The organism is Janthinobacterium algoris, from assembly GCF_051380935.1.
Lineage (GTDB): Bacteria > Pseudomonadota > Gammaproteobacteria > Burkholderiales > Burkholderiaceae_D > Janthinobacterium.
Genome location: NZ_JBNYXZ010000006.1, coordinates 1 through 230,686, shown reverse-complemented (window position 1 = coordinate 230,686; position 230,686 = coordinate 1). Strand labels below are relative to the sequence as shown.

Genomic DNA, 230,686 nt, shown 5'->3' with positions numbered 1-230,686 from the left:
CTGAATTGCGGGTCGTTCATGTCGCCCGACACGGGCAAACCGAGGTCGATGCGCCCGTCGCTATCCTTGAGGATGGCCAGCGCCAATTCCAAAGGCAGTTTCAGGGCGTCCGGACTGTCGATGCGCTCGCCCAGGGTCAGCTTGTCGAGCACGATCTGGTTGGTGCCGTCGAGCTGGCGGTTGCGCACCTTGTATTGCAAGTCCAGCGAAATCTTGCCTTCGGCCACTTTGTAGCCGGCGAACTTCATCGTGTACGGCGAGGCGGAGACCATGTCGACGTTCTTGAAGACCACGTTCAAGTCCGTGTTGTCCGTGGGCGCGAACGGGTTTAGCTGGCCGCGCACGCGTGCCAGGCCGAATTCGTCGATGCGGCCATCGAGTTCGATCTGGCTGCGCGCATCGCGTTTCGTCGACAAGCCCGTGACGACACCGTTCAACTCATAAATCTTGGCGGCGAACTGGGGCCGCAAGCTGAGGTCGGCAAAGTCCAGCTTGGCGTTTTGCAGGCGCACGCGGCGCACGCGCACGGGGAAGGCGGCGTCGGCGGCCGGCGCGCTGGCTGTTGCCGGAGCCGCTGTAGCAGTTTGTGCGGGAGCTGGCTCCGGCGCCTTCACCAGCAAGCGCTGCGCGTTTAGGCTGCGGTCGTTTTCGATGATCAGCTGGGCGTTTGCTTCCACCACGCGCAGTTCCGGGATGTCGACAAAATCGGGGCCCACGCTGGCGGTCAGCTTGTCGGCGCGCACGCTTTTCCACGAGGCGAAGCGCTTGCCATCCGTTTCATTGAGCACCAGGCCGGCGATATCCACGCCGCCCTCATAGCGTACTTTTGGCGCTTTCGGCGCGCCGCCGCCCGTCGTCAGGCGGCCGCTGCCGGAGAGCGACCCGCTAGCCAGCTTCAGTTTCACATGCTGCGCCAGCAGCGCTTGCACGGGCGCCAGGGTCAGTTGTTTCAGATTCAGCTGCGCATCGACGGCGCCCGTGCCCGGCACGAACTTGCCGTTGGCCGTAAGCAAGCCACCTTCGCGCAAGCCTACGCCCAGCTCGAACGGCAACGCCTGTTGCATATCGTTGCTGACGTTTTGCAGGGACAGGCGGGCGTCCTGCAAGTTACCCTTGATGCCCGTGCCCGCGTCATCGAAACGGGCGCCGAACTTGCTCAGTTCTACCTTGTCTATCTTGGTGGACCATGGCGCAGAAGGTGCGGACGGGGTTTCCTTGCCTGTGTCGGCTTTGCCGGAGGCAAACACGGGCAGCTTTTGCGCAATCGTAAATTCCCCTTGGCGGTTGCGCGCCAGGTCGATTTGCGCGCCGCTGGCCGTTACGGCGCCCAGGTGCACGGTATGCGCCGCCAGGTCGATCTTGCCTTTCGTAAAGCCCAATTGGTCCAGCTTGAACGGCATTTGCGCGCCGCGCTGCATGGCCAGATCCGCCAGGCTGACATTGGCGCCGTCGACAAGGATGCTGTTTCCCGCCGGCCCTTGCTGCAGGGCCAGTTGCAAGCTCAGCTGGAGTTGCTTGGCGCTCAGCTGCAGCGCAGGGGAGACGGTTTCATCGACGGCGGACACATCCACGTTGGCCAAGGCCACTTGCTTCAAGTGCACTTTCCACTTGCCCGGTTTGGACGGTGGGGCAGGCGCAGCGGAGGCTGCCGGTGCGGGATTGCCAGGCAGCATCAGGTTCGCCACGTCGATCTCGCCCTTGCTGTCGCGCCGCACGGCCACCTTGCCGCCGTACAGATTGACCTTGTCGACGGTGATGCTCTGGCGTGCCAGGTCGGCGTTCACTCCGGCGATGCCCAAGGTAGCCAGCGAGGCGAATGGCTCTCCTTTGCCCTTTACATCGCCTTGCACCAGCGCCAGGTCGCGCAAGGCCAGGCCCGCGCCTTTGACCGTGGCTTGCAGCGTGCCGTCGGCATAGGAAAAAGCGTAGGGCAGGCGCGCCGACAACTTGCCGCTGCTCACTTGTGCGCGCGTGTAGGCTTTCAAATACGCGGCCAGGCCGGGCAGGGAAGTGTCGTTCAGTATCAGCTCGCCTTCGCCCCGGATCGGGCTGAGCGAGGCCGTGCCGCGCCAATGCAGCTTGCCGCCGCGTGCCGCGTCGGCACTCAGGCTGTAGCTGCCGTTGGCATCGGGCAGGGTCGAGATATTGTCGAGCGTAAAGTTGATCGGCGTGAAGTTGTCCGCATAGCCCGCCTTCTGGTCTTGCCAGTCCACTTTGCCTTGTTCCAGCGCAAAGTGGGCGATGACGAGGCGCGGCATGCCGCCGTCGCTCTTTTCCGGGTGATTGCGTTGCCAGGTGGCCAGCACTTCGGCCAGGTTGAACTTGCCGTCCGGCGTGATGGTCAAATGCGTCTGTGGGGCCGTGATGCGGATTTCCGCCAGGCTCCAGGCGCGGCGCACGATGGATTTCCATTCCAGCTGCACGGCCAGGGTGCCGATGGACAGCAGCGGGTCACCGCTCGTGCCGCTCTTGCCATCTGCGCTGGGCGCTTCCTTGAAAGCGATCTGGTCCGCTTCCAGGCGCAAGGTAAACGGGTTGAAGCGTACGTCGGCGATGCTGGCCTGGCGCGCGAGTTCTTTCTCGGCAAATTTGGGTAGCTGGTTTTTGATGACGTAGGGCACCAGCCAGAAACCGGCCGCGCTGTAGGCGGCCAGGGCGCAGCCTGTGCCAACGGCCCAGCGCTGCCAGCGTTTCCAGCGAAATGTTTTCGTCTGCACGCTTTTGTTGTCGATTGTGTTCACGAACTGACCTTTTGATCTTGTTGGGCGGCATATCCTGCGCGCCGTGACTGTCAGTATGCCTCTTTGCGGCCTCGTCTGCAAAATCCAAACGTGTTCATGTGATAACAGGCGCCGGGGTGGTCTTGTTTCTTCTAAAAAACTCACACAAACTCACTCTTTCTTGATAATGATTCTCATTATCGGTATCATGGCGGCAACCGTAAGTTCCCATTTGTACCTATTTTTTATTGAAAGCCCGATGTCATGCCTGTCGTCTCTCCCCGCACCCGCTTACTTCCAGTCGCCGCCGCCCTGTCGCTGGCCTTCGCTTCCCACGCCGCGCTGGCGTTTGATGCGGCCAGCGGCCAGGACGACTTGACGGCTGGCGATGCGAAAGTCATGCAAGCCGTGCAAGTGACGGGGGCGCGCGCGCAAGGGCTGGTGCCCGTCACCACGGAGGCGGGCAGCTTTCGCGGCGCCAGCATCATGGACGTGCCCTCGACCGTCAACGTGATCACGCGCGAATTGCTGGAGCAGCAAGCCGTGTCCGGCCTGTACGATGCCGTGCGCAATACGGCGGGTGTGACGCGCCAGCAAAATGGCGGCGAAACGTGGGATCAATTGGTGATACGCGGCATTGCCGTGGAAAACCGCACGAATTACCGCCTCAACGGTTCCATGCCGATCATGAACTTCTCGCAAGTGCCCATGGAAAACAAGGAGCGGGTGGAAGTGCTGAAGGGCGCCTCGGCCCTGTACTACGGTTTTACTTCGCCCGCTGGCGTGGTCAACTTCGTCACCAAGCGGGCCGGCAGCAAGCCAGTCACCAGCATGGGCTTGAGCCTTGACGAGCGTGGCAGTGCCGTAGCGAATGTCGACGTGGGCCGCCGCTTTGGCGCGCAGCAGGAATTTGGCGTGCGCATCAACGCGGCTGGCGGCACCCTGGGTTCCTACCTGGATAAGGTGGGCAACGGCAATCGCCGTTTCGTGGCCACCGCACTGGACTGGCGCGTGACGAACCAGCTGCTGTTGAAAGCGGACCTCGAATACGAGCGCCGCAAGGTGACGGAGCAGGCGGGCGTGGCCTTGCCGGCCGCCGTGAAAGGCGTGATCAGCTTGCCGCGCGCCGTCGATCCGCGCCAGCTGATCGGCCCAGACTGGTCGAATTTCGAAGCGCAAACGAAAAACGCGCAATTGCGCGCCGACTATGCCATCACGGATGGCTGGGCCTTGACGGTGGAAGCGGGCCACTCGGAAACGGCGCGCGACCGCCGCCTGGCCATTTTCCGCTTGAACAACGCGGCGGCGCTGGCCACGGGCGCAGGCCGCATCACCGGCAATATCCAGCACAGCGTGACGGCATCGGACTTGCTGCGCTTTGAACTGGCCGGCAATTTCAGCACGGGTTTTATCGCCCATGAACTGACCCTGGGCGCCTCGCGCACGGACAAATCGCAAGATCCGATTTACCAGAGCAATTACACGATTGCATCGCAAAACCTGTACCAGCCCGTGCCCGTGACGAATGTCGTGTTCGGTCCCAAACCGACTTCGCCGACGACGGCCGCGCTGGAGACGCGCGACACGGGCTTGTATGCGCTTGACCGCATGGTCTTCAGCCCGCAATGGCAAAGCGTCATCGGCGTGCGCCGCAGCAGCTACCAGAGCGACCAGGGCGCCAGCCATTACGACGTCAGCAAGACCACGCCGATGGTCTCATTGATCTACAAGCTGACGCCAGCCATCTCGTTCTATGCGTCGTCGGCACGCGGGCTAGAAGAGGGCGAGACTGGCCCGACGGGCACGCTCAACCAGGGCGTCAAGATGGCGCCTGGCGTGAGCAAACAGAAAGAGCTGGGCACGCGCTGGCTGATGCCGAACGGCACCTTGCTGTCGGCTGCGCTATTCGACATCAAGCGCCCCGGCTATTACACGAATGCCAGCAATGTGTTCACCTCGGATGGCGAGCAGCGCTACCGCGGCCTGGAACTGTCGACCCAGGGCAAGCTGACGCGCCAGTTGTCGTGGCAGACGTCGGCCCAGTTCCTCGACCCGAAGTTTGCCCACATCAACGCCGACTACAACGGCAAGGCGCCGGAAAACGCTTCCAAGCGCACGGGCAGCGCCTTCCTCGCCTATGCGTTCGACGTCGTGCCGGGCCTGTTCGTCAACGGCGGCGCGTATTACTACAGCGCCCGTCCCGTCAACGACCTGAACCAGGCCTTCCTGGGTGGCGTGAGCCTGTTCAGTGCGGGCGCCCGCTATGCCGGCCGCATGATGGACAAGGCCGTCGTGTGGCAGCTGAACGTGGAAAATGCGGCCGATAAGCGCTACTGGGCCGGCGCCGGCACGCGTCTGGCGTCCGGTGCGCCGCGCGCCATCAAGCTATCGATGAAAGTGGATTTGTAGGAAGCTTTGACTTGCACGCTGTGCGCCGGGTGCTTGCACTGATACAATGTTGCCATGTTCATCAGCAAAGGCAAGGCCCGCATCGTCCTGTGGATCGCGTGTATCGCCATCTTCCTGGCCACGCTCGCCCCCACGGTGTCGCGCGCGCTGACAGTCGCCAGCGGCATGGCCGTGCCCAGCCTGGAAATCTGCTCGGTGGCGGGTGGCATGACCATGCTGCCCGCAACATTCTCCACGGATGCGCCCGATACCTCCAAGGGCAGCATGCGCATGGGCGATTGCCCGTGCTGCAGCATGCACGCGGCCACCCTGGATGTGCCGCCCACGACCCTCGTGCTCGCTTCCGGAGAAATCCTCACAGGCTTGCTGCCCCTGCTGTTCTACCAATCCGTCACGCCCCTGTTCGCCTGGACGCCCGTCCAGCCTCGTGGCCCGCCTGCCGCTTTCTGATCTGTCCCTTTCCCTGAACTGCCTTGCGCCGCGCGTGTCGTGCGCTTGCGTCTGTTCATCTTGCCCATACAGATTTTGAAAGCCGCAGCATGAAACATTTCCCCTTATTAATTACCCTCGCCATCGCCATGCCCGCCGTGGCGCAAACGCGCGCTGAAGATGTTTTGCCCGAGATGAAAGTCATCGTCGCGGGCGTCAAGGAAGGCTACCGGCCCGCCGCCGACACGGCGCTGATGCTCAGTAGCACGCCCGGCTACAGTGTGGCGGCCGGTGGCGGCGTGTCCGGCTTGCCAGTTGTCAATGGTTTCGCGGATGATCGTATCAAGATTCGCATTGATGGCATGGAACTGACATCGGCTTGCGCCAATCACATGAATGCGCCGCTGTCCTATATCGACCCGCAGCAGGTGGAGCGCATCCGCCTGATCGCGGGCGTGACGCCCGTCAGCGCGGGCGGCGACAGTATCGGCGGCACCATCGAGGTGCAGTCAAGCGCGCCCGTGTTCGCCCAGCCTGGCGCAGCGCTGTTGACGCAAGGCAGTTTTGCCGTCTCGGGCCGCAGCGTCAACAATAGCGTGGCGACCAGCGTGCGTGCCTCGGCCGCCAGCGACACGCTGAGCATCGGCTACAGCGGTGCTTACACGCGCGGCCACAGCTATGACGATGGTCACGGCAACAAGGTGCTGGGAAGCATGTTCGAGAGCATCAACCAGGCCATCGTGCTGGCGGCGAAAGGCCAGGGCCAGCAGCTGACTCTGCGCGCCGGCGTGCAGCACATCCCATACCAGGGCTTTCCCAACCAGTACATGGACATGACGGACAACCATGGCCAGTTCGCCAATCTCGCTTACCAGGGCACATTTGCCTGGGGCGTGTTGGACGCGCGCGCCTACTGGCAGCAGACGGACCACGAGATGGGCTTTTTCTCGCCTGAGCGCACGGGCACGATGCCGATGCTGACGCACGGGCGCAATACAGGCTATGCGCTGATGGCCAGTTTGCCGACCGCTGCGGGCGAGTTGCGCCTGGGCCAGGAATGGCACGGTTTCCGCCTCGACGATTACTGGCCGGCCGTGCCCGGTTCCATGATGATGGGGCCGCGCACCTATCTGAACATCAATGACGGCAAGCGCGACCGCACCGTGCTGTTTAGCGAACTGGAAACGCGTCATGATGCGCGCTGGAGCAGCGTGCTGGGCGTGCGCGGCGAATCCGTGCGCATGGAGTCGGGCGATGTGCAATCGTATGGCACCAATATGATGAACATGCCCGACGTGATGGCCGCCAGGGCCTTCAATGCGCGCAGCCGCAGCCAGCGCGACACGAATATCGATGCCTCGGCGCAAGCGACCTTCACGCCGGACGCGGCCAGCAGCTATGCATTCGCGCTGGCGCGCAAGGTGCGCTCGCCCAACCTGTACGAGCGTTATTCTTGGGGGCGCGGCTCGATGGCCATGATCATGACCAACTGGTTTGGCGACGGTAACGGTTACGTGGGCAATATCGACCTGAAGCCCGAGACGGCTTACACGGCGGCGTTGACGGCCGACTGGCATGGCGGCGGCGAGGACGGCTGGTTCCTGCGCGTCAATTCCTATTACAGCAAGATCGACAACTACATCGATGTCGACGTGCTGGCGGCCTTCAATCCCTATATGCAGATGGGCGCGAATGGTAACTTTCTGCGCTTTGCCAACCACGACGCCAAGCTGTATGGCGCCAATGTGACGTGGCAGTTGCCGCTGGCCAGCAGCGCGCGCTGGGGCCGCTTCATGGCCACGGGCAACGCCGTTTACACGCGGGGCAAGCGCAGCGATGGCGGCGATCTGTACCGCATGATGCCGTTCAACGCCTTGCTGGCCGTCGAGCACAAGCTGGGCGCCTGGAGCAGCCGCATCGAAACGAAGATCGTTGCCCGCAAGGACAAGGTCGATGCGCGCCGCTTCGAACCGGAAACGGGCGGCTTTGCCCTCGTCAATCTGCGCAGCAGTGTGGCATTGAGCAAGATGGCCAGCCTGAGCGCGGGCGTGAGCAACCTGTTCAACCGCGCCTACGCGGATCCGCTCGGTGGCGTGTATTTGTCCGGCTTGAATGCGCAGGGCGGGGCGCTGCAAGCCTTGCCGGCCGAGGGCCGGTCGGTTGATGTGGGGCTGCAGCTGAAGTTCTAAGGCTTGCAATCAGCAAGGGCGCCTTCCTGCTGCCGGTGGTGGTGGAAGGCGCCTGCAAGAGTCACCGCATCGACGGTAATCAGATGTTCGTGACAATGTGTGCATGTTTCTTTTCGGTAATTTGGTATTTTCCATGTGACGATAACCCATACTGAGCGAGGTTGCGCATGTGGTATGAAGTGGCTTCTCTTCCCTTGAAACCCTGAGCTGTTCGACTAGGCCATATCACGGTCAAGTGTGGCAACGCCCCAGCGTTGACTTCAGTAATGTTTCCGGAGAGCGGATGCGCCCGGCATCGGGCATCGGGTATACGGCGCCATCCCAGGTAATCCGGCACAAAGCCATCAAATTCCGCCTCCGCTCTTTTTTCGCCGTGACCCCGTCAGGACGCGCAGCGCGGTGGCGATCGGCACCTTGTTCCTGGCAAGATAGGCGGCGGCAGTGGCGGTATCGAGCATTTCCTGGAAGATAATGCCAACCTCGACCTTTTGGGCCGTCAAATCGTCCTGTCTTGCGCAGTCCAGGGTGTCCATATCGGTAGCAGCGACTTTGTCATTCTTGGAGCGCATTTTTGCCTCAGTAGAAAAGAGAAAAATGTCTCCTTTTATTTGCCTTAAAGATAACTTATTTTTGTACCTTTGTGGAATTTTTTCTTTAATCGATAGTGCATTGAAGAATTAAATTTAGCTATCGCGGAGTTCAGGGTAAACAAATGCGCGTTGTCGGCATTCGATACCGTCCACGTCCTACAGTGATCGAAGTTCGCTAATTCAGGTATGTCATGCGGAGGACGAAGGCAGGACACATGACCCCCCGTCACCCATTGCCTGATCAACCATCCTTTGCCAGCGGCGTCCGGATGCGGTCTAATCATGGCTTCTTCCTTCAAGAGGTTGCCATGCTGCCCACTCCCGCCATCGCCGCGCTGCGCGAAAAATTTCCACTGATTACAGAATTGATGGCCTTGCAGCCCTTGAGCTGGTTCAATCCCGCCATCGCGCCGGCGGCCGAGGCCTTGAATGATGTGGGCTTGACGGCGGCCGACGTGGCGGACGCCAGTGCGCGCCTGGCGCGCTTTGCGCCATACCTGGCCAAGGCGTTTCCTGAAACGCAGGCCAGCGGCGGCGTCATCGAGTCGCCCGTCGTGCCGCTGCCAGGCATGCAGGCGGCGCTTGGCATGACGATCGGTCAGCTATGGCTCAAGCAAGATAGCCATTTGCCCATTTCCGGCTCGATCAAGGCGCGTGGCGGCATCTATGAAGTGCTGAAACACGCGGAAATGCTGGCGCTCGATGCCGGGCTGCTGAATGAGGGCGACGATTACAGCCTGCTGGCCAGCGACGCCGTGCGGGCATTCTTCGGCCAGTATGCGATCGCCGTCGGTTCCACAGGCAATCTGGGCTTGTCGATTGGCATCATGAGCGCGCGCCTGGGCTTTCGCGCCACCGTGCACATGTCGGCTGATGCGCGGCAATGGAAGAAGGATAAATTGCGCAGCCATGGCGTCACCGTGGTCGAGTACGCGACCGATTACAGCGTGGCCGTGGAAGCGGGGCGCAGGCAGGCGGAGAACGACCCTACCTGCCACTTCGTCGACGATGAAAACTCGCACGACCTGTTCCTCGGCTACGCGGTGGCGGGCCAGCGCCTGAAAGCCCAGTTCGATGCAAACGGCGTCGCGGTGGATGCGGATCACCCCTTGTTCGTGTACTTGCCGTGCGGCGTGGGCGGCGGCCCTGGCGGCGTGGCCTTTGGCTTGAAGCTGGCGTTTGGCGATTTCGTGCATTGCGTGTTTGTCGAGCCGACCCACTCGCCGTGCATGCTGCTGGGCGTGCACACGGGCTTGCATGATCGGATCAGCGTGCAGGAGATCGGCATCGACAACCTCACGGCCGCCGATGGCCTGGCTGTGGGACGCCCGTCCGGCTTCGTCGGGCGCGCCATGCAGCGGCTGATCGACGGCTACGCCACCGTCACGGATGAAGAACTGTACCGCTTGCTGGCGACGCTTGAGCAAACGCAAGGCTTGCGCCTGGAACCGTCCGCCGTGGCCGGTTTCGCGGGCATCCAGCCTGTGCTGGCCGCGCCGCAATATCAGCAGCACCTGGAAACGGCCACGCACCTGGTATGGGGCACGGGCGGCAGCATGGTGCCGCAAGAGGAAATGGCCGCCTACGTGGCGCGCGGCCGCGCGCTGCTGGCGGCCGGAGCCGCTTGATGCCGGCCGGTGCGCCGCGCAGTGCCACGCTCAGGGCCACGCTCACGGCCAGCCAGTTCGCCAACCTGCACACGTTTCTCGTGGCGGCGCGGCAGGGAAGCTTTGCGCTGGCCGCGCAGGAACTGGCGCTCACGCCCAGCGCCGTCAGCCACCGCATCGCGCGGCTGGAAGCGAGCCTGGACCTGCGCCTGTTCGAACGATTGACGCGGCAAGTAAAACTGACGCAAGACGGCGAACGCATCTTTGCCGCCCTGCAAATTGGCTGGGATGGCTTGCATGCGGCCATTGCCGGCGGCGATGCGCTGGCGGGCAGCGTCACCGTGCATGCGCGCCCCTCCATCGCCCAGTGCTGGCTGCTGCCGCGCTTGGCAGGGTTCGCTGCGCAGTATCCGGACTTGTCGCTTGACTTGCGCGTGGGCAATGATGCAGTCGACTTTCGCGCCGGCCAGGTCGACCTGGCCTTGCAGTATGGCGATGGCAGCTTTCCCGGCCTGGCGTCGCGCAAGCTGATGGATGAATGGCTGGCGCCTGTCTGCAGCCCCGCCTACGCGCGCGAACACGGCCTGTTTGAAATGCCACAAAACTTGTCAGGGGCGACCCTGTTGCACGACACCCTGGCCTGGCCCGCCTGCGCGCCCGACGCCGAATGGCGCTTGTGGCTGGATGCGCAGGCGCCAGCGGTGAACTTGCCCGCGCGCAGCCTGCGTTTCGACCGCGCCGACCTGTGCGCGCAGGCGGCCATCCACCATGCGGGCGTGGCCATGGGCCGGCGCCAGCTGGTACAGCCGTGGCTGGCCAGCGGCCAGCTGGTCTTGCCATTTGGCGGCTTTACCCTGGCCAGCCCGCAGGCGTATTACCTCGTGCACAGCGGGCGCGCCGCGCTGCCGGCGCGCGTGCAGGCGCTGCTGGACTGGCTGCTGGGGCAAGCACTTGATACACTGCACCCCTCATTGTAAACGCTAAACACGCACGAAAGAATTCCCATGCAGCCATCCCCATCGACCTCCACCGCGCCAGCGGAATTGCGCGCCACCGCGCTCGCCTGCCTGCTGGAACCGGACCCGGCCACCAAGGTGGCGCTGGTGGCAGCCATGGCCGAAGCGCCAATGGCGCTCGATGCGCTGGCGCCGCTGGCGCCATCCGGCCCCGTGCCGGGCCGTCCCGAGCGCCCGGAACTGGTGCCGCCGCGCCTGGTGGGGCGGCGTTCGATGATCACGCCGGAAGGGCGCGCCATGCTCGTGCATGCGCTCGCGCACATCGAATTCAATGCCATGAACCTGGCGCTGGACGCCCTGTGGCGCTTCCCGGACTTGCCGGCCGAGTACTACACGGACTGGCTGCGCGTGGCCAAAGAAGAAGCGACGCACTTTGCCATGCTGCAAGCACATCTGCAGGTGCTGGGTCACACGTACGGCGACTTCCCCGGCCACGACAGCCTGTGGGAAATGGTCGACAAGACGCGCGGCGACGTGCTGGCGCGCATGGCGCTGGTGCCACGCACCCTGGAAGCGCGGGGCCTGGACGCGATTCCGCCCCTGCGCGCCAAGCTGGCGCAGGCGGGCGACATGGCGGCGGCCGCCATCCTCGACATCATCCTGCGCGATGAAGTGGGGCATGTGGAAATCGGCAACCGCTGGTATGGCTACCTGTGCCAGCAGCGGGGCCTGGAATTGCGTGCCACCTATGCCGAACTGGCGCTGCGCTACGAAGCGCCCACCCTGCGCGGGCCGTTCAACCTGGAAGCGCGGCGTCGGGCGGGTTTTTCGGAGCTGGAACTGTCCGACTTGCCCGCCTGACGCTATCTATGGATGGGCCGTGATGCTGATGTGCCAGTGGCTCAGATGTCCTGCTTCGATATGCACCTTGATCGGCTTGAGCCAGGCGCCTGCGCCCGGAATCTTGTCGGTCGGCGCGGCGGAAAAACGCCCGTCGACGAGGGCCAGCTTGACGAAGCTGGGGCCGATGTAGATGATACGCGTGCTGGCCGGTGCCGCTTCCTGGGCCAGCATGGCCCGGTTCGCCGCGATCCACGCCAGCAGGGCTGCCAGTTTCGGCTTTTGCGCGGGGTTGGCCAGCACTTCCGCTTTCGCGTCGATGATCAATTGGTGGATGGCCGCGCCATTGTTTTGGCCGCCCAGCGCATCCGAGTAGCCGCCCGCGCCGTCCGCGTAGCGCAAGTCGATCTGCTGGCCGTCGCTGTGGCCGCGGTGGCCGAGGATGGAATCGCCCGCCGCCGTCTGCGTCACATGCTGGCCGCTGATGTCGTCGAAACGGTACGCCTTGCCCGCCAGCCAGGCGATGGCCAGGCGCGTGGCCCATGAATCGCCGCCCGCGTCGCGCGTGCCGTAGCGCCGCGCCGCCAGCGCCGCCTCGTTGTTGGCCAGGTACAGGGGAATGTAGGCCGTGCTTCCCTTGAACTCCACTTGCCCCCCTTCGGCCGGGTCGGAGCTGGCATCGGTGTTGTCGATGCGGCCCTTCAGGCGCAGCGTGACGACGGCCTTCTTGTCGAGTTTTGCGCCGGCAAAGGCGGGCAGCACCAGGCTGGGGATTGTTACCTTGCCGGCGCTCTTGGTATTGGTCTGGGACAATAAATTCTCCGTGCTGAAGGCGGGATTGCCGCCGCCGGAAGAAACGCCGATGTTCACTTCCGTTATCGTCGCGGCCGCCGGCGTGTAGTGCAATTCCAGCGGCACGGTGTGGGTGGCCGTGGCCGCGCCTTGCGACACGGACACATACGGCCCCGCCAGATTGCCCGTCAGCTTGATTGGCTGCAGTACGGGCTGGGCAGCCTTGTTGGGCGAGAGGAATGTTGCCTGCGTCACCTTCAAACCCTTGCACACGAGACTTAGCTCCACCTTCGTGACGGTGGCCAGGGCGCTGTCGCCGATATTCGTGGCACTGACATTGCCGCTCAGGGTCAAAGCCCCCTCCTTGGTTTGCTTGCTGACGTCGACGCATTCTGTCCTGACGATGGTGCCCTGCGTGAAGTGCGTCTGGTTGACGGCGCCCGTGGCGGCCAGGTTGACCCCGGGCAAACCGGTCACGGCGTACGACCAGGTATCGTTGTACTGGCTTTGCGCCGTCGTGTAGACGGGGTACTCGGCCGTGCTGACGGTGATTTTCACGCCCACGTTTTTCGTGCCCTTGGGCACCGTGAAGGCGACGGGCGAGGTGATGGTCTGGTTTTGCGCGGCCGCCGTGGCCGTAAATGTCTTGCTGCCCTCGTCAGCCTGCGGCGTGACGTCGCCCGTGCCACGGGAGCTGGCGGGCACCGCGCGCGCGGGCGGACCGGCGCCATCCTGCGTGACACTGCCCGCCACATAGCGCTGCGTCGGGGTGGTGCGCTGGACCAGGCCGGATTCGTACGGATACACGATGCCGACGCTGACGGTGCTGCTGTTGGCGAAGACGACGGCGCTGACGCTGACCACGTTCGGATGGACCAGGTCGTTCAAGGTCAGCTGGTAGGTGTCGGGCAGCACGCCATCGAAGTGGAAGGCGCCCGTGGCGTCGACCACGGCCACCTGGCGCTGGTGGCTGTTGTAGCCAGCCAATAACATCTTCTTGCCGGCCAGCCCCGTGGCATTGCCGCCTGCCGGCGTGCGCAGCTGGCCTTGCAGGGAGGTGGAGGATTTGACGACGATCAAGGCATAGCTGGCCGTGAATTCACCATCCTGCGAGACGAAATTGAGGGTCAGGTCGTAGCTGCCGTTGGGCAAGGATGCCAGCAATTGCTGCATGGCCGTGGCGCTGATGCCGAAGGTGCCGCTGGCGGCATCGAAAACCCAATACTGCTTGAGGCTGACGGCCGCGCCGTCCGGCCTGGACAGCAAGCCGTCGCTGTCGTCCTGCAAGGCCATGGGGGCGGCGCCCACCAGGCGAAATGCCAGGGCGCCCGGCTGCAGGCGGTTGTTCGGCCCCAGCCCCGTGATGGCCAGCACGGGTGCCGTGGCGGGCAAGTTGCCATCGTCGTCCGGCTCCACATAGGTTTCCACGCTCGTGGGCAGGGCCGTCTGGATCAGCAGGTTCAGGGTGGTGACGCTGCTGCCCTTGCTGAGGGAAAACTGTGCGTGCTGGTAGACGCCCGTGTCGCCGGGCGTGGAAAAACGCAGGCTGCCGTCCTGCAGCAGCACGTCCGTGACGGCGCCGCTGACTTTGACGCTGTCGGCGCCGTCCGCAAAACCCAGCTCGGCCAGCGACAGCGTCACCACTTGCGCGGGCAGCACGGGATCGAGTTCGATGCTGGCGTTGGCGCTGAAGGTCCACGCCAGGGCCGTGCTCTGGAAGGCGATGTTGCGTTCGATGCGCACGATGATGGTGTCGTCGGGCGTGACGGTGGCGCCCGCGTCGATGCTGCCGGCCAGCACATTGCCATCGATAATGGTGCTGCCTTCCGGCGCGCTGGTCAGCACGGCTTGTACATTGCTGGCCGCCGCGCGGCCGTTGTTGCGGATGTGCACGAGGTAGGTGTAGTCCCAGGCAGTGCGGCTGACGCGCTGTTCGGCCACTTTTTCCAGCTGCGTCACTTCGAAGTCTCCAGCGGCCTGGACGGTGGCGCTGGTAGTCGCCGCGGCGGCCAGCATGACTTTCGGTGCGGGCGGCTGCGTGGGATCGCCGGGCCCACCGCAGGCGCACAGGCCCAGCGCCAGGGCCGTGGCCAGCGCGGTGGCGGCCAGCTGGCGCCGGCGCCGGCACGCGACGGCCAGCACGCCTGCCAGCAGCAGCCAGGGCGTGGAAGGCAAGGCGACGGCGGCCGGCTGCGTGCTGCCCGCCTCGAGCTCGATGAAGGAGACGGGGTCGAGGATGGAAAACGGCTGCGCGCCGGGGCTGCCCGCGCCCAGGTAATCGAAGGTGATGGAAAAGCCCGTGGCCGTGGCGCCGGGGACGATGCCGCCCGCCAGCGCCAGCGCGTCGAGGTAACCGCTGGCGGGAATGGCGGGATCAGGCTGCACCAGCAGCACGTCCCAGCCCGGCGCCGTGGAGACGTCGTGAAGGTTGGCGTACTGGCCCACGCTGAAGAACAGCGTGAATTCCTCGATGGGCACGGCCAGGGTGGTATTGCTGACGGTATAGTCGTAGCGCCACTGCGTGCCACCCAGCGATGTTGCCGTGTAGCCGATGCTGCTGCTGTGCGCGACAGACATCGCGCATAGCAGCAGCGCCAGCAGCGCCTGTTTAATAAAGCTCATGATCGTTCCCCCGTTGACTGGCGCCAAGCGTGCCCAGGCAAGAGGTGAAGCAGGAAGCGTTCCCGCATAAATTGTGCCGCAAAAACAAGGGCTTGTCTGATACGGACCGGCGCCGGTGTCAAATCTGCCGACACGGGTCTTTAGCGATGAGCGCTGTCAGCGTTGTCCTACCCATCTTGTCGAAACTGTCTGATTGTATGCCTTGCGGAAACACGCGATGATCGTGTTCATGCTGTAACAGCCAACCAGTCCGACGGAGTATGCGATGCCCAAGCCAGACCAGTCCATTCACGTGAACAAGCCGTTTCTGCTGATCTGCCTGTTTACCTTCTCGACCCTGGCTGCCACGGTGATGACTGCGGGCGAGGCGCAGACGGGCGATGCCGCGCCGTCGCCTGTGGCGCGCGAAGCTGGCCACGGCGCCTTGCCGGTCTGCGGCAGCGATGCCCTCACACTGTCGGCACGTTGCCAGCCTGGGCGCCAAGCTTGACTTGAACGGCCCCTTGCAGCCGCTTCTTCCGGCGCTAGCGCCGGCAGCTTGCACGATGTTGTCTTCTCTTGCGCCTCGGAATCGACTTGCTCGAACGCCTGCAGGGCCAGCGCGGCTAGCAAGGTGCCCGATCAGGTGCGCAACTCCTTCGCCGTGTATCTTCGCCCGTCACTTCGCGCATGCGCTGCAGCGCGCGGGCAGATCCACGTCCGTCCCGGCGTGGGGAATGGCCAGCGCCTTGATGTGCATCAAGGTGGCGGCATCGGGCAGGAGCTGGCCATCCGCGTCGCGGTAGCGGAACTTGCCGGGCTGGCCCAGGCGGGCGATGCCGTTCTGGTGGTCGCCCGTGTAGCGCAGGCCGGCGGCGCGCGCCGTGGTGGTGGCTATTTCCATGGTGATTGCCTACCTTGCCCGCCGCACACCCGGCGCGCCGTTATGCTAAGGTGCGCATTCGTAACGCCGTGCGCGGCAGACAGGAGCAGCAGATGTTTGGCAGAAAAAAGAATCTGGAAGAAGACCACGCCGCCCAGGCCGACAAGCAGTATGAAAAGAAATACACGGAAGACAGCTTCTGGGACAAGGTCGTCAAGTTCGCCAAGACCGCGGGACGCGAAGTCATCGAGAAAGCCTTGTGGCTGTATTACGCGGCGCAGCAGCCACATACCCCGCTGTGGGCCAAGACGGCCATTTACGGCGCGCTCGGCTATTTCATTTCGCCCATCGATGCGATTCCCGACATCACGCCCGTGGTCGGCTATGCGGATGACCTGGCCGTGCTGGCGGCAGCCGTCGCCACGGTTGCCACCTACATCACGGCCGAGGTCAAGGAACGCGCCGCCGACAAGCTGCGCGGCTGGTTCGGCGCCTAGGTGCCGGGAACGGGCTGGCCCTTCACCGCATTGCGGTAGCGGGCGCTGGCCTCGGCCTTCTTGACCGCCTCGCTGGCGATGTTCTGTGCCTTGATGCGGGCTTTTTCACTCTTGCTGCGCTGCTGCGCCACGTCCTTGTTGCCGATGCGGTTCGTCATGCTGGTCTCCTCGTTGAGTGTCAAGTTTGACCAGCACAGCATACGTTCTTGCCCGGGTGCCACCGTGCGCCCGCTCACACAAGCGGCATGCCTACCGGGCTTGCGCGCCGCTGCCCCCATGAGCCAGCAGGCGCAGCACGACTTCTTTCTGGAATGAACGAAACTCCTTGTCGGCGCTGACGTTGGCGAAGGCCAGCACGGCGGTCCTGCTGGCGCGGTCGACGCAGACGACGGAGGCGGCGCCCGGGTCGCCGCCGCTGTGCGTGGCCAGCGGCTTGCCGTCGACGTCGCGCAGCAGCCAGACCAGGGCCTGGCGCACGGACGCATCGGCAGGCGCGACGGCGGCGGCTTGCGGGGAAAAAAACAATTGCAGGGTGGCATCTTGCAGGTAGCGGTGGCCATCGACCCGGCCGCTATTGCTGAAGATAGCCAGGAAACGGGCAAAGTCATGCGCCGAGCTGCGCAGCAGGCCGGCGGGCCAGTCGGGATAGCCGACGGGCGGCAGCACTTGCAGGCCCGGTTCCTTGTGCGCATACGGTTGGGCGACGACTGCGCGCCGGGGCAAGCCGGCCAGGTTCCAGGCCGTGCTGTCCATGCCCAGCGGTTCGAACAGGTGCTCGTGCGCGTAGGCGTCCAGGCCATCGGGGTTCAAACGGCCCACCAGATAACCGAGCAGGGCGATGCCCACATTACTGTAGCGCCATTCCGTGCCTGGCCGGGCGGCAAACGACAGGTCCGCGTCATACCAGGCGCCGCCGCGCGACAGATAACCCTTGACGAAGTCGCGCAGGGGCAGACGCGGATCGCCCTGCACCGCAAACGCCGCGGTCTTGTCGTACACGGCATCGGAAATGCCCGAGGTGTGGCTGAGCAAATGGCGAAAGGTGATGGGCACATCGGGAAACTTCGGATGCATGAGCGGGAAGTCCAGATAGGCCGCCACCTTGTCGTCTAGCTGGAAGGCACCCTGTTCCAGCAGCATCATGACGGCCGTGGCCGTGACGAGCTTGCTGACGGAGGCGACATGAAACACCGTGTTGGCATCGGCCTTCTTGCCGGCCTGGATGTCGGCCCAGCCATAACCGCGCGCGAAGATGGTTTGCTCGCCGCGCACCACGGCCACGCTCATGCCCGGCGTTTCCGTGCGGGCCAGGCCATCGCGCATGAAGCCGTCAAATGCCGTTTCCCACGCCAGCTTGGCCGGATCGGTGGCGCAGCCCGTTTGCAGCAGGGCCAGTGAGACGCCCAGTCCCAGCACGCTTCTTCGTTTCATTGATTCTCTCTTTGCTGTTTTTAACGATCTTAACAATATTTCCGCCCGTCATAGGGGCGATTGACAAAACATTGCTTTACAGCAGTGACAAAGGGGCAGAGCGGTGTTTATTTACGCCAGTAGCGTTACAGCAGGGTGTGACCGTTTTTTAAGCCTTGTTTGTAAGCCTAGCCCTCAACCTTGTACAGCGACACACTGTCGTTCTGCGCCTGCATCTCGCGCACTTCGATGGGGTCGTGCGTGGAGCGCAAGCGGGGCAGGCTGTGCGGGTAGTGGGTGGTGATGAAGGCCAGCATCTGCTCGCGCACGATGCAGCGCAGCTCGAAGGCCGTACCCGAATCTATCGCACTGATCAGAAAGCGCACGCGCACGGCCCGCTCGTTCGAATCCGTCGCTTGCACGGTGCAGACCCGGCCATCCCATTGTGTGGCGGACGCGCAGATGCGCGTCAATTCCGCGCGCAGCGGCTCGATCGGGATACTGAAATCGAGCCACAGAAAGACCGTGCCCAGGATGTCCGAGGAGGTATGCGTCCAGTTCTCGAACGGATTTTCGATGAACCATTGCAGCGGCACGATCAAACGGCGTTCATCCCACACGCGCACGACCACATACGTGCCCTTGATTTCCTCGACCGTGCCCCATTCGCCATTGACGATCAGCACGTCGTCGATGCGGATGGGTTGAGAGAACGCAATTTGCAGCCCCGCAATGAAATTGCCGAGCACGGGGCGGGCGGCGATACCGGCCACCAGGCCCGCCACGCCGGCCGAAGCCAGCAGGCTGGCGCCGATCTGCCGCGCGCCGGGCAAGGTCAGCAGCACGAAGGACAGGCCCAGGATGACGACGATGGCGTGCGCGCTGCGCGTCAGCACGCGGGCCTGGGTAATCCTGCGCCGCGCGCGCAAGTTGTCGGCCGCATCGACGGGATTGATCTGGGAAATCGTGATGCTGAGCGACTCGATGCATTGCATGGCCAGCCAGGTCAGCGCGATGATCAGCGCCACGCTGGTGAGATGCGACATGGCGACCAGGCCCGGCGTGTCGTCGGGCGCGCCGGCCAGCACCACGCGCAAGCCGAAGACGATCATGCACAGCTGGCTGGCGCGGAAGGCCACGCGCGCGACATTACTGGTGAACGGGTGGCCATTGGCCAGTTTTTTCAGCAAGCCGATGCCGGCCCGGTGCACGACGATGGCGACCAGGGTGACGAGCAGCGCGGAAACGAGCACGGTCAGCGCCGAGCGCAGCGGGCCTCCCATCAGCGAGTGGAACGTGCTGAGATCCATAGGCGAAAACTCCTTGAAATGGGTGAGATGGAGATCGGAAGCGGCTATTTTACGGGCAGATGACGTCGCGGGGGCGTGCGTTGCCGAACGGATAAGACCTGCCTCCAGGTGGATACTGGCAGAAATTGCTGCGCTGCGCCATGCCACGTTGACGTTTCACTACGGAAAGCAAACGCGCGTCGCCGCATGGAAAACATAGTCATACTTGCCATGCTTTTTGTTTTTGCAAAGGAAAACGATGATAGTACGATCACTCCGAATGTCCTTGCGCTTTATCCTGCCGCTGGCCCTGGTGCTGGGACTGTTTGCATATATTGTGGTACCCCTGCTCGACAATATCACCCTGCGCTGGTATGTGCGCGACCTCGACAGCCGCGCAGAATTGCTCGCCGGAACCCTCCGACCATCGCTCATCGAATACCTGCCCGCGCAAGATGCCAGCCGCATCGGCGAACTGTTCCAGGGCGCCACGCGCGACGAACGCCTGATCGCCATCGGCTTTTGCGACAATGCGGGCCACCTCGTCTACCAGTCCGCGCAATACCCGGCCTCTATCGGCTGTTGGAGCACGCCGCCCACGGGCGGCCTGTACAAATCCCTGGCGCAATTGCCGCAAGGGCAAGTCCACATCAGCGAAACGCCTGTCATGCAGGATGCGTCCCAGCTGGGACGCCTGGTACTGGTGCAGGACATGAGCTTTGTCGAGCGCCGCAATACCGATACCAAGCGTTTCATCTTTGCCTTCCTGGCCGTGCTGGCCGTGCTGATTTCCATGATGACCGTCTTCGTGGCCCACCTGAGCTGGCGCGGCTGGCTGTCGGCTGTGAAGGATATCTTGCGGGGCGAGTTGCTGCCGAAAAGTAATGGCGCAGTGGCCGCCGCCACGGCGCCCGCCGCCGCGCCCGCGCCGCCGCCGGAAATGCAGCCGCTGATCGGCGACTTGCGCGAATTGCTGCAGGAATACCATCTGGAACGCCAGGGCGATAACGGCTGGTCGTCCGACTGGACGCCGGACAAGCTGCGCGCCTTGCTGGAAGCGGACTTGCAAGGCGACCAGGTACTGGTGGTATCGAACCGCGAACCGTATATCCACACCAAAACCGAAGATGGGATAGCGGTGCAGCGCCCGGCCAGCGGCCTGGTAACGGCCGTGGAAGCGGTGATGCGCGCCTGTTCCGGCACCTGGATCGCGCATGGCGCCGGTTCCGCCGACCGCGAGACGGTGGATAAATTCGACCACGTGCCCGTGCCGCCCGACAATCCCAGCTATACCTTGCGCCGCGTGTGGCTGACGGAAGAGGAAGAGCAGGGCTATTACTATGGTTTTGCTAACGAAGGCATGTGGCCGCTGTGCCATATCGCCCACGTGCGCCCCGTGTTTCGCTCGTCCGACTGGGAGCAGTACGTCAAGGTCAACCGCCGCTTCGCCGAAGCCGTGATTGCCGAGGCGAAGACGGACAATCCCGTCGTGCTGGTACAGGATTATCACTTCGCCTTGCTGCCGCGCATGGTGCGCGAAGCCTTGCCGAAGGCGACCATCATCACTTTCTGGCATATTCCCTGGCCAAACTCTGAATCGTTCGGCATTTGCCCCTGGCGCGAGGAAATCCTCGACGGCTTGCTGGGCAGCACGATTCTTGGCTTCCACACGCCATTCCACCGCAAGAATTTCCTGGAAACGGTGGATCGCTACCTGGAAACCCGCATTGAGCCGGAAGCGTCGACCATTTCCTATGGCGGCGAGATGACGCAGGTGGAGGATTATCCGATTTCCATCGCCTGGCCGGACGACAATCCCGACCAGCCGGACGTGGCCACTTGCCGTGCGCAAATCCGTGCCGAACTGGGCGTGGCACCCGGCCACTTGCTGGGCATCGGCGTGGACCGCCTCGATTACACGAAAGGCATCGTCGAACGCTTCCAGGCCGTCGAGCGCATGCTGGAACAGCAGCCCGGCATGGTAGGCAATTTTACGTTTGTGCAAATCGCCGCCCCCAGCCGCGCTTCACTCGATGAATATCAAAGTTTCGATGCGCGCGTGCGCAAGATGGTCGAGCGCATCAACCGCCGCTTCGGCGGCGGCGATTACGTGCCCATCCTGCTGAAGGCCGAGCACCATGGACAGGACGACTTGCAGCGCTATTTCCGCGCTTCCGAGGTGTGCATGGTGACGAGCTTGCATGACGGCATGAACTTGGTGGCCAAGGAATTCATTGCCGCGCGCGACGACGAGATGGGTGTACTTGTTCTAAGTCAATTCACGGGCGCCGCGCGGGAACTACATGAAGCGCTGATCATCAATCCTTACCACATCGAGCAGGGTGCCGATGCGCTGTACCGTGGCTTGGTGATGCCGCCCGTGGAACAGCGCGAGCGCATGAAGAGCATGCGGGCACGTGTGAAACATTTCAATGTCTACCGCTGGGCCGGGCGCATGCTGCTGGACGCGGCCCGCTTGCGCCAGCGCGACAAGGTCATGACCAAGATCGACGCCCACAGCCGCATCAAGCGGCGCAAGGGAATTTGATGATGGAGATGTCTGACGATAGCGCAGCCCTGTTGCAGCTGCTGAGCATGCCCGGCAGCGCCGTCTTCCTCGACTTCGACGGCACCCTGGTCGACCTGGCACCCACGCCCGATGGCGTGCGCCTGGAGCCGGGCATGGTCGAAGCGCTGGCGCTGCTGTCCGAGCGCCATGGCGGCGCGCTGGCCCTCATTTCCGGGCGTCCCGTGGCGCAGATCGATGCCATGCTGGCGCCCTTGGTCTTGCCGGTGGCGGGCGTGCATGGCGTGGAGCGGCGCGGCGCCGATGGCGCGCTGCATGTGGCGGCTACGCCTGACGTGTCGCCCGCGCTGGCCCGCGCCCGGGCACTGGCGGCGATGTACCCCGGTTTGCTGGTGGAACAGAAGCGGGGCGCCGTAGCCCTGCATTACCGGCTGGCGCCTGAACTCGAGCAGCTGTGCGTGCAGGAAATGAGCGATGCTGTGCAAGCGTGCCCCGGGGTGTTGCTGTTGCATGGCAAAATGGTTCTGGAAGCCAAACCGGCCGCCACGGACAAGGGAGGCGCCATCGCCGCCTTCCTGCGCGAAACCCCGTTTTCCGGGCGCCGGCCCGTGTTCGCGGGCGACGACACCACAGATGAGGCAGGCTTTGCCTTTGTACAACAAGTTGGCGGGCAGGGCGTGAAAGTGGGCAGCGGCCCCAGCGCCGCCACCCTGCGCCTGGCCAGCCCGGGCGCCTTGCGCGCCACGCTGCTGGCCGCGTCCGTATTCGCTTTCAAGGAGTAGCCTATGACGACCCTTTACGATACCCCCAGCGGCGCCCATGCGCCGCAAGCCAGCCCGCCTTCCGCGCAAGCGTCCCTGAACTGCGGCGTGGTGGGCAATTGCGCCTTCAGCGCGCTGATCGACCAGGCGGGCCAGGTCGTCTGGTCGTGCCTGCCCCGCTTCGACGGCGATCCCGTCTTCAACCGCCTGCTCGACGAGACGGAAAACGGCAGCGTGTGGGCCATCGACATTGAAAACTTTGCGCGCAGCGAGCAATGTTACGAGCCGAACACGGCCGTGCTGCGCACGCGCCTGTATGACACCGAGGGGCGCGGCGTGGAAATCACGGATTTCGCGCCCCGATTCCTCAGCCGCGACCGCATGTTTCGCCCGCTGATGCTGATCCGCCGCGTGCGTCCGCTCGACCACGCCGTGCGCATCCGGGTGCGCCTGCGTCCCCGCTATGACTGGGGCAAGCTGGCGCCGCAGATCACGCAGGGCAGCCACCACATCCGCTATGTAGGACCGGAGCAGACCTTGCGCCTGAACACGGATGTATCGCTCAACTATGTATTGAGTGAAACGTATTTCGTGCTGGGCGGCACGGCCAACTTCCTGCTGGGCCCCGATGAAACCTTGGCCGGCGGCATTGAGGAGACGGCGCGCATCTTTGAAAAGGAAACCATCAATTACTGGCGCACCTACACGCGCCGCCTGGCCGTGCCGCTGGAATGGCAGGACGTGGTCATCCGCGCTGCCATCACCTTAAAACTGTCTTTATATGAAGACACGGGCGCCATCATCGCCGCCATGACCACCAGCATCCCGGAAGCGCCGGGCAGCAGCCGCAACTGGGATTACCGCTATTGCTGGCTGCGCGACGCGTTCTTTGTCGTGCGCGCGCTGAACAGCCTGTCCGAAGTGGGCACGATGGAAGAGTATTTGCGCTGGCTGACGAATATCGTGGCCCGCTCGAAGGGCGGCCACATCCAGCCCCTGTACGGCATCGGCCTGGAAGAACAGTTGCCCGAATCCACGCTAGCCCACTTGCCCGGCTACCGGGGCAACGGCCCCGTGCGTGTTGGGAACCAGGCGCAGGAACATTTCCAGCACGATGTGTACGGCAACATCGTCCTGGGTGCGGCGCAAGCTTTTCTTGATCACCGCTTGTTCCACCGGGCCGGCAAGGCCGAGTTTGCCGCGCTGGAAGCCGTGGGTGACCAGGCATTCCGGCTGCATGCGGAGCCGGACGCGGGCATGTGGGAGTTGCGCACGCGGGCGCGCGTCCACACCTCGTCCATGCTGATGAGCTGGGCCGCTTGCGACCGCCTGGCGAAAGTTGCGCATAAGCTGGGCTTGCCGGACCGGGCCGAGCACTGGAACAGCCGCGCCGTGCTGATCCGCGAACGGCTGCTGCGCGAAGCGTGGAGCGAGGAACGCCAGGCATTCGCGGAAAGCCTGGGCGGGCGCGACCTGGACGCCTCCGTCTTGCTGATGGCGGAAGTCAATTTCATCGACCCCATGGACCCCCGTTTCATCGCCACCGTCGATGCGCTGGAAGCGTCGCTGTGTGACGGCCCCTACATGCGCCGCTACGAGGCGCCCGACGACTTCGGCAAGCCGGAAACAGCCTTCAATATCTGCACCTTCTGGCGCATCGACGCCCTGGCCCGTATCGGCAGGAAGGATGAAGCGCGCAAGATCTTCGAAACGATGCTGCTGGCGCGCAACCACCTGGGTTTGCTGTCGGAAGACACGCATCCCGTGACGGGCGAAATGTGGGGCAACTTTCCGCAGACCTACTCGATGGTGGGCTTGATCAATTGCGCGGTCAGGTTGTCGGCGCCTTGGGATAGTGCTATTTAAGTGTGGGCCTGGATCGCGGGTCTGAGAAAATACCCATGGCTGCGTTGCTTGGGCTTGCCGTACATTCGTACTGTCTGCGCCCGCGCGCCAGGGTCTGCCCATTCGCTGGGCATTTTTCAGGCCCGCTGGGCCCGTGGAGCCCGGGTTGAGGGTTCGGGCCCTGGTTTGCTTTTCCATCGTTTAGATATCAAGTCAAAGTCTTGGGTAAAGCCGGCTCGCCCCGCCCATACAACCTGCACTCCGCCGCCAGCGCCAGCAAATTCGGGTCGCGCTCGCGGCTGCTCAGCATCAGCAGGGTGATTTGCTGGTGCGAGCCGTAGCGCGCGTCCAGCGGCAGCAGTTCGATGCGCGAGCTGAAGGCGCGCACCCTGCCGGGCAGCAGGCTGTAGCCGAGGCCGCCGCTGACCAGGTTGATCAGTGAGAAGATATCGCCCACGCGCATGGCTGTGTCGGGCACGAATCCCGCCAGTTCAAATGCATGGTTGAAGCTTTGCGAGGTGACAAAGCCTTCGTTGAGCGTGACGAATTTGTCATCGCGCAGTTGCCGCAAGTCCACCGATGCGGCCCCCGCATAGGGCGAGGCTAGCGGCGCGGCCAGGTAGACGTCGTCCTGGAACAGCGGCACCGCCACCAGTCCGGCATGTCGTTCTTCCTCCTGCACGCCGACGATGATGGCGTCCAGGCGGCCGTCAGCCAGGCTTTGCAGCAGTTCGCGGTTCGAGCCCAGGGTCAGGTCGATGTCGAGACCGGGCCGGCGCAGCTTCAGGGCGATTACCAGTTGCGGGATGCAGTGCAAGGTCAAGGAATATAGCGAACCGATCTTCAGCCGCACGGGGTTGATGCCCGACATTTCGCGCACCTTGCGCACGCCTTCCTCGCATTCGGCCAGCGCGCGCCGCGCCGATTCGGCAAAGGTGTAGGCCGCATGCAGCGGGATCAGGCTGCGTCCCTCGCGCTTGAACAGGGGGCAGCGCAAGCCGTCTTCCAGCGAGTGCAGGGCGCGGTGCACGCTGACGGTGCTTTGGCCCAACGCATCGGCGACCCTCGCCAGCTTGTTCAATTCCATAAAGCTGAGAAAAACTTCCAGCTTTTTCAGGGTAATTTCTTCATTGATAGCCATGATCACCGTGATTATCGTGAGTTCATTCACTTCAGAGTAATGAATATGGTAGCAGCTTGATTGTCGCGGCGCCGTTTTCGTTCTATCGTTAGGCTTCGATAGCTCATCCGGAGGCATGATGTCAACCGCCACAGCAGCGCCAGCGCAGCGGCAGAAACAATGGGACACGCGGCGCACCGAGAAACGCCGCCGCCTCGACGCCGTGCGCCATTACGCGAACGGTCCCGTGCTGCAACAGGGCGACATGGTCGCCGTGCTCGAAACCTTGCTCGCGCCGGGCGACCGCGTTGTTCTCGAAGGCAATAATCAGAAGCAGGCCGATTTCCTTGCCCGCATGTTGACCCAGGTCAATCCTGACAAGATCAACCATCTGCACTTGATCATGCCCAGCGTCAGCCTGCCTGAACACCTGGACCTGTTCGAACGGGGCATCGCCCGCAAGCTCGATTTTTCGTTTGCCGGCACGCAAAGCCTGCGCATCGCCCAGTTCCTGCAGGATGGCTTGCTTGAAGTGGGGGCCATCCATACGTATATCGAGCTGTATGCGCGCCTGTTCGTCGACCTGACGCCGAACGTCGTCATGGTGGCCGGCTACATGGCAGACCGCCAGGGCAATCTGTACACTGGCCCCAGCACCGAAGACACGCCCACGCTGGTGGAATCGGCGGCTTTCCGCGACGGCATCGTCATCGCCCAGGTGAACCAGATCGTCGATGATGTCAGCGACTTGCCCAGGGTCGACGTGCCCGGCTCGTGGATCGATTTCGTGGTGCAGTCCGACAAGCCCTTTTTCATTGAGCCATTATTTACCCGCGACCCGCGCGTGATCAAGCCCGTGCACGTGCTGATGGCCATGATGGCGATCCGCGGCGTGTATGAAAAACACCAGGTGCAGTCGCTCAATCACGGCATCGGCTTCAATACGGCCGCCATCGAGCTGATTTTGCCCACGTATGGCGAGCAACTGGGTTTGAAGGGCAAGATTTGCCGCAACTGGGTGCTCAATCCCCATCCGACCCTGATACCGGCCATCGAGACTGGCTGGGTCGAGAGCGTGCATTGCTTCGGCGCGGAGCTGGGCATGGAAGGCTATGCGGCCGCGCGGCCCGACGTGTTTTTCACGGGTAGGGATGGCTCGATGCGCTCGAACCGCGCCCTGTGCCAACTGGCCGGCCAGTACGCGGTCGACCTGTTCATCGGCGCCACCCTGCAGATGGATGGCCTGGGCAATTCCTCGACCGTGACGAACGGCCGCCTGGCCGGCTTTGGCGGCGCGCCCAACATGGGCCACGATCCGCACGGCCGGCGCCACCCGACACCCGCCTGGCTGGACCTGATCGAGACGGACGATCCTCTCGCGCGCGGCAAGAAGCTGGTGGTGCAAATGGTCGAAACGTTCCAGGATGGCGGCCAGCCGACGATTGTCGAATCGCTCGATGCCGTGGCCGTGGGCCAGGCCAGCGGCATGCCGCTGGCGCCCGTGATGATTTATGGCGACGACGTCACCCACGTGCTGACGGAGGAGGGCATCGCCTATCTGTACAAGGCCCGTTCGCTCGACGAGCGCAAGGCCATGCTGGCGGCGGTCGCCGGCGTGACGCCCATCGGCCTGCGCCACGACCCGAAAACCACGGCCAAATTGCGCGCCGACGGTTTGATCGCGCTGCCCGAGGATATCGGCGTGCAGCGCGGTGCCGCCAGCCGCTCGCTGCTAGCCGCGAAAAGCATCGCCGACCTGGTCGAATGGTCCGACGGCCTGTATCAACCCCCCGCCAAGTTCAGGAGCTGGTAGTGACGACGATGACGATGACGACGATGATGATGACTAGCGCCATGCCGGTGCGGCAGCGCTGCTCCGCGCTGGCGCGGCAAGTGCTGCAGGCGCTGCTCGATGAAGTGACTCTGACGCCGAAACCGGGCCTGGTCGATTTGCGCAGCCGTGGCGCCCACGCGGACTTGAACTGGGCCTTGATGTGCCATTCCGCGTGCGCGCTGCAGCCGGTGTTTGCCGCCATGGCGCAAGCGGGTTGGGACGGTAACGATGACGACGATGACGACGGCCTGCGCCAGCGCATTGGCGCCATCGGCCGCGATGGCGAGGTGCTGATGCTGGCGGCCACGGGCGGCGTGAACACGCACCGGGGCGCCATCTGGGCGCTGGGCCTGCTGGTGACGGCGGCGGCGCAACAGGGCGCGCGCGGCGCGTCGCTGGCGCCAAAAGCCGTGGCGGCGCGGGCCGGTGCGCTGGCGCGTTTGCACGATCGCAGCGCGCCTGGCGAGACGGGCAACAAGGGCGAGCTGGCCTGCCGCCGGTATCGGGTCGAAGGCGCGCGCGGCCAGGCCCGCGCCGGATTTCCCCTGGTGACCGGTGTGGGACTGGTTCAACTGCACGCCTCGCGGGCACGCGGCGACAATGAAACGACGGCGCGCCTGAATGCCTTGCTGGCGATTATCAGCCAGCTGGACGATACCTGCGTGCTGTCGCGCGGCGGCGAGGCGGCCCTGCAGGCGCTGCAAACGGGGGCTGCCCAGGTGCTGGCCGCCGGCGGCGCGGCCACTGCCGCCGGGTCGCAGGCGCTGCTGGCGCTGGAAGCGGTGGCGCTGGCGCGCGGCGTGTCGCCGGGCGGCGCGGCGGACCTGCTGGCGGCCACCCTGTTCCTGGATCGATTGACAGAAGGAGAAACGCATGGAAACGCGTGACTATACATTCCCGGCCGGGCAGCCGGCGGCAGGGCGCGCCCTGGCCGGCGTGGTCGGTTCGGGCGACCTGGAAGTGCTGCTGCAGCCCGGCGACGATGGCGTGACCCGCATCATGGTCAACACCTCCGTCGACGGCAAGGGCGCTGTCTGGGATGCGCTCCTGCAGCGCGTATTCGGCGGCGAGCCGCTGCCGGCGGCCAGCATCGTCATCAACGATTGCGGCGCCACGCCGGGCGTGGTGCGCATGCGCATCGAGCAAGCCTACGAAGAATTACAAGCGGGGAGGGCGGCGTGAGCACATTACAAGAACTGCTGGAGCGCGACAGTTTCATCGAACGGGGGGCGCGCAGCCGGGCGCGGGCCTTGCTGGATGCGGGCAGCATGCGCGAACTGCTCGATCCGTTTTGCGGCATCGCTTCGCCCTGGCTGCCACAACAGGGCGTGACGGCGCAGTTTGATGACGGCGTGGTGGTGGCCAAGGGATTGTTCGACGGCCAGCCGGCCGTGGTGCTGGCCATCGAAGGCGCCTACCAGGGGGGCAGCATGGGCGAAGTGGGCGGCGCAAAAATCGCCGGCGCGCTGGAACTGGCGGCGCGCGACAACCGCCAGGGCGTGCCGACGCGCGCCGTGATCGTGTTCGAAACGGGCGGCGTGCGCCTGCAGGAAGCCAACCTGGGCCTCGCGGCGATTGCCGATATCCATGCGGCCATCGTCGACCTGCGCCGCTACCAGCCTGTCATCGGCATCACGGCCGGCACCGTCGGCTGCTACGGCGGCATGTCGATCGCGGCTGGCCTGTGCAGCTACCTGGTGGTCACGCGCGAGGCGCGCCTGGGCCTGAATGGTCCGGCCGTGATCGAGCAGGAGGCTGGCGTGGACGAATTCGACTCGCGCAACAAACCGTTCATCTGGAGCCTGACGGGCGGCGAGCAGCGCTTTCACAGTGGCCTGGCCGACGCCTATGTGGCAGACGATACGGCGCAGATGCGCGCCACCGTGGCCGAATTGTTCCGGCGCGGCCTGCCGGCGCAGCACCGCAGCAGCCAGGCAGACGTCTTCCTGGCCCGCCTGGCGGAAGTGGACGCCGGCCCGCAAGCCACGGCAGGCGCCGTGCGTGCCAGCTACAGCAAAGGAGTCGCAGCATGAACGCCATCACCGATACCAGCCGAGGCGCCATCTGGCTGGCGGCCCTGACCGACAGCACTGCACCGCTGGACGGCTATCCCGCTTCCGTGCGCGTGGTGGACGCGCCGCTGGCGGGCGAGCCGGCGCGTTACCTGGCCGTGCTGCCCGACCCGGACAACCGTTTTGTGCGGGCGCGCACGGGTGAAATCGGCCTGGTCGAAGCGTGGCGGCTGGCGCGCGCCGTGCAGCAGGTAGTTTTGGAGGACCACGAGTTGGCCGTCAAACGGCCCATCGTCGCCGTCATCGACGTGGCCAGCCAGGCCTACGGCCGGCGCGAAGAAGCGTACGGCATCCACCAGGCGCTGGCCGGCGCGGCGGGAGCCTATGCCGAGGCGCGTCTGGCCGGCCATCCCGTGATCGGCCTGATCGTCGGCAAGGCCATGTCGGGCGCCTTTCTTGCGCACGGCTACCAGGCCAACCGCCTGATCGCGCTCGATGATCCGCAAGTGATGGTGCACGCGATGGGTAAGGCGTCGGCGGCGCGCATCACCTTGCGCACGGTGGAGGCACTGGAAGCGCTGGCAGAGACCATCGCGCCCATGGCCTACGACATCCGCAACTACGCCACCCTGGGGTTGTTGTGGCAAACCTTGCAGGTGGCGCAGCCGGACGCGCCGTCAGAGCTTGATCTGGCGCAGGTGCAGGATAGCCTGCAGGCGGCGCTGGCCGACATCCGCGCCGACCCAGGGCACGATCTTTCCAGCCGCCTGGGTGCGCCGCACCGCCGGGCCTCGGGCAGGGTCAGGGAGATACTAGGGCAGCAGTGGTAGGGAGCAGATGCACCAATAGAGTAGACATCAAGTCATTCCATTCCTATGCAGGAGACACATCATGATCATTGAGGGAACCGCACTGCTGGCGTTATGCCATTCGCTCAAGGTGGGTACGTCTCATACGGGCCTGGGCTGTACGCCGGGAAGCTCTTTGCCGTTCTTTGCCGTCAAGGCGGTGGCGGCCTGATGCCGGATTTCCGCGCGCATGATTTGCTGTGGGCGTCCGGTCTGCCGGAAGATAGTCCCATGCCCGCCTGGCTTGACGCGGCCTGGCTGCAGGCGGCGCCGCTGGTGGTGCGGCGCGCCAGCTGCGTGTCCGGACGCATCCCCGTGGGCTTGCGCGGCATGCTGCGCAGCGAGCGGTATGCGTGCGAAGTGGAGGCAGCCGCCGTCTTGCGCCGGGTGACGCCGGAAATGTTGGCGCGGTTGGCGCGGCTGGCGCGCGCGCCGGAGCCTGGTGTTTCCTGTACTGCGCTCGATGCGCTGCGGCAGGTGGCGCCCTTGCTCGACGCCACAGGCTGGGCCTGGGGACCGACGGGCGGCGTGGGCTTCGCGCTGGCCAGCGGCTTGCCCGTGCTGCGCGCCGACAGCGACCTCGATCTCGTGCTGCGCATCGCCGCGCCACCGGACGCCGCCCAGGCCGACGCGCTGCGCGCCATTGCGGCAAGTGTCACGGCGTGCCGTCTGGACTTGCAGATCGACACGGGCATTGGCGGCTTTGCGTATGCCGAGTGGGCGGCGGGGCGTGCGAAGATTCTGCTCAAGACGGATCATGGCCCAGTGTTGACGGCCGCGCCATGGGAGCTTGTATGAGCGTGGTATTTACCTTTCCGGGCCAGGGCGCCCAGTATCCGGGCATGCTGCATGCGCTGCCGGACGATGCGGCCGTGGCGGCGGCCCTGGCTGAAGCGGCGGGCGTGCTGGGCCAAGATCCGCTGGCACTGGACACGGCTTGTGCGCTGGCCTCGACTGGGGCCGTGCAACTGTGTCTGCTGATCGCCGGCGTGGCGATGGCGCGCTCGCTCGCCGCGCGCGGCGCGACACCCGACATGGTGGCCGGCTTTTCCATCGGCGAGTATGCGGCGGCCGTCGTGGCCGGGGCGCTCGATTATGCGGATGCCCTGCGTCTGGTGGCGCGGCGCGGGCAACTGATGGAACAGGCGTACCCGGTCGGCTACGGCATGGCGGCCATCATCGGGCTTGATCAGGCGCAACTGGAGCCATTGCTGGCCCAGGTGCATGGCGCCGCAACGCCTGTGTATATCGCCAACCTGAATGCGCGGCGCCAGATTGCCATTGCCGGCAGCGAGCCCGCTCTGCAAGCGGTGATGGCGCTGGCCCTGGCGCACGGCGCCAGCAAGGCGCGGCGCCTGGCCATCAGCGTGCCGTCGCACTGCCCGCTGCTGGACGCCGCCGCGCTGGACTTGCGCGCCGCCTTCGACGGCGTGGCCGTGCGCCGCCCGTCGCTCGTCTACCTGAGCAGCAGCGCGGCGCGCGCGCTGTTCGACCCGGCCCGCATCCGCGACAGCCTGGCCGCCAACATGGCGCAGCGCGTGCAGTGGACCGCTACCTCGCGCCTGGCGTGGGAGCGGGGTGCCCGGCTGGCGCTAGAAATGCCGCCCGGCAGCGTCCTGACGCGCTTGACGGCGCCTGACTTCACGGATGGCGTGGCCGTCTGCTGCGATGGCAACCGGGGCGACAGCTTGCTGGCGCTGGTGCAGCGCGAGCGGGGTGACACCGTGCCTTAAAGCCTGGCACTCAATCCAAGCTGGAAGCCCCGGCCTGGCAATGGCGCAATGTACTTCAGTGGGGAATTGTGCGGCCTGGCATCGTCATCAAGAAGGTTGGTGCCGCTGATGAACACTTCGATACCTGCAAACGGCGAATTTGGCACCTGGAGTTCGCGGCTCACCTGGAAGTTCACCATGTTGTATCCATCGAGCGGCACTTCCTCGCTGACGCTTTTCCCCAGGTACTTCTGCTTGTCGTAATAGGTGCTGGAAACCCTGGCCTTCCACCCCTTGTTCTCCCACAGCAGATTCGCGCCGTAGCGATTGGTTGGCATGTTGGGCAGATACTCGCCGTCGTTGTGCGCGCGCAGCTTGTCCGGATTGTCCGCCTTGTTCTTGACCAAGTCGGCAAATGCTGAGATGTTCAGCTTGCCGTAGCCGCCCAGCTGAATGACCTGGGATACGTCGATCTCGAATCCCTTGACCGTCGTATCGGTCTGCTTCCAATACTTCAATGGCAGGCGATTTGCCGTCTGCATCCCCGAGTGGCCAAGGTAGAGATAGTTCTCGTACTTCATGACGTAGCCGGTTGCCGACATGGTAAAGCCGCGATTGCCGAACAGGGCGGTGAGTTCGGTATTCCTCGCGCGCTCGGCCTTCAAATTCTGGTTTCCTTCTTCCTGGGCCAGGATCGAATAGTGCCGATTGCTCGCATACAACTCATTGACATCGGGTGCTCTTTCCGAGGATGCATAGCGCATTTTTGCACCGAAAAGCTGGCCAAATTTGGCCGAGGCGCCCAGGCTATAGCTGTTCAGGCTGAACGCCCTGTCCTCGAGTTTGGAATTGCTCGCATTTCTCGACGTCTTGAATCCGCTCTTGCGGATCTCGTGGTCCACTTTTTCATGGCGAAAGCCGGCATCGAAGGTGGCCCAGTCGAAGTCGAGGCTCTCCTTCACGAACAGCGCGCGGCTAGCTGTGCTCGCATCGGGAAGGTAAAGTTGCGACCCGGTACCGGCGATATCCCTGGCTTTATGGCTCAAACCAAGCAAGCCGCTCAATGCCCCCGCGCGCCGATGCGCGAGCAGGATCTCGGCTTGATTGGTGTCAAACCGGTAGTCATTCGCTCTGGTGGAGCCAAGACGTTCTCCCGACGCATTGTTCAAGCGCGAAACGCGCAATTGCACGCTTTCAACGTAGGCCGCAGGGGCGAGCAGATTGGCTTCCAGCGCATATTTATCCTGCTTGATCACCACACCGATGGGCAGCCCCTCGTCATGATTCGCGCCGAACGACTTGTTTTCCATGGAAAATCCAGGGATGCCATACTCGCTTTCCTTGGAATCGAGACTAACGGCCACGTAGCCACGATCAAAAAAGTAGGTCGTGCCGACGGCAAGGTGGGAGTTGCTGGCATAGCTGTTGCCCAGGGTGCCGTGGTAATCGGGGGTCACGTCCTTGTTGATCTTGTTTTTGGTCATCGATGGCGTGCCCGGCACGTAAGCGGGGTTGGCCGGATTGACGTAGGTTTTGCGCTGCCAGACGGACGTCGGGCTATTGGTATAGAAGGAAAAATCACCGTCCGCCCAGTCCGGATTTTCTGTCATGAACTGGTCGATAAAGGGCTGCGAAGCCTTGTTGTAGACCTGTTGGATCCTCGCTTCTTTCTGGCAACTGTCGGCCAAAAAGGTATTCACGCCGCCCTGCAAGGGGAACAGCTGGCTGTTGCAAGCGCCGGCCTTGCTGTTTCCCGGAATATCGTAATGCCCGATTTTCTGGAATGACATCTGCAGATTGGTCGAGAAGTGCTGTTGATCGTTGAAGTTCATGCGCAAGCCCTGGGCGTTGGCATCGTTGAAGCCCTTGCGCAGTATAAATTCCAGGTCCTTTTCCCTGGCCTCCATTTTCCTGGAAATGATGCCGGAATCGACGTCGACGCTGCCGCCAATCGCATTGCCGCCGAAACGCACGCTATCCGACGATTTGTTCACGGTCACGCTGTGCACGAAGAGCGAATCGAAAGGGATGTTGATGTCACCGCTGAGCGCATTCATGCCGAGGATGGACTGGCCGTCTTCCAGGATTTGTACCCGGCTTCCGCTCAGGCTGCGTATCACCGGTGCGCCGGAATTCGGCCCGAAGGCGCTGCTTTGCACGCCCGAGACATGCTCGAGCATGCCGCCGAGCGTTCTGTTTTGGGCCTGCACATTCTCGACCAAAACGACGCTGTCGATGGTCGATGGCCGGTCTGCGCGGACTTTGATGGTTTGCAGGGTGATGTCGTCCGTTGCGTAAGCGAGTGGAGCAGTGGCCAGCATGGCAGCTGCGAATACGTGATAGTGCATAGGACTCTCTAAAAAAGGCGGAATGTGGTGCTGGTGCTGGCGCTGGACGCAGGCGCAGCGCGAACATGTAAATGCAATTGAGTTGCAATAGTAGCTTGCGCGCAATGCTATTGCAAGTAAACTGCATTTGATGGCGTTGGCCGGGCCGCGTACGGAAAGCGCGCAGCGCAGACAGCCGGCATGTGCCGGCTATTGGGTAGCAAAGTGTGGAGGTGCGATGACCGCTATTCGTTGCGCGTTGCGCGTGCTCAGGCCGGTGGCAAGGTGTGCCGCGCAGACTGAGTGAATCCGCCTGCGCCGTTATGGAAACGCTGCCTCAGGTGACTTCAATGGCTCTTCGCCTGCAGACGGCGCGCACGCCGTTTGCGCTCCCAGATGACGATGCCCGTCAGCGACAGCATGGCGACCATGATACCCATGAAGGACATCAATATGCGTCCCGGCAGGCCTAGGATGCGGCCCGAGTGCAAGGGGAATTGCAGTTGCACGAAGACGTCGGCCGCCGTGCCTTCCCACGGCTTGTGCTGACCGATGATGCTGCCGTCCATGCCATCGACGTACAGGTTCGACAGGCCCATGCCGGCCGCGCCGAATTCATCGGCCGGGTCGAAGAAAGAGACGTTGTAGAAGGAATAATTGCCGCCATAATAAATGCCGCCGATGGGCGCCGTGATGCCGCGCTGCACGGCTTGTTTTTTGGCGATCTCTACGGCCTGCTCGAAGCCGATCACAGGCTTGATATACGTGCCGTACGGTGCCGGCGTCTGCGTTTCGTATGGGCCCGGCGTGGTGGTCGATACCAGCGACATCACGGGATAGAACACTTCGCGGTACAGGTTCAGCGAGAACGAGGTGAACGCCACGACGAGGATGATGGCCCACACCCACAGGCCGCCCGCGCGGTGCAAATCGAAATTGAGCTTGTAGCCGCCGGCCGCCCAGCGCACCACCCACGACGGTTTCCAGCGCTGCCACCAGTTGGCGGCGTCGCGGTGGCGCGGCGCGTCAGCCCGTTCACGTAAACGGCGCGGCGTCGTCAGATAGAACGCCACCATGCTGTCGAGTAGCCAGATCAGGGCTACGCTCCCCATCAGCCAGTAGCCCCAGCGATCCGTGCCCCAGAAGGCGGGCACGTGCAGGCTGTAGTGCAGATGGCGCAAAAACGGCATCAGGCTGCGGCGCGACAGGGAAATGGCGGTCGAATCGCGCGTGCCCGTGATGTGCGCCGTGACGGGGTCGATGTAGACGGTGTTGTAGTCGAGCACGAACGGTTTGTTTGTGCTCGGGTCGGTGAGCGGACGCACCATGAAGGCGGCGGCATGGCCTTCTTCCAGGCCCAGGGTCATGTAATTGACTTCCACGCGCGGGTCGGCCGCAGCTACCTTGTGCGCCAGCGCAAACGGCGCTTGCAGGGGGCCGCGGCCCGGCGCGTCCATGATATCGGCGTTGAGCCATTCGTCCAGTTCGTGATCCCACGAGGTGACGGCGCCCGTCAGGCCGGCGACGATGAGGAAGAGGGCGATGGTCAGGCCAGCCCAGCGGTGTATGACAGTCCAGAAAGCGCGCATGCGGTACAAACCTTCAACATGAAACCGGCTTGTTGCCGCCAGCGTGCGCCACCAGGGCGCACAGGGAAATTCAGGCATAAGCCCGGTAGTTTGATAATGGGAATCGTTCTCATTATCCGCCGTGGCATGGTATTTGTCCAGCGCCAATGGTGTTGCCCAGGGCCAAATCGCGCATGCTAAGATGCTAGCAACAAGTTAATTTACATTCCACATGGAAATATTCAAGGCATGCGCATAGAAGATCGGAACAATGTCCGCGTGAGCGAATACAGCGCTGCGCCACAGGCGGGCGCGGCAACCACCATGGTGTTCATGCACGGCTTTGGCTGCGATCAAATCATGTGGCGTTACTTGGAGCCATTGTTTCGCCCCCACTACCGTACCGTGCTGTTCGACCTGGTCGGCAGCGGCGCTTCGGACCTGGGTGCCTATGATTTCGATAGCTACGCGCGGCTTGACGCGCATGGCGCCGATCTGCGGCAAGTTATCCATGCCGTCGGCGGCGGCCCCGTGATTTGCGTGAGCCATTCCGTCAGCGCCATGAGCGCCTTGCTGGCGACCATTGCCGAGCCGGAACTGTTCGCCGCGCAAGTCATGCTGGCGCCGTCGCCCTGTTATATCGATGACGAGGCGGCCGACTACCGGGGTGGCTTCAGCCGTGCCGATATCGACGACTTGCTGGCCGCCATGGACAGCAATTACCTGGGCTGGTCCGCCAGCATGGCGCCGGCCATCATGGGTGCGCCCGGGCAGCCGGTGCTGGGACAAGACCTGGTGAACAGCTTTTGCCGCACGGATCCCGTCATTGCCCGGCATTTCGCACAAGCCACGTTCTTATCCGACCACCGCGCCATCTTGCCGCGCAACAGCACGCCGGCCCTGATCGTGCAATGTAGCGACGACTTCATCGCGCCGCCACCCGTGGGGCAGTACTTGCGCGAAATGTTGCCGCACAGCAGCTTGCAGATGGTCGAGAATGTGGGCCATTGCCCGCATATGAGCGTGCCTGATGCCAGTTACCGCGCCATCCGCCACTTTCTTGACGGCCTGTATCTGTAATGCGCGATACGATGCCTTCCTTGCCTGACACTCATACCTTGTTCCAGCATGCGGCTTGCGGTTTGCTGCTGTGTACGGCCGACGGCACCATCGTGCAGGCAAACGCCACCTTTTGCGGCTGGCTCGGCTATGGCGCAGGGGAATTGATCGGCAATAAGAAACTGCAAGACTTGCTGACCATCGGCGGGCGCGTGTTTCACCAGACGCACTGGCTGCCCCTGATGCAGGTGCAGGGCAGCGTGTCGGAAATCTTGCTCGACATGCGCCAGCGCCAGGGGCGATCCATCCCCATGCTGTTCAATGCCGTGCGGCGTGTGCATGACGGCGTGCGCTATGACGAAATCGCCGCCTTTGTCGCCAGCGACCGACGCAAATACGAGCAGCAGCTGCAGCTGGCGCGCAAGGAAGCCGGTGTGCTCAACGAGCAGTTGGCGGCCGCCGACCGGCGCAAGGACGAATTCCTGGCGACCCTGGCGCACGAGCTGCGCAATCCGCTGGCGCCGATCCGCAATGTGCTGGAAGTGCTGCGCCTGGCCCAGCTGGACGACCCCCAGCTGCGCTGGGCCCGTGACGTGCTGGGTCGCCAGGTGGGCCATATGACGCACCTGATCGACGACTTGACGGAAGTGTCGCGCATCACGCGGGGGCGCCTGGAATTGCGCCGCGCCAGCGTGGAGCTGGCGCCCGTGGTGGAAGCGGCCCTGCATAGCGTGGCCGAGCTGGCGGCGCAGTCCGGCCACAAGGTGCTCGTGGAGCACTGGCAGCAGCCCATCTGGCTCGACGCCGATGCCACGCGCCTGGGGCAGATGATCGCCAACCTGCTGACCAACGCCGTCAAGTACACGCCGGCCAACGGCGTCATCGGGCTGGAAGTGTCGTGCACGCAAGAGGAGGTGTTGATCAGCGTGCGCGATTCGGGCATCGGCATCGCGCACGAGCACTTGGACAAAGTGTTTGACCTGTTTTCGCAGCTGGAGCCGGCCCTGTCGCGGGCCCAGGGCGGCCTGGGGATCGGCCTGTCGCTGGTGCGCGGCCTGGCCCAATTGCATGGCGGCAGCATTAGCGCACACAGCGACGGCGTGGGCCAGGGCAGCACCTTCGAATTGCGTTTGCCGCTGCCGGTCGTGCCGCTGCAAGCGCCCGCGCCCGTGGAGCGCCGCCTGCTGGCCGGCACGCGCGAGGGCACCGTGCTGGTGATCGACGACAGCGCCGACGCGGCCGAAAGCCTGGCGCTGGCGCTCGACATCCTCGGTTATGAAGTGCGCACGGCCTACGACGGCGCGTCCGGCGTGGCGGCAGCGCACAGCTTCATGCCGCAAGTGATCCTGCTCGACATCGGCTTGCCGCATATGAACGGCTACGACGTGGCAAGATTGTTACGCAGCCAGCCCTGCGGGCGGCACGCCATCCTCGTGGCCGTCACGGGCTGGGGCCAGGACAAGGACCGCCAGATGGCGTCCGATGCGGGCTTTGACCTGCACCTGACCAAGCCCGTGGATTTTTATGAGCTCGATACGGTGCTGCAAAAGATGCTGCAAGCGACCTGAGTTGCCGTAGAGCCATGCGGCACCCATTGCCGGCGCCTGTTTTCTTTCTCCCCATCATCTGTTTCCTTTGGTATGCCTCTATTGTTTGCGGTAAATCAAACACGGAATTCCAATATTAAATATAAAAGAAATTTCATTTAAAAATTAAATGTTATTAATGGATAGATTCTAAATATTATTAAAAATAATTTGACTTGAAAAAATAAATAAAATATCCTCTCATTGTGGTTGCGGTAATGGGGATCAAAAAATATCATTGATCGCCTGGCGCATAAATATTGTCGATAGATTTGGTGATTTATTGATATATTCTGCGTATTTTTAATTGATACATTTCGCGTATTTTTATGCGCCGGTTATGCTGTCCGATTGCGCCGATAGCGCTGCCGGGAATCTGACTGGATCTTCATTATTCCATCGCACAAAGGATAGCTGTAATGTTTAATTCCATTCCAAAGAGGGGTAAAACCATGGCAGTAATTAATGTACTGGTAGCGGTCAATGTCGGTCAGGCAGTGGCACAAAAAAATCTGAGCAAGTATGTCTTCATGGTAGATACGACTGGCTACTCGGGCAACGGCAACGAAGGCGGTAACGAACTGGTGACGACGTGCCAGAACGGCGACACCATCGTCTGGAACGTGACATCGCTGGATCCGGCCGAGCAGGTTTCCATTCACAGCTTCGGCGGTACTGCCATCAGTAACGGCATGATCAATCCGGCGCCCTACCCGCAATACGACAACACCGTATGGGGTGGCCGCGTCAATGCCAAAGGCAGCAATGTGCAATATACGATGACCTTGTTGCTGGCGAAAAACACGTTGCTGACTTTCGATCCGTTCATCGTGGCGTCGAATCCGCAATAGTCGGTGTGATGGCCATGTTCGGCATGCCGCGCGCATGGCCTGTTTTGATGTTCTTTAAAAGAATATTTTCCTGATGCGCCTGGAGTTTTATATTTCCAATTGATTCATTGTTTCCCCTTGCTCTGCTTAAATGCCCCGCTGGCGGAAGTATAATCAATCATTCGCTCCTTGCTATATCGAAGCAGGCTCCCGGTCTGCTCCAGCGTTAGCTCTTGCGCGGGCTTTTCGCTGCCTGTCGTATAATAGGGTCGCAACAATCATCCTTCCAGGTGCCGAGCACCGTTCACCATTCACCGTTTATAGCAGCGAGGCGGGCGCGTATATGTCCATGACGCGCTTGGGAAGAATAACAATGGAAAAATTGACAGAACTTGAGCTGGAATGCTTCCAGCTGCGCCATGGCGATGGCCGGGCGGACCGCTGCGTGGACTGGGCCGTGGAGTGCTTGCGCCTCGATCAGGAAGGCGACGACCTCGATATCGTGCTGCTGGCCAGCGCCCGGGGCATTGACGAGGTGTTGCCGCTGGCCGAAGCCATCATCGGACGCTATCGTGGCGACGCGCGTCTGGAGGAGCAATTCCTTGCCGGCAAATACATCGTCGAACTGCGCGCCGCCTACCTGGCAGGTCGGGAAAGCGTGCAATCGCTCGACGCCAAGCTGACGCGCCTGTATCCGGCCCTCGGCTACCCCGACTGGCTGGTCATGCTGAGCCGCAATTGCGAGTACGCGACGGATGTGCCGGATTTCGAGCCGCCGTTTGAGGATGAATTTCACTATATCGCCAGCTTGTGGGCGCAGGCGCAGAGTCTGGCCGCGTTCGAACGCGAATACAGCCGCGAGACGTCGAACCGGCAATGATGTCATGCCGGGCTAGGGAATGGCCATACCGGCCTTACCAATAATCTTTAAGAGAAGAACCCATAAAACTGATGAAAATTGTCCACGTATCCGATGCAGCTGGAGCAAAGAGTAATGAAGATCTGGTAACGGTTTATCTACACAATGCGGGAATCGTGGATATCCTGATTTTTGATGGTGCAAGCTCAGTGTCCGAAAAGAATTATTTCAATACGCTAGCGGGGGATGCCGCCTGGTTCGTGTCGACTTTTGCCGCCTTGTTGAAAGAGGTGGTCGCGCCCGGATTGAGCCAGCACGACAGCATCAAGTTGGCATTGGCGCGTTTCCAGCACGATGTGCAGGCGCGTCTTGATTTGGCGCATATTCCTGCGTATGCCTACCCCATTGCCGCCGTGACGTGGGCACGTATTATCGAAGGTGACGCTGGTGCCGCTGTACAGATATATGCTCTCGGCGATTGCAAGGTGTTTGTCTCCAGCGCAGCCGGCGACGTGCGCGATATCGATCCCTACGAGAATGCGCAGGAAGACATTCTGAAGGCAGCCATTGCGCAGTTAAAAGCGCAAGGTATCGAAGACAAGGTGCAGGTATTCGCAGCCTTGCTGCCGATGTTGCGGGAGCGGCGCGCATTTCAGAACTTGCACGAGGCGCCGGGCATACTGTGCATGTATCCACAAGGGGAATTCAAGGCCAGGCAATATGCGTTTGACATGGACAGGCAATCGCAACTACTGGCAATGACGGATGGCTTTTACCGGCTGGTTGATGCCTATGGCCTGTATTCCATGGAAGGGCTGGTGCGCCGCTGCGGTGAAACGGAGCTGGACACGCTGTTGCAGGAATTGCGCCAGTTTGAACAGGATAACCTGGCGTCCGGAGCACAGTCTGTCAAGAAGTCCGACGATGCCTCTGCCGTGCGTTATGCTTGGCGCGCGCTCCAAGGCGAGAGTATTGATGTTGCATGAGTCTGTCCCACATCCTCCTGACTGACCTCAACGTATAAATTGTGCAATTCTTTTCGCTAGGACAGACGTGCAACACAAGATAATAGGTTTGATCGGTGGTATCGGCTGGGCTTCCACCCTAGAATACTACCGCTTGCTCAATGAAATGCTGGTCGCGCGCATCGGGCCGTCGCATAGCGCGCGCATTATGTTGGTCAGCATCGACCAGGCCGATTTCGTCGCACGCGCGGCGCAGCCTGGCTCGCAGGCGATCGAGCAATTCCTCGTGGCGGAAGGGCAACGCCTGCGAGGCATGGGCGCCGATTTTTTTTTGCTGTGCGCGAATGGCGCGCACCGTTTCGCGCCGGCCGTCGTGCCGCGGATCGGCTTGCCTTTTATCAGCATCGTCGAGGAAACGGCGAAACGCGTGCAGCAGTCGGCCGTGCGCAAGGTCGGTTTGCTGGGCGTCAAGCAAACGATGGCGGGCAGCTTTTATCACCAGGCACTGGAACAGTGCGGCATCGCGACGGTGACGCCCGAGGCGGCCGACCAGGAAATTCTCCACGAGATTATCTACACGGAACTGGTGCAGAATATCTTTACCGACGCCAGCCGGAAGATATTCCTTGGCATCATCGAGAAACTGCGGCTGCAAGGCGTGCAGGGCGTGATTTTGGGTTGCACGGAGATACCGCTGCTGATTCAGCAGGGCGATGTCGACTTGCCGCTATTTAATACGATGGCGATTCATTGCGAGGCAGCGGTGGCCTTTGCCATCGAAGACTAGCTGCTCGCACATGAGCGGCCGCCTGAGCAGGCCGCCGCTCGCTTACACCATCAAGCCGGCTGCGCGCCGCTCACATTCCGGCTGCGGTTTTCCACCAGCACGGAAATGCCCAGCACGACGATACCGCCGCAGGCCAGCATGGCGCCGACCCAACCTGTCGAGCGCAAGCCCATACCCATGGCGATGGCGATGCCGCCGGCCCAGGCGCCCAGCGCGTTGGCGATGTTGAAGGCGGAGTGGTTGAGGGCGGCTGCCACGGTTTGCGCGTCGCCGGCCACGTCCATCAGGCGCGTTTGCACGGCGGGGGCGACGGCGATGCCGGCGCCGATGGCGAACAGGTTGATCGCCGTCAGCCAGACATTGCTGCTGGTATAAGTAAACGCGGCCAGCGCGGCCACATTCCATAGCAGCACGCCAAAGATGGTCCACAGGCGCGAGCGGTCGGCCAGCCAGCCGCCGATCAGGTTACCCAAGGTCATGCCGACACCGATGATGGCCAGCAAGATGGCGATGACCAGCGGCGACACTTTTGTGATTTCCAGCAAGGTGGGCGTGATGAACGTATAGACGGCGAACATGCCGCCGAAGCCGATCGCCACCATCAGCAGGGTCAGCCACACTTGCAGGCGGCGGAACACGCCCAGTTCGCGGCGCGGGCTCGCATCGCCGGCAGCGACCATGGGCACGAAGATGCGCACCATCAGCATGGTCAGCAAGCCCAGCGCGGCGACCAGCAAGAAGGCCGCGCGCCAGCCCAGGGTCTGGCCGATATACGTGGCCAGCGGCACGCCGAAGATGTTGGCTACGGTTAAGCCCATCAGGACACGGGCGACAGCTTGTCCCCGTTTGTCCGGTGCGGCCAGGGCGGCGGCCACCAGGGCTGCCACGCCAAAGTAGGCGCCATGGGGGATGCCGGCCACGAAGCGGGCCACCACCAGTAAGCCGTAGTTGGGGGCGATGGCGCTGAGCAAGTTGCCGCCAGCAAACATCAGCATCAGACAGATCAGCATCAAACGGCGTGGCATGCGCGCCAGAAAGATGGTGATTAATGGCGCGCCGATGACCACGCCCAGCGCGTAGGCGCTGATCATGTGGCTCATTTGCGGCAAGGTCGTGCCCAGGTCGTCGGCCACGACGGGCAAAATGCTCATGGAGGCGAATTCGCCCGTGCCGATGGCGAGGCCGCCGATGGCCAGGGCCAGGTCGGCATAGCCAGCGCCAAATGGCGCAGTGACGCGCGGAATCAGGGGATCTACGGAGGCGTGCATGTTCTTGTGAGTTGGGTAAGCATTGACAGAGTGAAGAAGCGTGCTGTGGCTCAGCCGCAGTGGCAGCAATGCGCTACCGGATGCGAAGTGAAGAAAGGCAAGGCGGAGTAGCAGCCCCGGCATTTCGGGTCAGAAGAGCTGCCCACAGTCAATATTGTAAGAGATTCGGGCAAGTTTTGCCGGGAGGCGGTAAAAATATGCTGCACTGCACATGACAGCGCTTGCGCTTGTTGTTAACGATAACACGGAATCCTCCGAATTCCGCCACAGGCGGGCGAAGATTGCAGGGCTGTGGCGAAATTGGTGTGGCGGAGTGAAGACAGAATGGCTGGGCAAGTCAAGCTCGTCGTGGACATAGTTAGCTTAACTTGATTCCCATAAGGTCTGACATGCTCGATATTGTCCAGCAGCAATACTTCAGCGCCGTCGCCGAGGAAGAACACGTGGGGCGCGCCGCAGAGCGCCTGTATCACAAGGTAAATTTGCGTCAGATGGTGGGAATTTTCCGCGTAACCCTGCTGGAGCAGGCCAGCGGTGTGGTCATGCCGGAGCAAATAGACGTATAAATATGGCAATCACCTGTCGGGAGGATTGCCATGTTCGATCTGGATTTGCCTGCGTGGGAATTGGTGGCACGCGCTGTCATGGTCTACCTGGCCTTGCTGCTGATGGTGCGCATGACGGGCAAGCGCACGGTGGGGCAATTCACGCCGTTTGACTTGCTGGTCGTCATGCTGCTGAGTGAAGCGGTATCGAACTCGCTGTCGGGCGGCGACGATTCGATTTCCGGCGGCTTGATCCTGGCCTTGACTTTGATCTGTCTCAACATGCTGATTGCCTGGATCACTTCGCGCAGCCGCAAGCTTGCCGAGCTGGTCGATGGCACGCCCGTGCTGCTGGGCCGCGATGGCGTGATTTTCAACGACGTGGTAAAGAAATGCCGCGTGGCCAGCGGCGATGTCGAGCAGGCGCTACGCGAGGCTGATTGTCCGTTGCCGGACATGAAATGCGCGTTCCTGGAAGCGGATGGCAAGATCACTATCTTGCAAAAGTAAATGATCAGATTTTCCTGTCGCGCTTCAAGTGCAAGGGCAGCCACCACCACATGCAAATGATGAGTGAACCCATCAGCACGCAGGCGACGATGCCGGCGATGTGGCCGAACACTTCCGACATCACCAGATTGGTGCCGAGGATGAATGCCAAGGCCAGCGAAAAGGCGCCGCAGATCATGATGCGGTCGGCCACGCGCTTGAAGCGCTCGCGGTCTTGCAGGGGACGCATGATGCGGTGCTGGATGGCTGGCGCGCTGAGCAGTACCAGGCTGATCATGGAAAGGAAAAACGTCAGCAAGAAGACGATTTTTTCCGCTTGCACGATCTTCGCAAAGCCGCCGTTGAAGGGCAGGATGATGAGAAAGGCGGTGAGCATCTGCGCGCCCGGCAAGAGGATGCGCAATTCGCTGAGCAGGTCGGACAAGTCGCCTTCGTCGCCTGGCTGGCCATCTTCATCCTGGTGTTGCGCTTGTGGCATGGGACCGTCCTCGTGGTGGTGATGGCGCCAGTCTACGCGCAAGCGACCAGGCCGACTGTGGCGCGGCGCACCGTCAGTAGCATTGTGTGATGCGTAGACGCAAGCGCCACAGGGGCGTCGAGACGATGGGCGTGGCGCTGTGCGAGGCGTCATGGCCGCACTGGCCGCAACTGTGGCGCCGGTGCGGCGCCAGCGCGAAGCTGTCCAAGTCCAGGTGCGGATGGCCGCAGCGGGCGCAGTCGCTGCAGTCCAGCGGCGTGCTGGCCTGCAAGGCAGCGGCGTAGGCTCGCGCGGCGGGCGGTGTGATGTTCAGCTGCACGACGTCGGGAGGAAACAGGCCGGGCAGGGCGCGGCAGTCGATGGCCAGCGCGGCCGCGTCGCGCGCCAGCAGGGCGCCGCCGTCATCGGCCCGGGCGCGCAGTTGCAGCAGGCCGTCTGGCCCCAGGCGCAAGGTAGTGGCGTGAAAGCAGCCGGGGTCGAAGCGCGCCGGGTACAGCACATAGCCCATGGGACTGGCGTGCCGGCGGCAACGCATCTGCTGCCTTGCCTGCCGATCGGCCAGGTCGGCCTGCGTGCCCCAGTAGCATTGGTGCGTGCGGCACCAGTGGCGAGCCGCGCCATTGCGAAACTTTCCGGCGGCTAGCAGGTCGCACAGGACGATGGCGTCTTCGCCCGCGCCGGCGCGAAAGTGGCCCGTGATGTGGGAGGTGGTGACGGCAAGATGGCCCGTGCTCGCTTGCAAGGGCCAGCAGATGCCGGGCAGGGTCAGCGGCGTGGCCAATGGCGCCTCCGCGTGGCTAGCGGCTTGCCAGCCGCTAGCTGGCCAGAATGAAAAAACCCGCCGACTGGGGCGGGCCGTGCTGACGCGGTTGTCAAAGGCATGGCCCGGTTTATTCTTCCGTATCGGCCAGGGTGACGATGGCGCGCGCCCACTTCGAGTATTTCAGGTTCGCCAGATCGCGCACGGTCTTGATATTGAACGCCTGCTTGAGCAGCTCCGCATCCTTCTCGCTCACGCCTTGCAGCGCATCGACGGGCGCATCGGCGATTTCCTTGAACGTCTTTTTTTCGTAGGCTTTGTCTACCGCTTGATTGATGTTCATGTGTTGATACTCCTCAGTAAGTAGGAAAATAAATTCTACACGGTTTTGCGAACCGTCAATTTACGCTTGCATGTTGTGCCGAACTAAATATGATGGAGGTGGGCGGCTCGACAGTGAGTCCGTCCACGCGCTCGCCGCGAGATTGTGATTATAGCATTGTTATTATTCATAGTATAATGTTTTCCATGGGGTGGAATGGTCTGCGCCATGCCGGATGCCGCGGTCACGCGGCACGAATCGATAGCGTTCAGGAGAATACGATGAGTTTGCTAGATCAACTTGCAGGACAGGCGATGAGCGCTTTGGGCAACAAGGGCGCGGATGGGGAAGCGCCATCGGGATTGATGGCCAGTGTGATGGACCTGGTCAACCAGCATGGCGGCTTGCCTGGCCTGCTGCAGAAATTCCAGGAAAGCGGCCTGGGCGACCAGGTGGCCAGCTGGATCGGCACCGGCGCCAATGCGCCCGTGTCCGGCGACCAGATCAAGGACGCGCTGGGCGCCGACACGATCACCCAGATCGCTGAAAAAGCGGGCGTCGCCCCAGACGCGGCCTCGGGCGGCCTGGCAGCCTTGCTGCCCCAGCTGATCGACAAGCTGACGCCGAATGGTCAAGTGCCAGAAGGCAATGACCTCGTCAGTCAGGGCTTGAATATGCTCAAGGGCAAGATCTTCGGTTGATACAGCCGATGCAACAACAAAAAACCTCGCAGCGATGCGAGTTTTTTTATGTGCAAGGTTTCTGGGTGATCGGTGTTAACGTCTGAAAAACGCCTGTGGCTAGGCGCCGCCCCGAAGACAGTACGCGAGTACGGCGAGGGGCAGGCAACAACGCCATGGGTGTTTTTCAGGCGGCGGCCATTATGCCGAGGTGTTGTGCTACATATGCCGGTTCGCTGGTCAGCCTCGCCGTACTTCCCTCCACCAGAGACGAGCAATAGCGGCGCCGTTCGGCGCTGCCGCCGCGCCGCTCCATCAGTTCGCCCAGCATGGCGACGGCATCGGTGGCCATCTTTTGCACGGGCTGGCGCAGGGTAGTGATGTCGTAGCTGAGCCAGCCGGACGCTTCCAGCGCGTCGAAGCCGGCCACTGACATCTGCAGCGGCACCTGGATGCCCATCTGGTGGCGCGCCGTGTCCAGGCAGCCGATGGCCATGATGTCGTTGCCGCAAATGACGGCGTCCGGTACGCGGCCCAGGCGGTCGATGACCTTGCGCAAGCCGCGTCCGCCGCTGGCGTAATCGTAGTTGCCGCTGACGACGATGGGCGCGGGCAAGCCCAGGGTCAGCAAACGGTCCAGCACGCCGGCCTTGCGTTCCTGCGCCACGGCCGAGTCGCCGGGGCCGTCGATGATGGCGAACTGGCGATGGCCTGCCTCCGCCAGGCGCGATACGAGCAGGCGCGCCGCTTCGGCCTGGTCGCACAGCACGGCATGCACGGCGTGCTCGCGGGGGCTGCGGTTGAACAGCACCAGCGGCACGTCGCGCCGGCCGAATTCGGCCATCTGCTCGTCCGACAGGCCGGCGGCCACGATGGCGCCGTCGACCTGGTATTGCCACACATCGCTCAAGACTTTGCCGATGTCCGCATCGCGCTCCAGGGTGAATAGCAATAAACGCTTGCCCTGGCGGGCGATTTGCTGGCTCAGGTCGGACAACACCTGCGGATAATACAAATTGGCCAGGTTGGAAATGATGACGGCCACCAGGTTCGAGCGGCGCGTGATCAGGCTGCGCGCGGCCGCGTTAGGGATGTAGTCGAGGCTGATGGCCGCCTGCATGACCTTGGCGTGGGTGGCGGGCGAGATGCTGGCGCCGGGCTTGAAGCAGCGCGACACGGCCGATTGCGAGACGCCGGCCAGCAGGGCCACGTCATACGAGGTCACGCGCCGTCTGGCACCGGGTACGGGGCGGGTGGTGCTGGGTGTCCGGTCTACAGTATTCTTTTTTCGCATATTGTTCTGGCAAGCTGGCTGTCGCAAAGTATTCCTGCAGGCCCGGCCGCTTATTGCGGCCTGGGCGGGCAGAACGAGCATAGCGTAAAAAATTGCTGCATGGCAAGACTGCATGCTTATCACGCTTATTGTTCATGTTGCAAAAATATGGCTGAATGGCAAGTGGTCTGCCAGCTCCTCAATCGGGACTGTCGCAGGGGCCGCTGCCATAGGGGCTGATGCGTCCCGGCGGGTCGATGCGGCGTGCGCTGAAATCGCTGGCCAGGGTGGGCAACGGTAATTCTGCCGTGGCGCTCGCTTCCGTGCCGCTGACGGTGCCGCGCACTGTCAGGGCCACGTGTACCCAGGAACCAACATTGCGCGGATAACTGACGGTGACGGTAGCCATGCCCAGCGCGTCGCTCAGGCCGCTGGCGCTGACGGTCAGGGGGATGCCCGGGTCGAGCACGCCATTGCCGTTGCGGTCATAGGCGGCGTCAAAAATGCCGTTGCGCAAGACGTCTTCGTTGGCGCAGCTGTAGTGGGGCAGGGCCCGGCGCCAGACGCCCGTGTCGGGGAACTCGGGTTTGTCCGCTTGCCACACGTAATATCCCTTGGCATAGTGGCTGGGCCAGGCGGCGGCCGTGATGGCGACGCCGGGCACGGCGTTGCCGGCGCTGTCGGAAACGAACACGGCAAAGTCCTTCTGCAGCACGCTGGCCGAGTATTCGCGCAGCAGGTTGCCCGTGCCCAGCTTGATCGACAGCGCTTGCCGCGCTACCGTCAGGCGCACGAGGGCCGTGGCCACCGCTTGCGGTGCGCCCTCGATGCGGGCCTGGATCAGCACGCCGTCGCGCCCGCTATCGGCCGGCCCCGCCACATACACGGCGCGGGCCAGACCGTCGCTACCCGTCAGTACCCGGCCTGCTTGCCGCAGGTAACCACCGCTGGGGTCGCTCAAAATGCTGAACAGCACGGGCGCGTTCTTGACCAGGTTGTTTGCCGCGCCATCGCGGACTACGGCGCTGATTGTGCTGATACTTGTGCTGATACTGCTGCTGGCGTTGTCGGCCGATGCGGCCAAAGTGGTCGTATTGGCGCGCAGCACGGCCGGCTCCGCTTGCGCTGCCAGCTTGCTGGCAGCGCTCAAGGGCGCGACGAATTCCAGCCGCGTCTGCGCCGTGGGCCCGCCCGCCACGGCGACCGTGATGGTGGCCACGCCCGCGTTGGCCGACTGCACATAGCTGCGCGGTAAGTTGCCATTGCTAAAAATCAAGCTGGCGGGCAAGGCCTGGCTGCAGGCGCTGTCTGCAAACAGGCTGCCGCGCGAGGTGGACAGGCTGGCGCTGCCCGTTTGCGCCGCGCCAGCCTTGTCGTAGCGCGCATCGATGGCTTGGCACGCCAGGGTCGTCACTTCCGGCAGCACGTCAGCGCCACTGGCGTCCTGGCCCACGGCAGGGCTCAGGCGCAGGTCGCTGCCGGCCACGGCATATGCTTGCGTGGCGGCAGCGCCCAGTGCGCTGACGGAGACGGCATCCTTGCCCAGGCTGCCTGCCGTCAGGCGCAGCAGCAGCTGGCCTTGCGCATTGCTGAGCGCCGCGCCGCCATCCTTGACGCGCACGTCATTGCCGGCGCCCGTGCTGTAGGCAATCGCGGCGCCGGCCACGGGCCGCTTTGCCGAGTCGCGCACGGTGACGGTGAGGTCGGCACCCTGGCCCAGCATCAGTGCGGCCGGCCCCAGCAGTTCCACGCTACTGCCCGTGACCGCCACCGTGCCCTTGCCGCTGCGCGTGCCGACATTGGCCGTCACGGTGATGCTGCGGTTGCTGTTCGCGCCACCCGTGCCCAGCAGGGCGCGTGCCTGGCCGTTCTTGTCTGTCACGGCATCGACGCTGCCGAGGATGCCGGAATCGGTGGCAAAGGAAATCTTTGCGTTTGGCAAGGCCAGGTTGGCGCCATCCTTGACGAGGGCCGTGACGGCCACTTCGCTTCCGGCCAGGCCTGCCGAGGCCAGTTCCGTGCTGGAAAAGACCAGGTTGACGGCGCTGGCCAGGTTGGCAGGCTCGGGTGGAATCACGGGTGGCGTCACCGGCGGGGTGACTGGCGGCGTCACGGGCGGCACAATGGGCGGTGGCGGGCTGCCGCCGCAGCCTGTCGTGCTGTGCAGCGAGCAGCCGCCGGACACCTGCGTATCGGTACCGCCTCCGCCGCCGCAGCCGGCGAGGGAAACGAGGAAGACAGCCAGAAAAGTGGCGGGCAGCACAGCAGTGGGCAGGTGGCGCGGGCGGCGCAGGGGGGCGAGGGGCACGATGGGTCTCCGGGAGCTCGCCGAGTTGCTCGGCATCAATCTCAAGAGTAGCTTTTGCACGCCGTCACTACTTGATACAAAGCAAGCTTGTTGTCTTGGCCTTGCCGTAAGTATTTTTCTGGTGCAATGGCATGCGTTCTGATAAAATAACGCCCCTTTATTCAGGGAAGGGTCGACATGGCCAATGCTTGCGGCGTCGATTTCGGCACGTCAAATTCCACGGTAGGTTGGGCACGTCCCGGGCAGAGCACCATGCTCGGCCTGGAAGATGGCAAGACGACCTTACCGTCCGTTGTCTTCTTCAATGCGGAAGACGAGGAAGTCAGTTTTGGCCGCGCGGCGCTGGCCGGCTATCTGGCCGGCTACGAGGGCCGTTTGATGCGCTCGCTGAAAAGCTTGCTGGGCACCAGTCTCATCGATGGCCAGACGGAAGTAGGCGGCCGCGCGCTGCCATTTCGCATGTTGCTGGCGCAATTTATTGGCGAAGTGAAACGCCGCGCCGAGCAGTCCGCCGGCCGCGAATTCTCGTCCGCCGTGTTCGGCCGTCCCGTCTTCTTTATCGACGACAATGCGCAGGCCGACCAGCTGGCGCAAGACACCCTGGCCGAGGTGGCCCGTTCCGTCGGCTTCAAGGATGTCGCCTTCCAGTTCGAGCCGATTGCTGCCGCGTTCGACTACGAGTCGCAAATCGACAAGGAAGAACTGGTGCTGATCGCCGACATCGGCGGCGGTACCTCCGACTTTTCGCTGGTGCGTTTGTCGCCCGCGCGGGCGAAAAAGGCCGAGCGGCGCGACGATATCCTCGCCACCGGCGGCGTGCACATCGGTGGCACGGACTTCGATAAATATCTGAGCCTGTCATCCGTCATGCCCCTGCTCGGCTATGGCAGCCGGCTGCATAACAATAGCGAAGTGCCGTCCAGCTATTATTTCAACCTGGCTACCTGGCACACGATCAATTTGGCCTACACCAAGAAGATCTGGGTGCAGCTGGCCGACGTGTGCCGCGATGCGCGTGAGCAAGACAAAGTGAAACGTCTGCAAAAGCTGATCGACGAGCGCGCCGGCCACTGGCTGGCGATGAAAGTGGAAGAGGGCAAGATTGCCCTGTCCGACGCGGCCGAAGTGCAGCTGGAACTGGACCGTTTGTCGCCTGCGCAAAGCCTGTTGCTGAAACGTACGCAATTCGACGAAGCCATCGGCCATTTGTGCGGTTCCGTGGAAGAAACCGTGCTGCGTTTGTTGCGTGACGCGGGCGTGGCGCCGGACGCCGTCGACACCGTGTTCTTTACGGGCGGCTCGAGCGGCGTGCGCTTGCTGCGCGAAAAGATCGCCGCCCTGGTGCCGGCCGCACGCAAGGTCGAAGGCGACCTGTTCGGCAGTATCGGTGCGGGATTGGCGCTGGACGCCGTGCGCAAGTTCGGTTGATAATCGCGGCTTCGCCATGCCACTGCCGCACCCACGAAAGAGCGCCCCATGAATGTGTTTGACAAACCGATCGTCATGATCGACTTCGAGACGACCGGTTTATCTCCCGACATGGGCGACCGCATCACGGAAGTGGCGGCCTTGCGCATTGAAGGCGGGCAAATCACGGACCGCTATGTGACCCTGATCAACTGCAATGCGCGCATTCCCTCGTTCATCACGGGCTTGACGGGCATCACGCAGGCGATGGTGGATAAGGCACCGCCCGTGGCCGAGGTGGTGCCGCAGTTGCTGGACTTCATCGGCAGCGATGCCTTGTCGGCACACAATGCCAGCTTCGATGAAAAATTCCTGCGCGCGGAAAGCGCCAGGCTGAACCTGACGCCCGCACACCAGTCGCTCGTGTGTTCCTTGAAACTGTCGCGCCGCGTGTTTCCCGGCATGGCCAGCTACAAGCTGGGCTTGCTGTCGAGCCAGCTCGGCATCGTCTTCAAGAGCGCCGCCCACAGGGCTGAGTCGGATGCGGAAGTGGCCGCGCAAGTGCTGATCCATATCGGCCGCCACCTGCGCAGCAACTATGGCCTTGCCGATGTCGACGCCGACTTGCTGGTGTCGCTGAACAAGCTGGCCGCCGCGAAAGTGCCGCAATTCCTGCAAAAGCATCCATCACGCCGCTGATCCCCGTTTCTTTTCGAAGCGGGCTCATTAAAACGATATAATTTTGTTATTTCGTTTGAGCCTGCTCAAGTCCTTCCCCCGCATCGAATTTAAAATTTAAGCAACACACGATTTCGTCGCCCTGGTCCGCCGTTTTGCGCGTGCTGCCGGCAAGCGCAATGTGGATGGGGGCGCACATGGACAAGCACCATACTGCCAGAGATAGCCACCAGGTGTATATCTGGTTCCGCACGGCTGCCGAGCAGGGCAATGCCTACGCCCAGTTCAACCTGGGATTGATGTACAAGAAGGGCGAAGGCGTGGCGCAGGACGATGCGCGCGCTTTTGTCTGGCTACGCCTGGCCGCGCTGCAAGGGCTGGCTTACGCGCAGAACCACCTGGGCGCCCTGTATTACCACGGCCGGGGCGTGGCGCAGAGCAACGAGGACGCGGTGTTGTGGTTTCGCCGCGCGGCCGCCCAGGGCGATGCCTCGGCCCAGCAAAACCTGGGACAGATGTACCGCAAGGGGCGGGGCGTGTTGCAGAGCGACGAGCTGGCCCTGGCCTGGTTTTACCGCGCCTCCGAGCAGGGCGTGGCCAGCGCGCAATCCTTGCTGGGCGAAGCGTATGCCCAAGGGCTGGGCGCGAAAAAGAACGATGCGCTGGCCCTGGCCTGGTTCCGCAAGGCAGCCTTGCAGGGTGATGCGCAGGCGCAGCTGAACCTGGGGCTCGTCTACAAACGCGGCCAGGGTGTGGTGCAAAGCGATGCGCAGGCGCTGGCCTGGTTCCGCCAAGCCGCTGCCCAGGGCTTGGCCGTAGCGCAGCGGCAACTTGGCGTGGCCTATGCGGAAGGCCTGGGCGTGGTGCCCGACCAGCTGCGCGCCTATGCCTGGTTGCAGCGGGCGGCCGAGCAGGATGATGCCGACGCCCAGTTCAACCTGGGCCTGATGCTGGCGCGCGGCCAGGGCGTGGACCAGGACGAGGCGCGCGCCCTCGTTTGGTACCGGCGCGCCGCCCTGCAGGGCCATTGCATGGCGCAATACAATCTGGGCGGCATGTTTGCGGGCGGGCGCGGCATCGCCCGCGACTTGCAGCAGGCGCTGGACTGGTATGCCAGGGCGGCAGCCCAGGGCGCGTCAAATGCGCAGTTCAACCTGGGCGTGATGTATGCCAATGGCCAGGGTGCGGAGCGCGACGATGTGTGCGCCGTGCGTTGGTACCGCACGGCGGCAGAGCAGGGCGATGCCAGCGCGCAGAACAATCTGGGCGTCATGTATGCGAACGGCCATGGCGTAGCGCAAGACGATGGTCTGGCCGTGCAATGGTATACGCATGCGGCCGGCCAGGGTCATGCGCTGGCGCAGTACAACCTGGGCGGCATGTATAACAGCGGGCGCGGCGTGGAGAAAGATTTGCTCAGCGGCTACATGTGGCTGGCGCTGGCGGCCGAGGGTGGCGATAGCGGAGCGACCCGGGCCAGGGAAGCGGTCGCCGCCAGGCTGAAGCCGGCACAGCTGCAAGAGGCGCAGCAGCGCATGCGGCAATGGCACCAGGGGCGTTCCCCGCCGCTGCCACTGCCAGACTGAAGCACCGGCACCGTGCGCGCATGGACGCGCGCTGCATGTGATAACTGCTGACAGGCATGTCGCGCCGCCATGAGGCAATGCTTGCACAATGCGTGCATCCAGTGCGGTTTTTTGGCACAGTGAAAGGTGGAACATGGTAAGGCAGGCAGGCGAGGATGCATCCGAGCAAAAAGTCGTCGACGACATCGCCACGCATGGCTGGCATGGCGTCCATATCAGTGCTGATGAAGAAGGTCCCGGCTATGCCTTCACGATAGGCGCTTGTCACAGCTTCGGCCAGCCTGAATTTCTCATCATGGGCTTGCCTCGATCCATGGCCCACCAGATACTCGACGTGGCACTGGATGCCGCGCGCAGCGGCGCCATCACGGATTTCACGTCCACCACGGACGTCTTGCTGAAGGACCATCCGTGCGCTTTCGTGCGCGTGCCCGTCGAGAAATACCGCAACTACGTCGCTTATGCGCGCTGGTGCTACCAGGGAGATGATTTTACGCTATACCAGATCGTCTGGCCGTCGCGCGATGGCCATTTCCCGTGGCAGGCGCAAGCCAGCGCACAGTAAGTGGAGATCCAGCCCCTGCTGGGAACGGCGCCGCCGGCGCCATGACAGCAGGGACGACGGCCAGGGTTTGTGCCGATCCGGCCCGCTGTGCGTGTTCGCCCCGGTGCTCTTGCGTCACAGCTTGGGCCGTTGCTGGCGTTCCCCGTTGCTTGCGTTCCGCCGCATATTGCCTGCCTAGGCTAGGCATCCATGCGCGCCACGCCCGTGCCTTGCCGCCGGTCCAGGAACAGGCTGTTGCCGTGGATTTTCTTCGCCTGCTTCTTCGCTTCGGCCGCCTGCGTGGCAATCTGATGGTGGGTGTAGTACTGGTGCGCCTCGACCTTGATGACTCCCAAGGATAGACTGATCAATGAATAAAACACTTTCTTGCCCTGCCGGTCTTCGCTGATGTAGCCGCCCCGTTCGCAGTCGCCCGTGCTGTAGTAGGCGAGGATGGCGGCGGCAAAGCGTTCCAGCATGGCCTGGCAGCGCGTTTCCCAGTCTTCGCTCTGGAACAAAATCATGAAATCGTCGCCGCCGATATGGCCGATGAAGTCGCGGTTTGGGTCGCAATGGCTGCTGAGGATTTCTCCCGTCAGCTGGATCACGTCGTCGCCCTTGCGGTAGCCGTACACATCGTTGAAGGGCTTGAAGTTGTCGAGGTCGCAATAGCAGACCCAGAAGCGGCTACCGCTGTGCAGCAGGCGGTCGATATGTTCGTTGATGGGTACGTTGCCGGGCAGTTGCGTCAGCGGGTTGGCGTAACGTGCCGCATTGATCTGCATCTGCGTGATTTCGCGCATCAAGTCGTGGCCCGTGCCCATGCCCAGGTAGCGGCCGTGTTCGGTAATGATGAAGCCGTTGAACAGATGGTGGGCATCCGACTGCACCATGGTGTAGCTGAGTTCCTGCAAGCTCGTCTCGTGGTCGGCAATGAGGGGCGTGGCATCCATGAACAGGCTGCATGATTTCTTGCCATACAGTTCGCGCTGGTAGGGGCGGGCAAAGTGGTCGATCATTTCGAAGCGGCTGATCAGGCCCAGCGGCACGCCGTCGTCGACGACGGGGATGATCATCAGCTTCGGGTCTTTCAGGAAGATGTCGTACACCTCGTTATTGTTGCGTTGCGGCGAGACGGCCGCTACCTGGTGCAGCAGCTTGCGGATGCTGGCGCCATTCTTTTCCAGACTGCTGCGCTGCGGATACACGGCCACGCCGTTGCGCCCCAGCGCCTGCACCACTTCCGCCGGCAGGGCACGCGCCGGCACCGCGTTGGGCCGGCCCAGGTGATAGCCTTGTCCGAAGGCCACGCCCAGGTCGCGCAAGACCAGCAATTCCGTCTGCGCCTCGATGCCTTCGGCGATCACCAGCGTGCCCGATTTCTCCGCGATTTCCTGGATCGAGCGCACGAATTGCAGTTTCACGGGGTCGTTATTGATGCCCTGGATGAAATGCATGTCGATTTTCACGTATTCAGGGCGCAATTCCGACCACAGGCGCAGGCTGGAAAAGCCTTCACCCAGGTCGTCGATGGCGATCTGGAAACCCATGTTGCGGTAATGCAGCACCGCTTCGCGCATCAGTTCGTAGTCGTAGGTGGGCTGGTTTTCCGTCAGCTCGATGATGACGCGGTCCGGATTGATGCCGATGTGCTCGATGTATTCCAGGGTTTCGCCATGGCGGGCATTGCGCAGCAGCAAGCATTCGGGGCTGACATTGAGAAACAGCTTGCCCGGCAGTTGCAGTTCGGCAAAGCGCTCGAGCACCACTTGCCGGCACAGGTGCTCCACTTCCAGGGTCAGGTCATGCGCGCGCGCCACCTTGAACAGATTCATCGGCGCGTGCAGGGGGCTGTCGGACGGGCCCCGTATCAAGCCTTCGTAGCCGATGATGTCGCCGCTGTGCATGTGGATGATGGGCTGGAACAGCGCGCTAAGCTTGCGGCCCGCCAGGATCTCGTGCAAGGCATCCGTTCCTTCGATGGACATGGTGGCAGATGGCGGCTTCAGGTAAGCCACATTCGATGGCGTCGGGCCAGGCGGCGCGGCGGTGGCGGTGGGGAGGGCGAGAGTGTGCATAGGCAGCTGTGGCGGCACGGCCTCTGGACGGGCCATGAACATGTTGCCGATAGTAAAGAAGATTTATGACGGCTTGATGAAACGACTTTGCTTTTGATAATGTTCCTTATATGAACGTCAGTTTGCCGATTCCGATGGAGGCGAGATTTATCATGGCGATTCATGTAAATTGTCCAAACAAAAGACGGCAAATCCAGCAGATAACTGTGCTTTAAAAGTGGCAATCCGCGCTATGATTTCTCTTGGCGAAAGTCAACATGGGCAGCCGTGACGCGTGCTTGAACGGCCTGCTTTCCTCGACATCCAACAATGAGACAAACAACCCATGCAATTACGTAGTGCAACCCTCATATTCAGCTTGCTGGCCGCTTTCGGTGGCAATGCCATGGCGCAATCCTGCCCGGTCGGCGATGGCGCCTCTGTGACGTATCCGGTCAGCAAAAAAGTCGACCAGCAAGACAGCTATTTCGGCACCACCATCGCCGACCCTTACCGCTGGCTGGAAGACGCCAATAGCGCCGAGACGGGCGAATGGGTGGCGGCGCAAAACAAGCTGACGCAGTCGTACCTGGGCACCATCCCCGAGCGCGCCGCGATCAAGCAGCGCCTGACCAAGCTGTGGAACTATGAGCGTTTCTCTACGCCAACGAAGCAGGGTGGCCGTTACTTCTACAGCCGCAATGACGGCTTGCAGAACCAGGCCGTGCTGTACACGGTGAAAAAACTGACGGACGAACCCCGTTTGCTGCTCGATCCGAACACCCTGTCCACGGATGGCACGGTGGCGCTGGCCGGCACCTCGATCAGCCCGAACGGCAAGTACCTGGCCTACGCCACGTCCGCCTCCGGTTCCGATTGGAACGAGTGGAAGGTGCGCGACATCGAATCGGGCAAGGATTTGACCGACCACATCAAGTGGGCCAAGTTCTCGGGCGCCTCGTGGACCAAGGACAACACCGGTTTCTTCTACAGCCGCTATGACGCGCCGAATGAAGCGACCAAGCTGGCCGATATCAATTACTTCCAGAAACTGTATTTCCATAAAATCGGCACGCCGCAAAGCGACGACGTGCTGGTCTTCGACCGTCCCGACCAGAAGGAATGGGCGTTTGGCGGCAGCGTCGTCAGCGACGACGGCAATTATTTGATCATCACGGCGTCGCAGGGCACGGAGCGCAAGAACCGCGTCTTTTACAAGGACTTGCGCCAGAAGAATGCCAAAGTGGTGGGCTTGCTGGAAGCGTTCGACGCTTCGTATTCCTTCATCGACAATGACGGTCCCGTGTTCTTCTTCAAGACGGATAACAAGGCGCCAAAATCGCGCGTGATCGCCATCGATACGCGCAAACCGGCACCCGCCGACTGGAAGGAAATCGTGCCGCAAAGCGCGGAAACCCTGGTTGCTGTCAACCTGATCAACAACCAGCTGGTGCTCGACTACCTGAAAGATGCGCAAACGCAAATCAAGATCGTCGACCTGAAGGGCAAGCTGGTGCGTGAAGTGGCGCTGCCGGGCATCGGTTCGGCGGGCGGCTTTGCGGGCAAGCGTGGCGATACGGAAACGTTCTACTCGTTTACCAGTTTTACGACGCCAGCGACCATCTACCGCTACGACATGAAGTCGGGCAAGAGCAGCGTATACCGCCAGCCGAAGGTTGATTTCGACCCGAGCGCCTTTGAAACGCGCCAGCAATTCTTCACCAGCCGCGACGGCACCAAGGTGCCGATGTTCATCGTCTCGAAAAAAGGCATGAAGCTCGATGGCACGAATCCTACCTATCTGTACGGTTATGGCGGCTTCAATGTTTCCCTCACGCCGAGCTTCTCCGTAGCCAATCTTGCCTGGGTGGAAATGGGCGGCGTCTACGTGATGGCCAACCTGCGCGGCGGCGGCGAATACGGCGAAGCCTGGCACCAGGCTGGCACCAAACTGAACAAGCAAAACGTGTTCGACGATTTCATCGGCGCGGCGCAGTGGTTGGTGGATAACAAGGTCACTTCGCCATCGAAACTGGCGATCGGCGGCGGCAGCAATGGCGGCTTGCTGGTGGGCGCGGCCATGACGCAGCGTCCCGACCTGTTCGCAGCGGCCATCCCGCAAGTGGGCGTGCTCGACATGTTGCGCTTCCACAAGTTCACCGTGGGCTGGGGGTGGGTGCCTGACTATGGTTCGTCGGACAACGCCGAGCAGTTCAAGGCGCTGGTGAAATACTCGCCACTGCACAACCTGAAGGCGGGCGGCTGTTATCCAGCCACCATGATTACCACGGCCGACCATGACGACCGCGTGGTGCCTGCCCACAGCTTCAAGTTCGCCGCCGCCGCCCAGGCTGCGCAAGGTGGCGCGGCCCCCGTGCTGATCCGCATCGACAGCAAGGCCGGCCATGGCGCCGGTAAGCCGACGACCAAGCAGATCGAAGAAGTGGCGGACCGCTGGGGCTTCCTCAGCCGTTCGCTGAAGATGACGCCGGCAGCATCGGCGGAGCCGGCGAAAGTGGCGGCGCAGTAACTCGGCGCAGTCATTCTGTAGTTGCAGCAAGGTAAAAGCGCGGGCGCAGTTGGCCCGCGCTTTTTTACATCCCTTGCAAAGGCGCGATGCGCGCCAGCACGCCGTTTTCAAACGTGGTCAGAAACGGCAAATCCTTGCGTTGCGCATAACCGATATAGCAGTCGCACTTGAAGCGTGGGCAGGATTTTTCCTGCAGCAGGTCGGCCAGGTCGTCCGTGTACAAATTCCCCAGCCGCTCGGGCACGAAATGGCAGCGCGCCAGTTCGCCGTCGCCATCGACAGACAGCGACAGTTCGCCCGCCAGGCAAGGTTTGCCGCGCGAGGGAGACGGGCGGCGGTTTTGCGCGAACCACGGGTCAACGCCATCAAGCCATGCCAGGTCTTCCAGCGTGTAGTAGCCGGGACCACGGCGGTCGTAGGCGTTCAGCCACAGGTACACATGCGCCGGCAGGGCCGCGCGCAGGGCGCCGATGGCGTCCATGTGCTCGTTCATCGCCACGACGCCCACGGAATAGCGCACGCCCATGACGTCCAGGCGCGCGCAGCGTGCGAGAAAACGGGCCAGGGTGGTCTGGTCCGGGTGGTAGGTACACCACAGGCCGATCTTTTCCAGCCCGTCCAGGCTATCCAGCCAGCCTAAGGGGCCGGACAGATTCGTTTGCAGCGCCACCTGGCGCACGTGGGGCAGGCTGGCCAGGGTTTGCATGGCCGTGCGGTAGTGGCGCCGCACCAGCGCTTCGCCCCAGGGCGTAAACAGGATGCTGATAGGGCGCGTTTGGCGCACTATCCAATCTGTAAAGCGCGCCACTTCGCGCGCATCGCGGGCCAGCGCGGCGCGGCTGTCGCGCTTCTTGGCAAACGGACAGTAGCTGCAGGCGTAGTTGCAGCTCGATAGCGTACCCCGGTACAGCAGGGACAGCGTGTCTGTCACCGCTGTCAGCACGCCTGGCCGCCTTCGGCCATCAGCGCGCGCACCGTATCGGACGCCAGCCACGGACCGATGGTGTCGGCGTAGCTGTAGCCCCGGTCATTCAGGCGCAGCAGCGGGCCATCCTCTTGCACCAACTCCAGCGCATGCAGCTCGGCCAGCTGCGGCAAGTCTTCTTCGCAGCGCGTGCCGAAGCGTGCCGCGTAGGCGTCGCGGTCCAGACCCGGTTCGGTCAGCAGCGACTGGATCACGTAGCGGCGGCGCTGTTCTGCATCATCGAGCACATAGCCGTGTTCAGCCTGCGCAAAGCGCGCTTCATCCAGCGCGAGATATTGTTCGATGATGTTGATGGTGTCCGTGCGCGCCACCGCGTATTCGCTCGAATAATGCAGGCGCGAAGTGTAGGAGCGGGCGCCCGCACCCAGACCCACCATGCCGTCATTCTGGCAGCAGTACGAAGGCCCATTCTGTTCCGGCGCATGCGGCGCGCGGAACATGCGCATCGACACCTGCTCGTAGCCTTGCGCGCGCAAGTGGTCGCGCGCGGCCGCGTACAGGGCCAAACGGCTGTCGCCGTCGCGCGCCAGCATGATGGGATTGAGAGACGCCGCGCCCTGGCGGCGCGCCACCTTGCCGAGACCCGTTTGTTCGCGCACGTACAGCGGATACAGGTAGATTTCTTCGGGCGCGAAGGCCAGCGCGCTGTCGATGGAGGCCAGCAGGCTGGCGATGGTTTGCCCCGCGATGCCGTAGATCAGGTCCAGGTTCAGCGTGGGAAAGCCGGCTGCGCGTATCAGGCCGATGGCGTGATGCACGGTGGCGTTTTGCTGGGGGCGCGCCAGCGCGCGCATTTCTCCGGCGGCAAAGCTCTGGATGCCCAGGCTGACCCGGTCGATGCCGTGCGCGCGGCACACGGCCAGCCGTTCGGCCGTGATGGTTTCGGGCGACGCTTCAATACCGGCCGGCGTGTGCTGCAGGGCTATGCCGAGAATGTCGCGCGCGCCGCACAGCAGGGTGTCGAGCTGCGTGGGCGATAGATAGGTGGGCGTCCCGCCGCCCAGCGCGAAGCGGGCAAAGCGCCGCTCGCCCAGCGCGCCGTCCATGGCGCGCATCTGCACCAGCACTTGCTGCACATAGCGCTCGACCATGTCCGCGCTGGGGCGGGCCATGGCGAACAGGTTGCAAAAGCCGCAACGCATTTCGCAAAACGGGATGTGGATGTAGGCGAAGAGGGCGGAGCGGTCTTGCTGTGCCCACAGGGGCGCGAGGGGCGTCGCTTGCGGCAAGGCGCGGTAGGCCGCCTTGTGTGGGTACGAGTACGAATATGCCTGGTAGGGCGTGTGGCGCATGCGCTGCGCCAGGGTGGCAGCTTGTTCGGCTGGATTCACGGTGGGGACTCCTTGGGGGGTGTATCGGGGGCGAGGAAGAAGTGCGCATACGGCACGTTCCACACGCTGTCGTGGGCCACTCTGTGGCCCCGGTAGCCGTCTTCGCCATACGCGCTGCCGTGATCCGAGCAGACGATGGCAAACGTGGGCGCGCGCGCGGCGCAGGCGGCAAACAGGGGCGCCAGCGCGCTGTCCACGTAGCGCAGGGCCGCCGCATGGCTGTCCAGGTTGTCGGCGCGGCAGCCGGGCAGGTAGGCGCGGTTCGGCGTGTGCAGGGCGGCCACGTTGATGAATAAAAAGGTGCGCTGCGCGCCGTCTGCCAGGCGGGCTATGGCCAGCGCCACCTGCTGTTGCGTCGAGTGGCGGCTGGCCACGCCCATGCCGGCGCTCCAGTGGCTTTCCTGGAACAGCGACGGCAGCACCGTGCCCAGCGCCGTCTGTTTATTAAAGAAACCCACGCCGCCGATGCAGAGGGTGCGGTAGCCGCGCGCGGCCAGCGCGGCGGGTAGATCCGCTTCCTCAAACGCAAACGTGTGCGGCGAGGTCGTCTCGCTGCCCGCGAAAGCGCTGGCGAACAGGCGCGGATGGCGTCCCGGCGCGGCCGGCGTGGGCAAAAAGCCCGCGAAGAAGGCCTGGTGCGCAGCATAGGTAAATGTGGCGGGCGAGTGGCGCCGTTCCCAGCCTCCCGGTGGCAGCAAGCGGCCCAGCACGGGCAATTCGCCTGCTTCATACAGCGCTTGCGCCACGTCATAGCGCAGGGTGTCGAGCGTGATGAAGACGATGTCGTGGCTGCCCACGATGGCGTGCATGTCGGGGATGGTCGGTATTTCTTTAAGCATGATGCGTGAAATGGGCCAGTTGCGCCGTGTAGGTGTCCGCGCCTTGCCAGAGCAAACCTGGCAGCAGGTCGCCGAAGGCATTCGCTTCGAGCACGCGGGCCTGGCCCCGGCGCACCACGAGGTCGTAGCCCGTCACGTGGCTGGCCGGGAAAGCGCGCGCGGCCAGGGCGGCGGTTTCCTCCAGTGCCTGCATATCGGCAGCGAGCAGCAGGCCGGACGCGTCGCCACGCCGATTGTCGAGGTGCAGATTGGTCATCATCTGGTCGCCGATGCGCGCCACCCGGTGCGCGGGCTGGCCCGCCAGGGTCACCACGCGCAGGTCGTAGTGGCTGTCGCCGCAGCGCGGCTTGTTCAGCCATGCTTCCGCGTACAGCTGTTGCGCGGCCAGCGCATCGATGAGAGCCGCGATGTCGGCCGCTGCCTCGTAGCGTGTCATGCGCTTGACATTGAACAAACGTGTCTGGCAGTCCGCCCGCGATAAGGCGGCCGAGGTGGTGGCTTGCTGGCGGCCCGTCCGGTTGCACCGGTAAGCGACGACGCCGGAGGCGGACGAGCCGTAGCGCGGTTTCAGGTACACGCGGTCGAGCTCATGCTCATGCAGCAGCGACTGCAAATGGTCGTAGCTCTCCACGGCCCCTAGCAAGGCAGGTATGGGCACGCCGTGCGCGGCCAGGTGGCGCTGGCACGCCAGTTTGTCCGTCATGAGGCTGATTTCGGCCGGCGCATTGACCACGCGCGCCTGCGGCAGGGGCGCCAGTTGGGAGGCCATTGACTGCATGGCAGAGGTAAAACCGGCAAACCAGGCATCCATGGCCAGCAGTTCGCCATGCGCGGGCGCATCGACCAGCGGACGGTCCAGCAGCCGGCAGCCTGCCTGCAGCAACAGCAGGTGGGCGGCGGGATCGTCGCCGGGCGGTTCGATCTTGAACAAACAGGGTTGGCGCAATGCCTCCTCCAGTAGCGCCGGCTGCGCCAGCCAGTCGCGCCATTCCAGTACTTGCGCGGGCGGCAGGCGCAGTTGCGCGCGCGCCGCCTGCATCAGGCGCACGCGCTTGCTGCCGAAGGTGGACAGCACGGTGAGAGGCGTTGGCAAAGGATAAAGCTCCGCTTACTGGCCCACGATTACTCGCCCACGGCCACGTAGCGGTAGCTTTCGCCGTCGTCTTCATCGGCTTCTTGCGGATCGTCCAACACCACCTCGAAGGCCAGCGCCTTCAGCCTGGCCTGGTTTTCTTCGGAGATGTAGTGGTGCGACAGGTCCAGGCGCTTCAACTTGCCCAGCTGCGTGTGATTGAGCACGGCCACGGCGCCCAGGTCGCCGATGGTGCCCAGCGACAGGTCGAGGGTGTCGAGCTGCGCCACCAGCGGTTCTTGCGCCAGCCAGACGGCCAGGTCGTCGGCGATTTCCGCGTCGCGCAAGCCCAGGTAGCGCAGGGTCGGCACGGTCAGTTGCGCCAGCACCTTGCGGTACAGGTCCACGTCGCCGGAAAAGCCATAGTCGTCCGTGCCCAGCCACAGTTCCAGGTGTTCCAGTTGCGGCATGCTCGATTGCGCCAGCGCCTCGGCGATCTTTTGATCGAGGCCGCCCGCTTCGATGGTGAACCGACGCAGGTGCTGGTGCGCGAACGGTTCGATGACGAGTTCATTGCCGCCGCGGATGCGCAGCTCTTCCAGCTGCGGGAATGCGTCCAGCAAGGGCTTGTAGCTGCCTTGCACGATCCACGAGATTTCGCATTCCTCGTACGTCATGTCGCCGATGAACAGGGCGCGCAAATTGGGCAGCTGCGGCGCCTGGGCGATCAGCGCGGCGATCACCTCGTCCGCGCCCGATTCATACGGATCGCCCCACATGCCGATGATCAGCGCTGCGAGCGCGTTCCTGTCGGCCTTGTCCAGGAAGCCGTTGATCAGCTCGTCCATCTTGCGCTTGTCGTCGTATTCAAGCGACAGGCGGTAGACGATCTCCTGCGACGGGTCGAACGGCAGGTCAGGGTCGTACTGAACGACTTTTTTATTGTGGAAGGTGGTGGTGCTATCGGAAATGGTCATGAATAGGCTTTCAATGAGGAGAAATGCGTTTGCCGCACGTGTCGTCGCTCGCCACAAGGCAAATGTGGGGAATGTGAAATGCTAACATAGTGTATTTGACAAAACCCATGGCTTTCAATCGTGCGCACGAAGCAGGGTAAGGCAAGTCCTAATTGCGCCCGGATGCGCCGGCGAATGGTGCGGCGAGGAACGCCATCATGAGCAGGGAGTAGATGTATCGATAGTGGATGGGAATGGCACTGATGAGCGCGCATACCTTTTCTACATTAAATTCGCCATAAATCAGTATCAGCAAGGGGAGGCTGGCGGCGGTCATCAGCCATAGCAAGTAGCCAGCCAGCTTGAATGCGAACCGTTCGCGTGTGAATAGTTCGTTTGCGAGGAAGAATAATAAGATCAAGGCCAGGGTGACGGCAACGGTTGGCAAGGTTTCGCCATTAAATGACTTGTCGGCGACGGCCAAAGCTGCCTGCGAGCCCAGCAGGGTAAGCGTGACAAACCATGGCGCGCGTTTCTTCATGCTTTTGAGCAGATCAGCGTGGCGCTGGTTGATCGCCTGTATTTCGCGCATGATAAATGTCCAGAGCCTGTCAATAAGATAGATGCAGATACTGGCACTGATGACGATGGCGAGTACCGCGAGACAGACCTGAAGCAGCAGTAAGAGCCAGGTGGATGCCAGCAGTGCTCCCAGATTGATGACAGCAAGAAGTAGCGAAGCGGAGATAGACAAAAAACCAAGCGCGACGATGAACGTCATGAGACGTTTGAATTGATCTTCTCGCATGTGGCATTCGCTTTATGGGGCAAGTTATAGAATATAGAACCACGCAAAAATGTGCTGGTCTTTAAATTATGAAGGTGTCAAGCCTTGGTGCTTTGCTTCATATCAAACGCATGCGCGAAAGTCGCGGCGACGCCGGAATGCATGACCGGATCCGTTAGCGGTGTATTACCACCAGCAGCGCCTTGCCCTCGGTTTTTCCCAAATTGCGGATGGTATGCGGCTGGTCCGCCGGGTAGCGGGCCGTGCCGCCATTCTTGACCTTTTTCTTCGCCGTACCCACTTCCAGCTCCAGGTTCCCGTGGATCACTGTCAAATGCTCGGTGGTGCCCGGATCGTGCGGCTGCGACGCCAGTTCGCCGCCCGGCGCCAGGGTCACTTCATACCATTCGTATTTGCCCGCCAGTTCCATCGGCCCCAGGATGCGCAGCACGTAGCCCGCGTGGTCGCCGGGCAGGGTGGGGGTTTCGTGGGCGTCCGTGATGCGGATGGTTTCCACGGCTTTTTCCGCGCTGGAGAGCAATTCGCCGATCTGCACGCCCAGGGCGTTGGCCAGGCGCCAGGTGATGGCGATGGTGGGATTGGCTTTTTCGCGCTCGATTTGCGACAGCATGGACTTCGAGACGCCCGCGATGCGCGACAAATCCTCCAGTGTCAGGCCACGCGCAAGGCGCAGCCGTTGCAGGGTGGCACCCACTTCAGGGGGGGAATTGGTCGAAACGCTGGTTTTCATCGGCAGGTAGCTTGCAAAGTTCAATAGGCTTGGGTAATATCCACTATATTGAATTTTAGTTCGAAATAGTGGATTTTGAGGATAAACACGGAAACGTGTAGACTTCAAACAGCGTTTCACGGTACAGCATACTGCGCGCACCGGTCAAGCGGCCGCTTTCCCTATGGCGGCTGAGGTCACCCGGATACCACACATACAACAGGGACACACAAGGATCATCATGAGCGAGCAAGCGAAGAACACCTTTTTCAGCGGTCTGCAACAGAATCTCGATCAACTGCGCCAGCAGGGCTTGTACAAGTCCGAGCGCGTGATCGCCTCGCGCCAGGGCGCCGAAGTGGTGTGCGACGATGGCCGTACCCTGATCAATATGTGTGCGAATAACTATCTGGGCCTGTCCGGTGACTTGCAGACGCAGGAAGCGTCCATTGCCGCCACGCAAAAATACGGCTACGGCCTGTCTTCCGTGCGCTTCATCTGCGGCACGCAAACCGTGCACAAGGAGCTGGAACAGGCGATTTCCGCTTTTCTGGGCACCGCAGACACGATCCTGTACGCGGCCGCATTCGACGCCAACGGCGGCGTGTTCGAGCCCCTGTTCGATGAAAACGACGCCATCATCTCGGACGCGCTGAACCACGCTTCCATCATCGACGGCATCCGCCTGTGCAAGGCTGGCCGCTACCGCTATGCGCACAACGACATGGCCGACCTGGAAGTGCAGCTGCAAGCGGCGACTGCCGCCGGCAAGCGCCATAAAGTCATCGTCACCGATGGCGTGTTCTCGATGGATGGCACCATAGCGCAGTTGGACAAGATCTGCGACCTGGCCGACCAGTACGGCGCGCTGGTGATGATCGACGAATGCCACGCTTCCGGCTTCATGGGCGCAACGGGCCGCGGCACGCACGAACACCACAATGTGATGGGCCGCATCGACATCATCACGGGCACCCTGGGCAAGGCCCTGGGCGGCGCCATGGGCGGCTTTACCTCGGCGCGCAAGGAAGTCATCGACACCCTGCGCCAGAAATCGCGCCCTTATCTGTTCTCCAACACCCTGGCGCCATCGATTGCCGGCGCTTCGCTGTCGGTACTGGAACGCTTGGCCAAGTCGACGGAACTGCGCGACCGCCTGCATGACAATACGGCTTTCTTCCGCAGCGAGATCGAGCGCATCGGCTTCACCATCAAGCCGGGTACCCATCCTGTCGTGCCGGTGATGCTGTTCGACGCTCCCGTGGCGCAGAAATTCGCCGCCCGCCTGTATGAACTGGGCGTGCTGGTGACGGGTTTCTTTTACCCGGTCGTGCCGATGGGCCAGGCGCGTGTCCGCGTGCAGCTGTCGGCCGCGCATACGCGCGAACAGCTGGTGCAAGTGCTGGCTGCGTTCGAGCAGGCGGGCAAGGAACTCGGTTTGCTGACCACTACCACCACTAACTAATAAGAATTCAGGAAAATAGCATGGAACGCATCTTAGTCATCGGCGCAAACGGCCAAATCGGTAGTGAGTTGGTAGGCGCACTGGCGCAGCAGCACGGCGCGGACAACGTCATCGCCAGCGATATCGGCACGAATAACCTGTACCAGGCCAAGCGCTATGCGCAATTGAACGTGCTGGACAAGGACGGCCTGGCGACCATCATCGCCGACGAAGACATCACCCAGGTGTACCAGCTGGCAGCCATGCTGTCGGCCACGGGCGAGGCGGCACCGTTGAAGGCGTGGAGCCTGAACATGGATGGCTTGCTGAATATTCTGGAATTGGCGCGTGTACGGGGCGAAGCGGGTAAATCTTTGCGCATCTTCTGGCCATCGTCGATCGCCGCCTTCGGCCCGAACACGCCGCAGGTCAACACCCCGCAAATGACGGTGATGGACCCGACCTCGATGTACGGCATCAGCAAGCTGGCCGGCGAGCGCCTGTGCGAGTATTACTTCAACAAATATGGCGTGGACGTGCGCAGCATCCGCTACCCGGGCATCATCAGCTACAAATCGCCTCCGGGCGGCGGCACCACCGATTACGCCATCGCCATCTTCCATGCGGCCTTGCGCGGCGAACGCTATGACTGCTTCCTCGATGCGAACACCACCTTGCCGATGATTTACATGCCCGACGCGATCCGCGCCACCATCGAACTGATGGACGCGCCGGCGGCATCGATCAAGATCCGTTCTTCGTACAATGTGGCGGGCGTGTCGTTCAACCCCGAGCAGCTGGCGAAAGCCATCGTGCACATGGTGCCCGACTTCAAGATCAGCTACAAGCCGGACAGCCGCCAGGCCATCGCCGACAGCTGGCCGCAAAGCCTGGACGACAGCAAGGCCAGTGCGGACTGGGGCTGGAAGGCGCAGATCGGCGTCGAGCAGATGGTCACCGACATGCTGGCCAATGTCGATGCGGGGCAGGCTGCGCAGGCTGCCTGAAGTACGAACCCGCTTTCATAAAAACATACTAATATAAAGAGACACTACATGGATATGAGCGTATTTGACCTGTTCAAGATCGGCATCGGGCCGTCGAGTTCCCACACGGTGGGGCCGATGGCGGCGGCGCGGCGTTTTCTGGTCGAATACGGTCCGCTGGACCAGGTAGTGGGCGTCGAGGCGGCCCTGTATGGCTCGTTGGCGCTGACGGGCGTGGGCCATGCCACTGACAAGGCCGTCATTCTGGGCTTGATGGGTGAAACGCCGCAGGACGTGGCGCCCGATGCCGTCGACAGCAAGCTGGCCGCCATCGAGACGGCCGGTGAAATCGCGTTGCTGGGCATGCACGTGGTGCCGTTTACGGCCGCCACCGGCTTGATCTGGCACAAGAGCGAGTCGCTGCCCGAGCACCCGAACGGCATGCGCTTTACCCTGAAAATGGCGGACGGCAGCCGGGTCGACAAGGTGTATTACTCGATCGGCGGCGGTTTTATCCGCGAAGCCGGAGAAGCTCAAACCTCGGCGCAGGCCGAAGCGTCGTTGGAATCGGCCGCCAGCGCAAGAGTCGTCTTCCCGTTCGACACCATGGAGCAGTTGCTGGCGCATGGCGTGGAAAGCGGCCTGTCGATCCCGGAAATGCTGCGCGCCAACGAGTGTGTCAAGCGCAGCGACGCGGAACTCAATGAAGGACTGGACCGTATCTGGCATGTCATGCGCGACTGCATCGCGCACGGCCTGGAAACGACGGGCAACCTGCCGGGCGGCTTGAACGTGAAGCGCCGCGCCGCGAAATTATGGCGCTTGGCGCAGGAGGCGAAGGCGTCGGACAACCGCGCCAACGACTTGCCGCACGACGCCGTGCACCTGGTCAGCCTGTACGCGATGGCCGTCAACGAAGAAAACGCGGCCGGCGGGCGCGTGGTGACGGCGCCGACCAACGGCGCCGCCGGCATTATCCCGGCCGTGCTGCGCTACTACGCGCAGGATTGCCGCCCCAGCGACCCGGCCGGCGGCGTGCGCCGCTTCATGCTGACGGCAGCCGCCATCGGCATGCTGTGCAAGCGCAATGCCTCGATCTCGGGCGCCGAAGTGGGCTGCCAGGGCGAAGTGGGCGTGGCGTGCGCCATGGCGGCGGCCGGCCTGGTGGCGGCCCTGGGCGGCACGAATGAACAGATCGAGAACGCGGCCGAAATCGGCATCGAGCACCACCTGGGCATGACGTGCGACCCCATCGGCGGCCTGGTGCAGATCCCGTGCATCGAGCGTAACGGCATGGGCGCCGTGAAAGCGATTACGGCCGCCTCGCTGGCGCTGAAGGGTGACGGCACGCACTTCGTCAGCCTCGACGAAGTCATCGAAACCATGCGCCAGACGGGCGCGGACATGCAGGACAAGTACAAGGAAACGTCCTTGGGCGGGCTGGCCGTGCACGTGATCACTGTCAACCACGCCGCTTGTTGAGGGCGTCCCGGGCGTTGATGTCAAGACGGAATCGCCTTAGTCCTCCTCAAACAACTGCTCCAGCCTCCTGGGGTAGTTATTCAAGAAGTCGCGTGTCACGGCATAGTGTTCCGTGTCCTCGTACGCCACTTCGTGGATGCCGCCGCCCGTAAACATCAGGATTTTCGCGTTCGGGTAGGCTAGCAGTATCGGCGAGTGGGTGGCGATGATCAGCTGCGAGTCGTCCTGCACCAGCTGGTGGATCACCGACAGGGCCGCCATCTGGCGGCTGGGCGACAGCGCCGCCTCGGGCTCGTCCAACAGATACAAGCCCTTGCCGCGCAGCTTGTTGATCAAGGTCGCCATGAACGCTTCGCCGTGCGATTGCGCGTGCAGCGACTTGCCACCGTAGCTGGCCAGGTATTCAGGCATGTCGTCCATGTAGGTGGCGACGTTGAAAAAGCTTTCGGCGCGCAGGAAATAGCTGTCCTCGGGCTTCTTGTAGCTCTTGCTCAGGCGCAGATGCGCGTGCAAGCCCGATTCCTCGTCCGACGGCAGGGCGATGCGCACGTTGCGCGTGCCGCCATCCTTGCCGAATCCCAGCGCCACGGCCAGCGCTTCGAGCATGGTCGACTTGCCGCTGCCATTCTCGCCCACGAAAAAAGTCACGTCGCGGTGGAAGTCCATCTGCATGAAGTCGCGGATGGCGGGGATGGTGAACGGATAGTGGTCCAGGTCGACGACAGCGTCGGGGCGCAGCGCGGCGCTTTGCAAATACGGTTTTTTACTGATCGGCATGGCCGGTTTTCGACTCCATGGTTTTCGACTCCGTTAATGGTTACATCAAGGGACACTCAGCACAGTGTGGCGCAAATCGGCGGCGCACGCCAGTGCATACGCCTGCGATGTTCGCCTGGCTTGATCTCATGCCATTATGGCTTGTTTGATAACACTCAAGCTCTCCAATTGTCACATCTTGATCTGGCTGGCGCCACGCGATTCGCCTTGGACGGCGGCTGGCACTATAATATCCGTTGCCATTCATGATCAACCGCACTCAGCTCAACTGGACTCTTCAAATTTATGCACTACGTGTCTACCCGCGCTGATAAAGCGCCATCGCAGTCGCAACAGTCTTCTTTGCAGCAATTCTCCGACATCCTCCTGGGCGGCCTGGCCCCCGATGGCGGACTGTATCTACCAGAACACTACCCGCAAGTCACTGGTGCCGAGCTCAACGCCTGGCGCACATTGTCGTATGCCGACCTGGCATTCGAAATCCTGAAGAAGTTCGCCACCGATATCCCGGCCGCGGACTTGAAGGCACTGACGGCGAAAACCTATACCAAAGCTGTCTACAAGAATGCCCGCGCCGGCGAAAACGCGGCCGACATCACGCCGCTGCGCGTGCTCGAAGAAAACCTCGTCAAGGGCGGCCAGACCACCCTGATGCTGCAGGCGCTGTCGAACGGCCCGACCCTGGCCTTCAAGGACATGGCCATGCAGTTGCTGGGCAACCTGTTCGAATACACCCTGGCCAAGACTGGCGCCGAACTCAATATTTTTGGCGCCACGTCGGGCGACACGGGCAGTGCGGCCGAATACGCGATGCGCGGCAAGAAGGGCATCCGCGTCTTCATGCTGTCGCCGCACAAGAAAATGAGCGCGTTCCAGACGGCGCAGATGTTCAGCCTGCAAGACCCGAACATTGTCAACATCGCCGTCGAAGGCGTGTTCGACGATTGCCAGGACATGGTCAAGGCCGTCTCGAACGATTTGCCGTTCAAGGCAAAGCAGAAAATCGGCACCGTCAATTCCATCAACTGGGCGCGCGTCGTGGCGCAAGTCGTGTACTACTTCCGCGGCTACCTGGCGGCTACCACCAGCAACGAGCAAAAAGTGTCGTTCACAGTGCCTTCGGGTAATTTCGGCAATATCTGCGCCGGCCATATCGCCCGCATGATGGGCTTGCCCATCTCGAAACTGGTGGCGGCGACGAATGAAAACGACGTGCTCGACGAATTTTTCCGCACGGGCGTGTACCGCGTGCGCAAGTCGGCCGAGACCTACCACACCAGCAGCCCGTCGATGGATATCTCGAAAGCGTCGAACTTCGAGCGCTTCGTCTACGACCTGGTGGGCCGCGACAGCGAGCGCGTGCGCGCCCTGTTTACCAAAGTGGAAACGCACGGCGGTTTTGACCTGTCCGGCAAACCTGGCAGCGACGGCGACGAATTCAAGCAAGTCGCCAAATATGGCTTCAAGTCGGGCAAGTCCACGCACCAGGACCGCCTCGACACCATCCGCGATGTGGCCGACGACTATGGCATTACCATCGACACGCACACGGCCGACGGCATCAAGGTGGCGCGCGAGCACCTGGAGCCCAACGTGCCGATGATCGTGCTGGAAACGGCGCTGGCGGCCAAGTTCAACGAAACCATCCTCGAAGCGCTGGGCGTGGATGCTGAACGGCCAAACGGTTTCGAGAACATCGAAGACTTGCCGCAAAAGTTCGTCGTGATGGATGCCGACGTGGAGAAAATGAAGGCGTTTATCGCCTCGAACACGGGATTGTGATGACAGACGCCAGCACTGTACGCAAACCGATGCTGTCGGTGGCCGAGGCGCAAGCCTTCATGCTGGGCGCGGCGCGCCCGGTGACCGAAGTGGAGCACATTGACACCATGCGCGCCAACGGCCGCGTGCTGGCCACGGCGCAAACGTCGACCCTGAACGTGCCTGAGCGCGACAACACGCAGATGGATGGCTATTGCGTGCGCGCGCAAGATTGCGCCAGCGGCGCGGCCAGCTTGCCCGTGTCGCAGCGCATCGCGGCCGGCCACGTGGGCCAGCCCTTGCAGCCGGGGACGGCGGCGCGCATCTTTACGGGCGCCCTGATCCCGGACGGCGCCGATAGCGTGGTGATGCAAGAGCAGTGCACGGCGGCGGACGGCATGGTGACGGTCAATCACGTGCCGAAAGCCGGGGAATGGGTGCGCCGCCAGGGCGAGGATATCCGCGCCGGCGGCGAGATACTCGGTGCGGGCCGGCGCCTGCGCAGCCAGGAAATGGGCCTGGCCGCCTCGGTGGGCCTGGCGCAAGTACCGGTGCTGCGCAAGCTGCGCGTGGCCGTGTTTTTCACGGGCGACGAACTGGCCATGCCGGGCCAGCCTTTGGCGCCGGGCGCCGTCTACAACTCGAACCGTTTTACTCTGCGCGGCTTGCTGGAAAACCTCGGCTGCGAGATCACGGACCTGGGCATCGTGCCCGACAGCCTGGAAGCGACAAAAGCCGTGCTGCGCCAGGCGGCGCAGGGCAATGACCTCATCATCACCTCGGGTGGCGTGTCTGTGGGCGAGGAAGACCATATCAAGCCGGCCGTGGAAGCGGAAGGGCGGCTGAACATGTGGCAGATCGCCGTCAAGCCGGGCAAACCGCTGGCGTTTGGCGAAGTTCAGAATGCGTTCTTTGTCGGCTTGCCCGGCAATCCCGTCTCCAGCTTTGTCACGTTCTTGCTGTTCGTGCGCCCGTTCATTCTGCGCTTGCAGGGCGTGGCGGGAAATCTGGCGCCGCGCAGCTACAAGCTGCCGGCCGCGTTTGAACGCCTGAAGGCGGACAAGCGCAACGAGTTTTTGCGCGCCAAGATCAATGACGACGGCGAGCTGGAACTGTTCGCCAACCAGAGCTCGGGCGTGCTGACCTCCACCGTGTGGGGTGACGGCTTGATCGACTGCCCGCCGGGGCTGTCGATTGCACGCGGCGACATGCTGCGCTTTATCCCGTTTAACGAATTGCTGTACTAAGGAAGTGTCGATGAAGATCAATCTGCGTTTTTTCGCCAGCGTGCGCGAGTTGCTGGGCACGGCCCAGGAAGTGCTGGTGCTGGAGGAGGGGGCCGTGCGGCTGCATACCGTGGGCGAGGTGAGAAATCTCCTGATCGCCCGCGGTGGCAAGTGGGAATATGCGCTGGCGCAGGGCCGCGCGCTGCGCATGGCGCATAATCAGGTGATGTGCGATGCCGACACCGTGATAGGCGAAGGCGACGAGGTGGCGTTTTTCCCGCCCGTGACGGGCGGCTGAGAATGCTCACTTGAGAAAATGGCCGCTGAAGCGGCCATTTTCTTATGACGACTTGGTTCCTGGCTTGTCCCCGCTGCACGTGGCGCAGGCGATGGCTTTCTTGTAGCGCCAGTATTTCGAGCCGATGAAGATGGCCGATGCCACCAGCGACCAGGCCAGGGCGCTGAGGATGTCGGCCTGGCTGGTGGTGCCCTTGCTGTATTCGACCACCGTCAGGATGATGAATAAAATCGAGCTGGCCAGCAAATAGCGGGAAATCCAGAATCCTGCGCCCATGTGTTTCTCCTCTCGTGTTTTGTCGTCAAGTGATATTAAACTGCCGATGATTGCAGCATGCCTGGTGCAGTATGCCCCATTTTTGGGCGCAATCGCCATCGGCGGGCCATATCCGGGCCATATCCGGGCCAATCTCGACTAAAATGCGGGGTTTTCACCGTCTTCCCGGCATGCCATGACCAACTCCAGTTCGCCTCCGTTTCACATCGCCGTCATCGGTGGCGGCCCCGCCGGCCTGATGGCCGCCCAGGCGGCGGCCGATCAGGGGGCACAGGTGGAATTGTTCGACGCGATGCCTTCTGTTGGCCGCAAATTCCTGCTGGCGGGGCGCGGCGGCATGAATATCACGCACGCGGAAGGCTACCAAGCCTTTGTCTCGCGCTACGCCAGGCAAGCCAACCGCCTGAAACCGGCGCTGGACCAGTTCGGCCCGCAGAAGGTGCGCGACTGGGTGCACGGCCTGGGCGTGGACACCTTCGTCGGTTCCTCGAACCGCGTCTTTCCGGCCGATATGAAGGCCGCGCCTTTGCTGCGCGCCTGGCTGCACCGCTTGCGTGAAGCGGGCGTGCAATTTCACATGCGCCACCGCTGGACGGGCTGGCAAGACGGCCAGCTGGCCTTTGCCACGCCGGACGGCGAACGCCTGCACTCCTTCGACGCCGTGATCCTGGCGCTCGGTGGCGGCAGTTGGGCGCGTCTCGGGTCGGATGGCGCCTGGGTGCCGCTGCTGCAAGGGCAGGGCGTCGCCGTGGCAGCGCTGGCACCGGCCAATTGCGGCTTCGACGTGGACTGGAGCGCGCATTTCAGCAGCCGTTACGCGGGCGAACACCTGGCCACGGTGGCCATCACGGCGCATGACATCGATGGCTTGACGGTCAAGCGCCAGGGCCAGTGCGTCATCACGGCGGGCGGCGTCGAAGGCGGCCTGATTTATGCGCTGTCGGCCGCATTGCGCGAGCAGATCGCCGTTGCGGGCCACACCACCATCTGGCTCGACCTGGCGCCTGACCACAGCCATGAACGCGTGTTCGAGGAAGTCACGCGCCCGCGTGGCGCGCGCTCCATGTCCAGCCACCTGAATAGCCGGCTGGGCATCAAGGGCGTGAAATCGGGCTTGCTGCGCGAATGCCTGAGCGCGGCCGACTTCGCCGACGAAGCCAAGCTGGCGCGCGCCATCAAGCTGTTGCCCGTCACCTTGCAGCGTCCGCGCCCCATCGATGAAGCCATCAGTAGCGCCGGCGGCGTGGACTTCGATGGTGTCAAAGGCAGCATGCTGCGCGCCATGCCAGGCGTCTTCGTGGCGGGCGAAATGCTGGACTGGGAAGCGCCCACGGGCGGCTACCTGCTGACGGCTTGTCTGGCACAAGGCAAGGCGGCCGGCGAGCAGGCGGTGGCGTGGCTGGAAGAGAAAGTTACTGCCGAAAGCTAATGCGGAAAGTTAATGCCGAAAGTTAATGCCAGGTAATTTCGCCTGAGCCGCTTTTCTGAATCTCGCGCTGGCGCGGGTTGCCGTGGACGTGGATGTCGCCGCTGCCGCGCAAGGTGAGGTTGGCGGCGTCGCGCACGAAGACGGTGCTCTGGCCCGAGCCTTGCAGGCTGACGCTGGCCTTGTCGGCCGCCAGGTGCTCGGCATCGATGTCGCCCGAACCGCTCAGGTCGGCGCGCAGGAATTTTGTGTTGCCACTGGCGGCTATGCGTCCGGAACCCACCATTTCCAGCACCACGCTGTCGCTGTTGCCGCCGTTGATGTCGAGGTCGCCACTGCCGTTGACGGTGGCCGACACCTGCTTGTAGCGGCCGGTGAAGCTGACGTCGCCCGAACCCGTCAATTCCAGGATGAAACTGTCGCCGGAAAATCCCGTGATCTTGCTGTCGCCATTGCCGTGCACTTCCACGCGCACGAGCGATGGCAGCACCAGTTCCACCTGTATCGGCTGGCGATGGTGGAAGAGCATGCCTTTCGGGCCGATATGCAGGGTCGTGCCATCGGCGGTGGTCGCGACGTTCGACAGCAAACGCTGCTCGCCGCTCACCTTCATCGATGGCGTGGCGCCGCGGCGCAGCACCAGGTCGATGGGGCCGGCCAGGTCGATGCTGGTGATATCGGCGGAAATCGGGCGCGTTTCACTGCGCACGGCGCGGCCGGCAGCACTGCTGGGATTGCTGATTCCCTTGGCGCGCAGCGCGGCATACGACATGGCGATCAAGACCAGTGCCAGCAGGAGCATGGACAGGCCAACTTTGAGCAAGCGTTTCATGGCAGCCTTTCTAGTGACCTTTGAGCAGGGAGACATTCATGGCGATGTAGCGCTTGATGCCGATCAAGGTATAGCGCGTGACCACCAGACTGAGCAGGAAGATGGCGATGCCGCCGAGCAGCATGCCCACGCCGAAGACGGTTTGCGTGGTGCGCGCATCGCGGTCCATGTCGGTGGAGATGCGGATGCCGCCACCGGCCAGCGCTTCGGCCCGCTCCATCATGCGCGACGAAGCGCCCGGCGCCTGGGGTTCGGCTGATTCACGCTGCGAGGGGCCGGGCAGGTGATCGACTTCGATGCCCGTCTCGCCGATGGTGATGCGCGTCTCGCGCCGCTCGCCGCCTTCGCCGCCGTCATCGTCATGGATGAAGACATGGCGCAGCGGACCATCGAGCACCAATTCGTTGGCGCCGGACAAGCCGCTGGCCGTGATGGCGATGCCGGCCAGGTAAAAGCTCAGGCCGACGGCATACAGGGTGGCCAGCAGGGCCGCGTAGACTGCGGCAGGCACGACCATGAACAAGTTGAAGATGGCCAGGCCCAGCAGCGAGACGAGCAGGCGTAGCAGGTTGACGGGGGTTTTCTTGTGTTCGAAAGCCTGGCGGTGGGTGCTGCTGCGCAAGGTAAGGGCGATTTTTTTCGGCTCGCCCAGTTCGTCGGCGATCTCGTGTTCGCTGCGGCCAGCCGCGGCGCCTTCGATGAAAGTTTGTTCGTAATAGTCCATGGTCTTGGCCACCAGGTCCGGTGGCAAGCCTGCCAGCGCGCGCCGCAGCGCGTCGAGATAGTCTTGCTTGTTCATCATATTCTTCCTATCCGTTCGCTTCGCCGCGTCAGCCCACTGCCGGCAGCAGCATGCTTGCCTGGCTCAGCAGAAATGGCGATTGTGGCGCTTGCTGTACGTGCATGACGATCAGGGTGGCCAGCGCCACACAAGCCAGCAGCGCCACGGCTTTCAAGCTGTTTTTCAAGTGCAAGGTGGTGTGCATGGTATTCCCCGTGGCATGGCCGTTGTCGATGATCAGACTGTACCCAAGCGCACGCAGCTGCACCAGCGCGGTGCGACAGAATGCAATTTCGCGGGGGCGAGCGACACCAGGGCAGGACGCACCGTCAAGTCTACTTTGCCACTTTGCCCGTGATGATACCCCTGGCTGCCGCCACGCCGCTGCGCACGGCCGACTCGATGGTGGCCGGATAGTCCTGCGTCCGGTCCTCATTGGCCGTATAGTCGCCTGCCAGCAGCAGGCCCGGCATGCCGCTGGCGTTGCCGGGGCGCGCCTGGTCCGGCGTGCAGGCAAAGGTGGCGCGCTTTTCCGTGATCAGCTGGGTCCACAGGGGCTGGGCCAGGGCAGGGCGTTGCAACACCTGCGCCAGTTGCGCCGCGATGGCTTGCGCCAGCGGTGCGTGACCTTGCTCGGCGGCAGGGCCGGACGCGCTGATGACGACGGCCAGCAAGCCCGCCTGGCTGGCGTCGAGCTGGCCCCGGTCGAAAACGAACTGGCCCCAGTGCTGCTGCTGTGGTGCATCGACGAGAGCGTAAAACGGCAAGTCCAGGCGTAACGAGGCGTCGTATTGCAGGTAGCAGGTGCTGATGGCTTCCGGCGTGAAGGCTTGCATTTTGGTAATAACATCATCGAGGCACGGATCCTGCAAGCCTTGCAACAGGCTGGCGGCCTGTACGGATGAGGTGGCCACGATCACGCCGTCAAAGCTTTCCCCGTCATCGAGCTGCCAACGGCTATCGGACAAGGCTTGCAAGACTGCAACCTTGGCGCCCGTCCTGACTTCGCCGCCATGCTGCGCGATATAGCGGCTTGCCGCGTCGGGCAACAGGCTAGTCAGGTTCGCTTTCGGGATCAGCATGTCGGAGGCGCGCCGGCGGCTCGCCCCCAGGCTGTCGCGCAGCACGTTGATGAAGACGCGGGCCGAGGCCCGCTCGGGCGGGGTATTCAGCGCAGCCAGGCACAGCGGGTGCCACATCAGCTGGTTCAAGCGCTCCGTCTGGTCGAAGCGCTGCAGCAATTCGCTGACCGTGCAATCGTTGTACAGTTGCCAGCCCATCCATCGCATGGCGGTGGAAAAACGCATCAAGGCCAGCTTGTCGGCGCGCAATAATCCTTTGGCGCGCAGCAGGGCCCATGCCAGGTGCAACGGCGCGGGCAGGCGCGGCGCGATGAAATCCATGCCGCCAGAACCGGCCGGATAGCGCATCTGCAGGGGCAGGGTGAGGATCAGCTCGGCAGGGTCTTGCCCTGCGAGTTTGATCAGGCGCAAGGTTTCCGTGTAGGCGCCCAGCAAGATGTGCTGGCCGTTGTCGAGTATGGTACTTTCGCGTTCGACGCGGCGCGCGCGTCCACCCAGGGTGCGCGCCGCCTCGAACACGGTCACCGAGTGACCGGCGCGCGCCAGTTCCATGGCCGCCGCGCAACCGGCCCAGCCGGCGCCGATGACGGCGTAGCGTTGCTTCACGCTACTCTCAACCACGAACCCAGGTCTTCCAGGCCAGCCACAGTTTGCGGATCGGCGTCAGCGAGATGCGCTGTTTCAGCACGTGATAGCCGTCGCGCTCGACTTCATTGAGCACCGTGCGGTAGATGGCGGCCATGATCAAGCCAGGGCGCTGGGCGCGGCGGTCTTCGGCAGGCAGCAGCGCGAACGCTTCGTCATATGCCGTCTGCGCGCGCGCCACCTGGAAACGCATGAGGTTTTCAAAGTTTTCGCTGTGGCGCGCGTTCAGCAAGTCTGCCGCCGTCACATTGAATTGCTGCAATTCGCTGATCGGCAGGTAGATGCGCCCCTTGCGCGCATCTTCGCCCACGTCGCGGATGATGTTGGTCAGCTGGAAGGCGTGGCCCAGTTTTTCCGCGTACAGCAGGGTTTCCGGGCGCGTCGCGCCAAAGATGCTGGCCGACAAGATGCCCACCACGCTGGCCACGTGCCAGCAATAGCGGCTCATGGCCTGGTAGTCGAGGTAACGGGTCTGGTTCAAATCCATTTCCATGCCGTCGATGATGGCCTGTAAATGCTTTTCTTCCAGCTTGTAGATCGCCAGGTGCGGCTGCAGCGCGCGCATCACGGGATGCGTGGGGTTGCCCTCATACATGGCCTTGACTTCCTTGCGCCACCAGACCAGCTTGGTGCGTGCCACGGCTTCGTCCGTGCATTCATCGACCGTGTCATCGACTTCGCGGCAGAAGGCGTACAGGGCCGTGATGGCCTTGCGGCGTTCGGCAGGCAGGAACAGGAAGCTGTAGTAGAAGCTGGAGCCGCTCTGGGCGGCCTTTTGTTGGCAGTATTCGTCGGGAGACATAGTCAAAAGAGCAAGGGTTGCAGATCGAAGCCGCTATTCTATCGTTTTACAGAGTGGGCGACGGGGGAAAAGCCGTTTTTACTTGTGTCTCTTGATGCAGGCTTTTGCGCGACATGCGCAGGGCGCGCCAGAAAATGATCAGCCAGTCGCGTTTTTCCAGCTTGGGGCGGCGCCGGAAGACGTCGTAATTGACGGCTTCGATGGCGTCGAGGATGCGCAAGCCGCCTTGCACCACGAGGCGCAGTTCCCAGCCGATGCGCCCGCGCAGGCGCAGGGCCAGCGGCGCGCCGGACAGCATCAGGGCGCGCGTGCGGGCCACTTCAAAGCGCATCAGGGCGCTCCACTTGCCGTGCGCCTCGGGTCGCTCGAAGGCGGCTGCGGAGACGGCAAAGCGGCTCAAGTCTTCCATCGGCAGGTAGATGCGCTCTTTTTGCTGGTCGATGGCGACGTCTTGCAGGAAATTAATTAGTTGCAAAGCTGAACATATCGCATCGGAATCGCGTACATTCTGTTCATCTGCCGCGCCGTACAGGTGCAGCATCAGCAGCCCCACGGGGTTGGCGGAGCGGGCACAGTAATCGAGCAGGTCGGCGTAGCTGGCGTAGCGCGTCGTATGCACATCCTGCTTGAAGGCTGACAACAAGTCGTAAAACGGCTTCAGCGGCAGCTGGAATTTGGCGATGACGGCGGCCAGGCGTTCGAACATGGCGGCGTTCTCGCCAGCATGGCCTTCCTCGCGGGAAATGCGGCCCAGCGCTTCTTCGTAGGCGTGCAGGGCCGCCAGGCGTTCGGCCGGCGTGGCGTCGCCTTCATCGGCCAGGTCGTCGGCGCTGCGGGCGAAGGCATAGATGGCTTCGACGGCGGGCACCAGGCGGCGCGGCAGCAGGAATGATGCAACAGGAAAATTTTCGTAATGGTCTACAGGCATTGAACACGCTTCTTTAGTCTTGCAGTTTTTTCCGGCACCCTGCCAGCGCAGGAGGATTGCCGAACGTTGTATGTCTCAAGATTAATGACGCAGAAGTCACTAAAAGCTTTTACACACGATTATAATTAATAACCAGAAAGTCATTAGGGGAAAGTCACTCCTTGTCATGGCCAAGCTGATATTGTCACAAATTTAAGGATATCGTGTGCGAAAAAGTTTGGCTAGCATCACTTAGCAAGCGAAAAGTTTCCTCACGTGAAAATCTAACAGCCCGCATAGTAAAGGAAAATACCTTGTTTGCCCTGAAAACCCTGCGCCGCGAGACCGGCGCACCCGCACTGCCCGCCCTGCGCCTGATCGCCGGCGCCGCCCTGGCGCTGACGTTGGCGGCCTGTTCCAAGCCTGCCGCAAAAGTCGAAGACGTGCGCCCCGTGCGCGCGAAGGTGTTGTCTAGTAGCAATGTTGACGTGAGTGCCGAGCTGGCGGGCGAGGTCGTGCCGCGCGTGGTGTCGCAACTGGGTTTCCGCGTGGGTGGCAAGATCGTCGCGCGCAAGGTTGATGTGGGCGCCAGCGTGAAGAAAGGGCAAGTGCTGATGCAGCTCGATCCAGCCGACTTGCAGCTGTCGCAGGCGCAGGCCAAGGCATCGCTGGTCAGCGCGGAAACAAACCGCGACCTGGCGCGCGCCGAACTGAAGCGCTACCAGGATTTGCGCGAGAAAAATTTCGTCAGCCAGGCCGTGCTCGATGGCAAGGACGCCACTTACAAGGCGGCGCAGGCGAATGTGGAAGCGGCCCAGGCCCTGTACCGGGGCCAGGCGAACCAGTCCGCTTATGCCAGCTTGCTGGCCGACGTCGATGGCGTCGTCACGCGCATCGAGGCCGAAGTAGGGCAAGTGGTGGCGCCCGGCACGCCCGTGGTGCAAGTGGCCAGGAGCGGCGAGAAGGAAGTCGTGATTGGCATTCCCGAAGACAAAGTGGAAACCTTGCGCGGCGTCAAGGATGTGGTGGTGCGCCTGTGGGCCGACCCGAAACAGGGCTTGCCGGGCAAAATACGCGAAGTGTCGCCCGTCGCCGATGCCGCCACGCGCACCTACCTGGCCAAGGTCAGCATCCCGGACGCGCCGCAAGTGCGTCTGGGCATGACGGCCGTGGTGCAGTTCGCCTCGCAGACGGCCACGCCGCAGATCAAGGTGCCGCTGACTGCCCTGTTCAATGAAAAGTCGCAAAGCTCCGTGTGGGTGGTGGAAAACGGCGCCGTGAAGCTGGTGCCGGTGACGGTGGGCGGCGTGGCGGGCAATGAGTTGCTGCTGACCTCGGGCGTGAAAGCGGGCCAGACGGTGGTGACTGCCGGCGTCAACTTGCTCAAGCCTGGCCAGAAAGTGTCCATCCTCGGCGCCGAACTGGCCAGCACGCCTGATGTTGCCGCTGCCGCCGTCAGCGTGGGTGCGGCCAAATGAAGGGCGGTTTCAATCTGTCGCGCTGGGCCCTCGAACACATTCCGCTGACGCGTTACCTGATGGCCGTGCTGCTGATCGGCGGCATGCTCAGCTATGCCAGCCTGGGCCAGGATGAAGATCCCCCGTTCACCTTCCGCGCCATGGTCTTGCAAGCGTACTGGCCGGGCGCCACGGCGCTGCAGATGGCCGAGCAGGTGACGGACAAGCTGGAAAAGAAGCTGCAGGAAACGCCGTACATCGACGAGATCACCAGCTATTCGAAGCCGGGCGAAACCTTGATCTTGCTCGAATTGCGCGAATCGGCGCCGCCCAAGGAGACGGCGGCTGCCTGGTACCAGGTGCGCAAGAAGATCGGCGACATCCAGGGCACCTTGCCGGCCGGCGTGGTGGGCCCGTTCTTCAATGACGAGTTCGGCGACACGTATGGCTCCATCTTCGCCCTGTCCGGCGACGGTTTTACCTACGCGGAAATGAAGGATTACGCGGACAAGGTGCGCCAGGAGCTGCTGGCCGTGGGACAGGTATCGAAGGTGGAACTGTTCGGCGTGCAAGACGAAAAGATCAATATCATCTTTTCGCACAAGAAATTTGCCCAGTTGGGCATTCCATTCGATGCCATCGTGCAGCAACTGTCTGCACAGAACAGCATCAACGCCACGGGCGTGCTGGTGACGCCCACGGATAACCTGCAAGTGCGCGTGACGGGCGCCATGGTCACCGTCAAGGACCTGGAGAATCTGGAGCTGCGCGCCAACGGCACCACCTTCCGCCTCGGTGACTTTGCCACCGTGAAACGTGAATTCGTCGATCCACCCAAGGATAAGATGCGTTTCAATGGCAAGGAAGTGATCGGCCTGGGTGTGTCGATGGAAAAGGGCGGCAACATCATCGACATGGGCAAGGCCTTGCAAGCGACGGTGACGCGCATGAAGAGCGAATTGCCGGTGGGTATAGAGTTGCAGCGCGTGTCGAACCAGCCGGAAGCCGTGTCCGCTTCCGTGGGCGAGTTCGTGCATACCCTGATCGAAGCCATCTTGATCGTGCTGGCCGTCAGCTTTGTGGCGCTGGGCTTGCACACGAAACCGCTGCGCATCGACGTGCGGCCCGGCCTGGTGGTGGCGCTGACCATCCCGCTGGTGCTGGCCGTCACCTTCCTGTTCATGCGCCTGCTCGACATCGACTTGCACAAAATTTCCCTGGGCGCCCTGATCATCGCGCTGGGCCTGTTGGTCGATGACGCCATCATTGCCGTCGAGATGATGGTGCGCAAGATGGAAGAGGGCATGTCGCGCTTCGATGCGGCGACGTTCGCCTACACGTCGACGGCCATGCCCATGCTGACGGGCACCTTGATCACAGTGGCGGGTTTCTTGCCCATCGGCCTGGCCAAGTCGGCCGCCGGCGAATACACGTTCTCTTTGTTCTCCGTCAATGCGCTGGCCCTGATCATCTCGTGGGTGGTGGCTGTCGTCTTTACGCCCTATATCGGCTATGTCTTGTTGAAGGTCAAGCCGCACGCGCATAACGACCATGAATTGTTCGATACGCCTAACTTCCGCCGCTTCCGCCGTGCCGTCACCTGGTGCGTGGAATGGCGCAAGACGACGATCGCCGCCACCCTGGCCATCTTTGCGCTGGGTATTTATGGCTTTAACTTTATCGAGAAGCAATTCTTCCCCGATTCCAGCCGTCCTGAACTGATGGTGGAGCTGTGGTCGCCCGAAGGCACGACCTTTGCCGCGAATGAAAAGCAGGTGAAGAAATTCGAGGCCTTCGTCAGCAAGCTCGACGGCGTGGATAGCGTGACCAGTTATGTGGGTACGGGCAGTCCCCGTTTCTACCTGCCGCTGGACCAGATATTCCCGCAGACCAATGTGTCGCAAGTGGTGGTTTTGCCGAAGAGTCTGGCCGAACGCGAACGCTTGCGCCAGCAAATCGTCGACGTGTTCAAGAAGGATTTCCCGGAAGTGCGGGGCAGGGTAAAACTGTTGCCGAACGGGCCGCCGGTGCCGTATCCCGTGCAATTTCGTGTCACGGGACCGGAAGTGGCGGGCGTGCGCGTCATCGCCGACCAGGTCAAGGACATTCTGCGCGCCAATCCGAACACCCTGGGTGTGAACGACAACTGGAATGAATCGGTGAAAGTGCTGCGCCTGGACCTGGACCAGGACAAGATGCGCGCGCTGGGCGTCACCTCGAAAACGGTGATGCAGGCGGCCAATACGATACTATCGGGTACCGTCATCGGCCAGTTCCGCGAAGACAACAAGCTGATCGATATCCAGGTGCGCCAGCCTTTGGCCGAACGGGCGACGATTTCTGTGCTGAATGACACGAATATTCCGACGGCAACGGGCAAGTCCGTGCCCATCTCGCAGCTGGCCCGCGCGCATTTCGTGTGGGAGCCGGGCGTGGTCTGGCGCGACAAGCGTGAATGGGCCATCACCGTGCAATCGGACGTGGTCGACGGCATCCAGGGCGCCACCGTGTCGACGCAGCTGGCGCCGCAACTCGATGCCTTGCGCGCCAAGCTGCCGGACGGCTACCGCATCACCGTCAAAGGCGTGGCGGCCGACAGCGGCGAGGCGGAAGCATCGATCGCGACCAACCTGCCGCTGGCCATCTTCATCATCTTTACCTTGCTGATGTTGCAGTTGCACAGTTTCTCGCGCTCCCTGCTGGTTTTCCTGACGGGCCCGCTGGGCGTGGCGGGCGCCGCATTTGCCTTGCTGCTGCTGCACCGTCCGCTGGGCTTCGTGGCCAACCTGGGCGTCATCGCGCTGTTCGGCATGATCATCCGCAATTCCGTGATCCTCGTCGACCAGATCGAGCAAGACATCAAGGATGGCTCGGCGCCATGGGATGCCATCATCGACTCGGCCGTGCGCCGTTGCCGCCCCATCGTGCTGACGGCCGCCGCCGCCGCGCTGGCCATGATCCCGCTGTCGCGTTCCGTGTTCTGGGGGCCGATGGCCGTGGCCATCATGGGCGGCCTGATCCTGGCGACAGCCTTGACCCTGCTGTTCCTGCCAGCCCTGTATGCGGCCTGGTTCCGGGTCAAGAAGCCGGTGGCGCTGGACAAGGATGGGGACTAGGGAAGTAAACCCTCCATTCTGGCGATGATCCCGCTGTCGCGCTCCGTGTTCTGGGGCGGATCACGCAGGGCGGTGGCCATCATGGGCGGCCTGATCCTGGCGACGGCTTTGATGCTGCTGTTCCTGCCAGCCCTGTATGCGGCCTGGTTCCGGGTCAAGAAGCCGGTGGCGCTGGACAAGGATGGGGACTAAGGAAGTAAACCCTCCATTCTGGCGATGATCCCGCTGTCGCGCTCCGTGTTCTGGGGCGGATCACGCAGGGCGGTGGCCATCATGGGCGGCCTGATCCTGGCGACGGCCTTGACCCTGCTATTCCTGCCAGCCCTGTATGCGGCCTGGTTCCGGGTCAAGAAGCCGGTGGCGCTGGACAAGGATGGCGGCTAGGGAAGTCCTCCATTCTGGCGATGATCCCGCTGTCGCGTTCCGTGTTCTGGGGGCGGATCACGCAGGGCGGTGGCCATCATGGGCGGCCTGATCTTGGCGACGGCCTTGATGCTGCTGTTCCTGCCAGCCCTGTATGCGGCCTGGTTCCGGGTCAAGAAGCCGGAGCCGGTGACCGCAAAAGAAGGCTAGGAGCCAGCGCCAAGGTGTCGGCATAAAAAAGGCGGCATTCCTCTGGGAAATCCAGTAGAATGCCGCCTTTGCTTTACCGACGGCTTGCTCGATCAGTCGGCGGTAGCCAGATTGCTCCCGAGTTGTTAAAATCAGGGGCAGCAGTGACGCGGTCGGTACAAGCTGCGTACAAAAATGCGGATGTGGTGGAATTGGTAGACACGCTGGTCTTAGAAGCCAGTGCTTCGGCTTGGGAGTTCGAGTCTCCCCATCCGCACCAATCCGGGTTGTTCCAACCCGGAGGTGCAGCACCATCAAGTTGTCCTTCAGCCTCGTTGCAGGCGTCTATTGTTTTTCTGTTGTCTTTCCTGTATTTCCATCATTCGGAATGCCTTTGTTTGCGCAATTTTTCGCCAAAGATCGGGCGGTAGGGCAGGACCCGGGCCTGGGTTTGCCTGAAAAATGGCCAAATTGAGGTAAATCAAAGGTTTTTTGGCTGAAATCTTCGCCAAGAGCGCATTTCTTTGTTTCGGACGGAGCGCCAGTTCGCATATACTAATGAACGAAGCAGGCTGGAAGGCCTGTCTCTGGCGAAATAAAGTATGTCGGGGTGAGAGTAAAGACAGGGCAACCCAGGCTGTGGCGATTCGTTCGCCGCCGCTGGCATCCTCTGTGGCCGAGCTGCAAAGCCAGCCACTTTCCCGAAGTCCTTTGTTATAATGCCACGCTTTACCGAATGATGGCCGGCCTTGCATTTACTTGGAAGCAAGGCTGGACGCTCGGAGCCCTGTCGCAGTACTGAAAGCGGCGGATTGTTTGGTGCCTGGTGCGGGTTTTCCCTCAGCCGGGTAGACCAGGTCCATCGTCCTGTTTTTCAGTACTTTTACAGATGAATATGCGAGCGAGTGAAGCTGGACCCATGTCTTGCCGCCAGTGATGGCGCAAGGGGTCGGGTCTTCTTTTCTCGCACCAACAGTGTTTATTTTTTGGACGATTTTTTACATGGCAACTGCAGTCGAAACCTTGGGCAAACTCGAACGTCGTATCACGATCTCCTTCCCGCTGACGGACGTCCGCACGGAAGTTGAGAAGCGCCTGAAAGTGCAAGCCCGTACGGCTAAGGCACCGGGCTTCCGTCCGGGCAAAGTGCCGTTGAAAATGGTCGCAGCACAATACGGCTACCAAATTGAATCGGAAGTGCTGAATGACAAAGTCGGCCGCGCGTTCAACGACGCCGCCAACGAAAACAATCTGCGCGTGGCCGGTTTCCCGAACATCGTGCCGAAAGAAGAAGCAGCCGAAGGCCAGCTGGCTTTCGACGCGACCTTCGAAGTGTATCCTGAAGTGGCCATCGGCGACCTGACGGCCGTTGAAATCGAAACCGTGCAAGCCGACGTGTCGGAAGCCGAAATCGACAAGACCATCGACATCCTGCGCAAGCAGCGCGTGCACTTCCACACCAAGGGCGAAGCTGGCGAACACGGCGACGGCGGTGAGCCGATCGCTGCCAACGGCGACCGCGTGACGGTCGACTTCGTCGGTGCTATCGACGGCGTTGAATTCCCAGGCGGCAAAGCTGAAGGCTATGCTTTCGTGCTGGGTGAAGGCCGCATGCTGCCAGAATTCGAAGCAGCAACCCTGGGCCTGAAAGTGGGCGAGTCCAAGACTTTCCCATTGTCGTTCCCTGAGGATTACCATGGCAAGGACGTAGCCGGCAAAACCGCTTCGTTCACCATCACCCTGCAAAAGCTGGAATGGGCGCACCTGCCGGAAGTCGATGCTGAATTCGCAAAGTCCTTGGGCGTTGCCGATGGCGATCTGGCCAAAATGCGCGAAGACATCAAAGTCAACCTGCAACGCGAAGTCGCTGGCCGCGTGAAAGCACGCAACAAGGAAGCCGTCATGGACGCGCTGATCAAAGTTGCTGAGCTGGAAGTGCCAAAAACGCTGATCGCTCAGGATTCCGAGCGCCTGGCCGAAATGACCCGCCAGGACATGGCGCAGCGCGGCATGAATGTCAAGGATGTGCCTTTCCCAGCAGAACTGTTCGCAGACAAAGCCGAGCGTCGCGTACGCTTGGGCCTGATCCTGTCGCAATTGGTGGGCGACAACAATCTGCAGGCAACGCCTGAGCAAGTCAAGGCGCAAATCGAAGATTTCGCTCAAAGCTACGAAGATCCACGCGAAGTGCTGAAGTACTACTACAGCGACCGTCGTCGTCTGGGTGAGATCGAAGCCCTTGTATTGGAAGAAAACGTCGTCACTTACGTGTTGGGCCTGTCGAAAGTCACGACGAAAGCAGTTGCTTTCGACGAACTGATGGGAAGCAACGCACAAGCGTAAACCAGTTGGTATCCGCATGCCGCGGCGGGCCGGCAAGGCCGGCGGCGGCATCGCCTAACTGCTTCACAAGGAAATGAAATGACAGGTATGAACCGTAATCCAGCGCTGGACACAGAGATGCTCGGCCTGGTGCCGATGGTGGTGGAACAAAGCGGTCGCGGCGAGCGCTCGTATGATATTTACTCGCGCCTGCTGAAGGAACGCTTGATTTTCATGGTCGGCCCGGTCAATGACCAGATGGCCAACCTGGTTGTCGCCCAGCTGCTGTTCCTGGAAAGCGAAAATCCGGAAAAGGAAATCTCGCTCTACATCAACTCGCCAGGTGGTTCGGTTTCGGCCGGCATGGCCATCTACGACACCATGCAGTTCATCAAGCCGGACGTATCGACCCTGTGCACGGGCATGGCTGCCTCGATGGGCGCTTTCCTGCTGGCCGCTGGTGCCAAGGGCAAGCGTTTCTCGCTGCCGAACTCACGCATCATGATTCACCAGCCGTCCGGTGGTTCGCAAGGCATGGCGTCCGACATCGAGATCCAGGCAAGGGAAATCCTTTACCTGCGTACCCGCTTGAACGGCATCATGGCCGAGCGCACGGGCCAGTCGATCGAACAGATCGCTAAGGACACCGACCGCGACCGTTTCATGTCCGCCGACGAGGCCGTTGAGTATGGTTTGATCGACAAAGTGTTGACCAGCCGCGCTTGATGAGCCCCTACCGGTATTGCTAAGTACGTAAGTTCACGCCCGGGCGCTCAAACGTTCGGGCGTTTCGCTTTTATTTCGGGTAGCATGGAGCTTGTGCAGGTTGTTGACTTGCGCCATCGGTGGTTGTCTTTCAGGTAACTACCGCACTCCGGCTTGCGATTTTGCAATATTGTTAATGCAGTTCCAACCAAAATGCCTTATGTCAGACAAAAAATCCTCTAGCGGCGAAAAATTACTGTATTGCTCGTTCTGCGGCAAAAGCCAGCACGAGGTGAAGAAACTCATCGCCGGCCCGTCCGTGTTCATTTGCGACGAGTGCATCGACCTGTGCAACGACATCATCCGTGATGAAACGTCGAGCATCGAGACGGTGACCGGTACCAAATCCGATCTGCCGACGCCGCAAGAAATTGCCGCCTTGCTCGATCAGTATGTGATCGGCCAGCAGACTGCCAAGCGCATCCTGTCGGTGGCGGTGTACAACCATTACAAGCGTCTCAAGCACCTAGGCAAGAAAGACGACATCGAACTGGCCAAGAGCAACATCTTGCTGGTCGGTCCTACCGGCTCGGGCAAGACCCTGCTGGCGCAGACCTTGGCGCGCATGCTCAACGTGCCGTTCGTGATCGCCGACGCCACCACCCTGACCGAAGCCGGTTACGTGGGTGAAGATGTGGAAAATATCATCCAGAAGCTGCTGCAAAGCTGCAACTATGACGTCGAGAAAGCCCAGCGCGGCATCGTCTACATCGATGAAATCGACAAGATTTCGCGCAAGTCCGACAATCCGTCCATCACGCGCGACGTGTCGGGCGAGGGCGTGCAGCAAGCCTTGCTGAAACTCATCGAGGGCACGATGGCTTCCGTGCCGCCGCAAGGCGGCCGCAAGCATCCGAACCAGGATTTCGTGCAGATCGACACGACCAACATCATGTTCATCTGCGGCGGCGCCTTTGACGGCCTGTCGAAAGTGATCGCCAACCGTTCCGAAAAGAGCGGCATCGGCTTCTCGGCCACAGTGCGCAGCAAGTCGCAAAGCTCGGCCAGCGAACTGATGCTGCAAGCGGAACCGGAAGATCTGGTCAAGTTCGGCCTGATCCCGGAACTGGTGGGCCGTCTGCCTGTCATCGCCACCCTGGCGGAATTGACGGAAGAGGCGTTGATCCAGATTCTGGTCGAGCCGAAGAATGCGCTGATCAAGCAGTATTCGAAGCTGCTCGAGATGGAAGGCGCGGAACTGGAGATTCGTCCGGCCGCCCTGCATGCGATCGCAAAAAAGGCCCTGGCGCGCAAGACCGGTGCCCGTGGCCTGCGTTCCATCCTGGAACATGCTTTGCTGGACGTCATGTACGAACTGCCGAGTGAACAAAATGTGGTGAAAGTCGTCATCGACGAAAATACCATCACCAGTGGCGCCAAACCTTTGTTGATTTATCAAGAGACTGCCAAGGCCTCCGGAGAAAATTGAAAACTGCCGAGACAAATGCATAAAAAGGGTTTTGATTCCTTAATGCATGGCAGTACAATTTAAATCAATGAGTGCAGGCTTCAATCGTAAAGCCACTCGCGGCGCTTAGCTGCGCGTGGCTTTTTTACTGTTAAAACTGCATTTGTTACCGTCATGCGGGTGTGTTTTGCGAAATAGACTCTATGTTTGTTTCACAGAATTATTTATTCTCGCCGGTCTTGTGTTTTGGCAGCGAGCGCCAACATCGTAAACACGCTTTCTATAAGGTACGCCATGACAACTTCCAAATTAACTGAGCAAACTCAACTGCCGTTATTGCCGTTGCGGGATGTCGTCGTTTTCCCGCATATGGTGATACCGCTGTTCGTTGGCCGTCCAAAGTCGATCAAGGCGCTGGAAGCTGCGATGGAGCAGGGCAAGAGCATCATGCTTGCCGCTCAAAAAGCAGCCGCGAAGGACGAGCCGTCTCCTTCGGATATCTATGAAATTGGTTGTGTCGCCAATATTCTGCAAATGCTGAAGCTGCCCGATGGCACCGTCAAGGTGCTGGTCGAAGGCGCGCAGCGTGCTCGTATCAATCACATCAGCGATGCGCCGACGCACTTTATCGCCGACCTGACGCCGCTCGAGTCCGAGCCGGGCGACGAGTCGGAAGTCGAAGCCATGCGCCGCGCGATCGTGCAGCAGTTTGACCAGTACGTCAAACTGAACAAAAAGATTCCACCGGAAATCCTCGCATCCCTGTCGGGCATCGACGATGCCGGCCGCCTGGCCGACACGGTGGCCGCGCATCTGCCGCTGAAACTTGAGCAAAAACAAGTCATCCTGGAAATTTTCAGCGTGGCCAAACGCCTCGAGCACCTGCTGGGCCAGCTCGAAGGCGAGCTCGACATCCTGCAGGTGGAAAAACGCATCCGTGGCCGCGTCAAGCGCCAGATGGAAAAGTCCCAGCGCGAGTATTATCTGAACGAGCAAGTCAAGGCGATCCAGAAAGAATTGGGCGAGGGCGAAGATGGTGCCGACCTCGACGAGCTGGAGAAAAAAGTCGCTTCGGCCAAGATGCCGAAGGAAGCGCTCGACAAGGCCACCAACGAGTTGAAAAAGCTCAAGCTGATGTCGCCGATGTCGGCCGAAGCCACCGTCGTGCGAAATTACATCGATACCCTGGTCAACTTGCCTTGGAAAAAGAAATCCAAGGTCAATAACGATCTGGCGAATGCGGAAAAAGTGCTCGAGGGCGACCATTACGGCCTCGACAAGGTCAAGGAACGCATCCTGGAATACCTCGCGGTGCAACAGCGCGTCGACAAGCTGAAAGCGCCTATCCTGTGCTTCGTCGGTCCTCCGGGCGTGGGCAAGACTTCGTTGGGCCAGTCCATCGCCCGCGCGACCAACCGCAAGTTCGTGCGCATGGCCCTGGGCGGCGTGCGCGACGAAGCCGAGATCCGCGGCCACCGCCGCACTTACATCGGCTCGATGCCGGGCAAGATCTTGCAATCGCTGGCGAAAGTCGGCGTGCGCAATCCCTTGTTCCTGCTCGATGAAGTCGACAAGATGGGTGCCGATTTCCGTGGCGATCCTTCGTCGGCCCTGCTGGAAGTGCTGGATCCGGAACAGAACCACACGTTCTCCGACCATTACATCGAAGTCGATTTCGACTTGTCCGATGTGATGTTCGTGGCCACGTCGAACTCGTACAATATTCCGCCAGCCTTGCTTGACCGCATGGAAGTGATCCGTCTGTCCGGTTACACGGAAGATGAAAAGACCAGCATCGCGCAACGCTACCTGTTGCCGAAGCAGATCAAGAACAATGGCTTGAAGGAAGACGAAATCTCGGTGGCCGAGTCAGCCTTGCGCGACATCATCCGCTACTACACGCGGGAAGCCGGTGTGCGTTCGCTCGAGCGTGAAGTGTCGAAGATCTGCCGCAAGGTGGTCAAGATGCTGTTGCTGAAGAAATCCGACAAGAAAGTCATCGTCAACTCGAAAAACCTGGATAAATTCCTCGGCGTGCGCCGCTATGATTTCGGTGTCGCAGAGAAAGAAAACCAGGTGGGCCAGGTGGTCGGTCTGGCATGGACGGAAGTGGGCGGCGATCTGCTGACCATCGAAGCCGTGTCGATGCCGGGCAAGGGCGGCATCATCCGCACGGGTACCCTGGGCGACGTCATGAAAGAGTCGATCGAGGCAGCCCGCACGGTGGTGCGCAGCCGGGCACAGCGCCTGGGCATCAAGGCGGACGTGTTCGAGAAGAGCGACATCCACATCCACGTGCCGGAAGGCGCGACACCGAAGGACGGTCCTTCGGCTGGCGCGGCCATGACGGTGGCGATGGTATCGGTCTTTACGGGCATCCCCGTGCGTGCCGACGTGGCGATGACGGGCGAGATCACCTTGCGCGGCGAAGTGTTGCCGATTGGCGGCCTGAAAGAAAAGCTGCTGGCGGCCCATCGCGGCGGCATCAAGACGGTCTTGATTCCAGAGCAAAATGTGAAGGACTTGGCCGAAATTCCGGACAACGTCAAGAACAAGCTGGAGATCGTGCCCGTGCGCTGGATCGATAAAGTGCTGGAAATCGCCCTCGAGCGCATGCCAGAACCGTTGGTGGAAGTCGCTGCCGTGGAGGCTGTCACGGCCGCCGCAGCCAAGCCTGACGTGGCTGGCGAGGTAGTAAAACACTAACGTTTTACCCCTGTTTTCCCCAAACAAGCGCTTTTAGAGCGCTTGTTTTATATTGAAACGTGAATTGCGCCCCCAAAGCGCTTGACACATATACAGTGTGGCTTGTTTAATACGCCTGCACATTTTTTTCGCCGGACAGCTGTGGTGCCAAAAGTGCCGCAACGATACGGTAAACGTTTTATACCTTTGTAATTGGGGATGCTAGTGAACAAGACTGAATTGATCGACCACATTGCTGAAAAAGCTGACATTTCCAAAGCCGCCGCTGCGCGCGCACTCGACGCTGTTATTGGCGGCGTGACGGAAACTTTGAAAAACAACGACAGCGTGACGCTGGTTGGTTTTGGCACTTTCTCGGTCAGCGAACGCGCTGAGCGTACCGGCCGCAATCCGCGTACCAAAGAAGCGATCACGATCGAAGCTGCAAAAGTTCCAAAATTTAAAGCTGGCAAAGCTTTGAAGGATGCTGTAAACTAACGGACTTCGGTGAGGTGACAATCACCGGAAACATTTGGCGGCGCCTCCGGGGGCCGCAATTTCAGGGTTGAGGTTCTTCGAATGGCAACCCTGGATGCAAATGCAAGTAGTACTGTGTATTTTTCGGAGTGGTAGTTCAGTTGGTTAGAATGCCGGCCTGTCACGTCGGAGGTCGCGGGTTCGAGTCCCGTCCGCTCCGCCAAAAAAATACGCTCTTAAGGAGTGGTAGTTCAGTTGGTTAGAATACCGGCCTGTCACGTCGGGGGTCGCGGGTTCGAGTCCCGTCCGCTCCGCCAGAATATAGAAACCCGCGCTGCTGAATAAGTAGCGCGGGTTTTTCTTTTGCGCTTCATGATTATCTTTCGCGCCGCGCGGTTTAATTCTCCGGCCGCCGCCCTGAATATCCAGCCGCCAGCGTTTTAAATCTGCCTTAAGCCTGGGCGTGTTTAATGATCGCGCTTGCCATGTTCCTCTGCATGCGCCCGTGGCGTCGATTTTAGCGGCCTGTGCCGCAGCTTGAGGGCAGGGCGCGTGCCCTGATTTACTCTTGCTATAGCGCTATGGGCATTGTAGAATCAGGAGATAATGGCTTGGGCGTCAGAATCCTGCTTTAGTTCCAGCGCCAAGTTGTTGAATCTAAAGGGGAAGTGGACATCTGTCCCGTCCATTCCGCCGAAGAAATCAAGGCGAACATATGTTCGCCTTTTTTTATAGTGATCCACTCATCCCGAATTGGCTGACCATGTTTGAATTTATTCGTACCCATCGACGCTTGATGCAGTTTCTCTTGATGCTGGTCATCGTCCCGTCTTTTGCACTGGTCGGTATCAGCGGCTACCAAAGCTTCGGCGACGGCGCAAACACCATCGCCAAGGTCGGCGACCAGGTGGTTACGCAGCAGCAATATGAAGAAGCGCAACGCCAGCAGATCGACCGCTACCGCCAGATGATGGGCGAGCAGTTCGACCAGAAAATGTTTGATACGCCGGAAGCGCGCCAGAGCATCCTCGACAACCTGATCGCCGAGCGCGCCGTGGCCGCGGAAGTGGGCCGTAGCCACCTGGTCATCAGTGATGCCGTGCTGCAAAAGGAAGTGCTGGAAATCCCAGGCTTGACCTTGCCGGACGGTAAATTCGACCTGGAACGCTACAAGTCCATGCTGGCCGCCCAAGGCATGACGCCGCAGATGTACGATGCGCGCCGCCGCAGCGACATGGCCCTGCAGCAACTGGCCGGCGCCGTGCAAGGCACCGCCTTCGCGCCGAGCAGCGTCTCCAAGCGCCTGTCCGACATCACTTCGGAAGAGCGTGAAGTGCAGGAACTGCTGTTGCCGATCGCCCAGTACGTGCCGGAAGTCAAAGTGACGGACGCCATGATCAAGGCTTTCTATGACAAGAACAGCAAGTTCTTCGAGATCCCGGAACAAGCGAAGATCGAATACGTCGTGCTGGACGACAGCGCTGCCGGCGAGCAAGTCGACGTCAGCGACGCTGACGTGACCGGCTACTACGCGAAGAACCAGAAAGCCTACACGACGGAGGAAGCGCGTCAGGCCAGTCACATCCTGGTAGCCGTCAAGAAAGACGCCTCGGCCGCCGACAAGGCAGCCGCCAAGGCCAAGGCTGAAGCCATCCTGGCCGATGTGCGCAAAGCGCCTGCCAGCTTTGCCGCCATGGCCAAGGCCAAGTCGGATGACCCGGCCTCCGCCGAACAGGGCGGCGACCTGGGCGTGATCGGCAAGGATGGCTTGCCTACGCCATTGCTGAATGCCGTGGCGAAACTCAAGCAAGGCGAAATCAGCGATGTCGTCGCTTCCGATTTCGGCTTCCACATCCTGACGGTCACCTCGCTCAAGCCACAGCACGTCAAGGCACTCGATGAAGTGCGCGGCGAAATCACGGCCGATCTGCGCAAGCAATTTGCTGCCAAGAAATACTCGGAAATGGCTGAAATGTTCACCAACACGGTCTACGAGCAATCGGACAGCCTGAAGCCGGTAGCTGACAAGCTGAAGCTGAAAGTGGAAAGCGTCGCCAACCTGTCGCGCACGCCGTCGCCAGCATTGGGCAAGGCGCCGTTCAACAACGCCAAGTTCCTGACCGCCATCTTCTCGAACGATTCATTGAAGGACAAGCGCAACACGGAAGCCGTGACCGTTGCGCCGAACGTGCTGATCGCCGGCCGCGTGGTGGAATTCAAGCCAGCCTCGAAGCGTCCGCTGGCCGAAGTCGAAGCGATGATCCGTCAGCGCGTGACCCTGGAAGAAGCGGAAAAGCTGGCCAAGAAAGCAGGCGAGGCCAAGCTGGCCACCTTGAAAGCCTCGGGTGACGCCACTGGTTTCGGCACAGCACAGTGGGTGTCGCGTAGCAAGCTCGACGGCATCAACCGTGCCGCCATCGCGCAAGTCATGAAAGCGGACACGAGCAAGCTGCCAGCCTATGTGGGTGTGGACCTGCCAGCGCTGGGCTACGGCATCTACCGCATCGCCAAGGTGCAACAGCCGGCGCAAGTCGATGCTGCGCGCCGCCAGCAAGAGAAAGACCAGATCAGCGGCATCCTGGCACAGCAGGAAATGTTCGATTATGTCGAGTACCTGAAAAACAAGGCCAAGGTGAAGATCGTCAAACCGGTCACCGCCCCAGCAGCCGCAGCACCAGCACCGTAAGATTTAGTTTCCACGCATAAAAATAGCCGCTCTCAAGCGGCTATTTTTTTGTCTGCCGCATGTGCGGGCTTGACGCAGGTTTACTTGGCTTTCAGCAATGGCGCCAGTTGCGGCCAGATATTTTTCAAAATTGTCGGATGCGCCTGCGCATTCGGGTGCATGCGGTCGGCCTGGAACAGCTGTGGCTGGTCGGCGATGCCTTCAAACATGAAGGGCACCAGCGGCGCCTTCCATTCCTTGGCCAGCTTGCCGTACACGCCATAAAACTGCTCGCCATAGGAGCGGCCATAATTGGGCGGCATGCGCATGCCTACCAGCACCACCTGCGCGCCCGTTTTCCTGGCCGCCTCGCCCATGGCGCGCAGATTCGCTTCGGCGGCCGCCACGGGCAAGCCGCGCAAGCCGTCGTTGGCGCCCAGTTCGATCAGCACGACATCGGGCTGGTGCTTCGTCAGCAGGGCAGGCAGGCGCGCGCGGCCGCCGCTGGTGGTTTCGCCGCTGATGCTGGCATTGACGATGCGCGTGTCGTTCTTTTGCGCTGCCAGCCGCTGTTCCAGCAGCGCCACCCAGCCCGTGCCCCGTGCCAGCCCATACTCGGCCGAGAGGCTGTCGCCGAGCACCAGCAGCGTTTTTGGTGCAGAATAGGCGTTTGCCATGCAGGGTACCAGCAGCAGGGCTGCAGCAGGAAGCAGGGACAGCGCGCGCCGCCGCATGCGGTTGCTGCCCTTGACACTTATTTGTTCACGAAATTTTTTAAGATAGATCAGCATGCCCGAATTCCCTAAAGCGACTTCCACCAGTTTTCTCCCGTCCGATGCAGCCGCTCAGCGGCCTGCTGCAAGCAAGAGTCATAACGGCCAACCTGCCATCGAAGTGGTCCAGCTGGCCAAACGCGTACCCGATGCCGATGGTGAGCTGACCATCCTGCATCAAGTCAATTTTACCGTGCAAACGGCCGAGACGCTGGCCATCGTCGGCGCATCCGGTTCCGGCAAGTCGACTTTGCTGGGCTTGCTGGCCGGATTGGATAGGCCCAGCGAGGGCAAGGTCATCCTCGACGGCACCGATATCTTCGCCCTTGACGAAGATGGCCGCGCCGGTTTTCGCAAGGAAAAGCTGGGTTTCGTGTTTCAGTCGTTCCAGCTGCTGGCGCACCTGACGGCACTGGAAAACGTCATGCTGCCGCTGGAATTGCGCGGCGACCCGGATGCGAAAGAGAAGGCGCAAGCCATGCTGGGCAGGGTCAACTTGGGTAGCCGTCTGAAACACTATCCGAAATACCTGTCCGGCGGCGAGCAGCAGCGCGTCGCCCTGGCGCGCGCGTTTGTCACGGAACCGCCGCTGCTGTTCGCCGACGAGCCGACGGGCAGCCTGGACGCGGCCACCGGGGAGGCCGTGATCCAGCTGATGTTCGAGCTGAACCGCGAACGCGGCTCGACCCTGGTGCTGGTAACGCATGACAGTTCGATTGCGGCCCGTTGCGGCCGCACCATCACGATCTCAGCAGGCCGCTTGATCTAGATACACCTGACATTACCTACTGCGCGTCGCGCTTTGCGGCCGGCGATGCTCACTGTGCTAGAGCACAGTTGCGCTTCTCGGCCACAAATCACTGACGCTCGCTAGGGTACTGTCAGGCGTCGTGACATTCCTTGTAATATGGCGTTATTACGCCGACAAGGCATTGATCAGCTTGCGGATGGCCGGAATCAATTCTCCTGCCGTCAAGCCGATGGGACCCGCGCCCGAGGCCACCAGCGCATCGGCCGCCGCGCCGTGCAGCCAGACAGCACCAATCGCCGCTTCCCATTCCGGCCAGCCCTGCGCCAGCAGGCTGCCGCACAGGCCGGACAGCACGTCGCCCGTACCGGCAGTCGCCAGCGCGGGGCCGCCCGTGTTGTTGATGACGATCTGGCCATCGGGTGCGGCGATTACCGTGCCCGATCCCTTCAACACCACGATGACGCCCAGCTGGGTTGCCAACTGGCGCGCCGCGCCCAGGCGGTCGGCCTGCACCTCGGCCACCGTCAGGTCCAGCAGGCGTGCCGCTTCCAGCGGATGGGGCGTCAAGATTGTCGCGCCAGCGCCCGTGCGCACGGCCAGCGCCGATTGCAGCTCCGGCTCGGCCGCCATCAGATTCAGCGCATCGGCGTCCAGCAGCAGCGGGCTGTCGCTCTCAAACGTCCGCTGCAGCAGCTCCACCGTATCGACGTCGTCGCCGAGGCCGGGACCGGCCACCAGCGCGGCAAAGTGCAGGCCCGAAAAATCCATGTCCTGCGCGCGGCGGCACATCAGTTCCGGCTGGCCGCTGTCAAACGCGGGCGGCGCATCGGGAAACGCGATATACACTCTGCCCGCGCCCGCATGCAGGGCCGTGCGCGCCGCCAGGATGGGCGCGCCCGCCATGCCTTGCGCACCGCCGATGATGGCGACGCTGCCGTAGCTGCCCTTGTGCGTGTTTTGCCGGCGCGGCTGCAACTGATGGGCGAACAGGTGCAGGCCGCCCAGCTGGGCCCTGGCGGGCGGCAGCAGGGAAGGATCGATGGCCAGCGCCGCCACTTCCACCTCGCCCGCGTAGTCGCGGCCGTTTGCCGTGTGCAGGCCCGTCTTGTCGCCGATGAAGGTGAGCGTATGCGTGGCGCGGATGGCGACGCCGTCGATGGCGCCCGTCTCCGCATGCAGGCCGCTGGGCACGTCGAGCGCCAGCACGGGGCATGCCAGATTGTTGACCAGCTGCGCCACTTCGCGGCATTCACCGTCCAGCGGGCGCGATGCGCCGATGCCGAACAGGCCATCGATAACCAGGTGCCATGGCGCCGCGCTCACTGCGGCCGAGGCCATGGAGGTCGTCGCGTCCATGAAGCGGGCGGCGCTGTTGCGCGCGCGGCTCAGGGCCTGTTCGCGTTCGGGCGACGTGGCTTGCGCCTCCGGCGCCAGCCATACCAGCACCTCGGTGCCGCTGTCGGCCAGGTGCGCGGCCGCTTCCAGCGCATCGCCGCCGTTGTCGCCGGGGCCTGCCAGCACCAATACGAGCCGGTGGCCCGCGTCGCCGGCATCCTCCTGGGCGTGCAGCAGCTTCAGGGCGGCACTGGCGGCGGCCTGGCCCGCGCGCTGCATCAGCAGCCCTTGCGGCAGGTCGCGCATGGCGGCTTGTTCGATGGCGCGCAGTTCGGCGATGGCGTACAGCGGTGTTGCAGAGTCGATCAGGGGCATGGAGCGTGTTCCGTTAGTCAGCATGCCTTCAACATAAGGCCGAACCGGGTGAAAGGCAAGGCGCGCACGCCTGAAACGCGCCCCTGTTTGGCGGCTACAATAGCCATCTCACATAAGTACGGGGGCAGGACGATGGACTGGCAATTCTGGATCGACCGGGGCGGCACCTTTACGGACATCGTGGCGCGCCGTCCTGACGGCAGCCTGGCCACCTGCAAGCTGCTGTCGGAAAGTCCGGGCCAGTACCGCGACGCGGCGCTGGCGGGCATGCGCCGGCTGATGGGGCTTGTGCCCGAAGCGCCGCTGCCCGTCGAATTGGTGGGCGCCATCAAGATGGGCACGACGGTGGCGACCAACGCGCTGCTTGAGCGCAAGGGCGAACCGACCGTGCTGGCCATCACGCGCGGTTTTCGCGACGCCTTGCGTATCGCCTACCAGAACCGCCCGCAACTGTTCGCGCGCCAGATCGTCTTGCCAGAGCTGCTGTATGGCGACGTGATCGAGATCAATGAACGCCTGGGCGCCCACGGCGAGGTGGTCACGCCGCTGGACGAGGCGGCTGCGCGCGCCGCGCTGGCACACGCGCATGCGCGCGGCGCACGCGCCATCGCGGTCGTGCTCATACACGGCTACCGCTACCATGCACACGAGGCGCGGCTGGCGCAACTGGCGCGCGAGGCGGGATTTACCCAAGTGTCCGTATCGCACGAAGTGAGCCCCATGATGAAACTGGTGGCGCGCGGCGACACCACGGTGGTCGACGCCTATCTGTCGCCCATCTTGCGCCGCTATGTCGACCAACTGGCGGCCGAACTGCCTGGCGTGCACCTGCAATTCATGCAGTCGAATGGCGGCTTGACGGACGCGCGTGCCTTCCAGGGCAAGGACAGCATTTTGTCCGGCCCCGCGGGCGGCATCGTCGGCATGGTGCGCGCCAGCGCGCTGGCCGGTTTCGATAAAGTCATCGGCTTCGACATGGGCGGCACCTCGACGGACGTGTCGCATTACGCGGGCGAATTTGAGCGCGTATTCGAGACGCAGATCGCCGGCGTGCGCATGCGCGCGCCCATGATGAGCATCCACACGGTGGCCGCCGGCGGCGGCTCCATTCTGCATTTCGACGGTGCCCGTTACAAGGTGGGGCCGGACAGCGCGGGCGCCAACCCCGGCCCCGCCAGCTACCGGCGCGGCGGGCCGCTGGCCGTCACCGACTGCAACGTCATGCTGGGCAAGCTGCAGCCCGCCTTCTTTCCCCGCGTTTTTGGTCCCGACGCCGATGAAGCGCTGGACGTGGCCACGGTGCGCGCCCAGTTCGCGGCGCTGGCGCGCACGGTGAACTCGACGCCGGAACAGGTTGCCGAAGGCTATATCGCCATCGCCGTGGGCAATATGACGAATGCCATCAAGCAGATTTCCGTGCAGCGCGGTCACGACGTCACCGAATATACCCTGACCAGCTTTGGCGGCGCGGGCGGCCAGCACGCCTGCCTGGTGGCCGATGCGCTGGGCATGCGCACGGTCTTCATCCATAGCCTGGCGGGCGTGATGTCGGCCTACGGCATGGGCTTGGCCGACCAGAGCGCCATGCGCGAACAGGCCGTCGAGGCGACACTGGGCGCGGATCTGGCCGCCGATCTTGTGCAACTGGGCGAGCTGGCGCGGGGCGACTTGCTGCGCCAGGGTGTGAAACGAGAGCGCATCGCGCTGGTGTCGCGCGTACACCTGCGCTATGAGGGCACGGATTCGGCCCTCGTCGTGCTGTTCGATACGCTGGCCGGCATGCAGGCGCAGTTCGAAACGGCGTATAAAAAGCGTTTTTCCTTTTTGATGCCGGCGCGCGCCTTGATCGTCGAAGCCATTTCCGTGGAAGCCATCGGCGCGTCCGATGCGCCGCAAGTGGCTGCGCCGGCCTATGCGGCGCGTGCCGGCGCGCTGGCGCCCGTGGCGACGGTGGCCATGTACTGCGCCGGCGCGTGGCGCGACAGCGGCCTGTATGGGGCGCACAGCCTGCGTCCCGGCGATAGCATCGCTGGTCCTGCCATCGTCAGCGACGCCAACGCCACCACCGTCATCGAACCGGGCTGGCGCGCCGAGGTCACGGCGCACGGCCATTTGATCTTGCGCAGGGTCGTCGCCTTGCCGGAGCGGCGCGCCAAGGGTTTGCCAACAGCGACTCAAGCCGACCCCGTGATGCTGGAAATTTTCAATAATCTGTTCATGTCGATTGCCGAGCAGATGGGACTGCGCCTGCAAAACACGGCCCACTCCGTCAACATCAAGGAGCGGCTCGATTTCAGCTGCGCCATCTTCGACGCGCAAGGCCAGTTGATCGCCAATGCGCCGCACATGCCCGTGCACCTGGGTTCCATGGGCGAGAGCATCCGCACCGTCATGACGCGCAATGCGGGCGCCATGCAGCCCGGCGACGTCTTCATGCTGAACGACCCCTACCACGGCGGCACGCATTTGCCCGACGTGACGGTGATATCGCCCGTGTTTGACGAAGCGGGTGACGCCATCCTCTTCTATGTCGGCTCGCGCGGCCACCATGCGGACATCGGCGGCACCACGCCCGGTTCCATGCCGCCCGATTCCACGCGCATCGAAGAAGAGGGCGTGTTGATCGACAATTTCAAGCTGGTCGACGGCGCCACGGGCGTGATGCGCGAAGACGAGACCCTGGCCCTGCTGGCGGGCGCCAGTTGGCCGGCCCGCAATCCCCGGCAAAACCTGGCCGACCTGCGCGCCCAGGTGGCGGCCAACCAGAAGGGGGCCGAAGAACTGCACGAGATGGTCGCGCATTTCGGCTTGCCCGTCGTGCAAGCGTACATGGGCCACGTGCAGGATAACGCCGAGGAAGCCGTGCGCAGGGTCATCACCACCCTGAAGGATGGCAGCTATGCGCTGGACCTGGACAACGGCGCGCGCATCCAGGTGACGATCAAGGTCAACGTGGCCGAGCGCAGCGCCACCATCGACTTTACTGGCACGTCTGAGCAGCTGCCGAACAATTTCAATGCGCCGTCCGCCGTCTGCATGGCGGCAGTGCTGTACGTGTTCCGCACCCTGGTCGATGACGACATTCCGCTGAACGCGGGCTGTCTGAAGCCTTTGACCGTGATCATCCCGCCCGGCTCCATGCTCAACCCGCAGTACCCGGCCTCCGTCGTGTCGGGCAATGTGGAAACCTCGACCTGCATCACGAATGCCCTGTATGGCGCGCTGGGGGCCATGGCCGCCTCGCAGGGCACGATGAACAACTTCACGTTTGGCAGCGCAAAGTACCAGTATTACGAGACGATTTCGGGTGGCTCGGGCGCCGGTCCCGGCTTCGACGGCACGGACGTGGTGCAGACGAACATGACCAATTCGCGCTTGACGGACCCTGAAATCCTCGAATGGCGCTTCCCCGTGCGCCTGGACAGCTACAGCATCCGTGCAGGTTCGGGCGGCGCGGGGCGCTGGCATGGCGGCAATGGCGGCGTGCGCCGGATGCGCTTTTTGGAGCCGATGACGGCGGCGATTCTGTCGAACAACCGGATTGTTCCGCCGTTCGGCATGGATGGCGGCGAGGCGGGTGCGCTGGGACGCAATTATGTGGAGCGGGTGGACGGCACGGTGGAGCATCTGGCGCATATCGGCAAAACCGGCATGCAGGCAGGCGACGTGTTCGTGATCGAGACGCCGGGGGGCGGCGGTTACGGCAAGACGGAATAGGCCGTGCCGGCACTGGCACCGCTCATCTGCGCCCGCACCTGGCCCACGTCGCGCATGGGGGCGCGGCCGAACTGGCGGCTGTATTCGCGGCTGAACTGCGATTCGCTGGCGTAGCCGACGCGGTAGCCGGCCGTGCCCGCGTCGATCTGCTCGACCAGCATCAGCCGCCGCGCTTCCTGCAAGCGCAGCAGCTTCTGGTACTGCATCGGCGTCATGGCGGTGATGGCTTTGAAGTGGTGGTGCAGCGAGGACATGCTCATGTTCGCCATGCCGGCCAGCTGCTCGATGCGCAGCGGTTGCGCGTAATGGTGCTTGATCCAGTCGATGGCTTGCCCCACCTGGTGCGACTGGCTGCTGGCCAGCGCCATGTGGCGCAGGCGCGCGCCGACAGGGCCATTGAGCAGGCGGTAAGTCAGCTCGCGGCGGATCAAGGGCGCCAGCGTGGCGATTTCCCCCGGTTTGTCCAGCAGGCGCACGAGGCGCAGCATGGCGTCGAGCAGCTCAGGCGACACGTCGCTGACGGAAATGCCGCGCGTGGCGGGGAGAATCTTTTGCGCCGCGCTTTCGCCTCCACTGTCGCTGTCGAGCAGCGCGGCCACGTCGGCGATGTCGATGCCCAGCACCACGCACAGGTGCGGCTTGTCCACGCTCGCTTCGGCCACGCGCACCTGCACCGGCAGGTCGACGGAGGTCAGCAGATACTGCATGCGGCTGTAATGGAAGGTTTCGCTGCCCAGGGTGACGTCCTTCGCTCCCTGCGCGATGATGGCCACGCTGGGGCGCGCCGCATGGAACAGCGATTCGGTGACCGAGGACTGACGGTGGAATGTGAGGTTGCCGATGGCAGTCGTGTAGTCGCCATTGCGCGGCGCGTGGCGGCTGATCAGGGCGGCGATTTCATCTTGCGGGAGGATCTGTGTGGACATGGGGCGAGTATGCGTGAGGCGAGGAAGGGCAGGGCTTGATCTTACGCAGATTTGGAGGATCGTGCAAAGGTCTTGCAGGATCGCGGTAACGGCGGGAGGGCTTCTCAGGCACACTTGTGCAATCGCATGCACGGCACGCGTCCCCCCTCGTCACACACCTATAGATACAGGAGTTTTCATGACCACCATCGCCAAAGGCTACGCCGCACTGGGCCCCACCTCCGCACTGCAACCGTTCACGTTCGAGCGCCGCGCCCCGCGCGAAGACGACGTGGCCATCTCGATCAAATACTGTGGCGTGTGCCATTCGGACATCCACCAGGCGCGCGACGAATGGGGCGGCGCCACCTTCCCGATGGTGCCCGGCCATGAAATCGCCGGCGTCGTCACGGCCGTTGGCGCCAACGTCAGCAAGTTCAAGGTGGGCGACCATGTGGGCGTGGGCTGCTTCGTCGATTCCTGCACCACCTGCAAGACGCGCAACGTGGACCTGGAACAGTACATGCCAGGCCTGATCCAGACCTACAACGGCGTCGAAGCGGACGGCAAGACGGCCACGCAGGGCGGCTACTCGGACAGCATCGTTGTCAAGGAAGGTTATGTGCTGTCGATTCCCGACAACCTGCCGCTGGACGCGGCCGCGCCGCTGCTGTGCGCCGGCATCACCCTGTATTCGCCGCTGAACCACTGGAAGGCCGGCCCTGGCAAGCAAGTCGCCATCCTGGGCATGGGTGGCCTGGGCCACATGGGTGTCAAGATCGCCCACGCGATGGGCGCCGAAGTGACGGTGCTGAGCCAGACTTTGTCGAAGCGCGAAGACGGCCTGCGTCTGGGCGCCAAGCATTACTACGCCACCAACGATGCGGAAACGTTCAGCAAGCTGGCCGGCACGTTTGACCTGATCATCTGCACCGTGGGCGCGTCTATCGACTGGAACCAGTACATCAACCTGCTGAAAGTCGATGGCAGCATGGTCATCGTCGGCATCCCTGAGGGTGCCGTGCCGCCGATCAGCGCCTTCGGCCTGGTGGGCGCGCGCCGCAGCCTGTCCGGCTCCATGATCGGCTCGATCAAGGAAACCCAGGAAATGCTGGATTTCTGCGGCAAGCACAATATCGTGTCCGACATCGAAATTATCCGCATCCAGGATATCAATGAGGCGTTTGAGCGCGTCGTCAAAAGCGATGTACGCTACCGCTTCGTCATCGACATGGCATCGCTCTCAGTGTAAATAACGAACACCCGATAAAACGCCCAGGGCGTTGTTGCACTGCCTCGCCGTACTATTCGTACTGTCTTCGGCAGTGCGCCTAACTCTGGGCGTTTTTCGGGCGTTCCCGGAACGCTACCCGAAAAGCCAAGACCAGATTCTGCAGCTACGCGATACCTACAGCCTGGGCAAATCTGGCGCGCTGTGGCGCACCTGCATGCTGCTGCCATGTGCCGGCCAATATCGCCGATCACCCGGTCAACCGGGTCGACGACTTCCTGCCTTGGAACTGTGCCGCGCGGCTCTGCTCGGCTTAAAAAATACGCCGCTTCCCAGAGGTGTGATGCCATCATCTGGCAAATCGACACCAAGCCAGCAACAAGACATTGTCGGTCCTGGCTTGTATCGGGAAGTGTGGCCAGTGAAACCACAGGAAACGGCGTCATTAGTGAGTGCGTGTGGAAAACGGGAACATAATATTCCTCGCCATACACGGGTTTTAGATAAATGCCAGTCAGCAGAGGGCCGTTACGCTTCAATAAGTGAAGTGGCTTATATATTTCATATGCGCCAATCGCTTCTTTCCAGTCTTGAGTAATCGTCTTCTTTTCTGTCGCCGTCATCTTTTTCATGAAGTGTCTCAGGGTATATCGCTGTCTGTGAGGGGGCTATTATCGAGAGATTATCATTGTTGGTCTGTTGTCGACTGCTGATCGGAGCGCTAGACATGAACGTGATGAGTTAGATAAAAATGAACGACGCCTTGCGTGACGCTGTCCGCTTTTGGCCTCAAATGGACCCCGTCTCCGTCAGGCCGGGGAGCTTATGCGTTTGTCCAGCGGCCTCTCGTTGAGCGCATCGGCGGCTCGATCCACGAATTGCCTGACGTCCCCCACCTCGGCAAACAAGCCGGCATAGGCCGCCCGAATCAGCACCGTGCACTGCTCGAATTTCGCAAGCTGCGACAAGCCATCATCAGTGGGCATAAATATTCGTCGCCGTGCATCATTGTCATCGTTCCGATACTGTATGAGGCCCAGACGGAGCAGCTTTGGTATCTTTTGCATGACCAGCTGGTGCGAATGTCCGAGTTCGCGCGCCAGATCCGAGGCGGAGGCCGTGCCGAGCGTTGCAAGAACAGTCATCAGTGAGCACGAACGAACCGGGATGACGATCCCCATCGTATCGAAGACAGTCTTGGATTGCTCAGCGATCAGGACGCTCAGCCGTTCGACGGCGCGGCCGAGAAACACGGCGTCATCGATCGCAGCCAGGTGATGTGTTTCCTTAGTCAAGGCGCTTGTACCTCTGGATGCTACCGTCCTTGTTCACGCGTTCCAGCGCCGTCACTTTTCCGCGCGAAACACTCAAGCGGTATCGAAAATCTGACACGCCTTCCACCGCGAACAGCTCGGGACTGATCGGCTCAAGTGCGACCCGAAACCGATCGCGCCAGAGATAGTAGAGCGTGCCATTGTCCAGGATGATCTGGCGGCCCTCATATTTTCCGGCGGCTTGCTTCAACATCGCGGCATCGACGCGCGGGCGCTCGATAGCTGCCGTCAAGCTGGGGAGCAGCCAGGCAAGTTCGGTTCGCCTGGCGTCATCGGTCTTCGCCAGATTTTCAAGCGCCAGTTTGTGTGCCAGAGGAAGCGCGCGAATAGACGGGCTTGGGATATCGGGTTGCACGCCGGTTCCTTCGAAATCGCCATGATCTACGGGATCCTGGATCTGGCCAATCGGCACTTGCACGAAAAAATCGTCGTTGAGCGGCTTACGCGCAACCGGATGCGCACCACCGGCGGTCCGCTCCCCGATCAGTGTCGCTCGCCCTAGCTTCTTCATCGCATAGGAAAACCATTCTGCGGAGGAAAACGACGTGGAACCGGTCAGGATATACACCGGCTTGTCCACCATGCGTTTGCCCGGCAGGCCCGGCAGCACCCATTGCCCGCGCTGTATACGCTTGCCATCCTCATTATAGTAATAGTCGAAGAGCAGCTGGTCTTTCTCGCTGGAGAAGAAATAGCTCGCTAGAAATTGCGCCATTTCCAGATGTCCTCCATTGTTATAGCGCAAATCAATGATGAGGGCGTCCGTATTGCCCACGAAGCGCATAACGGACGCCGCCGTATCATAGGCAAGTTCCGGATCAGCAAAATAGCTGAATCGTATATAACCGATATTTCCCTTCAGGCGAGCGACCTTATCGAAACCGAAATTGGTTTCCTCGAGCCTGCTCGACTCTTCTTTTTGTATCTTGGCCTTGAGCACCGGGTTGGCCTTCGCCTTGAATTCCGCGATCCATTTTGGGTCGGCACCGACCAGGAAATGCAAGTCGCCGCTGACTTTGATGAGATCGTCGGTCAGCTTGCTCGCAAACTCTGCCTTCGTCGCCGCCGAGTCATAATCTCCCTTTTTCAGATGCTCCTGAAGCACCGGCGCAATTTTTCTTGCGATGTCGGGAAACGCGTAGTTTGCATTCAAGGTGCTGTTGAGCGAGGCGATGATCTCGCTCTTTTCGTCTCGTGAGATGCCCGGTGCCTCGGCAAAAGCGCCCGATGCGCAAATGATGGACAACGCCGACAGCGTTTGAAGTAGACATAAGTGATAGCGCATTTTCATGTTTCCCCTCGTTGAGACTCGATAATACAATATGTTGTGCAATATATTGTAGAAAAAATAGGAAACATCGAGCAACGCATCCGCAATCTGCAAAAAACGCGGCCCTTTGTTCCCGTCCTATGGCGGCAAGCAGATAGCCCAATTTTTATCTTGCATTTTTTTCAACTGGGACATTTTGTCTCAATGTATGGAAATTGTTTTCAAGTACTATGCTTCAGAACGTGCAGCAACGCCGTCCTTGCATGGCAGTCACTGACGTTTTCTCCTCTCTCATCCGCATTCGGCACATCACTGCGCTGGATGCCATCGTTATTTCATCGCTAGATATAATGAAAGCTTCAAACGCGATGCCTGGGGGGCTGGTTGGAACAGAAGCTGCTGAAGCAGCGTTTTGAGGTAGTGTTCCTCACGATAGATAGTGTCAAGTAATAGACTGGAAATACTCAAAATGATGGATTGGACCCCTATAGTCTTCGTTACGTTCAAGGCTCTCGTGCTCGGCACGGGCATGTTCTTCGCCATCAAGTGGCATTACGATCAAGGGAAGAAGGATAAGGATAAGGCGAAGCAGAATCGCGCGGTGCTACGCGCGAGCGGCAAGGTGGTCGCATTCTTCGTGCTATCGCTCCTGGCCTTGGGGATCGTCACCTTCTTCGTTGTCAGGATGGTCGGTTTGGACATGACCGTCCCATGATGGCAAAAGAATAGTCGGCGGATATCCGATATCCAGTGATGCGGCTATTGGACGGCATCGGCACGCGGGTCAGAACTCGCTTCGGCCTATCGGCATCGCTGCTGGACTATTCACCAGAACTTGTCACTTCATCCAAGATGGCAATCTTCCTCGCGTCGCTGACAGCAGGTGTTGCAGGCTAACGGAGGCGCAGCGTCTCACTTTACACGCTCCCGTAGTGAGAACCATGTCGAGCCGATACCTGTTTGTGCACGCAGCACAAATAATTTTTAGCAACGCCATCTTTCAGATACAGTTGTCGTCCTGATCAATATGACAAGGATGCCGATATGCACATCGATACACAGCCGGATGCCGCTGCTACTGCAGCAATGCTGGGCGCGCCGAGTTTGCAACTGAACTCCTTGTCTTGGTCAGCGGCGGGCAATTTGACCAAGTGGATCGGCAAGAATGCCGCCAGCGGGATTGTCGGGGCGGCCGCTGGCATGCTGTTCCAGGAATTCCTGGGAGCGGTCGGCATGGGCGGCCCGGACCTGGCTGGCAAGCTGGACATAATCAGTGACAAGCTTACTGAAGTCCAGCGCTCGCTGGACCGGGTCGAGTCCATGACCTCGGAAATTTTGTTGAAACTGGACGAGTTGCACAATTTCATGGAAAAGAGCTTGAAGGTGGAAACCTTGCTGACTGCCATGGGACGCATCGATGTCGCCTATGGTTACGCCGACGCCGACGCCAGCCTGCTGAAGGCGGATGCCACTGGTGGCGCCATCTCTTTGCGGCTACTGACCGAAAATATGCCGCACTTTCCAGGCATGACGCCGGATTATCTGATGAAAGCGGCCCATGAGTTCGCGTCGTACGTAGCGGATGTGCCCGATTGCATCGATACCATCCGTCGGGTATTGGCGAAAGCGGCATTTGGGCAGGATTCATTGCTGGATCATTGGGCCAAGGAGCTGGCGCAGCAGGTGCGCAATAAGAAGATCAGCCGAGAATCGGCGTATCTGGTGATCGAGGGATATTTCCTCCAAGCTATCTCTGTCCAGTTGAAGGGGCTGTGCGTGCATTGCCTGGCACTCAGTACCGATCAATTCGCGGCCAACCGCATCGAGCAATATCTGCAGCAAAACTTTGGATTGTTGATGCGCGAGCAGACTGAGGCTTATACCGCAGCAGTTGAGGATTTTATTTTCCTGTCGCTCGATCCCATCATGCGCGCCGGCATGACAGACATGAGCGCACGTGAGTTTCCTGTGCATGTGGACGAGATACTGCTGCGTACCGATTTGCTGTGCGCCGCATTGAATCTGGTGGGCCGAAAGTCGACAGGGCCGTTGGCGGCGTCTCCGCAAGCGGCGATCCAGGGCATGTATGCCCGGTCCTTGTTCCGTCCTTCTGATTTGCGCGATGGTAAAGTTCCGCCCATGGACGTGAGTGGCTACGCACAAGCCCAGGCCGGGCAGCAGCGTCAGGCGCCGTTCGCTTGCCTGGATCTGATCGCCTCCGATGACAGGGCCGTGCTGAGGGATGTAGCGACGACGCGGGTGACGGTCGCGCGCTACAAATGGCACTTTCCGACTACTGCGCCGGCAGTTGGCGTATCGATCGATAGCAGGTTCCGTGGCGCCACACCAGCGCTATACCCGGTGTTTGGTCCTGACGAGCCTGTGTTGGCTGTTGGCATCTTTAACGGCAGCCCACTGTTTCGTGGTGTTCCTGCCAGCGTCCAGCAAAGTCGAAAGTACACGCCATTCCCTAAAGGGAATCCGCATGTCACGTATTTTAGCGAAACGCACACGCCCGGCAGACACCCGCTGACCAATGGCAAGGGCGAGGTTACTGAGACGTTTTTTCAGGTCCAGAATGCCTATAAGGCAGACTCGCGGGAGCACAGTCTGGTAATGCAGCATCTGTTCAGCTACACAGGCCAGGAAATCGACGTCAGGATGCATGTGCAAGTCCTCACCAGATTGCAAGTCGGCCCCCGAGTGGACATGCATCTTGGGGCGGGCATGCATAACTACTCGGTGTATCACCGCTTGCTGGTGCGGTTCCCCGACGGCACAGAAAGGGCAATTTACAATTCGGAAATTGATTTTGATCACGCTGTTGATGTGCAGCGGGTCCTGGATACCTTCAATCGCTCCGTCGATGTTGCGCGCTCGGGCTTCTTCTCCATGGACTTCAAGCTGATTCCAGGCGAGTATCACCTGATACTCGACAACGAAACTTACTTCCCAAGCACCTCCCACAAATATAGCGGCTGGAATTCAGCCAACCTGGTTTTCAAACTTGGCGGCGTGGCGCTGGAAATGCGCTACCCAACGAGTTAGTCGCCAAGGGACAGCGAACTGCAATTTGCGGCCATGGCAAAGGCTGGTGTGGACGGACCTTAAAGGAGCGGGCAGGAGTCAGGTAGCGATACCGTATTTGTGCTGTGTGGCAGCGTATTGCTGCTTGAGCGACTCCAGCTTCGGATGCTTGGGATCGATCTTGCGGATCACCTGCATCTGGTGCTGCGCCTGTTCTGCCAGCGGGGCTTCCCAGCCCAGCATATTGAGCTGGCGCAGGATGGCGTCGACAGAGGCGAACAGCACGGGCAGGTTGCCTGGCGTCTTGCGCAGGGCCTGGCGCAGCACGAACACGGCTCCCTTGAGCTCGCCGCTTTCCGACTTGCTGGCTGCGTCCTGCATCAGTTCCTGCACCTGGTTGCTGATCTGCTGGCCCATGCCTTGCGCCAGGTCATGGCGGCCCGCTTTTTCAAACACAGCCACGGCCGCTTCCATCGTCACCTCGCTGTCGGCTTCGTTGACGAGTTTCATCATGACGTCGGATGCCGCCTGCTCAAGGTTATTTTTCAGGCAGCTTTGCACCAGGCCCACCTTCAGCTGCGTCGACAGGCCACGCGCCGTGTCCAGGGCGGCGGCGGCCAGCTGCAGTTCGCTGGCGGCGGCGATGTCATTGCCCGACAGTTCATGCAGCATGGCGGCCGAGATGGCGCGGCAGGCTTCCACGTTGGCGCCGCCCCGCAGCGAGCGCTCCATGTCGCGCAGCACGCCGCTGGCTTGCGGTGCATCGCCCTTTTTGACCAGCGTTTTCACCAGGTTGACGTGGTCTTCCGGGTCGCGGAATTCAGAGTACTTCGCTTTGGTCACTACCTGCTTGTAGGCCCGTTCGGCCGCGCTGATATCGCCCGTGTCAAACGCAATGCCACCCAGGTGGCGCAAGCGGCTCACCATGTGCGGCGAGATGGCCACCGCGTCTTCGAGGATTTTCTTCGCCTGCATCTGCTGGCCCATGGCTTCATGGTTTTGCGCCAGCAGGTCGTAGGCGGCCATGAAGCGGGGATAGGTCTCCACCAGTTCCAGCAGCGCCTCCTGCGCATCTTCATGGCGCTGCTGTTCGAACAGGGTGCGCGCCAAGCCCAGATGGGCCCAGGCCATGGGCCGCAAGGCCAGCATGTCGGCGTACAGCTGTTCCGCTTCCTTCCACTCATCGAGGGCGATGTGCAGCTCGGCGCGCAGGCGGGTGAAATCGGCCGCCAGGCGCGGGTGCTGCAGTTCGGCCGCGCGGCAGCTTTTCACGGCTTCGCGCAAGTCGCCCTTGTCGATCAGCTGATACGTGGGCAGGAAAATGGCGCGCCGCTCGATGGCGCGCGCGATGCGTCCGCTCAACACGTCGACCGTGAACGGTTTCAATATGTAGTCGGACGGGATCAGTTCGGCCGCGCTGATCACCTTGCTGTGGATGGCTTCGGAGGTCAGCATGATGAAGATCGTCCACAGGCCGATCAGCTTGTGATGGCGCAAGTCTTCCAGCAATTGCTGGCCATCCTGGCCGTCCGTGCCGCTACCAAGATCGTACTCGCACAGGATGATGTCGAACGGTTTCTTCGTCAGCAAGCGGATGGCCGTGCCGGAATTGACGGCATATTCCACCTTGGTGATGGCCGCCTGGTTCAGCATATTGTGCAGATTGCCCCGCATGCTGGGGTTCGGGTCGACGATCAGGACAGATAAGTCGCTAGTTTCTGGCATGGTTCAGCTCTCGTTCATCTGTTCGGTCATTTGCGGGAACTCTTCTTATAGGTATCTGCCTGGCAGTATTATTTTTTATCAGCATACTGCAAAGCTGGTCGACACTGCCAGCAAAATGCATGCAATCGGGCGCGCTGCGCGAGGGCAGGGACGCCTGGCGCCGTCCAGCGTTGTATTTCATGACACGCCGGCCCCTTGCGGCGGTGCCGTCGCCGGTTTTCTCGTTCATTTCTTGACTAGCATGATAGTATTATAAAAATGCAACACTTGTTGCATGCCGCGCCATATTGCGGCAAGGCATGCGCAAGGCTTTACCGGGCGCTTTATCCCTCTCTGGTGTCGATACCCGCTATGCGCCTACCTGATCTGTCTACCTTGCGGCGCGTTGCCGTTCCCCTTGCATTTGGCGGTAACAGCGAGCAGCAGCATACTTATTTTGCGGAGCTGCACCGGGTCGGCATGGTCACGCAGCTGCTGGGCATCATTGCCTATAGCCTGACCTGGCTGCTGATGCCAGACCCCTATCATCCGAAGCAGGCGCACGCCGTGCTGGCGCTGCTGGGCATGCTGGCCAGCCTGGTGGTGCGCTACCGCTGTACCACCTTGCCCGTGCTGACCATCACCGGTGCCTGCGCCGTGCTGACCCTGACCTTTGGCTTGCGCACCATGGCCGATGCCGTCGAGCACGCCAGTTTCTGGGTCTTGCCCGTGGGTGTCTTCATGACCCTGGCGATTGCCTCCATCTTCAACGGCGGCCTCAGCTATCTGGCGGTGGTGGCGGGCGTGTGGTGGAACGTGGGCCACGGCCTGTATCCCGTGAATGCGGGCTTGCCCGACCAGTCGTGGGCGCCGCTGATGATCGCCGTCAGCGTCTTGTTCGGGCTGGCGCTGAATGTCAGCTTCAGCTTATTGCGTTTGCGTAACTATCACTCCAAACTGGAATTGACGCGGCTGGCCTTCCAGGACGGCCTGACGGGCCTGAACAACCGCCGCATGTTCACGCAGCGCGCGCAGCAGATGCATGGCGCCCCCCATGGCGGCATGCTGCATTTCCTGATGATCGATATCGACGATTTCAAGATCATCAACGACCAGCAGGGGCACGATGCGGGCGACGAGGTGCTGATGCGCACGGCCGCCATCATCGCGGACAAGGCGCAAGGCCATCTGTGCGGGCGCCTGGGCGGCGAAGAGTTCGGCGTCGTCTACGCGGGCGACCACGAGGCTGTGCGCACTTTTGCCGGCGCCCTGGTCGAGGCCGTCAGCCAGGCTTTCCATGCCGCACAGTTTGTGTCGATCAGCGTGGGGGTGGCCGAGCTGGACCGGGGCAAGGAGCTGGGCCACAGCTACAGGCTGGCCGACGAAGCGCTGTACCTGGCCAAGCGCCAGGGCAAGAACCGTTACGTGATCGCCTGATGGCCGTCTGAGGGTGTTGTTGCCGTGTCAAAAACTGCCGCTGTGCGGGGCAAAAGGGTGGCAAAGCCCCAAGTTCCGGTCATAAGGCAGGGGTAAAAAGGGTATAATGCGCGCAAAGGAAATTTGCCGTACGAAAGATATTGTCATACCTACCTTTAACCCGCAGCCACGCTGCATCAACCACCTTCCAATCATGTTGATACTGCCGGGTTCCAATGCCCTGTCCCATTTCCGTAGCCACCGTCTGTTAAGCCAACTGCAAGCCGTCTCGCCTGCGATTGTTGCGGTACAAGCACGCTATGTCCATTTCATCGATGCCAGCGCGCCTCTCACCGACGATGACAGCACGCGCCTTGGCGCCTTGCTGACGTACGGCGAGCCGGCCCACGCTGACAATACGGAAGGCGCTGCGGAAGAATTCTTCGTCATCCCCCGTTTCGGCACGATTTCGCCGTGGGCTTCGAAAGCCACCGACATCGCGCATAATTGCGGCATGGCGCACATCAAGCGCGTCGAACGCGGCATCGCTTTCCGCATCAACCTGAAATCGGGCATCCTGGGCAGCGCCATCGGCGCCGGCAAATTGACTGAGTCGCAGTTGAACTCTGTGGCCGACCTGCTGCATGACCGTATGACGGAATCCGTGCTGCGCAGCGCAGACGACGCCAAGGACTTGTTCCGCACCCTGGAAGCGCGTCCACTGGAATCGATCGACTTGCTGGGGCAGGGCAAGCGTGCGCTGGAAACCGCGAACACGGAACTGGGCCTGGCGATGTCGGAAGACGAAATCGACTACCTGGACGCCGCCTTCACCAAGGCCGGCCGCAACCCGACGGACGTGGAACTGATGATGTTCGCGCAGGCGAACAGCGAGCATTGCCGCCACAAGATCTTCAACGCCGACTGGACCATCGACGGCGTGGCGCAGCCAAAGTCCTTGTTCGGCATGATCAAGAACACGCACGAACTGCAGCCGAAGGGCACTGTCGTCGCCTACAGCGACAATTCCTCGATCATGGAAGGCGCGACCGTCTCGCGCTTCTACCCGCGCGGTGCAAACCACGAATACGCGGCATCGACGGAACTGACGCACACCCTGATGAAGGTGGAAACGCATAATCACCCGACGGCAATCTCTCCATTCCCCGGCGCCTCCACAGGCGCGGGCGGCGAGATCCGCGACGAAGGCGCGACGGGCCGCGGCGCCAAGCCAAAAGCTGGCTTGACGGGTTTTACGGTATCAAATCTGTCGCTGCCGGATGCCGTGCGCAGCTGGGAAACGGCCGCTTCCGTGACGGCGCCGCTGGCCGCGCGCATTGATGCAGATCATGCAGATCAATACGGCAAACCGGAACGCATCGCTTCGCCATTGCAAATCATGATCGAAGGCCCATTGGGCGGCGCCGCATTCTCGAACGAATTCGGTCGTCCGGTATTGGGCGGCTACTTCCGCACGTATGAACAGAACGTCGGCGCGAAAGAAGCGGGCGCCCCTGACGCCGTGTTTGGCTACCACAAGCCGATCATGATCGCGGGCGGCATCGGCAATATCTCGGCGCAGCATACACACAAGAACGACATCCCCGTCGGCAGTCTGCTGGTGCAGCTGGGTGGCCCGGGCATGCGCATCGGCATGGGCGGCAGCGCCGCCTCGTCGATGACCACCGGCAGCAACACGGCCGACCTGGACTTCGACTCCGTCCAGCGCGGCAATCCTGAAATGGAACGCCGCGCCCAGGAAGTCATCAACGCCTGCTGGCAAATGGGCGCGGACAATCCGATCATCTCCATCCACGACGTGGGTGCGGGCGGCTTGTCGAACGCTTTCCCGGAAATCACCAACGACGCCAAGCGCGGCGCGATTTTCGACCTGCGCAAGATCCCGCTGGAAGAATCGGGCATGGCGCCGAAGGAAATCTGGAGCAATGAGTCGCAGGAACGCTATGTCCTGGCCATCGCGCCGGAAAGCCTGCCACTGTTCAAAGCCATGTGCGAACGCGAACGCTGCCTGTTCGCCGCCGTGGGCGTGGCCACCGAAGAGCGTCAACTGAAATTGATCGACCCGGAACTGGGCAACGAGCCGGTCGACATGCCGATGGACGTCTTGCTGGGCAAGCCGCCAAAGATGCAGCGCGACGTGGTCCACGTGGCCAACGATTTCCCGGCGATTGACCTGACGGGCATGGACCTGGTGGACGTGGCGCAAAAAGTGCTGCTGCTGCCTACCGTGGCCGACAAATCCTTCCTGATCACCATCGGCGACCGCAGCGTGGGCGGCATGACCGTACGCGACCAGATGGTGGGACCATGGCAAGTGCCGGTGGCCGATTGCGCCGTCACCACCATGAGCTTTGAAGGTTATCTGGGCGAAGCGATGGCCATGGGCGAACGCACGCCGCTGGCCGTCATCGACGCTGCCGCCTCGGGCCGCATGGCCGTGGGCGAAGCCGTCACCAACATCGCCGCCGCAGCGATTGCCGACATTTCCGACATCAAGCTGTCCGCCAACTGGATGGCCGCCTGCGGCCAGCCTGGCCAGGACGCAGCCCTGTACGACACGGTGAAAGCCATCGGCATGGACCTGTGCCCCGCGCTGGGTATCAGCATCCCCGTCGGCAAGGATTCGCTGTCGATGCGCACGACGTGGAAAGACGAGAGCACGGGCGCGGCGAAATCCGTCACGTCGCCGGTCTCGCTGATCGTTTCCTCGTTCGCGCCAGTGACCGACGTGCGCAAGTCGCTCACGCCGCAGCTGAAAACGGACAAGGGCGACACCTCATTGATCTTGATCGACCTGGGTCGCGGCAAGAACCGCCTGGGCGCCTCCGCCCTGGCGCAAGTCATGGGTCAGCTGGGCAATGAGACGCCGGACGTGGACAACGCGGAAGACTTGAAAGGCTTCTTCGCCGCCATCCAGAAATTGAACAGCGACGACAAGCTGCTGGCCTACCATGACCGTTCGGACGGCGGCCTGTACGCCACCCTGACGGAAATGGCCTTCGCCGGTCACACGGGCATGTCCGTCAACCTGGACATGCTGACCATGGAAGGCGAGCATTCGAGCGACTGGGGCGACGCGAAGAACTGGACCGGCCAGGTAGCGGAACGCCGCAACGAACTGACCCTGCGCGCCTTGTTCAGCGAAGAGTTGGGCGCCGTCATCCAGGTGCGGGCGGAAGAAAAGTCGCTCGTCATGGACGTGCTGCGCACCTTCAACCTGGGCGCCTGCAGCCATATCATCGGCAAATTGAACGACCGCGACGTGATCGAATTCACGCGCGACGCCAAGCTGATTTACACCCAGCCACGTGCCGCTCTGCACCGTCTGTGGAGCGAAACGAGCTGGCGCATCGCCCGCCTGCGCGACAATCCAGCTTGCGCCGACGCCGAATACGACCGCCTGCTGGACGTGCAAGACCCGGGCATGTCGCCTATCGTCACCTTCGACCAGAACGAGAACATCGCCGCGCCATTCATCGCCACCGGCGTGCGTCCGCGCGTCGCCATCCTGCGCGAGCAGGGCGTCAACTCGCACATCGAGACGGCTTACGTGATGCACCAGGCAGGCTTTACGGCTGTCGACGTGCACATGAGCGACCTGATTGCGGGCCGCGTCAAGCTGGACGACTTCCAGGGCGTCATCGCCGTGGGTGGTTTCTCCTACGGCGACGTGCTGGGCGCGGGCGAAGGCTGGGCGAAAACGATTCTGTTCAACGCCAGCCTGGCGGAACAGTTCGCGCGCTTCTTCAACCGCACGGACAGCTTCGGCCTGGGTATCTGCAACGGCTGCCAGATGATGAGCAACCTGAAATCCATCATCCCCGGCGCTCACGCCTGGCCTAAATTCACGCGCAACAAGTCGGAGAAATTCGAAGGCCGCTTTGCCATGGTCGAAGTGATGGATTCCCCGTCGATCTTCTTCAACGGCATGGCCGGCACGCAAGCCGGCATCGCCATCGCCCACGGCGAAGGCTACGCCGACTTCTCGCAAACGGGCGACATCACCCAGGTCACCAAAGCCATGCGCTTCGTCGACAACAAGGGCGCCGCCACCGAAGCGTATCCATACAACCCGAACGGCTCGCCGGAAGGCATCACCTCCGTCACCACGCCAGACGGCCGCTTCACCGTACTGATGCCGCACGCCGAGCGCGTGTTCCGCTCGGTGCAGCAGTCCTATCACCCTGAAGCATGGGGCGAGGATTCGCCATGGATGCGCATGTTCAGGAATGCGCGGAAGTTTGTGGGGTAATTCAGAGCTATTTGCGGCGTGGCGTCTTGGTTTTAGGTTTTAGGCGCTGTTGCTGGAGAGAAATGAGAAAGCCGCTGTCGGAAGACAGTGGCTTTTTTTATTGTAATTTCGATTTATATATTCTTACTGTGTCGATGCCACTTCAACCATTTCGCTGTAGTGTACTTTGTCTACCTCTTCGATCCATTTAAATATGTCGCCAATAACACTATGGCTTTCTCCCGCAAGATTTTCTGCCGCTTCTTCATTTACCTCTATGACATCACTATGCGAATATTTATTGATGAATCGATAAATTTTTTCTTTAGTTTCAGGTGTTGTTGTAATGCAATTTTTCAGACCACTTTCCATTAATGTGCTTATATCTGATCGGCCTTTTGGAAACTTAAAAGTAAAAAATGATTCAACTAATTTCCTGGCTAAATTTGCAGTTAGAAATGCTTCGTCGCGGTCAAGGGTAGCTTTTTCTTTATAGAAATATAATCTCTCGAATATATAGTGATACTCGGAATTATACTCGGTTAGTGATTTGTCTGCATTCGTTAGTGCTGATGTTCGTGGAAGAATGGGAGATGTATCTATTTTGTAAAAGAAAGAAATTGGATCTTTTTTAGGCGTTGAGCGAAGTCTGTTTTTGTTTGTTCCATAAAACCAATCTCTGACTAATTTGTAGTATGTGAAGTTGTGTGTCAAAACAAATAACTGCTTTGCATTCAAACATTTGTTTTTTAAGAATGAATAAGAATGAAAGAGATGATTTGAGTCAAAACTTGATACTGGATCATCTACGACAACTATAGTTTCACTAATTTTATTATTGTTTTCTTCAAGTTTTGTAATGAAATAGATGAAAGCTATCGCCGTTTTCTCTCCCTCACTCAAGTTTCCATCATGTGCCCCATCATTGTTTCTGATTATTTCATATCCCTTTCTTTGCGTATTAAATTTTAGGCATAGCTCACTTCGTCCAATAAATTTGTGGAGTGATTCATTGAATTTTTCGGCGCCAATGGATTCATTGGATAACGATTGCTCTAGTAATTTTATGCTACTTGATAACTCATTTATTTTTCCCAATATTTTCTTTGAGGAATCTCTTTCATCTACTATTGTCTTTTCTTTTTTCTTGTATTCAAAGGATACTATTTCATTAGCTGCGTAATGTAACTCTAGGGCTTCTTTACTTCTCTTTGTTTCAATTGAGAAATTATCTGTTTTTTTGTCATGCTTATTTAATATCTCTTCAATATTTTTAAGCGTTGAGTTTAGTGAGGATATAGAATCACTCTCTATTTCATTTATTGTTATGTCTGACCTGAAACTGTTGTCAAGTTTTAGATTGAGCGAATTTTGCCATTGTTTTATTTGTTTATTTATTTTTTCTGTTGCTATTTCATTTTCGGCTAGGGCAATTTTATAAATTTCGATAAATTCTTTATATAGATTGGCAGGTTCCGGAAAACCTACCTGGGGAATAAGTTGATTTGATAGCCATTCACTGGCGCTTTCCAATCTCGTTTTGAATATTTTAAATTCTTCACTAAAATGATTTTCAATATCATTTAGTCTAACTTCAGATACTGTGCTTCCACAAAATTCGCAATTATCCGATTCATGCGACTTGTGAATATTTAATCCGGATTGAACCCATGCCTGAATATCTCCATTCTCAGTTAATCTTTTTATTGTTTTGCTGACGGCAGTTGTTTTGAGCAAGTCTTGCAATCTTGTGGCTGCTTTCTTATAGTATTCCTCATCAATATCAGTTTTTGAAAACCTTATAGCTGCCAATTTATCTGACTTTGCGGCGTTCGTATGTTCTATTATTTTATGTTTGTCCAATATGGAAGACTTTTCTTCTATTTTTTCTTTGTTTTTTTGAATGAAGGAATCGAGCTTTCTTTTGTCATAATTTAAATAATACGTATCACTAGTATCAATTGATTGTAGGCCTGTTTTGATGTGGCGTGCACTGTCCGTCATAAATTTTGACTGGTCAGACTCTAATTTTTCTAGAACCTTTTTGTCGGAATTTGCTTTGTCTTCTTTTTGTTTTAATTCGACTTTTAAAGCATCAAGTTTTTTTATGTCTTCAATTTTTTCTTTTGCAACAAGAAGTATGCTTTTTACTGAATTATCCCAATCTATGTTGTCCTGTATAAATTTTTGATTGAAAACTTGTATATTTAAACTGTGATTGGATATAGTTTTTTCATCAATAAAATTGCCATCATTTGTTTCTATTAAAAATTCAGATTCAGAAAATTTTAGATGGGGTGATTTTTTTTCTAGTGACGAGAATAAGTTAGATAGAGTCGATTTCCCTGTTCCATTCCAACCATATATTAAATTGTATTTTCCGAAGTCTTGTGTGAGGTTGTTTTTATAGTCTTTAAATATTCCAAAATTTTTTAATTTTTTTATGGCTTTAATCATTGTTTTCCCCAATTCTCAAAAAAATTATAATTTTATACATTTTTTAGTAATTCGATATTTTTACAATCCCTCCGCCACCCCCACAATCACCACCGCCGACGGCACCAGAAAAAACTGCGCAATCAGCGTCCCCGCCAATCTGCTCCCCACCAGCCATACCACCGCACGCCGGAACTGCGATTCTTCGATCTTGCCTTCGATGACGTCATCCGTCATGCCCGACACCACGTGCCGATGAAGACGGCCATCATGATGGTGGTGTCGCCGTTGATGATCGATGAAAGCGTGCTGGAGGTGACGCGCACGCTGGGGTCCAGCACGCCTGCGTACAGGGCCGCGAAGACGCCTACCGTCCACAAGGCCGTGGCGATGACGTTCATGGCTGTCATGGAGACGGAGACGCCGGATTTTTCGCGCAGGCCCGTGACGTTGGCGGGCTTGGGCAGGCTGGCGGAAGTCTTGAGGTAGGACAAGCCGCCCTTGAAGACGGCGTGCAGCAACAGTTTCGGTACCGATCTGTGTACCTGGAAGTGCTCGACGGCGCGGCAGAAAGCGCGCTGGAAGGTGGGGATCAGTATGGCGCCGAGTATCGTTGCCAGGCTGGCGGAGAATAGCAGCCAGCGGAAGTCGAGCAGCAGGGTGCTGGCGGCGACGTGCTGGTCGATGCCCGTTTCCACGCGCTTGGCGAAGGTAAGGCTGAAAAACGGCCCCAGGAAAGAGTTCGAGGTGCGCGACAGCAGCATCAGAATGCTGAACAACGCCAGCGACATGGCGATGCGCCGCGTGCGGATGCCGGCGATGCGCACGGAGTAGGCGAGGGTGCCGATGATGTGGATGATGAACGTCAGTGCGCAAATCAACAGCAATTGCTTGTCCATCAGAACCTTGCAATAAAGAAAAAGTCATTCCATGCTGCCATGAAGTTACTTATTTTTCAACTGCAAATTATATAACTTTGAGTGTTGCTCAATTGGCGTGGCGATGCAGTCGTTTTTGAGGGCAAAGCGTGGCGATTGGCGACGGCGGTGCGCCCACTTGCTTGTTCTTGCTTGATCTTACTATCTGTTGCTTATCTATTGCTTATCTGTTGCTTGTATTTCAAGCTTGCACCCTCAACTATCGCTGGTAGCGGTAAGATTTGCCGTTCGACATGAACTAACCAACCCGGAGGTACACCATGAGTTTCGATTCCTTTTTGTCCAAACTGAAGACCAAAGCCAGCGAACTGAAAACCGAGGCCTTGAAGTACAAGAACAAGGATTTCCTGAACGCAGCGATGGCGGGGTCGGCCCTGATCGCCATGGCCGACGGCAGTGTCAGTGCGGAAGAGAAGCAGAAGATGGTGAAGTTTATTGAAAGCAATGATGCGCTGTCGGTGTTTACCACCACGGACGTGATCAAGGCTTTCCAGGACTATGTGGGTCAGCTGGAGTTCGACAAGGATATCGGCGAAGCCAAGGCGTATCAGGCGCTGGGCAAGATGAAGTCGAATGTGGAGGCGTCGCGCCTGCTGGTGCGCATGATCATCGCCGTCGCTTCGTCGGACGGCAATTTCGACGCCAACGAGCAGCGCGTGGCCAGCAAGATTGCGCGCGAGCTGGGCTTGACGCCTGCGGAGTTCGAGTTGCAGTAACTGCTTAGCCAGCCGGCCCCGGCTGGCTAATTTAAGCCTTGTCCCACCACGGCGGCGCGCCCTCCGACGTCGGGCACGCCATTTTCACTTCGCTGATCCTGTAGCGGATCTCGATCACTTGGCCGGGGCTGAAGGGGCCGCGTATCCAGTCGCCGGAATTGAAAACGTAGGACTTTCCATTGATGCAGCGACTGGTCGGGGTGTCGCCGATGGGACCGGTCGAGCGCACGGTGACGCGTACTTCGCCGTTGGCGTCCAGCGTGGCGTCGCCGCCCATGTAGAGTATTTCTACGCCGATGTCGCAGACACTGGTGCTGCCTATCTTGCTGCAGCGCTTGATATACGTTTGCTGGCGCGCATTGGCCATGTACTCGTCATGGCGCATCGGCTTGCCGTCGTCATAGGTAAAGCGCAGGATGACTTGCGTGGGTTCGCTGGCAGGATGGCGCGTGGTGCTGGTGCAGGCGGCGCTGACCAGGGCCAGCAATGGCCAGGCCAGCAGGCGCAGGCTGCGGCGCAGCAGGCGGGCTGGAATCTTTTCAGTCTGGGACATGGTGCTCCATGGAGAATGGCTGCGGCGGTGTCGCGCCGAAGGCGGCGATCATAGCACGCAACTATTTTCCCCATGAGCACGCCTGCGGCACCGCTAGCGCGCCGCGATCGGCAGCGCCGCCACCCGTTCCAGCCGTATGCTGCCGTCGGCCACGCGCTGCGGCGGTACCATCATCACCAGTTCCCCTGTCACCGTGCCGTCGCTGCGGCGGTCGATGCGCACCTTGAGCTTGCGGTCGAGGGCGACAAATACGTTGGGCGCGGCGGCGACGATGCGGTGTTCCTCGCCGTCGCCCACCTTGGCGTACAGCAAGCCGCCGTACTGGCGCAGGCGCAGGCTCTGGCCATTGGCCAAGGTGTACTCGCCAGCATATGGCTGGAAGTCTTTGCGGCTGAGGTAGCGGGGCTGGGCGGGCGGCGTGATGCGCAGCGACAGGGCCGGCACTTCGACCGTGCGTTCCGGCGGCAGCACCTGGGCCGTGGCCAGGGCGCTGGCGGCGATGACGATGGCGGAAATCACTGTGTTTTTCATGGTGAATACTCCTTTCTGGTGAATGGGCTGGCGCTCTGGTGAATCTTGGCGATCAGTTCGCCCTGGCGCGCCGTGCCCGTCTTGTCGTAGATGTGGTGCAGATGCGTCCTGACGGTGTTGATGGAGACGCCCGTATCGGCGGCGATGCGGTCGATGGCGGCGCCTTGGGCCAGCGCCTGGGCCACTTGCGCTTCGGCCTGTGTCAGTTCAAACAGCTGTTGCAGCGCAGGCACGGCGATGGCCGGCGCCTGTGGGTCGCGCGCTAGCACCAGGGCGCATGGGCGCTGCCGCAACGGGCCTTGCGGCGGCTGGAAGGGCGCCACCGTCAAACACAGGTCGGGCACACCCGGGCGCGGCAGGCGCAGGGCGCTGGCCACGGGCGCGGCGAGCCGCTTGCCTTGGCCGGTGCCGATAGCTTGCCGCACGGCTTGCGCCAGTTGCGGCAGCGCGCACCAGCGGGGGCTGCCGCTAGCCGGGCAATGCAGGCTGCGTTCCAGGCCGGGACCGAACAGGGCCAGTGCGCTGGCATTCGCGTAAAGCACGTCGAGCCGGCTATCGACCAGCAGCACGGCCGTGTCGAGCGCGTCGAGCGCCGCGCGCGTGGTGCGTTCCTGCATGCCGCTCTGCGCCAGGCGGGCGCGGATGCGCAGGGCGCGCTGCAGGTGCGGTAGCAGCGCTTGCAGTTGCGCCTGTACTAGTGGGCTGTCCGCAAACGGCCCCTGCGTGCGCTGGCGGTGCACACCCAGCTGGGCAGATTCCCCGGGCGCCATGGGCAAGATCGCGCAGATGACGTGGTAAAGGTCATGCGGGCGGCAAAAGTCGGCATAGAATTCCGTGCGCTCGAAATCGCGCGGACGAATGTGCTCCGCGCTGTCGTGTACCTGGCCCACGCCCAGGCGGTATGCCAGTTTCGCCCAGATATCGTGCTGCCAGTAATACGCTTCATACGCGCTGGTAGCCTCCTTGCCGAAGTGGCCCGCAGGATTGAGCAGCTGCGCGCCGCTGTCGCTTTGCAGGATCAGGATGGTTTCACTGGCGCCGCCGCACGCATCGGCCAGGTCGCGGCACAGCTGCGGCCATAGCGCGTCATCGAGCGCCGCGTCATACAGGCGGGCGATCAATGCCTGCTGCTGCGCTGTCATCGGCATGCCCATGGCGCCCGCCAGCTCGTGCCACGCCGTCAGCGGCCTGGAAAGCCCAGCGTGGCCAGATGCTCGCCCTGCGCGCTGCCATCGGCCAACTGGCGTGCCGGCACCACCATCACCAGCTCGCCACCCACGCTGCCATCGTCGTGATGGTCGATGCGTACTTTCAGCTGGCGGTCCAGGGCCACGAAGGAATTACGGCCGGTGGCGACGATGCGGTGCTCGGGCTGGTTGCCGATGCGCGCATACATGATGGTGCCGGCGCGGCGCAGCTGCAGGGTGTCGCCATTCGACAAGTCGTAGGCGCCCGCAAATTGCTGGAACTCTTCGCGCAGCATGTGACGCGGCTGCGCCGGTACGTCGATGCGCAACGAGTGGCCCGGCACGTCCACGGTCATATTTTGCGGCAGGGTTTGCGCGGTCGCCGCCAGGCAGGTGGCGGACAGGCCCAGTAATGTGCTGAGGATGATGGTTTTCATGATGTTGTCCCTCGATGGTTGAGTGCCTTTGGCGCGTGGCCCGGTCGGGCGGGCGTGAGGCTGGAGCCAGTCTAGGCAAGGGTGCTGCGTTGCGCATCATTCATCCGAATGAGATGGGGATGGATATTTTGCGGGATGCGGCTATCTGAAACGGCCCCAAGGCCATCCGTGCATTCATCAAGTTAGGCCAGATTCTGGCGTCAGGCAAAGTCGACCAAGGCGCCGCGTCATCAACAATCTTTCATCAAAGCAATCTCGCGCGGGAAGTCGTGGCGTGTGATGTAAGATTCGCACTATGTTTGATTTCACATTTACCGATTGCCCATGAGTTCAATAATGATTCCCGACGTCGCCCTGGTCGACAACACCGAACAACGCACGCCGCTGGTGCTCGTGCTGGACTGTTCCGGCAGCATGGATGGCGAGCCCGTCTCGCTGCTGAACGAAGGTCTGGCCTTGCTGGAACAGGAGCTCAAGTCCGATGTGATCGCCGCCAAGCGCGTGCGCATCCTGGTGATTGAATATGGCGCCCACGATGAAGCCGTGGTCGCCAGCAACTGGTGCGATGCCATGGATTTTACGGCGCCCCACTTGGAAGCGAACGGCACCACGCCGACCGGCGCGGCCGTCGAGCTGGCCTTGGCCGAGATCGAGCAGGAAAAGCAGCGTTTTCGCGCTGCCGGCGTGGCGTACACGCGGCCGTGGCTGTTCTTGATGTCGGACGGCGAACCGACAGACCGCTGGCAGCAGGGTGCCGAACAGGCGCGCGCGGCCGAGCAGGCCAATAAAGTGGCGATCTTCCCCATCGCCGTGGGCGATCACGCAAATATCGATACCCTGGGGCAGTTTTCCAGCCGTGGCGAGCGCGGCGTGAAGCAGCTGAAAGGCTTGCAGTTCCGCGAACTGTTCCTTTGGCTGAGCGCCAGCATGCAAGTGGTGTCGCAATCGCGTCCCGGTGCGCAGGCCCAGCTGGCCTCGACGGACGGCTGGTCCGTCGTGAATACGTGAAAGCCCGCTGATCCATGGCGATAGTAAGCAAGCATAGCAAGCATTGGCGCGTGTTTGGCGCGTCCGTCACCGGCAAGGCGCACCTGGATAAAAATATCCCTTGCCAGGATGCGCACGCGCACGCCTTAGTCAACGGCGTGCTGGTGGCCATCGTCTGCGATGGCGCCGGTTCGGCCAGGCTGAGCCAGCAGGGAGCGCAGTTTGTTGCTGCGCACACCGTGCAAGCGCTGGCCGGACGGCTGGAACAGGGCGCCACCGTGCAGGATTTACATGACGGCGCGCTGGCCGGCACCCTGGCGCAAATCCGCGCCGCGCTGGACGACATTGCCCGCGCCGCCAACGCCACGCTGGACGATTACGCCAGCACCGTGGTGGGCGTGGTCATGGGCGCCGACAACGGTTTCTTTTTCCACCTGGGCGACGGCCTGGGCGTGGCGCAGCTGGGCGATGGAGGCGAACTCATCTCGCTGCCCGCGAATGGCGAATACGCCAACGAAACCTATTTCATCAGCGGCGAGCGCTGGCGCGAACAGCTGCGCCTGCTTGCGATTCCGCACGCCGTGCGCGGCGTGGTGCTGATGTCCGACGGCTGCATGCCCTTTGCCATGAGCAAGCACAATGCGGCGCTGTACGCACCGTTCATGGATGCCGTGCAAGGTTATCTGCGCACGGTCGAGAGCGTGGAGCTGGGCAATGCGGCGCTGGCGTCCACCCTGGCCGACCCGCGCACGCACCAGATCACGGGCGACGACAAGACCCTGTTGCTGGCCTTGCGCGCATGAGCAAGAAGCAAGGTGTCACGCCCGGCCTGAGTCCGGGTGGAAAAATTTGGCTGGATAAAGTTCGTAGTTTGATCTTGGGCAAACTCGTCAAGAGCGGCGGCGCGGGCAGCGTGTATCTGTTGCCCGGCGCGCCTGCGCAGGTCGTCAAGCTGTACCACCCGCACCTGGACCGGGCCGCCAACCGGCGCAAGCTCGAAGCGATGCTGGAACTGTCGCCCGAGTTGCCCGATCAAGTGGAAAACGGCAAGCGCTACGTGCAGATTGCCTGGCCGCAAGCGGCCGTGTTCGACGGCCAGGGCGGCTTTGCCGGTTTCGTCATGCCCCTGCTGGACATGGCGCAGACGGCCGAGCTGGAACAGATCATGCAGGAGCGCCAGGCGCGCGCGGCAGGCTTGCCCACGGGGCTCGGCCCCAAGCTGACGCTGGCTGCCAACCTGGCCGCCGTCATCGACGCGCTGCACCAGCAGCAGCATTATGTGGTCGATCTAAAACCGGTGAATCTGCGCTTTTACCGCGACTCGCTGTACATCGCCATGCTCGATTGCGATGGCTTCAGCATCCAGGGCCATGCCGAGCGTTTTCCTGCCGAGCAATACACGGCTGACTACCTGGCGCCGGAATTCCAGCGCAAGGGCATGCCGGCGGGCACGGAAATGGCGCAGGACCGCTTCGCCCTGGCCGTCGTCATCTTCCAATTGCTGAACTTTGGCATCCACCCGTACAGCGGGCGGCCCGGCAATGCGCAAGTGGCAACCGATATTCCCGGGCGCATCCGCGACGGCTGCTATGCGTATGGCGTGAAGCGCCACAAGCAGCTGGCGCCGAACGCCACCAGTGGTCATGCCTTGATGCCGCCCGAGCTGCGCGCCATGTTCGACCGCGCCTTTGCTCCATCGCCGCAGCCCCAGCGGCCGTCGGCGGCCGACTGGGCGCAGTTGTTGCGCGGTTATGCCCAGCGCAGCGGCGGCAAGTTGCTCATTTGCGCCGTGAATCCCGAACACCAGCATTTTGCGGGCCAGGGTTGCGCGGCCTGCGCGCGCGACAAGGTCATCAGCGCGGCCGCGCAGGCATCCGTCCAGGCGCAGCAGATGCAACCGCAGCAGCAACAGCAATCGCTGCCGCAGCAGCGCAGTGTGCGCCGCACGGCGCCGGCGCCGGTCACCATCCCAATGGCGGGCAACACGGGCGGTGGTATCACAGGCAAGGGCTGGGCCGTGGTGGTAGTGCTGATCGTGCTGTTCCTGATCGGTTTTACGGCCTGGATATCGTCGCCAGACGAAGTCAAGAACAAGGCCAGTCTGCAGGCGCAAGCCGACCAGGCGGCTGGCTTGGAAGTATTTAGCTGGCGCCAGCGCAAGACGGGCGGTTTCCAGCAGTCGGACGCGCGCGAGGCCGTGCACAACCTGTCGCAAGCGCTCAGCAAGGGCGACGATGACGCCGTCACGCGCGGCTTGCAATTGCTGTACCGGGCGGGAGAGGACAAGTCGTCGCGCTACGAGGGTGACAAGGTGCGCGCCCGCTTGCGTATTACCTTGATGGAAGGCCTGGGCGCGATGCCCGGCTACGCCCCCGAATTGGCGAAAACCTATCTTGACCAGTTGCAATCCAACCCGCGCGACCACCTGGCAGCGGCGGCCATGGGCCGCATGCACCTGAGTTTGAATGAACCGCAGGCGGCGCGCCAGTATTTCGAGCAAGCCGTGTGGGCACGCCCGACCGATGGCGTGGCCTGGCTGGGCATCGCTGCCACGGCGCTGCTGCGCGGCGGCGACGAGCAAGATGCCGTCAATATGGTGGCGCTGGCACAACTGACGTCTTATCGTTACGCGGTGGAGAACGCCATGCCGACGGAACCGGGCGAGCCGGCCGATAATGGCGTCGCCGCCACGGCGCGGCGCATGGACCGGGCCGCCAACGTGCTGCGCCTGGCCCAAGGGGGGGGCTACCAGAAGCGCTGGGACAAGGCGCTGGCCGATGGCGCGCTGTTGGCGGCCAGGCTCAAGGCCATGCCGCCCTTGCGGGACCAGGTCGGTGGCGTGCAGCGCGAGACGATGACGACGGTTGCTTATGGCGTGCTTGACGAAAAGCATGCAAGGGGTGAAAACCGCTTGACCCTGACCATCGCGGCAGATGGCAGCCTGAGCTATGCGGCGGCCGAGTTACCGATGGAACCGATGCTCAACAAGGTGCTGCTTGACAGCGTGAAGCGCTGGACCTACTTGCCGGCCGTGCAGCACGGTCAATTGCAGGATGCCAAGGTGGTGGTGCTGGTGCGCTACCGCGATGGCCGGGTCAGCTTTGTGCCGGGCGGTGTGGCCGTCACGGCGGAAAATTAAAGGAATAGCATGAAAATCAAGATCTTATGCGCGCTATTGGGCGCTTGCTTGCTGTGCCCCAGCCTGGCGCAGGCGGAAATCGTGCAGCGCCAGGTGCTGGCAAGCATGGCCAGCGAGAAGGATAGCGAGGGCGGCGATGTGTTTACTATTGCGGGCACGACGGCCTGCGGCGGCAAGCAGATACGCATGGATGCCCACTCGGTCAGGCTGGACGAGGCACCGTACGAGGCGCTGAAAGCCGATCTGGCCCGGCACATCCGCGCCAGGACGCCCATGCTCGTCGGCCTGAAAAAATGCCCGGAGGATGCGAGCGTGCCCATCGTGCGGCAGATCGCCGTCTGTACACCCACCAGCTGCACCGATGGCCGGGCGCGGCTGTACCTGCACGAACGTTTCTTTCCCATCGAGCAGGAAAAGGCACCGAATGTACTGCTGTTGCCCTTGCCAAAAGGCAAGCTGCCGGGCACGTGGAAGGTTGACGTTTACAGCGTGGCGGGCCACAAGCTGCGCCTGTCCGGCCATGTCAACAAGGCCGATTATGCATTCCGTGAACTGGTGGGCGGTTATGTCTCGTATTACCCGAATGGCAAGATCAAAGAACGGGTAGCGCAGGATGGGCAGGGCCGGGAGCACGGCATCAGCAGCGAGTATTTTCCCGATGGCACCCTGGAGCTGCGCGGCGACTGGCGCCATGGCTTGCCCGAGGGCGAACACCAGCGTTATCACGCAACGGGCAAGCTGAGCGAGGCGACGGTCTACCGCGACGGCAAGCAAGTCGACGGGCCCGTGCAGACCTTCGACGAGAATGGCAAGCTGGACACCAGCTACACTATACGCGACGAGCGCATCGAAGGCGAAATGTTTACGTATTTCTCTGATGGGAAAATCTCCAGCCGCTCGGAAGTAAAGCAGGGCAAATCCAATGGCTTGACGACGAGTTACTATCCCGATGGCGCCGTGCGCAGCACCATGTCGAAAGTCAATAAGATACCCACGGGCGAGGCGCTGGGGTTCTATCCTGACGGCAAGGTGCAAAGCCGCCAGCAGTATGGCGACAAGGGCGTGCTGCTGAGCGTCCAGCGCTACAGCCCCCGGGGCGTGCTGGTGTTGGAACGAAAATGGGACCAGCAACTGCGCGAGCAGGGCACGTCGCGCTCCTGGTACGAAAGCGGCAAGCCCGAGCATTCCATCGACTACGTGAACGACGAGCGCGATGGTTGGCGCCGCAGTTGGCGCGAGGATGGCAGCTTGCAAATCGAATGCCAGTATGTAGCCGGCAAGGCCCAGGGCGACTGCGGCGAAGCGCCGCCAGCGCGGGAGCTGTTGCGCAGGGAGCAGGCATGGCGCGCACTTTGAAACATTTGTTTGGCGCCATGCTGCTGTTGCCGGCGCTGGCCCACGCCGAGATCGTGCAGCGCCAGGTAATCACGGCGATCACGGCCGCGCCTGGCAGCGGCGATGTGTTGACCGTGGACGACGACACTGGCTGCGGCGGCCGGCAGTTGCGCATGGATGCCGCATCGGTCGGGCTGAGCGAGGAACAGTATGGCGTCATGAAGGCCGAGCTGGCCAACATGATACGCGACAGGAACCCGCTGCTGGTACGCCTGCGTGCCTGCCCGGCGCCCGACCGCGCCGGCGCCGATGCCAAGGTCGAGGCCATTCCCGTCATCCACATGTTACGCGGCTGCGATGCGCACTGTGCCGATGGCAAGGCCCGTTTATACCTGAACCACAACCTGTCGCGCGGCGAGGTGATGGAACAGGCGCGCTATGCGCTGCTCCTGCCGCTGCCGCCCGGCAAGACGCCTGGTACCTGGCAAGTCGAGGTGGTGCACGCGCGGGAAGGCGAGCCGAAGCGGCTGACGGGCCAGGTCAACGATCCCGATTACCTGCGCGGCAAGCTGGTGGGCACCTACAGCATGTATTACCCGCATGGCCAGCTGGAAATGCAGGTGGAGCAGGATGGGCGCGGCGTGCAGGAAGGCACCCAGACCCGCTATTACCCGGACGGCAAGCTGGCCATGCGGGCTACCTGGCGCAATGGCGTACAGGACGGGGAAGACAGGACTTACCACCAGAGTGGCAAGCTCCTCGAGTCGCGCACTTACCGCAACGGGGTGCGTGCCGATGGTCTGGTGGAAACTTTCGACAAGAATGGCAAGCTGCGCACGCGCATGACGCTGGTCAAGGGCCAGAAGAATGGCGAAATGCTGCTGTTCTATCCGGATGGCAAGGTGGAAAGCCGCAGCCTGTATGTCAACGGCAAGCTGACAGGCCCCAGCACGGCGTATTTTCCAGATGGCAAGTTGCACCGCACGGTCACTTATGTCGACGGCCAGCTTAGCAGCGAAAGCCTCGAGTACTATCCGGATGGAAAGGTGGCCAGCAAGCGCACGCACAGCGGCCGCGATGTCTTGCGCAGCGAACAGCGCTTTAGCCGGGCCGGCGTATTGATCGTGCACAAGTTGTGGAACGCCGGCGGGCGCGAGGAGGGCGCATTGCGTTCATGGTATGCGAATGGCAAGGCCCGGCAACTGATCGAATATGTCGATGGCGAGCGCGACGGCTGGACTCGGCACTGGCGTGCGGACGGTAGCGTGGAAAGCGAATGCCGCTATGTGGCGGACGAGCCACAGGGCGCATGCACGGGCGAGTCGGCCAGATTTTCGTATACGGAAGATGGCATACACATAGACTAGGCGGCGGGCCGGTCAGGTCCGGTATCAGCCTGTGATCAAACGGGCATAGCGGTAATCCTGGATCAGCAACGGTTCAATATCGGCTCTCCAGACCCAGGCTGCGATATCACGCGGAGTTTCTTCCTGCGTAAAATCAGCAAAGAATTCCCGCAGGCTGGTGATGGCGATCAGAAAGTCTTCGGCACCTAGCAATTGAAAGGAATACACCTCCTGGGTGATGAATTCTCCGCTTGTTATGCTGGACAATGTTTCATGATTGGAACTCAATACCTCATCGAAGATGGCGCCAAACACACGCCATAGTGCATCATCGATACTGGCCCAGGACAGGTTTTCGGCCGAGGGCGGATGTTTGGGGTCAAGAAGACCGATAACAATAACGCCCATGGATCAGTTCACTGCCACAAGAGCGCTACTGGCAGGCACAGCGTGGAGCCAGGCCGCAATGTTGCGCGAAATGAATAGCGACACCACCATCCAACTAGCGACATTGTCGTCCCATGCGACGAACGACTGCTGTTGGCCGCTTGTAGCCACCTCAAATTCCATAATTGTTTTGAACAGCGGCCTTCAGCTCAGCCTGCGACAAGCCTCCTTGCTGCCAAAAATAAAAAAAATACTCCAATGTTTCGGCAGGAGCGCCAATATCCATAGGATGCAAGACGCATATGGCAGTTCTTATTTTCAAAACGTCTGGCGCGTCCGATTGGTCTCGCCCTTCAATTGCTCGCCAGAGGCGTACACGCTCCCTGATGACTTCCTCAGCCGTCGCCGCACCGGCGATGTATCGATACGCCACAGCTGCTGCTGACTTGGCAACCTCAGGCAATTGGGAAGTCACTCTTTCAATAGCCTCAATCATGAATCGCTGAGCTAAAAGTTGTTCTGCAGGGTCATCCAAGTCCACCGCAGATGCAATGGCATCAAAAAGTCTACTATTCAACATTTGCATTAAGTTTCGGTGATTGCTCGATGCCTATATCGGGGCCGCTTCTGGCTGATAGCGGAACACCGTAATGACTCATCGCACAATGTGCCTGCTTTCAGAATCTGGAGGCGGTTGGTTTGTCGTCTACCTATGCGGCGGCGTCAGCACGCTGGCGATGGCCTTTGGCAAGGTTTCCGGATAATCACGGCTGAAGTGCAGGCCACGGCTTTCGCGGCGGGACAGGGCGCTGTTGACGATCATCGATGCCACGTCAACCAGATTGCGCAGTTCCAGCAAATCGTGCGTGATGCGGAAGTTGCGGTAGTACTCGTCGATTTCTTCCTTCAAGAGGGCGATGCGGTGCTGGGCCCGCTCCAGGCGCTTGGTCGTGCGCACGATGCCCACGTAATTCCACATGAAACGGCGCAGCTCGTCCCAATTGTGGGAAATCACCACTTCTTCATCCGCATCGGTGACGCGGCTTTCATCCCAGTCGGGCAGATACGGCGTACCCAGCTTTTCCTTGCTTTCGATATCTTGCGCGCAGGCGCGGCCGATGACGATACATTCCAGCAAGGAATTCGACGCCAGGCGGTTCGCGCCATGCAAGCCCGTGCAGGCTGTTTCGCCGACCGCATACAGGCCCGGCAAGTCGGCGCGACCGGATAAGTCCGTCACTACGCCGCCGCAGGTGTAGTGGGCGGCCGGCACGATGGGGATCGGCTGCTTGGTGATGTCGATGCCCAGTTCCAAACAGCGCGCGTAGATGGTGGGGAAGTGTTCGATGAGGAATGCGGCCGGCTTGTGGCTGATGTCCAGGTGCACGTAGTCGAGGCCCCGCTTCTTGATCTCGAAGTCGATGGCGCGCGCCACCACGTCGCGCGGTGCCAGTTCGGCCCGCTCATCGTGGGCCAGCATGAAGCGCGTGCCCGCTGCCGCGCCCGCTTCAGGCGGCAGTTTCAGCAAGCCGCCTTCGCCACGGATGGCTTCGGTGATCAGGAACGATTTCGCGTAAGGGTGGTACAGGCAAGTCGGGTGGAACTGGATGAATTCCATGTTCGACACACGGCAGCCGGCGCGCCAGGCCATGGCGATGCCGTCGCCGCTGGCCGTGTCCGGGTTGGTGGTATATAAATACACCTTGCCCGCGCCGCCCGTGGCCAGCACGGTGTGCTCGGCGGCAAAGGTGTGCACCTTGCCCGTTTGTTCATCCTGCACGTACAGGCCGTGGCAATGCGGCTGGGCGTTGCGCTGGGTCGGCTTCATGCCCAGCTTGTCGGAGGTGATCAGGTCAATGGCGCAATGGTGTTCGAACAGGCTGATGTTCGGATGGGCGCGCACCTTTTCTTCCAGCGTCACTTGCACGGCGTGCCCGGTGGCATCGGCCGCGTGGATGATGCGGCGCTGGCTGTGTCCGCCTTCGCGGGTCAAATGAAAACCCAGTTCGGCTGTGGCGTCGCGCGTAAACGGCACGCCTTGCTCGATCAGCCATTCGATGGCTTCGCGGCCGTGCTCGACGATATAGCGCGTGGCGCTCTCGTCGCACAGGCCGCCGCCGGCGATCAGGGTATCTTCGATATGTTGCTGGTGGCTGTCGCCCGAGTCCAGCACGGCCGCGATCCCGCCCTGCGCCCAGTTGCTGGCACCATCGAGCAACGCGCGTTTGGAAATGATCGCGACAGTGCGCGTCTCAGCTAAATGCAGTGCAACCGATAAACCCGCCAGGCCACTGCCGACAATCGCTACATCAAATTTCATGACATTTATCTCTTTTAGGGGAAGCATACTATATGCCATTTCCCCTCATTCGGTAATGTGTTGAGATAAATTCTGCCGGCGAAAGATAGCTGGGGACGTAGCTTGTGGCGCATCAATGTCCTGCTGGAACAGTTCGCCATCATGGCAAGACAGCAGCAAGCCACCCTGTGCGCGGCCTGATGCTTTTTGCCGCAGGAGGAACCATGATCCGCATCTTCAGCCATTATGTCTCGAAAACAGCATTTATCCTGCTGTTGCTGGAAATTCTGATCCTGCTGCTGTCGGCCACCCTGACATCGATGCTGTGGCTGGCGGACGGCAGCCGCGTGCTGCGGGTGGGCGAGGTCTATCTGTCGTCGGCGATCTTTGCACTGGTCATTGTGTTCAGCATGAGTGCGCTGGGCATGTACCAGCACCGCTCGCGCGAAGACATCCGCAACACCTTGCTGCGCATCCTGCCGTCGTTCGCGCTGGGTTTTGCTGTGCTCAGCGTCTTGATCCGTTTCGTCCCGTCCTTGCATTTCGGACGCGGCAGCGTGCTGATCTTCGGCCTGGGCGCGATCGGCGTGCTGCTGGCGCGCCTGGTGGTGTTCAAATCTTCGCAATCGGCGCTGATGGAAGGCCGGCTGATCCTGGTGGGCGGCGGGGCGCTGGCGCGCGAATGCATGGACTTGGCAGCCAGCAAGATCGGTTTCCACCAATTTACGGTGGTCGGCTGCATCGATGTGGCTGGCGAGCAATGCTGCGTACCGGCCTCGGCCTTGCTGCCGGCCGAACCGTCGCTGCTGGCCATGGCCCAGCGCCATGCTGCGCATGAGATCGTCGTGTCCGTCAGCGACCGGCGCAATGGCGCGTTTCCTGCCAAGCAACTATTGGAATGCGCGCTGGGCGGCGTCAAGGTGATCGATGCAGCCACGTTTTTCGAGCGCGAAGCGTGCCAGATCCGCATCGACTCATTGCAACCCAGTTATCTGATCTATGGCGGCGGCTTCGACCAGAGTTTTTTCCGCGCCGCCTCGAAGCGTTTGTTCGACCTGGCGGCCAGCGGCATCATCTGCCTGGCGGCGCTGCCCGTGATGCTGGTGACGGCGCTGTGCATCCGGCTGGAAGACGGCGGCCCCGTGTTTTACCAGCAGGAGCGGGTAGGGCGCGATGGCTTGCCTTTTAACGTGCTGAAATTTCGCAGCATGCGCAGCGATGCGGAGCGCGACGGCAAGCCCATCTGGGCGCTGAGCAACGATGCGCGCATCACGCGGGTGGGTAATCTGATCCGCAAGCTGCGCATCGACGAGTTACCGCAGATGCTCAATGTATTTCGCGGCGAGATGAGTTTTGTCGGGCCACGCCCCGAGCGCGCGTATTTTGTCGAGCAACTGAAGCAGCAGGTGCCTTACTACAACATTCGTCACAGCATCAAACCGGGCATCACGGGCCTGGCGCAGGTGCGCTATCAGTATGGCGCCTCCGTCGACGATGCCGTGAAGAAGCTGCAATACGATTTGTATTATGTGAAAAACAATAGCCTCTTCCTCGACTTGCTGATCCTGCTCGACACGGTGCAGGTGGTGCTGTTTGGCAAGGGCAGCCGATGATGGGGGCGCAGTCGGATTGGCTGGCGGCGGCCGACGCGGCGGCCCTCAGCCATGGCCTGGCGTCGCTGGCCTTTTTCGTGCTGGCACTACTGCTCATCAGCAACTGGCGCGCGCGGCAAAACGTGCGCGCCTTGCTGGTCGCTTGCCTGGCGACGGGGAGCTGGGCCACGGGCACGGTGGTGCTGGTGCTGCTGGGGCAGCGCATCGCGCTGGTCGGCGATGCGCTGGAACTACTGCGCACGCTGGCCTGGCTGGTCTTTTTGCTGCTGCTGATCGAACCGTCGCGGCCCCGCTTGCGCCTGGTGCTGGTGGGCATCGCCCTCACGGCGCTGGCGCCCTGGCTGTTCTCGATGGCTTCCTTGTGGCTGGCGCTGCCTTTGCCTGCGCGTATCATCGCCAGTGTCTGCCGTTTGCTGCTGGCCGTGCTGGGCATGCTGCTGGTGGAACAGTGGTATCGCAATACGCCGCCCTTGAAACGCTGGGGCATCAAGTTTGCCTGCCTGGGCGTGGGCGGCCTGTTTGCCTATGATTTCTATCTGTACAGCGACGCCTTGCTGTTTCGCGCGATCAACGACGATATCTGGGCCGCGCGCGGCATCGTCGACGCCTTGTGCGCACCGCTGCTGGCCGTCTCGGCGGCGCGCAATCCAGGCTGGGCGCTGGGCCTGTCCGTCTCGCGCCAGATGCTGTATCGCTCGGCCGCCTTGCTGGGTTCGGCCATCTATTTACTGGCCATGGCGGCCAGCGCCTATTACTTGCGCTATTTCGGCGGCACCTGGGGTTCCTTGATGCAGATGGCTTACCTGGGCGGCGCAGCCCTGCTGCTGGCGGGCGTGCTGTTTTCCGGCAGCCTGCGCGCCAAGCTCAAGGTGACGATCAATAAACATTTTTACAATGCCATCTTTGATTACCGCGAGGAATGGCTCAGGTTTACGCGGGCGCTGTCCGAAGATGGCCCGGCCTTGGGCGAACGCACGATACAGGCCATGGCGCAGCTGGTGGAAAGCCGCGCCGGCGCGCTGTGGATCTTGCGCGAACAGGGGCAGTTTGTCCCTGCCGCCAGCTGGAACTGGCCGCCCAGCACGTGGAGCGAGCCTGCGGCAGGCAGCCTGTGCCAGTTCCTGGAGGAAAGGCTATGGGTGATCGACGTGCCTGACTGCCAGCAAAACCCGCGCCAGTACGGCGGCTTGCTGCTGCCGCCTGCGCTGCTGGCGCTGCCGCAAGTGTGGCTGCTGGTGCCCTTGATGCTGCATGGCCAGCTGTTCGCCTTTGTCGCGCTGGCGCGGCCCCGCACGCGTATCGGCTTGAACTGGGAAATCCGCGACGTGTTGAAAATTGCCGGCAGCCAGGCCGCCAGCTACCTGGCGCACCGCGAATCGCTCGATACCCTGACGGTGTCGCGCCAGTTCGACTCGTTCAACCGCATGTCCACGTTCATCGTGCACGACCTCAAAAACCTGGTGTTCCAGCTGTCCTTGCTATTAAGCAATGCCGAAAAGCACCGTGCCAATCCCGCCTTCCAGGAAGACATGCTGGGCACCCTCGACCATTCCGTGCAGAAAATGAAGACCTTGCTGCAGAAGCTGGCACGCGGCGAGGCGCCGGAAGCGCCAGCGCCGCTGCTGCTCGATGGCTTGCTGCGCCAGGCCGTGGCCGCCAAGGCCAGCCTGGCGCCGGCGCCCCGGCTGGAAATCGTCGATGGCGAGCTGACGGTGCTGGCCAACCGCGCGCGCCTGGAGCGCGTGCTGGGCCATTTGATCCAGAACGCCATTGAGGCCACGGGCAGCGATGGCAAGGTGGCCGTGCGGCTGCGGCGCGAGCAGCACACGGCCGTGGTCGAACTCGACGATACGGGGCAGGGCATGAGCGAGCAATTCATCCGCGAACGCCTGTTCAAACCGTTCGACACAACCAAGACGGCAGGCATGGGCATCGGTGTGTTCGAAAGCCGCGAATACCTGCGCGAAGTGGGCGGCAGCCTGGAAGTGCGCAGCGAACCCGACGTCGGCACCACGTTTCGCGTGATCCTGCCGCTGCACGCGGCCTAGCACCTAGCAAAAGGAGTGCCATGGGCAAGCAAAAACTGCTGGTCATCGAAGACGATCCCGGCCTGCAAAAGCAGCTGCACTGGAGTTTCGACGGCTATGAGGTCTTGCTGGCGGGCGAGCGCGAGGCCGCGCTGGCGCTGGTGCGGCGCCATCAGCCGGCCGTGGTGACGATGGACCTGGGCTTGCCGCCCGACCCGGACGGCGCCACGGAAGGCCTGGCTACCTTGCAGCACATCCTTGCGCTGGCGCCGGACACCAAGGTCATCATCCTCTCGGGCAACCAGGAGCGGGCACATGCGTTAAAGGCCATTGCGCTGGGCGCCTACGATTTTCACCAGAAACCGTTCGAGGCCGACATGCTGGGCCTGGTCATCGCGCGCGCGTTCTACCTGCACGCCATGCAGCAGGAAAACCGCCGCATGTTGCAGACGCAGGCGGACTCGCCGCTGGCCGGCATCATCAGCCGCGACCCGGGCATGCTGAAACTGTGCCGCAGCGTGGAAAAAGTCGCACCCTCGTCGGCCAGCGTGATGCTGCTGGGCGACTCGGGCAGCGGCAAGGAGCTGATTGCGCGGGGCTTGCATACGCTTTCCAGCCGCCACGCGCAGCGCTTCGTTGCCATCAACTGCGCGGCGATTCCCGAAAACTTGCTGGAAAGCGAGCTCTTCGGCTATGAGCGGGGGGCATTTACGGGCGCGGCGCGGCAAACCCTGGGCAAGATCGAACTGGCACACGGCGGTACTTTCTTTCTTGACGAGGTCGGCGACATGCCGCTGGCGCTGCAGGCGAAATTGCTGCGCTTCCTGCAGGAGCGGGTCATCGAGCGTGTCGGCGGGCGCACCGAGATCGCCGTCGACGTGCGCATCGTCTGCGCCACGCACCAGGACTTAAAGGTGCTGGCGGAAAAGGGACGTTTCCGCGAAGACCTGTTTTATCGGCTCAGCGAAATCGTCTTACGCATTCCGCCCCTGCGCGAACGGGCCGGCGATTGCGCCTTGTTGGCCCACCATTTCAAGAACAAGTTCTGCGCCAGCGAAGGGCGCGGCAGCTTGCATTTCAGCGCAGGCGCGCTGCAGCTGATCGAAAGCTACGGCTGGCCCGGCAATGTGCGCGAGGTGGAAAACTGCATCAGGCGGGCCGTCATCATGTGCGACGGACCGCAGATCGCGGCCGACGACCTGGGCTTGCCCGCCAGCGCCCAGGCGGTGCCACAGGATGAGCCGCTGAACCTGCGCCAGGCCCGCGAAGCGGCCGAGTACAAGGTCATGGTGCGCGCGCTGGCGCGGGCCGACGGCAATATCGCCCGCGCGGCCGAGTTGCTGGGCGTGAGCCGGCCCACCCTGTACGACCTGATGGGCCACCACGGCATCAAGTAGGCGCAGGATACTGATATAGATTAAATATCAATTTTATGTAAGGCGTCGCACATACACTGGCGCCGCCGTGGCGCATCCTTGCCTCATCCACAACAAGGAGGCTCCATGAACGCGATCAGTTTATTAATGCAGGATCATAAGGCCGTGAAGGCCCTGTTTGCCCAGTATGAAGGCTTGAGCGACCGCTCATTTGCCACCAAGAAAAAGCTGGCCGACCAGATTTGCCAGGAATTGACCGTGCACACGCAGCTGGAAGAAGAGATTTTCTACCCGGCCGTGCGTCGCCCCATCCACGACAGCGATTTGATGGATGAAGCCGTCGTCGAGCACGCGAGCGCGAAGGAACTCATTGCGCAAATCGAAGCGATGGACCCCGCCGACGACCTGTACGACGCCAAGGTCAAGGTGCTGTCCGAGCAGATCGAACACCACGTCAAGGAAGAAGAGAGCGACATGTTTCCCAAGGTGCGCCATACGGCCGTCGACCTCGATGCGCTGGGCCGGGAAATGGCCGTGCGCAAGGAACAGCTGAAGGGCGTGGCCGCCTGACCGGTTTAAAAAATCAACAACCAAGGGAGTCTTCCATGCAAGCTACACAATTGTCCGTGTCGGACCTGAACAATCCGGGCGTTTCCTGGGGCGCCGTGCTGGCGGGCGCTGCCGCAGCGGCCGCCTTGTCCTTCATCTTGCTGATCCTCGGTGTGGGCCTGGGCCTGTCGTCCGTCTCGCCGTGGTCGTTTAATGCCACAGCCATCGGCGTGTCGACCATCGCCTGGCTGGCCTTCATGCAACTGGCCGCGTCCGGCATCGGCGGCTACATGGCGGGCCGGCTGCGCGTAAAATGGGGTAGCATCCACACGGATGAAGTGCATTTCCGCGATACGGCGCACGGCTTGCTGGCCTGGGCCGTGGCGACTCTGATCACCGTGGCCGTGCTGGCCGGCGGCACGCGCGCCGTGCTCAGCGGCGCCATCGATGCTGGCAGCGGCGTGGCGGCGGCCGTTGCACCCGCAGCAGCAGCGGGCGCCGCAGTTGCCGGGAACTCGGCTGGCGCCAAGGCGGGCGAGGGTGGCAGTAGCGCCAATGCGCTCGATTATTTCTCGGACATGCTGCTGCGCGCCGCTCCCGCATCCGCCCCTGCTGCTACCGCCGGCACGCCAGCGCCAACATCTGCTGGCGTCACGTTCGCCGACCAGCGCCTGGAAATCGGCAAGATCTTCGCCACGGGCCTATCCACCGGCAGCCTGGCCGCCGATGACCGCGCTTACCTGGGCCAGATCGTGGCCAGCCGCACGGGCTTGACGCAAGCTGAAGCCGAAGCGCGCGTCGACGCCGTCTACGCACGCGCCGCCAAGGCCGCCGCCGATACCAAGTCGGCCGCCCAGCAAGCGGCCGACACGGCCCGCAAGGCCGGTGCCCACACCGCCTTGTGGATGTTCGTCGCCTTGCTACTGGGCGCTTTCGTTGCCAGCCTGGCGGCAACGTTCGGCGGTCGCCAGCGCGACCATGAGCGCGTGCTGCGCCATGTGACCATTTAATCCATCATTTAATCTACCATTCAATCTAGGAGAGTGCCATGCGTTCCATCCTCTTGCTGCTGCTGGGCATTCCATTGCCCATCATCATACTGATTGCCCTGTTCGTGCATTAAGACGTCGACGTAAAAAACGGTGCCCGCCGTAAGCGGGCGCCGTTTGTGTTGACGCGGGTGCATGTGTAAGATGGCGCCATCTTTCCACCGAGACTATCCATGAATGTCACCGCCATCCGTCCCTTGCTGAAAACCGCCGCCATCGCCGCTTTTGCTTGTGCTGCGCTGGCTTCGTGCTCCACCCTGATCGGCCCGCGCGATGTGAATGTGTCGCTGAGCAAGATGCAGCAAGGCCTGGAGCGGCGCTTTCCCATCGATAAACGGGTGTTGTCCGTGCTGGACGTCAAACTGACCCACCCGCAACTGTCCTTGCAGCCCGAGCGCGAAAGAGTCGCCCTCAGCGTGGACGCCAGCGTCTTGCCGCCGTTTATCCGCCAGAGTTGGCGCGGCAGTCTGGCCATGTCGGGCCGCCTGGTGCTCGACGCCCAGCGCAACGCCGTCTACCTGAGCGAAGCGAGCGTGGACAAGGTGAGCATCGACGGCATGGATGAAGCGCAGCAGCGCCAGTTCGCCAAGGTGGCCAGCCTGGTGGCCGACCAGCTCATGCATGAAACGCCGATCTACACCTTCAAGCCCGAAGAGCTGCGCTATGCGGGCGTGCAATTCGTGCCCACGCAGATCAGGACCACAGGGAATGGGCTGACCGTGACGTTCGAGCCGGTGAAATAGGCTAGGCCACGAACGCGGACGAGCTGATTTGCGTTGCTGTGTTATTGCGCGGTGTCGCCTCTTCATGGAACAGGTCAGCCAGGTATTCGCACAGCGCATCGGCGCCAATATCGTCCGGAATAATGAAATCGGCAGGCCGGCGCTTGCCTTCTGCGCCGAGATAGAATGCGCGCCAGGCGCCCTGGTTCCCCCGGATCGCAATGAGCGTGCCGAAAACATTGAATCGGAATTCCTGCATCAAGCTGCTCCAGTTAAAGAGATAGGCAAAGAGATAGGACACCCGGCTGGAATAGCTGTCGCATGAGCTCGAACGTCATCGCTGGAGAGAAAAACCCCGTGAATTCCCTCTGCATATCTTGGATATTTATTGTGTTATAGTAACATTTACTTAGCTTGGGGCGTGCGATGATGAATATAATTACGACAGGAATCCAGCCTGGGGCACTGTCTGCCGCAGAAGGCAAGAAGACCTTATCGTCGGACAAGGCGCAGGCCCTTGCAGCGCCAGCCGGTCCTGGGGCCGTGGCGGACGATGTCGTGATCTCGACCCTGGCCGGGCGTCTGTCGGTGGCCTCGACGGCCACCAGCGCCACCATCCGGGGCTACGACCACGCCACGCTGGGTGCCTGGGTGAATGACAATACCACCGACATCCTGTATCCGCTGGACGCCGAACACAAGGCGGCCGCAGCAAAGCAGGTGCCGCAACCGAATGACGCGGCATCGGCAAAGTCGGCCGCCGCTGCGACCGCGTTTGTCGACAATAAGGGCCCCAATCCGTTTGCGGGCTTGTCGCGCGAGCAATTGTCCGCCATCACGAACGATGACAGCGGGACCTTTACCATCAACGAGCGGCGCGCCGCCTTTACGCAGGCGTATCAGGAAGAAGAGGCCTGGCGCAGCCAGGTTGTGGCGCAAGCCACGCATGAATACGAAACTACCGGCAAGATGACCAATTTCTTCAAGTCGGTGCTGGCGCATTTCAATACATTGCCGCAGCTGGAACAGTCGCAATATCCCGCCAATTATGCGAGCGACCTGGAAGATAAGATCAAGCTCGATTTTAATTACTTCAATCACGCCGCCGGCAATGGCGGGCCAACGCCGGGTTCGCTTGCGGATCTGCTGAAAAATCAGGATAAAAAAGGCTTGGACCTGTTTGATCTGCTGATCCGCTGATTTCTGAAATTGTTTAATCATCATTGTTGCACCGCAGGCAGGCCGACTATAATCCTGCCTCGCATGCCTGGACACAGCATGTTCTCCAACATGAAGTTAAAACAATTAAAGGAATCTTCGTGAAACGCTCACTCATCAGCGCCGCCTGCTGCGCCTTGCTCGCCTTATCCACGCCGTCACTGTACGCCCAGCACGGCGCTGCCGCACCGGTTTCCGGCATCGACCTGAAAACCCTGGACCCCGCGGTCAGCCCCAAGGATGATTTCTACGGCTACGTCAACGGCGTCTGGACCCGCAATACGGACATTCCGGCCGACAAATCCGTCTGGGGCACGTATATCGAATTGCGTGAAATCGCGCAAGGCCAGCTGCGCGGCCTGATCGACGCCACCGTCAAGAATCCCGGCAAGCCCGGCAGCGAGGCGCACAAGATCGCCGATCTGTACACGAGTTTCATGAACGACAAGGCGCGCAACGCGGCCGGCTTCAAGCCCCTGCGCGCCGAGCTGGCCCGCGTTGCTAGCGTGAAAGACAAGAAAGACTTGCCGGCGCTGTTCGCTTACCTGCAAGGCAATGGTATCGCCACGCCGTTTTCCGCTTATGTGGCGCCCGATGCGCAAGACCCCGAGCGCTACACGGTCAATATCAGCCAGTCCGGCCTGGGCTTGCCTGACCGCGATTACTACCTGAAGGATGACGACGCCAAGCTGCAAGCCGTGCGCGCCAAATACCTCAAGCACATCGAGACCATGCTGACCATGAGTGGCGACCAGGCCGCCGCCGAACATTCGGCGCAAATCCTCGATATCGAGACGCGCCTGGCGGCAGCGCAGTGGACGCGCGTGCAGATGCGCGACCCCGTCAAGTCGTACAACCGCGTCGGTTTCGACCAATTCACGGCACTGGCGCCGGCCTTCGACTGGAACGCTTACTTTGCCGCCGCCGGCCTGGCGAAAAAGGAAACCTCGGCGGTGGTGCGCCAGCCCAGCTTCATCAAAGGTTTTTCCGAGACCGTGGCGGCGATTCCGCTGGCATCGTGGAAGAGCTATCTGAACTGGCGCATCATCGAAAGCTATGCCTCCTACCTGGACAGCGCTAGCGTCAAGGAGCGTTTCGCCTTCGACGGCACGGTGCTGCGCGGCGTGCCGCAAAGCGAACCGCAGTGGCAACTGGCGCTGCGCTTCACGGACAACGCCATCAGCGATGCCGTCGGCAAGCGTTACGTGGAAATGTATTTGCCGCCGGAAACCCGGCCCCGCGTGATGGCCATGTTCGACAATTTCGTCGCTTCGTTCAAGGATGGCATCGAACAGCTCGACTGGATGGGTCCGGAAACCAAGAAGGAAGCCCAGCTCAAGCTGGCAGCCTTGAAACCGAAGATCGCGTACCCGGATACCTGGCGCGACTACAGCAGCATGCGGACGCAGCCGAACGACCTGATCGCCAACGTGCGCGCCTCGCGCGCCTGGAGCCGCCAGCAAAACCTGGACAAGCTGGGCAAACCCGTCGACCGCGATGAGTGGTCGATGACGCCGCAAACCGTCAACGCCAGCTACAGCCCGGCTCTCAACGCCATCACCATCCCGGCCGCCATCCTGCAGCCGCCATTCTTCAATGTGAAAGCGGAAGATGCCGTCAATTATGGCTTGCTGGGCATCACTTTCGGCCATGAAATCAGCCATGCCTTCGACGATTCCGGCAGTCAATATGACGCAAAGGGCCGCTTGCGCAACTGGTGGACGGCAGAGGACCGCACGGCCTTCAAGGCGCTGGCCGCCGGGCTGGTCAAGCAATATGGCGCCTACAGCCCCGTGCCGGGCTATCACATCAATGGCGAGCTGACCCTGGGTGAGAACATCGGCGACAATTCCGGCCTGTCGATCACCTACAAGGCGTACCAGCGTTCGCTCGGTGGCAAGCCGTCGCCTGTGCTGGACGGCCTGACGGGCGAACAGCGCCTGTACATCGGCTTTGCGCAGAAATGGCGCGCGAAATTGCGTCCCGAGGCGGCGATCGCGCAGATCAAGAGCGATCCCCATTCGCCGGGCGAATTCCGCGCCAAGGGCACGGTGAAAAACCAACCGGGCTTCTACGAGGCGTTCGGCATCAAGCCGGGCGACCCGATGTATCTGCCGCCCGAGCAGCGCGTGATCATGTGGTAAGCAAGTAGGGCGGTTGGGCATCCGCGCCGGGGATTATTCCTTGGCGTGGTTGAGCGTGTACCTGGGCAGTTCCAAGGTCAGGTCTTCGTGGGCCAGGCGTGCCTGGCAGGACAGGCGCGAGTGGGGCTGCAAGCCCCAGGCCTGGTCGAGCATGTCTTCTTCATTGTCGCCCAGTGCGTTGAGCGAATCGAAACCCTGCACCACGACCACGTGGCAGGTGGAACAGGCGCCCACCTGGCCGCAGGCGTGTTCCATGGCTATCTGATTGCGCAGCAAGGCCTCGCAAATGCTGATTGTTTCCGGCGCCTCGAAGACGGCGCCATCGGGGGCCAGCTCGGGATGGGGCAGGACGGTGATTTTTGGCATGCGGGATTCTCCTCGGTTATCCTTCAATACCGTCACCGTGGACCTTCCCGCCTTGGCAAGGTCAAGCCCCTGCGCGATCCTGTGCGACGATGCACTTGTCCAGATGATCGAGCAATTGCAGGAATACGCGTTTATCCGCCACGTGATTCATCGTGGCACTCGTGAATACATCGCTGGCGGCCGCCGCCACGGCCTCCTTGGCCGCTGCGCAGGCGGCATGCAGTTGCGCGCGATCAAGTTCCAGCAGCGCCGTGGCTATGCCTTCGTGCGTAAAGTCGTAGGCATCCATGCCGCAACAGCCGGCCACGCAATGCGTTTCCAGCCGGTAAATCAGCGGCCACAGCTCACCCAGCAGGGCATCGATGTCGGTGGCTCGCTCATAGCGCCCTGCAATGTCGATGAATTCAATCCATGCATCATCGGCAATCTGGATATCGTATTGGCGGTCGCGTTCAGTCATTTTTCAGGTTGTGCATTCAAAGTGAGTGGCATCGCATTATAAAAAAAACCGCCCGAAGGCGGTTTTCTTATGCGGGAGACACTGCGTCAACTAGATAAAGTAGATCAGCGCGACGACGCCCACGACGAGCACCACGCGGGTGACTTGGTACGCCGTCTTGTTCCACGCCTTGAAACGGCGGCGGTACTGGCCCATGGTCCAGGAAATCTGGAACAGTTTGCTCACGCCGCCCACCTGGTCGCCCAGTTCGTTGGGCGAGGCGGCGGCCGTCATCAGGGTGCGGCCCAGCCAGCGGTTCAGGCCTTGCGCCCAGCGGTAGCGCATCGGGCGTTCGATGTCGCAGAACAGGATGATGCGGTCGCTATCGGCATCGTTGCGTGCCCAGTGGATATATGTTTCATCGAACATCACGGCCTGGCCGTCGCGCCAGCTGTGGCGTTCGCCATCGACGTCGATGAAGCAGCGGTCGTCGTTCGGCGTCTGCAAGCCCAGGTGGTAGCGCAGCGAGCCGGCGAACGGGTCGCGGTGCGGGTTGAGTTTGCCGCCTTGCGGCAGTTCCGCAAACATGGCGGCCTTGATCGAGGGAATCGATTGCAGCAGCGCATAGGTTTGCGGACACATTTGCTGTGCCGACGGGTGGTTCGCGTCATACCATTTCAGGTAGAAACGCTTCCAGCCATACTTGAAGAAGGAATTGAAGCCCACGTCATTGTTTTTTTCAGCCGCCTTGATCTTTTTCATTTCCTGCATGCGCAGCGCTTCATCGCGGATGATTTGCCAGTTCTGCTGCAGCGGCGCCAGTTCCGGAAATTGATCGACGGAAAGATAGGGTGTGGCCGGCACCTTGGAAAAGGTGTGCATGAACAGGTTCAGCGGCGCCATGAACGAGGAGTGATCGAAGATCTGGCGGCGAAACGGCAGGCGTACCTTGCCACGAAAATGAATATGTAAAACAGAAAACACAAAAATGCCCAGCAAGGCCCACTTCATACACAACCTCGTTTTTTAAGAATGGGGCAATTATAACCAGTTAATGCCACCGCCACCCCGTCCCACGATGAAGGAAAGATGAAGCGGCGCGCCCGCGCCAGCTGCCTTACAATGCTTTTTTCTCCACAATTATCCGAGGTAACAATGGAAATCTGGCACGCACCGCTGGACCTGGCCACGCTCAACGCCGCCAGCGAGGGCACGGCTATGCGCCACCTGGGCATCGCATTCACGGCATTTGGCCCTGACTGGATCGAAGCGACCATGCCGGTCGACCACCGCACCATGCAGCCGTTCAAGCTGCTGCATGGCGGCGCATCGGTCTTGCTGGCTGAAACCCTGGGCAGCATGGCCGCGAATGCCTGCCTGGACAGCCGCCGGCAGGTGAGCGTGGGGCAGGAAATCAACGCCAACCACGTACGCGGCGTGCGCGGCGGCCACGTCACGGGACGCGCCACGCCGATCCACCGGGGCCGCAGCAGCCAGGTGTGGGAAATCCGCATCGTCGACGACGACGGCAAACTGTGCTGCATCTCGCGCATCACCATGGCCGTCATCGACGCCCCTTGACTTGCATCAAAGCATTAAAAGTGAGCGCGTGAAATCATCCAGAACGCCGTTCGCTTATAATTCAGTGTGCTGTTGTACCGTGCGGGAGTTTTACGCGCGTTCACATTGCCCGGAATAGAAGCTGACTGCCCAAAAAACGCCAGTTAGAGACCCACCCTGCGCCATGCAGGAAAGGCAACATGACGGTGAGCAGATCGCTGGTTCTAGCGGAACTGGCAAACAATCAACTTTATACAGGGCAATAACAACAATGATGTCATTCAATCGTTTGACGATAGGCGCGCGCCTGAGCGCAGGCTTCGGGCTGCTGGTTTTACTCATGCTGGCGTTGGCCGCCTTCGCGCTGCTGCGCATCGGCGCCATCTCGGGCGCCATGGACGCGCAAGAAAAAGTCCAACTGGAAAAACTCGAACCGCTGTACGTGGCGCGCGAAGCGCTCGACCAGACGGGCCTGGCCGCCCGCAACGCGTATATCTTCCGTGACCAGGCCGCGGCCGAAAAAGAACTGGCCATCCTCGACAGCCAGAAGGCGCTGTACCTGGACGCGCTGGCCAGGCTGGCGCCGCAGTTCACAGGCGATCCCCAATTCGAGAAAGTCAGTACCGGTCTGAAAGCCATGGCGCAGGAACTGCAGCGTCCGCGCCAGTTCCGCGCGGCGGGACAGATGGAGCAATACGGCACCTTCCTCGTCGAAGAGTGCAGCCCCCTGCGGCGCCAGATCGTCGCCGACATCGATGTCGTCCTGAAAAACGTGCAGCGCGAATCGGAGCAGGCCAGCGTGGCCGCGCGCGCCATCTATGGCCAATCGCTGCGCTGGATCGGCGTGCTGGCCGCGCTCAGCGTGCTCATTTGCATTGCGGTGGCCACCGTCATCACGCGCGGCCTGCTGCGCCAGTTGGGCGGCGAACCGGCATATGCGGCCTTGATCGCCGGGCGCATCGCGCTGGGCGAACTGGCCATCGACGTGCACACGCGCCACGGCGACGACAGCAGTTTATTGTTTGCCATCAAAACCATGCGTGACAACCTGGCCGCCATCGTTGGCAAAGTGCGTCATGGTACGGAAAGCATCGCCACGGCCTCGACCGAGATCGCTTCGGGCAACCGTGACCTGTCGCAGCGCACGGAGCAGCAGGCCGGCTCGCTGGAAGAAGTCGCCTCGTCGATGGAAGAACTGATTTCCGCCGTGCGCCAGAATGCGGACAACGCGCAGCAGGCGAACCGGTTGGCGCGCGAAGCGTCGACCGTGTCGGAGCAGGGCGGCAAGGCGGTGGCCGAAGTGGTGCATACCATGGGCTTGATCAATGCCTCGTCGAACAAGATCGTCGATATCATCGGCGTGATCGACAGCATCGCCTTCCAGACCAACATCCTGGCCTTGAACGCGGCCGTGGAAGCGGCGCGCGCCGGTGAACAGGGGCGCGGTTTTGCCGTGGTCGCCACCGAGGTGCGCAGCCTGGCGCAGCGCTCCGCCGCCGCCGCGCGCGAAATCAAGGCCTTGATCGACGATTCCGTCAGTAAGGTGGGCACCGGCACGGTGCTCGTCGAGCAGGCGGGCGCCACCATGCATGAGGTGGTGGCCGGCATCGGCAGGGTGACGGGCATCATGGCCGAGATCAGCCACGCCACGCAGGAGCAGGGCGCCGGCATCGAGCAAGTCAACCGCGCGATTGTCGACATGGACCGCGTCACCCAGCAAAACGCGGCCCTGGTGGAGCAGGCGGCCGCTGCCGCGCACGAGTTGCAGCAGCAGGCGGCCCAGCTGGAACAGGAAGTGGGGATTTTCAAGCTGGCCCAGCCGGCCAACGGTCCATTGCGCCTGACGGCCTGAGGCCGATAGCGCACCAGCGCGGCGCGCCCACAGCGATGCGCCAATAGTCATATTACGCGCTACAATGAGAGCTGGATCACCGCCAGGACTTCTCATGCAAGTGCGCAGCAGCCACGATCTCTCCAGCCCGGACGACGACAAACCGGCGCCGCCCGTGCTGCAGCTGGCCCTTGCCGGCCTGGGCTGGGGCTTGCTCACCTGCGTGCTGTGCTTTGTAATCCTGTTTCTCACCAAATGGCTGCTGCCGCCCGAATACTGGGGCGCACACACGGGCTTGACCAAGTTCAAGCGCGAAATGTCGCTACCCCTGCTGGTGTTCTGGGTCGTCATCTATTCTCCCATCCTGGAAACCTTCCTGGGCCAGTTGCTGCCGCTGGAAATCCTCAGGCGCCTGGGCGCCAGTCGCCCGCTGAGTATTTTCATCGGCGCCATCCTGTGGGGCATCGTGCATTTCATCAGCGGCGGCTTGCTACACGCCATCGTCGCGCTGGGCTCGGGCGCCATGTTCAGCTTTGTCTACCTGCGCTACCGCGAACCGGGCGTGGCCGTTGCCTATGCGACGACGGCATTTTCCCGCGCCTGCAACAATATCGCCATCCTCGTCGCCGTGTTTTACGGCCTCGATGCCTAAAGCGCCTTCCAAAACCTACTGCGCGTCGGTATAGGCGGCCTGCGATGCTCACCGTACTCTAGTACGGTTGCGCTTCTCGACCACCTCTACCTTCCGCTCGCTACGGTTTTGTTAGGTGCTTTTCTTCCTTCCTGAGCAAGTACGGCACCAGCGCCGCCAGCGCCACGGCCAGCCCCGCTAAACCGCCCAGCAACTGGCGGAAGGCGGCGTCATAGCTGGCGCGCAGCAGCGCTTCCTGACCGCCCAGCAGCTGTGTTGCTTGTTGCATATCACCGAGCGCGGCGCGACTGGCGGCCGCCAGCACGGGCAGATCGGCGGGCAGCTGCCGCGTCAGGCCCGTGCCAATCAGGCCGGCCAGCACGGCGCCGGCCAAGGCCAGCGCCACGCCATCGGCGCTGATGCGCACGGTATTGAAGATGCCCGTCGCCATGCCGGCCCGCTCCGTTTCCACCACGTTCAGGGCCATGCCATCCATCAAGCCCCACGGCAAGCCGATGCCCACGCCGATCAGCAGCAGCGGTCCGGCCAGCGCCGTGGCGCCGCCATGGCCCAGCACCTGCGCCAGCCAGGCCAGCCCACAGGCCGCCAGCAGCAATCCCGCCGCGCACAGGGTGCCGGCCTTGACCCAGCGCAATAGCAGCGCCGCCAGCATGGGGACGAGCAGCAGCGGCGCGGCCAGGGCGATCATCAGGCGGCCCGCCGCCAGCGGCGACACGCCATCAATGCCGATGAAGCGCCCCGGCAGCATGACGATGAGCACGATGAACAGGAAGGCGGGCGAGGCGGCCAGCACTTGCACGGCAACAAAACGGCGCTGGCGGAACAGGCTCAAGTCCAGCATGGGCTGCGCCGTCCTGCGTTCGATCACGATAAAAATGAAAAACAGCAGCACGGACGAGGCGACGGATAGCATCACGGCCCCGCTGCGCCAGCCGTGTTCGGGCACCAGCAGCATGCCCAGGGTCAACAGGGCCAGCGCGACGCTGAAGCTGAGGGCGCCAAGCCAGTCCAGCCGGCCTTTGTTGCGCGGCGGATCGGCCGGCACGCTGCCCCATACCAGCAGTATGCCAATGGCGCCCAGCGTGGCCGTGGCGTAAAAGATGGCGGGCCAGCGGGCCAGTGCCAGCATGGCGCCGGCCGCCAGCGGACCGAAAGCCAGGCCCAGGCCGAAGGTGGTGCCCAGCATGCTCATCACGCGGTTGCGCGCCGCGCCGTGGAACAGGGGCGCCAGCGAGGACATGGCGGCGGCAAACGCGGCCGCGCCGCCGAGGCCTTGCACGAAGCGCAGCGCGGCGATCCATGCCACCGAGGGCGCGACGGCGATGGCCAGGGTTGCCACGCAGAACAGCGCCAGCCCCGCCAGCCAGACGCGGCGCCGTCCCAGCACGTCCGTCACGCTGCCCGCCACCATCATGGCGCTGCCGTAGCTGAGGATATAGGCATTGATGACCCAGTTCAGCGCGGCGGCGCTGCCGTGCAGTTCGGCGCCGATGGCGGGCAGCGCCACTGCCGGACCCGTGAAGCACAGGGGAATCAGCAGGCCCGTCAGGCAGGCGGCCAGCACTTGCAGGGGGAGTAAAAGACGTGAGGGTGAAGGCATGGGCGTTGGCTCGGAAAGAAGGAGCGGTGAGTATGGTGCGCCCGTCATTGAAGAAAAATGGGCTAAACTACCTAACATATCGGACAAAAATGTCTTCAATGGGGAATCACATGGATAGCTTGGGTGGCATCGCCATGTTCGTGCAGGTGGCCGACAGCGGCAGTTTTTCGGCCACGGGCCGTCTGCTGGGGCTGTCATCGTCGGCCGTGGGCAAGAGCGTGGCGCGCATGGAGACGCGGCTGGGCGCGCGCCTGTTCCAGCGCAGTACGCGGCATCTTGCGCTGACGGCGGAAGGGGAAAAGTTTTTGCAGCGCTGCAAGCGCATCCTGGCCGAGGTGGAAGCGGCCGAGCGGGAATTGTGCGAGGCCAGCAGCGCGCCCAGCGGCCGCCTGCGCCTCAGCCTGCCACGCTACAGCGGCCTGTTCGAGCCGGCCATCGGCGCGTTCATGCAAGCCTATCCCGCCATCGAACTGGACCTCGATTTCTCCGATGCCATGGTCAATATCGTCAGCGACGGTTTTGACGCCGCCGTGCGCACGGGCGAGCTGGCCGACTCGGGCTTGATGCAGCGCAAACTATGTACGTTCCGCCGCCTGGTGGTGGCATCGCCCGCCTACCTGGCGCGCCATGGCCGGCCCGCCGATGGTGCCGCGCTACTGCGCCATGCCCGCCTGGACTACCGTTTTCCCGCCACGGGCCGCCTGGAACAGTGGCCGCTGGTGGATGAGGCCGCCCAGTCGACGCCCGGCATGGTCTGCAACAGCGTGGAAATGCGCGTCTTCCTGGCCGTGCAAGGGCAGGGCATTGCCCACCTGCCCGCATTTGCCGTGCAGCGCGAGTTGGCGGCGGGGCAACTGGTTTCGCTGCTGGACGAGCATACGCAGGCGCGCACGGCCTTCTGGCTGCTGTGGCCGGCCAGCCACCACCTGCCGCCGCGCCTGCGCGTGTTGATCGATTTCCTGGTGCAGCAATTGCAGGATCAGACTTTTGGAGGCCTGCCTTGAACGATGAGCATGAGCATGCCGGCCTGCAGCGCCACGTGGCCGGCGCCACGGTCAGCCACGACCATCCGTTCCCCTTGCCGCCGTCGTCGCAGGAGCCGCTGACGGCGGCCCTGCGCGATGACTGGGTGCGGCCCTTGTACATGGGCTTGCACCAGCCCCAGGCGCGCGCATGCCTGGCCCGGCTGACGCTGGCCGACGACACTGTCATCGCGCGTCTGCTGGGGCAATTCGACTGGCGCAGCCGTACGGCGGGCTCCTACCTGGCGGCATTGACCGGGCAGCCCGCCTTCACGGACCAGTTGGGCGGCCTGCTGCTGGCCAGCGAGGTTTGTTACGCGGGCAGCGCGTATTGCCTGGCGCTTGCTGCCTTCGACACACCAAGCAGTCGCGGTTACCTGCACCGCTATCTCGAACATTATTTGCGCCAGCCGCAGCTGCACTTTGATCAGGAGCAAGCCATGGGAGCCATTGCCTACCTGGATGGACAGCATGGCCGGGATGAGGCGGCGCGCCATGCACCAGCCTGGGCCGATTTCGCCGCCCGTCGGCCTGGCCTGGCGCTGGATGAATCGATTGCGCTCTTTACTGCCCGTATGGCCACCTTGCGCGCCTTGCAGGCCTCAGCGCCTGGCAACTAAGCGCCATCTCCCCAAGCGCGCACGCGCGCGCTTTCTTCCGCCTTTCCTCTTCCTTCCACCATGCAGTGTGACATTTGCATGACAAACAACAGTGTTTCGCCCGCTTGAACGTCAGTAGGGGGTGTATGCGAGGCGACGCTCAACCGCGCGCCGTCCATGCGCCGAAAGTGCCGGACCGTTGAAGGTGCATGCTGAACTGCAAGTGGATGCGGCCGGGACTTTTGCCTTGCATGTCAGCTTGCGCCGACATATTCAATCTTGGTTTTTAAGTTGTTTAACGACAGGAAACTGCAACATGACTGAAAAATTTGCATCGCAAACTTCCACCTCCGCCAACGAAGCTTACCTGAACAGTTCGGTGGCCGCGCCGCAGCGCTTCACCGGCACGGCGAACGCGGATGTGCTCACCGGCACGACGGGCGCCGATGTGCTCGAAGGCCTGGCCGGCGACGACACTTATTACGTCAACGACAGCGGCGACGTGATCGTCGAGCTGGCCAACGGCGGCACCGATACCGTGTATACCAGCGTCAACTACACAGTGGCCGAGAACGTCGAAAACGTGCGCCTCGCCGCCAACGGCCTGACGGTGACGGGTAGCGCCAACACCAACAATATCTTTCATGTCAACGTGGCCGGCGGCAATGTGCTCGACGGTGGCGGCACGGGCAACTTGGTCAATTACCTCGGCTCCAGCGTGGGCGTGACGGCGACGCTGGCAAGTCCTAATGCCCCTCTAACGGCGCCGGCAGGCAGCGATGTGCTGGTCAATTTCGCCAGCGTCGTCGGCAGCAAGTTTGACGATGTGCTGACCGGAAACGAGCTCAAGAACATCTTGGTAGGTAATCTGGGCAACGATATCTTGCGGGGCGGCAAGGGCGATGATTTGCTGGCCGGCCTGCAAGGCGACGATAGCTATATTTTTGCCCGTGGCGACGGCGCCGATATCATCGCCGAGGCCGTTGAGGGGGGCGGCCACAATGTCGTTTCCTTCCTGGCCGGCGTCAGCGCCGACCAGCTGTGGTTCCGCCAGGTGGGCGTGAACCTGGAAGTGAGCACCATCGGCACGACAGACAAGATCACCATCAATGGCTGGTACAGCGCAGGCATCGTGCCCCGCATCCAGGAATTCCGCACGGCCGATGGCCGCGTGCTGATGGGCAGCGATGTGCACAACCTGGTGCAGGCGATGGCGGCGCTGCCGTTGCCACCGGCTGGCCAGCTGACCCTGCCGCCCGACATCGCCGCCACCCTGGCACCAAAGCTGGCGCAGAACTGGCGCACCGAAGGGCCAGGCACGGCGAACCCGGACATCATCAAGGGCACGGCAGGCGCTGATGTGATGGCCGGCGGGGCCGGCGACGACATGTATTACGTCAACCATGGCAACGATGTGGTGAATGAACAGCTTGGTGGCGGCCGCGACATTGTCTACACGACGGTCAACTACACCATGGCCGCCAACATCGAAGAGCTGCACCTCGCCGCCGCCGGCCTGGGTGTGACGGGTAACGGAGGTAACGGCAGCGGTAACATCTTCCACGTCGACGTTGCCGGCGGCCACTTGCTGCATGGCATCGGCAGCAATAATACAGCCACCTATGCGGGTTCCAAGGCGGGCGCCACGGCGACCATCGCTTCCCTCAGCGGCACCCCGGTGGCACGCCCGGGCAGCGATGTGCTGGTCAATATTGCCAGCGTGACGGGCAGCGCGTATGACGATGTGCTGTCCGGCAACGAACTTGCCAACACCCTGTCCGGCGGCCTCGGCAACGATACCTTGCAAGGCGGCAAGGGCGATGACGTGCTGACTGGCGGGCTGGGCGACGATACCTATGTCTTTGCGCGTGGCGACGGCGCCGACATCATCGCCGAGCCTTCCGCCGATGCCAATTACGACGCCATCGCCTTCCTGGCAGGCGTGAATATCGACCAGCTGTGGTTCCGCAAGGTGGGCGCAGACCTGGAAGTGAGCACCATCGGCACCACGGACAAGATCACCATTCGCGCCTGGAACGCGGCCACGCCGAACATCGAGGAATTCCGCACGGCCGCCGGCCACGTCATGCGCGGCGCCGACGTGCAATTGCTGGTGCAGGCGATGGCGAATTTGCCGCCGCCGCCCTTGGGGCAGCTGACCCTGCCGGCCGGCACCGCCGCCGCCCTGGCGCCTGTGCTGGCCCAGGCCTGGCACTTCAATGGCCCCACGCAACCGACGGGGCAAACCTTCGTCGGCACGGCCGGCGCCGATGTCATCAGCGGCAGCGCCGGCGCTGACTTGCTGGAAGGCCTGGGCGGCGATGACACCTATTACGTCAACCATACGGGCGACTTCATCGTCGAACGGGGCAACGGCGGCAATGATACCGTTTACACCAGCGTCAACTACAAGGTGGCCGACAACGTCGAGACCGTGCGCCTTAACGGCTCCGGCCTGACGGTAACTGGCAGCGCTTACAACAACAATGTCTTTTATGTCGATACGCCTGGCGGCAATATGCTTGACGGCGGCGGGATCGGCAATACGCTCAATTACAGTGGTGCCACGTCGGGCGTGACGGCCGCCTTCGCAGCGGTTGGCGCGCCCATGCTAGCGCGTCCGGGCGCCGACGTGCTGGCCAATTTCAGCATGGTTTTCGGCAGCAAATTCGATGACGTGTTGACCGGCAATGAGCTCAAGAACATCCTCTTCGGCGGCTACGGCAACGATACCTTGCAAGGCGGCAAGGGCGACGACACCCTGGCCGGCATCATGGGTAACGATACCTATCTCTTTGCCCGCGGCGACGGTGCCGACATCATTGACGAGGGGGTGGAGGCGGGCAGCCACGACGTTGTCTCTTTCCTGGCCGGCGTCAGCGCCGAACAGCTGTGGTTCCGCCAGGTGGGCGCGAACCTGGAAGTGAGCACCATCGGCACCACGGACAAGATCACTGTCAATAACTGGTATACGGACACGCCGGTGCGTATCGAGCAATTCCGCATGGCCGATGGCAGAATCTTGCTGGGTAGCGATGTGCAAAACCTCGTGCAGGCAATGGCGGGCCTGACGCCGCCACCTGTTGGCCAGCTGACCTTGCCTGCAGGCACGGCCGCTACCCTGGCGCCGGTGCTGGCGCAGAACTGGCGTTCCGGTCAGCAATTCAGTGCTGCCAGCCAGGGCGGCTTTGGCAGCTGGCAAGCGGATTCGGCGCAGCTGGTGCAGGCGATGGCCGGCTTTGCCGTGCCTTCGGCAGCATCGGCGCCCTGGTCGGCGCACGGCGGCCCGTCGCCGCAGATCCAGTTGGCTGCCGCGCATTGATCGCTTGAGTCGTTAGCTTCACCAGCACGCAGCCAGGCCGGGGTGACAGCCACGGCCTGGCTGCGCCATTGAATCTCTGATATTGCCCGATGACAGTCCTCTCATACCGCAACGATCCGCCGCCCCTTGAACCAACATCGCCCGACACGGGCCTGCTGTCGCTGCTGCTGATGGCCAGCCTGCACGGCATTGCCGCCGATGGCGCCCAGCTCAAGCACGCTTTCGGCCAGGCCGTGTTTACGGGGCAAACCGTCCTGTTGGCCGCCAAACAGCTGGGTTTGACGGCCAAGCTGGTGCGCCAGGCCCCGCAACGGCTGGCGCAGGCGCCGTTGCCGGCCATCGCCATTGATACCGCCGGGCGTTTCTTTATCCTCGGCAAGGTTGACAGCGGTGACGGCGCCGTGAGCAAGGTGCTGATCCAGCATCCGGGCCAGCCGCCGCAAATCCTCGGCCGCGACGATTTCCTCGCCATCTGGTCGGGCGAACTGATCTTTTTTACCAGCAAGGCCAGCTATGCGGGCGAGACGGCCCGCTTCGACTTCAGCTGGTTCATTCCCGCCATCGTCAAGTACCGCAGGCTGCTGGGCGAAGTGCTGCTGATTTCCTTCGTGCTACAACTGATCGGCCTGGCCACGCCCCTGTTTTTCCAGGTGGTGATGGACAAAGTGCTGGTTAACCACGCCATGCAGACCTTGAACGTGGTGGCCATCGGCCTCGTCTGCGCCATCGTCTTCGAGGCTGCGTTGGGCATGATACGCACCTATGTTTTCGCGCGCACCAGCAGCAAGATCGACGTGGAACTGGGCGCGCGCCTGTTCCGCCACCTGCTGGCCTTGCCGATCGCCTATTTCCAGGCGCGCCGCGTGGGTGATTCCGTGGCCCGCATCCATGAACTGGAAAACATCCGCTCTTTTCTTACCGGCAACGCCATGACCCTGGTGCTCGACCTGCTGTTTTCCTTCATCTTCATCGGCGCCATGCTGTGGTACAGCGCCGCGCTCAGCGTGGTGGTGCTCGCTTCGATCCCCGTCTACGCGGCCCTGTCGATGCTGCTCACACCCGTGCTGCGGGGGAGATTGAACGATAAATTCAACCGCAGTGCGGAAAACCAGTCTTTCCTGGTTGAAACCATCAGCGGCGTCGACACGCTCAAGGCCATGGCCGTCGAACCGCGCTGGCAGCAGCAGTGGGAAAAGCAGTTGGCCGGCTATGTCTCGGCGGGCCTGTCGGCAAATAACATCGGCATGCTGGCCAGCGGCGGCGTCACGCTCGTGAGCAAGCTAGTCACGGCGGCCATCATGTGGTGGGGCGCTACGCTCGTCATCGACGGGAAAATGACGGTGGGCGAACTGGTCGCCTTCAATATGCTGGCGGGGCAGGTGGCCTCGCCCATCTTGCGCCTGGCGCAGTTGTGGAACGATTTCCAGCAAGTGGGCATCTCCATGAGCCGGCTGGGCGATATCCTCAACGCCCGTACTGAAGCGGGCAGCCAGAAGGCGCGCCTGCCGCCCATCGCCGGCGCCATCGACTTCCAGCAGGTGGGTTTCCGCTACCGTGCCGATGCGGCCGAGGTGCTGCGCGATGTCTCGATTTCCATCGCGCCCGGCGAAGTGATCGGCATCGTCGGGCGTTCAGGCTCCGGCAAGAGCACCCTGACGCGGCTGGCGCAGCGCCTGTACATCCCGGAACGGGGCAAGGTCCTGATCGACGGGCAGGATATCGCCGTCATCGACACGGCTTCGTTGCGGCGCCAGATCGGCGTGGTGCTGCAGGAAAACATCCTGTTTAACCGCTCCGTGCGCGACAACATTGCCTTGAGCGACCCGGCGCTGCCCGTCGATACGGTCATCGCCGTGGCGAAACTGGCGGGCGCCCACGATTTTATCTGCGAGTTGCCCGAAGGCTACGACACCATGGTAGGCGAGCACGGCACGGGCCTGTCGGGCGGCCAGCGCCAGCGCATCGCCATCGCCCGCGCCCTGATCGGCAACCCGCGCATCCTGATTTTCGACGAAGCGACGAGCGCGCTCGACTACGAATCGGAAAAGATCATCCAGGATAATATGCGCGGCATTTGCGCGGGGCGCACGGTGCTGATCATCGCCCACCGCCTGTCGGCCGTGCGCGAAGCGAACCGCATCGTCGTCATGGAGCGGGGCCAGGTGGCCGAATTGGGTAGCCACGACGCGTTGCTAAAGCAGCCGAACGGCATCTACTCCCGCCTGTACAGCCTGCAGCAGGGCAGTGCCGGGAGCGCGGCATGAGCGCCGGCCACCGTTTCGCCGCGTATGGCGAGTTACTGAAACGCTATGCCCAGGTGCTGCGCCATAGCTGGCAAAGCCGCGCCACCCTGGGCGGCCCAGTGCTCAGCGAAGACGAGGCGGCCTTCCTGCCGGCCGCGCTGGCGCTGCGGGAGCGGCCCGTGTCGCCATCGTTGCGCCTGACGGCGTGCGTGCTGATGCTGCTGGTTGCTTGCGTGTTGCTGTGGTCCATCTTTGGGCGGGTCGATATCATCGTCAATGCGGCCGGCAAGATCATTCCATCTGGCAATACCAAGACCATCGCCTCGGTTGACGTGGCTGCCGTGCGTGCCCTGCATGTGCGGGAGGGGCAAGCCGTGCAGGCGGGCCAGCTGCTGGTGGAACTCGACAGCCGTGGCCCCGACGCCGAGCGCGACAAGGCCGCCGGCGACGCCCTGGCCGCTGCCCTGCAGATGGCCCGCTCGCGCGCGCTGATCGCCGCCGTCGATACGCGCACGCCGCCGAAGCTGGCGGCGCCCGGAACGGCTTCCGTGGCCGATCGGGCGGCCGCGCAGGCGCACGTGGATGGCCAGTACGCGAGTTTCCGCGCTCGGCTGGCGCATCTCGACGGCGAGATCGCCCGCTATGCCCAGGCGTTGCCGCTGGCGGCGCAGCGCGCCGGCGATTACCGGGCGCTGCTGGCGACGCGCGACGTGGCCGAACACGCGTGGCTGGAAAAAGAACAGGCGCGCATCGACCTGGCGGGCCAGCTGGCGTCGGCCCGCAGCGAACGCGCGGCCCTGGTGGCGCAGACGCGCAAGGACGCCTACGACGCGCTGACGGAAGGGGCCAGGGTCTCCGCCGCCAGCGGCCAGGATGCGCGCCGCGCCGGCGCCCGCGGCAGCCTGCTGCGCTTGACGGCACCTGTCGACGGCACGGTGCAGCAGCTCAAGGTGCATACGGTGGGCGGTGTGGTGCCGGCCGCGCAGGCGCTGATGCAGATCGTGCCGCGCCAGGGCAAGCTGGAAATCGACGCCGTGCTGGAAAACCGCGACGTCGGCTTCGTCCAGGCGGGACAGACGGTCGCCATCAAGGTCGACGCCTTCGATTACACGAAATACGGCACCGTGCCCGCCGTCGTCAGCAGCGTCTCGCGCGACGCCATCGAGGACGAGAAGAAGGGTCTCGTGTATGCCGTGAAAATCACCGTGCAGCAGCCGGTCATCGTCATCGACGGCAAGACGGTGCCGCTGTCGGCCGGTATGGCGGTGCGCGCGGAAATTCGCACGGGGACGAGAAGGGTGATTGAATACGTGCTCTCGCCGCTGGTGCAGCACCAGAAGGAGGCGCTGCATGAACGCTAGATGCCGCGTCATGACCATCGGCGCTGGCTTGCTGCTGGCCAGTGCTGCGGCACAGGCGCAAGCACCGGGCGAGCTCGATGCCGCGCCATGTTCGCCCCGGTACGAGGCGAGTGTACCGCTGACCCTGCCGGCGGCCGTCGACCTGGCCCTGTGCCACAACGCGCAAGTGCACGGCGCCTGGGCCGGCATCAAGCTGCAGGCGGCCGGCCTGGGCGAGGCCAGGGCCGCCTATCTGCCGACGCTGAATGCGGGGGTGAGCCGGGTGCACGACCGCACGGCCTATCCCGGTGCCAGCACGCCTTCTAGCAGCCTGGACAATAATACGGCTTCGCTAAGCTTTTCCTGGCGCTTGTTCGACTTTGGCGGGCGCGCGGCGGGCCAGCGTTCGGCGCAAGCCTTGCTCGATGCGGCCCTGGCCAACCGCGACGCCATGTTGCAAAAAACTCTGGCGGCAACCGTCAGCGCCTATTTCGAGGCGCAGACGGCGCGGGCCAGCGTGCAGATGCGCCAGGAATACCAGGCGCTGGCCAATGAAACGGTGCTGGCCACGCAGCGCCGCGCACAGCGGGGGCTCGGTTCGCACAGCGATACCCTGCAGGCGACCAGTGCGCTGGCCAAGGCAGCGCTGGGAGCCAGCCGCGCCGACGGCGACGACCGTAAGGCCCGTGCCGTGCTGGTGTACACCCTGGGTTTGCCGGCCAATGCGGGCGTGACCCTGGACGATGCCCCTGTCGATTCGACGGCGGGCCTTCACGATGCCCTGCACGCCTGGCTGGCACTGGCCCAGGCGCGGCACCCAGCCATCCTGGCGGCGCAGGCGCAGCTGGCGGCTGCCCGCGAAAGGGTGGCCGTGAGCCGGTCCGAGGGCCGCCCCAGCATCGACCTGACGGCAAATGTTTACCAGAATGGCCGCCCCAACCAGGGCTTGTCCGCCGCATCCACGCGCGAAACCCTGGTGGGCATCACGCTCAACATCCCCCTGTTCGACGGTTTTTCGCGCCACTACAAGGTGCGCGGGGCACTGGCGCAGGCCGAGCAGAAGGAAGCGGAGGCGCAGGAAACGCAGCAGCAGACCATGATGGACCTGGTAAAAACGCACGCGGAAGCGAACACGGCCCTGGCCAACCTGGTCGCGTCGCAAGCTTGGCTGGAGGCGGCGCGCGATGCGCTGGCCAGCGTGCAGCGCAAGTTCGGCCTGGGCGCGGCGGACATCCTGGAAATGCTGAACACGCAGTCCGTGCTGCTCGAAGCGCAGCAGGAGCGCATCCGTTGCCAGGCGGATTGGCATTCGGCCCGGCTGCGCCTGCTCGCCAGCGCCGGCGTACTGGAGCGGGACGATATCCGGGACGGTGGTGGTAAAAGTGGCGGCAAATTGCGCGCCCCGACGGCGCAATAGTGATTATTATTAGAGACGGGCCTTCCCGCACAGGGAAGGTGTTTCTGCTTCGGCCAAGGGAAACATTATGCACAGCGTACAAAAGATTACTCCATGTTTATGGTTCAACGGCCACGCCGAGGTGGCGGCCCGGTTTTATACGCAAATATTTCCCAATTCGAAGATCGGCCAGATCCTGCGCTACGGCGAGGAGGGCAAGGAATTCCACGGCCAGGCGCCGGGCAGCGTGCTGACGGTGGCTTTTGAACTCGATGGCCAGACTTTCACGGGGCTGAATGGCGGTCCCTTGTTCCAGTTTTCCGAAGCCATCTCGTTCCAGGTCAATTGCGAAACCCAGGACGAAGTTGATCACTATTGGACCCAGCTGTCCGAAGGCGGGCCGCCGGAAGCGCAGCAATGCAGCTGGCTCAAGGACCAGTTCGGGGTGTCCTGGCAAATCGTGCCCACCATCATGATCAAGCTGCTGACGGACCCTGATCCCATCAAGGCCCAGCGCGTGATGAAAGCCATGATGGGCATGAAAAAGATTAACATTGGCGAGATCAAGCGGGCGTATGCGGGCTAGTGCCGCACGCCGTACGCTAGCGCCGCGCCCTGTCCAAGATGGCTGGCATTTGTTATAGTCCCAGCCATCTTTCCATCCGCTTACAGACCCTGCCATGACCACTAGCTCGACTAGCACCACTAGCACCACTAGCACCACTAGCACCAGCAGCACCATCGCGCCGCGCACCTTCGGCACGCCGCTGTCTTCCACCGCCATCAAAGTTATGCTGCTGGGCTCGGGTGAACTGGGCAAGGAAGTGATCATTTCGCTGCAGCGTCTGGGCGTGGAAGTAATCGCCGTCGACCGCTATCCGAATGCGCCGGGCCACCCCGTGGCGCACCGCTCGCACGTGATCGACATGAACGACGGCGTGGCCCTGGCCGCCCTGATAGCCCTGGAAAAGCCGGATTTGATCGTGCCCGAAATCGAAGCCATCGCCACCGATACCCTGGCGGCGCTGGAAGCGGCGGGACAAATCACCTGCATACCGAACGCGCGCGCCGCCGTGCTGACGATGAACCGCGAAGGCATCCGCACGCTGGCGGCCGAAACGCTCGGCGTGGCCACCTCGCCATACCGCTTCGCCAGCAGCCTGCAAGAGCTGCAACTGGCGTGCCAGGAAATCGGTTTCCCTTGCGTCGTGAAACCCGTCATGTCGTCGTCGGGCAAAGGCCAGTCCAAGCTCGATAGCGCCGCCGATGTGGAAACGGCGTGGGCGTATGCGGCCAGCGGCGGGCGGGTCGACACGGGCCGGGTCATCGTCGAAGGCTTCATCGACTTCGATTATGAAATCACCCTGCTGACGGTGCGTGCGGTGGGCGCGTCGGGACAGATCGAGACGCAGTTTTGCGAGCCGATCGGCCACTTGCAGGTGCAGGGCGATTACGTGGAATCGTGGCAGCCGGCCCGCATGGCGCCGCTGGCCCTGGAGCGTTCGCGCGAGATCGCCCGCAAGGTGACGGATAACCTGGGCGGCCTGGGCCTGTTCGGTGTGGAGCTGTTCGTCAAGGGCGACATGGTGTGGTTCTCGGAAGTGAGCCCCCGTCCGCACGACACGGGCATGGTCACCATGGCCAGCCAGGTGCAGAGCGAATTCGAATTGCACGCGAAAGCCATCCTGGGCTTGCCCGTCAACGTGGCGCTGCGTTCTCCCGGCGCTTCGGCCGTCATCTACGGCCAGCTGGAAGCGAAGGGCATCGCCTTCGAAGGCGTGGCCGACGCCTTGAGCGTGCCGGGTGCGGACTTGCGCCTGTTCGGCAAGCCGGAATCGTTCGCCCGCCGCCGTATGGGCGTGGCGCTGGCCACTGCCGACGATATCGACACGGCCCGCGCGCGCGCCGTGCTGGCAGCGTCCAAAGTGAAGCCGGTGGCGAAGTAAGCCAGTCTGCGGGTAAAACAGTCGTCAACATGGAAGCAGCGGCATGACAGAACTCGATAACTATCTTTCGCAACACTATCTGGACGAGACGCAATTGGCGGCTGCCGCCGCCATGGCCATGCAAGAAATCGATGCATTGATCCAGGCTGGCCTGGTTCCCGCCCCTGCGTATGTGGTCGATGACAGCGGCAAGGTGTGCTCGTTCGTCTTTGGCGCCATGGCGGCACCCGGGTCCAGGGCCGGCCGCTACTTCCCGCCGTCCCAACTCGCCTGGATCGCCATTGCGCGTGACGCTGTTGCCGCGAGTACGGCGCACGCCGCGCACGAGCGCTTGCAGGCACAATTTACTTCCCGCTATGCGGCCGCGCTGGCGACCTTGAACCTGACAACCTGGCGCCTGCGCGACAGCTTCGACGACAGAGGCGCGCCGATAGCGGAGGGCTTGCGCGCCCGTACCGACAGTGCTTGGACGTATTTTTTGAACGGTACGTTTTCCCTGTGCGTCGCCCATCCCATGTCCGAGGCGCACATCGCCTGGAAAGAAGTACTGCAGGAAAAGCTCGCACAGCAAAGCGAGAATGGCAGCAAGACGCTGTTGTCGCAACAGCAGGCGCAGGAAATGCATGCGCTGATCGATGCCTATGCCACGGCCGCCATGCCTTTTTCGCCCGTCGAATACGCCTTGAGCAGCCGCAAGCGCCTGGTCGAGGATCTACGGGCAAGCATCCGCGTGGACCACCGGGAATGGACGCCTGCATGACTGCATCGGCGACGCACTGCCTGCCGCTGGCCGACGCCGGCGGCGACGACATCAAGCGCAAGCTGCGCGGCCACATCGCGCGGCGCAACCTGGCCGGCGCCGCCAACGATTGCAAGTGGAACGCGCTGCTGGCCTTCATGCGCGGGCAGACTGATTGGCTGCCGTCGTACCGCTATGGCTCCGTCACCGGCTACGTCTCGCGCTGGGATACGGAATGGGACTACCACCCGCCGTTTCCCTTCATGGGCGTGGAATGGTTCGACATCGGCCTGACCTCGGAAGAGCACGTGGGCATGCTGCTGCCAAAGAAAATCATCGACCACGGCGTGTGGATCGTGCCCGAACTGGAACGCATCGGCTTCGATTTCGAGGTGCGTGAGCGGGTCGCGCGTATCTGGGGCTATTTGCCACGCAGTTATGACGACTTTCCTCCTGCCGACTAATTCAAAGAGTATTGTTATGCCTGACAACACTATCCCGCAAGTGCCGCAGCCGGACGACGCCGTCGTCGGCAAGGAAGCGGGCGCGCAGATGTTGGCCACGGCCTGCGCCGCGCGCGACGCCTTTTATGCCACGCTGGGCGCCATGGACGCCGACGTGCTGGCGCCGCTGCTCAATCCCGCTTTCATGGGCGGGCCACGCTGGCCGTCACTGCGCCAGGCTTGGCGCGTGATTCGCCGGCCCGGCTCGATCGTGATCGCCAGCGATGGCTTGAGCGACCCGTTTGAGGATGACGACGACGTTTTTGTGCCGCGCGGCCATTTGCTGGAAGTGTGCATCGAGGCGCCGCTGGCCGTTTTCGCCGGCCAGGAAGTGGCGCAGTCCTGGCTTTTCGACCTGGTGTACCAGGTCAGCCAGAACGTGGCCGACCACGGTTCCATCGATTTGCTGGTGCAGCGCCACGGCAGCGTGTCGATGGCGCTGGACGTGCAGGATGCACCAAAGGGACTGGAAGACGACAATGAACAGGTGGGCGTGCTGCTGGCCCGGGGCGCGGCCACGCTTCCCCCAACGTTCGACACGCCGTATGGGGCAGTGATGCTGCTCACCGTCACCGTGCTGCAGCCAGCGGAACTGGCGTACATCAGCGAGGCCGAAGACAAGGCGCAATCGCGGCGCGACCTGGCCGCCGCGCTGGCCACCACGCCGACGGGGCATTTGAGCTTGGCCAAGCGGCTGGCCGTCATTCCCCGCTAGTTTTTTCAGCCGGCACGGTAGTTGCCGGTACTGGCGTTTCTTCCGTTTTCTGCGCTTCCCTCGTTTCCTTCTCTTCAATGACGGCGGGCGGCGGTTCGCGCCATTTGCCCGCCGCCTTCAGCTTGTTCTTCAGCCCTGGCAAGGGAAAGCCCAGCGCATAGGCTTTTTGCGCGTGCGCGCTGGCCTTGTCGTACTCCTTCTTTTTGACATACATCAAGCCCAGGTTGTACTGGATGGTGGCCTGCTCGGGCGCCAGGCGGCTGGCCGCGTCCAGCTGTTCCAGCGCCGCCGCATCCTGGCCCGTGGCCAGCAGGTAGTTGCCATACACCATGCGCGCCGTCACGTCGTGCGGCGCGAAGGCGATGGCCCGTTCGAAAAAGCAGCTGACCGTATAGCGAGCGCCGACGGGCTGCGCGCTTTTCAGGCGCAAGCCCAGCTTCGCCATCGAGGCCAGCGCCCGGTGGTGATTCGGGAAGTGTTCCAGCGTGTAGCTGATATCGGCGCCCAGGCTGCCCGTCATGCCTTGCGTGAGCGTTTCCACGGCGCGCGAAAAGTGAAATTGCTCGACCACGGACAGGCCGGCGCGGTCTTGCGCGCTCGTATAGTCGCCGCCCGGCGTGTGTTTCACGTAGGGCGGGCATCCGGCAGCGCTGGCATGGGCGCAGCAGGCGCCGAGGGCGCAGGCAAGTATCAGGTGTTTCATGCTGTTCTCCTGTGGCTGACCTGGTCCAGCAAGTCGGCCAGGGCGTTGCTGCGGGCTTGCCGCGATTGCAGGGCGATGGCGGTGGGGCTGGCCAGTGGCGCGCGGCTCTGGCGCGCCAGTTCCAGGAAGTGCAGCAGGGCGCGCGCGCAATCGCCGCTCGATGCCAGCTGGCCGATGGTGTCGATGCCGCAGTGGCGCAGCTTGGCTGCACTGTCGCCGGCTAGGTCGGTCAGCGCCAGGATGGGCCGGCGGCAGCGCAGGTATTCATACAGCTTGGCGGGAATCTGCGCGTTGCAATTGGCCGCCTGCAGCAGCAGCAAGCCGTCGGCCGCCAGCATTTCCTGCAGCGCCGCGCCGTGCGGCAGCAAAGGTTCCAGTCGCACCAGGTCCAGGATGCCGTATTTCACCAGCAGGCTGGCCAGCCATGCATCGTGGCCCGTGGCGCGCAGCACCAGCTGGAAATTGTGCGTATGGAGTACGCCGTCGTGGCGCAGCTTGGCCAGGGCCTCGAACAGCGGTTGCGGGTCGCGCTCGGACGGGTAGATCACGCCGCTGTGCAGTAGCTGGAAGCGGCTGCGGTGGCCGGGGTCGCCATGCGGCCCGTGCGGCTGATGCGCCTGAACCGCGCCTTGGTCATCATCATGACCATTTTCGATCAGGCAGAAACGTTCGCGCTCCACCTGCGCCAGGCGGCGCTGGTGCGCCGCGATGGCACCCGGCGTGGTGCAGACGATGGCCGCGCTGCGCGCCGCGATGCGCTGTTCGATCCACGCATGCATGCGGTGCAAACGCGCTTCGGGCGGATACGGCGCCAGCGGGTCGCTGTCATCGAGCATGGGATCGCGCTGGTCGGCGATCCACGGCAGGCCGCTGATTTTTTGCAAGGTCATCGCGATCAGGTGCGCCGTGGCGATCGGGTACGTGGACCAGATGGCGTCGGGGCGGTACTGTCGGATCATGCGCAGGCCGGCCGGCACGGCGCTCAGCCACCAGGAACTCCAGCGGTCGGGCAGCGCCAGGCAGCGCGGATAGCGCCCGGCGATGGCCAGGTGGCGCGCCGCGTCCAGCGCCAGGGTGCGCCGTACGGTGGCTCGTGCGCCGATCTGCGCCAGTTGCGTATCGCCCCGCTGCGCATATGCGAGCGGCGCGGGACTGAGCACCAGCGGCTGCCAGCCGCAGTCGGGCAAATGGCGCGCGAAGCCCAGGGTGCGCAGGATGCCGCTGCCGCCAGCAAGCGGCGGGAAATGGTAGGCGACCATCAGCACCCGTTTTGGTCGGGCCGCGCTCGGTGTGATCCCTAGCATGACTGCAGCCACCGTGCGCACAGCCGTTCGACTTCGCCGCGCCAGGCGGCGCTGGCGAAGGTGTGGTTGGCGCCATCGACCTGCGCCTGCGTCCAGTGCGCGCGCGCGGCGACGGCGCGCCACGCCGCATCGCCATCGAGCAAGGCTTGCCACTCGCGCGCGCCCAGGTCGTCGCCGCTGAGGATCAGCAAGACCTTGCCCTGGAACTGCGTCAGCGCCAGCAGCAAGGCTGGCACGGGCGCGTGGTTTTCCTGCGCTGCCGGTTTCTGCGTGGCGGCCGCCACCTGCCGCAGCGAGGCCAGGCTGGCGCCCAGCTGCAGTCCGCCGCTGGCCAGCTTGCGCCAGAACGCACCTTGCAGCAGGCGTGGCAGATAATAATGGCGCAGGGTGGCGCGTGCCAGGCCGGCGCTGCTGCGCACCCACGGGTTGAGCAGGATCAGCGCAACTATGCGCGCGTCGCGCGGCGCATGACAGGCGGCGGCCGTGGCGCCGTCGCACAAGCCCCACAGCGCCACTTCGCGCAGCGAGGGCGCGGCGTCGAAGAATTGCGCCAGCGCGCCGGCGATGTCAGGACCGGCGGCGCGGTAATCGCGCGCGCTACCCTGGCTGTCGCCCATGCCGCGCAGGTCGAAACGCAGCACGGGCCAGCCTTGCGCGGCCAGGGCGCGCGCCAGCAAGACGAACTGGCGGTGGCTGCCCACCCGGTACTGCGGCCCGCCCGTGACGATCAATACGCCGCGCGGCCCCGGCATGGCGGGCAGGCTGAGGATGCCGACCATGCGCGCCTGCGCATCGCCGTCTTCACCCGCATCGGCACCTTCGGCCACGCTGCGAAAGCGCAGCGCCAGCTCGCGCATGGGGTGTGCCGCGAGGTGCTGCTGACTGCTGTCGCGCTTCATGCCGGCGTCCTTTCTTCGTCGAGCCAGTCGCGGCACAGTTTCCGCGTGGCGTCCAGCAGTTGCGGACATGCCAGCAGCTCGCCGCTGTGCCAGAACGGGCCGTCGCCGAAGCTGGCCAGGTGCACGGCGGCGCCGCGTTCGCGCCATACACGCGCCAGCGGCGGCAAGCGCGCGCAGGCCTGCTCCGGTCCCTGGTACTCGAGCCAATACACGGGTACCGCGGGCACCGTGGGCAGCAGCGCGGCTGCGCCGGCGTCATCGATGGCTTGCGCCAGCTCGGGCGCCAGCAGGTAGCCGGCCACTTCCACAGGTTCACCTTGCGCCAGTTTGGCGCGCGCCTGGCCGGGCGCTTCCTGCATGCCGCCGGCCAGCATGTTGGTGGCCAGGCGCAGGCGCAGGAAGCGGTCGATGCTGCGCCGTCCATCGGCTTCCGGCTGCCACAGCAGCAAACGCGCCAGGGGCAGTGGCGCGCGGTTGGCGAAATCGAGCGCCAGCAGGGCGCCCAGGCGCAAGCCCCACACGGTCAAGGGACCGTCGACGCGCTGCGCCAGCCAAGCACAAGCCAGGTGCAGGTCGTTGTGCCAGATGTCCCAGCGCGCCTCGCCGAAGTCGCCGCTGCTGTCGCCGCAGCCAAACAGGTCGATCTGCAGCACGCTGTAGCCGGCGGCGGCAAAGGCGCGCGCCTGCGCGGCGGCCACGTGGCGGCTTTTATTGAGTTCTTCCGCGAACGGATGCACGTAGAGGATGCCGCCGCGCGCGTTACGGCCCGGCGGCGGCAAGTGCAGCAGGCAATAGCGCTGGCCGCCGCTGGCGGGCAGGAAGAAGGGCAGCAGCGGCAGCGCGTCGGTGGCGGCGCTGTTCATAGTCGCAGCTGTGCAAAGACGAAATCGTGCAGGGTGGCCACGGTGGCGAAGTGGCGCGCGTGGATGTCTTCGTCGGCGACAAAGATGCCGAAATGGTCTTCCAGCGCGGCGATCACGCCGATGACGGCCATCGAGTCGAGTTCCGGCACGCTGCCCAGCAGTGGCGTGTGGGCTTCCAGCGCCCGCCCGTTCAAGCCCAGGGTGGTGTCGAGGATGTGCTTTACTGCTTCAAGATGCGGCATGTCAGCTCCAGGGAAGGGTAGTGCGGCAGGCGGCTGGTATCGAAGGCCAGGCAGGGAATGTCGTCCAGACGGTGCGACAGGTGCAAATACGGCGGCAGGCTGGCGGCCATCCATTGCCAGCGCCCGCAGCGCAGGAAGGTGGCCGTGCCCAGGGCGTGCGTGCCCAGACGCGCATGGGCACCCAGCGAGGCGCGGTTGAAGCGCGAGATGCGGCTGCACGACCAGCGCACGCCCTGCGCGTACAACACAGCGTTGGCTTCTTCCCACAGGCGCGCGAAGACCAGGCCGCCACGCTGGTCGGGCTGGACCCACACGTCCAGGTCCCATGAAGACTGGTTCGACGCCAGCGCATAGCGGGCGCGCACCTCGTCTTCCTGGCAGCCGTGGCGCAGCAGCCAGATCCAGCCAACCATGGCGGCTTGGTCAGCGTCTTGCGCGCTGCGCGCCACCAGACATTGCGCGCCCTGGCGGTAGCGCTCGCGCAGCGCGCCGGGACGGCGTTCGGGGCCGGACGGCAAGTCCGCCTCCGCCAGGCAGGGCGTGACGGTGATCGACTGGCCGCGCCCGCGGCACAGCGAGCCTGGCGCCACGGCTTGCGCCACGAACTGGTAGCGGTGCAGCGCGCAGCGCCCGCCCGGCACCGTGGCCAGCAGCCGCGCCAGGGCCAGCCAGGCGCTGTCGCGCCAGCCCAGCTGGCGAAGGCTGGCGGCAAGCCGTTGCAACTGGGGGAAACGGACGAAGCTGGCCATGGCGGTCAAGGATGGGGCGGCTATGCAGCCAATGTTGTCCATTAGAGCGCAGCGGCCGGCGGTGGTCTTGCGCCGGCTCAAGCTGTGTTGCTGAAACTCTTACTTGATCAAAATCAAGACCGCTGTGGCCGTTTGTCTGAATCATTAGGGGAATACATGGCAATCATGGCAACCCGGGGACGAAACGATGGCGACATTGATACACGAGCTGATATTCGATACGGCGCAACGTGCGCCGCACGCGCCGGCGCTGTCGTGGCAGGGCGAGGAACTCGCCTATGCCGCGCTGGCGCAGTCCGTGCGCGAGGCGGCCAGCACCTTGCTGACCCTGGGCTTGCAGCGTGGCGCGCGCGTGGCCGTGTACCTGGAAAAACGCCCGGAAAATGTCAGCGCCATGTTTGGCGCGGTGGCGGCCGGCGGCGTGTTCGTGCCCGTCAATCCGCTGCTCAAGCCGGACCAGGTGGCTTACATCCTGGCTGATTGCAACGTGGCCATCCTCGTCACCTCGCGCGAACGCCTGGCGCAGCTGGGCCCTGCGCTGGCCGCCTGCCCGGACTTGCAGACGGTGCTGCTGACGGGTGAAGCGTCGTCGCAAACCAGCCTGGGCAAGGTGCAGCTGCTGCCGTGGAGTGGCATACCCGCCGCGCCCGCGCCCCTGTGGCACGCGGTGATTGACACGGACATGGCTGCCATCTTGTATACCTCGGGCAGCACGGGGCGGCCGAAAGGCGTGGTGTTGTCGCATCGGAACATGCTGGCCGGTGCGCTCAGCGTGTCGTCCTACCTGCGCAACACGCCGCAAGACCGGATTTTGTGTGTGTTGCCGCTCAGTTTTGATTACGGCCTGAGCCAGCTGACGACGGCGTTTGCCAGCGGCGCCTGCGCCGTGCTGATGAATTATCTGCTGCTGCGCGACATTGTCGAGCTCGTGGAGCAGGAAGCCATCACGGGCCTGGCCGCCGTGCCGCCCCTGTGGGTGCAGCTGTCGCAGCTGAGCTGGCCCTTGTCCACGCCTCTGCGCTACATCACCAATTCGGGCGGCGTGATGCAGCGCAGTACGCTCGACCGGCTGCGCCAGTCGCTGCCGCGCACGCAGGTCTACCTGATGTATGGCTTGACGGAAGCGTTCCGCTCCACCTACCTGGCGCCGGAACAGCTGGAGCGGCGCCCCGATTCCATCGGGCAAGCGATCCCCAACGCGGAAGTGCTGGTGCTGCGCCCGGACGGCAGCGTGTGCGACGCTGACGAGCCGGGCGAGCTTGTGCATCGTGGCGCGCTGGTGGCGCTTGGCTACTGGAACGATGCGGCGCGCACGGCCGAGCGCTTCAAACCGCTGCCGCCGCAGGCGAGCGGCCTGGTGCTGCCGGAATTGGCCGTCTGGTCGGGCGACACCGTGCGCCGCGATACGGATGGCTATCTGTATTTCGTGGGCCGCAGCGACGACATGATCAAGACGTCCGGCTACCGGGTCAGCCCGGCCGAGATCGAGGAAGTCGTATATGCCAGCGGGCTGGTGGGCGAGGCGGCCGCGCTGGGCCTGCCCCATGCCGTGCTGGGCCAGGCGATCGCCTTGCTCGTCACCCCCGCGCCGGGCGTCGAAGTGGTGCGCGACAGCGTCCTGGCCGCCTGCCGCGCGCGCCTGCCCAGCTATATGGTGCCGCTGTGGGTGGAAATCCGCGACGGCGTGTTGCCGCGCAATCCGAATGGCAAGATCGACCGTCCATTGCTGGCCAGGGAACTGGCGCGCGCGTATGCGGTCCAATCAGGAGATGCGGCATGAACGGTCCCGGCATAAAAGACGCCCATTTGAATCGCCCGGATAGCCCCGATAGCCCCGATAGCCCCGATAGGCTTGAACTGCCGTCGCACGCGCCCCTGCGCCAGTTCGCCGTGGCTGGCGACATGCTGGAGATCGGCGGCATGCCCTTGCGCCGACTGGCCCAGCGCGTGGGCAGCACGCCGTTCTATGCGTATGAACGCGCGCACATCACGCGCCGCGTGGCCGAACTGCGCGCCGCCTTGCCCACCGGCGTGCTCGTGCATTACGCCATGAAGGCCAATCCCATGCCGGCCGTGGTGCAGTGGCTGGCCGGCCTGGTCGATGGGATCGACGTGGCGTCGGGCGGCGAACTGGCGACGGCGCTCGATACGCCCATGACGCCGTCGCGCATCAGTTTTGCGGGGCCAGGCAAGAGCGATGGCGACCTGGCGCGGGCCGTGGCAGCAGGCGTGCTGATCAACGTGGAATCTGGCGCCCAGCTGGAAAAGGCGGCGCTGGCCAGTGAACGGCTGGGTGTGGCGGCCAGAGTGGCCGTGCGCGTGAATCCCGATTTCGCCTTGCGCCGCACGGGCATGCGCATGGGCGGCGGCGCGCAGCCGTTTGGCGTCGATGCGGCCCTGGTGCCGGCGCTGCTGGGCCGCATCGGCCAGCTGGGGCTGGATTTCCACGGCTTTCACCTGTATGCCGGCTCGCAAAATCTGTCGGCGTCCGCCTTGGCCGAAGCGCAGGCCCTGAGCGTGCAACTGGCCCTGCAGCTGGCCGACAGCGCGCCGTCGCCCTTGCGCACCCTGAATATCGGCGGCGGCTTCGGCGTGCCGTATTTCCCCGGCGACCAAGCGCTCGACCTGGCGCCCGTGGCCGCAGGCTTGCAGCGGCAGCTCGACATCCTGGCCCAGGCGGCGCCCGGCGCCCGCCTGAACCTGGAACTGGGCCGCTACTTGGTGGCCGAGGCCGGTATTTATGTGTGCAAAGTGCTGGAACGCAAGGTGTCGCATGGGCAAGTCTTTCTTGTCACGGATGGCGGCTTGCACCATCATCTGGCGGCCTCCGGCAATTTTGGCCAGCTGATCCGCAAGAATTACCCGGTCGCCATCGGCAACCGCCTGCAGGGCGACGGGCGCGAGGTGGCGTCCGTCGTGGGGCCGCTGTGTACGCCGCTGGACTTGCTGGCCGACCAGATGGAGATGGCGCGCGCGGAAGAGGGCGACCTGGTGGTGGTGTTCCAGTCGGGCGCGTATGGCTTGACGGCCAGCCCGACGGCCTTTCTCGGCCATCCGCTGCCGGCCGAGGTGCTCGTATGAGCGGCCTGTGCGGTTGGCTGGCGGCGGCTTCCTGCCTTGCCGCGGAGAGCGGCACGGCAGCCGATGGCGCGGCGCGGGCCACCTTGGCGGCCATGGCTGCACCGCTGTCGCGTTTTGATGACGCACCCCTGGCCGTCAGCTTGAGCGACGTGGGCGGCATGGCCGTGGCAGCCATCGATGGCTGCCGCCATGTGCACCAGCAAGATGGCTTGCAAGTGGCGATCTGGGGCCGGCCCGTGCTCGACGGTTCGGCGGACGATGTGGCGAGCCGCCTCGCGTCCCTGTGGCTGAGCCGGGGCGTGGCTGCCTGCGCCTGCCTGTCCGGAGCATTTTCGCTGGCCATCCTCGACGCTTTTTCCGGCTCTGCCCTGCTGGCCGTGGATCGCGCCGGCATGCATCCGCTCAGCTATGCGAACAATGCGCAGGGCCTGTTTTTTGCCTCCTCGCACGACGCCTTGCTGGCCCATCCGTCCGTTCGGGGGGCACTCGATCCGCAAGCCCTGTATCACTACCTGTATTTCCACATGGTGCCCGGCCCGGCCACGGCTTACCTGGGCCAGCAGCGCTTGCTGCCTGGCGAATACCTGCATGTGCGCGGTGGCAAGCAATGCAAGGGCAGCTACTGGCAGCTGACCTTCCAGGAGCCCAGCGCGGCGCGCACGCGGGCCAGCTTTGCCAGCAACAAGCAGGAATTCCTGCGCCTGCTGCGCCTGGCCGTGGAAAGTAACCTGGGTGCGGATGGGGCCGATACGGGCGCGTTTCTCAGCGGTGGCACGGACAGTTCCACCCTGGCCGCCATCATGGGGCAAGTCACGGGCCGGCCCGCGCGCACGTATTCCATCGGTTTTGACTCTCCCGGCTATGACGAAATGGCGTATGCGCGCCTGGCTGCCAGCCACGCGGGCAGCATCCACCACGAGCGCTACGTGACACCCAGCGATGTGCTGGCCGCCATTCCCGCCATGGCGGCCATTTTCGACCAGCCTTTCGGCAATGCCTCGGCCATTCCCGCCTTTTACTGTGCGCAGATGGCGCGCGAGGATGGCGTGAGGCGTTTGCTGGGCGGCGACGGTGGCGACGAATTGTTTGGCGGCAATGAGCGCTATGCGCACCAAGCCTTGCTGTCGCAGTACGAGCGCTTGCCCGCCATGCTGCGCCAGGCCATCATCGAGCCGCTGCTCTTCCGCCAAAAAAGGGGCAAGCCGTGGCGGCTGGGCGACAAGGCGCGCCGCTACATCGAGCAAGCGAGCTTGCCGCTGCCGGCTAGACTCGACAGCTATAACCTGCTGCTGCGTCATGGCCATGGCACGGTGCTGGAAGCGGGCTTCATCGACACCATCGCCCCGGGCATGGCGCCCGGCTGCGTGAATGGCGCCTATTGGCAGCGGCAAGGCCAGGGTTTGAGCCAGATCAATGAACTGCTGGCGCTGGACATGCGTTTTACTTTGGCCGACAACGATCTGTTCAAGGTGCGCAAGGCCTGCGAGTTGGCGGGCGTGGAAGCGGCCTTTCCCTTCCTGCACGATGCGATGGTGGCGTTTGCCGCGCGCCTGGCGCCGCGGGACAAGCTCCATGGCAGGCAGTTGCGGCCCTTCTTCAAGCGGGCACTGGCGGAGATCTTGCCGCCGGCCATCGTGCGCAAGAAAAAGCACGGCTTCGGCTTGCCTTTCGGCCAGTGGCTGCACAGTCACGCACCGCTGCGCGAATTTGCCTTTGATAACCTGACGCAGCTGCGCGGGCGCGGCATCGTGCGGCCCGCCTTCATCGACGATCTGCAAGGACGCTTGCTGGCGGAACATCCGGCCTATCACGGCACCATGGTGTGGCTGCTGCTGATGCTGGAACAGTGGCTCAGCCAGCATCCGGGCGCGCTGGGTGCGCTTGCCGGCGGTTTTGCCGCAAGCGCCACAGAAATGCCAGGCGTCCTCGATCCCACGGCGTAAAGCGCGGTAGTTGCAGCAGGTCCAGCCCCGCGCCGGGGCGCGCCACGCCCCAGTCCGTGGCCACGGCCGCCTTGAAACCCAGGCAGTTGACCATTGCCACATGCGGCGCGCCATAATCGCGCCCGGCCTTGCCGTTCGGATACGCAAACAGGGAGACGGGCGTCTGGATCAAACTTTCCAGCTGGCGCTTGCCGTTGGCGATGTCCAGCCGCGCGGCGTGGTCCGGCAAGGTGGACAAAATCGGATGGCTGGCCGTGTGCGCGCCCAGGCCCATGCCGGCCGTATGCAACTGGCGCAGCTGCGCCGTACTCAGCATGGCGGCCTGGCCCGCCGTGGCGCCAGCCTGACGGCGGATCTGCATGGCCAGTTGCTGGCGCCGTGCGAACGGCAGGTATTTGAGCTGACCCAGCAAGGTGGCGATGGCGGCTTGCCGCTGTGCCAGGCTGGCGAGGGGCAGGCAGCCCAGGCCGTGTTCCTGCAAGTCGAGTACGGGACCGGACGCATGGCGCACGGCCTCGATCACCGTGTCATTCCACATCTGTCCGCCGTCCAGGTAGCCCGTGGCAATAAAAAACGTGGCGTGCAAGCCATGGCGCTGCAGCAGCGGCAGAGCCACTTGCGCATTGTCCGCATAGCCGTCGTCAAAGGTGATGCAGGCGGCGCGCGGCGGCAAGTTACCATCCTGCAGCCGCTGCACGGCCTCGCTCAGCGGCAGCGGCGTATAGAAACGTTTTAAAAGGCGTAGCTGGCGCTCGAACAGCCGGGCGTCCACTTCGCCGGGGAATAGGGGATCGGGTCGCGCCAGCACGCGGTGGTAAATCAAAATGGACAAAGTGGCAGTCATGGCTGCTCCGCGATGGCGGCCCGGGCCTTGGCTTGGCGGGCGCTGGCGTTGGGGGTGCGGGTGGGCGCTGGCTGCTCGACGATGATGCGCGTGGCGATCAGGGCGGCCATCAGGTAGTACGGCATGTCGAAATACAGCAGGCTGAGGAAGGCGCCGCCCACGGCAAAGCCGATCAGGCTGGCCTGGCTCATGGTGGCCAGGCCGTGCGCCCAGCGCAGTTCCGGCTTGCCCCGCGTGCGGCGGATGATGGCGGCGGCCGTGCGCCAGGTGGCGATACCCAGCGCCAGGTAAATCAACAAGCCGACAAAGCCGTGTTCGCCCAGCGCCTGGAAATAGATACTGTGCGCCGCGTGCACATCCATGGGGTTCGGCGCGTAGCGGGCGAAGATGCTGGCGTCGGACACATCGAAGCCGCCGCCAAGAAAGCGGTCGCGCGCCAGGTTCCAGGCCATGCGCCAGGCATTCAGGCGGCCCATGGCAGAGACATCATCCTGATACGTGTTGATGGTGTCCATGCGTTCGGCCCAACGCTCGGGCATGAAGGCCAGCAGCAGCGGCGCGACCGCACCGAGCAACGCGCCCAGCACCAGCTTGCGGTCGCTTTTCAGCCACATGAACAAGCCCATGGCGGCGATGGACAGCAGCCCGCCGCGCGAATACGAGCCCAGCGCCGCCAGCGCCGACAGCAGCATTGCCGCCGTCAGGCCATGGCGCAGCCAGCGTTTGTCCGTGCTTTGCTGCAGGTAATACATGAGGGGGATGGTGATGATCAGGGCCAGGGCCAGCGCATTGTTATCCCCAATAAACGTTTCTTCCGGCCCCCAGACCCGCTCGGTGCCGCCGCTGCGAATGGTGAAGATGCCGCCTTTCACGCCGTAAAAGCCGATCGAGCCTACCAGCACCCACACGAGGCGCACGATGTCGCGCCGCGTGCGTATCACCATCATGATCACAAAGCTCATCAGCATGATCTTCATGACCTTGTTCCATTGCACCCATGACGCTTCAGGTAGCAGGGCGAACGGCGCCGTGACATTCATCCACGCCACGAACAACAACAGCAGCACGCTGACGGGCGTGAGCGGCAGGTTTTTCGGTTCGCGCGTCGTCAAGAGGCTGAGCATGGTGGCGATGGCGATGATGAAGGCGAACGGCATATGGGTGGCAAAACCCCAGGCCTGCGTATGCGGGTTCATCACGCTGACCCAGACCCACATCAGGCCGCCGATGGCCGGCGCCTTGAGGATAAAAGGCAGGGAACCCAGGATGATGATGGTGATCACGATGTCGCGCATGAAGGGGAGGCTCCTGGTTTTGGCCCGGTTGGCATGGTATTGATGCCTGTCAACGGGCTGGCGGGCGGGCTTCAGTACACTGGATTAATACTGCTCAGCGTTGTTGAAACTGTGCATCAGTTTTGTCATGGTAAGACCAAGGAGGCATGTCTTTGTTGACCGTTCTCATGGCGACCTACAATGGCGCCGGCACCTTGCCCCAGGTATTGCGCGCCTACATGGCGCTGCGCCCGCCCGTGGGCGGCTGGCACCTGGTCATTGCCGACAATGGAAGCTCGGACGCCACGGCCCAGGTGATCGCCGCCTTTCGCGGTCGTCTGCCCTTGAGCTCGGTTTACGTGGCGCGGCGCGGCCGCAGTCCCGCCCTGAATGGCGCGCTCAAGCACGCCTTGCGCCAGGGCGGCGATGGCAGCGAGCTGTTCGTGTTTGGCGACGACGACGCCATACCCGCGCCCGACTGGCTGTGCCGCCTGCAGGACAGCGCGCGCAGCCACCCCGGCTACGCCCTGTTCGGCGGCGCCATCGTGCCCGCCTGGCGCGAACAACCGGCCCACTGGCTGCTGCGACTGACCCCCGTTGGCTTGACGTGGGGCATCACCAGCCCCGAATTGCGCGATGCGCCCATCTATCCGGGCTTAGTCTGGGGCGCCAACATGGCGATTCGCCGCCGCATCTTCGAGGCGGGCGCCCGCTATGACGAAAGCATCGGCCCGCAGGGAAGCAGCTACGCCATGGGCAGCGAAACCCGGCTCAACCTGGAGATGCATGCGGCCGGCAACCCTTCCTGGTTCTGTCCGAAAGCGAGGGTGGCGCATATCATCCGCCCACAGCAAGTGCAGCGCGCCTGGATACTGCACCGCGCCATGTTGTTTGGCCGGGGCCAATGCCGGCTGGCCACGCTCGCGCCCAGCGTGGAATGGCTGGGCGTGCCGCGCTGGATGCTGGGCAGGTACGTGCGCGATACGCTCGGCGCCGTGCGGGCCTGGCTGCGGCGCGACCACGCCGACCTGTTCCTGCGCCAGTGGGAACGGGCTTGGCTGCGCGGCTTTTTCCATGAAGCCTGGCGGGGACGGCGCAAACGCCTGCCGCGCATCGTCATCAGCAGTTATTCGGGCGAGCTGGGCGGTATGGAGCTGCGCATGGCGCAAGAGGCGAAAGTGCTGGGCGAGAGCGGCTATGACAGCGTGCTGGCGCTGCGGCGCTTTCCCGGTTTTACTGCCTGGGCGCAAGGCTTGCGTGCAAGGCAGATGCAAGTGCGTGTGTATGAACCGCCGCTATTTCTCGAACACTGGGCGTGGCGCCGCTGGAATCTGCTGCGCGCCAGGCTGACGGGCGCCTGGCGGCTGCGGCGGCTGCGGCCCGACCTGGTCCACGTGGCGTTTTGCTGGACCAGTTATGGCGCTTCCATCCTGTGGCTGGCGCGGCAGTGCCGCTTGCCGGCCGTGATCAGCGTGCACAATGCATTTCCGCTGGAAACCTTCAGCGCCTGGCAGCGGCCCCGCTTGCAAGAAGCGTTTCGCAGCGTCAAAGGCGTGTATGCCGTGTCGCCGTCTGCCATGCGGCATTTCCTCGACCTGTACCGCGACATGCTGCCGCCCGCCACGCGGCTGGCCGTGATCCCGAACGGCGTCGATACGGATACCTTCGTCGTCTCGCCCGAGCGGCGGGCGCTGGCGCGGCGGCAATTCGGGCTGCCGCCGGACGCGCTGGTGCTCGGTTGCGTGGCCAGATTGTCCGCGCAAAAGCGCCCGCAAGCGCTGCTGGCTCTGTTTGCCAGGCTGGCCGCGCAGTTTCCCCACCTATATTTAGTGCTGGTGGGCACGGGGCCGCTGGAAGCCATGCTGCGGCTGCAGGCGCAACAGACGGGCTTGCAGCATCGCGTGGTGTTTGCCGGCTTCCAGCAACGCATCGAGCTGTTGATGCCGGCCTTCGACCTGCATATGCTGCTGAGTAAAAACGAAGGCTTCGGCATCGCCACCATCGAAGCCATGGCCTGCGGCGTGCCGGCGCTGGGCACGGATGTGCCGGGCACGCACGATATCCTGCACGACAGCGGGGGCGGCTTGCTGCTGCCGCTCGACGACGAGCACGCTGCCTGCGCGGCCGTGGCAAAGCTGCTGGCGGACACGCCCCGGCGCGCGCGCATGGGACGGCTGGCGCGCGAAGAAACCGTGCAGCGCTATTCGATGCCGCGCCTGGAACGCCAGCTGCGCCAATTCTATGCGGGCCTGGTATAGGCGCGGGCGGCCCGCATGAGCGCCACCCGCCATTCGTTTTTCTTTTCCTTCGCCGAAAAATACACGGTGCTGCTGTTGGGCATCATCGCCACCATGGTGCTGTCGCGCCTGCTTACGCCGGCCGAGGTGGGGGTGTATTCGCTGGGCGCCGTGCTGGTGGCGCTGGCGCAAGTGGTGCGCGATTTTGGCGTGGGCCAATACCTAATCCAGGAAAAGCAGCTCGATGCCGTGAAACTGCGCGCCGCGCTGGCCACCAGCCTGCTCGTCGCCTGGCTGCTGGCGGGCCTGGTGTTGCTGGCCAGCGCGCCGCTGGCGCAGTTCTATGGCGAACCCCGGCTGACCCTCGTGCTGCGCCTGCTGGCGATCAATTTCCTGCTGATCCCGTTCAGTGCGCTAACGCTACCCATGCTGCGCCGCCAGTTGCGTTTTCGCGCCATCTACGCCATCAACGCGGCCAATAGCGTGATCAACCTGCTGGTGGCCGTACTGCTGGCGCTGCATGGTTACAGTTACATGAGCATGGTGTGGGCGGCGCTGGCCGGTTCCTGCGCTTCGCTGCTGGTGAGCCTGCTGGTGCGCCCTGGCGATCTGCCGTGGCTGCCGGGACGGCGCGGCATGGGCGCCATCGCCCGCTTTGGCGCGTATGCGACGGGCGGCGGCCTGGTCGACGAGGCGGGCGTGGCGGCGCCGGACCTCATCATCGGCAAGCTGATCGGCATTGAAAGCCTGGCCCTGTTCGGCAAGGCGCAAAGCGTGCTGAATATTTTCAACCAGGCCATCACCAGCGCCATCTCGCCCGTGGTGTTTCCCCTGTTCGCGGCGCGCGCGCGGGAAGGGGGGGGCCAGGGCGGGCAGGGCGGGGCGGAGCTCGTGTATCTGCGCACGATCAGCTACATGACGGCGCTGGCCTGGCCTTTCTTTCTCTTCCTCGCCTGCATGGCTTTGCCCTTGGTCAAGGTGCTATACGGCGCGCAATGGATCGGCTGTGTGCCCTTGATCCGCATCATGTGCCTGTCCTCTGCCGTGTATAGCATGTTCAGCATGGCCCGCTACCTGTTCGTGGCGACGGGCCAGCTGCATGCGCAGGTGCGGCTCGATGCCTGCGCTGGCGTAATGAAGGTGGCGCTGCTGCTGGCTGCGGCGCCGTTCGGTCTGGTGGCCATGGCCTGGGCCGTGGTGCTCAGCAACGTGCTGCGCAGCTGGCTGAACTACGGCTGCCTGCGGCGTTTGAGCGCACTGGACTGGCGCATCCTGGCGCGGGCCTTGCGCAAGAGTCTGCTGCTCTGCGGTATCAGCGCCGTGGCGCCCGTCGCTGCGCTGCTGTGGTTGGCGCCTGAGACACCGGCGCTGCTGGCGTTGATGGGCACGGCGCTGGCCACCTTGCTGAGCTGGCTGGCCGGTCTGTTCCTGTTGAAGCATGAGCTCGCTGGCGAATTCTTGTTGTTGCAACGCAAGCTGTCTGGCCGCTGGCTGGCAGTCAAATCACCGCATTGAGCCGCTAGCGGCGCGGGCGCACGAAAGGATGACCATGCGTGTCGGTATCTTGTCCTACCCGATGCTGTTCCAGCGCGACGGCGGCTTGCAGATCCAGGTACGCGAAACCATTGCCGCCCTGAACCGCTTGCCCCAGCAGGCGGCGCGCCCTTTGGAGGTGCAGCTGGTCGACGCCAACCACCAGCGGCTGGCCGATTTCGACGTGCTGCACGTGTTTTCGGCCAGTAATGGCACTTACCGCATCATGGAAATGGCCAGCGAGCAAGGCGTGCCCGTGGTGCTGTCGCCGCTGCTGTCGCCCGGCTGGGGGCGCGCCAGCGCCTGGCGCGCGCGGCTGGCCGACCGGCTGGCGGGACGCCTGACGGAATGGATGGTGCAAACCAGTTATGCGCAGACGCGGCGCGCCTTGCAGCTGGCCGACGTGGTGATCGCCTTGGGCGAGGCCGAGCGCGACGCCATCGTGCAAGGTTTCGGCATGCGGGCCGACGCCATCCGCGTCTTGCCCAACGGTATCAACCCGCATTTCTTCACGGCCAATGGCGATCTGTTCCTGCGCGAGACGGGCATCGCCGGACCGTTCGTGCTGATGACGGGCAGCATTTCAGCGTATAAAAATCAGCTGGGACTGGCGCAGGCGCTGGTGGGCGCCAGCTTGCCCCTGGTGCTGATCGGCGCCGCGCCGCGCGAACAGCAAACGTATCTGCAACAGTTGCTGGACTTGCCGCATGTCAGCTGGCTGGGCGCGCTAGACCATGCCGACCCGCTGCTGGCCAGCGCCTACCATGCGGCGGCCGTGGCGGCCTTGCCCAGCCAGGGCGAAGTGTTTCCCTTGAGCGTGCTCGAAGCGCTGGCGGCCGGCACGCCCGTCGTCATGACGGCGCAAAGCGCGCTGGACTTGCCCGACTCCGCGTTTGCGCTGCGCAAGGTGCGCTGGGACGATGGCCGCGCGCAACGCCAAGCCATCCTCGAACTGCTGGCGCTGCCGCCCGAGCGCTCCCGCGTGCAAGCCCTGGTGGAACGTTTTACCTGGGAACGGGTGGCCGCGCAGATTGCCGATTGTTACTGCCAGGCCCAGTCCTTGACGGCCAGGAGGCAGCATGCTGTTTAATTCCTTCGCCTTCCTGTTCGGCTACCTGCCCATCGTGCTGGCCGGCTATTTTCTGCTGGACCGCTGGGCGTCTTCCGCCAGTTGGCGCCTGGCGCCGGCCATGTGGCTGGCGCTCGCCTCGCTGTTCTTCTATGCCTGGTGGGATGTGCGTTACCTGCCGCTGCTGCTGGCCTCGATCTGCGTCAATTACGGTGCCGGGCGCCTGATCGGCGCCAGCGCGGGCGCAGCCCGCAAGCGCGTGCTGGTGGCGGCGCTGGCGCTGAACCTGAGTTTGCTCGCGTACTACAAATATGCGAATTTCTTCATCGACAGCGTGGATGCCGTCGCGGAGCTTGCCGGCGCTGCCAGCCTGCCGTGGCATGGCCTAGTCATCATCCTGCCGATCGGCATCTCGTTTTTTACCTTCACGCAGATCGCCTTCCTCGTCGATTGCTATCGGGGCGAGGTGCGCGAATACCGTTTCATCCATTACGTGCTGTTCGTCAGCTATTTCCCGCACCTGATCGCCGGCCCTGTGCTGCACCACCGCGACATGATGCCGCAGTTTGCCGACCCGGCCAACGCCCACCCGCGCGCCGCCAATTTCGCCATCGGCCTGTCGATTTTCACCATCGGCCTGGCAAAAAAGGTGCTGATCGCCGACAACCTGTCGCCGCTGGCCATGCCCGTCTTCGCGGCCGGGGTGACACCCACCCTGATCGAAGCGTGGATCGGCGTGCTGGCCTACACCTTCCAGTTGTATTTTGACTTTTCCGGCTATTCGGACATGGCCATCGGCCTGTCGCGCCTGTTCGGCGTGAAATTGCCGCTCAATTTCAACTCACCATACAAGGCCGCCAATATCGCCGACTTCTGGCGCCGCTGGCACATGACCTTGTCGCGTTTCTTGCGAGATTACTTATATATTCCCCTGGGCGGCAGCCGCCATGGTGTAGCCATGCGCTACCGCAACCTGATGCTGACCATGCTGCTGGGCGGCCTGTGGCATGGCGCCGGCTGGACCTTTGTCATCTGGGGCGGCTTGCACGGCCTCTACCTGGTGCTGCAGCAAGCGTGGCAGCGTGCATTCGGCGCGGCGCGGACACGCTGGTGGCCAAGCGTATTGACCTTTCTTGCCGTGATGCTGGCCTGGATCTTTTTCCGCGCGCCCGACGTGTCCACGGCCTGGGATATCGCGGGCGCGCTGGTGGGGGCGAACGGCGTGAGCTTGCCGCGCGGCTTGGCCAGCCATGCGACCAGCCTGGCGCAATGGGGTATGCATCCGGCCTTCGACGGCATCCGCTGGATCGAATTGGCGGGACCGGGCTTGCCCGTGCTGCTGGGCGCCATGCTGCTGGCCTTCAGGGCGCCGAACACGCAAGAAATTTTCTTTCTCTACGAGCCTGCCATTGAAAGAATATTTCAACCCGCAGGGCGCTGGTCCTTCATCTGGCGGCCCACGCGGCGCTGGAGCGTGGGTTTTGCCGTGCTGTTCGTCGCCTGCATCTTCGGCATGAACCGGGTCACCGAATTTCTCTACTTTCAATTCTGATCATGGATACCAACGCCCGCCGCTACCTCGTCCTCTTCTTTGCCTGCGTGCTGGCCGCGCTGGCCCTCGTTTCCGCCGTAAATTATCGCGTCGATCCGTATTTGCTGCACCAGTGGGACACGCCGCTGGTGCAGCGCCTGCGTCCCACGTATGAAAAGCTGGCCGTGTGGGGCAAGACGTATGCCGTGGCGCGATACCGGCCCGCCGTCGTCTATATCGGCAATTCGCGCACGGAAATGGGCTTGCCGACGGGCGTGCGTGCCTTGTTCGAGGGAAAGAGCGTCTTCAACAGCGCTGTCTCGGGCGCCTCGATCGGCGACGCCATCTTGCTGGCCGAGCACGCGGCCAGGGTCAGTCATGTCGACACGATGGTGTGGGGCATCGACGCACCCTCGTTTTCCATGGAACTGGGCTCGGCCGGCGTTGAGCCGGCCTTGACGGACGGCGGCCCCGCCTTTTTCGCACGGCGCGCCTTGCTCAACCTCAAGCGCGGCTTGACGGTGGACATGACGCGCGACAGCTGGCGCATCCTCAGCGGCAGCTATGACGGCGCGTGCTTGTCCAGTCTGGCCCTTCACGGCCAGCGCGACCAGTCCTGCATCACCAGCCGCAACCATGGCTGGGCCGGCACGGCGCGCGCGTTCACGCCACGACTGCAGGAATTCGGCGACGGTCTGGGGCCGACGGCGCCCGCGCTGCAAGCCTTTGATGCCAGTGTCGGCAAGCTATGCCGGGGCGGCACGCGCTTGCGCGTGTACATCAATCCCACGCATGCGCTCACGCTCGGCGCCCTGTACTGGCGCGGCAAGTGGGACGCCATGCAGCAGTGGCAGCGTGATCTGGCGCAGATGGCCGGGCGCTACCGGCGCCAGGGCTGCGACGTGCGCGTGTACGATTTTTCAGGCTTCAACAGCATCACCAGCGAGCCGATCCCGCAAGTGACGGGCGCGCGCGAAATGCGCTATTACTGGGAAGCGTCGCACTACCGCGACAATGTGGGCCACTTCATCCTGGCGCGCCTGTTCGGCGGCGCGCCACGGCCGCCGGCGGACTTCGGCGTCGAGCTGACAGAAACCGGTATCGCCGCCCACCAGGCGGCCATGCGCGCCGCGCGCGAGCGCTACCATGCGCGGCACGCGGGCGAGACGGCGTATCTGCGCCATGTCTTGACCTTGCCCCGTGAGCCTCAATAAGCGGTAGCCAGTGCCAGGCGTACGGCGTGGAGCAGGGCGCTTGCGTTATGATGTTGTTTTGCCATTCAGCAAGTTCCAGGACTCTCCATGAAAATCGCCTTCTTTGCCAGCCAGCCCTACGACCGCCGCTTCTTCGATGAAGGTTTGCCGTTCCAGCCCGACCCTGCCGGCATCGAACTGGTCTACCACAGCGCCTTGCTGAGCCAGGAAACCGCGGTCTTGGCGCAAGGCGCCGAGGCCGTCTGCGTCTTCGTCAACGACGTGCTTGACGCGCCAGTGCTGGAAGCCCTGCACGGCTACGGCGTGCGTGCCATCCTGCTGCGCTGCGCCGGCTACAACAACCTCGACCTGGAAGCGGCGAAGCGCCTGGGCTTTTTTGTTGCCCGCGTGCCCGCGTATTCACCGGAAGCCGTGGCCGAGTACACGCTGGCCCTGGTGCAAACCCTGAACCGCCACACGCACCGCGCGTATGCCCGCGTGCGGGAAGGCAATTTCTCGCTGGACGGCTTGCTGGGCGCCACCTTGCACGGCAAGACGGTGGGCATCGTCGGCACGGGCAAGATCGGCCTGGCCACGGCGCGCATTTTCAAGGGTTTCGGCTGCACGGTGCTGGGCCACGACCCATATCCGGCGACCGCGTTCGCAGAATTGGGCACGATGGTGGAGCTGTCGCAGCTGCTGGCCGAATCCGACATTGTCTCCCTGCATTGTCCCTTGATGGAAAGCACGCGCCACATGATCAGCGAAGCAACGCTGCCGCTGATGAAGAAGGGCGCCATGCTGGTGAACACCTCGCGTGGCGGGCTGATCGACACCGGCGCCGTCATCGAGGCGCTCAAATCGCGCCAGTTGGGTTCGCTTGCCATCGATGTGTATGAACAGGAAAGCAATTTGTTCTTCCAGGACCGCTCGTCCGACATCATCGACGACGACATCTTCCAGCGCCTGATGACGTTCCCGAACGTGCTGGTGACGGGTCACCAGGGCTTCTTCACCATCGAAGCGTTGCGCGAGATCGCCGCCATCACCTATCACAACCTGCAATGCTTCCTGCAGGGCAAGGCGTGCGAAAACAGCGTACTAGCTGGCTGACGCCGGTTTTTTTGGCTTGGGCGGCGGCTTGGGTTTCGGCAGCGGCAAGGCATCCGTCGTGCGCCGCGCCAGTTGGCCCAGCCAGTCGCGCTCGTCCCACAGCCCGCCATCGACGAGGAAATACGGCTTGGCTTGCGGGTAGGGCGGCGCTTCCTGCAGCGTGCCTTGCGCGCTGATCCAGGCGCGTCCCGCGTCCGTGGGCTTGATGAACAGCTGGTCGTCGGCGACGATGGCGAACATCTTGCCGTCGCAATACAAGCCGTACTCGCCAAACATTTTTTTCGCGCTGACGCTGCCGGCGCCCGCCAGTTGATCGAGCAAAAAATCCACGGTGCCTTGCTGTGATGCCATGTTGTCCTCCGTTTGAGGGGCCAGTGTAGCGCAAGCTATTTATGCCTGCGGCCTTTTTTCTGTGACGCGCTGGCCAGCGGGCGCCCGGCGCGGCTACACTAGGGCCATTATTTATTTAGCGCGGTTTATTTTTCCATGACTCCCCACCTGATTACTCACCACGGCATCACCATCACCACCCTCGCATCGACCCAGGACGTGGCAGCCCACTGCGCGCCGGGCCAGACGGCCATCCGCGAACAGGGCGACGGCTGGTGGCTGTATTTTGTCGACGAAGACGGCACGCTCGACGGCTACGACAGCCCGTACACCAGCCACGCCGAGGCGCTGTGGGCGGCCAAGGCCGCAGCCGAGTTCAGCGCGCAATGAAGGCCAGCCCGTGGGCCTTCCTGGGATTGCCGCAAGCGCCCGTGCTGGAAGCGGAAAGCGCGCAGTACGGCGCCTGCCGTGCCGAACTGGACGGCAAGCGGCTGGTGCTGCGCATGGCGAAAACCACGCCAACGAAAATCGGCCAGTTCGTCACCGTCTGGAAGCGTCCCCATGCCGATGCCGAGATTGCCCCGTTGGACGAAGCGGACCGCGTGGATGTCGTCATCATCGCCGTTAGCGACAGCGCGCAGCACGGCTTTTTCATTTTTCCGCGCAGCGTGCTACTGGAACGCGGCGTGATGTCGCGCGCCGGCGCCGGTGGCAAGCGCGCGCTGCGCGTCTATCCGCCCTGGTGTGTGCCTGAATCTGCCCAGGCCCTGCGCACCCAGCGCTGGCAGGTTGCCTGTTTTGTGGCGGCTGGGGATCAGCCGCGGCTGGGGCGACTGCTGGAGACGCCCGCCTGATATTCCTGGCCCCAGGATGCACTGCAATAGCGGGCGCAAGTAGCGGCGAATTTGTCGTTCAAAGAGGCGAATGCAAGAAACCAGAGACGCACGGCGATATCCTTTCAGTGGCGACGGCAGCTGCTGTTAGACGCGGATGCTGTACAGCCTCCGCGCCAGCCTGGTCTTACTCATCTTTTTCAACGATGCGTATCTTCGCGCCGCCCTGGTAGTCTTGCAGGTCCGCTTCGCCATCGATGCGTATGTTGCCCTTCAGTATCACCTCCACGCTGATATCGACTTTTTTGATGCGAAACGTTTCAATGTCGGTCGGATGCACATCGATTTCCATGGAAATCGAGGCGCCTGGCGCGATCGTGGTGAATTGAGTTTTCAGCGCCGGATTGGCCAGGCCACGGCGGGCGTAGGTGACGGCGCCCGTATCGGTATCGATGAATTTGACGATCGGGCCAGACTTGCGCAGGTAGTCGAGTGGGAAACCGATATCGCGGCTGCCATCGTTGCGGATGGTGACCAGCACGTCGATCGGCTTGCGCTGATAAATGCAGCCAGTGTTGCCCAGGCATTGCAGGGAGATGGAGAGGGGCGCGTGGGTGCTCGTCATGTTGTTTGCTTTCAATGGTAGTGCCATCAGCATGGCATAGATAAGCAGGGTCAGACAATATCGCATCGTATTTTCCTGCCAATTTTTTTGCTCAGCAATTCCTGCGCTTCTATCGCGATATTCCAGCCGTGGCGTTTCAGGATCCGCGCGCCTTCCGCATACGACATGATCGATTGCGTCAGGTCTTGCGGCGAGGTGCCGTTGACGTGGCAAACGATGGGCTCGTCGAGCGTGCCGTCCGGATTGAAATAGCGTACCGTTTCTTCGAACTCCGTGTACGAGTATTCGTCGGGCATGCCGACGCAATGCCCGAATTCATGCGCATACGTGGTCAGTTCCGTTGCCAGCGACACGTTCATCACGTCGCCGGTAACGTTTTCGCGGTCATAGCGCTTGTGGATCTGCAGCGTGTAGTGCTGCTTATCGTCGACCCAGAGGACGCGGAAAACCACCGGCAACACTTTTTGTCCGCATTGCGGATCATTGATTTCAAGCCGGAACTTGTTGTTCCAGTTGCCTTCGATGCCGGCCGTCGCGTTTTTCTGCGCCACCGTCACCACGTAGGCGCGCTGCTTGGCGCGCAGCGCCGCTGATTCTGTGCCCTTGTCGCTCTCTTCCAGTGCCTGTCCTACGGCGTCGAGTACCGTGATAGCCTTGAAACGCACTTCCACCACCACCGGACGGTCTGATTTTGCCGGCACGTACAGCTTGAACCAAATCTTGTCCTTGTATTTGTGCGGCGTACCGTCGTGCTGGAAAGGCTGCGCATAGCGGCCATAAGAGGGACCGGCGATTTCCTTTTCGTAGTCTTCGATCCAGCAGGCCGGCAGCTTCACCAGCACTTCCTTGCGGCGCTTGTTGTCCACCGGCGTGGTGCTGGAGTCGCCTGCCGGCTTGTATTTCGGTTCTGGCGGGGTGCTGGCCCTGGCTGCCGGCTGCCCTGGCGAACCTGGTACCGGCGCCGGCGCCGGCGCCGGCGCTGAAGAGGGGGCGGATGCCGGTGCCGGTGCCGAACCCTGGCCGCCCACAGTTTTCAGCAGCTCGATCACCAGCGCCTCGGCGGCGGCGGCTGCAATCACGTGCGTCAAGCCCTTTTCGTCGGTCATGCCGCTCTCATAGCTGCCATCTTCGCGCTTGATGCGGTAGGGCTGGCGCGGCATCGGTTCGCCCGTGTCGCGGTCGCGCAGCACAAAGCCTTCGTCGAACAGCTTGATACGCGTGTCCGGCAGCGCTGCCAGCATGCCGGCCGCGCTGGCGCCGCCGTTGAACACATGCTGGCCGCCCTTGACTGTAAAGTTCCCAGGGCACGCAAACGTGATATTGCCGCCTTCAAGCGTGATCGACGATTGCCCGGCCTGCAGCGTGATTTTCTGATTGGCCTTGATGTCGATACTGTCGTTGACCGAGATCACGGTAATGGCCTTGTCGGCCAGGATTTCCAGTTGCCCCGTATGTGCCTGCAGCGATACGGGACCATAGGCGGCAATCGCCTGGATGCCGCCGGTGTGGGTAAACAGCCCCTGCGCACTGGCCGACACGGATGAATAGGTGTGGCCGGCCGTCATGTGCAGGTCCGATTGCGTCGTCCATTGCAGCTGCTGGGCGGCAAATAGCACGGTCGAGCCTGGCGTGGCCCAGTTGATGCTGGCAGGCGCCTCCATCAGTACCAGCGGCTGGCCGAATTTTTCCACCGGCTGGTCGGCGGCCAGCTTGCGCTCGCCTGCGCTGGCCTTCAGCGCCTCCTGCCCGCCCACACTGGCCCCGTACTTACCATCTTGCTGGGGATCGATCTGCTTGATCAGGTCCAGCTGGGCCTGTTTCGCATCCTGGCTGAACAGGGCGGTTTGTTGCTGCGCGGCCTCGGCCAACGACTCGTTTAGTTCGGCCGCGCCTTTCAGCTGGGCCAACGCTTCCGTGGTGTCGAGCTGGGTGGAGGCAATGCCCGCGCCAGTCTGTGCGCGGGCAGTGGTAGAGATGAGCACGCCTTCGCCGCCGCGTAGCACGGTCCAGGCGTCGGTGCGCAATTCGAAGCCGCTGCCGCGGTAACTGCCGCGCTGGGCCGTGCCCACGCCTTGCTGTACCAGGTAACCGAGGTTCAGCTGCGTGGCCGCGCTGCTCGTCGCCAGGCGGGTGCGCAACTGGCCCGGCGTATCGTCGATCACCCACTGGTTATAGCCGCCGCCATCGAAATTGTGGCTGTGGATGCCGGAAATGACGCCGGCGTGATTGACGTCCGAACCGACGCCGGCCGCGTAGGGTGGCGCGTCGCTGCCGGTATAGAGCTGGGCCACTACCAGCGGACGGTCCATGTCGCCTTCGATGAAATCGACCAGCACTTCGGTGCCGATGCGCGGCGTAAATTGCGAGCCCCAGTTCGGGCCGGCTAATGCTTCGGCAACGCGCACCCAGGTGCCTGACGCTTCATTGCCGGGCGCGTTGCCCTGTTGATCCGTGTTGTGCGCCATGCCGCCCGGATTCGCGGCGCTGCCGCGTTGCCAGGCGAACTGGATGCGTACCTGATGATCGCGCCCGGTGGTCGCCACGCTATCGGGCAGGCCGACCACCAGCGCCGTTTGCGGCCCTAGCGCGCTGCTGGCCTGGCGCGCGGCGGTGGCGGGCGGCACGATGGCCACGCTGGTACGCGCGCAAGCAAAGGTATTGCGGTAGGTGCCGGCCTCGAGCTGGCCATCGAGCAGGCTGGCGACGTCGCTCAGGCTGGCTACTGTCGACAGTTTCGACAGTAGCGTCGTCAGTGCGCCGCCGGCCGGGCCCAGATTGTTGCGTGCCTCGTGCTCGACCCATAGCACGGTGAACTGGTTGGCGCCGTCGGCATAATGTTCATGCTGCAACAAGTTAAAGGCGTGGCCGGCCGCCATGCGCCGCACCGCGCCAGCGCCCGTGAATTGCTTGTTCTCCAGTTCCAGAGCCTGCAACATGCGCAGGCCGTGCGGATCGGCCGCCATGCTGTCGGCATAGCGCCGTTCGCCGGAGCCGTCGTACAGCGGCAGGGGCGGCAACTCGCCCGCCTGCAGGCTCGAGCTGTGTTCGGCGGCCGGCGCCGCCAGTTGCTGCGGGTCCCAGCTGCTGATGCCGACCGCATTGGGGCGCACCTGGCGCCGCGCGCTGAAGCTGTCGATGGCGTCATCGGTATCGCTGGCGCGCACGCCGTGAAAGCGCAGGCCAGCCACGCCGGGCGTCGCCGGCGCAACTGCCTTGCTGTCGAAAATCACCAGCTTGTGCTTGGCCTGCTGTGCATTCTGTTGTTCTCCTTCTTGCGCCGCGCCATCCTCCTGCTCGTGCTCGAAGCGCCAGCTCAGGCCTTCGAAGGCGAGCACGCGGGTCAGGAAGGCCAGGTCGCTTTCGCGGTATTGCGTCCAGACGGGGCGTGGCGCCAGTTCCTGGCTGACATCGAATTCGAAGCGGACCTGTGGATAGTCGCCGAGCAGCTCGGTAATGAGGTCGCGCGCGTTCTTGTCCTGGAAGATATAGCTGTCGCGGCGCAAGCCCAGCAAGGCCAGGGCGGGCTCAAGGCGCAGCCGGTAGCGCGCCACGCCGCCGTCGGCGCCGGCAAAGCCGCAGTCGGTGCACAGTCCGTGCCAGGCGCGCCAGCTGCCGTCGGGCTGCAGCAGCTTGAGCGTGATTTCTTCGCCGAGAAAGCTGGCAAGGTCCAGGCCCGCCGCCGTGCTCAAGGCATCGACCTCGAAGCGGAACAACTCATTGACCGCCTCGCGGCCCGTCATCCGCTCGGCCATCAGCGATTCGGGCTGGTTCGATTCCTGCGCCGTGGCCAGCGTAATCAGCCGCGCATGCTGCGATAGGCCGCTGCCGAACACCCCCGGGGCAGCTTCTGTCGTTGCCAGGCCGCTCATTACGGCAACGTGATGGTCAGGTTGGCGGTGCGCGGTGCCAGCTTGACGATATCGCTGTAGGCGTTCATCTGTTGTTCGGTGTTTTTGGCTAGCATGGTGCGCAGACCCAGGTAGCCCAGTGCACAGATCAGCGCGAATACCGAGCACAGCACCCACAGCGGCACGTCGTTGCGCAACTTGTGCGCAATCTGGTCGGGGCGTTCCGCATGTGGCGCAAAGCCGGCTTTCTTGCCCTTCATCTGGGCGATCTCGTCACCCAGGCGGGCCGTCAGGTAGGCCAGTTTTTCCGAGCCTTCGAGGATGTATCGCCCCTGGAATCCCAGCAGCAGGCACATGTGGAACACTTCCAGCGCCTGCAGGTGCGCGCTGCCGCGCGCGCGCAGCGCTTCGAGACGGATGAAGAAGTTCTCGCCGGCCAGCTGGTCGCCGAACAGCACCAACTGCAGCGGGCGGCGCGCCCAGTCGTCGCGGATGGCATACGGCGAGCGCAGGATGATCTCGTCGACAGCCGCGCAAAATGCATATTTGGCGGCGTCGATATCATCGGCCGAGGCAGCATGTTTTTTTGCTGCGTTTCCGAACTCGTCGAGAAACTGCGTCATTTTTCTGATGAAGTCGGCATTGTCTTGCGGGCCGCTGCCGTTTTTCAGCATGAACAGCGCATAGAAACCGTCGTACATCAGGTCTGTCAGCGTGTGTTCGGTACCCGGGCCGGCCGGAACGCTCGATGCATAAGCGGCGGAGCCGCCGGACATCAGGGAGGGGGCGTTTGCATTCATCGTTTATCTTCAGGAAGTGATGGCGACAAGTTCAAGTTTCAGATCCCGCATGCCGGACGGAACGTAGATGGAAATCGACTGGGCCTGCAACATGCGGTCGTACATCTGGCCTTTCGCTTCGATGGTGAAGTAATACGTATCGGGCCGCACCGGCACGGCGGCCGGCACCTGCGGCGTGTGCTGCAGGCGCACGCCGGGCAGGGCTGACAGCACGAATTTCTCCACATCGTCCGGTGCGCCGATCTTGAAGCGCAGCGGCACCACGTCCACCAGTTCCACGCCCGGCATGTCGGCCGAGACACCCAGGTAAAACGCGGTTTTGTCGTCGATCTTGCCCGAATCGAGCTTGCCGTGATGGTAAGACGGTTTGACTTCGGTCAACGCAATGGCGAAATATTTCGAAGAGATTACCGTGTCGAGCAGTTCGCGGATGATCGCGTGCAAACGCGCGAACGATGGTCCGGGATCGAGGTGCTGGTAGGCTGGCAGGTCGGCCAGCGCATGGGTTTTCGAGAACGTCATCAGCGCACCGGCCAGCGCCAGCAGCGCTTCGTACAGGCGCTCCGGGTGCAGCGCCGGATGATGGAAATAATGACTGAGCGAGGCGAACGCCGAACTGGCCGTGTGCAGCAGCCAGAATGAGGACATGTCGCCGGAGCGAAATTCGATCACATTCTTGCTCGGCTCGCGGTGGTGGCCGTACAGGGCGTTGACCTTGGCCTGCAGCGCATCGATCAGGCGGCGTAATTGCAGGAACAGCAGCGGGGCGCTGCGGATCGACAGGCTCGGCGGCACGAACGACGGGTCCGGCTCAAAGCCGCCGGTCGACAGGCGCCGCAGGCGCAGCAACGGAAAATTCACATACGAATCGCGCGGTTCCGATTCGGCCACCAGACGCAGCGATTTTTGCAAGTAGACCAATTCGGCCTGCGCTGCATGGGTGTACAGGTCGGGCGTTTCCAGGTTGGCTTGAGCGTAGCGCGCTGCGCTGCTGGGCTGGTCGGGCGCGGCAAAGTTGCCGCCGAAATGCTTGAAAGCGGGCAGGGCGGCATAAAAAGTGACGGTTTGCTGTGATTGCAGCAGCTTGCTCAGGTCCAGGGCCTCGGGCAATTCATCGGCGCCGGGAGCGTTATAGATTTCGCCGTCCTGGAACACCAGCGACAGTTCCAGCAGCCGCAGCGTGTTATTGCTCAGCGCATCGCGGTCGATCTGTACGTGGTTGACACCCCATGCGTAAGGATGCAGCGCCTTGATGCTTTCGTGCAGGCGATGTTCATGGTACTGGTCTTGTTGCTGGAAGTGCTGGGGGCGCAGAAACAGACCTTCACCCCATAACAATTTGCTTGTAATGCTCATCGATTGCCCTTTTTCCGAGGAAGTAAAAGCGCGGAGAACGCTGTCGCTCCCGGGCTCTTTTGAAGCGCGATCGGCGCCTTGCCGGAGCGTCCGATCATTCAATCTTTGCGGTAAGAAATTATGTGCTTTTTTCGCAACTGCAACAACATTAACATTATCTGGAAGAAAGGTGCGTACGGTACGTTTCCCGCATGGTGCCTGCCTTTTCGGTCGATGGAAATGTGAGTTTTCGCGTATTTTCTATTGAACGGAGTCAATATTAAATCCGTGTTAGTCTCGCAAAAATAAGAATTTAGCAACTGAATTTGATAACTATAAATTGCAAGTATTTTAATGACCACGTCATCTTTTTTTGAGGGAAATCAGACCATGTCTCGCCAATTTACATTCCATTTTTTTGCCGCGGTTGCTTGCGCATTGACGCTCAGTGCCTGTAGCACCGCACCAGCGGTCAAGACGGCGGCGCCGCCCTCGCTCGACGAGCTGATGGCAAAGGCGACCCAGGCTGCCAGTTCGGGCAATAACGAAGCGGCCATGGGTTTGTGGAAACAAGCCGCTGTCGAATTTCCAGCCGATAAGAATCCATGGGTCCGCATGGCCCAGACCCGCTATGAGGCGGGCCAGTACGGCGATGCCATCATCCATGCCCAGGAAGTGTTGGTGCGCGACCCTGCCGACAAGCTGGCCAACAGCGTCATTGCGATCAGCGGACTGCGCCTGTCGACACGTGCATTGGCTGATCTGAGCCGCCAGAACAACCTGTCCGGCCCGCTGCGCACCGAATCGCAGGATCTGGCCAAACTGTTGCGCGAAAGCCTGGGCGAAACCGTGCTGGTACCGGCGCCGGCCTCGGCGCAGGCGCGCGACAAGCCGCCGGCGCGTCCGCCGCGCAAGGGCCAGGGCAAGACTGCTGACAGCAGTGCCAATCCCTTCGATGGGTTGAAGTGAAGCTGAGGCAGTAAGGCAATCTACCAGGGGCATCACGGATGCCGCCGTTTACTCGTGAAGGGATGTGTCATGTCAAAAAAAGAAAGTGTTCAAAAACGCCTGCAAAAGGTCCGGCCGCCACGCGTGCAGATGACGTATGACGTGGAAATCGGCGATGCGATTGAAAACAAGGAACTGCCCTTCGTGATGGGCGTCGTGGGCGACTTCGGCGGCAATTCCGAAGTCGAGCAAAAACGGCTGAAGGACCGCAAGTTCATCGGCATTGACCGCGACAATTTCGATGAGGTGCTCAAGGGCGTCGAGCCGCGCGCCGCGTTTGGCGTATCCAACGAGCTCAGCGATGAAGGTGGCCAGCTGCGCGTCGACTTGCGCTTCAAGTCGCTCAACGACTTCCGTCCCGAGGCGGTGGTGGAACAGGTGGCGCCGTTGCGCCGCCTGCTCGAGGCGCGTACCAAGCTGGCCGACCTGCGCAACAAGCTGGCCGGTAACGACAAACTGGAAGATCTCCTCAACGACGTGCTCAACAGCACGGAAAAGCTGGCCCAGCTGGAACAACAATCCACCGCCAAGAAAGACTGATCCCATGTCCGCTCAACTGACCCCCGCGTCCGGCGCCGCCGCGACCACCGATATCGGCTTGCTCGACCAGATCGTCGAACAAAGCAAGGTTGCCAAATCCAGCGTCGAGCATGCACGCGCCAAGGACCTGATTTCAGAACTGGTCAGCCAGGTGATGGAAGGCACCGTGGTGGTGTCAGACAACCTGGCGGCCACCATCGATGCGCGCGTTGCCGAGCTGGACAGACTCATTTCACGCCAGCTCAGCGTCATCCTGCATGCGCCCGAATTCCAGAAGCTGGAAAGCAGCTGGACCGGCCTGCATCACCTGGTCGACAACACGCCCACCGGCACCAACCTGAAGATCAAGCTGCTCAATGCCACCAAGCGCGAGCTGGTGCGCGATTTCCAGAGCGCGCTGGAATTCGATCAGTCGACTATGTTCAAGAAAGTCTATGAGGAAGAGTTCGGCACTTTCGGCGGCGCTCCGTTCGGCGCGCTGCTGGGCGACTTCGAGTTCACGCGCCAGCCTGAAGACATGTATTTCCTCGAACAGATGTCGCATGTGGCCGCTGCAGCCCACGCGCCCTTCATTTCGGCCGCATCGCCCGAGCTGTTCGGCCTTGAAAGCTATGCCGACCTCGGCAAACCACGCGACCTGGCCAAGGTGTTCGACACGGTCGAATACGCGAAGTGGAAGTCGTTCCGCGAATCGGAAGATGCGCGCTACGTCGGCCTCACGCTGCCGCGCTACCTGGGGCGGCTGCCGTTCAATCCGGCCGATGGCGCCACCGTCGACGGCTTCAATTTCGTCGAGGATGTCGATGGCACCAACCACCAGAAATACCTGTGGTGCAATGCCGCCTATGCCTTCGGCGCCAGGCTGACGGCGGCCTTCGACGACTATGGCTGGTGCGCGGCGATCCGCGGCGTGGAAGGTGGCGGCCTGGTAGAAGACTTGCCGACCCACACATTCAAGACCGACGAAGGCGAAGTGGCGCTGAAATGCCCGACCGAGATTGCGATTACTGACCGGCGCGAAAAAGAGCTGAGCGACCTGGGGTTCATTTCGCTGGTGCATTGCAAAAACACCGATTACGCGGCGTTCTTCGGCGCCCAGTCGGCGCAGAAGGCCAAGAAATACAACACCGATTCCGCCAATGCCAATGCGGTTCTGTCGTCGCAGCTGCAATACATCTTTGCCGTCTCGCGCATCGCCCATTACATGAAGGCGATGATGCGCGACAAGATCGGCAGCTTTGCCGCCGCGTCCAACGTCGAAGACTTCCTTAACCGCTGGCTGATGCAATACGTGCTGCTCGACGATAACGCCAGCCAGGAGCAAAAGGCCCAGTTTCCACTGCGCGAAGCATCGGTGCAGGTGTCGGAAGTGCCTGGTCGTCCGGGCGTCTACCGCGCCATTTCCTTCTTGCGTCCGCATTTCCAGCTCGATGAGCTGTCCGTTTCACTCCGTTTGGTCGCGGAGCTGCCGCAATCGACCAAATCCTGATTTTTTCATAAATAACCGAAAGGAATGACATGGCAATCGACGTTTACTTGCAAATTGATGGTATCAAAGGCGAATCCACCGACACCTCCCACAAAGATTGGATCGAATGCAAGTCGGTCCAGTGGGAAGTGCTGCAGCCGAAGTCCGCCACCGCCTCGACCGGCGGCGGCCATACCGCCGAACGTACCGAGCACAAGGATATCGTGGTCGCCAAGCTGGCCGACCTCGCCACGCCGCTGCTGCTGCAAAATTGCTCATCCGGTAAAACGATCCCGAAAGCCAAGTTCGAATTCCTGCGCGCTGACGGCCAGGGCGAGCGCATCAAGTACTTCGAGATCGAGCTGGAAAACGTGCTGATCAGCAGCGTGGCGCCGTCCGTCGCAGCTGGCGACATCCTCGGCGAAAACGTGTCGATCAAGTATTCCAAGGTCAAGTGGAAATACACGCAGCAAAAAGTTGGTGGTGGCTCCGGCGGCAATACCTCTGGCGGTTGGGATCTGTCGGCCAACAAGACGATTTGATCGACAACGGCCCTTGCCGGATGAAGCCGCCCCGGCTAGCCGCCGACGGTGACTCCGGCTTGTGTCTGTGTGACTGATTCTCTTGAATCATAGGGCCGCCGCAGGCCGCCCTTTTGTTCCTTCCTACTGCCAACGACAGGATACCGATGAAGGGTTTTACGCCGGGATTGTTCGACCGCCTGATGGACACCTCTGTTCAGGGCGCTTCCAGTAGCACCGTCTCGCGCCTGTCGCTGGAAGATTTGAAAGACACCGTGGCACGCGACCTGGAGGCGCTGCTCAACACGCGCACCGTGATACCGGAAGCGCTGCTGAAAAATTTTCCCGAATGCGGTCGCTCGATTGTCACCTATGGCCTCAATGATTTCGCCGGCCTGAGCTTGTCGAGTTCCGATGACCGCGCGTATATCTGCCAGTGCCTGGAAAAAGCCATTGCGCGCCATGAGCCACGCTTGCGCAGCGTGCGCGCTTCGCTGGAAATCCAGGAAGGCTCGATCAACCGCCTCAATTTCGCCATCACCGCGCTCTTGGTGGTGCACTCGGCCCAGGAACCCGTCAACTTTGACGCCATCCTGCAGCCGTCAAGCCTGCATTACACGATCAGCAAGGCGCGCCGTGCGGCGCAAGGAGCCTGAACTTGGAAGACTTATTACCGTATTACGAACGTGAACTGGGTTTCCTGCGCCGCTATTCGCGCGAGTTTTCCGAGCGCTACCCGAAGATCGCGGGACGACTGCTGATCGGCGGCGAAGTCTGCGAAGACCCGCATATCGAGCGCATGATCCAATCCTTCGCGCTGCTCAATTCGCGCATTTCGAAACGTCTCGATGACGATTACCCGGAATTCACCGAGGCGCTGTTCGAGGTACTGTACCCGCATTACCTGCGGCCGTTTCCTTCGTGCTCGATCGCGCGCCTCGACTACAGCGGCGCGGCGGCGCAGCTGACGGCCGCCACCGAGATTGCGCGCGGCACCGAGCTGGCGACACGTCCCGTCAAGGGCGTTGCCTGCACCTTCCGCACCGCTTATCCTGTCACCGTGGCGCCTCTGGCGCTGACGCATGCGGCGTTTGCCGCCATTATCGACGCGCCCGAGCAGGTGCCACTGCCGCCAAACGCCACCTCCAGCGTGAGCATCGTCATCGAAGCGACCGCCGATCAGATCAGTCTGGCGCAGCTGGGCGTCAGCAAGCTGCGCGTGTTCATCGACGGCGAGCCTTCGTTTTGCGCGGCGCTGCGCGACGCGCTGTTCATGCGCACGGTCAAGGCCTATGTGGAAGCGGATGACAGCGGACGCTGGAACGCGTTGGCGCAGATCCCTGTCAGCACCGCCGGCTATGCCGAGGACGATGCGCTGATTCCGTTTTCGGCCCGTTCGCATCCAGCCTACCGGCTGCTGACCGAATACTTCTGCTTTCCCGAAAAATTCAACTTCTTCGACATCGACCTGGCCGCGCTGTGCGCGCCGCTGCCGTCCGGCTGCCGACGCATCACGCTGCACCTGGCGCTGGCCGGCTTGCGCACGGATTCGAATACGGCGCGCATGCTGGGCACCATGTCGACCAATAACCTGCTGCTGGGCTGCACGCCGGTGGTCAACCTGTTCCGTCTGCGCGGCGAGCCGATCCGGCTGACGCACACGGCCGCCAGCTATCCGGTGCTGGCCGATGCGCGCCGCGCCTACGCATTCGAGGTGCAAGCCATCGAATCGGTCAAGCTGGTGCGCCAGACGCCGCAAGGCGAGTCGATCACCGAATTTCGCCCGTTCTACTCGCTGCGCCACGGCCAGATGCCCGCCAAAGATGGCCATTACTGGGTGATGCGGCGCGATGACGCAATCAGCGAAAAAAGCCCCGGCTATGAGACCGAGATTTCCATCGTCGACATCGATTTTGATCCGGCAGCGATTGAAACCGATACCCTGAGCTTGGAATTGAGCTGTACTAACCGCGATCTGCCGGCGCAACTTACCTATGGCCTGCGCGGCGGCGACCTGTTCCTGGAAGGCGGATCAAGCGTGCGCAGCATCAACTTCCTGCGCAAGCCGACCGAGTCGCACCGTTTTGAGCGGGGCCGCGGCGCGCACTGGCGCTTGATCTCGCACCTGTCGCTGAACCATCTGTCGCTGTCGGGCAGCGGCCTGGAAGCGTTCCAGGAAATGTTGACCCTGTATGACTTGCCCCGATCGGCAACCTCGCAACGGCAGATCAGCGGCATTGCGGCGATCGACCACAAGGCGGCGAACGCCTGGCTGCCAGGCAATCCCTTCGCCTGCCTGGTGCGCGGCCTGGAAGTGCGGCTGACGCTCGATGAGGAAGCCTTCGTCGGCAGCGGCATCCATGCGTTTGCCCATATCGTCGAGTGTTTTCTCGGCCTGTACGTGCATGCCAACAGTTTCACGCAACTGGTGGTGCTGTCGAAAAAATCGGGAGAGGAGTTGTTGCGATGCAAACCACGCAGCGGCGATTTGAGCCTAGTGTAATCGAGCGCCTGTTCGCCGAGCCTTACCGCTTCCAGTACTTCCAGGCGGTACGCATGCTTGAACTCTGGCTGGTTCGCAACGGCATGGCGCGCGAGGGCGCGGTGGCCAATTTCCTGCGCTTTCAAAATTCGCTGTCGCTCAACTTTGCGCCCAGCCAGCTTGAAGCGGTGCATGCCGAACCGCGCGCGCTGGGCGCTCTGGCGGCCGACATGCGCGCGCTGGGTGCGGCCGTGCGGCACGGCGAGCTGAAATACGTCCGCATCACGCCTGCCTTCATGGGCTTTCTCGGCGTGGCCGGCGCGCTGCCGGCCCATTACACCGAAAGCATCGCCGCGCACCAGCTATACGAAAAGGACGAAGGACCGCGCGCCTTTCTCGACACTTTTTCCAGCCGCGCACTGGCGCTGTTCTACGAAGCGTGGAGCAAGTACCGCCTGGAACTCAAATACCAGCTCGATGGCAGGGACAAGTTCTTGCCGCTGCTGCTATCGCTGGCGGGCCTGGGCCATGCGTCGCTGCGCCAGCGCCTGTACGACGATGGCGATGGCGTCCTCGACGAGTCGGTGGGTTTTTTTGTCGCCGCCATGCGGCACCGGCCGCCATCGGCGGTGGCGATCGGCCAAGTATTGTCCGCCTATTTTGGCCAGTCCATCAAGGTGACCCAGTTTGTCGGCTGCTGGTACGACGTGCCGCGCGACCAGCAAAGCTGCCTGGGTGGCATGAACGCCATGCTGGGTTCGACCGCGCTGGTCGGCGCGCGCGTCTGGCAGCGCGATTTGCGCATGCGGCTGGTCGTCGGCCCGCTGGCGCGCGTCCATTTCGACGCCTTTCTGCCGGGCGGCGCGGCGGCACGCGCGCTGGAAAAAATGCTCACCATGTTTACCGGCTTGTGCCTCGAATACGAAGTGCAACTGGTGTTGCGCGCCGATGATGTGCACGGCGTCACGCTGGAGCAACCGCGCAGCGGCGGGCGGCTGGGCTGGGACAGTTTCCTGATCACCGCCGGCGCCGCGCAAGACCGCAGCGACGTGCGCTACGAACTGCATACGCTGGCATGAACCATCTTCTCTTTTTTAGCCGTTTCCACACAAGGACCTTTGCCCCATGAGCATCAACCTCAAGACGCTGATCAGCAAGCTCAATGACACCAGTCGCACCGCCGCCACCCGCGCCGCCGGCATCTGCGTCGGCCTCGGACAATACGAGGTCGACCTGGAACATCTGTTCCTGGCCCTGCTGGAACAGCCGGCCAGCGACTTTGCGCTGATCGCCCGCCACAGCGGCATCAGCGTCAGCATGCTCGAAGCGGACCTTCAGGCCGAAGTGGCGCGCCTGCAGACCGGCAATGCGCGCACCCCTGTGTTCTCGCCAAGGTTGCCGAAGCTGTTTGAAAACGCCTGGCTGATTGCGTCGCTCGACGTGCAGGCAGGCCGCCAGGCCAGCATCCGCAGCGCCCATCTGCTGCAGGCGTTGCTGACCGACCCGGAGCTGGCGCAGCTGGCTTACCGCGGATCGAAACTGTTCAATACATTCAAGCTCGATGACCTGAAGCACAACCTCGACAAGATCACGCAAGGCTCGCAGGAGGCGGCAGGCGTCTCGGCTTCCGATGGCGATGACGGGGAGGGCGGCGAGGGAGGAGGAGACCCCGTCGGCGAACTCGAAGGACGCGCGGCCGCCTCGAAAACCCCGGCACTGGACCAGTTCACCACCAACCTGACGGCGCGCGCGCGCGACGGCAAGGTCGACCCGGTGATCGGGCGCGATGCCGAGATACGCCAGGCGATCGATATCCTGATGCGCCGCCGCCAGAACAACCCCATCCTGACGGGCGAGGCGGGCGTGGGCAAGACGGCCGTGGTCGAAGGATTGGCCCTGCGCATCGCGCAGGACGACGTGCCCGATGTATTGGAGGGCGTCGAGATCCATACGCTGGACATGGGCCTGCTGCAAGCCGGCGCCAGCGTCAAGGGCGAGTTCGAGAACCGCCTGAAAAACGTCATCGATGAAGTCAAGAAAAGCCCGCACGCCATCATCCTGTTCATCGACGAAGCGCACACCATGATCGGCGCCGGCGGCACGGCCGGCCAGAACGACGCGGCCAACCTGCTCAAGCCGGCATTGGCGCGCGGCGAGCTGCGCACGATTGCCGCCACCACCTGGGGCGAATACAAGAAGTACTTTGAAAAGGACGCCGCGCTGGCGCGCCGCTTCCAGGTCGTCAAGATCGAGGAGCCCAGCGAGGAACTGGCCTGCGCCATGTTGCGCGGCATGGCGCCGCTGATGGAAAAGCATTTCAATGTGCGCATCTATGACGAAGCCATCACCGAAGCGGTACGGCTGTCGCATCGCTACATCATGGGTCGCCAGCTGCCCGACAAGGCCATCAGCGTGCTCGATACCGCCTGCGCCAAGGTAGCGCTGGGCCAGAACGCGACGCCGGCCCTGCTGGAAAACCTGGTCAAAAAGCTCGACCGCATCGATGCCGAAGTCGCTACGCTCGAACGTGAGGAAAAGAGCGGTGGGAACCACCCGGTGCGCCTGAAAGACTTGCGCGCGCAGCGCACCACCGCTGCAAGCGAGCATGCGGTACTTGCCGCGCGCTGGGAAAACGAAAAGACCCTGAGCGGGAAGGTCAAGGCGGCCCGCCATGACCTGGAAAGCGCGGGCGCCGGCCAGACAGGCACGAAAGCGGACGCCAGCCAGGTCGGCGACCTGCAAGCCTTGCTCAAGGACTTGCGCGCACTGCAGGGCGAAACGCCGATGGTGCCGGTGCAGGTCGACGGTCACGTGGTGGCCGAAATCGTCGCTGGCTGGACCGGCATCCCGCTCGGCAAAATGGTCAAGGATGAAATCCGCACGGTATTGAAGCTGAAGGACATGCTGGAGGAGCGCGTGCTGGGCCAGTCGCATGCGATCGAGGCGGTGGCGCAGCGCGTGCGTACCTCGCGCGCCAACCTGGACGATCCGAACAAGCCGAAGGGCGTGTTCCTGTTCGTCGGCCCGTCCGGCGTGGGCAAGACGGAAACGGCACTGGCGCTGGCCGACGTGCTGTATGGCGGCGAACGCAAGCTGATCACCATCAACATGAGCGAATACCAGGAAGCGCACAGCGTGTCGGGTCTGAAAGGCTCGCCGCCCGGCTATGTCGGCTACGGCGAAGGCGGCGTGCTGACCGAGGCGGTGCGGCGCAACCCGTACAGCGTGGTGCTGCTCGATGAAGTGGAAAAAGCCCATCCGGACGTGCTCGAGCTGTTCTTCCAGGTCTTCGACAAGGGCGTGATGGAGGATGCCGAAGGGCGCGAGATCGACTTTAAAAATACCATCATCATCCTGACCTCGAACGTCGGTTCGAGCATCCTGATGCAAGCCTGCCTGAATGTGGCGTCACCAGACTTGCCGACGCCGGAACAGCTGGAGGAAAAGATCCGCCCGCAACTGGTGAAGACTTTCAAGCCGGCCTTCCTGGGACGCTTGAAAGTGATTCCTTTCTATCCGATCTCGGACGACGTGCTGGTCAATATCATCGGCCTGAAACTGGGCAAGATCGCCCAGCGCATCGCAGCCAATCACAAGGCCGAATTCAGCTACGACGAAGCGCTGGTTGACGCCGTGCTTGCGCGCTGCACCGAAGTCGATTCGGGCGCGCGCAATGTCGACAATATCCTCAACGGCAGCGTGCTGCCCGAGATCGCCGAGTCGGTGCTGGCCAAAATGGCCGAAGGCGCGGCCATCACGAAAATCAAGGTCAGCGCCAGCAAGCAAGGGCAGTTCAAGTACACGATCAAGTAAGCGCTGCAGCCATGGTGCGTGAAAAAGGATGGGTGGCAGATGCAATTTGCCCGCTACAGCACGGACAGCACGGGGCAATCTGTTCACCCCGTTTCAAGCGCGCTCCTGCGATATACATTCCTCGCTACAATAATTGTTAAATATGCAAAGCATAGTAAACGACTGACGGGAACCGCATGCCATCCACTTCAAGCGACAAGATTGCAGACGCGCTGGCTGCTTTCACGAGCGCCACGCGGCTGTACGAACTGACCATCGGCGAGGAGGCGGACAGCGGCTTGCTGGTCGAAGCCTTTGCCGCCGACGAGCAATTGCAGGTGATCGGCGCGCGCGAGATTATCGCCCTGTCCACCAGCGCCCATGTTGCGCTGGCATCCCTGCTGGGCCAGCCTGCCAGCCTGCATATCAGCCTGGCAGACGGCACGCGCACCCAGTTTTCCGGCTATATCAGCGCCGCAGCCATGCTCGGCAGCAATGGCGGACTGGCGCGCTACCGCTTGCGCATCACGCCGTGGCTGTGGCTGCTGACGCAAGTGCGTAACAGCCGCGTCTGGCAAGACAAAACCGTGACAGCCATCGTCGACGAGGTATTGCAGGCGTATGCGCCGCACGCGCTGTGGCGCTGGAGCGACGAGGTCGCGTCGTGCATGCAGGAAGCGGGCGAACGCAGCTATTGCTGCCAGTACCGCGAATCGGATTTCGATTTCGTGCGCCGGCTGCTGACCGAAGAAGGGCTGGCCTGGCGGTTTGACGGTCAGACCCTGATCGTCTTTGCCGACAGCAGCCAGGCTTGTGCCACGCCCGAGGACGCCAGCAGCGTGCAAGGCAGCGGCATCCGCTTTCATGGCGCGCGCGTCGGCGAACCGGGCGACAGCGTGCAAGCCTTGAGCGGGCGGCGCAGCCTGCATGTCGGGCTGAGCAGCGTGCTCAGTTACGATTACAAGGCCAAGAAGGCGGTCGCGGCCAGCGTGCCGACGAATATGGTTCTCGGCGGCAAGAACGCTCCGCTGCTGGAAAGCTACGATACGCCGGGCCAGTACTGGTACGCCAGCGCCGCCCAGGCGCAGCGCTACGCGCGGTTGCAGATGCAGGCCCATGAAGCGCGCGCCCAGCAGTGGCAGGCGCGTTCGACCGTGCGCACCCTGCGCGCCGGCACGCGCTTTACCCTGACGCAGGGACCGTTGCAGCCAGCCGACGGTGCCGCACCCGAGTATGTCGTGCTGCGCGTGGCCAGCATCGGCGTCAACAACCTGCCGGCCCCGGCGCTGGAAGGACTGGCGGAACTGTTCGGCCCGATAGCGGAATTGCTGGAAGAAAGCGTGGCAGAGTGGGGTGCAGGGTTTCCCGATTTCGCCGCCGCGATTGCCCAGGCGCAAGCCAGCGGTTACGCCAACTGCATCGACATGATCAGTGCAGCGACCCCGTGGCGTCCGGTGCAAGTTGGCAACGATGCGCGCCAGCACGCCACGCCGACAGCCCTGGGCAGCCAGAGCGCCATCGTCGTGGGCGCCGATGGCAATGACGTGGCCAGCGGCGCCGATGAAATCTATTGCGACAAGCTGGGCCGGGTGCGCATCCGCTTTCACTGGCAGAAAGAGACCGGCGCGACCTGCTGGGTACGCGTGGCGCAGCGTGCGGCCGGCGGCGGCATGGGCAGCCAGTTCCTGCCGCGTATCGGCCAGGAAGTGCTGGTGCAATTTCTGGAAAACGATATCGACCGGCCCGTCATCGTCGGCGCGCTGTACAACGGGCAGGGCGAGGGCGGCACCAAACCAACCCCGGGTGGCATTGTGCGTGATCAAAACGATGCCGGCGTGTTCCAGCCGGCGCATGACCACGCCATCGCGGGCCAGGGCAATGTGGCGGGCGGCAACAGTCCGCTGTGGCATGGCGCCGCAGGTGCCAGCGCGGCGCACCGCAATGGCGCAGCGCAATGGGGCATCCGCAGCAAGGAGTTCGGCAAGGCGGGCAGCGCGGCGGGCTATAACCAGTTGCTGTTCGACGACACCGACAGCCAGGGCCGCGTGCAACTGAAAAGCAGTCATGCGGCCAGCGAACTGAGCCTGGGCCATCTGATCCATGGCGCCGACAATTATCGCGGCAGCCTGCGCGGCGCCGGTGCGGAGTTGCGCACCGATGCGTATGGCGCGGTGCGCGCCAAGGCGGGCTTGCTGGTGAGCAGCTATGTGCTCAGGCACGACGCCGCGCAACGCGATCCGGCCGGCGACAACGCCGGCGGCATGGCATTGTTGAAACAGGCGGTGCTGCTGGGCGAAACATTCAACACTGCCGCCAAGACGCATCAAACGGTGACGTACGCCAGCCACATCGGCGCCAGCGCGCCGGACGCCAGCGAGCTCGACGACAAGGCCGCGCCACTCAAGGCGATGCTGGCCAGCGTTTCCGGCATGCACGACCAGTTGCCGCAAACAAAGGATGCCATCATCGCGATTGCCGCCAGGGCCGGACTGGGCGTGATCGCGGGGCAAGACCTGCAACTGGCCAATGGCGAAACCGTCACCATGATGAGTGGCCAGGATACCCAGTTCAGCAGCGGCGGAAAACTGCGCGTGCATAGCGGCCAAGCCATCGGAGTGCTGGCCGGCGTGGTCAAGGCGGGCGAGAACAATATCGGCCTGCAACTGATCGCCGCCAAACAGGCCATCGACCTGCAGGCGCAGGCCGACGTGCTCAACGTGCAGGCGCGCGAGGAAGTCAATATCGTCAGCGCCAACGCGCACATCGACTGGGCGGCTGCAAAAAGCATCCGCCTGTCGACGTCGGGCGGGGCCAACATCACCATCGAGGGCGGCAATATCACGATCCAGTGCCCGGGCAAGATCACGGTATATGCCGGTAGGAAGAGTTTTATCGGGCCCACGCGCGCGCCGTATGTGATGCCGCCATTGCCATCGAGCACCTGCAAAAACTGCATTTTGAGCGCCATGCAACAGGGCGCAGCGGGAGTGCTGCGTTGAGGCCCGACAGCGTTTCGGCATTGCACGGCTGGGTCCGGGCCAGTCTTGAGCAGCAACGCCTGCCTTATTTGTTACTCGACAGCGCGCAAGCCGAAAACAGCCACCTGATGCTACAGCGCTGGAAAGTACCGTATGCGTCGCTGTTCGAGGAGACGCACGAAGCGAGCCTGCCGGAGATCGCGCCCCTGTTGATACCGCTGTCCGGTCTTGCGCCGGCCATGCTGGAAAAAGTCTGCGACTGGGCTGAAAAGCTCGGTTATGGCGCGCCTTGCCTGAGCTGGATGGAAAGTCCCTGGCCCTTGCCCGAACTGGCACGGCATTTACGCCAATTTCATGCCGTCGGCCTGAGCGACCAGCAGCAGATGATGCTGCGCTGGTATGACACCCGCATCCTGCCGGTCTGGCTGGCCTGCCTGGAGCCGCTACAGCGCGAGCAATTCGTGGCTGGACTGTTGAACTTGCAGTACATCAACCGTTTTGGCGATGTTGCCGTCCTGCTGGATGTCGACACAGCCGTTGCTGCGCCGGACGCTGCGCTCATGGACTCGCCTCTCATCCATCTGGATGATGCGCAATACGGCATGCTGGTCGATGCCGGCGACGCCGATACGCTGATCAGCCATTTGCGGCGCGTGATCACCGACGAAACCAACGATACCCCGCCACGGCTGCTATATGAATTCGTCGCCCGCTACCAGCAGCGCGCACTGGCCGCTGGCATCGACGACCTGGACCGCCAGACGCAGTACCTGCTGCTGGCCCTGTATACCTCCGGCGCCGGCATCGAACACCCCGATTTCATTGCCCTCATGCAAGACCCACCCACCTCTATCGAAAGTTTCTATGAAGCCATGCAAGCCTTGTCCGACGACGTATGGGAAGCCGGCCCACCCTTATGGGGCATTCAGCATGAAGCTTGACCAACTGCCGGCACTGGCACTGTGCCTGAGTTTGGCTTTGGCATTTGCCGGTGGCAACGTCGCGGCGCAGACAGCGGCCAAGGCCGCACCGCAGGCGTCAAGCACGGTGAAACATGCAAAGCTGAAACCGGCCGACACCGCTAACCTGGTCAGTCATTTGCGGCGCGTGATCACCGATGAAACCAATGACACGCCGCCACGCGTGCTGAACGCTTTTGTCGCGAAATACCAGCAGCGCGCGCTCGATGCAGGAATCGATGACCTCGACCGGCAAACCCAATACGTATTGCTGGCTTTATACACATCAGGCAAAGCCATGGAACAGCCCTTGTTTATTGCATTCATGAAAAACCCACCCGCATCGCTCGATGCTTTTTATGACGCGCTGCAAGCCTTGCCGAAAACCGTTTGGGAAGCGGGGCCGCCGCTGTGGGAGGCGTATGAGCCCAAGGGATAAGCGACTCCTAAAGTTGATTTAATTTTCATTTCAATCTCAGGATGTATTTGGTCAACGAATTTCAGGAACTCAGATGATCAAAAGACTATTTTCAAAAAAATTTACTCAATGTATTTTTATGTATTTTGATTGCATTTTCAAATACGGCATGTGGCAAGGAAAACATGAAAATTAGCGTGAATCTCACCGCCTACAATCATACCGAACATGGAGTTGGTAGTTATATGGTAAAACTTGCGACGGTTCCTGGACTGAGGTTGGATTTCTTGCTCCAGGTCAGGGTGGTGGAGGTGAAACTTGTTGCCTTTCGATCCCTGCTGTATGGAAAAAGGGGATGGAAGTCACCGTTATCATGGGAACTATAAAAGACGGAAAAGATGTCAGAGTGGAGAAAGTAGTGCCCGTACCACCTTATGTGGCCTCTGATGCTGGTAGATTTCTCGTTCATTTCCTACATGATGGACGATATAAAGTATTTTTGACTAAATATTTACTTGGGCATCAGAAATATCCACTCTCTGGAAAAGAAGCTGAATTAAAACAAGGAGTGCCGCTTGAAATAATATGGAAGTAGGTTCTTGTGGGATTGATTGATTAAATTTACTTTTGTTTATTTGTTGAAAATTATTTTTATGACTCCATTTAAACATCGATTAAGTTTTTCTGTTTTTCTATTTTCTTTTATTTTCAACTGTGGCTTGCAATAAATAATCAATGAAAACCGCTGTGAGTCTTACTGCGTATAACCATACCGAACATGGGGTCGGAAGCTATATCGTCACACTGACAGATGGATCTTCAGCAGAGGCTGGCTATCTCGACCCTGGACAAGGCGGGGGCGGGCAAACTTGCTGTCTCTCAATACCATCAGTATGGGGGGTAGGTATGAAGGCAACGATAGTCATGGATACGGTAAAAAATGGGAAGGCTATTCGCGTAGAAAAAACGGTGTTTGTACCTCAGTATGCTCGCGCCGATGCCGGCAGGTTTGTCGTTCATTTTCTTCATGATGGAAGTTATAAGGTATTTGTGAAAAAATATTTTCTGGGACATCGAAAGTATCCGCTTTCTGGTAAGGAAGCAGAACTGGAGCCGGGAGTGCCGCTGGAAATAATATGGGAGTAAATTTTTTATTTGAATGTTCTTTATGATAATTTATTTTCAATTCAGGGAAAACTATAATGAATTTATTTGGGAAGCGATTTGCTTACGTCTTTTTATGTATTTTTCTATTGTTTTCAAATATGGCCTGTAGCAAGGAATCAATGAAAATCAGCGTGAGTCTGACTGCGTATAATCATACCGAACACGGAGTCGGAAGCTATATTGTGACACTTCAAGATGGCTCGTCAGCAGAGGCTGGCTACCTCGACCCTGGACAAGGGGGGGGCGGGCAAACTTGCTGTCTCTCAATACCGGCAGTATGGAAGCCAAGCATGAAGGCAACGATAGTCATGGATACAGTAAAAAATGGGAAGGCTATCCGCGTAGAAAAAACAGTGTTGGTTCCGCAGTATTCTCGTGCCGATGCCAGCATGTTTGTCGTTCATTTTCTTCATGATGGTAGTTACAAAGTGTTTGTTACCAGATACCTGCTCGGACATCGAAAGTATCCGCTTTCCGGCAAAGAGGCAGAACTGCATCCAGGCATCCCTCTGAAGATCATATGGGGATAAAATTTATTGAAATAATCCGAGGAATTTTATAATAATGTCTATTATCTATACAGGGCGTAAAGCCCCTCTGGATGGGCGACGCAGCCTTACTCCCAAAGAATCGTCACAGCGCGCAAAGGCGATGGCCTGCGTCAGGTCGCCTCATAAAACAGAATGTCAGGGTCAAATTTATATCGGACTTTTTTATGATGGGAGTGGCAATAATCAGGATTGGAGACAGAAAGATCCGATAGCAAATCCCAAGAACCTGACTCAGCGGCAACGAAACAAGCATAGCAATGTTGCCAGGCTATGGGATGCACATCTTGATGAGCCAGAGAATGGATTCTTTCGTGCATATATGCCTGGTGTCGGCACGCCGTTCAAGGAAATTGGCGATACGATCGAGGCGTTGACTGATAATGCGGGTGGCGGCTTCGGTTACATGGGTGCCGATCGTATCAATTGGGGAATCACCTCCTTACTTAATTCAGTGCACAGTTATTTGACAGGTGGTCCTTTGCTCGATCCAGACGAGCAAAGGCTGCTGGTAAATTTGATGAGTGCACAAATGCTGCTTGGGTTGGAAGGCGTGCAGCGTTGGACAATGTTGACGTCGCTTGAAGAAAAACTGGCGCTTGTTGTCAAAACTCATCAGCGCAAGCTCAAACAAATCAATGTGTCCATCTTCGGCTTTTCGCGCGGAGCCGCCGAAGCGCGCGCCAGTGCCCACTGGCTGCATCAGGTGTTCGAACGGGAAACCGGCGCATTTGAGCTGGCGGGCGTCCCCATACGCATAGGCTTCCTGGGAATTTTTGATACCGTGGCCGCCGTTGGTGTCGGCGATGTGACGCCGGTCACCTTCGGGCATATGGCCTGGGGAAATGGAACCCAGAGCATCCATCCCGTAGTCGAAGAGTGCACGCATTTCATCGCTTTGCATGAGCAGCGTGCCAGTTTTCCGCTGGAATCGGCAACGGGACGGGGCAATGTTGGTTACCCCGGCATGCATTCCGACGTGGGCGGAGGATACTACCCTGGCGAGCAGGGCCGTTCTATGCCAGGCTGGGGACCTTCGCCGCATCTGTCGCAGATTCCATTGATCGACATGCATTTCGCCGCCCTGAAAGCAGGTGTGCCGTTATTTACGTTGAAAGAGATGAAAGTGGTAAAGCGCGAGGCGATGCTGGCATCCTTTGCCACCGACCCAAGACTGATCGCCTCCTACAACAACTGGCTGACGCATAACGGCATCAAGGGCGCAGACGTGAAGACCTTTACCGAGGCGCATACAAAACAATATCTGCGCTGGCGCGGCATGTTGCACGCGCAGGGAAAAGAGCAGCTGAAGACCAGGCGCTTTTTCAAGGAATCCGACCAGCCGGGCCAGAAAGATTTACTGGAGGCCGATACCGATCTGGGGATATACCTGCGCTCGTGGCGCGAACGAAAGAAGGCCAATGCGACCACGATGGGGTGGCTCAATGAACGTGCCAAGACTGTTCTGCATCGCGTCAGCCCGGCTGGCATGCTGTTTGTGGAAGAAGGAAAAGACCCCTTAAGCGACTGGGAAGAGCGGTTTTTGAAAATCATGACGGAAGGCGCGCAGCCGCCGGCTGGCTGCGTCACGCTGTTTGAAGATTATGTGCACGATTCCCGCGCCGGCTTTCGCATCCTGGGCAAGCACGAGCCGGTATGGCTGACGGGCGGCTACGGCCGCTTCCGCCACGTGTTCGCGCAAAGCGATGATTATTCGAACATGTCGAATATCGCCAATGAATCGCTGAAGGCCGTCAAGGCAGCGGGCGATGCGGCCGTGACCTACTTCCAGCAGTTGTATGGCTACACCGTCAGCACTTATCGTATGGCGCGCAAAAAGATTGCAGCGAGCGCGCGGGGGGTGTCCGAGGCCGAAAAGCTGCTGGAACGGCGGGCGGTGGAGACGTACAAGGAAACGAGCCGGATGATCGTCGATGGCGCCACCCGCGTCGGCCACGGCGTGCACGATGCCGGAGTCGAGGCGGAAAAAAAATTGGACCGCGCAGTCAAGACCGCGAAAAACTCCATGCAGCAAGCCAGTCAGGAAGCCCGGCTCTATTATCAGGCAGAAAAGAAAATCATTATAAGATATGCCAATGCAGAGGCTGAGTGGCTGGCGCAGCTGAAAAAGCGCTGGCGCGAGGAAGACCGGGAAAAATCGAAATAATACTGAGCCAGGCACAAACCTTCACACCATGGCGGCGGCAGACGCACCGCCATGGCGTGAACATCGATTTTAGCCATTGCCGGGCGGCTGCACGCCCAGCAGTTCTTCGATATGCGCGAGCGAACCGGCGTCCTTGACCACCGAGCGCAGCCAGCTGTGCAAGTCCTGGTCTGCGGCATTGGCGGCCTTGTCGGCAAAATAGGAGACGGGGCTGTGCGGTTCGCTGCGGCGGAAGAACTGCGCCACGGCACGCAGTTGCTCGATTGCCTGTGCGCGGGTGGCGATGGCGCCGGGCGGGCCTGCCGGGATCGCCGGCACGGCCGGCGTCATCGCGCTGTCAGCAGCAGGCACGCCACTGGCGGCGGGGACTGCGGCTGGCGCCACGCCGGTACTGGCGGGCATCACGCGTAGCATCGCTTCGACGGCTTCGCGCGCCGTGGAAAAGGCCGGGCTGTCGTTGCCCAGCCTGGCGTCGACGACTCTTTCAAGCTTGCGCAGCGCTTCCAGGCAATCTTGCGCGTCGACGGCGAAGCTGGCGCAAAAGGCGGCCGAGTTGTTGCGCCGCGCCGCTTCCATGTCGGACAACTTGACGCCCTCATGCTGCCTGGCGGAATCACCCGGGCCGGCCTGGCGCCGGGCGGTTTCAAAATCGATGGTGGAAAAGGCACCGCCCGGGCCAGCCGTGAGGGGCACTTCTCGCAGCAGCGCAGGGATGCGCGACAGTATCCAGCTGAGGTTGCCGATGCGCTGCTCTTGGTCGCCGTCCTCGGCTTCCGGGAACAGGCCCCGATCCCAGAATTTTTCGCACAGCCCCGCCAGCACCAGCAAACCTTCTGCCATGCCGCGCAGGTGGTAGCGTTTGGTGCCCGCTTCGGTCAGCCAGACCGCCAGGCGCAGATCCTTGCTGCTGCCGGCAAGCAGGCCGGCGCAGCTGCGCACGACGAAGTCCCAGTCGGCCTCCTTGAGGTCGGCGACCCATTCGCCCTGGTCGAGCGTGGGGTCGTCGAACTTGCGCGCCAGGGTAATGGCGTCGAGTTCGGGCGAAAACGCCAGGTCCACGCCTGCCGGTTGTTCATTGCTGATCGGAAGTAATAACTGTTCGGCTGAAAACATGTGGTCCTCTGATTCCTCTGATGGATGGTTATTGCGCCATGCGAAATTCAATGCGCCGGTTGCGGGCGCGCCCGTCCGCCGTGTCATTACTGGCGATCGGCCGGTCGGAGCCCTGGCCCGACGCCGTCAGCAGGTCGCCATGGATGCCTTTCGATGCCAGGTAGAATTTGACGGCTTCGGCCCGCGCCTGGCTCAGGCTCTGGTTACTGGCGCGCAAGCCCTGGTTGTCGGTATGGCCGATGACTTCCACTTTGCGGCCGGCCAGCTTTTGCATGGCTGCCGCCATTTCATCGAGGATGGCACGGCCCGATGGCGTCAGCGTTGCCTTGCCGCTTTCAAACTCGATCGTGCGGTTGGCCAGGGTGGTGTCGAGTACGCCTTGCTCGCTGGCCGACACGCGCAGGCCATTGTTGACGGTGTAGGTAGGATTGAGGCTGGTGGCGATATCGCTGGCGATTTTTTGCCGCTGCGCCTCGTTGGCCACTTCACCGCGCACGCTGACGACGCTGCCGTCGATTTTCAGCTGGCCGCGGCTGATCTGCTTGAGGGTGGGCGACAGCAGCTTTTGCACATAGGCGTTCCAGTTGGCAGGCAAGACCACCTGACCGACCGCAATCTGGTCGACCACCTTGTCGGCGCCGTACAGTTCGCGCAGGCGCGCCAGCACGGCGGCTTTGCTCGCTTCGTCGGGCACGGTGCCGGCGGCCAATACCTGGCCTGGCTGCGGCGTGGCGGCCGTGGGTAACGATATGGGCGCTTGCGCTGAAGCGGACATGGCGGCCAGCGCCATGCCGAGGAAGAGAACGATCCGGGATACGCGCATGGTCAGGTTCCGATAAAGGCGGCGCGCAAGGAATCGTGCGCCGATTTGAGCGAGAGGTTGGCTTGTGCCAGATAGGTCGATACTTTCTTGATCGCATAGTCGTTGCCGACGTGTTCCTCGACCCAGTCCAGGTCGTCGAACGCGATATGATGATCCAGTGCCGCTTGCGGATTCATCAGCACATGCAGGGTCTGCGCCGACGCGCCGGAAAATCCCAGCACCAGCGTCTGGCGGCCGCGCAGCCGTGTGATGAACAGCGCCAGCTCGAAATCGGCACGCGCCAGGAACGGCGTGATCAGGTGCATCCAGAACGCCGCCACCATGTTGCGGTACAGCGGGTCGGCCGGCAGCGGCAATTCGAGACTTTTTTCCAGCCGGCTGGAACTGCTGGCCATCACCGGCTGCAGCAACAGGCCCAGCGCCAGCAGCACCTGCCGCACCGTGCCCGTGAAACCGGTGGGCGCCAGCAGCGCGTCGAGTTCGCCCACGGTCTGCATGTCGAGGAAATCGTTGAAAGTGGCTTCATAGGCGGCGGCACGCAGGTCGAGGTCGATGCTGGCATGGCTTGCCGCATGCAGCGCGTTGCCGGCATCGGGGCCGCGCATGTCATTGCTGAGCCCCTCGCAACGGTTCCACAGGCGCGACAGCACCAGCGGACTGTTGGCGACAAACGCGGCCGGCTGGTCCACTTCCATGGTGCTCATCATCAGGAAGGGAAAACGGCGCGACGAGGCATCGCTGCTGGCGGCGATATGGCCGGCGATGGCGCGCCCCCGGCGCGGGCCGATAAAGGCGAAATGCATGGGCGGCAGCGCATCGTAGGTCAGTTTCCAGCGCGCGTCGGCGCTGAGCAGGTCCATCGCTTGCGCCAGCCAGTCGTCGAGGATCTTCAGCAGGGCCGGGTTGTCGCTGGCCTTGACGAAGTCGCCGCGGCTAGGCAGCTTGCCAAAGTAGCCGATCGGGGTGGCGGTGGTGCGGGTCATGGCGCGACGGCGGCGTTGGCCGCATTGCCGGTGACGGTGGGGGCGGCACCAGGCGCATTCACGGCCGGCACGCTCTGGGCCACGATTTCCGGCAGCTTCAGGCTGCGGAAGCCCGCGGCGCCCGAGGCGGTGCTTGGCGCAGCGGCCGGCGCCGGCGTGGCGACGATCTTCAGGTTGGCCGCCACGCTCACGCCGCTGTTTTCCCAGCTCAGTTCGAATACGCCGCCATCCTTGCGCTTGCGCTTGGCCGAATCGATCATTTTCTTCAGGCCGAAATGGCCAAGCTCGTTGAGCAATATGACCGTGCGGCCTTCCGGCGTAATCGCGCTGATGCGCGCGCCTGGCGTACCTTGCGGATTCGGCCAGACCATATGGATCCACGGCTGCGGCTGGCCGCGCCAGCGCAGCGCCTGTCCATCGATTTCGATCGTGTACTCGGTGGCGCCGACGGCGGCCAGCGCCTGCAGGTCGAAACGGGTTTGCGCTTCGCCGGCGCCGGCCGCCGTGGCCACGCCATTGGCGCTGAGCGGAGCAATCCAGCCGGGGAAGCTGGCCACCACAGACGGCGCCAGGCCGATGCCCATGTTGGCCCAGGTCTTGGCGCTGAGTGAATCGCCACGGCGCACCACCAGCGGGCCGATGGTGGTATTGAAGAACTTGGCGATGCTGCCTTCCGGTCCGAACACCTGGCCGATGTCGGCATTGCTGGCCTCGCTACCCGAGGCGGGCGAGAACGGATACTTGGGCGCCAGGGTTTTCTGGAACGGTTCGAGCACCTGCGCCAGCCAGACCTTGTTGATTTCAGTCTCGGTCGGCTTGATGATGACGGCGAAGGTCTGCATCAGCGGGCGTACCAGCAACGGCCGGATCGCCTGCTTTTGCGCATCGGTCATACCGGTCAGCATCTGTTCGTCCACGTATTTGAGCGCATCGGCCAGTTCCGAGCCGGTGCCATCCAGCGTCTGCTGCATGAACTGCTTGGCGCCGGGGCCGGTATCGCCCTGGTTCTTGATCTGGTTGAAACGGGCGCGCAGCTTGGACAGCGCGTCCATGTAGCCGCGCATCAGCGAAGCGTCCTTGTCCTTGGTAACGACCAGGCGGGCCACGCCGGAGAACTCGCGGCCCACCGGCCCCATCGGCAAGGCGCTGGTGGTGGGCGCGCCGCTGCCGCTGCCGACGTTGACGTTGATGCCCGAGGGTTTCTGGCGCAGGATGGTTTCCTTGAACCAGCCCATCATGCCGCGCTGGGCGCGCTGCAAGCCCTGGCCCAGCAGCGACGGGTTGTCCCACGAGGTTTCCTTGTATACCGTTTCGATCAGCTTGTTGATCGGCGAGGTTTGCGGATCGCCGAGCCGGTTCATGGCCGCCGCCGCACTGTCGAAGCCGTTCAATTCGCGGATGCTGACGCCCTGGATGAATTTCTGCCATTCCTTGGCGTAATCCGTCTTGTACAGCTCGACCAGCGCTTTCTGGATTTGCTCCGGACTGCCTTCGAGGGTCAGGTCATCCTTCGACGCCGTTTTCAGCACCCAGTCGGCGCTTTGCAGTTCGCGGTTGGCCGCCTCCTGGAAGGCTTGCTGGATGAATTGTTCCCAGGCGTCGCGCGTGAAAGTACCGGGAATGGCGTAGCTGCCCAGCACCAGCTCCTTGTCCTGCTCGCCGACGATGCGCGCCACTGTCATCGAGGCGAAGCGCGTGGCGGCGCGTGCCTTGACGTCGGCGTACACGCGTTCGCGCGCCGGCATGCCCCGCACCACGCGGCGCAGGCTGTCGCGCGACTGGTCGACCAGCGCCAGCTTGCTGTCGATCCGCGGCCAGGACGGGTCGTTGATCTGGGTGAGGTAAAACGAAATCATGCGTTCGGCGCTGCGTATCATCTGTTCGCGTGGCATGTTGCCGCGGTTGCTGTCGAGCCAAACGCGCCAGAAACGGGTCAGCTGGTCATTCAAGTGGCTCGCTTCGGCGCGCGACTTGTCGCTCAGCATCAGATAGGTTTTCAGGGCGTTATAGGCGTCTTCCACATTGGCCGGCGAGGCATCCTTGAACTGCTGCGCGCCAAGGTTGACGGCAGCGGCCGTGGCTGGTGGTGCGGCGGCAGGGGCGCTGGCCAGGGCCGCCGTCGGCGTGGCGGCCACCGGCGTGGCCAGGGTGCCGGCCGGCGCGGGCAGGGTGGCGGCCGCACTGGCCGACACCGCGCCGGACTGCGGCGTGCTGGCCATCGGCTGCAAGCGGCTGGCGCCGGCATTGACCTCGGCCAGGAAGGCTTCCAACGATTGCGCGACCGGGCCCAGCATCACTTCACGCACACCCGAAAAGTATTCTTCGCGCAGTTTTCGCTCCAGCAATTCTCCCTGGTACAGGCCCAGGCCCAGCGAGATAGGCCGGCTGTTGCGGTAGGAATCGAGCTGCTCGATCCGGTCCTGCATGATTTCCAGCGCTTCGAAACGCGATTGCAAGTCGAGCCGCTTGTCCTGTACCTTGATCGCCTGGTCCAGGTCGGCCTGCACATTGGCCACCAACTGACGGTTGGCCATATAGGACCAGCTCCAGCCGGCCAGCGCCAGGCCCACCAGCGCGGTGGCGGCAAAGAAGGTGGCGTAGCGCACGCGGGTCTTGGCTGGACTGGCGTACTGGGCGACCAGTTCCTTGTCGGCGAAGATCACCTTGCGGAACAGATTGAGCAGGAAATAGCCATGCTGGTCCTGCACCTCGTTGTGTTGCTGCGGCTGCAATTTCAAATCGAAGCGCTGCGCCACGCGTTCCGATGAGGCCGATACCGACATGCCTTCCTGTAACGCACTGGTGAAATAGAAGCCGCGCATGACGGGCTTGAACTGGAACGGGTTTTCCTCGAACAGGGTGGCGATGAAGGCGCGCAGCGACCCCTTGATCGCGCTGAACTCGAGCGGGAAGGTAAACACGCCCGGCGGCATGCGCTCGTTCTGCTGCAGCGCCATGCTGGCCAGGCTCAGCTCTTTCAAGCCGTCATACAGCTCGTCGAAACGCTGGTCGAACTGCTCCAGCACGTCCTGTTTAGAACTGGTCTGGCTGTAGGGCAGGGTGGCACCCCATACCCGGTCGCGTTCGCCCCGTTCGGTATCCTGGAAAAATTCGTTGAAACCGGTAATCAGGTCGGCCTTGGTGAACACCACGTAGACGGGCGCGTGGACTTCCAGTTTTTCCGTCAGTTCCTGCACCCGCTGGCGCAGGTTCTTGGCCAGGTTGATGGCGAATTCGGGCCGGCTGCCGGTCAGTTCGGCAATGCTGACGGCGATGATGATGCCGTTGATCGGGGCGCGCTTGCGGTGTTTTTTCAGCAGCGCCAGGAAGCCGAACCATTCGGCGCGGTCTTCGTCGTTAACGGAATAGCGGCCCGCCGTGTCGAGCAGGATACCGTCGGTGGTGAAGAACCAGTCGCAATTGCGGGTGCCACCGATGCCTTGCACGATCTTGCTGTCGGCAAAAGGAAATTGCAGGCCAGAATTGGCGATCGCCGTGCTCTTGCCGGCCGCCGGATTGCCGATGACCATATACCAGGGCAACTCGTACAGGGCCGCGTCGCCCGACAACTGGCCCAGCTTGGACGTCTTGATGGTGCCGATCGCCGCAAGCATGCGCTTGCGGATGGCTTCGGTTTCCTCGCGCTGTGTGGGGCCTGCCTTGGGCGTCGTACCGGACGTCTGCTGTTCCAGCATGCCGCCGAACCGGGTGGCGTCGCGCTGGCGGCGCCAGCGCCGCAGCCACCAGACCAGGCTGGCGACCAGCAGGACCAGCGCCAGCGGCGGCACGATCCATACCAGCGGCCATTCAAAGATGACGGCGCAACTGGCCAGCAGCGCGGCCAGTGCCACGAAGCCGATGGCGAACAGGCTGAAACGGGTAGTAATGGAATGCCAGAATCGTTGCATCATAATATGAGGGGCGAGAGGTTGATAGGCATGGTGGATGGAAGGGTCATGTCGCTGCGAGGGATTCAGGGGCAAGGGCCACCGGCCCCACCACCACGGCGGCCCGCTGGAACGCGTCGAGGTTGCTCAGGCATAGCACCTGGCTGGCATTGTCAGCCGCCTCGTGCCGCGCCAGCACCAGCACCGCCAAGGTGGCCACCTGGCCGCTCTGGCCGCAGGCCGCCGCCACGCTCAGTACGTCGTTGCTGAGATCGATATCGGGCAGCAGCGTGCCAGCATTGTTCATCAGTTCGATCATGCGGCTGGAGCGCTGGTCGGCATCGGCGTATAGCCGCGTGATCGCGGCCGGGGCGACAGACGCCGCCGATATCGCCTTGCCGCCCAGCTCGGCCAGCAAGGTGGCATCGCCATGGCCGCGGCTGTCCGCTGACTGGCCACGCACGGCCATGCTGGCATGGTGCAGCAGTACCGGCGTGTCCACCTGCAGCGCCGCAGCCTGGGCCGCATCGGCCAGCAACAGGCCGGCCGCGCCTTCACCGGGAATCTGCCCGCCCGGCTGGGCGTTATGGAACAGCAGGCCGCGTGCGGCCCAGTCATGCACGGTCAGTTCGCCGATATGCGAAGCGCAGGCCAGCACGATGGCCAGACAAGGCAGTTCTTGCAAGGCCGTCTGCGCGGCCAGCTGTTCGATCAGCGCCAGCGGCCCGCTGTCGCCGGCCAGGTGCACGCTGAGCTTGGCGGCAGGCCAGCCTTGCTGTTGCGCTTGCGCATGCAGCCAGGCGGCGCCCGTGTCGCGCTGCGGCTTGTCCCAATCGGGTGGCAACAGCAGATGCAGTTGCAGGGTCGGCAGCGGCAGGGCGGCGCGCGATCCCGGTTGCGCCGCCTTGTAGTCGTCGAGCGTCGTGTGCATCGCCGCTTCCTGCATCAGTTCGGTCAATACCTCAGCGCCCAGCGCCAATGCGCGCAAGTGTTCGGCATCAAAATGCGCTGCTGCGTCCTGCATCGTATCGGCCGGACGGGTACGCAGCCAGTCGTCCAGCACTGCCTTCTGCTCATGTTCATCGAGGTCCGCCACGCGGGCGCTCATCACCGGGTAGCCTTGCGCATCGGTCAGCTCCGGATCGAGTTCAGGACGCTGCCGCTTGTCCTGCAGCGTGGCCGCCAGTTCCGGCGCCGAGGCGCCACCCGGCATGCGCAGCGCGGCGGCCGCCAGATGCAGCGGCGCGCGCGGCGCAGGGGCATTGCCGGACGCCCTGGCGTCGGCGGCATCGGTCAGCGCGGGTACCGCAGCCGGCGCGGCCAGCCTGGCCAACAGTTTCTTGCCCAACCACCAGCTTATGAGCAGCGCCAGCGGCAACGCCAGCATGGTGCCGGCCAGGTCGCCTGTCGATGGCATGCGCGTGCTGGTGCGCCAGTACCAGATCGCGCCGCCCCAGCACAAAGCGAACACGAGCAGTATCAGCAGGCTGCGCCGCAGCCACGGGCGCATCAGCGCGCTCCCTTGCAGTGGCGGCCGGACGTCATAGCTGATCCGTGGTGGCTTGCTGGCTGGCGATCAGCACCGCGCCACAACTGGTTTTATCGCCTTGGCGGGCCACCGGTTTGCCATCGACGATCCAGCTGGCGTCGCCGCTAACGATGGGGCAAATGCCATGGCCTAGCCGCGGGCACGACACCTTGTCGCCCACGCGCGCGATGCCGATGCCGCCGCTGTCCGTCACTGCCGAGGCTTCCAGCACGCTGCCGCCATGCGATGTCTTATCGCCCAATCTGATTACAGGACCAGCCATCTGTGCTCCTTCCAGTCATCGTTGTTTCTTCATCACACCAGGCACGCGCAGTTCGGTGTGGCCGAAATCCATCATTTTCCAGCGCCCGCCCCAGGTCATACCGACCGATTCGGCCACTTCGCCATACAGTTGATAGCCGCGCATGGCCCAGGGATCTTTTTCCGAGATCACCAGCTTGCCGTCGCGCAAAAAGGCGCAATCGGCCGCCAGGCCATACTGATGCCAGCTCTGGAACGCTGCCGCATTGGTGACATTGCTGCCCATGCCGGCCAGCATGTTTTGCCGTTCCGGACTGCGGTAACCTTCCAGGATGGCCATGTCATAGCCATGTTTTTCCTTCATGATTTTGAACACCAGCAGCAGCCTTTGTGCATATTCGGCATTGAGCAGCGTCCAGTTGCGGCTGGCCGATACCAGCATAGGCCGCACTTGCTGCACTTCTTCGGTGGCAAAGACCAGCGGCGGCAAGTCCACCGGCGGCACCAGCTGTTCGCCTTGCAGCAGGGCCGACACTTGCGTATTTACTTCGCGCGTCGAGACCTCGTAACCGCCCAACATGCTTTTGCTGCCTGCCAGCAAGGCGATCGCCGGTGGCAGACACATCACCGCCGCACCGCCCAGGAACAGCAGGTAATGGCGGCGTACGAATGCCGCGCTGCCGAGCAGCGTGCTGGCGCCGCCACGGCGCAGCGTGTCCAGGCCGGCGTTCCTGCGCCGGGCCAGGCGCTCGAGCCGCGCCACTATGCCTTGTTCGGCCGTCGCCAGCACCCGCATCAGCAGTTCTCGACCGGATGGGAACAGCACCAGCCAGCTGATCAGGCATGCCAGTAAAAAATAGAGTGCCACCGCCAGTAGAAACACGCCCACCCCATTCGAAAAAAGACGCCATGCATGGGCAGTTAAATGCTGCTGTGCCAGCGTTTGCGCTAATATTGCCTCTGAGTATATCTTACTAACTTGCTAATTACGGGAGCTTAGTTTCAATTGTGCGCCGGGTGCGCACTGTTGATTTCCTAACATGCGTCACGCTTTTTTTTATTGTCGTAAGGTATTGCAAATATTGACAGGAGTTAAGATTTTGCCAAGCAATGACGACAGCCCACGGCCTTCGACACGGCCCAGCTTATTGACGCCCGCGCAACAGGCCGAGGCCGACCGCAGCCGTATCCTCAACCATCTCGAAGGCGGCAGGCGGCCTGCGCCCGTGCCGCATGAAGGCAGGCGCGCCAGCCGGTGGCCTGTCTGGGGGGGCATGCTGGCCAGCGCCATGTTGTTGCTGGCCGCCGGCGCCTGGCTGGGGCAGCGCGAGACGGCGGCGGTGGCCGAACCGGTGGTGACCAGCACGGCGCCAGCGCCGGAAACACCGGCTGTAGCCACCGCGCCCATCACCACGGCGGCCAGCATACGCGAGGAGGAACAGCATGCCCTGCCGCAGCAAAGCTTGAGCGAAATGCTGGACGCCGACCTGCCAGCCCCAGTCCCAGCCCCTGCACCCGTGCCCACCCCAAGGGATGTGCTGAGCAAGGCACTGGAAAGCCCGCAGAAGAGCGCACGCAGGCCGGCGCACGCGCCGCAGAAAAGACCGCCAGCCAAACCGCTCAAGCCTGCTGATCCGGCCAAGCCCGCCGCCACGCCGGAACAGGATAACGACGTGGCTCTTCTGGCCGCGCTGGTGTCGCATGCCCAAGTTGGCATGCCGCCCAAAAAAGCGCCGTCCAGCCTGCAAGCCCAGTTACAGCAATGCAGCAAATTGAAACCAGCGGCGGCCGAGAGCTGCCGGCAGAGAACCTGCGCCGGCCGGACCGACAAGCCCCTGTGCAAGGCGGCCAGGGCTGCGGCGAAAGGCGCGCGATGAGCGCAATGCTGCCATCAAATATGCACGTACCGGAAAAATACCTCGCGCCAAGACCCGCCAGGCGCGCTATCTGGCGCAAAAATCGGTCAGCGGCAGGCAGGCGCAGATCGAGGAGCTGCAAAGCAACTACCAGACATTTGATTCCGGCCTGCCTGACAGCGACGGCTACCGCAGCAGCGAAGGTTCGGGAACGATTAACCCGACGCGCTATTCCATCTATCGCAGTCACCTGACGCGCGGCGATTATGTCTATGTGTTTGAATCTATGGAAGAAATACGCAACAAGGATAGCGAGGCAGCGCATGGCCAACAGTTCATCCAGTTCTTGAAAAGTTTTCGCCCGCGCGCCACCGCCGAGGTGCCCAAAGAACTGGGCCTGTGCATCCCGCATGGCTTTATCGCCGATGACGGCAGGGCTATCAGCAGCATCAAGCAGTCCTTGCGCTGGCCTGACGCGCCCGGCGTGTTGTATACGATCAGCACCGGCAACGTCGATCCGCGCGCCTTGAAGGTGCCGCTGGTCCAGGGGGCCGCCACCGGCGGCATCGGCCAGTTCGGCAGCCGCGGCGAGCAGGAAGCCAAGCCCTTCATTGTCGAACGCATCGTTCCCCGTAGCGCCCGCATCGGCGCGCTGACGGCGCAGCAGGGCGGCGTGGCGCTGAAAGTGAGCCGGCCAGACAGTGCGCCGTCTGAAACCTATACGGTATTTACCGCTTACGCGGGATGGCTGGGCACGGCGGTGCTGCCCTATATTCTGATCGAACTAAGCAGCCTCAGCATAGCGCAGGCTCCGGAACTGAAGCAGAATCCACCGCCGCTCAAGACCAGCTACGCGCGCCTGGAAACCTTGTTGAAGAGTACGCATTTGCGGCCCACCGAACCAGCCATGCCGGAGTTGCGCGGTCTTAACGGTACGCGATGATTGCTGCGATCCCGATTTCAATCGAATCACTCTTGCTATAACGAAATTTCTAGGGTGTAATGGCTTTGATAAAAGTGCTTATTTAATAATTATGTGCGGGAAGCCGCGTGATGGAGTTCCGGATGTCCATGTCCTTGCCCGCCAGTTTCACGCAAGCTACCAGATTGTTACAGCTGACCACGCCCTTGGGCGCTGACCGCCTGCTGGCCGAATGCGTGCGCGGCGAGGAGGGCTTGAGCGCGGGCTTCGTGTTCCAGATCGCGGCCCTGTCGACGGACGCCGCCATTTCCTTGCGCACCCTGATTGGCCAGCCGGCCTTGCTGCAATTGCTGACCGTTACCAGCGCCGACGCGCTGCGCCCGTTCCACGGCCATATCACTGCCGTCGAGCTGGTCGGTGCAAACGGCGGCATGGCGCGCTATCAGCTGACCCTGGAACCCTGGAGCGCGTTTCTTGCCCACGGCCGCGACAGCCGCGTCTTCCAGGACATGACGGTATTCGACATCCTGGACGCGCTGTTTGCCGCTTACCAGGCGCAGGGCAAGCTGGCGCCGGCCTGGCGTTTCGATATTTTCGACCGCGCGGCATACCCGAAGCGCAGCCTGAGCACCCAATACCAGGAAAGCGACTGGGCCTATGCGCAACGCCTGATGCATGAGGAAGGCCTGTTTTATTACTATGAACACAGCGGCGATCCCGGCAGCCCCAGCCTGGGCAGCCACTGCCTGGTGATCGCGGACCATAATAGCGCGTTCAAGCCGAATGCCCAGAGCAGCATCATTTTCACGCAGCCGGGCGCCGTCATGAAGGTCGACAGCATCGACCGCTGGCGCACCGAATTGCGCCAGCAGACCAATGCCATCGCAATGGGTAGCTGGGATTACCGCTCGCTCGACCAGCGTGTCGCCAGCGCGGCGGCAGAGGGGGGCGGGGCACAGGGCTTGGAGCTGCTCAGCCGCGATGCGCCCGGTGCCTATGCCTACGCTTCGCGTGAGCAGGGCCAGCGCATCGCGCGCAAGCAGTTGCAGGCGCTCGAAGCGGGCAAGGAGGTCCACGTGGCGGCCGGAACCGTGCGTACCTTGTCGCCGGGCACCACGTTTGTCTTGCAGGGACAGCCGGTGTTCAACCAGGCCGGCAACGACGACGAACGCAGCTTCCTGATCGTGCGCACGGTCCACCTGATGCACAACAACTTGAGCGCGGATCTGCAGTCGTCCATTGTGCAAACGCTCAAGACGGGCTTGCTCGATGCGGCGATCCGCAAGGAACAAGCCGGCAGCCTGCATCGGATGCCCGCGCTGCTGGGCGCCATTGCCGAGCGGCCCCTGTACCGCAACCGTATCGATGCCATCCGCAGCAATATTCCTTATCGCGCCAGCGGCAAGGACCAGCATGGCCAGTTGCTGCATCCGCGCCCGACCGTGCATGGCCAGCAGACGGCCGTCGTGGTAGGGCCGGCCGGCGCCGTGATTCACACCGACCGCGACCACCGCATCAAGGTGCAATTTCACTGGCAGCGCGGCGTCATGAGCCACAGCCGCCTCGACCATCCGCCAGGGGGCAAGCATACTGGCGCGCCAGGTGACGACAGTGCCGGCACCTGGGTGCGCGTGGCCTCCACCTTGGCGCCGGTGGCGGGCGCCAACTGGGGCGGCCATGCCTTGCCGCGCATCGGCCAGGAAGTATTGATCGATTTTCTGGAGGGCAATATTGACCGGCCGCTCGTGATCGGCACCGTCTATAACGGCCAAGGCACGGTCGATGCTCAGAATAACCGCGTGGCCCATGGTGCCGGGCCGGCCACAGGCAATGCACCTGCCTGGTTTCCCGGCGAAGCGGGCGCGCATGCGCATCCGGCCGCACTGTCCGGCATCAAGAGCCAGGCCATGCAGGCCAGCCAGCAGGGCGGCGCGGCGTACAGCCAGCTGGTGTTCGACGACAGCCCGGGCCAGCCTCGCGTGGCCCTGCAGCGCCATGCCGGCGCGCACCAGGGCACTGCCGAGCTGAACCTGGGACACTTGCGCCATCAGACGGACAACCAGCGCTTGGCTGCGGCCGGCTTCGGCGCCGAACTGAAAACCGAGCACAGCGCCGCGCTGCGCGCAGGGCAGGGGCTGCTGTTGTCGACCGACGCGCGTACCAACGCCAGCGGCACGCAGATGGATACCAAGGAAGCCACGGCCCAGATCGAACAGAGCCTGGCCCTGCTGACTTCGCTTGCCGAGACGGCGCAAAAGCACAAGGCTGTGTTGGGTGGTGGGCAAGGCCAGGCCGAAGCGGCACCCGAGACGCTGCCGGCACTGAAACAATTGGCGCACAGCATAGAAATGCTCAAGGGTACGGCAGGCACAGCCGACAGCCAGGCGACGGCCTATGGCGCGCCGCAGCTGCAATTGTCCAGTCCGGCCGGCATCGCCGCCACCACGCCGCTCAACGCACTTTTCGCCGCCGGCAATACCAGCAGCATCGCGGCAGGGCAGGACATTAATTTCGGCGCGCAAGGCAACCATTTTCATGCGATCAGTTCCGGCATCAGCCTGTTTACTTATGGCAAGGCCAGCAAGGCCGACAAACCCAACCAGGAAACCGGCATCCGCCTGCACGCCGCCAGCGGCAAGGTCAGCAGCCAGAGCCAGTCCGATGAAACAAAATTAACCGCAGACAAGGCCGTGACCGTGGCCAGCGTCAGCAAAAGCGTCAACATCAGCGGCAAGCAGCATGTGCTGATGACGGTGCAGGGCGCCTATATCAAGCTCGAAGGCGGCAATATCGAGATTCATGGACCCGGCAAGATGGAATTCAATGCCGGCATGAAGGAACTCACGGGGCCGGCCAGCAGTAGCGCGGTAAAGCAATTGCCGGTGGGTGACCTCAAGGGGTGCGAACAAGCAAGTAAGAATGCCAGCGCCACTCAGGCCGGATCACAAACATTGTAGCTCGGGGAATTTGTATGGAATCGACGGTCGAGGTCATTGTCAGCCAAGCATGGGAAGCACCACTTCAACTGCTCCATAAACAATTTCATGAAACGGCAAATGACCGATGTTTGTTATGGGTAAATCCTGCACAAGGAGATCCGTTTTCTTCGCATGCGATCGTGCAGCAACGAAAAATAGTCGTGCCCATTGCACATCCCCGTTTCGATCAGCAGTTCGCGCCATATCTGATCGAACTGGCGCTGGATGAATATGCCGGCGCTGAACTATTCAAAATGAGTGTCGAACTTGCCTGGAACTCTTGGACAAAGGACAGTCTGTGGGCTGGTAACGGTCAAGCCATCGCCGGATGGATCACCAGTGAAGAAGCGTCGGAAAAGATAGCGCGCCATTGGGCCAGCCATTGCTATATTCATGCAGTTCAAGGCTTGGAAAAATTGCTCAGATTCCATGACCCAGGTGTCCGCGAATGGTTATGGCCGACGATGAGTGTCGAACAGCAGCGCCAGATGCTGGGGCCAGTAAGTAGTGTGACCGCATTTGATCGGCAGCAAAACCTGATGCGACATGGTCTGGATAACACCCGTGCGCTTTCGCCCCATGCAGCGCCTGAGCAGCGGCTGATCTTGAGTTCAGCACAGTGGGCCCAAGTGAATGATTATTCCACACTCCATGCCGCTTGGCTAACGTGGGGGAAATCTGGGCCGATGCAATGGGAACAGGCGGTTTTTTCAGCATTGGCACGCGCTACGGACTATGGCATCTTGGATAGAAAAGACCGTGAATTATTTGCTTTGCATGTTTTGCAACTTGGCAGTGGCTTCCATGATGATCAGCGTCTACAGGCAGTGTGGAGCATGACCGGCGCCGGCGAATTTTATGGCGGTGCACTCGAAGAGGTGACGGGATGCCCTGCTGATCAATTACAAGATTATTTTTCTAAAAAATAAGATAAAGACCCTCAGGAAAATTTATGGCTTGTACTAATCCAAAAAACCCAGAATGCGAAAACTGCAATAAGTCTGGACTGGCTATTCTGCCTGTTCGATATGCCGTTGTGCCAAAGGATGTTGATGCAACACTACCCGATCCGCTAGGAAATAAAGTCACGGACGTGAAACTCAAGCATCACAAGTATGCATTGCGCACCTTGCGTAAAGGTTTTGTCTATCTTTTTTATGAAAAACATGCGCGTGGAAGTCAAATCAAATGGGAAGTGTATAGCGTCTCTGAGGCAGGGACCTTATGGAAACAATATTTTAACAGCGGTCTCAGGCCAATTAGCGTTGAACCGGCCTGTTCGCGCGACGGGCATAATATACCTGCTTCAATCATATCAATCGAAAAACCCGAAAAATGTGGCAAAGTCTGGCTGGCATTTTCAGACCATGCATGGAGTAAAGAAACTTTCACTTTGTTTGCCAGCGACGAAAAATTGCGCGACAAACGTATGCAAACTTTTTTACCTTCGATATGGGTGACGGCTGGAGGTTACCGACACGGCCTTCCCGCTACCAAGAAAAATATTGAAAAGGTGATTGAGTATAAAGAAAATTTCAATTCAATAAGTATCAACGGGCTGCCGCTCGGTGAAATAAGCAAGGTAGATGGTAGTTACAACGCTTCAAAACTGAAAATGGAAAGCACTTGCCATGCTTTGCACCTGAGAAAAGGTGAAAGCGAAAAACTGGCTGGATTGATGAAAACAGTAGGTGAAGCAAAAAATTCCAAGGGCAATGCTCCTGTCATTATCGCCCTATGGGATGCATTTGGCATTACCCATGAGCTCAACGGCTTCCGGAATGAACCTGCAGGTTGGATAAAAAAATACAGTGAAGAACGAGAACTGGAACTGACTGCATTGCAAGGCATCGAAGGCGTCAGAAAAACTCTGGAAAATACGGCGGTGGCGAACGAAGAGCAGCATCAGGAGGACACGCGAAATAACGCTCCTCAAATAAGCTCAACAAAGGAACGCCGTGATCGGGCATTAAAACTGGCGGAACCGCAAAGAAGTCGTGAAACCGAAGTATGTGATTTGTTGGACCAGTGGGCTCGGGAGAAGGTGCCGGTTACCATGGGTTTTAGTGCACGCCTTAATGATGCAAATGCCTATTCGGAGCCGTCGCGCAGTATCAAGATGGCCAAGGTAAAAGCCGATGCGGACAGCTTTATTGCGAGGCGAAGAGAAAATTCTCCAGCGATGATCGCCAAAGAAAAAGAACTGTCTTGGGCGAAGTATGAGGAGATGCTGGAGCCTGGAGCTTATCAGGACTTCCGGATAAAATATGATGCTATGCTGGATGAAGCAAAAAATATTATCGACGAAAGAACACATGATCTGATCATGTGGTTGGAATCAAAATCATTGATTAATTACTTGAGCGAATTTAATGTGGAGAGTATCGAAGATGGTGTTGCCTTTGAGGATAAGATAGGTAGTGCAATAAACGGCATGAATTCGAGTATTCAAGGACAGAATAAAATTACCGAATGGGTCAAAGAGATGAAGGCGCATGAGTCAAATCTTCTTTGGCGTGCCCTGTCTTTGAATCAGAAAGTACTTGGTGAGCAATTTAATACTGCGCTGGCAGAAGCAGGAACGAGTTTCAGCGAGGTCGGTAAGGCCAGTATGGATTTTTTGGCAGTGCATATCAGAAAGGCCTGCGATATCTACAAGAAGGTCAATACCATGCAAAATACCTTGCTGAAGGCTGCAGACGCTACCGAGGGTATTAAAATCATAAAGGTGGTTGATCTTGATCGCTTGTTCATGACAGTTGGAGATTTGCTGTTCAGGCCTTTTTTGAAGAGAGGGGCAGATTCCACAGCTGAATATGCGGTTCGAGGTTTGATGATGGCGCGTGCCGGAGTTGAACCTGGTCGCATCATCAGCGCAATAGAAATTCAGGCAAGGCAGGAAGGTTTAGCCAGAGCCGATATTATACGTCGCTTGTCGACAGCGAAAAGCTTCATCGGATCGGGGAATGATTTAAAAAGCGACAAATATGCAGCACTGGAAAAGAAATGGATGGAGGTAAAGGGAGATACTAGCAAAGGCCCTACGGCACTGAAAGAAAATCGTTTATCGTTGCTTGTCGCGACACTTGAAATTATTAATTTGGTAAAGATTGCTTGGGAATTCAAGGATGATAAAAAAACCTTGGGTGAATTGTGTGCTGCCATATGCTCGACGACTGCTGCCATTCTTGATATCGGCGCCAATGCAGCAAAACATTTAGTCGGTGACAAGGTGTCGGTGACATTTCAATATTTAAAAGTTTATGGTGGTGTTCTAAGTGCAGCAGCCGGTTATTACTCGGCTGCCAAAGAGGCGGAAACTGGAAGAAAGTATTTGGATAAGGAGAATTACAATCTTGCCGCCCTTTACTTTTTAAAGTCCGTGGTGCAATTTATTGCGGTTACATTCGGATTGCTTTCGAGTTTATCTTACGCAGCACCTCTACTAAAAACTAGTAGTCAAAAAATTGTACAATGGACAGGAACGAGACTTTTATACTATCGCTTATTCAGCATGACTTGGGCAGTTCGCCTTAATATGGTGGGGCTGGCTGTTACTCTAATTATATGGATAGTAGTACCAAATGCCTTGAAAGAGTGGTGTGAGAAATGTCCTTTTGGGAGGGATAAGGTAAAAGGTACAAAAAATCCGCAGGTATTATTGGAGGAACTTGGAGATGCTTATCAAAAAATATCATGAGGAAAAATATGCATGAATTATCTTATCAGCTAGTCAGTGGAATTGTTGTTGGTTTGAAAACTTCTAACGTGAACGTGAATTATTTGAAGAATGGCGATTCATTCAAAAAAATGTCCGGCTTGACCGCGGTAGTTCAGGCTGCGGTGGGTGAGCCAGGGGCTGTTCATAGTGCGCAAGCGGCCGCAAGTGACGGAGATCCTGTCACAGGCTTCACTATGAATGTGGGAGGTAAGTTGGTTACCGGGAGCTTTTGGGAAGTTGATTTTAGAGACGGGGACGAGGTTCAGGTTGTTGGATATGAAAAAGGCAATGAATTTATCGCTGTCGCAGTCGTTGATGTAAAGGAAGAAAAAATATGGATGCAGCCACATTGTGAACGTGGAACACTTGCAAAAAAATATCATCTTTTAAAATGCTGTGGATATTCTTTTATTGGATTATGTATTTTCGAAATTTTATTGGGATTTTTTACTGGTTTTCCAATGTGGTTTGTTTTGATTTGCTCTGCTTTTATTAATCCAATTATTTTGTTTGTAACTGTTGGATTAAGTTGGAAGGATTTTATGAATTTCGCAAAAGAAATGAATAGAGTAGGCAAGGCGCTAGTGATCACTGAGCCGGAAAAAATTGATCTTTTTAAAAGTACGAGAAAATCAAGAAAGTCAGGAAAGCCCGCTTTGCCGATGGGTGTATATTATCTTTAAGCGTGAGCGCGCTGCTCTATATAGATATTCCGGATGCTTTATATATTGATGTAAATCTCATCCATCCGTCAACTCAACCGGCCGGGCGCTTGTGCTTGTAAACCATATTTTCGATGAGCGACAGGAATCGATCGCCTACCTGTTGATCGATGAATGGTCAACCGGTACGCCGCGCCTCTCCATCATTTATTGAAGATGGATATCTGATGTAGATCAGGAATGTCGAATTGGTGAACCGGTTTCAAGCATGCAACTTGAGGAAAAGATGAGAGTGGCTTAGCGAATAGTCATGTGATTCTGTTAAAAAATTAATGTAATTGTAGAAGGCATTAAAGACGGTTCAACCATAATTTTTAGGAAGCGCATGATGGCTGAAGAGAATAATGAAAATACCTTGAGGTACCCTGACTTTTTCGGACACTCTTGTTTGGCAAACTTCACCAACTGGAGAACATATGAAACGCTCAACAACATACACGCCAGAGCTTCGAGAAGAAGCAGTAAAGCTGGTC

Annotated in this window: 186 protein-coding genes, 3 tRNA genes and 3 pseudogenes (1 of these 192 cut by a window edge); 119 read left to right on the top strand and 73 right to left on the bottom strand. The window is 61.8% G+C overall.

The genetic code is table 11. From position 1 onward, the window contains the following. Positions 1 to 2,741: the 5' portion of a DUF748 domain-containing protein gene (locus ACQ4W7_RS11560; RefSeq protein ID WP_436530563.1), read on the bottom strand. The gene continues 766 nt to the left of window position 1, outside the view; only the first 2,741 of its 3,507 coding nucleotides appear in the window; it begins with the start codon at positions 2,739 to 2,741; its stop codon lies beyond the left edge, outside the window. A 243-nt stretch (positions 2,742 to 2,984) separates the two neighbouring features. On the opposite strand from ACQ4W7_RS11560, the gene ACQ4W7_RS11555 reads away from it, so the two are divergent. The 3 genes from ACQ4W7_RS11555 (at position 2,985) to ACQ4W7_RS11545 (ending at position 7,747) form a co-directional block, all read left to right on the top strand. Then, positions 2,985 to 5,129: a TonB-dependent siderophore receptor gene (locus ACQ4W7_RS11555; protein ID WP_436530561.1), complete on the top strand. Its 2,145-nt coding sequence runs from the start codon at positions 2,985 to 2,987 to the stop codon at positions 5,127 to 5,129. A gap of 54 nt (positions 5,130 to 5,183) precedes the next feature. After that, positions 5,184 to 5,579 carry a DUF2946 domain-containing protein gene (locus tag ACQ4W7_RS11550; protein WP_436530559.1) on the top strand — a complete coding sequence of 132 codons (396 nt, stop codon included), beginning with the start codon at positions 5,184 to 5,186 and terminating at the stop codon, positions 5,577 to 5,579. 89 nt (positions 5,580 to 5,668) lie between these two features. Continuing rightward, positions 5,669 to 7,747 (top strand): TonB-dependent receptor, encoded by a 2,079-nt coding sequence (locus ACQ4W7_RS11545; RefSeq protein ID WP_436530557.1) that lies wholly within the window; start codon positions 5,669 to 5,671, stop codon positions 7,745 to 7,747. Between the two features lie 344 nt (positions 7,748 to 8,091). On the opposite strand, the gene ACQ4W7_RS11540 is transcribed toward ACQ4W7_RS11545, so the two are convergent. Beyond that, on the bottom strand, positions 8,092 to 8,316 hold the full coding sequence (locus tag ACQ4W7_RS11540) for a hypothetical protein (RefSeq protein ID WP_426070885.1): 225 nt from the start codon (positions 8,314 to 8,316) through the stop codon (positions 8,092 to 8,094). Positions 8,317 to 8,645: 329 nt separating this feature from the next. On the opposite strand from ACQ4W7_RS11540, the gene dsdA reads away from it, so the two are divergent. Genes dsdA through ACQ4W7_RS11525 form a run of 3 tightly spaced genes read left to right on the top strand, consistent with a single transcriptional unit; the run spans position 8,646 to position 11,761 of the window. Further along, positions 8,646 to 9,965, top strand: a complete 1,320-nt coding sequence (gene dsdA, locus ACQ4W7_RS11535; RefSeq protein WP_436530555.1) for a D-serine ammonia-lyase — start codon at positions 8,646 to 8,648, stop codon at positions 9,963 to 9,965. Then, on the top strand, positions 9,965 to 10,921 hold the full coding sequence (gene dsdC, locus ACQ4W7_RS11530) for a DNA-binding transcriptional regulator DsdC (RefSeq protein ID WP_436530553.1): 957 nt from the start codon (positions 9,965 to 9,967) through the stop codon (positions 10,919 to 10,921). The genes dsdA and dsdC overlap by 1 nt, the downstream gene beginning before the upstream one ends. A gap of 27 nt (positions 10,922 to 10,948) precedes the next feature. Beyond that, positions 10,949 to 11,761, top strand: a complete 813-nt coding sequence (locus ACQ4W7_RS11525; protein ID WP_436530551.1) for a ferritin-like domain-containing protein — start codon at positions 10,949 to 10,951, stop codon at positions 11,759 to 11,761. A 6-nt stretch (positions 11,762 to 11,767) separates the two neighbouring features. Here ACQ4W7_RS11525 and ACQ4W7_RS11520 read toward each other — a convergent pair whose 3' ends face one another. Next, positions 11,768 to 15,154, bottom strand: coding sequence for a hypothetical protein (locus ACQ4W7_RS11520; protein ID WP_436530549.1), 3,387 nt, complete (start codon positions 15,152 to 15,154; stop codon positions 11,768 to 11,770). Positions 15,155 to 15,419: 265 nt separating this feature from the next. Here ACQ4W7_RS11520 and ACQ4W7_RS11515 point away from each other — a divergent pair, with 265 nt between their 5' ends. Beyond that, on the top strand, positions 15,420 to 15,644 hold the full coding sequence (locus ACQ4W7_RS11515) for a hypothetical protein (protein WP_426070890.1): 225 nt from the start codon (positions 15,420 to 15,422) through the stop codon (positions 15,642 to 15,644). Positions 15,645 to 15,812: 168 nt separating this feature from the next. On the opposite strand, the gene ACQ4W7_RS11510 is transcribed toward ACQ4W7_RS11515, so the two are convergent. Next, positions 15,813 to 16,037: a hypothetical protein gene (locus ACQ4W7_RS11510; protein WP_426070891.1), complete on the bottom strand. Its 225-nt coding sequence runs from the start codon at positions 16,035 to 16,037 to the stop codon at positions 15,813 to 15,815. Positions 16,038 to 16,129: 92 nt separating this feature from the next. Between ACQ4W7_RS11510 and ACQ4W7_RS11505 the strand changes: the two genes are divergently transcribed. Next, positions 16,130 to 16,513: a YkvA family protein gene (locus ACQ4W7_RS11505; RefSeq protein ID WP_426070892.1), complete on the top strand. Its 384-nt coding sequence runs from the start codon at positions 16,130 to 16,132 to the stop codon at positions 16,511 to 16,513. Here the strand turns inward: ACQ4W7_RS11505 and ACQ4W7_RS11500 are convergent. The 3 genes from ACQ4W7_RS11500 to ACQ4W7_RS11490 form a co-directional block, all read right to left on the bottom strand. Next, complete coding sequence (locus ACQ4W7_RS11500) at positions 16,510 to 16,671, bottom strand: hypothetical protein (RefSeq protein ID WP_426070893.1); 162 nt, start codon at positions 16,669 to 16,671, stop codon at positions 16,510 to 16,512. The genes ACQ4W7_RS11505 and ACQ4W7_RS11500 overlap by 4 nt on opposite strands. A 91-nt stretch (positions 16,672 to 16,762) precedes the next feature. Beyond that, on the bottom strand, positions 16,763 to 17,944 hold the full coding sequence (locus ACQ4W7_RS11495) for a serine hydrolase domain-containing protein (protein ID WP_426070894.1): 1,182 nt from the start codon (positions 17,942 to 17,944) through the stop codon (positions 16,763 to 16,765). Positions 17,945 to 18,111: 167 nt separating this feature from the next. Beyond that, complete coding sequence (locus tag ACQ4W7_RS11490; RefSeq protein WP_426070895.1) at positions 18,112 to 19,233, bottom strand: mechanosensitive ion channel family protein; 1,122 nt, start codon at positions 19,231 to 19,233, stop codon at positions 18,112 to 18,114. A 259-nt stretch (positions 19,234 to 19,492) separates the two neighbouring features. On the opposite strand from ACQ4W7_RS11490, the gene ACQ4W7_RS11485 reads away from it, so the two are divergent. From ACQ4W7_RS11485 to ACQ4W7_RS11475, 3 genes are read left to right on the top strand one after another with little or no spacing between them, the layout of a single operon-like run. Further along, positions 19,493 to 21,760, top strand: a complete 2,268-nt coding sequence (locus ACQ4W7_RS11485; protein WP_426070896.1) for an alpha,alpha-trehalose-phosphate synthase (UDP-forming) — start codon at positions 19,493 to 19,495, stop codon at positions 21,758 to 21,760. Continuing rightward, on the top strand, positions 21,760 to 22,521 hold the full coding sequence (gene otsB, locus ACQ4W7_RS11480; protein ID WP_426070897.1) for a trehalose-phosphatase: 762 nt from the start codon (positions 21,760 to 21,762) through the stop codon (positions 22,519 to 22,521). Before ACQ4W7_RS11485 ends, otsB begins: the two co-directional genes overlap by 1 nt. A 3-nt stretch (positions 22,522 to 22,524) precedes the next feature. Further along, a complete protein-coding gene (locus ACQ4W7_RS11475) occupies positions 22,525 to 24,366 on the top strand; it encodes a glycoside hydrolase family 15 protein (protein ID WP_426070898.1) in 1,842 nt (613 codons plus the stop codon). Positions 24,367 to 24,553: 187 nt separating this feature from the next. Here ACQ4W7_RS11475 and ACQ4W7_RS11470 read toward each other — a convergent pair whose 3' ends face one another. Then, positions 24,554 to 25,486 (bottom strand): LysR family transcriptional regulator, encoded by a 933-nt coding sequence (locus ACQ4W7_RS11470; protein ID WP_426070899.1) that lies wholly within the window; start codon positions 25,484 to 25,486, stop codon positions 24,554 to 24,556. Between the two features lie 115 nt (positions 25,487 to 25,601). Here ACQ4W7_RS11470 and mdcA point away from each other — a divergent pair, with 115 nt between their 5' ends. From mdcA to mdcH, 8 genes are all read left to right on the top strand, one after another. Beyond that, positions 25,602 to 27,278, top strand: a complete 1,677-nt coding sequence (gene mdcA / locus ACQ4W7_RS11465; RefSeq protein ID WP_436530544.1) for a malonate decarboxylase subunit alpha — start codon at positions 25,602 to 25,604, stop codon at positions 27,276 to 27,278. A gap of 8 nt (positions 27,279 to 27,286) precedes the next feature. Next, complete coding sequence (locus ACQ4W7_RS11460; RefSeq protein ID WP_426071360.1) at positions 27,287 to 28,186, top strand: triphosphoribosyl-dephospho-CoA synthase; 900 nt, start codon at positions 27,287 to 27,289, stop codon at positions 28,184 to 28,186. Beyond that, a complete protein-coding gene (locus ACQ4W7_RS11455) occupies positions 28,173 to 28,481 on the top strand; it encodes a malonate decarboxylase subunit delta (protein WP_426070901.1) in 309 nt (102 codons plus the stop codon). The genes ACQ4W7_RS11460 and ACQ4W7_RS11455 overlap by 14 nt, the downstream gene beginning before the upstream one ends. Next, a complete protein-coding gene (locus ACQ4W7_RS11450) occupies positions 28,478 to 29,332 on the top strand; it encodes a biotin-independent malonate decarboxylase subunit beta (protein WP_426070902.1) in 855 nt (284 codons plus the stop codon). The genes ACQ4W7_RS11455 and ACQ4W7_RS11450 overlap by 4 nt, the downstream gene beginning before the upstream one ends. Continuing rightward, positions 29,329 to 30,141 (top strand): biotin-independent malonate decarboxylase subunit gamma, encoded by an 813-nt coding sequence (mdcE, locus tag ACQ4W7_RS11445; RefSeq protein WP_436530541.1) that lies wholly within the window; start codon positions 29,329 to 29,331, stop codon positions 30,139 to 30,141. The genes ACQ4W7_RS11450 and mdcE overlap by 4 nt, the downstream gene beginning before the upstream one ends. Positions 30,142 to 30,202: 61 nt before the next feature. After that, entirely contained in the window at positions 30,203 to 30,331 is a 129-nt protein-coding gene (locus ACQ4W7_RS11440) for a hypothetical protein (RefSeq protein WP_436530539.1), read from the top strand. After that, the gene (locus tag ACQ4W7_RS11435) at positions 30,331 to 30,957 is read left to right on the top strand and encodes a malonate decarboxylase holo-ACP synthase (RefSeq protein WP_426070905.1); all 627 of its coding nucleotides are present in this window, start codon (positions 30,331 to 30,333) and stop codon (positions 30,955 to 30,957) included. The genes ACQ4W7_RS11440 and ACQ4W7_RS11435 overlap by 1 nt, the downstream gene beginning before the upstream one ends. Continuing rightward, the gene (gene mdcH, locus ACQ4W7_RS11430) at positions 30,954 to 31,892 is read left to right on the top strand and encodes a malonate decarboxylase subunit epsilon (RefSeq protein WP_436530537.1); all 939 of its coding nucleotides are present in this window, start codon (positions 30,954 to 30,956) and stop codon (positions 31,890 to 31,892) included. The genes ACQ4W7_RS11435 and mdcH overlap by 4 nt, the downstream gene beginning before the upstream one ends. Here mdcH and ACQ4W7_RS11425 read toward each other — a convergent pair. Further along, positions 31,889 to 34,219, bottom strand: coding sequence for a TonB-dependent receptor (locus tag ACQ4W7_RS11425; protein WP_436530535.1), 2,331 nt, complete (start codon positions 34,217 to 34,219; stop codon positions 31,889 to 31,891). The genes mdcH and ACQ4W7_RS11425 overlap by 4 nt on opposite strands. A 326-nt stretch (positions 34,220 to 34,545) precedes the next feature. Next, positions 34,546 to 35,787 (bottom strand): PepSY-associated TM helix domain-containing protein, encoded by a 1,242-nt coding sequence (locus ACQ4W7_RS11420; protein WP_436530533.1) that lies wholly within the window; start codon positions 35,785 to 35,787, stop codon positions 34,546 to 34,548. 228 nt (positions 35,788 to 36,015) lie between these two features. Here ACQ4W7_RS11420 and ACQ4W7_RS11415 point away from each other — a divergent pair, with 228 nt between their 5' ends. The 6 genes from ACQ4W7_RS11415 (at position 36,016) to ACQ4W7_RS11390 (ending at position 41,852) form a co-directional block, all read left to right on the top strand. Beyond that, entirely contained in the window at positions 36,016 to 36,846 is an 831-nt protein-coding gene (locus tag ACQ4W7_RS11415; protein ID WP_436530532.1) for an alpha/beta fold hydrolase, read from the top strand. 11 nt (positions 36,847 to 36,857) lie between these two features. After that, positions 36,858 to 38,393: a hybrid sensor histidine kinase/response regulator gene (locus ACQ4W7_RS11410; RefSeq protein WP_436530530.1), complete on the top strand. Its 1,536-nt coding sequence runs from the start codon at positions 36,858 to 36,860 to the stop codon at positions 38,391 to 38,393. Between the two features lie 437 nt (positions 38,394 to 38,830). After that, positions 38,831 to 39,262 (top strand): DUF8788 domain-containing protein, encoded by a 432-nt coding sequence (locus ACQ4W7_RS11405; RefSeq protein ID WP_426070911.1) that lies wholly within the window; start codon positions 38,831 to 38,833, stop codon positions 39,260 to 39,262. 352 nt (positions 39,263 to 39,614) lie between these two features. Further along, a complete protein-coding gene (locus ACQ4W7_RS11400) occupies positions 39,615 to 40,121 on the top strand; it encodes a hypothetical protein (protein WP_436530527.1) in 507 nt (168 codons plus the stop codon). Positions 40,122 to 40,192: 71 nt separating this feature from the next. Beyond that, positions 40,193 to 41,086 (top strand): hypothetical protein, encoded by an 894-nt coding sequence (locus ACQ4W7_RS11395; protein ID WP_436530525.1) that lies wholly within the window; start codon positions 40,193 to 40,195, stop codon positions 41,084 to 41,086. 67 nt (positions 41,087 to 41,153) lie between these two features. Continuing rightward, positions 41,154 to 41,852, top strand: coding sequence for an aspartate/glutamate racemase family protein (locus ACQ4W7_RS11390; RefSeq protein ID WP_436530523.1), 699 nt, complete (start codon positions 41,154 to 41,156; stop codon positions 41,850 to 41,852). 50 nt (positions 41,853 to 41,902) lie between these two features. Here the strand turns inward: ACQ4W7_RS11390 and ACQ4W7_RS11385 are convergent, their stop codons facing one another. Further along, complete coding sequence (locus ACQ4W7_RS11385; RefSeq protein WP_436530521.1) at positions 41,903 to 43,120, bottom strand: MFS transporter; 1,218 nt, start codon at positions 43,118 to 43,120, stop codon at positions 41,903 to 41,905. Between the two features lie 389 nt (positions 43,121 to 43,509). Here ACQ4W7_RS11385 and ACQ4W7_RS11380 point away from each other — a divergent pair, with 389 nt between their 5' ends. Together ACQ4W7_RS11380 and ACQ4W7_RS11375 are read left to right on the top strand one after the other, a co-directional pair. Continuing rightward, positions 43,510 to 43,686: a hypothetical protein gene (locus ACQ4W7_RS11380; protein ID WP_436530661.1), complete on the top strand. Its 177-nt coding sequence runs from the start codon at positions 43,510 to 43,512 to the stop codon at positions 43,684 to 43,686. A 30-nt stretch (positions 43,687 to 43,716) separates the two neighbouring features. After that, positions 43,717 to 44,175 (top strand): DUF421 domain-containing protein, encoded by a 459-nt coding sequence (locus ACQ4W7_RS11375; RefSeq protein ID WP_426070916.1) that lies wholly within the window; start codon positions 43,717 to 43,719, stop codon positions 44,173 to 44,175. Positions 44,176 to 44,179: 4 nt separating this feature from the next. Here the strand turns inward: ACQ4W7_RS11375 and ACQ4W7_RS11370 are convergent, their stop codons facing one another. From ACQ4W7_RS11370 to ACQ4W7_RS11360, 3 genes are all read right to left on the bottom strand, one after another. Further along, positions 44,180 to 44,653: a DUF6328 family protein gene (locus tag ACQ4W7_RS11370; RefSeq protein WP_436530519.1), complete on the bottom strand. Its 474-nt coding sequence runs from the start codon at positions 44,651 to 44,653 to the stop codon at positions 44,180 to 44,182. 73 nt (positions 44,654 to 44,726) lie between these two features. Beyond that, positions 44,727 to 45,434 (bottom strand): hypothetical protein, encoded by a 708-nt coding sequence (locus ACQ4W7_RS11365; protein WP_436530517.1) that lies wholly within the window; start codon positions 45,432 to 45,434, stop codon positions 44,727 to 44,729. 109 nt (positions 45,435 to 45,543) lie between these two features. Next, entirely contained in the window at positions 45,544 to 45,756 is a 213-nt protein-coding gene (locus tag ACQ4W7_RS11360) for a hypothetical protein (RefSeq protein WP_436530515.1), read from the bottom strand. A 260-nt stretch (positions 45,757 to 46,016) separates the two neighbouring features. Between ACQ4W7_RS11360 and ACQ4W7_RS11355 the strand changes: the two genes are divergently transcribed. After that, on the top strand, positions 46,017 to 46,436 hold the full coding sequence (locus ACQ4W7_RS11355; protein WP_436509590.1) for a YidB family protein: 420 nt from the start codon (positions 46,017 to 46,019) through the stop codon (positions 46,434 to 46,436). 166 nt (positions 46,437 to 46,602) lie between these two features. Here ACQ4W7_RS11355 and ACQ4W7_RS11350 read toward each other — a convergent pair whose 3' ends face one another. Together ACQ4W7_RS11350 and ACQ4W7_RS11345 are read right to left on the bottom strand one after the other, a co-directional pair. Beyond that, positions 46,603 to 47,640 (bottom strand): LacI family DNA-binding transcriptional regulator, encoded by a 1,038-nt coding sequence (locus tag ACQ4W7_RS11350; protein WP_436530513.1) that lies wholly within the window; start codon positions 47,638 to 47,640, stop codon positions 46,603 to 46,605. A gap of 247 nt (positions 47,641 to 47,887) precedes the next feature. Beyond that, complete coding sequence (locus ACQ4W7_RS11345) at positions 47,888 to 49,996, bottom strand: Ig-like domain-containing protein (protein WP_436530511.1); 2,109 nt, start codon at positions 49,994 to 49,996, stop codon at positions 47,888 to 47,890. A gap of 177 nt (positions 49,997 to 50,173) precedes the next feature. Between ACQ4W7_RS11345 and ACQ4W7_RS11340 the strand changes: the two genes are divergently transcribed. The 4 genes from ACQ4W7_RS11340 to ACQ4W7_RS11325 all read left to right on the top strand — a co-directional run bounded on the left by ACQ4W7_RS11340 (position 50,174) and on the right by ACQ4W7_RS11325 (position 54,232). Continuing rightward, complete coding sequence (locus ACQ4W7_RS11340) at positions 50,174 to 51,424, top strand: Hsp70 family protein (RefSeq protein WP_426070923.1); 1,251 nt, start codon at positions 50,174 to 50,176, stop codon at positions 51,422 to 51,424. A 48-nt stretch (positions 51,425 to 51,472) separates the two neighbouring features. After that, positions 51,473 to 52,102, top strand: coding sequence for a 3'-5' exonuclease (locus tag ACQ4W7_RS11335; RefSeq protein ID WP_426070924.1), 630 nt, complete (start codon positions 51,473 to 51,475; stop codon positions 52,100 to 52,102). 176 nt (positions 52,103 to 52,278) lie between these two features. Next, positions 52,279 to 53,667 carry a tetratricopeptide repeat protein gene (locus ACQ4W7_RS11330; RefSeq protein ID WP_436530509.1) on the top strand — a complete coding sequence of 463 codons (1,389 nt, stop codon included), beginning with the start codon at positions 52,279 to 52,281 and terminating at the stop codon, positions 53,665 to 53,667. A gap of 133 nt (positions 53,668 to 53,800) precedes the next feature. Beyond that, the gene (locus tag ACQ4W7_RS11325; RefSeq protein ID WP_436530507.1) at positions 53,801 to 54,232 is read left to right on the top strand and encodes a DUF4262 domain-containing protein; all 432 of its coding nucleotides are present in this window, start codon (positions 53,801 to 53,803) and stop codon (positions 54,230 to 54,232) included. 179 nt (positions 54,233 to 54,411) lie between these two features. Here the strand turns inward: ACQ4W7_RS11325 and ACQ4W7_RS11320 are convergent, their stop codons facing one another. Continuing rightward, on the bottom strand, positions 54,412 to 56,199 hold the full coding sequence (locus ACQ4W7_RS11320; RefSeq protein WP_426071361.1) for a GGDEF domain-containing protein: 1,788 nt from the start codon (positions 56,197 to 56,199) through the stop codon (positions 54,412 to 54,414). A 415-nt stretch (positions 56,200 to 56,614) separates the two neighbouring features. On the opposite strand from ACQ4W7_RS11320, the gene ACQ4W7_RS11315 reads away from it, so the two are divergent. Next, the gene (locus ACQ4W7_RS11315; protein WP_436530505.1) at positions 56,615 to 58,798 is read left to right on the top strand and encodes a prolyl oligopeptidase family serine peptidase; all 2,184 of its coding nucleotides are present in this window, start codon (positions 56,615 to 56,617) and stop codon (positions 58,796 to 58,798) included. 64 nt (positions 58,799 to 58,862) lie between these two features. On the opposite strand, the gene ACQ4W7_RS11310 is transcribed toward ACQ4W7_RS11315, so the two are convergent. The 7 genes from ACQ4W7_RS11310 to ACQ4W7_RS11280 form a co-directional block, all read right to left on the bottom strand. Then, positions 58,863 to 59,741, bottom strand: a complete 879-nt coding sequence (locus ACQ4W7_RS11310) for an STM4011 family radical SAM protein (protein ID WP_436530503.1) — start codon at positions 59,739 to 59,741, stop codon at positions 58,863 to 58,865. Next, the gene (locus tag ACQ4W7_RS11305) at positions 59,735 to 61,114 is read right to left on the bottom strand and encodes an STM4012 family radical SAM protein (RefSeq protein WP_436530501.1); all 1,380 of its coding nucleotides are present in this window, start codon (positions 61,112 to 61,114) and stop codon (positions 59,735 to 59,737) included. The genes ACQ4W7_RS11310 and ACQ4W7_RS11305 overlap by 7 nt, the downstream gene beginning before the upstream one ends. Then, on the bottom strand, positions 61,111 to 61,953 hold the full coding sequence (locus ACQ4W7_RS11300; RefSeq protein ID WP_436530499.1) for an STM4013/SEN3800 family hydrolase: 843 nt from the start codon (positions 61,951 to 61,953) through the stop codon (positions 61,111 to 61,113). The genes ACQ4W7_RS11305 and ACQ4W7_RS11300 overlap by 4 nt, the downstream gene beginning before the upstream one ends. After that, positions 61,946 to 63,046, bottom strand: coding sequence for an STM4014 family protein (locus ACQ4W7_RS11295; protein ID WP_436530497.1), 1,101 nt, complete (start codon positions 63,044 to 63,046; stop codon positions 61,946 to 61,948). Before ACQ4W7_RS11295 ends, ACQ4W7_RS11300 begins: the two co-directional genes overlap by 8 nt. A gap of 29 nt (positions 63,047 to 63,075) precedes the next feature. After that, a complete protein-coding gene (locus ACQ4W7_RS11290; protein WP_436530495.1) occupies positions 63,076 to 64,002 on the bottom strand; it encodes an STM4015 family protein in 927 nt (308 codons plus the stop codon). 148 nt (positions 64,003 to 64,150) lie between these two features. Next, positions 64,151 to 64,762, bottom strand: a complete 612-nt coding sequence (locus ACQ4W7_RS11285; RefSeq protein WP_436530493.1) for a hypothetical protein — start codon at positions 64,760 to 64,762, stop codon at positions 64,151 to 64,153. A gap of 181 nt (positions 64,763 to 64,943) precedes the next feature. Beyond that, on the bottom strand, positions 64,944 to 65,519 hold the full coding sequence (locus tag ACQ4W7_RS11280) for a helix-turn-helix domain-containing protein (RefSeq protein ID WP_034751403.1): 576 nt from the start codon (positions 65,517 to 65,519) through the stop codon (positions 64,944 to 64,946). A 220-nt stretch (positions 65,520 to 65,739) separates the two neighbouring features. Between ACQ4W7_RS11280 and kbl the strand changes: the two genes are divergently transcribed. Genes kbl through ACQ4W7_RS11265 form a run of 3 tightly spaced genes read left to right on the top strand, consistent with a single transcriptional unit; the run spans position 65,740 to position 69,410 of the window. Further along, positions 65,740 to 66,963, top strand: a complete 1,224-nt coding sequence (kbl, locus tag ACQ4W7_RS11275; protein ID WP_436530491.1) for a glycine C-acetyltransferase — start codon at positions 65,740 to 65,742, stop codon at positions 66,961 to 66,963. Positions 66,964 to 66,983: 20 nt separating this feature from the next. Then, a complete protein-coding gene (locus ACQ4W7_RS11270; protein ID WP_436530489.1) occupies positions 66,984 to 67,949 on the top strand; it encodes an NAD-dependent epimerase/dehydratase family protein in 966 nt (321 codons plus the stop codon). A gap of 48 nt (positions 67,950 to 67,997) precedes the next feature. Continuing rightward, complete coding sequence (locus ACQ4W7_RS11265; RefSeq protein WP_436530487.1) at positions 67,998 to 69,410, top strand: L-serine ammonia-lyase; 1,413 nt, start codon at positions 67,998 to 68,000, stop codon at positions 69,408 to 69,410. Between the two features lie 36 nt (positions 69,411 to 69,446). On the opposite strand, the gene ACQ4W7_RS11260 is transcribed toward ACQ4W7_RS11265, so the two are convergent. Beyond that, the gene (locus ACQ4W7_RS11260) at positions 69,447 to 70,187 is read right to left on the bottom strand and encodes an AAA family ATPase (RefSeq protein ID WP_436530485.1); all 741 of its coding nucleotides are present in this window, start codon (positions 70,185 to 70,187) and stop codon (positions 69,447 to 69,449) included. A 285-nt stretch (positions 70,188 to 70,472) separates the two neighbouring features. On the opposite strand from ACQ4W7_RS11260, the gene thrC reads away from it, so the two are divergent. From thrC to moaD, 3 genes are read left to right on the top strand one after another with little or no spacing between them, the layout of a single operon-like run. Continuing rightward, positions 70,473 to 71,969 (top strand): threonine synthase, encoded by a 1,497-nt coding sequence (thrC, locus tag ACQ4W7_RS11255; protein ID WP_436530483.1) that lies wholly within the window; start codon positions 70,473 to 70,475, stop codon positions 71,967 to 71,969. Continuing rightward, complete coding sequence (locus ACQ4W7_RS11250; protein ID WP_436530481.1) at positions 71,969 to 73,195, top strand: molybdopterin molybdotransferase MoeA; 1,227 nt, start codon at positions 71,969 to 71,971, stop codon at positions 73,193 to 73,195. The genes thrC and ACQ4W7_RS11250 overlap by 1 nt, the downstream gene beginning before the upstream one ends. A gap of 10 nt (positions 73,196 to 73,205) precedes the next feature. Beyond that, complete coding sequence (gene moaD, locus ACQ4W7_RS11245; RefSeq protein ID WP_436530479.1) at positions 73,206 to 73,472, top strand: molybdopterin converting factor subunit 1; 267 nt, start codon at positions 73,206 to 73,208, stop codon at positions 73,470 to 73,472. A 42-nt stretch (positions 73,473 to 73,514) separates the two neighbouring features. Here moaD and ACQ4W7_RS11240 read toward each other — a convergent pair whose 3' ends face one another. Then, positions 73,515 to 73,748 carry a hypothetical protein gene (locus ACQ4W7_RS11240; protein ID WP_426070940.1) on the bottom strand — a complete coding sequence of 78 codons (234 nt, stop codon included), beginning with the start codon at positions 73,746 to 73,748 and terminating at the stop codon, positions 73,515 to 73,517. 175 nt (positions 73,749 to 73,923) lie between these two features. Here ACQ4W7_RS11240 and ACQ4W7_RS11235 point away from each other — a divergent pair, with 175 nt between their 5' ends. Further along, on the top strand, positions 73,924 to 75,177 hold the full coding sequence (locus ACQ4W7_RS11235) for a TIGR03862 family flavoprotein (RefSeq protein WP_436530477.1): 1,254 nt from the start codon (positions 73,924 to 73,926) through the stop codon (positions 75,175 to 75,177). A 22-nt stretch (positions 75,178 to 75,199) separates the two neighbouring features. Here ACQ4W7_RS11235 and ACQ4W7_RS11230 read toward each other — a convergent pair whose 3' ends face one another. The 6 genes from ACQ4W7_RS11230 to hpnC all read right to left on the bottom strand — a co-directional run bounded on the left by ACQ4W7_RS11230 (position 75,200) and on the right by hpnC (position 80,244). After that, positions 75,200 to 76,006, bottom strand: coding sequence for a head GIN domain-containing protein (locus ACQ4W7_RS11230; protein WP_436530475.1), 807 nt, complete (start codon positions 76,004 to 76,006; stop codon positions 75,200 to 75,202). Positions 76,007 to 76,016: 10 nt separating this feature from the next. Then, on the bottom strand, positions 76,017 to 76,808 hold the full coding sequence (locus ACQ4W7_RS11225) for a DUF1700 domain-containing protein (RefSeq protein WP_436530473.1): 792 nt from the start codon (positions 76,806 to 76,808) through the stop codon (positions 76,017 to 76,019). 28 nt (positions 76,809 to 76,836) lie between these two features. Then, a complete protein-coding gene (locus ACQ4W7_RS11220) occupies positions 76,837 to 76,992 on the bottom strand; it encodes a hypothetical protein (protein WP_436530471.1) in 156 nt (51 codons plus the stop codon). Between the two features lie 130 nt (positions 76,993 to 77,122). Next, positions 77,123 to 78,475, bottom strand: a complete 1,353-nt coding sequence (gene hpnE, locus ACQ4W7_RS11215) for a hydroxysqualene dehydroxylase HpnE (RefSeq protein WP_436530469.1) — start codon at positions 78,473 to 78,475, stop codon at positions 77,123 to 77,125. 7 nt (positions 78,476 to 78,482) lie between these two features. After that, entirely contained in the window at positions 78,483 to 79,316 is an 834-nt protein-coding gene (gene hpnD, locus ACQ4W7_RS11210; RefSeq protein ID WP_436530467.1) for a presqualene diphosphate synthase HpnD, read from the bottom strand. 46 nt (positions 79,317 to 79,362) lie between these two features. Then, a complete protein-coding gene (gene hpnC, locus ACQ4W7_RS11205; RefSeq protein ID WP_426070947.1) occupies positions 79,363 to 80,244 on the bottom strand; it encodes a squalene synthase HpnC in 882 nt (293 codons plus the stop codon). A gap of 293 nt (positions 80,245 to 80,537) precedes the next feature. On the opposite strand from hpnC, the gene ACQ4W7_RS11200 reads away from it, so the two are divergent. From ACQ4W7_RS11200 to ACQ4W7_RS11145, 12 genes and pseudogenes are all read left to right on the top strand, one after another. Continuing rightward, on the top strand, positions 80,538 to 81,701 hold the full coding sequence (locus ACQ4W7_RS11200; RefSeq protein ID WP_436530464.1) for an efflux RND transporter periplasmic adaptor subunit: 1,164 nt from the start codon (positions 80,538 to 80,540) through the stop codon (positions 81,699 to 81,701). After that, entirely contained in the window at positions 81,698 to 84,796 is a 3,099-nt protein-coding gene (locus ACQ4W7_RS11195; protein WP_436530462.1) for an efflux RND transporter permease subunit, read from the top strand. Before ACQ4W7_RS11200 ends, ACQ4W7_RS11195 begins: the two co-directional genes overlap by 4 nt. 389 nt (positions 84,797 to 85,185) lie before the next feature. Then, positions 85,186 to 85,369: pseudogene (locus ACQ4W7_RS11190) on the top strand (hypothetical protein); the annotation flags it as partial. Positions 85,370 to 85,545: 176 nt separating this feature from the next. Beyond that, positions 85,546 to 85,628, top strand: a tRNA-Leu gene (locus ACQ4W7_RS11185). A gap of 722 nt (positions 85,629 to 86,350) precedes the next feature. Further along, entirely contained in the window at positions 86,351 to 87,691 is a 1,341-nt protein-coding gene (tig, locus tag ACQ4W7_RS11180) for a trigger factor (protein ID WP_436530460.1), read from the top strand. An 87-nt stretch (positions 87,692 to 87,778) separates the two neighbouring features. Beyond that, complete coding sequence (gene clpP, locus ACQ4W7_RS11175) at positions 87,779 to 88,396, top strand: ATP-dependent Clp endopeptidase proteolytic subunit ClpP (RefSeq protein WP_373629889.1); 618 nt, start codon at positions 87,779 to 87,781, stop codon at positions 88,394 to 88,396. 199 nt (positions 88,397 to 88,595) lie between these two features. Further along, a complete protein-coding gene (gene clpX / locus ACQ4W7_RS11170) occupies positions 88,596 to 89,864 on the top strand; it encodes an ATP-dependent Clp protease ATP-binding subunit ClpX (RefSeq protein ID WP_010398446.1) in 1,269 nt (422 codons plus the stop codon). A gap of 273 nt (positions 89,865 to 90,137) precedes the next feature. Continuing rightward, the gene (gene lon / locus ACQ4W7_RS11165) at positions 90,138 to 92,549 is read left to right on the top strand and encodes an endopeptidase La (protein ID WP_426070951.1); all 2,412 of its coding nucleotides are present in this window, start codon (positions 90,138 to 90,140) and stop codon (positions 92,547 to 92,549) included. A gap of 204 nt (positions 92,550 to 92,753) precedes the next feature. Continuing rightward, positions 92,754 to 93,026 (top strand): HU family DNA-binding protein, encoded by a 273-nt coding sequence (locus ACQ4W7_RS11160; protein ID WP_010398442.1) that lies wholly within the window; start codon positions 92,754 to 92,756, stop codon positions 93,024 to 93,026. Between the two features lie 125 nt (positions 93,027 to 93,151). Continuing rightward, a tRNA-Asp gene (locus ACQ4W7_RS11155) sits at positions 93,152 to 93,228 on the top strand. Between the two features lie 17 nt (positions 93,229 to 93,245). Further along, a tRNA-Asp gene (locus ACQ4W7_RS11150) sits at positions 93,246 to 93,322 on the top strand. A 446-nt stretch (positions 93,323 to 93,768) separates the two neighbouring features. Then, complete coding sequence (locus tag ACQ4W7_RS11145) at positions 93,769 to 95,691, top strand: SurA N-terminal domain-containing protein (RefSeq protein ID WP_436530458.1); 1,923 nt, start codon at positions 93,769 to 93,771, stop codon at positions 95,689 to 95,691. Positions 95,692 to 95,771: 80 nt separating this feature from the next. Here the strand turns inward: ACQ4W7_RS11145 and ACQ4W7_RS11140 are convergent, their stop codons facing one another. Next, positions 95,772 to 96,461 carry an arylesterase gene (locus tag ACQ4W7_RS11140; protein WP_436530456.1) on the bottom strand — a complete coding sequence of 230 codons (690 nt, stop codon included), beginning with the start codon at positions 96,459 to 96,461 and terminating at the stop codon, positions 95,772 to 95,774. Between the two features lie 103 nt (positions 96,462 to 96,564). On the opposite strand from ACQ4W7_RS11140, the gene ACQ4W7_RS11135 reads away from it, so the two are divergent. After that, on the top strand, positions 96,565 to 97,212 hold the full coding sequence (locus tag ACQ4W7_RS11135; RefSeq protein WP_436530654.1) for an ABC transporter ATP-binding protein: 648 nt from the start codon (positions 96,565 to 96,567) through the stop codon (positions 97,210 to 97,212). Positions 97,213 to 97,359: 147 nt separating this feature from the next. Here the strand turns inward: ACQ4W7_RS11135 and ACQ4W7_RS11130 are convergent, their stop codons facing one another. Next, complete coding sequence (locus ACQ4W7_RS11130; protein WP_436530454.1) at positions 97,360 to 98,904, bottom strand: NAD(P)H-hydrate dehydratase; 1,545 nt, start codon at positions 98,902 to 98,904, stop codon at positions 97,360 to 97,362. A gap of 132 nt (positions 98,905 to 99,036) precedes the next feature. Here ACQ4W7_RS11130 and ACQ4W7_RS11125 point away from each other — a divergent pair, with 132 nt between their 5' ends. Beyond that, complete coding sequence (locus ACQ4W7_RS11125) at positions 99,037 to 102,621, top strand: hydantoinase B/oxoprolinase family protein (RefSeq protein ID WP_436530452.1); 3,585 nt, start codon at positions 99,037 to 99,039, stop codon at positions 102,619 to 102,621. Here ACQ4W7_RS11125 and ACQ4W7_RS11120 read toward each other — a convergent pair. After that, a complete protein-coding gene (locus ACQ4W7_RS11120; protein ID WP_436530450.1) occupies positions 102,603 to 103,547 on the bottom strand; it encodes an AraC family transcriptional regulator in 945 nt (314 codons plus the stop codon). The two genes, ACQ4W7_RS11125 and ACQ4W7_RS11120, sit on opposite strands and share 19 nt — an antisense overlap. 178 nt (positions 103,548 to 103,725) lie before the next feature. Between ACQ4W7_RS11120 and ACQ4W7_RS11115 the strand changes: the two genes are divergently transcribed. Continuing rightward, the gene (locus ACQ4W7_RS11115; protein ID WP_436530448.1) at positions 103,726 to 104,778 is read left to right on the top strand and encodes an NAD(P)-dependent alcohol dehydrogenase; all 1,053 of its coding nucleotides are present in this window, start codon (positions 103,726 to 103,728) and stop codon (positions 104,776 to 104,778) included. On the opposite strand, the gene ACQ4W7_RS11110 is transcribed toward ACQ4W7_RS11115, so the two are convergent. From ACQ4W7_RS11110 to ACQ4W7_RS11100, 3 genes are all read right to left on the bottom strand, one after another. Further along, positions 104,739 to 105,389 carry a hypothetical protein gene (locus ACQ4W7_RS11110; protein WP_436530446.1) on the bottom strand — a complete coding sequence of 217 codons (651 nt, stop codon included), beginning with the start codon at positions 105,387 to 105,389 and terminating at the stop codon, positions 104,739 to 104,741. The genes ACQ4W7_RS11115 and ACQ4W7_RS11110 overlap by 40 nt on opposite strands. Positions 105,390 to 105,566: 177 nt before the next feature. Beyond that, the gene (locus ACQ4W7_RS11105) at positions 105,567 to 106,052 is read right to left on the bottom strand and encodes a MarR family winged helix-turn-helix transcriptional regulator (RefSeq protein WP_426070958.1); all 486 of its coding nucleotides are present in this window, start codon (positions 106,050 to 106,052) and stop codon (positions 105,567 to 105,569) included. Continuing rightward, the gene (locus tag ACQ4W7_RS11100) at positions 106,045 to 107,382 is read right to left on the bottom strand and encodes a S41 family peptidase (protein ID WP_436530444.1); all 1,338 of its coding nucleotides are present in this window, start codon (positions 107,380 to 107,382) and stop codon (positions 106,045 to 106,047) included. Before ACQ4W7_RS11100 ends, ACQ4W7_RS11105 begins: the two co-directional genes overlap by 8 nt. A gap of 448 nt (positions 107,383 to 107,830) precedes the next feature. Between ACQ4W7_RS11100 and ACQ4W7_RS11095 the strand changes: the two genes are divergently transcribed. Both ACQ4W7_RS11095 and ACQ4W7_RS11090 read left to right on the top strand, forming a co-directional pair. After that, the gene (locus tag ACQ4W7_RS11095) at positions 107,831 to 108,076 is read left to right on the top strand and encodes a hypothetical protein (RefSeq protein WP_426070960.1); all 246 of its coding nucleotides are present in this window, start codon (positions 107,831 to 107,833) and stop codon (positions 108,074 to 108,076) included. 329 nt (positions 108,077 to 108,405) lie between these two features. Next, positions 108,406 to 110,409: a hypothetical protein gene (locus ACQ4W7_RS11090; RefSeq protein ID WP_436530442.1), complete on the top strand. Its 2,004-nt coding sequence runs from the start codon at positions 108,406 to 108,408 to the stop codon at positions 110,407 to 110,409. Between the two features lie 78 nt (positions 110,410 to 110,487). Here the strand turns inward: ACQ4W7_RS11090 and ACQ4W7_RS11085 are convergent, their stop codons facing one another. Next, positions 110,488 to 112,113 (bottom strand): response regulator, encoded by a 1,626-nt coding sequence (locus tag ACQ4W7_RS11085; RefSeq protein ID WP_426070962.1) that lies wholly within the window; start codon positions 112,111 to 112,113, stop codon positions 110,488 to 110,490. Between the two features lie 351 nt (positions 112,114 to 112,464). On the opposite strand from ACQ4W7_RS11085, the gene ACQ4W7_RS11080 reads away from it, so the two are divergent. Further along, positions 112,465 to 113,529 (top strand): GGDEF domain-containing protein, encoded by a 1,065-nt coding sequence (locus ACQ4W7_RS11080; RefSeq protein ID WP_426070963.1) that lies wholly within the window; start codon positions 112,465 to 112,467, stop codon positions 113,527 to 113,529. Positions 113,530 to 113,722: 193 nt separating this feature from the next. Then, positions 113,723 to 117,781, top strand: coding sequence for a phosphoribosylformylglycinamidine synthase (gene purL, locus ACQ4W7_RS11075; RefSeq protein WP_436530439.1), 4,059 nt, complete (start codon positions 113,723 to 113,725; stop codon positions 117,779 to 117,781). 123 nt (positions 117,782 to 117,904) lie between these two features. Here the strand turns inward: purL and ACQ4W7_RS11070 are convergent, their stop codons facing one another. Both ACQ4W7_RS11070 and ACQ4W7_RS11065 read right to left on the bottom strand, forming a co-directional pair. After that, positions 117,905 to 120,217 carry an AAA family ATPase gene (locus ACQ4W7_RS11070; RefSeq protein ID WP_436530437.1) on the bottom strand — a complete coding sequence of 771 codons (2,313 nt, stop codon included), beginning with the start codon at positions 120,215 to 120,217 and terminating at the stop codon, positions 117,905 to 117,907. A gap of 60 nt (positions 120,218 to 120,277) precedes the next feature. Continuing rightward, positions 120,278 to 121,095: pseudogene (locus ACQ4W7_RS11065) on the bottom strand (lipid II flippase Amj family protein). A gap of 299 nt (positions 121,096 to 121,394) precedes the next feature. On the opposite strand from ACQ4W7_RS11065, the gene ACQ4W7_RS11060 reads away from it, so the two are divergent. After that, a complete protein-coding gene (locus ACQ4W7_RS11060; RefSeq protein WP_096235317.1) occupies positions 121,395 to 121,850 on the top strand; it encodes a tellurite resistance TerB family protein in 456 nt (151 codons plus the stop codon). A gap of 31 nt (positions 121,851 to 121,881) precedes the next feature. On the opposite strand, the gene ACQ4W7_RS11055 is transcribed toward ACQ4W7_RS11060, so the two are convergent. From ACQ4W7_RS11055 to ACQ4W7_RS11040, 4 genes are all read right to left on the bottom strand, one after another. Next, positions 121,882 to 122,403: a hypothetical protein gene (locus ACQ4W7_RS11055; protein WP_436530435.1), complete on the bottom strand. Its 522-nt coding sequence runs from the start codon at positions 122,401 to 122,403 to the stop codon at positions 121,882 to 121,884. 93 nt (positions 122,404 to 122,496) lie between these two features. After that, positions 122,497 to 122,934, bottom strand: a complete 438-nt coding sequence (locus ACQ4W7_RS11050) for a hypothetical protein (RefSeq protein ID WP_436530433.1) — start codon at positions 122,932 to 122,934, stop codon at positions 122,497 to 122,499. Then, positions 122,931 to 124,088, bottom strand: a complete 1,158-nt coding sequence (locus ACQ4W7_RS11045; protein ID WP_436530431.1) for a helix-turn-helix transcriptional regulator — start codon at positions 124,086 to 124,088, stop codon at positions 122,931 to 122,933. Before ACQ4W7_RS11045 ends, ACQ4W7_RS11050 begins: the two co-directional genes overlap by 4 nt. A 26-nt stretch (positions 124,089 to 124,114) precedes the next feature. Further along, entirely contained in the window at positions 124,115 to 124,558 is a 444-nt protein-coding gene (locus ACQ4W7_RS11040; protein WP_436530429.1) for a hypothetical protein, read from the bottom strand. Between the two features lie 324 nt (positions 124,559 to 124,882). On the opposite strand from ACQ4W7_RS11040, the gene ACQ4W7_RS11035 reads away from it, so the two are divergent. From ACQ4W7_RS11035 to ACQ4W7_RS11015, 5 genes are read left to right on the top strand one after another with little or no spacing between them, the layout of a single operon-like run. Continuing rightward, positions 124,883 to 125,566, top strand: a complete 684-nt coding sequence (locus ACQ4W7_RS11035; RefSeq protein ID WP_436530427.1) for a vWA domain-containing protein — start codon at positions 124,883 to 124,885, stop codon at positions 125,564 to 125,566. 14 nt (positions 125,567 to 125,580) lie between these two features. Further along, positions 125,581 to 126,348: a PP2C family serine/threonine-protein phosphatase gene (locus ACQ4W7_RS11030; protein WP_436530425.1), complete on the top strand. Its 768-nt coding sequence runs from the start codon at positions 125,581 to 125,583 to the stop codon at positions 126,346 to 126,348. Next, on the top strand, positions 126,345 to 128,684 hold the full coding sequence (locus ACQ4W7_RS11025) for a hypothetical protein (RefSeq protein WP_436530423.1): 2,340 nt from the start codon (positions 126,345 to 126,347) through the stop codon (positions 128,682 to 128,684). The genes ACQ4W7_RS11030 and ACQ4W7_RS11025 overlap by 4 nt, the downstream gene beginning before the upstream one ends. A 9-nt stretch (positions 128,685 to 128,693) precedes the next feature. Beyond that, the gene (locus tag ACQ4W7_RS11020; RefSeq protein WP_426070974.1) at positions 128,694 to 130,040 is read left to right on the top strand and encodes a toxin-antitoxin system YwqK family antitoxin; all 1,347 of its coding nucleotides are present in this window, start codon (positions 128,694 to 128,696) and stop codon (positions 130,038 to 130,040) included. After that, positions 130,025 to 131,386, top strand: coding sequence for a toxin-antitoxin system YwqK family antitoxin (locus ACQ4W7_RS11015; protein WP_436530421.1), 1,362 nt, complete (start codon positions 130,025 to 130,027; stop codon positions 131,384 to 131,386). The genes ACQ4W7_RS11020 and ACQ4W7_RS11015 overlap by 16 nt, the downstream gene beginning before the upstream one ends. A gap of 24 nt (positions 131,387 to 131,410) precedes the next feature. Here ACQ4W7_RS11015 and ACQ4W7_RS11010 read toward each other — a convergent pair whose 3' ends face one another. The 3 genes from ACQ4W7_RS11010 to nadB all read right to left on the bottom strand — a co-directional run bounded on the left by ACQ4W7_RS11010 (position 131,411) and on the right by nadB (position 134,072). Continuing rightward, a complete protein-coding gene (locus tag ACQ4W7_RS11010) occupies positions 131,411 to 131,773 on the bottom strand; it encodes a hypothetical protein (RefSeq protein ID WP_426070976.1) in 363 nt (120 codons plus the stop codon). A 151-nt stretch (positions 131,774 to 131,924) separates the two neighbouring features. Further along, positions 131,925 to 132,338: a hypothetical protein gene (locus ACQ4W7_RS11005; protein WP_436530419.1), complete on the bottom strand. Its 414-nt coding sequence runs from the start codon at positions 132,336 to 132,338 to the stop codon at positions 131,925 to 131,927. A gap of 120 nt (positions 132,339 to 132,458) precedes the next feature. Beyond that, positions 132,459 to 134,072 carry an L-aspartate oxidase gene (gene nadB / locus ACQ4W7_RS11000; protein WP_353657322.1) on the bottom strand — a complete coding sequence of 538 codons (1,614 nt, stop codon included), beginning with the start codon at positions 134,070 to 134,072 and terminating at the stop codon, positions 132,459 to 132,461. Between the two features lie 203 nt (positions 134,073 to 134,275). Between nadB and ACQ4W7_RS10995 the strand changes: the two genes are divergently transcribed. From ACQ4W7_RS10995 to ACQ4W7_RS10970, 6 genes are all read left to right on the top strand, one after another. After that, on the top strand, positions 134,276 to 135,664 hold the full coding sequence (locus ACQ4W7_RS10995) for a TIGR03013 family XrtA/PEP-CTERM system glycosyltransferase (protein WP_436530417.1): 1,389 nt from the start codon (positions 134,276 to 134,278) through the stop codon (positions 135,662 to 135,664). Then, positions 135,661 to 137,712: an XrtA/PEP-CTERM system histidine kinase PrsK gene (gene prsK, locus ACQ4W7_RS10990; protein ID WP_436530415.1), complete on the top strand. Its 2,052-nt coding sequence runs from the start codon at positions 135,661 to 135,663 to the stop codon at positions 137,710 to 137,712. Before ACQ4W7_RS10995 ends, prsK begins: the two co-directional genes overlap by 4 nt. A 20-nt stretch (positions 137,713 to 137,732) precedes the next feature. Further along, complete coding sequence (gene prsR / locus ACQ4W7_RS10985; RefSeq protein WP_436530413.1) at positions 137,733 to 139,088, top strand: PEP-CTERM-box response regulator transcription factor; 1,356 nt, start codon at positions 137,733 to 137,735, stop codon at positions 139,086 to 139,088. Between the two features lie 105 nt (positions 139,089 to 139,193). After that, positions 139,194 to 139,637 (top strand): hemerythrin domain-containing protein, encoded by a 444-nt coding sequence (locus ACQ4W7_RS10980; RefSeq protein ID WP_436530411.1) that lies wholly within the window; start codon positions 139,194 to 139,196, stop codon positions 139,635 to 139,637. A gap of 35 nt (positions 139,638 to 139,672) precedes the next feature. Beyond that, positions 139,673 to 140,626, top strand: a complete 954-nt coding sequence (locus tag ACQ4W7_RS10975; protein ID WP_436530409.1) for a hypothetical protein — start codon at positions 139,673 to 139,675, stop codon at positions 140,624 to 140,626. A 212-nt stretch (positions 140,627 to 140,838) separates the two neighbouring features. Then, the gene (locus ACQ4W7_RS10970; protein WP_436530407.1) at positions 140,839 to 141,408 is read left to right on the top strand and encodes a DUF1439 domain-containing protein; all 570 of its coding nucleotides are present in this window, start codon (positions 140,839 to 140,841) and stop codon (positions 141,406 to 141,408) included. 1 nt (position 141,409) lies between these two features. On the opposite strand, the gene ACQ4W7_RS10965 is transcribed toward ACQ4W7_RS10970, so the two are convergent. Next, positions 141,410 to 141,646 carry a DUF7661 family protein gene (locus ACQ4W7_RS10965; protein WP_436530652.1) on the bottom strand — a complete coding sequence of 79 codons (237 nt, stop codon included), beginning with the start codon at positions 141,644 to 141,646 and terminating at the stop codon, positions 141,410 to 141,412. A 167-nt stretch (positions 141,647 to 141,813) separates the two neighbouring features. Between ACQ4W7_RS10965 and ACQ4W7_RS10960 the strand changes: the two genes are divergently transcribed. Then, a complete protein-coding gene (locus tag ACQ4W7_RS10960; protein ID WP_436530405.1) occupies positions 141,814 to 142,587 on the top strand; it encodes a hypothetical protein in 774 nt (257 codons plus the stop codon). A 119-nt stretch (positions 142,588 to 142,706) separates the two neighbouring features. After that, the gene (locus ACQ4W7_RS10955; protein ID WP_436530403.1) at positions 142,707 to 144,749 is read left to right on the top strand and encodes a M13 family metallopeptidase; all 2,043 of its coding nucleotides are present in this window, start codon (positions 142,707 to 142,709) and stop codon (positions 144,747 to 144,749) included. A 33-nt stretch (positions 144,750 to 144,782) separates the two neighbouring features. Here ACQ4W7_RS10955 and fdx read toward each other — a convergent pair whose 3' ends face one another. From fdx to lpxO, 3 genes are all read right to left on the bottom strand, one after another. Then, positions 144,783 to 145,115, bottom strand: a complete 333-nt coding sequence (fdx, locus tag ACQ4W7_RS10950; protein WP_426070986.1) for an ISC system 2Fe-2S type ferredoxin — start codon at positions 145,113 to 145,115, stop codon at positions 144,783 to 144,785. A 61-nt stretch (positions 145,116 to 145,176) separates the two neighbouring features. Continuing rightward, positions 145,177 to 145,575 carry a DUF6331 family protein gene (locus ACQ4W7_RS10945; RefSeq protein WP_436530401.1) on the bottom strand — a complete coding sequence of 133 codons (399 nt, stop codon included), beginning with the start codon at positions 145,573 to 145,575 and terminating at the stop codon, positions 145,177 to 145,179. Between the two features lie 90 nt (positions 145,576 to 145,665). Beyond that, positions 145,666 to 146,565 (bottom strand): lipid A hydroxylase LpxO, encoded by a 900-nt coding sequence (lpxO, locus tag ACQ4W7_RS10940; protein ID WP_426070988.1) that lies wholly within the window; start codon positions 146,563 to 146,565, stop codon positions 145,666 to 145,668. Between the two features lie 144 nt (positions 146,566 to 146,709). Here lpxO and ACQ4W7_RS10935 point away from each other — a divergent pair, with 144 nt between their 5' ends. The 3 genes from ACQ4W7_RS10935 to ACQ4W7_RS10925 all read left to right on the top strand — a co-directional run bounded on the left by ACQ4W7_RS10935 (position 146,710) and on the right by ACQ4W7_RS10925 (position 149,597). Beyond that, a complete protein-coding gene (locus ACQ4W7_RS10935; RefSeq protein WP_436530399.1) occupies positions 146,710 to 147,135 on the top strand; it encodes a hotdog fold thioesterase in 426 nt (141 codons plus the stop codon). Positions 147,136 to 147,385: 250 nt separating this feature from the next. Further along, complete coding sequence (locus ACQ4W7_RS10930; protein WP_426070990.1) at positions 147,386 to 148,966, top strand: methyl-accepting chemotaxis protein; 1,581 nt, start codon at positions 147,386 to 147,388, stop codon at positions 148,964 to 148,966. 94 nt (positions 148,967 to 149,060) lie between these two features. Then, the gene (locus ACQ4W7_RS10925; RefSeq protein ID WP_426070991.1) at positions 149,061 to 149,597 is read left to right on the top strand and encodes a CPBP family glutamic-type intramembrane protease; all 537 of its coding nucleotides are present in this window, start codon (positions 149,061 to 149,063) and stop codon (positions 149,595 to 149,597) included. A 100-nt stretch (positions 149,598 to 149,697) separates the two neighbouring features. On the opposite strand, the gene ACQ4W7_RS10920 is transcribed toward ACQ4W7_RS10925, so the two are convergent. Further along, positions 149,698 to 151,197, bottom strand: a complete 1,500-nt coding sequence (locus ACQ4W7_RS10920; protein WP_436530396.1) for an MFS transporter — start codon at positions 151,195 to 151,197, stop codon at positions 149,698 to 149,700. Positions 151,198 to 151,307: 110 nt separating this feature from the next. On the opposite strand from ACQ4W7_RS10920, the gene ACQ4W7_RS10915 reads away from it, so the two are divergent. The 11 genes from ACQ4W7_RS10915 to ACQ4W7_RS10865 all read left to right on the top strand — a co-directional run bounded on the left by ACQ4W7_RS10915 (position 151,308) and on the right by ACQ4W7_RS10865 (position 165,022). Next, the gene (locus ACQ4W7_RS10915; RefSeq protein WP_436530394.1) at positions 151,308 to 152,201 is read left to right on the top strand and encodes a LysR family transcriptional regulator; all 894 of its coding nucleotides are present in this window, start codon (positions 151,308 to 151,310) and stop codon (positions 152,199 to 152,201) included. Further along, complete coding sequence (locus ACQ4W7_RS10910; protein WP_436530392.1) at positions 152,198 to 152,839, top strand: DUF6000 family protein; 642 nt, start codon at positions 152,198 to 152,200, stop codon at positions 152,837 to 152,839. Before ACQ4W7_RS10915 ends, ACQ4W7_RS10910 begins: the two co-directional genes overlap by 4 nt. Before the next feature lie 295 nt (positions 152,840 to 153,134). Continuing rightward, the gene (locus ACQ4W7_RS10905) at positions 153,135 to 156,140 is read left to right on the top strand and encodes a calcium-binding protein (RefSeq protein ID WP_436530390.1); all 3,006 of its coding nucleotides are present in this window, start codon (positions 153,135 to 153,137) and stop codon (positions 156,138 to 156,140) included. Positions 156,141 to 156,229: 89 nt separating this feature from the next. Then, positions 156,230 to 158,404, top strand: coding sequence for a type I secretion system permease/ATPase (locus ACQ4W7_RS10900; RefSeq protein WP_426070996.1), 2,175 nt, complete (start codon positions 156,230 to 156,232; stop codon positions 158,402 to 158,404). Then, the gene (locus ACQ4W7_RS10895; RefSeq protein WP_436530388.1) at positions 158,401 to 159,744 is read left to right on the top strand and encodes an HlyD family type I secretion periplasmic adaptor subunit; all 1,344 of its coding nucleotides are present in this window, start codon (positions 158,401 to 158,403) and stop codon (positions 159,742 to 159,744) included. The genes ACQ4W7_RS10900 and ACQ4W7_RS10895 overlap by 4 nt, the downstream gene beginning before the upstream one ends. Then, positions 159,734 to 161,140, top strand: a complete 1,407-nt coding sequence (locus tag ACQ4W7_RS10890) for a TolC family protein (RefSeq protein ID WP_436530386.1) — start codon at positions 159,734 to 159,736, stop codon at positions 161,138 to 161,140. Before ACQ4W7_RS10895 ends, ACQ4W7_RS10890 begins: the two co-directional genes overlap by 11 nt. A gap of 67 nt (positions 161,141 to 161,207) precedes the next feature. Further along, the gene (locus ACQ4W7_RS10885) at positions 161,208 to 161,705 is read left to right on the top strand and encodes a VOC family protein (RefSeq protein WP_436530384.1); all 498 of its coding nucleotides are present in this window, start codon (positions 161,208 to 161,210) and stop codon (positions 161,703 to 161,705) included. A gap of 94 nt (positions 161,706 to 161,799) precedes the next feature. Beyond that, positions 161,800 to 163,065, top strand: a complete 1,266-nt coding sequence (gene purT, locus ACQ4W7_RS10880; RefSeq protein ID WP_436530382.1) for a formate-dependent phosphoribosylglycinamide formyltransferase — start codon at positions 161,800 to 161,802, stop codon at positions 163,063 to 163,065. 43 nt (positions 163,066 to 163,108) lie between these two features. Beyond that, positions 163,109 to 163,825 carry a DUF6058 family natural product biosynthesis protein gene (locus ACQ4W7_RS10875; protein WP_436530380.1) on the top strand — a complete coding sequence of 239 codons (717 nt, stop codon included), beginning with the start codon at positions 163,109 to 163,111 and terminating at the stop codon, positions 163,823 to 163,825. After that, positions 163,822 to 164,268, top strand: a complete 447-nt coding sequence (locus tag ACQ4W7_RS10870) for a DUF6678 family protein (protein WP_436530378.1) — start codon at positions 163,822 to 163,824, stop codon at positions 164,266 to 164,268. Before ACQ4W7_RS10875 ends, ACQ4W7_RS10870 begins: the two co-directional genes overlap by 4 nt. 16 nt (positions 164,269 to 164,284) lie before the next feature. Beyond that, positions 164,285 to 165,022, top strand: coding sequence for a hypothetical protein (locus tag ACQ4W7_RS10865; protein WP_436530376.1), 738 nt, complete (start codon positions 164,285 to 164,287; stop codon positions 165,020 to 165,022). On the opposite strand, the gene ACQ4W7_RS10860 is transcribed toward ACQ4W7_RS10865, so the two are convergent. From ACQ4W7_RS10860 to ACQ4W7_RS10835, 6 genes are read right to left on the bottom strand one after another with little or no spacing between them, the layout of a single operon-like run. Then, the gene (locus ACQ4W7_RS10860; protein WP_436530374.1) at positions 165,009 to 165,725 is read right to left on the bottom strand and encodes an ABC transporter permease; all 717 of its coding nucleotides are present in this window, start codon (positions 165,723 to 165,725) and stop codon (positions 165,009 to 165,011) included. The two genes, ACQ4W7_RS10865 and ACQ4W7_RS10860, sit on opposite strands and share 14 nt — an antisense overlap. Beyond that, the gene (locus tag ACQ4W7_RS10855) at positions 165,722 to 167,029 is read right to left on the bottom strand and encodes a glycosyltransferase (protein ID WP_436530372.1); all 1,308 of its coding nucleotides are present in this window, start codon (positions 167,027 to 167,029) and stop codon (positions 165,722 to 165,724) included. Before ACQ4W7_RS10855 ends, ACQ4W7_RS10860 begins: the two co-directional genes overlap by 4 nt. Beyond that, entirely contained in the window at positions 167,023 to 167,928 is a 906-nt protein-coding gene (locus tag ACQ4W7_RS10850) for a hydrolase 1, exosortase A system-associated (protein WP_436530370.1), read from the bottom strand. Before ACQ4W7_RS10850 ends, ACQ4W7_RS10855 begins: the two co-directional genes overlap by 7 nt. After that, the gene (locus tag ACQ4W7_RS10845) at positions 167,925 to 168,791 is read right to left on the bottom strand and encodes a hydrolase 2, exosortase A system-associated (RefSeq protein WP_426071007.1); all 867 of its coding nucleotides are present in this window, start codon (positions 168,789 to 168,791) and stop codon (positions 167,925 to 167,927) included. Before ACQ4W7_RS10845 ends, ACQ4W7_RS10850 begins: the two co-directional genes overlap by 4 nt. Then, complete coding sequence (locus tag ACQ4W7_RS10840; protein WP_426071008.1) at positions 168,788 to 169,033, bottom strand: acyl carrier protein; 246 nt, start codon at positions 169,031 to 169,033, stop codon at positions 168,788 to 168,790. Before ACQ4W7_RS10840 ends, ACQ4W7_RS10845 begins: the two co-directional genes overlap by 4 nt. Then, positions 169,012 to 169,782 carry a GNAT family N-acetyltransferase gene (locus tag ACQ4W7_RS10835; RefSeq protein ID WP_436530367.1) on the bottom strand — a complete coding sequence of 257 codons (771 nt, stop codon included), beginning with the start codon at positions 169,780 to 169,782 and terminating at the stop codon, positions 169,012 to 169,014. Before ACQ4W7_RS10835 ends, ACQ4W7_RS10840 begins: the two co-directional genes overlap by 22 nt. 187 nt (positions 169,783 to 169,969) lie before the next feature. Between ACQ4W7_RS10835 and ACQ4W7_RS10830 the strand changes: the two genes are divergently transcribed. The 3 genes from ACQ4W7_RS10830 to ACQ4W7_RS10820 all read left to right on the top strand — a co-directional run bounded on the left by ACQ4W7_RS10830 (position 169,970) and on the right by ACQ4W7_RS10820 (position 174,806). Beyond that, the gene (locus tag ACQ4W7_RS10830) at positions 169,970 to 171,562 is read left to right on the top strand and encodes an acyl-CoA ligase (AMP-forming), exosortase A system-associated (protein ID WP_436530365.1); all 1,593 of its coding nucleotides are present in this window, start codon (positions 169,970 to 169,972) and stop codon (positions 171,560 to 171,562) included. 122 nt (positions 171,563 to 171,684) lie between these two features. Further along, positions 171,685 to 172,863, top strand: a complete 1,179-nt coding sequence (locus ACQ4W7_RS10825) for a pyridoxal-dependent decarboxylase, exosortase A system-associated (protein ID WP_436530650.1) — start codon at positions 171,685 to 171,687, stop codon at positions 172,861 to 172,863. Beyond that, complete coding sequence (locus tag ACQ4W7_RS10820) at positions 172,860 to 174,806, top strand: asparagine synthetase B family protein (RefSeq protein ID WP_436530363.1); 1,947 nt, start codon at positions 172,860 to 172,862, stop codon at positions 174,804 to 174,806. The genes ACQ4W7_RS10825 and ACQ4W7_RS10820 overlap by 4 nt, the downstream gene beginning before the upstream one ends. On the opposite strand, the gene ACQ4W7_RS10815 is transcribed toward ACQ4W7_RS10820, so the two are convergent. Then, positions 174,715 to 175,650 (bottom strand): polysaccharide deacetylase family protein, encoded by a 936-nt coding sequence (locus tag ACQ4W7_RS10815; RefSeq protein ID WP_436530361.1) that lies wholly within the window; start codon positions 175,648 to 175,650, stop codon positions 174,715 to 174,717. The genes ACQ4W7_RS10820 and ACQ4W7_RS10815 overlap by 92 nt on opposite strands. Further along, entirely contained in the window at positions 175,647 to 176,945 is a 1,299-nt protein-coding gene (locus ACQ4W7_RS10810; protein WP_436530359.1) for a putative O-glycosylation ligase, exosortase A system-associated, read from the bottom strand. Before ACQ4W7_RS10810 ends, ACQ4W7_RS10815 begins: the two co-directional genes overlap by 4 nt. A 152-nt stretch (positions 176,946 to 177,097) precedes the next feature. Here ACQ4W7_RS10810 and ACQ4W7_RS10805 point away from each other — a divergent pair, with 152 nt between their 5' ends. From ACQ4W7_RS10805 to ACQ4W7_RS10780, 6 genes are all read left to right on the top strand, one after another. After that, entirely contained in the window at positions 177,098 to 179,182 is a 2,085-nt protein-coding gene (locus ACQ4W7_RS10805; RefSeq protein ID WP_436530357.1) for a glycosyltransferase, read from the top strand. 15 nt (positions 179,183 to 179,197) lie between these two features. Next, on the top strand, positions 179,198 to 180,676 hold the full coding sequence (locus ACQ4W7_RS10800) for a lipopolysaccharide biosynthesis protein (protein WP_426071015.1): 1,479 nt from the start codon (positions 179,198 to 179,200) through the stop codon (positions 180,674 to 180,676). Between the two features lie 34 nt (positions 180,677 to 180,710). After that, the gene (locus tag ACQ4W7_RS10795; protein WP_426071016.1) at positions 180,711 to 181,784 is read left to right on the top strand and encodes a glycosyltransferase family 4 protein; all 1,074 of its coding nucleotides are present in this window, start codon (positions 180,711 to 180,713) and stop codon (positions 181,782 to 181,784) included. Next, entirely contained in the window at positions 181,774 to 183,315 is a 1,542-nt protein-coding gene (locus tag ACQ4W7_RS10790; RefSeq protein WP_436530354.1) for an MBOAT family O-acyltransferase, read from the top strand. Before ACQ4W7_RS10795 ends, ACQ4W7_RS10790 begins: the two co-directional genes overlap by 11 nt. Positions 183,316 to 183,317: 2 nt before the next feature. Beyond that, a complete protein-coding gene (locus tag ACQ4W7_RS10785; RefSeq protein WP_436530352.1) occupies positions 183,318 to 184,508 on the top strand; it encodes a hypothetical protein in 1,191 nt (396 codons plus the stop codon). An 87-nt stretch (positions 184,509 to 184,595) separates the two neighbouring features. Then, complete coding sequence (locus ACQ4W7_RS10780; RefSeq protein WP_426071019.1) at positions 184,596 to 185,600, top strand: 2-hydroxyacid dehydrogenase; 1,005 nt, start codon at positions 184,596 to 184,598, stop codon at positions 185,598 to 185,600. Here ACQ4W7_RS10780 and ACQ4W7_RS10775 read toward each other — a convergent pair. Beyond that, positions 185,589 to 185,951, bottom strand: a complete 363-nt coding sequence (locus ACQ4W7_RS10775; RefSeq protein WP_436530350.1) for a TfoX/Sxy family protein — start codon at positions 185,949 to 185,951, stop codon at positions 185,589 to 185,591. The genes ACQ4W7_RS10780 and ACQ4W7_RS10775 overlap by 12 nt on opposite strands. 135 nt (positions 185,952 to 186,086) lie before the next feature. Between ACQ4W7_RS10775 and ACQ4W7_RS10770 the strand changes: the two genes are divergently transcribed. Then, entirely contained in the window at positions 186,087 to 186,320 is a 234-nt protein-coding gene (locus tag ACQ4W7_RS10770; RefSeq protein WP_426071021.1) for a hypothetical protein, read from the top strand. Further along, positions 186,317 to 186,784: a MepB family protein gene (locus tag ACQ4W7_RS10765; protein ID WP_426071022.1), complete on the top strand. Its 468-nt coding sequence runs from the start codon at positions 186,317 to 186,319 to the stop codon at positions 186,782 to 186,784. Before ACQ4W7_RS10770 ends, ACQ4W7_RS10765 begins: the two co-directional genes overlap by 4 nt. 166 nt (positions 186,785 to 186,950) lie before the next feature. Here ACQ4W7_RS10765 and ACQ4W7_RS10760 read toward each other — a convergent pair whose 3' ends face one another. From ACQ4W7_RS10760 to tssK, 4 genes are read right to left on the bottom strand one after another with little or no spacing between them, the layout of a single operon-like run. Next, a complete protein-coding gene (locus ACQ4W7_RS10760) occupies positions 186,951 to 187,388 on the bottom strand; it encodes a hypothetical protein (protein ID WP_426071023.1) in 438 nt (145 codons plus the stop codon). A gap of 50 nt (positions 187,389 to 187,438) precedes the next feature. Continuing rightward, on the bottom strand, positions 187,439 to 191,257 hold the full coding sequence (locus ACQ4W7_RS10755) for a type VI secretion system Vgr family protein (protein WP_436530347.1): 3,819 nt from the start codon (positions 191,255 to 191,257) through the stop codon (positions 187,439 to 187,441). Further along, positions 191,257 to 192,036, bottom strand: a complete 780-nt coding sequence (gene icmH / locus ACQ4W7_RS10750; protein WP_426071025.1) for a type IVB secretion system protein IcmH/DotU — start codon at positions 192,034 to 192,036, stop codon at positions 191,257 to 191,259. The genes ACQ4W7_RS10755 and icmH overlap by 1 nt, the downstream gene beginning before the upstream one ends. 9 nt (positions 192,037 to 192,045) lie before the next feature. Further along, the gene (gene tssK, locus ACQ4W7_RS10745) at positions 192,046 to 193,392 is read right to left on the bottom strand and encodes a type VI secretion system baseplate subunit TssK (RefSeq protein WP_426071026.1); all 1,347 of its coding nucleotides are present in this window, start codon (positions 193,390 to 193,392) and stop codon (positions 192,046 to 192,048) included. Positions 193,393 to 193,761: 369 nt separating this feature from the next. Between tssK and ACQ4W7_RS10740 the strand changes: the two genes are divergently transcribed. From ACQ4W7_RS10740 to ACQ4W7_RS10670, 15 genes and pseudogenes are all read left to right on the top strand, one after another. Next, positions 193,762 to 194,340: a tetratricopeptide repeat protein gene (locus tag ACQ4W7_RS10740; protein WP_426071027.1), complete on the top strand. Its 579-nt coding sequence runs from the start codon at positions 193,762 to 193,764 to the stop codon at positions 194,338 to 194,340. A gap of 69 nt (positions 194,341 to 194,409) precedes the next feature. Beyond that, positions 194,410 to 194,919: a type VI secretion system contractile sheath small subunit gene (tssB, locus tag ACQ4W7_RS10735; RefSeq protein WP_426071028.1), complete on the top strand. Its 510-nt coding sequence runs from the start codon at positions 194,410 to 194,412 to the stop codon at positions 194,917 to 194,919. 4 nt (positions 194,920 to 194,923) lie between these two features. Next, a complete protein-coding gene (gene tssC / locus ACQ4W7_RS10730) occupies positions 194,924 to 196,408 on the top strand; it encodes a type VI secretion system contractile sheath large subunit (protein WP_426071029.1) in 1,485 nt (494 codons plus the stop codon). A gap of 29 nt (positions 196,409 to 196,437) precedes the next feature. Next, positions 196,438 to 196,929, top strand: coding sequence for an Hcp family type VI secretion system effector (locus ACQ4W7_RS10725; RefSeq protein ID WP_034752191.1), 492 nt, complete (start codon positions 196,438 to 196,440; stop codon positions 196,927 to 196,929). A gap of 146 nt (positions 196,930 to 197,075) precedes the next feature. Then, the gene (gene tssE, locus ACQ4W7_RS10720) at positions 197,076 to 197,564 is read left to right on the top strand and encodes a type VI secretion system baseplate subunit TssE (protein WP_436530343.1); all 489 of its coding nucleotides are present in this window, start codon (positions 197,076 to 197,078) and stop codon (positions 197,562 to 197,564) included. A gap of 2 nt (positions 197,565 to 197,566) precedes the next feature. After that, positions 197,567 to 199,411: a type VI secretion system baseplate subunit TssF gene (gene tssF, locus ACQ4W7_RS10715; RefSeq protein ID WP_426071031.1), complete on the top strand. Its 1,845-nt coding sequence runs from the start codon at positions 197,567 to 197,569 to the stop codon at positions 199,409 to 199,411. Beyond that, the gene (gene tssG / locus ACQ4W7_RS10710; RefSeq protein WP_426071032.1) at positions 199,375 to 200,469 is read left to right on the top strand and encodes a type VI secretion system baseplate subunit TssG; all 1,095 of its coding nucleotides are present in this window, start codon (positions 199,375 to 199,377) and stop codon (positions 200,467 to 200,469) included. The genes tssF and tssG overlap by 37 nt, the downstream gene beginning before the upstream one ends. Positions 200,470 to 200,515: 46 nt before the next feature. Continuing rightward, entirely contained in the window at positions 200,516 to 203,203 is a 2,688-nt protein-coding gene (gene tssH / locus ACQ4W7_RS10705) for a type VI secretion system ATPase TssH (RefSeq protein WP_436530340.1), read from the top strand. 176 nt (positions 203,204 to 203,379) lie between these two features. After that, the gene (locus tag ACQ4W7_RS10700; protein ID WP_436530338.1) at positions 203,380 to 206,181 is read left to right on the top strand and encodes a type VI secretion system Vgr family protein; all 2,802 of its coding nucleotides are present in this window, start codon (positions 203,380 to 203,382) and stop codon (positions 206,179 to 206,181) included. A 20-nt stretch (positions 206,182 to 206,201) separates the two neighbouring features. Continuing rightward, positions 206,202 to 207,101, top strand: a complete 900-nt coding sequence (locus tag ACQ4W7_RS10695) for a DUF4123 domain-containing protein (RefSeq protein WP_436530336.1) — start codon at positions 206,202 to 206,204, stop codon at positions 207,099 to 207,101. Beyond that, positions 207,091 to 207,558, top strand: coding sequence for a hypothetical protein (locus ACQ4W7_RS10690; RefSeq protein WP_436530334.1), 468 nt, complete (start codon positions 207,091 to 207,093; stop codon positions 207,556 to 207,558). Before ACQ4W7_RS10695 ends, ACQ4W7_RS10690 begins: the two co-directional genes overlap by 11 nt. 274 nt (positions 207,559 to 207,832) lie before the next feature. Continuing rightward, a pseudogene (locus ACQ4W7_RS10685) lies at positions 207,833 to 208,132 on the top strand (DUF3304 domain-containing protein); the annotation flags it as partial. A gap of 140 nt (positions 208,133 to 208,272) precedes the next feature. Further along, positions 208,273 to 208,683, top strand: a complete 411-nt coding sequence (locus tag ACQ4W7_RS10680; protein ID WP_436530332.1) for a DUF3304 domain-containing protein — start codon at positions 208,273 to 208,275, stop codon at positions 208,681 to 208,683. 56 nt (positions 208,684 to 208,739) lie between these two features. Then, positions 208,740 to 209,234 carry a DUF3304 domain-containing protein gene (locus tag ACQ4W7_RS10675; RefSeq protein ID WP_436530330.1) on the top strand — a complete coding sequence of 165 codons (495 nt, stop codon included), beginning with the start codon at positions 208,740 to 208,742 and terminating at the stop codon, positions 209,232 to 209,234. Between the two features lie 34 nt (positions 209,235 to 209,268). Beyond that, positions 209,269 to 211,419 (top strand): T6SS phospholipase effector Tle1-like catalytic domain-containing protein, encoded by a 2,151-nt coding sequence (locus ACQ4W7_RS10670; RefSeq protein ID WP_436530328.1) that lies wholly within the window; start codon positions 209,269 to 209,271, stop codon positions 211,417 to 211,419. Positions 211,420 to 211,488: 69 nt separating this feature from the next. Here the strand turns inward: ACQ4W7_RS10670 and tssA are convergent, their stop codons facing one another. The 7 genes from tssA to ACQ4W7_RS10635 are packed head-to-tail and all read right to left on the bottom strand — an operon-like array spanning position 211,489 to position 220,897. Continuing rightward, positions 211,489 to 212,532: a type VI secretion system protein TssA gene (gene tssA / locus ACQ4W7_RS10665; RefSeq protein ID WP_436530326.1), complete on the bottom strand. Its 1,044-nt coding sequence runs from the start codon at positions 212,530 to 212,532 to the stop codon at positions 211,489 to 211,491. 28 nt (positions 212,533 to 212,560) lie between these two features. Further along, entirely contained in the window at positions 212,561 to 213,355 is a 795-nt protein-coding gene (locus tag ACQ4W7_RS10660) for an OmpA family protein (protein ID WP_436530324.1), read from the bottom strand. Positions 213,356 to 213,357: 2 nt separating this feature from the next. Then, on the bottom strand, positions 213,358 to 214,338 hold the full coding sequence (gene tagF, locus ACQ4W7_RS10655; protein WP_426071043.1) for a type VI secretion system-associated protein TagF: 981 nt from the start codon (positions 214,336 to 214,338) through the stop codon (positions 213,358 to 213,360). Then, positions 214,335 to 218,246 carry a type VI secretion system membrane subunit TssM gene (tssM, locus tag ACQ4W7_RS10650; protein WP_436530648.1) on the bottom strand — a complete coding sequence of 1,304 codons (3,912 nt, stop codon included), beginning with the start codon at positions 218,244 to 218,246 and terminating at the stop codon, positions 214,335 to 214,337. Before tssM ends, tagF begins: the two co-directional genes overlap by 4 nt. A 46-nt stretch (positions 218,247 to 218,292) precedes the next feature. Beyond that, positions 218,293 to 219,735 (bottom strand): hypothetical protein, encoded by a 1,443-nt coding sequence (locus tag ACQ4W7_RS10645; protein ID WP_436530322.1) that lies wholly within the window; start codon positions 219,733 to 219,735, stop codon positions 218,293 to 218,295. Positions 219,736 to 219,766: 31 nt separating this feature from the next. After that, positions 219,767 to 220,036, bottom strand: coding sequence for a PAAR domain-containing protein (locus tag ACQ4W7_RS10640; protein ID WP_436530320.1), 270 nt, complete (start codon positions 220,034 to 220,036; stop codon positions 219,767 to 219,769). A gap of 15 nt (positions 220,037 to 220,051) precedes the next feature. Beyond that, positions 220,052 to 220,897, bottom strand: coding sequence for a M15 family metallopeptidase (locus ACQ4W7_RS10635; protein ID WP_436530318.1), 846 nt, complete (start codon positions 220,895 to 220,897; stop codon positions 220,052 to 220,054). A gap of 217 nt (positions 220,898 to 221,114) precedes the next feature. Between ACQ4W7_RS10635 and ACQ4W7_RS10630 the strand changes: the two genes are divergently transcribed. The 6 genes from ACQ4W7_RS10630 (at position 221,115) to ACQ4W7_RS10605 (ending at position 230,174) form a co-directional block, all read left to right on the top strand. Next, a complete protein-coding gene (locus ACQ4W7_RS10630) occupies positions 221,115 to 221,891 on the top strand; it encodes a hypothetical protein (protein WP_436530316.1) in 777 nt (258 codons plus the stop codon). Positions 221,892 to 222,156: 265 nt separating this feature from the next. After that, positions 222,157 to 222,813 (top strand): T6SS immunity protein Tli4 family protein, encoded by a 657-nt coding sequence (locus ACQ4W7_RS10625; RefSeq protein WP_436530314.1) that lies wholly within the window; start codon positions 222,157 to 222,159, stop codon positions 222,811 to 222,813. 122 nt (positions 222,814 to 222,935) lie between these two features. Further along, positions 222,936 to 225,749 carry a type VI secretion system Vgr family protein gene (locus ACQ4W7_RS10620; protein ID WP_436530312.1) on the top strand — a complete coding sequence of 938 codons (2,814 nt, stop codon included), beginning with the start codon at positions 222,936 to 222,938 and terminating at the stop codon, positions 225,747 to 225,749. A 14-nt stretch (positions 225,750 to 225,763) separates the two neighbouring features. Continuing rightward, positions 225,764 to 226,699, top strand: coding sequence for a DUF4123 domain-containing protein (locus ACQ4W7_RS10615; protein ID WP_436530310.1), 936 nt, complete (start codon positions 225,764 to 225,766; stop codon positions 226,697 to 226,699). 23 nt (positions 226,700 to 226,722) lie between these two features. Further along, positions 226,723 to 229,470, top strand: a complete 2,748-nt coding sequence (locus tag ACQ4W7_RS10610) for a T6SS effector BTH_I2691 family protein (RefSeq protein ID WP_436530308.1) — start codon at positions 226,723 to 226,725, stop codon at positions 229,468 to 229,470. An 8-nt stretch (positions 229,471 to 229,478) separates the two neighbouring features. Beyond that, complete coding sequence (locus ACQ4W7_RS10605; RefSeq protein ID WP_436530306.1) at positions 229,479 to 230,174, top strand: putative type VI secretion system effector; 696 nt, start codon at positions 229,479 to 229,481, stop codon at positions 230,172 to 230,174. The last annotated feature ends 512 nt before the right edge of the window (positions 230,175 to 230,686 follow it).

Bases quoted from the DNA above. Each gene is read 5' to 3' on its own strand.
- ACQ4W7_RS11555 (WP_436530561.1), top strand. From the start codon at position 2,985: ATGCCTGTCGTCTCTCCCCGCACCCGCTTACTTCCAGTCGCCGCCGCC.
- ACQ4W7_RS11550 (WP_436530559.1), top strand. From the start codon at position 5,184: ATGTTCATCAGCAAAGGCAAGGCCCGCATCGTCCTGTGGATCGCGTGT.
- ACQ4W7_RS11545 (WP_436530557.1), top strand. From the start codon at position 5,669: ATGAAACATTTCCCCTTATTAATTACCCTCGCCATCGCCATGCCCGCC.
- ACQ4W7_RS11540 (WP_426070885.1), bottom strand. From the start codon at position 8,316: ATGCGCTCCAAGAATGACAAAGTCGCTGCTACCGATATGGACACCCTG.
- dsdA (WP_436530555.1), top strand. From the start codon at position 8,646: ATGCTGCCCACTCCCGCCATCGCCGCGCTGCGCGAAAAATTTCCACTG.
- dsdC (WP_436530553.1), top strand. From the start codon at position 9,965: ATGCCGGCCGGTGCGCCGCGCAGTGCCACGCTCAGGGCCACGCTCACG.
- ACQ4W7_RS11525 (WP_436530551.1), top strand. From the start codon at position 10,949: ATGCAGCCATCCCCATCGACCTCCACCGCGCCAGCGGAATTGCGCGCC.
- ACQ4W7_RS11520 (WP_436530549.1), bottom strand. From the start codon at position 15,154: ATGAGCTTTATTAAACAGGCGCTGCTGGCGCTGCTGCTATGCGCGATG.
- ACQ4W7_RS11515 (WP_426070890.1), top strand. From the start codon at position 15,420: ATGCCCAAGCCAGACCAGTCCATTCACGTGAACAAGCCGTTTCTGCTG.
- ACQ4W7_RS11510 (WP_426070891.1), bottom strand. From the start codon at position 16,037: ATGGAAATAGCCACCACCACGGCGCGCGCCGCCGGCCTGCGCTACACG.
- ACQ4W7_RS11505 (WP_426070892.1), top strand. From the start codon at position 16,130: ATGTTTGGCAGAAAAAAGAATCTGGAAGAAGACCACGCCGCCCAGGCC.
- ACQ4W7_RS11500 (WP_426070893.1), bottom strand. From the start codon at position 16,671: ATGACGAACCGCATCGGCAACAAGGACGTGGCGCAGCAGCGCAGCAAG.
- ACQ4W7_RS11495 (WP_426070894.1), bottom strand. From the start codon at position 17,944: ATGAAACGAAGAAGCGTGCTGGGACTGGGCGTCTCACTGGCCCTGCTG.
- ACQ4W7_RS11490 (WP_426070895.1), bottom strand. From the start codon at position 19,233: ATGGATCTCAGCACGTTCCACTCGCTGATGGGAGGCCCGCTGCGCTCG.
- ACQ4W7_RS11485 (WP_426070896.1), top strand. From the start codon at position 19,493: ATGTCCTTGCGCTTTATCCTGCCGCTGGCCCTGGTGCTGGGACTGTTT.
- otsB (WP_426070897.1), top strand. From the start codon at position 21,760: ATGATGGAGATGTCTGACGATAGCGCAGCCCTGTTGCAGCTGCTGAGC.
- ACQ4W7_RS11475 (WP_426070898.1), top strand. From the start codon at position 22,525: ATGACGACCCTTTACGATACCCCCAGCGGCGCCCATGCGCCGCAAGCC.
- ACQ4W7_RS11470 (WP_426070899.1), bottom strand. From the start codon at position 25,486: ATGGCTATCAATGAAGAAATTACCCTGAAAAAGCTGGAAGTTTTTCTC.
- mdcA (WP_436530544.1), top strand. From the start codon at position 25,602: ATGATGTCAACCGCCACAGCAGCGCCAGCGCAGCGGCAGAAACAATGG.
- ACQ4W7_RS11460 (WP_426071360.1), top strand. From the start codon at position 27,287: ATGACGATGACGACGATGATGATGACTAGCGCCATGCCGGTGCGGCAG.
- ACQ4W7_RS11455 (WP_426070901.1), top strand. From the start codon at position 28,173: ATGGAAACGCGTGACTATACATTCCCGGCCGGGCAGCCGGCGGCAGGG.
- mdcE (WP_436530541.1), top strand. From the start codon at position 29,329: ATGAACGCCATCACCGATACCAGCCGAGGCGCCATCTGGCTGGCGGCC.
- ACQ4W7_RS11440 (WP_436530539.1), top strand. From the start codon at position 30,203: ATGATCATTGAGGGAACCGCACTGCTGGCGTTATGCCATTCGCTCAAG.
- ACQ4W7_RS11435 (WP_426070905.1), top strand. From the start codon at position 30,331: ATGCCGGATTTCCGCGCGCATGATTTGCTGTGGGCGTCCGGTCTGCCG.
- mdcH (WP_436530537.1), top strand. From the start codon at position 30,954: ATGAGCGTGGTATTTACCTTTCCGGGCCAGGGCGCCCAGTATCCGGGC.
- ACQ4W7_RS11425 (WP_436530535.1), bottom strand. From the start codon at position 34,219: ATGCACTATCACGTATTCGCAGCTGCCATGCTGGCCACTGCTCCACTC.
- ACQ4W7_RS11420 (WP_436530533.1), bottom strand. From the start codon at position 35,787: ATGCGCGCTTTCTGGACTGTCATACACCGCTGGGCTGGCCTGACCATC.
- ACQ4W7_RS11415 (WP_436530532.1), top strand. From the start codon at position 36,016: ATGCGCATAGAAGATCGGAACAATGTCCGCGTGAGCGAATACAGCGCT.
- ACQ4W7_RS11410 (WP_436530530.1), top strand. From the start codon at position 36,858: ATGCCTTCCTTGCCTGACACTCATACCTTGTTCCAGCATGCGGCTTGC.
- ACQ4W7_RS11405 (WP_426070911.1), top strand. From the start codon at position 38,831: ATGTTTAATTCCATTCCAAAGAGGGGTAAAACCATGGCAGTAATTAAT.
- ACQ4W7_RS11400 (WP_436530527.1), top strand. From the start codon at position 39,615: ATGGAAAAATTGACAGAACTTGAGCTGGAATGCTTCCAGCTGCGCCAT.
- ACQ4W7_RS11395 (WP_436530525.1), top strand. From the start codon at position 40,193: ATGAAAATTGTCCACGTATCCGATGCAGCTGGAGCAAAGAGTAATGAA.
- ACQ4W7_RS11385 (WP_436530521.1), bottom strand. From the start codon at position 43,120: ATGCACGCCTCCGTAGATCCCCTGATTCCGCGCGTCACTGCGCCATTT.
- ACQ4W7_RS11380 (WP_436530661.1), top strand. From the start codon at position 43,510: ATGCTCGATATTGTCCAGCAGCAATACTTCAGCGCCGTCGCCGAGGAA.
- ACQ4W7_RS11375 (WP_426070916.1), top strand. From the start codon at position 43,717: ATGTTCGATCTGGATTTGCCTGCGTGGGAATTGGTGGCACGCGCTGTC.
- ACQ4W7_RS11370 (WP_436530519.1), bottom strand. From the start codon at position 44,653: ATGCCACAAGCGCAACACCAGGATGAAGATGGCCAGCCAGGCGACGAA.
- ACQ4W7_RS11360 (WP_436530515.1), bottom strand. From the start codon at position 45,756: ATGAACATCAATCAAGCGGTAGACAAAGCCTACGAAAAAAAGACGTTC.
- ACQ4W7_RS11355 (WP_436509590.1), top strand. From the start codon at position 46,017: ATGAGTTTGCTAGATCAACTTGCAGGACAGGCGATGAGCGCTTTGGGC.
- ACQ4W7_RS11340 (WP_426070923.1), top strand. From the start codon at position 50,174: ATGGCCAATGCTTGCGGCGTCGATTTCGGCACGTCAAATTCCACGGTA.
- ACQ4W7_RS11335 (WP_426070924.1), top strand. From the start codon at position 51,473: ATGAATGTGTTTGACAAACCGATCGTCATGATCGACTTCGAGACGACC.
- ACQ4W7_RS11330 (WP_436530509.1), top strand. From the start codon at position 52,279: ATGGACAAGCACCATACTGCCAGAGATAGCCACCAGGTGTATATCTGG.
- ACQ4W7_RS11325 (WP_436530507.1), top strand. From the start codon at position 53,801: ATGGTAAGGCAGGCAGGCGAGGATGCATCCGAGCAAAAAGTCGTCGAC.
- ACQ4W7_RS11320 (WP_426071361.1), bottom strand. From the start codon at position 56,199: ATGTCCATCGAAGGAACGGATGCCTTGCACGAGATCCTGGCGGGCCGC.
- ACQ4W7_RS11315 (WP_436530505.1), top strand. From the start codon at position 56,615: ATGCAATTACGTAGTGCAACCCTCATATTCAGCTTGCTGGCCGCTTTC.
- ACQ4W7_RS11300 (WP_436530499.1), bottom strand. From the start codon at position 61,953: ATGCTTAAAGAAATACCGACCATCCCCGACATGCACGCCATCGTGGGC.
- ACQ4W7_RS11290 (WP_436530495.1), bottom strand. From the start codon at position 64,002: ATGACCATTTCCGATAGCACCACCACCTTCCACAATAAAAAAGTCGTT.
- ACQ4W7_RS11285 (WP_436530493.1), bottom strand. From the start codon at position 64,762: ATGACGTTCATCGTCGCGCTTGGTTTTTTGTCTATCTCCGCTTCGCTA.
- ACQ4W7_RS11280 (WP_034751403.1), bottom strand. From the start codon at position 65,519: ATGAAAACCAGCGTTTCGACCAATTCCCCCCCTGAAGTGGGTGCCACC.
- kbl (WP_436530491.1), top strand. From the start codon at position 65,740: ATGAGCGAGCAAGCGAAGAACACCTTTTTCAGCGGTCTGCAACAGAAT.
- ACQ4W7_RS11270 (WP_436530489.1), top strand. From the start codon at position 66,984: ATGGAACGCATCTTAGTCATCGGCGCAAACGGCCAAATCGGTAGTGAG.
- ACQ4W7_RS11265 (WP_436530487.1), top strand. From the start codon at position 67,998: ATGGATATGAGCGTATTTGACCTGTTCAAGATCGGCATCGGGCCGTCG.
- ACQ4W7_RS11260 (WP_436530485.1), bottom strand. From the start codon at position 70,187: ATGCCGATCAGTAAAAAACCGTATTTGCAAAGCGCCGCGCTGCGCCCC.
- thrC (WP_436530483.1), top strand. From the start codon at position 70,473: ATGCACTACGTGTCTACCCGCGCTGATAAAGCGCCATCGCAGTCGCAA.
- ACQ4W7_RS11250 (WP_436530481.1), top strand. From the start codon at position 71,969: ATGACAGACGCCAGCACTGTACGCAAACCGATGCTGTCGGTGGCCGAG.
- moaD (WP_436530479.1), top strand. From the start codon at position 73,206: ATGAAGATCAATCTGCGTTTTTTCGCCAGCGTGCGCGAGTTGCTGGGC.
- ACQ4W7_RS11240 (WP_426070940.1), bottom strand. From the start codon at position 73,748: ATGGGCGCAGGATTCTGGATTTCCCGCTATTTGCTGGCCAGCTCGATT.
- ACQ4W7_RS11235 (WP_436530477.1), top strand. From the start codon at position 73,924: ATGACCAACTCCAGTTCGCCTCCGTTTCACATCGCCGTCATCGGTGGC.
- ACQ4W7_RS11230 (WP_436530475.1), bottom strand. From the start codon at position 76,006: ATGAAACGCTTGCTCAAAGTTGGCCTGTCCATGCTCCTGCTGGCACTG.
- ACQ4W7_RS11225 (WP_436530473.1), bottom strand. From the start codon at position 76,808: ATGATGAACAAGCAAGACTATCTCGACGCGCTGCGGCGCGCGCTGGCA.
- ACQ4W7_RS11220 (WP_436530471.1), bottom strand. From the start codon at position 76,992: ATGCACACCACCTTGCACTTGAAAAACAGCTTGAAAGCCGTGGCGCTG.
- hpnD (WP_436530467.1), bottom strand. From the start codon at position 79,316: ATGTCTCCCGACGAATACTGCCAACAAAAGGCCGCCCAGAGCGGCTCC.
- hpnC (WP_426070947.1), bottom strand. From the start codon at position 80,244: ATGCCTGTAGACCATTACGAAAATTTTCCTGTTGCATCATTCCTGCTG.
- ACQ4W7_RS11195 (WP_436530462.1), top strand. From the start codon at position 81,698: ATGAAGGGCGGTTTCAATCTGTCGCGCTGGGCCCTCGAACACATTCCG.
- tig (WP_436530460.1), top strand. From the start codon at position 86,351: ATGGCAACTGCAGTCGAAACCTTGGGCAAACTCGAACGTCGTATCACG.
- clpP (WP_373629889.1), top strand. From the start codon at position 87,779: ATGAACCGTAATCCAGCGCTGGACACAGAGATGCTCGGCCTGGTGCCG.
- clpX (WP_010398446.1), top strand. From the start codon at position 88,596: ATGTCAGACAAAAAATCCTCTAGCGGCGAAAAATTACTGTATTGCTCG.
- lon (WP_426070951.1), top strand. From the start codon at position 90,138: ATGACAACTTCCAAATTAACTGAGCAAACTCAACTGCCGTTATTGCCG.
- ACQ4W7_RS11145 (WP_436530458.1), top strand. From the start codon at position 93,769: ATGTTTGAATTTATTCGTACCCATCGACGCTTGATGCAGTTTCTCTTG.
- ACQ4W7_RS11140 (WP_436530456.1), bottom strand. From the start codon at position 96,461: ATGCTGATCTATCTTAAAAAATTTCGTGAACAAATAAGTGTCAAGGGC.
- ACQ4W7_RS11130 (WP_436530454.1), bottom strand. From the start codon at position 98,904: ATGCCCCTGATCGACTCTGCAACACCGCTGTACGCCATCGCCGAACTG.
- ACQ4W7_RS11125 (WP_436530452.1), top strand. From the start codon at position 99,037: ATGGACTGGCAATTCTGGATCGACCGGGGCGGCACCTTTACGGACATC.
- ACQ4W7_RS11120 (WP_436530450.1), bottom strand. From the start codon at position 103,547: ATGTCCACACAGATCCTCCCGCAAGATGAAATCGCCGCCCTGATCAGC.
- ACQ4W7_RS11115 (WP_436530448.1), top strand. From the start codon at position 103,726: ATGACCACCATCGCCAAAGGCTACGCCGCACTGGGCCCCACCTCCGCA.
- ACQ4W7_RS11110 (WP_436530446.1), bottom strand. From the start codon at position 105,389: ATGAAAAAGATGACGGCGACAGAAAAGAAGACGATTACTCAAGACTGG.
- ACQ4W7_RS11100 (WP_436530444.1), bottom strand. From the start codon at position 107,382: ATGAAAATGCGCTATCACTTATGTCTACTTCAAACGCTGTCGGCGTTG.
- ACQ4W7_RS11095 (WP_426070960.1), top strand. From the start codon at position 107,831: ATGATGGATTGGACCCCTATAGTCTTCGTTACGTTCAAGGCTCTCGTG.
- ACQ4W7_RS11090 (WP_436530442.1), top strand. From the start codon at position 108,406: ATGCACATCGATACACAGCCGGATGCCGCTGCTACTGCAGCAATGCTG.
- ACQ4W7_RS11085 (WP_426070962.1), bottom strand. From the start codon at position 112,113: ATGCCAGAAACTAGCGACTTATCTGTCCTGATCGTCGACCCGAACCCC.
- ACQ4W7_RS11080 (WP_426070963.1), top strand. From the start codon at position 112,465: ATGCGCCTACCTGATCTGTCTACCTTGCGGCGCGTTGCCGTTCCCCTT.
- purL (WP_436530439.1), top strand. From the start codon at position 113,723: ATGTTGATACTGCCGGGTTCCAATGCCCTGTCCCATTTCCGTAGCCAC.
- ACQ4W7_RS11070 (WP_436530437.1), bottom strand. From the start codon at position 120,217: ATGATTAAAGCCATAAAAAAATTAAAAAATTTTGGAATATTTAAAGAC.
- ACQ4W7_RS11060 (WP_096235317.1), top strand. From the start codon at position 121,395: ATGAGTTTCGATTCCTTTTTGTCCAAACTGAAGACCAAAGCCAGCGAA.
- ACQ4W7_RS11055 (WP_436530435.1), bottom strand. From the start codon at position 122,403: ATGTCCCAGACTGAAAAGATTCCAGCCCGCCTGCTGCGCCGCAGCCTG.
- ACQ4W7_RS11050 (WP_436530433.1), bottom strand. From the start codon at position 122,934: ATGAAAAACACAGTGATTTCCGCCATCGTCATCGCCGCCAGCGCCCTG.
- ACQ4W7_RS11045 (WP_436530431.1), bottom strand. From the start codon at position 124,088: ATGGGCATGCCGATGACAGCGCAGCAGCAGGCATTGATCGCCCGCCTG.
- ACQ4W7_RS11040 (WP_436530429.1), bottom strand. From the start codon at position 124,558: ATGAAAACCATCATCCTCAGCACATTACTGGGCCTGTCCGCCACCTGC.
- ACQ4W7_RS11035 (WP_436530427.1), top strand. From the start codon at position 124,883: ATGAGTTCAATAATGATTCCCGACGTCGCCCTGGTCGACAACACCGAA.
- ACQ4W7_RS11030 (WP_436530425.1), top strand. From the start codon at position 125,581: ATGGCGATAGTAAGCAAGCATAGCAAGCATTGGCGCGTGTTTGGCGCG.
- ACQ4W7_RS11025 (WP_436530423.1), top strand. From the start codon at position 126,345: ATGAGCAAGAAGCAAGGTGTCACGCCCGGCCTGAGTCCGGGTGGAAAA.
- ACQ4W7_RS11020 (WP_426070974.1), top strand. From the start codon at position 128,694: ATGAAAATCAAGATCTTATGCGCGCTATTGGGCGCTTGCTTGCTGTGC.
- ACQ4W7_RS11015 (WP_436530421.1), top strand. From the start codon at position 130,025: ATGGCGCGCACTTTGAAACATTTGTTTGGCGCCATGCTGCTGTTGCCG.
- ACQ4W7_RS11010 (WP_426070976.1), bottom strand. From the start codon at position 131,773: ATGGGCGTTATTGTTATCGGTCTTCTTGACCCCAAACATCCGCCCTCG.
- ACQ4W7_RS11005 (WP_436530419.1), bottom strand. From the start codon at position 132,338: ATGCAAATGTTGAATAGTAGACTTTTTGATGCCATTGCATCTGCGGTG.
- nadB (WP_353657322.1), bottom strand. From the start codon at position 134,072: ATGAAATTTGATGTAGCGATTGTCGGCAGTGGCCTGGCGGGTTTATCG.
- ACQ4W7_RS10995 (WP_436530417.1), top strand. From the start codon at position 134,276: ATGATCCGCATCTTCAGCCATTATGTCTCGAAAACAGCATTTATCCTG.
- prsK (WP_436530415.1), top strand. From the start codon at position 135,661: ATGATGGGGGCGCAGTCGGATTGGCTGGCGGCGGCCGACGCGGCGGCC.
- prsR (WP_436530413.1), top strand. From the start codon at position 137,733: ATGGGCAAGCAAAAACTGCTGGTCATCGAAGACGATCCCGGCCTGCAA.
- ACQ4W7_RS10980 (WP_436530411.1), top strand. From the start codon at position 139,194: ATGAACGCGATCAGTTTATTAATGCAGGATCATAAGGCCGTGAAGGCC.
- ACQ4W7_RS10975 (WP_436530409.1), top strand. From the start codon at position 139,673: ATGCAAGCTACACAATTGTCCGTGTCGGACCTGAACAATCCGGGCGTT.
- ACQ4W7_RS10970 (WP_436530407.1), top strand. From the start codon at position 140,839: ATGAATGTCACCGCCATCCGTCCCTTGCTGAAAACCGCCGCCATCGCC.
- ACQ4W7_RS10965 (WP_436530652.1), bottom strand. From the start codon at position 141,646: ATGCAGGAATTCCGATTCAATGTTTTCGGCACGCTCATTGCGATCCGG.
- ACQ4W7_RS10960 (WP_436530405.1), top strand. From the start codon at position 141,814: ATGATGAATATAATTACGACAGGAATCCAGCCTGGGGCACTGTCTGCC.
- fdx (WP_426070986.1), bottom strand. From the start codon at position 145,115: ATGCCAAAAATCACCGTCCTGCCCCATCCCGAGCTGGCCCCCGATGGC.
- ACQ4W7_RS10945 (WP_436530401.1), bottom strand. From the start codon at position 145,575: ATGACTGAACGCGACCGCCAATACGATATCCAGATTGCCGATGATGCA.
- lpxO (WP_426070988.1), bottom strand. From the start codon at position 146,565: ATGAAGTGGGCCTTGCTGGGCATTTTTGTGTTTTCTGTTTTACATATT.
- ACQ4W7_RS10935 (WP_436530399.1), top strand. From the start codon at position 146,710: ATGGAAATCTGGCACGCACCGCTGGACCTGGCCACGCTCAACGCCGCC.
- ACQ4W7_RS10930 (WP_426070990.1), top strand. From the start codon at position 147,386: ATGATGTCATTCAATCGTTTGACGATAGGCGCGCGCCTGAGCGCAGGC.
- ACQ4W7_RS10925 (WP_426070991.1), top strand. From the start codon at position 149,061: ATGCAAGTGCGCAGCAGCCACGATCTCTCCAGCCCGGACGACGACAAA.
- ACQ4W7_RS10920 (WP_436530396.1), bottom strand. From the start codon at position 151,197: ATGCCTTCACCCTCACGTCTTTTACTCCCCCTGCAAGTGCTGGCCGCC.
- ACQ4W7_RS10915 (WP_436530394.1), top strand. From the start codon at position 151,308: ATGGATAGCTTGGGTGGCATCGCCATGTTCGTGCAGGTGGCCGACAGC.
- ACQ4W7_RS10905 (WP_436530390.1), top strand. From the start codon at position 153,135: ATGACTGAAAAATTTGCATCGCAAACTTCCACCTCCGCCAACGAAGCT.
- ACQ4W7_RS10900 (WP_426070996.1), top strand. From the start codon at position 156,230: ATGACAGTCCTCTCATACCGCAACGATCCGCCGCCCCTTGAACCAACA.
- ACQ4W7_RS10895 (WP_436530388.1), top strand. From the start codon at position 158,401: ATGAGCGCCGGCCACCGTTTCGCCGCGTATGGCGAGTTACTGAAACGC.
- ACQ4W7_RS10890 (WP_436530386.1), top strand. From the start codon at position 159,734: ATGAACGCTAGATGCCGCGTCATGACCATCGGCGCTGGCTTGCTGCTG.
- ACQ4W7_RS10885 (WP_436530384.1), top strand. From the start codon at position 161,208: ATGCACAGCGTACAAAAGATTACTCCATGTTTATGGTTCAACGGCCAC.
- purT (WP_436530382.1), top strand. From the start codon at position 161,800: ATGACCACTAGCTCGACTAGCACCACTAGCACCACTAGCACCACTAGC.
- ACQ4W7_RS10875 (WP_436530380.1), top strand. From the start codon at position 163,109: ATGACAGAACTCGATAACTATCTTTCGCAACACTATCTGGACGAGACG.
- ACQ4W7_RS10870 (WP_436530378.1), top strand. From the start codon at position 163,822: ATGACTGCATCGGCGACGCACTGCCTGCCGCTGGCCGACGCCGGCGGC.
- ACQ4W7_RS10865 (WP_436530376.1), top strand. From the start codon at position 164,285: ATGCCTGACAACACTATCCCGCAAGTGCCGCAGCCGGACGACGCCGTC.
- ACQ4W7_RS10860 (WP_436530374.1), bottom strand. From the start codon at position 165,725: ATGAAACACCTGATACTTGCCTGCGCCCTCGGCGCCTGCTGCGCCCAT.
- ACQ4W7_RS10855 (WP_436530372.1), bottom strand. From the start codon at position 167,029: ATGCTAGGGATCACACCGAGCGCGGCCCGACCAAAACGGGTGCTGATG.
- ACQ4W7_RS10850 (WP_436530370.1), bottom strand. From the start codon at position 167,928: ATGAAGCGCGACAGCAGTCAGCAGCACCTCGCGGCACACCCCATGCGC.
- ACQ4W7_RS10845 (WP_426071007.1), bottom strand. From the start codon at position 168,791: ATGAACAGCGCCGCCACCGACGCGCTGCCGCTGCTGCCCTTCTTCCTG.
- ACQ4W7_RS10840 (WP_426071008.1), bottom strand. From the start codon at position 169,033: ATGCCGCATCTTGAAGCAGTAAAGCACATCCTCGACACCACCCTGGGC.
- ACQ4W7_RS10835 (WP_436530367.1), bottom strand. From the start codon at position 169,782: ATGGCCAGCTTCGTCCGTTTCCCCCAGTTGCAACGGCTTGCCGCCAGC.
- ACQ4W7_RS10830 (WP_436530365.1), top strand. From the start codon at position 169,970: ATGGCGACATTGATACACGAGCTGATATTCGATACGGCGCAACGTGCG.
- ACQ4W7_RS10825 (WP_436530650.1), top strand. From the start codon at position 171,685: ATGCTGGAGATCGGCGGCATGCCCTTGCGCCGACTGGCCCAGCGCGTG.
- ACQ4W7_RS10820 (WP_436530363.1), top strand. From the start codon at position 172,860: ATGAGCGGCCTGTGCGGTTGGCTGGCGGCGGCTTCCTGCCTTGCCGCG.
- ACQ4W7_RS10815 (WP_436530361.1), bottom strand. From the start codon at position 175,650: ATGACTGCCACTTTGTCCATTTTGATTTACCACCGCGTGCTGGCGCGA.
- ACQ4W7_RS10810 (WP_436530359.1), bottom strand. From the start codon at position 176,945: ATGCGCGACATCGTGATCACCATCATCATCCTGGGTTCCCTGCCTTTT.
- ACQ4W7_RS10800 (WP_426071015.1), top strand. From the start codon at position 179,198: ATGAGCGCCACCCGCCATTCGTTTTTCTTTTCCTTCGCCGAAAAATAC.
- ACQ4W7_RS10795 (WP_426071016.1), top strand. From the start codon at position 180,711: ATGCGTGTCGGTATCTTGTCCTACCCGATGCTGTTCCAGCGCGACGGC.
- ACQ4W7_RS10790 (WP_436530354.1), top strand. From the start codon at position 181,774: ATGCTGTTTAATTCCTTCGCCTTCCTGTTCGGCTACCTGCCCATCGTG.
- ACQ4W7_RS10785 (WP_436530352.1), top strand. From the start codon at position 183,318: ATGGATACCAACGCCCGCCGCTACCTCGTCCTCTTCTTTGCCTGCGTG.
- ACQ4W7_RS10780 (WP_426071019.1), top strand. From the start codon at position 184,596: ATGAAAATCGCCTTCTTTGCCAGCCAGCCCTACGACCGCCGCTTCTTC.
- ACQ4W7_RS10775 (WP_436530350.1), bottom strand. From the start codon at position 185,951: ATGGCATCACAGCAAGGCACCGTGGATTTTTTGCTCGATCAACTGGCG.
- ACQ4W7_RS10770 (WP_426071021.1), top strand. From the start codon at position 186,087: ATGACTCCCCACCTGATTACTCACCACGGCATCACCATCACCACCCTC.
- ACQ4W7_RS10765 (WP_426071022.1), top strand. From the start codon at position 186,317: ATGAAGGCCAGCCCGTGGGCCTTCCTGGGATTGCCGCAAGCGCCCGTG.
- ACQ4W7_RS10760 (WP_426071023.1), bottom strand. From the start codon at position 187,388: ATGACGAGCACCCACGCGCCCCTCTCCATCTCCCTGCAATGCCTGGGC.
- ACQ4W7_RS10755 (WP_436530347.1), bottom strand. From the start codon at position 191,257: ATGAGCGGCCTGGCAACGACAGAAGCTGCCCCGGGGGTGTTCGGCAGC.
- icmH (WP_426071025.1), bottom strand. From the start codon at position 192,036: ATGAATGCAAACGCCCCCTCCCTGATGTCCGGCGGCTCCGCCGCTTAT.
- tssK (WP_426071026.1), bottom strand. From the start codon at position 193,392: ATGAGCATTACAAGCAAATTGTTATGGGGTGAAGGTCTGTTTCTGCGC.
- ACQ4W7_RS10740 (WP_426071027.1), top strand. From the start codon at position 193,762: ATGTCTCGCCAATTTACATTCCATTTTTTTGCCGCGGTTGCTTGCGCA.
- tssB (WP_426071028.1), top strand. From the start codon at position 194,410: ATGTCAAAAAAAGAAAGTGTTCAAAAACGCCTGCAAAAGGTCCGGCCG.
- tssC (WP_426071029.1), top strand. From the start codon at position 194,924: ATGTCCGCTCAACTGACCCCCGCGTCCGGCGCCGCCGCGACCACCGAT.
- ACQ4W7_RS10725 (WP_034752191.1), top strand. From the start codon at position 196,438: ATGGCAATCGACGTTTACTTGCAAATTGATGGTATCAAAGGCGAATCC.
- tssE (WP_436530343.1), top strand. From the start codon at position 197,076: ATGAAGGGTTTTACGCCGGGATTGTTCGACCGCCTGATGGACACCTCT.
- tssG (WP_426071032.1), top strand. From the start codon at position 199,375: ATGCAAACCACGCAGCGGCGATTTGAGCCTAGTGTAATCGAGCGCCTG.
- tssH (WP_436530340.1), top strand. From the start codon at position 200,516: ATGAGCATCAACCTCAAGACGCTGATCAGCAAGCTCAATGACACCAGT.
- ACQ4W7_RS10700 (WP_436530338.1), top strand. From the start codon at position 203,380: ATGCCATCCACTTCAAGCGACAAGATTGCAGACGCGCTGGCTGCTTTC.
- ACQ4W7_RS10690 (WP_436530334.1), top strand. From the start codon at position 207,091: ATGAAGCTTGACCAACTGCCGGCACTGGCACTGTGCCTGAGTTTGGCT.
- ACQ4W7_RS10680 (WP_436530332.1), top strand. From the start codon at position 208,273: ATGAAAACCGCTGTGAGTCTTACTGCGTATAACCATACCGAACATGGG.
- ACQ4W7_RS10675 (WP_436530330.1), top strand. From the start codon at position 208,740: ATGAATTTATTTGGGAAGCGATTTGCTTACGTCTTTTTATGTATTTTT.
- ACQ4W7_RS10670 (WP_436530328.1), top strand. From the start codon at position 209,269: ATGTCTATTATCTATACAGGGCGTAAAGCCCCTCTGGATGGGCGACGC.
- tssA (WP_436530326.1), bottom strand. From the start codon at position 212,532: ATGTTTTCAGCCGAACAGTTATTACTTCCGATCAGCAATGAACAACCG.
- ACQ4W7_RS10660 (WP_436530324.1), bottom strand. From the start codon at position 213,355: ATGCGCGTATCCCGGATCGTTCTCTTCCTCGGCATGGCGCTGGCCGCC.
- tagF (WP_426071043.1), bottom strand. From the start codon at position 214,338: ATGACCCGCACCACCGCCACCCCGATCGGCTACTTTGGCAAGCTGCCT.
- tssM (WP_436530648.1), bottom strand. From the start codon at position 218,246: ATGCAACGATTCTGGCATTCCATTACTACCCGTTTCAGCCTGTTCGCC.
- ACQ4W7_RS10645 (WP_436530322.1), bottom strand. From the start codon at position 219,735: ATGCGCCCGTGGCTGCGGCGCAGCCTGCTGATACTGCTCGTGTTCGCT.
- ACQ4W7_RS10640 (WP_436530320.1), bottom strand. From the start codon at position 220,036: ATGGCTGGTCCTGTAATCAGATTGGGCGATAAGACATCGCATGGCGGC.
- ACQ4W7_RS10625 (WP_436530314.1), top strand. From the start codon at position 222,157: ATGGAAGAAATACGCAACAAGGATAGCGAGGCAGCGCATGGCCAACAG.
- ACQ4W7_RS10620 (WP_436530312.1), top strand. From the start codon at position 222,936: ATGTCCATGTCCTTGCCCGCCAGTTTCACGCAAGCTACCAGATTGTTA.
- ACQ4W7_RS10615 (WP_436530310.1), top strand. From the start codon at position 225,764: ATGGAATCGACGGTCGAGGTCATTGTCAGCCAAGCATGGGAAGCACCA.
- ACQ4W7_RS10610 (WP_436530308.1), top strand. From the start codon at position 226,723: ATGGCTTGTACTAATCCAAAAAACCCAGAATGCGAAAACTGCAATAAG.
- ACQ4W7_RS10605 (WP_436530306.1), top strand. From the start codon at position 229,479: ATGCATGAATTATCTTATCAGCTAGTCAGTGGAATTGTTGTTGGTTTG.